Source organism: Mesorhizobium sp. LEGMi-168a, from assembly GCF_058312955.1.
Genome location: NZ_JBZEGV010000001.1, coordinates 386,056 through 609,142, shown reverse-complemented (window position 1 = coordinate 609,142; position 223,087 = coordinate 386,056). Strand labels below are relative to the sequence as shown.

226 protein-coding genes and 2 tRNA genes (1 of these 228 cut by a window edge) are annotated in these 223,087 nt (G+C 63.7%); 126 read left to right on the top strand and 102 right to left on the bottom strand.

Features of this window, described 5'->3' with window-relative positions; genetic code table 11:
• The 6 genes from AC4FWB_RS03150 to lpxK form a co-directional block, all read left to right on the top strand.
• Positions 1-395 carry the end of a TldD/PmbA family protein gene (locus AC4FWB_RS03150; RefSeq protein WP_491024290.1) on the top strand. 949 nt of this gene lie to the left of the window's left edge, so 395 of the gene's 1,344 nt are visible here — the last part of the coding sequence; its start codon lies beyond the left edge, outside the window; it ends in the stop codon at positions 393-395.
• 1 nt (position 396) lies between these two features.
• Positions 397-1,191, top strand: coding sequence for a 3'(2'),5'-bisphosphate nucleotidase CysQ (locus tag AC4FWB_RS03145; RefSeq protein ID WP_491024289.1), 795 nt, complete (start codon positions 397-399; stop codon positions 1,189-1,191).
• A 76-nt stretch (positions 1,192-1,267) separates the two neighbouring features.
• Positions 1,268-1,513, top strand: a complete 246-nt coding sequence (locus AC4FWB_RS03140; RefSeq protein ID WP_491024288.1) for a DUF4170 domain-containing protein — start codon at positions 1,268-1,270, stop codon at positions 1,511-1,513.
• A 5-nt stretch (positions 1,514-1,518) separates the two neighbouring features.
• Entirely contained in the window at positions 1,519-2,295 is a 777-nt protein-coding gene (locus AC4FWB_RS03135) for a lysophospholipid acyltransferase family protein (RefSeq protein WP_491024287.1), read from the top strand.
• The gene (gene waaA, locus AC4FWB_RS03130) at positions 2,292-3,608 is read left to right on the top strand and encodes a lipid IV(A) 3-deoxy-D-manno-octulosonic acid transferase (protein ID WP_491024286.1); all 1,317 of its coding nucleotides are present in this window, start codon (positions 2,292-2,294) and stop codon (positions 3,606-3,608) included. Before AC4FWB_RS03135 ends, waaA begins: the two co-directional genes overlap by 4 nt.
• 61 nt (positions 3,609-3,669) lie before the next feature.
• Positions 3,670-4,698, top strand: coding sequence for a tetraacyldisaccharide 4'-kinase (gene lpxK / locus AC4FWB_RS03125; RefSeq protein WP_491024285.1), 1,029 nt, complete (start codon positions 3,670-3,672; stop codon positions 4,696-4,698).
• 63 nt (positions 4,699-4,761) lie between these two features.
• Here lpxK and AC4FWB_RS03120 read toward each other — a convergent pair whose 3' ends face one another.
• Positions 4,762-4,995, bottom strand: coding sequence for a DUF2093 domain-containing protein (locus AC4FWB_RS03120; protein ID WP_491024284.1), 234 nt, complete (start codon positions 4,993-4,995; stop codon positions 4,762-4,764).
• Between the two features lie 114 nt (positions 4,996-5,109).
• On the opposite strand from AC4FWB_RS03120, the gene AC4FWB_RS03115 reads away from it, so the two are divergent.
• Complete coding sequence (locus AC4FWB_RS03115; RefSeq protein ID WP_491024283.1) at positions 5,110-5,709, top strand: hypothetical protein; 600 nt, start codon at positions 5,110-5,112, stop codon at positions 5,707-5,709.
• Between the two features lie 6 nt (positions 5,710-5,715).
• Here AC4FWB_RS03115 and AC4FWB_RS03110 read toward each other — a convergent pair whose 3' ends face one another.
• Positions 5,716-6,642: a LysR substrate-binding domain-containing protein gene (locus tag AC4FWB_RS03110; protein ID WP_491024282.1), complete on the bottom strand. Its 927-nt coding sequence runs from the start codon at positions 6,640-6,642 to the stop codon at positions 5,716-5,718.
• A gap of 90 nt (positions 6,643-6,732) precedes the next feature.
• Here AC4FWB_RS03110 and AC4FWB_RS03105 point away from each other — a divergent pair, with 90 nt between their 5' ends.
• A complete protein-coding gene (locus tag AC4FWB_RS03105) occupies positions 6,733-7,626 on the top strand; it encodes a DMT family transporter (protein ID WP_491024281.1) in 894 nt (297 codons plus the stop codon).
• 70 nt (positions 7,627-7,696) lie between these two features.
• On the opposite strand, the gene AC4FWB_RS03100 is transcribed toward AC4FWB_RS03105, so the two are convergent.
• Genes AC4FWB_RS03100 through AC4FWB_RS03090 form a run of 3 tightly spaced genes read right to left on the bottom strand, consistent with a single transcriptional unit; the run spans position 7,697 to position 10,847 of the window.
• The gene (locus AC4FWB_RS03100; protein ID WP_491024280.1) at positions 7,697-8,014 is read right to left on the bottom strand and encodes a DUF1905 domain-containing protein; all 318 of its coding nucleotides are present in this window, start codon (positions 8,012-8,014) and stop codon (positions 7,697-7,699) included.
• A gap of 4 nt (positions 8,015-8,018) precedes the next feature.
• Positions 8,019-9,899 carry a DNA mismatch repair endonuclease MutL gene (gene mutL / locus AC4FWB_RS03095; protein ID WP_491024279.1) on the bottom strand — a complete coding sequence of 627 codons (1,881 nt, stop codon included), beginning with the start codon at positions 9,897-9,899 and terminating at the stop codon, positions 8,019-8,021.
• 45 nt (positions 9,900-9,944) lie between these two features.
• Positions 9,945-10,847 (bottom strand): LysR substrate-binding domain-containing protein, encoded by a 903-nt coding sequence (locus AC4FWB_RS03090; RefSeq protein WP_491024278.1) that lies wholly within the window; start codon positions 10,845-10,847, stop codon positions 9,945-9,947.
• Between the two features lie 90 nt (positions 10,848-10,937).
• On the opposite strand from AC4FWB_RS03090, the gene AC4FWB_RS03085 reads away from it, so the two are divergent.
• The 4 genes from AC4FWB_RS03085 to AC4FWB_RS03070 all read left to right on the top strand — a co-directional run bounded on the left by AC4FWB_RS03085 (position 10,938) and on the right by AC4FWB_RS03070 (position 15,336).
• Complete coding sequence (locus AC4FWB_RS03085) at positions 10,938-12,488, top strand: trimethylamine methyltransferase family protein (RefSeq protein ID WP_491024277.1); 1,551 nt, start codon at positions 10,938-10,940, stop codon at positions 12,486-12,488.
• 44 nt (positions 12,489-12,532) lie between these two features.
• Positions 12,533-14,182: an ABC transporter substrate-binding protein gene (locus AC4FWB_RS03080; RefSeq protein WP_491024276.1), complete on the top strand. Its 1,650-nt coding sequence runs from the start codon at positions 12,533-12,535 to the stop codon at positions 14,180-14,182.
• 100 nt (positions 14,183-14,282) lie between these two features.
• Positions 14,283-14,756 (top strand): DUF3828 domain-containing protein, encoded by a 474-nt coding sequence (locus AC4FWB_RS03075; protein WP_491024275.1) that lies wholly within the window; start codon positions 14,283-14,285, stop codon positions 14,754-14,756.
• Between the two features lie 4 nt (positions 14,757-14,760).
• Positions 14,761-15,336 carry a YqhG/Tai3 family protein gene (locus AC4FWB_RS03070; RefSeq protein ID WP_491024274.1) on the top strand — a complete coding sequence of 192 codons (576 nt, stop codon included), beginning with the start codon at positions 14,761-14,763 and terminating at the stop codon, positions 15,334-15,336.
• Positions 15,337-15,554: 218 nt separating this feature from the next.
• Here AC4FWB_RS03070 and queF read toward each other — a convergent pair whose 3' ends face one another.
• Positions 15,555-16,016, bottom strand: coding sequence for a preQ(1) synthase (gene queF / locus AC4FWB_RS03065; protein ID WP_040986590.1), 462 nt, complete (start codon positions 16,014-16,016; stop codon positions 15,555-15,557).
• 139 nt (positions 16,017-16,155) lie between these two features.
• Here queF and AC4FWB_RS03060 point away from each other — a divergent pair, with 139 nt between their 5' ends.
• Positions 16,156-18,201 carry an oxidoreductase gene (locus AC4FWB_RS03060; protein ID WP_491024273.1) on the top strand — a complete coding sequence of 682 codons (2,046 nt, stop codon included), beginning with the start codon at positions 16,156-16,158 and terminating at the stop codon, positions 18,199-18,201.
• 202 nt (positions 18,202-18,403) lie between these two features.
• On the opposite strand, the gene AC4FWB_RS03055 is transcribed toward AC4FWB_RS03060, so the two are convergent.
• Positions 18,404-18,811, bottom strand: a complete 408-nt coding sequence (locus AC4FWB_RS03055) for a hypothetical protein (RefSeq protein ID WP_491024272.1) — start codon at positions 18,809-18,811, stop codon at positions 18,404-18,406.
• A gap of 156 nt (positions 18,812-18,967) precedes the next feature.
• Between AC4FWB_RS03055 and AC4FWB_RS03050 the strand changes: the two genes are divergently transcribed.
• Complete coding sequence (locus tag AC4FWB_RS03050; protein WP_491024271.1) at positions 18,968-19,486, top strand: MarR family winged helix-turn-helix transcriptional regulator; 519 nt, start codon at positions 18,968-18,970, stop codon at positions 19,484-19,486.
• A gap of 4 nt (positions 19,487-19,490) precedes the next feature.
• Here AC4FWB_RS03050 and AC4FWB_RS03045 read toward each other — a convergent pair whose 3' ends face one another.
• Both AC4FWB_RS03045 and AC4FWB_RS03040 read right to left on the bottom strand, forming a co-directional pair.
• Positions 19,491-20,228, bottom strand: a complete 738-nt coding sequence (locus tag AC4FWB_RS03045; RefSeq protein WP_491024270.1) for a polysaccharide deacetylase family protein — start codon at positions 20,226-20,228, stop codon at positions 19,491-19,493.
• Between the two features lie 281 nt (positions 20,229-20,509).
• Positions 20,510-22,579, bottom strand: a complete 2,070-nt coding sequence (locus AC4FWB_RS03040) for a putative bifunctional diguanylate cyclase/phosphodiesterase (protein ID WP_491024269.1) — start codon at positions 22,577-22,579, stop codon at positions 20,510-20,512.
• Between the two features lie 286 nt (positions 22,580-22,865).
• Here AC4FWB_RS03040 and AC4FWB_RS03035 point away from each other — a divergent pair, with 286 nt between their 5' ends.
• Both AC4FWB_RS03035 and tdh read left to right on the top strand, forming a co-directional pair.
• Positions 22,866-24,053 (top strand): glycine C-acetyltransferase, encoded by a 1,188-nt coding sequence (locus tag AC4FWB_RS03035; RefSeq protein ID WP_491024268.1) that lies wholly within the window; start codon positions 22,866-22,868, stop codon positions 24,051-24,053.
• A gap of 52 nt (positions 24,054-24,105) precedes the next feature.
• Positions 24,106-25,140, top strand: a complete 1,035-nt coding sequence (gene tdh / locus AC4FWB_RS03030; RefSeq protein WP_491024267.1) for an L-threonine 3-dehydrogenase — start codon at positions 24,106-24,108, stop codon at positions 25,138-25,140.
• 217 nt (positions 25,141-25,357) lie between these two features.
• On the opposite strand, the gene AC4FWB_RS03025 is transcribed toward tdh, so the two are convergent.
• Together AC4FWB_RS03025 and AC4FWB_RS03020 are read right to left on the bottom strand one after the other, a co-directional pair.
• A complete protein-coding gene (locus AC4FWB_RS03025) occupies positions 25,358-25,864 on the bottom strand; it encodes a DUF2380 domain-containing protein (RefSeq protein WP_491024266.1) in 507 nt (168 codons plus the stop codon).
• Between the two features lie 131 nt (positions 25,865-25,995).
• On the bottom strand, positions 25,996-26,466 hold the full coding sequence (locus AC4FWB_RS03020) for a MarR family winged helix-turn-helix transcriptional regulator (protein WP_491024265.1): 471 nt from the start codon (positions 26,464-26,466) through the stop codon (positions 25,996-25,998).
• A gap of 141 nt (positions 26,467-26,607) precedes the next feature.
• Between AC4FWB_RS03020 and hmgA the strand changes: the two genes are divergently transcribed.
• The 3 genes from hmgA (at position 26,608) to AC4FWB_RS03005 (ending at position 29,622) form a co-directional block, all read left to right on the top strand.
• Positions 26,608-27,921: a homogentisate 1,2-dioxygenase gene (gene hmgA, locus AC4FWB_RS03015; RefSeq protein ID WP_491024264.1), complete on the top strand. Its 1,314-nt coding sequence runs from the start codon at positions 26,608-26,610 to the stop codon at positions 27,919-27,921.
• Between the two features lie 106 nt (positions 27,922-28,027).
• Positions 28,028-29,041: a fumarylacetoacetate hydrolase family protein gene (locus tag AC4FWB_RS03010; RefSeq protein ID WP_491024263.1), complete on the top strand. Its 1,014-nt coding sequence runs from the start codon at positions 28,028-28,030 to the stop codon at positions 29,039-29,041.
• A 20-nt stretch (positions 29,042-29,061) separates the two neighbouring features.
• Positions 29,062-29,622 (top strand): DinB family protein, encoded by a 561-nt coding sequence (locus tag AC4FWB_RS03005; protein ID WP_491024262.1) that lies wholly within the window; start codon positions 29,062-29,064, stop codon positions 29,620-29,622.
• Here the strand turns inward: AC4FWB_RS03005 and AC4FWB_RS03000 are convergent.
• The 3 genes from AC4FWB_RS03000 to hppD are packed head-to-tail and all read right to left on the bottom strand — an operon-like array spanning position 29,601 to position 31,375.
• Positions 29,601-29,975, bottom strand: coding sequence for a type II toxin-antitoxin system VapC family toxin (locus AC4FWB_RS03000; protein WP_491024261.1), 375 nt, complete (start codon positions 29,973-29,975; stop codon positions 29,601-29,603). The genes AC4FWB_RS03005 and AC4FWB_RS03000 overlap by 22 nt on opposite strands.
• On the bottom strand, positions 29,972-30,199 hold the full coding sequence (locus tag AC4FWB_RS02995) for a type II toxin-antitoxin system Phd/YefM family antitoxin (RefSeq protein ID WP_491024260.1): 228 nt from the start codon (positions 30,197-30,199) through the stop codon (positions 29,972-29,974). The genes AC4FWB_RS03000 and AC4FWB_RS02995 overlap by 4 nt, the downstream gene beginning before the upstream one ends.
• 60 nt (positions 30,200-30,259) lie before the next feature.
• On the bottom strand, positions 30,260-31,375 hold the full coding sequence (gene hppD, locus AC4FWB_RS02990) for a 4-hydroxyphenylpyruvate dioxygenase (protein ID WP_491024259.1): 1,116 nt from the start codon (positions 31,373-31,375) through the stop codon (positions 30,260-30,262).
• 138 nt (positions 31,376-31,513) lie between these two features.
• Here hppD and AC4FWB_RS02985 point away from each other — a divergent pair, with 138 nt between their 5' ends.
• Positions 31,514-31,981, top strand: coding sequence for an Lrp/AsnC family transcriptional regulator (locus AC4FWB_RS02985; protein WP_320229045.1), 468 nt, complete (start codon positions 31,514-31,516; stop codon positions 31,979-31,981).
• 243 nt (positions 31,982-32,224) lie between these two features.
• On the opposite strand, the gene AC4FWB_RS02980 is transcribed toward AC4FWB_RS02985, so the two are convergent.
• From AC4FWB_RS02980 to aztA, 4 genes are all read right to left on the bottom strand, one after another.
• On the bottom strand, positions 32,225-32,563 hold the full coding sequence (locus AC4FWB_RS02980) for a protein tyrosine phosphatase family protein (protein WP_491024338.1): 339 nt from the start codon (positions 32,561-32,563) through the stop codon (positions 32,225-32,227).
• A gap of 151 nt (positions 32,564-32,714) precedes the next feature.
• Positions 32,715-33,656: a zinc ABC transporter substrate-binding protein AztC gene (gene aztC, locus AC4FWB_RS02975; protein ID WP_491024258.1), complete on the bottom strand. Its 942-nt coding sequence runs from the start codon at positions 33,654-33,656 to the stop codon at positions 32,715-32,717.
• Between the two features lie 34 nt (positions 33,657-33,690).
• Complete coding sequence (gene aztB / locus AC4FWB_RS02970) at positions 33,691-34,566, bottom strand: zinc ABC transporter permease AztB (RefSeq protein WP_491024337.1); 876 nt, start codon at positions 34,564-34,566, stop codon at positions 33,691-33,693.
• The gene (aztA, locus tag AC4FWB_RS02965) at positions 34,566-35,390 is read right to left on the bottom strand and encodes a zinc ABC transporter ATP-binding protein AztA (RefSeq protein WP_491024257.1); all 825 of its coding nucleotides are present in this window, start codon (positions 35,388-35,390) and stop codon (positions 34,566-34,568) included. The genes aztB and aztA overlap by 1 nt, the downstream gene beginning before the upstream one ends.
• Positions 35,391-35,619: 229 nt before the next feature.
• On the opposite strand from aztA, the gene AC4FWB_RS02960 reads away from it, so the two are divergent.
• Positions 35,620-35,964, top strand: coding sequence for a RidA family protein (locus tag AC4FWB_RS02960; RefSeq protein WP_320261486.1), 345 nt, complete (start codon positions 35,620-35,622; stop codon positions 35,962-35,964).
• Positions 35,965-36,165: 201 nt separating this feature from the next.
• Here the strand turns inward: AC4FWB_RS02960 and hutC are convergent, their stop codons facing one another.
• Positions 36,166-36,912: a histidine utilization transcriptional repressor HutC gene (hutC, locus tag AC4FWB_RS02955; protein ID WP_491024256.1), complete on the bottom strand. Its 747-nt coding sequence runs from the start codon at positions 36,910-36,912 to the stop codon at positions 36,166-36,168.
• A gap of 14 nt (positions 36,913-36,926) precedes the next feature.
• A complete protein-coding gene (locus AC4FWB_RS02950) occupies positions 36,927-38,282 on the bottom strand; it encodes a formimidoylglutamate deiminase (protein WP_491024255.1) in 1,356 nt (451 codons plus the stop codon).
• A gap of 97 nt (positions 38,283-38,379) precedes the next feature.
• On the opposite strand from AC4FWB_RS02950, the gene hutI reads away from it, so the two are divergent.
• From hutI to AC4FWB_RS02910, 8 genes are all read left to right on the top strand, one after another.
• A complete protein-coding gene (hutI, locus tag AC4FWB_RS02945; RefSeq protein ID WP_491024254.1) occupies positions 38,380-39,609 on the top strand; it encodes an imidazolonepropionase in 1,230 nt (409 codons plus the stop codon).
• The gene (gene hutH / locus AC4FWB_RS02940) at positions 39,606-41,147 is read left to right on the top strand and encodes a histidine ammonia-lyase (RefSeq protein WP_491024253.1); all 1,542 of its coding nucleotides are present in this window, start codon (positions 39,606-39,608) and stop codon (positions 41,145-41,147) included. The genes hutI and hutH overlap by 4 nt, the downstream gene beginning before the upstream one ends.
• The gene (hutG, locus tag AC4FWB_RS02935) at positions 41,147-41,965 is read left to right on the top strand and encodes an N-formylglutamate deformylase (RefSeq protein WP_491024252.1); all 819 of its coding nucleotides are present in this window, start codon (positions 41,147-41,149) and stop codon (positions 41,963-41,965) included. Before hutH ends, hutG begins: the two co-directional genes overlap by 1 nt.
• 25 nt (positions 41,966-41,990) lie before the next feature.
• Positions 41,991-43,664, top strand: a complete 1,674-nt coding sequence (gene hutU, locus AC4FWB_RS02930) for a urocanate hydratase (protein ID WP_491024251.1) — start codon at positions 41,991-41,993, stop codon at positions 43,662-43,664.
• A gap of 4 nt (positions 43,665-43,668) precedes the next feature.
• The gene (locus AC4FWB_RS02925; RefSeq protein WP_491024250.1) at positions 43,669-44,256 is read left to right on the top strand and encodes a HutD/Ves family protein; all 588 of its coding nucleotides are present in this window, start codon (positions 43,669-43,671) and stop codon (positions 44,254-44,256) included.
• A gap of 269 nt (positions 44,257-44,525) precedes the next feature.
• Complete coding sequence (locus AC4FWB_RS02920; RefSeq protein ID WP_491024249.1) at positions 44,526-53,105, top strand: glycoside hydrolase family 94 protein; 8,580 nt, start codon at positions 44,526-44,528, stop codon at positions 53,103-53,105.
• 376 nt (positions 53,106-53,481) lie between these two features.
• A complete protein-coding gene (locus tag AC4FWB_RS02915) occupies positions 53,482-55,251 on the top strand; it encodes a glucan ABC transporter ATP-binding protein/ permease (protein WP_491024248.1) in 1,770 nt (589 codons plus the stop codon).
• Between the two features lie 235 nt (positions 55,252-55,486).
• Positions 55,487-56,245 (top strand): heme ABC transporter permease, encoded by a 759-nt coding sequence (locus tag AC4FWB_RS02910; RefSeq protein ID WP_491024247.1) that lies wholly within the window; start codon positions 55,487-55,489, stop codon positions 56,243-56,245.
• A gap of 246 nt (positions 56,246-56,491) precedes the next feature.
• Here AC4FWB_RS02910 and AC4FWB_RS02905 read toward each other — a convergent pair whose 3' ends face one another.
• Positions 56,492-57,550 (bottom strand): D-TA family PLP-dependent enzyme, encoded by a 1,059-nt coding sequence (locus AC4FWB_RS02905; protein ID WP_491024246.1) that lies wholly within the window; start codon positions 57,548-57,550, stop codon positions 56,492-56,494.
• Between the two features lie 152 nt (positions 57,551-57,702).
• Between AC4FWB_RS02905 and AC4FWB_RS02900 the strand changes: the two genes are divergently transcribed.
• The gene (locus AC4FWB_RS02900) at positions 57,703-58,389 is read left to right on the top strand and encodes a D-lyxose/D-mannose family sugar isomerase (RefSeq protein ID WP_292063124.1); all 687 of its coding nucleotides are present in this window, start codon (positions 57,703-57,705) and stop codon (positions 58,387-58,389) included.
• 239 nt (positions 58,390-58,628) lie between these two features.
• On the opposite strand, the gene AC4FWB_RS02895 is transcribed toward AC4FWB_RS02900, so the two are convergent.
• From AC4FWB_RS02895 to AC4FWB_RS02870, 6 genes are read right to left on the bottom strand one after another with little or no spacing between them, the layout of a single operon-like run.
• Positions 58,629-59,492 carry an RDD family protein gene (locus tag AC4FWB_RS02895; protein WP_491024245.1) on the bottom strand — a complete coding sequence of 288 codons (864 nt, stop codon included), beginning with the start codon at positions 59,490-59,492 and terminating at the stop codon, positions 58,629-58,631.
• Positions 59,479-60,498 (bottom strand): stage II sporulation protein M, encoded by a 1,020-nt coding sequence (locus AC4FWB_RS02890; protein ID WP_491024244.1) that lies wholly within the window; start codon positions 60,496-60,498, stop codon positions 59,479-59,481. Before AC4FWB_RS02890 ends, AC4FWB_RS02895 begins: the two co-directional genes overlap by 14 nt.
• Positions 60,495-61,799, bottom strand: coding sequence for a DUF58 domain-containing protein (locus AC4FWB_RS02885; protein ID WP_491024243.1), 1,305 nt, complete (start codon positions 61,797-61,799; stop codon positions 60,495-60,497). The genes AC4FWB_RS02890 and AC4FWB_RS02885 overlap by 4 nt, the downstream gene beginning before the upstream one ends.
• Positions 61,796-62,749, bottom strand: a complete 954-nt coding sequence (locus tag AC4FWB_RS02880; protein WP_491024242.1) for an AAA family ATPase — start codon at positions 62,747-62,749, stop codon at positions 61,796-61,798. The genes AC4FWB_RS02885 and AC4FWB_RS02880 overlap by 4 nt, the downstream gene beginning before the upstream one ends.
• Complete coding sequence (locus tag AC4FWB_RS02875; RefSeq protein WP_491024241.1) at positions 62,736-63,950, bottom strand: DUF4350 domain-containing protein; 1,215 nt, start codon at positions 63,948-63,950, stop codon at positions 62,736-62,738. The genes AC4FWB_RS02880 and AC4FWB_RS02875 overlap by 14 nt, the downstream gene beginning before the upstream one ends.
• Positions 63,947-64,579: a DUF4129 domain-containing protein gene (locus tag AC4FWB_RS02870; RefSeq protein ID WP_491024240.1), complete on the bottom strand. Its 633-nt coding sequence runs from the start codon at positions 64,577-64,579 to the stop codon at positions 63,947-63,949. Before AC4FWB_RS02870 ends, AC4FWB_RS02875 begins: the two co-directional genes overlap by 4 nt.
• 140 nt (positions 64,580-64,719) lie before the next feature.
• Between AC4FWB_RS02870 and AC4FWB_RS02865 the strand changes: the two genes are divergently transcribed.
• The 3 genes from AC4FWB_RS02865 to AC4FWB_RS02855 are packed head-to-tail and all read left to right on the top strand — an operon-like array spanning position 64,720 to position 67,176.
• Positions 64,720-65,511, top strand: a complete 792-nt coding sequence (locus AC4FWB_RS02865) for a DUF7847 domain-containing protein (protein ID WP_491024239.1) — start codon at positions 64,720-64,722, stop codon at positions 65,509-65,511.
• 24 nt (positions 65,512-65,535) lie between these two features.
• Positions 65,536-66,297, top strand: coding sequence for a glycerophosphoryl diester phosphodiesterase membrane domain-containing protein (locus AC4FWB_RS02860; protein ID WP_491024238.1), 762 nt, complete (start codon positions 65,536-65,538; stop codon positions 66,295-66,297).
• A gap of 12 nt (positions 66,298-66,309) precedes the next feature.
• On the top strand, positions 66,310-67,176 hold the full coding sequence (locus AC4FWB_RS02855; protein WP_491024237.1) for a hypothetical protein: 867 nt from the start codon (positions 66,310-66,312) through the stop codon (positions 67,174-67,176).
• Between the two features lie 46 nt (positions 67,177-67,222).
• Here AC4FWB_RS02855 and AC4FWB_RS02850 read toward each other — a convergent pair whose 3' ends face one another.
• From AC4FWB_RS02850 to AC4FWB_RS02830, 5 genes are all read right to left on the bottom strand, one after another.
• Entirely contained in the window at positions 67,223-68,908 is a 1,686-nt protein-coding gene (locus tag AC4FWB_RS02850) for a hypothetical protein (protein ID WP_491024236.1), read from the bottom strand.
• Between the two features lie 27 nt (positions 68,909-68,935).
• A complete protein-coding gene (locus AC4FWB_RS02845; protein ID WP_491024235.1) occupies positions 68,936-69,334 on the bottom strand; it encodes a hypothetical protein in 399 nt (132 codons plus the stop codon).
• A gap of 226 nt (positions 69,335-69,560) precedes the next feature.
• Positions 69,561-70,682 carry an NAD(P)/FAD-dependent oxidoreductase gene (locus tag AC4FWB_RS02840; RefSeq protein ID WP_491024234.1) on the bottom strand — a complete coding sequence of 374 codons (1,122 nt, stop codon included), beginning with the start codon at positions 70,680-70,682 and terminating at the stop codon, positions 69,561-69,563.
• 74 nt (positions 70,683-70,756) lie between these two features.
• Positions 70,757-72,280: an amino acid ABC transporter permease/ATP-binding protein gene (locus AC4FWB_RS02835; RefSeq protein ID WP_491024233.1), complete on the bottom strand. Its 1,524-nt coding sequence runs from the start codon at positions 72,278-72,280 to the stop codon at positions 70,757-70,759.
• 96 nt (positions 72,281-72,376) lie between these two features.
• Positions 72,377-73,213: an ABC transporter substrate-binding protein gene (locus AC4FWB_RS02830; protein WP_491024232.1), complete on the bottom strand. Its 837-nt coding sequence runs from the start codon at positions 73,211-73,213 to the stop codon at positions 72,377-72,379.
• A gap of 195 nt (positions 73,214-73,408) precedes the next feature.
• On the opposite strand from AC4FWB_RS02830, the gene AC4FWB_RS02825 reads away from it, so the two are divergent.
• Entirely contained in the window at positions 73,409-74,473 is a 1,065-nt protein-coding gene (locus AC4FWB_RS02825) for a LacI family DNA-binding transcriptional regulator (protein ID WP_491024231.1), read from the top strand.
• A gap of 72 nt (positions 74,474-74,545) precedes the next feature.
• Here AC4FWB_RS02825 and AC4FWB_RS02820 read toward each other — a convergent pair whose 3' ends face one another.
• The 6 genes from AC4FWB_RS02820 to AC4FWB_RS02795 all read right to left on the bottom strand — a co-directional run bounded on the left by AC4FWB_RS02820 (position 74,546) and on the right by AC4FWB_RS02795 (position 81,430).
• The gene (locus tag AC4FWB_RS02820) at positions 74,546-76,186 is read right to left on the bottom strand and encodes an ABC transporter substrate-binding protein (RefSeq protein ID WP_491024230.1); all 1,641 of its coding nucleotides are present in this window, start codon (positions 76,184-76,186) and stop codon (positions 74,546-74,548) included.
• Positions 76,187-76,423: 237 nt separating this feature from the next.
• Positions 76,424-77,503 carry an alpha/beta hydrolase gene (locus tag AC4FWB_RS02815; protein ID WP_491024229.1) on the bottom strand — a complete coding sequence of 360 codons (1,080 nt, stop codon included), beginning with the start codon at positions 77,501-77,503 and terminating at the stop codon, positions 76,424-76,426.
• A complete protein-coding gene (locus AC4FWB_RS02810) occupies positions 77,500-78,177 on the bottom strand; it encodes an isochorismatase family protein (RefSeq protein ID WP_491024228.1) in 678 nt (225 codons plus the stop codon). The genes AC4FWB_RS02815 and AC4FWB_RS02810 overlap by 4 nt, the downstream gene beginning before the upstream one ends.
• A gap of 268 nt (positions 78,178-78,445) precedes the next feature.
• On the bottom strand, positions 78,446-79,750 hold the full coding sequence (locus AC4FWB_RS02805) for a M24 family metallopeptidase (protein WP_491024227.1): 1,305 nt from the start codon (positions 79,748-79,750) through the stop codon (positions 78,446-78,448).
• A gap of 298 nt (positions 79,751-80,048) precedes the next feature.
• A complete protein-coding gene (locus AC4FWB_RS02800; protein ID WP_491024226.1) occupies positions 80,049-81,020 on the bottom strand; it encodes a GlxA family transcriptional regulator in 972 nt (323 codons plus the stop codon).
• On the bottom strand, positions 81,017-81,430 hold the full coding sequence (locus AC4FWB_RS02795) for an NUDIX hydrolase (RefSeq protein ID WP_491024225.1): 414 nt from the start codon (positions 81,428-81,430) through the stop codon (positions 81,017-81,019). Before AC4FWB_RS02795 ends, AC4FWB_RS02800 begins: the two co-directional genes overlap by 4 nt.
• Before the next feature lie 91 nt (positions 81,431-81,521).
• Here AC4FWB_RS02795 and AC4FWB_RS02790 point away from each other — a divergent pair, with 91 nt between their 5' ends.
• On the top strand, positions 81,522-82,019 hold the full coding sequence (locus AC4FWB_RS02790) for a GAF domain-containing protein (protein ID WP_491024224.1): 498 nt from the start codon (positions 81,522-81,524) through the stop codon (positions 82,017-82,019).
• On the opposite strand, the gene AC4FWB_RS02785 is transcribed toward AC4FWB_RS02790, so the two are convergent.
• Complete coding sequence (locus AC4FWB_RS02785) at positions 82,016-83,077, bottom strand: YeiH family protein (protein WP_491024223.1); 1,062 nt, start codon at positions 83,075-83,077, stop codon at positions 82,016-82,018. The two genes, AC4FWB_RS02790 and AC4FWB_RS02785, sit on opposite strands and share 4 nt — an antisense overlap.
• A gap of 328 nt (positions 83,078-83,405) precedes the next feature.
• On the opposite strand from AC4FWB_RS02785, the gene AC4FWB_RS02780 reads away from it, so the two are divergent.
• The gene (locus AC4FWB_RS02780) at positions 83,406-83,873 is read left to right on the top strand and encodes a GNAT family N-acetyltransferase (protein ID WP_491024222.1); all 468 of its coding nucleotides are present in this window, start codon (positions 83,406-83,408) and stop codon (positions 83,871-83,873) included.
• A 190-nt stretch (positions 83,874-84,063) separates the two neighbouring features.
• Positions 84,064-85,497: an aldehyde dehydrogenase family protein gene (locus AC4FWB_RS02775; RefSeq protein ID WP_491024221.1), complete on the top strand. Its 1,434-nt coding sequence runs from the start codon at positions 84,064-84,066 to the stop codon at positions 85,495-85,497.
• A 126-nt stretch (positions 85,498-85,623) separates the two neighbouring features.
• On the opposite strand, the gene AC4FWB_RS02770 is transcribed toward AC4FWB_RS02775, so the two are convergent.
• Positions 85,624-85,854, bottom strand: coding sequence for a hypothetical protein (locus tag AC4FWB_RS02770; RefSeq protein ID WP_491024220.1), 231 nt, complete (start codon positions 85,852-85,854; stop codon positions 85,624-85,626).
• 595 nt (positions 85,855-86,449) lie between these two features.
• On the bottom strand, positions 86,450-86,824 hold the full coding sequence (locus tag AC4FWB_RS02765; RefSeq protein WP_491024219.1) for a hypothetical protein: 375 nt from the start codon (positions 86,822-86,824) through the stop codon (positions 86,450-86,452).
• A 232-nt stretch (positions 86,825-87,056) separates the two neighbouring features.
• On the opposite strand from AC4FWB_RS02765, the gene AC4FWB_RS02760 reads away from it, so the two are divergent.
• Positions 87,057-87,263 carry a hypothetical protein gene (locus tag AC4FWB_RS02760; protein ID WP_491024218.1) on the top strand — a complete coding sequence of 69 codons (207 nt, stop codon included), beginning with the start codon at positions 87,057-87,059 and terminating at the stop codon, positions 87,261-87,263.
• A gap of 44 nt (positions 87,264-87,307) precedes the next feature.
• On the opposite strand, the gene AC4FWB_RS02755 is transcribed toward AC4FWB_RS02760, so the two are convergent.
• Together AC4FWB_RS02755 and AC4FWB_RS02750 are read right to left on the bottom strand one after the other, a co-directional pair.
• Positions 87,308-87,381 (bottom strand) — tRNA-Gln (locus AC4FWB_RS02755).
• A gap of 145 nt (positions 87,382-87,526) precedes the next feature.
• Positions 87,527-88,459, bottom strand: a complete 933-nt coding sequence (locus tag AC4FWB_RS02750) for a lysylphosphatidylglycerol synthase domain-containing protein (protein ID WP_491024217.1) — start codon at positions 88,457-88,459, stop codon at positions 87,527-87,529.
• 248 nt (positions 88,460-88,707) lie between these two features.
• Between AC4FWB_RS02750 and AC4FWB_RS02745 the strand changes: the two genes are divergently transcribed.
• Complete coding sequence (locus AC4FWB_RS02745; RefSeq protein WP_491024216.1) at positions 88,708-90,042, top strand: Ppx/GppA phosphatase family protein; 1,335 nt, start codon at positions 88,708-88,710, stop codon at positions 90,040-90,042.
• Positions 90,043-90,097: 55 nt separating this feature from the next.
• Positions 90,098-90,808, top strand: coding sequence for an RlmE family RNA methyltransferase (locus AC4FWB_RS02740; protein WP_491024215.1), 711 nt, complete (start codon positions 90,098-90,100; stop codon positions 90,806-90,808).
• Between the two features lie 216 nt (positions 90,809-91,024).
• Here the strand turns inward: AC4FWB_RS02740 and AC4FWB_RS02735 are convergent, their stop codons facing one another.
• On the bottom strand, positions 91,025-92,446 hold the full coding sequence (locus AC4FWB_RS02735) for an MFS transporter (RefSeq protein WP_491024214.1): 1,422 nt from the start codon (positions 92,444-92,446) through the stop codon (positions 91,025-91,027).
• 234 nt (positions 92,447-92,680) lie between these two features.
• On the opposite strand from AC4FWB_RS02735, the gene AC4FWB_RS02730 reads away from it, so the two are divergent.
• The 4 genes from AC4FWB_RS02730 to AC4FWB_RS02715 all read left to right on the top strand — a co-directional run bounded on the left by AC4FWB_RS02730 (position 92,681) and on the right by AC4FWB_RS02715 (position 95,614).
• Complete coding sequence (locus AC4FWB_RS02730; protein WP_491024213.1) at positions 92,681-92,926, top strand: type II toxin-antitoxin system Phd/YefM family antitoxin; 246 nt, start codon at positions 92,681-92,683, stop codon at positions 92,924-92,926.
• 164 nt (positions 92,927-93,090) lie between these two features.
• Positions 93,091-94,593 (top strand): IMP dehydrogenase, encoded by a 1,503-nt coding sequence (gene guaB, locus AC4FWB_RS02725; RefSeq protein WP_491024212.1) that lies wholly within the window; start codon positions 93,091-93,093, stop codon positions 94,591-94,593.
• Between the two features lie 43 nt (positions 94,594-94,636).
• A complete protein-coding gene (locus AC4FWB_RS02720) occupies positions 94,637-95,182 on the top strand; it encodes a hypothetical protein (RefSeq protein WP_491024336.1) in 546 nt (181 codons plus the stop codon).
• A 12-nt stretch (positions 95,183-95,194) separates the two neighbouring features.
• Entirely contained in the window at positions 95,195-95,614 is a 420-nt protein-coding gene (locus AC4FWB_RS02715) for an MAPEG family protein (protein ID WP_491024211.1), read from the top strand.
• Between the two features lie 4 nt (positions 95,615-95,618).
• Here the strand turns inward: AC4FWB_RS02715 and rnd are convergent, their stop codons facing one another.
• The 3 genes from rnd to AC4FWB_RS02700 form a co-directional block, all read right to left on the bottom strand.
• Positions 95,619-96,770 carry a ribonuclease D gene (rnd, locus tag AC4FWB_RS02710; protein ID WP_491024210.1) on the bottom strand — a complete coding sequence of 384 codons (1,152 nt, stop codon included), beginning with the start codon at positions 96,768-96,770 and terminating at the stop codon, positions 95,619-95,621.
• 77 nt (positions 96,771-96,847) lie between these two features.
• Positions 96,848-98,089 carry an MFS transporter gene (locus AC4FWB_RS02705; RefSeq protein ID WP_491024209.1) on the bottom strand — a complete coding sequence of 414 codons (1,242 nt, stop codon included), beginning with the start codon at positions 98,087-98,089 and terminating at the stop codon, positions 96,848-96,850.
• Positions 98,090-98,227: 138 nt separating this feature from the next.
• Positions 98,228-99,460 carry an MFS transporter gene (locus AC4FWB_RS02700; protein ID WP_491024208.1) on the bottom strand — a complete coding sequence of 411 codons (1,233 nt, stop codon included), beginning with the start codon at positions 99,458-99,460 and terminating at the stop codon, positions 98,228-98,230.
• Between the two features lie 108 nt (positions 99,461-99,568).
• On the opposite strand from AC4FWB_RS02700, the gene AC4FWB_RS02695 reads away from it, so the two are divergent.
• Together AC4FWB_RS02695 and aspS are read left to right on the top strand one after the other, a co-directional pair.
• On the top strand, positions 99,569-100,327 hold the full coding sequence (locus AC4FWB_RS02695; protein WP_491024207.1) for a DeoR/GlpR family DNA-binding transcription regulator: 759 nt from the start codon (positions 99,569-99,571) through the stop codon (positions 100,325-100,327).
• Between the two features lie 136 nt (positions 100,328-100,463).
• Positions 100,464-102,254: an aspartate--tRNA ligase gene (aspS, locus tag AC4FWB_RS02690; RefSeq protein WP_491024335.1), complete on the top strand. Its 1,791-nt coding sequence runs from the start codon at positions 100,464-100,466 to the stop codon at positions 102,252-102,254.
• Positions 102,255-102,351: 97 nt separating this feature from the next.
• Here aspS and AC4FWB_RS02685 read toward each other — a convergent pair whose 3' ends face one another.
• Complete coding sequence (locus AC4FWB_RS02685; protein ID WP_491024206.1) at positions 102,352-103,542, bottom strand: aq_1923 C-terminal domain; 1,191 nt, start codon at positions 103,540-103,542, stop codon at positions 102,352-102,354.
• Between the two features lie 43 nt (positions 103,543-103,585).
• Positions 103,586-103,969, bottom strand: a complete 384-nt coding sequence (locus tag AC4FWB_RS02680; protein ID WP_491024342.1) for a hypothetical protein — start codon at positions 103,967-103,969, stop codon at positions 103,586-103,588.
• Here AC4FWB_RS02680 and parC point away from each other — a divergent pair.
• Both parC and AC4FWB_RS02670 read left to right on the top strand, forming a co-directional pair.
• Positions 103,955-106,210: a DNA topoisomerase IV subunit A gene (parC, locus tag AC4FWB_RS02675; protein WP_491024205.1), complete on the top strand. Its 2,256-nt coding sequence runs from the start codon at positions 103,955-103,957 to the stop codon at positions 106,208-106,210. The two genes, AC4FWB_RS02680 and parC, sit on opposite strands and share 15 nt — an antisense overlap.
• Before the next feature lie 278 nt (positions 106,211-106,488).
• Entirely contained in the window at positions 106,489-107,688 is a 1,200-nt protein-coding gene (locus tag AC4FWB_RS02670; RefSeq protein WP_491024204.1) for an AI-2E family transporter, read from the top strand.
• On the opposite strand, the gene AC4FWB_RS02665 is transcribed toward AC4FWB_RS02670, so the two are convergent.
• From AC4FWB_RS02665 to AC4FWB_RS02655, 3 genes are all read right to left on the bottom strand, one after another.
• The gene (locus AC4FWB_RS02665; RefSeq protein ID WP_491024203.1) at positions 107,676-108,572 is read right to left on the bottom strand and encodes a DMT family transporter; all 897 of its coding nucleotides are present in this window, start codon (positions 108,570-108,572) and stop codon (positions 107,676-107,678) included. The two genes, AC4FWB_RS02670 and AC4FWB_RS02665, sit on opposite strands and share 13 nt — an antisense overlap.
• A 126-nt stretch (positions 108,573-108,698) precedes the next feature.
• Complete coding sequence (locus AC4FWB_RS02660; RefSeq protein ID WP_320229937.1) at positions 108,699-109,463, bottom strand: arginyltransferase; 765 nt, start codon at positions 109,461-109,463, stop codon at positions 108,699-108,701.
• Between the two features lie 134 nt (positions 109,464-109,597).
• Entirely contained in the window at positions 109,598-110,068 is a 471-nt protein-coding gene (locus AC4FWB_RS02655; protein ID WP_491024202.1) for an RDD family protein, read from the bottom strand.
• A 198-nt stretch (positions 110,069-110,266) separates the two neighbouring features.
• Here AC4FWB_RS02655 and sthA point away from each other — a divergent pair, with 198 nt between their 5' ends.
• On the top strand, positions 110,267-111,655 hold the full coding sequence (gene sthA, locus AC4FWB_RS02650; RefSeq protein ID WP_491024201.1) for a Si-specific NAD(P)(+) transhydrogenase: 1,389 nt from the start codon (positions 110,267-110,269) through the stop codon (positions 111,653-111,655).
• A 43-nt stretch (positions 111,656-111,698) separates the two neighbouring features.
• On the opposite strand, the gene AC4FWB_RS02645 is transcribed toward sthA, so the two are convergent.
• Positions 111,699-112,358 carry an alpha/beta hydrolase gene (locus AC4FWB_RS02645; RefSeq protein ID WP_491024200.1) on the bottom strand — a complete coding sequence of 220 codons (660 nt, stop codon included), beginning with the start codon at positions 112,356-112,358 and terminating at the stop codon, positions 111,699-111,701.
• Positions 112,359-112,560: 202 nt separating this feature from the next.
• On the opposite strand from AC4FWB_RS02645, the gene AC4FWB_RS02640 reads away from it, so the two are divergent.
• Positions 112,561-113,775, top strand: coding sequence for an OpgC family protein (locus AC4FWB_RS02640; RefSeq protein WP_491024199.1), 1,215 nt, complete (start codon positions 112,561-112,563; stop codon positions 113,773-113,775).
• A 57-nt stretch (positions 113,776-113,832) separates the two neighbouring features.
• Here the strand turns inward: AC4FWB_RS02640 and AC4FWB_RS02635 are convergent, their stop codons facing one another.
• Positions 113,833-114,912 (bottom strand): LacI family DNA-binding transcriptional regulator, encoded by a 1,080-nt coding sequence (locus AC4FWB_RS02635; RefSeq protein WP_491024198.1) that lies wholly within the window; start codon positions 114,910-114,912, stop codon positions 113,833-113,835.
• Positions 114,913-115,090: 178 nt separating this feature from the next.
• On the opposite strand from AC4FWB_RS02635, the gene AC4FWB_RS02630 reads away from it, so the two are divergent.
• The gene (locus AC4FWB_RS02630) at positions 115,091-115,234 is read left to right on the top strand and encodes a hypothetical protein (RefSeq protein ID WP_491024197.1); all 144 of its coding nucleotides are present in this window, start codon (positions 115,091-115,093) and stop codon (positions 115,232-115,234) included.
• A gap of 57 nt (positions 115,235-115,291) precedes the next feature.
• Positions 115,292-115,429, top strand: coding sequence for a hypothetical protein (locus tag AC4FWB_RS02625; RefSeq protein ID WP_491024196.1), 138 nt, complete (start codon positions 115,292-115,294; stop codon positions 115,427-115,429).
• A gap of 146 nt (positions 115,430-115,575) precedes the next feature.
• Here the strand turns inward: AC4FWB_RS02625 and AC4FWB_RS02620 are convergent, their stop codons facing one another.
• Positions 115,576-115,950 (bottom strand): DUF423 domain-containing protein, encoded by a 375-nt coding sequence (locus AC4FWB_RS02620; protein WP_491024195.1) that lies wholly within the window; start codon positions 115,948-115,950, stop codon positions 115,576-115,578.
• A gap of 29 nt (positions 115,951-115,979) precedes the next feature.
• A complete protein-coding gene (locus AC4FWB_RS02615; protein WP_491024194.1) occupies positions 115,980-117,233 on the bottom strand; it encodes a multidrug efflux MFS transporter in 1,254 nt (417 codons plus the stop codon).
• A gap of 118 nt (positions 117,234-117,351) precedes the next feature.
• On the opposite strand from AC4FWB_RS02615, the gene AC4FWB_RS02610 reads away from it, so the two are divergent.
• Both AC4FWB_RS02610 and AC4FWB_RS02605 read left to right on the top strand, forming a co-directional pair.
• Positions 117,352-118,017, top strand: a complete 666-nt coding sequence (locus tag AC4FWB_RS02610) for a GntR family transcriptional regulator (RefSeq protein ID WP_491024334.1) — start codon at positions 117,352-117,354, stop codon at positions 118,015-118,017.
• A 127-nt stretch (positions 118,018-118,144) separates the two neighbouring features.
• Complete coding sequence (locus AC4FWB_RS02605; protein ID WP_491024193.1) at positions 118,145-119,116, top strand: glycosyl transferase family 90; 972 nt, start codon at positions 118,145-118,147, stop codon at positions 119,114-119,116.
• Positions 119,117-119,122: 6 nt separating this feature from the next.
• Here the strand turns inward: AC4FWB_RS02605 and AC4FWB_RS02600 are convergent, their stop codons facing one another.
• Positions 119,123-120,166 carry an aldo/keto reductase gene (locus AC4FWB_RS02600; RefSeq protein ID WP_491024192.1) on the bottom strand — a complete coding sequence of 348 codons (1,044 nt, stop codon included), beginning with the start codon at positions 120,164-120,166 and terminating at the stop codon, positions 119,123-119,125.
• Positions 120,167-120,426: 260 nt separating this feature from the next.
• On the opposite strand from AC4FWB_RS02600, the gene ppk2 reads away from it, so the two are divergent.
• On the top strand, positions 120,427-121,359 hold the full coding sequence (gene ppk2, locus AC4FWB_RS02595; RefSeq protein ID WP_491024191.1) for a polyphosphate kinase 2: 933 nt from the start codon (positions 120,427-120,429) through the stop codon (positions 121,357-121,359).
• Positions 121,360-121,369: 10 nt separating this feature from the next.
• Here the strand turns inward: ppk2 and AC4FWB_RS02590 are convergent, their stop codons facing one another.
• On the bottom strand, positions 121,370-122,065 hold the full coding sequence (locus AC4FWB_RS02590; protein WP_491024190.1) for a winged helix-turn-helix transcriptional regulator: 696 nt from the start codon (positions 122,063-122,065) through the stop codon (positions 121,370-121,372).
• A 179-nt stretch (positions 122,066-122,244) separates the two neighbouring features.
• Between AC4FWB_RS02590 and AC4FWB_RS02585 the strand changes: the two genes are divergently transcribed.
• Positions 122,245-122,571: a DUF1330 domain-containing protein gene (locus tag AC4FWB_RS02585; RefSeq protein WP_491024189.1), complete on the top strand. Its 327-nt coding sequence runs from the start codon at positions 122,245-122,247 to the stop codon at positions 122,569-122,571.
• Positions 122,572-122,616: 45 nt separating this feature from the next.
• Here the strand turns inward: AC4FWB_RS02585 and AC4FWB_RS02580 are convergent, their stop codons facing one another.
• The 4 genes from AC4FWB_RS02580 to AC4FWB_RS02565 form a co-directional block, all read right to left on the bottom strand.
• Positions 122,617-123,267, bottom strand: a complete 651-nt coding sequence (locus tag AC4FWB_RS02580; protein ID WP_491024188.1) for a dihydrofolate reductase family protein — start codon at positions 123,265-123,267, stop codon at positions 122,617-122,619.
• Positions 123,268-123,445: 178 nt separating this feature from the next.
• Positions 123,446-123,742, bottom strand: a complete 297-nt coding sequence (locus tag AC4FWB_RS02575) for a nucleotidyltransferase family protein (RefSeq protein ID WP_491024187.1) — start codon at positions 123,740-123,742, stop codon at positions 123,446-123,448.
• 49 nt (positions 123,743-123,791) lie between these two features.
• A complete protein-coding gene (hemB, locus tag AC4FWB_RS02570) occupies positions 123,792-124,823 on the bottom strand; it encodes a porphobilinogen synthase (protein WP_491024186.1) in 1,032 nt (343 codons plus the stop codon).
• Between the two features lie 88 nt (positions 124,824-124,911).
• Positions 124,912-125,727, bottom strand: a complete 816-nt coding sequence (locus AC4FWB_RS02565) for a DUF2066 domain-containing protein (RefSeq protein ID WP_491024185.1) — start codon at positions 125,725-125,727, stop codon at positions 124,912-124,914.
• 169 nt (positions 125,728-125,896) lie between these two features.
• Between AC4FWB_RS02565 and AC4FWB_RS02560 the strand changes: the two genes are divergently transcribed.
• The 22 genes from AC4FWB_RS02560 (at position 125,897) to AC4FWB_RS02455 (ending at position 145,657) form a co-directional block, all read left to right on the top strand.
• Positions 125,897-126,937, top strand: a complete 1,041-nt coding sequence (locus tag AC4FWB_RS02560) for an enoyl-CoA hydratase/isomerase family protein (protein WP_491024184.1) — start codon at positions 125,897-125,899, stop codon at positions 126,935-126,937.
• Positions 126,934-127,356: a DUF6163 family protein gene (locus AC4FWB_RS02555; protein ID WP_491024183.1), complete on the top strand. Its 423-nt coding sequence runs from the start codon at positions 126,934-126,936 to the stop codon at positions 127,354-127,356. Before AC4FWB_RS02560 ends, AC4FWB_RS02555 begins: the two co-directional genes overlap by 4 nt.
• Before the next feature lie 403 nt (positions 127,357-127,759).
• Positions 127,760-128,275 (top strand): transcriptional regulator LdtR, encoded by a 516-nt coding sequence (gene ldtR, locus AC4FWB_RS02550; protein WP_040983294.1) that lies wholly within the window; start codon positions 127,760-127,762, stop codon positions 128,273-128,275.
• Between the two features lie 278 nt (positions 128,276-128,553).
• Positions 128,554-129,006, top strand: a complete 453-nt coding sequence (locus AC4FWB_RS02545) for a hypothetical protein (RefSeq protein WP_491024182.1) — start codon at positions 128,554-128,556, stop codon at positions 129,004-129,006.
• A gap of 333 nt (positions 129,007-129,339) precedes the next feature.
• Positions 129,340-130,593, top strand: a complete 1,254-nt coding sequence (locus tag AC4FWB_RS02540; RefSeq protein ID WP_491024181.1) for a L,D-transpeptidase family protein — start codon at positions 129,340-129,342, stop codon at positions 130,591-130,593.
• Positions 130,594-130,758: 165 nt separating this feature from the next.
• The gene (locus AC4FWB_RS02535; RefSeq protein WP_491024180.1) at positions 130,759-132,402 is read left to right on the top strand and encodes a Na+/H+ antiporter; all 1,644 of its coding nucleotides are present in this window, start codon (positions 130,759-130,761) and stop codon (positions 132,400-132,402) included.
• A 126-nt stretch (positions 132,403-132,528) separates the two neighbouring features.
• The gene (gene glyA, locus AC4FWB_RS02530) at positions 132,529-133,842 is read left to right on the top strand and encodes a serine hydroxymethyltransferase (protein WP_491024179.1); all 1,314 of its coding nucleotides are present in this window, start codon (positions 132,529-132,531) and stop codon (positions 133,840-133,842) included.
• A 127-nt stretch (positions 133,843-133,969) separates the two neighbouring features.
• The gene (locus AC4FWB_RS02525) at positions 133,970-134,560 is read left to right on the top strand and encodes a hypothetical protein (RefSeq protein WP_491024333.1); all 591 of its coding nucleotides are present in this window, start codon (positions 133,970-133,972) and stop codon (positions 134,558-134,560) included.
• Between the two features lie 31 nt (positions 134,561-134,591).
• The gene (locus tag AC4FWB_RS02520; protein WP_491024178.1) at positions 134,592-134,921 is read left to right on the top strand and encodes a GlpM family protein; all 330 of its coding nucleotides are present in this window, start codon (positions 134,592-134,594) and stop codon (positions 134,919-134,921) included.
• A gap of 156 nt (positions 134,922-135,077) precedes the next feature.
• Positions 135,078-135,557, top strand: a complete 480-nt coding sequence (gene nrdR, locus AC4FWB_RS02515) for a transcriptional regulator NrdR (RefSeq protein WP_059184872.1) — start codon at positions 135,078-135,080, stop codon at positions 135,555-135,557.
• A 2-nt stretch (positions 135,558-135,559) separates the two neighbouring features.
• The gene (gene ribD / locus AC4FWB_RS02510) at positions 135,560-136,690 is read left to right on the top strand and encodes a bifunctional diaminohydroxyphosphoribosylaminopyrimidine deaminase/5-amino-6-(5-phosphoribosylamino)uracil reductase RibD (RefSeq protein ID WP_491024177.1); all 1,131 of its coding nucleotides are present in this window, start codon (positions 135,560-135,562) and stop codon (positions 136,688-136,690) included.
• A complete protein-coding gene (locus AC4FWB_RS02505) occupies positions 136,690-137,307 on the top strand; it encodes a riboflavin synthase (RefSeq protein ID WP_491024176.1) in 618 nt (205 codons plus the stop codon). Before ribD ends, AC4FWB_RS02505 begins: the two co-directional genes overlap by 1 nt.
• A gap of 66 nt (positions 137,308-137,373) precedes the next feature.
• The gene (locus AC4FWB_RS02500; protein ID WP_491024175.1) at positions 137,374-137,634 is read left to right on the top strand and encodes a CopG family ribbon-helix-helix protein; all 261 of its coding nucleotides are present in this window, start codon (positions 137,374-137,376) and stop codon (positions 137,632-137,634) included.
• Positions 137,634-137,909 (top strand): type II toxin-antitoxin system RelE/ParE family toxin, encoded by a 276-nt coding sequence (locus AC4FWB_RS02495; protein ID WP_491024332.1) that lies wholly within the window; start codon positions 137,634-137,636, stop codon positions 137,907-137,909. The genes AC4FWB_RS02500 and AC4FWB_RS02495 overlap by 1 nt, the downstream gene beginning before the upstream one ends.
• Before the next feature lie 244 nt (positions 137,910-138,153).
• Positions 138,154-139,143, top strand: a complete 990-nt coding sequence (locus tag AC4FWB_RS02490; protein WP_491024174.1) for a methyltransferase — start codon at positions 138,154-138,156, stop codon at positions 139,141-139,143.
• A gap of 138 nt (positions 139,144-139,281) precedes the next feature.
• Positions 139,282-139,776, top strand: coding sequence for a 6,7-dimethyl-8-ribityllumazine synthase (gene ribH, locus AC4FWB_RS02485; protein WP_491024173.1), 495 nt, complete (start codon positions 139,282-139,284; stop codon positions 139,774-139,776).
• Positions 139,773-140,273, top strand: coding sequence for a transcription antitermination factor NusB (gene nusB / locus AC4FWB_RS02480; protein WP_491024172.1), 501 nt, complete (start codon positions 139,773-139,775; stop codon positions 140,271-140,273). Before ribH ends, nusB begins: the two co-directional genes overlap by 4 nt.
• A complete protein-coding gene (locus tag AC4FWB_RS02475; protein WP_491024171.1) occupies positions 140,270-141,490 on the top strand; it encodes an MFS transporter in 1,221 nt (406 codons plus the stop codon). The genes nusB and AC4FWB_RS02475 overlap by 4 nt, the downstream gene beginning before the upstream one ends.
• A gap of 160 nt (positions 141,491-141,650) precedes the next feature.
• Complete coding sequence (gene osmF / locus AC4FWB_RS02470) at positions 141,651-142,562, top strand: glycine betaine ABC transporter substrate-binding protein OsmF (RefSeq protein WP_491024170.1); 912 nt, start codon at positions 141,651-141,653, stop codon at positions 142,560-142,562.
• 253 nt (positions 142,563-142,815) lie between these two features.
• The gene (locus tag AC4FWB_RS02465; RefSeq protein ID WP_491024169.1) at positions 142,816-143,979 is read left to right on the top strand and encodes an ABC transporter permease; all 1,164 of its coding nucleotides are present in this window, start codon (positions 142,816-142,818) and stop codon (positions 143,977-143,979) included.
• The gene (locus AC4FWB_RS02460) at positions 143,976-144,911 is read left to right on the top strand and encodes an ABC transporter ATP-binding protein (RefSeq protein ID WP_491024168.1); all 936 of its coding nucleotides are present in this window, start codon (positions 143,976-143,978) and stop codon (positions 144,909-144,911) included. Before AC4FWB_RS02465 ends, AC4FWB_RS02460 begins: the two co-directional genes overlap by 4 nt.
• Positions 144,908-145,657 carry an ABC transporter permease gene (locus tag AC4FWB_RS02455; protein ID WP_491024167.1) on the top strand — a complete coding sequence of 250 codons (750 nt, stop codon included), beginning with the start codon at positions 144,908-144,910 and terminating at the stop codon, positions 145,655-145,657. Before AC4FWB_RS02460 ends, AC4FWB_RS02455 begins: the two co-directional genes overlap by 4 nt.
• Before the next feature lie 6 nt (positions 145,658-145,663).
• Here AC4FWB_RS02455 and AC4FWB_RS02450 read toward each other — a convergent pair whose 3' ends face one another.
• The 3 genes from AC4FWB_RS02450 to AC4FWB_RS02440 all read right to left on the bottom strand — a co-directional run bounded on the left by AC4FWB_RS02450 (position 145,664) and on the right by AC4FWB_RS02440 (position 146,359).
• Positions 145,664-145,870, bottom strand: a complete 207-nt coding sequence (locus AC4FWB_RS02450) for a type II toxin-antitoxin system HicA family toxin (RefSeq protein WP_491024166.1) — start codon at positions 145,868-145,870, stop codon at positions 145,664-145,666.
• A complete protein-coding gene (locus tag AC4FWB_RS02445) occupies positions 145,867-146,070 on the bottom strand; it encodes a type II toxin-antitoxin system HicB family antitoxin (RefSeq protein WP_491024165.1) in 204 nt (67 codons plus the stop codon). The genes AC4FWB_RS02450 and AC4FWB_RS02445 overlap by 4 nt, the downstream gene beginning before the upstream one ends.
• Before the next feature lie 64 nt (positions 146,071-146,134).
• Positions 146,135-146,359: a hypothetical protein gene (locus AC4FWB_RS02440; protein WP_491024164.1), complete on the bottom strand. Its 225-nt coding sequence runs from the start codon at positions 146,357-146,359 to the stop codon at positions 146,135-146,137.
• A gap of 79 nt (positions 146,360-146,438) precedes the next feature.
• On the opposite strand from AC4FWB_RS02440, the gene AC4FWB_RS02435 reads away from it, so the two are divergent.
• Together AC4FWB_RS02435 and AC4FWB_RS02430 are read left to right on the top strand one after the other, a co-directional pair.
• Complete coding sequence (locus AC4FWB_RS02435; protein ID WP_491024163.1) at positions 146,439-146,939, top strand: DUF2165 family protein; 501 nt, start codon at positions 146,439-146,441, stop codon at positions 146,937-146,939.
• A 230-nt stretch (positions 146,940-147,169) separates the two neighbouring features.
• Positions 147,170-149,311, top strand: a complete 2,142-nt coding sequence (locus AC4FWB_RS02430; protein ID WP_491024162.1) for a sodium-translocating pyrophosphatase — start codon at positions 147,170-147,172, stop codon at positions 149,309-149,311.
• A gap of 142 nt (positions 149,312-149,453) precedes the next feature.
• On the opposite strand, the gene AC4FWB_RS02425 is transcribed toward AC4FWB_RS02430, so the two are convergent.
• Positions 149,454-149,975 carry an outer membrane protein assembly factor BamE gene (locus tag AC4FWB_RS02425; protein ID WP_126100136.1) on the bottom strand — a complete coding sequence of 174 codons (522 nt, stop codon included), beginning with the start codon at positions 149,973-149,975 and terminating at the stop codon, positions 149,454-149,456.
• Between the two features lie 117 nt (positions 149,976-150,092).
• Here AC4FWB_RS02425 and AC4FWB_RS02420 point away from each other — a divergent pair, with 117 nt between their 5' ends.
• The 7 genes from AC4FWB_RS02420 (at position 150,093) to AC4FWB_RS02390 (ending at position 154,878) form a co-directional block, all read left to right on the top strand.
• Positions 150,093-150,635 (top strand): ubiquinol-cytochrome C chaperone family protein, encoded by a 543-nt coding sequence (locus AC4FWB_RS02420; protein ID WP_491024161.1) that lies wholly within the window; start codon positions 150,093-150,095, stop codon positions 150,633-150,635.
• An 11-nt stretch (positions 150,636-150,646) separates the two neighbouring features.
• Complete coding sequence (locus AC4FWB_RS02415; RefSeq protein ID WP_491024160.1) at positions 150,647-151,195, top strand: YceD family protein; 549 nt, start codon at positions 150,647-150,649, stop codon at positions 151,193-151,195.
• Between the two features lie 130 nt (positions 151,196-151,325).
• Entirely contained in the window at positions 151,326-152,396 is a 1,071-nt protein-coding gene (gene plsX / locus AC4FWB_RS02410) for a phosphate acyltransferase PlsX (protein ID WP_491024159.1), read from the top strand.
• Between the two features lie 9 nt (positions 152,397-152,405).
• Positions 152,406-153,377 carry a beta-ketoacyl-ACP synthase III gene (locus AC4FWB_RS02405; protein WP_491024158.1) on the top strand — a complete coding sequence of 324 codons (972 nt, stop codon included), beginning with the start codon at positions 152,406-152,408 and terminating at the stop codon, positions 153,375-153,377.
• Positions 153,378-153,480: 103 nt separating this feature from the next.
• Complete coding sequence (locus AC4FWB_RS02400) at positions 153,481-153,804, top strand: integration host factor subunit alpha (protein WP_320222681.1); 324 nt, start codon at positions 153,481-153,483, stop codon at positions 153,802-153,804.
• Positions 153,805-153,934: 130 nt separating this feature from the next.
• Positions 153,935-154,474 carry a MerR family transcriptional regulator gene (locus AC4FWB_RS02395; RefSeq protein ID WP_320222680.1) on the top strand — a complete coding sequence of 180 codons (540 nt, stop codon included), beginning with the start codon at positions 153,935-153,937 and terminating at the stop codon, positions 154,472-154,474.
• 107 nt (positions 154,475-154,581) lie between these two features.
• The gene (locus AC4FWB_RS02390; protein WP_491024157.1) at positions 154,582-154,878 is read left to right on the top strand and encodes a glycine zipper domain-containing protein; all 297 of its coding nucleotides are present in this window, start codon (positions 154,582-154,584) and stop codon (positions 154,876-154,878) included.
• A gap of 88 nt (positions 154,879-154,966) precedes the next feature.
• On the opposite strand, the gene AC4FWB_RS02385 is transcribed toward AC4FWB_RS02390, so the two are convergent.
• Positions 154,967-155,161, bottom strand: a complete 195-nt coding sequence (locus AC4FWB_RS02385; protein WP_126100144.1) for a hypothetical protein — start codon at positions 155,159-155,161, stop codon at positions 154,967-154,969.
• A 241-nt stretch (positions 155,162-155,402) separates the two neighbouring features.
• On the bottom strand, positions 155,403-156,002 hold the full coding sequence (locus AC4FWB_RS02380; RefSeq protein ID WP_491024156.1) for a hypothetical protein: 600 nt from the start codon (positions 156,000-156,002) through the stop codon (positions 155,403-155,405).
• 306 nt (positions 156,003-156,308) lie between these two features.
• Between AC4FWB_RS02380 and AC4FWB_RS02375 the strand changes: the two genes are divergently transcribed.
• The 4 genes from AC4FWB_RS02375 (at position 156,309) to AC4FWB_RS02360 (ending at position 158,485) form a co-directional block, all read left to right on the top strand.
• Positions 156,309-156,575, top strand: coding sequence for a helix-turn-helix domain-containing protein (locus AC4FWB_RS02375; RefSeq protein ID WP_491024155.1), 267 nt, complete (start codon positions 156,309-156,311; stop codon positions 156,573-156,575).
• Positions 156,576-156,748: 173 nt separating this feature from the next.
• Positions 156,749-157,207 carry a YbaK/EbsC family protein gene (locus AC4FWB_RS02370; protein WP_491024154.1) on the top strand — a complete coding sequence of 153 codons (459 nt, stop codon included), beginning with the start codon at positions 156,749-156,751 and terminating at the stop codon, positions 157,205-157,207.
• A 467-nt stretch (positions 157,208-157,674) separates the two neighbouring features.
• Positions 157,675-157,878 carry a hypothetical protein gene (locus tag AC4FWB_RS02365; RefSeq protein ID WP_491024153.1) on the top strand — a complete coding sequence of 68 codons (204 nt, stop codon included), beginning with the start codon at positions 157,675-157,677 and terminating at the stop codon, positions 157,876-157,878.
• A 136-nt stretch (positions 157,879-158,014) separates the two neighbouring features.
• Positions 158,015-158,485, top strand: coding sequence for a nucleoside deaminase (locus tag AC4FWB_RS02360; RefSeq protein ID WP_491024152.1), 471 nt, complete (start codon positions 158,015-158,017; stop codon positions 158,483-158,485).
• An 815-nt stretch (positions 158,486-159,300) separates the two neighbouring features.
• On the opposite strand, the gene AC4FWB_RS02355 is transcribed toward AC4FWB_RS02360, so the two are convergent.
• The 3 genes from AC4FWB_RS02355 to AC4FWB_RS02345 all read right to left on the bottom strand — a co-directional run bounded on the left by AC4FWB_RS02355 (position 159,301) and on the right by AC4FWB_RS02345 (position 160,062).
• Positions 159,301-159,377: transfer RNA gene (locus tag AC4FWB_RS02355), tRNA-Pro, on the bottom strand.
• 167 nt (positions 159,378-159,544) lie between these two features.
• Positions 159,545-159,877 carry a hypothetical protein gene (locus AC4FWB_RS02350; RefSeq protein WP_491024151.1) on the bottom strand — a complete coding sequence of 111 codons (333 nt, stop codon included), beginning with the start codon at positions 159,875-159,877 and terminating at the stop codon, positions 159,545-159,547.
• Between the two features lie 38 nt (positions 159,878-159,915).
• Positions 159,916-160,062 (bottom strand): hypothetical protein, encoded by a 147-nt coding sequence (locus AC4FWB_RS02345; RefSeq protein ID WP_491024150.1) that lies wholly within the window; start codon positions 160,060-160,062, stop codon positions 159,916-159,918.
• Between the two features lie 145 nt (positions 160,063-160,207).
• Between AC4FWB_RS02345 and AC4FWB_RS02340 the strand changes: the two genes are divergently transcribed.
• The gene (locus AC4FWB_RS02340) at positions 160,208-161,221 is read left to right on the top strand and encodes a putative sugar O-methyltransferase (RefSeq protein ID WP_491024149.1); all 1,014 of its coding nucleotides are present in this window, start codon (positions 160,208-160,210) and stop codon (positions 161,219-161,221) included.
• 104 nt (positions 161,222-161,325) lie between these two features.
• On the opposite strand, the gene AC4FWB_RS02335 is transcribed toward AC4FWB_RS02340, so the two are convergent.
• From AC4FWB_RS02335 to AC4FWB_RS02320, 4 genes are all read right to left on the bottom strand, one after another.
• Positions 161,326-162,588, bottom strand: a complete 1,263-nt coding sequence (locus AC4FWB_RS02335; RefSeq protein WP_491024148.1) for an O-antigen ligase family protein — start codon at positions 162,586-162,588, stop codon at positions 161,326-161,328.
• On the bottom strand, positions 162,585-164,120 hold the full coding sequence (locus tag AC4FWB_RS02330) for an undecaprenyl-phosphate glucose phosphotransferase (protein WP_491024147.1): 1,536 nt from the start codon (positions 164,118-164,120) through the stop codon (positions 162,585-162,587). The genes AC4FWB_RS02335 and AC4FWB_RS02330 overlap by 4 nt, the downstream gene beginning before the upstream one ends.
• Before the next feature lie 131 nt (positions 164,121-164,251).
• A complete protein-coding gene (locus AC4FWB_RS02325; RefSeq protein WP_491024146.1) occupies positions 164,252-165,382 on the bottom strand; it encodes a glycosyltransferase in 1,131 nt (376 codons plus the stop codon).
• A gap of 8 nt (positions 165,383-165,390) precedes the next feature.
• A complete protein-coding gene (locus tag AC4FWB_RS02320; protein WP_491024145.1) occupies positions 165,391-165,954 on the bottom strand; it encodes a polysaccharide biosynthesis/export family protein in 564 nt (187 codons plus the stop codon).
• A gap of 263 nt (positions 165,955-166,217) precedes the next feature.
• Here AC4FWB_RS02320 and AC4FWB_RS02315 point away from each other — a divergent pair, with 263 nt between their 5' ends.
• A complete protein-coding gene (locus AC4FWB_RS02315; protein WP_491024144.1) occupies positions 166,218-168,404 on the top strand; it encodes a GumC family protein in 2,187 nt (728 codons plus the stop codon).
• Positions 168,405-168,512: 108 nt separating this feature from the next.
• Here AC4FWB_RS02315 and AC4FWB_RS02310 read toward each other — a convergent pair whose 3' ends face one another.
• Positions 168,513-169,733: a GNAT family N-acetyltransferase gene (locus AC4FWB_RS02310; RefSeq protein WP_491024143.1), complete on the bottom strand. Its 1,221-nt coding sequence runs from the start codon at positions 169,731-169,733 to the stop codon at positions 168,513-168,515.
• Positions 169,734-169,823: 90 nt separating this feature from the next.
• Here AC4FWB_RS02310 and AC4FWB_RS02305 point away from each other — a divergent pair, with 90 nt between their 5' ends.
• The gene (locus tag AC4FWB_RS02305) at positions 169,824-170,882 is read left to right on the top strand and encodes a polysaccharide deacetylase family protein (RefSeq protein ID WP_491024142.1); all 1,059 of its coding nucleotides are present in this window, start codon (positions 169,824-169,826) and stop codon (positions 170,880-170,882) included.
• A gap of 68 nt (positions 170,883-170,950) precedes the next feature.
• Here AC4FWB_RS02305 and AC4FWB_RS02300 read toward each other — a convergent pair whose 3' ends face one another.
• Positions 170,951-171,166: a DUF2842 domain-containing protein gene (locus AC4FWB_RS02300; protein WP_491024141.1), complete on the bottom strand. Its 216-nt coding sequence runs from the start codon at positions 171,164-171,166 to the stop codon at positions 170,951-170,953.
• 153 nt (positions 171,167-171,319) lie between these two features.
• Between AC4FWB_RS02300 and AC4FWB_RS02295 the strand changes: the two genes are divergently transcribed.
• The gene (locus AC4FWB_RS02295; RefSeq protein ID WP_491024140.1) at positions 171,320-172,411 is read left to right on the top strand and encodes a COX15/CtaA family protein; all 1,092 of its coding nucleotides are present in this window, start codon (positions 171,320-171,322) and stop codon (positions 172,409-172,411) included.
• 61 nt (positions 172,412-172,472) lie between these two features.
• On the opposite strand, the gene argC is transcribed toward AC4FWB_RS02295, so the two are convergent.
• Both argC and speB read right to left on the bottom strand, forming a co-directional pair.
• Positions 172,473-173,405, bottom strand: coding sequence for an N-acetyl-gamma-glutamyl-phosphate reductase (argC, locus tag AC4FWB_RS02290; protein WP_491024139.1), 933 nt, complete (start codon positions 173,403-173,405; stop codon positions 172,473-172,475).
• Positions 173,406-173,434: 29 nt separating this feature from the next.
• Positions 173,435-174,436 (bottom strand): agmatinase, encoded by a 1,002-nt coding sequence (gene speB / locus AC4FWB_RS02285; protein WP_491024138.1) that lies wholly within the window; start codon positions 174,434-174,436, stop codon positions 173,435-173,437.
• A 124-nt stretch (positions 174,437-174,560) separates the two neighbouring features.
• On the opposite strand from speB, the gene AC4FWB_RS02280 reads away from it, so the two are divergent.
• On the top strand, positions 174,561-175,775 hold the full coding sequence (locus AC4FWB_RS02280) for an acyltransferase family protein (protein WP_491024137.1): 1,215 nt from the start codon (positions 174,561-174,563) through the stop codon (positions 175,773-175,775).
• 95 nt (positions 175,776-175,870) lie between these two features.
• The gene (locus AC4FWB_RS02275) at positions 175,871-176,929 is read left to right on the top strand and encodes a glycerophosphodiester phosphodiesterase family protein (RefSeq protein WP_491024136.1); all 1,059 of its coding nucleotides are present in this window, start codon (positions 175,871-175,873) and stop codon (positions 176,927-176,929) included.
• A gap of 53 nt (positions 176,930-176,982) precedes the next feature.
• Here the strand turns inward: AC4FWB_RS02275 and AC4FWB_RS02270 are convergent, their stop codons facing one another.
• Complete coding sequence (locus AC4FWB_RS02270; protein ID WP_491024135.1) at positions 176,983-177,855, bottom strand: aldo/keto reductase family oxidoreductase; 873 nt, start codon at positions 177,853-177,855, stop codon at positions 176,983-176,985.
• Positions 177,856-177,950: 95 nt separating this feature from the next.
• Between AC4FWB_RS02270 and AC4FWB_RS02265 the strand changes: the two genes are divergently transcribed.
• Positions 177,951-178,862 carry a LysR family transcriptional regulator gene (locus tag AC4FWB_RS02265; protein WP_491024134.1) on the top strand — a complete coding sequence of 304 codons (912 nt, stop codon included), beginning with the start codon at positions 177,951-177,953 and terminating at the stop codon, positions 178,860-178,862.
• A gap of 74 nt (positions 178,863-178,936) precedes the next feature.
• Here AC4FWB_RS02265 and rpsI read toward each other — a convergent pair whose 3' ends face one another.
• From rpsI to AC4FWB_RS02240, 5 genes are all read right to left on the bottom strand, one after another.
• The gene (gene rpsI / locus AC4FWB_RS02260; RefSeq protein ID WP_059184835.1) at positions 178,937-179,413 is read right to left on the bottom strand and encodes a 30S ribosomal protein S9; all 477 of its coding nucleotides are present in this window, start codon (positions 179,411-179,413) and stop codon (positions 178,937-178,939) included.
• A complete protein-coding gene (gene rplM / locus AC4FWB_RS02255; RefSeq protein ID WP_059184834.1) occupies positions 179,413-179,877 on the bottom strand; it encodes a 50S ribosomal protein L13 in 465 nt (154 codons plus the stop codon). The genes rpsI and rplM overlap by 1 nt, the downstream gene beginning before the upstream one ends.
• A 419-nt stretch (positions 179,878-180,296) precedes the next feature.
• Positions 180,297-180,539, bottom strand: coding sequence for a type II toxin-antitoxin system HicB family antitoxin (locus AC4FWB_RS02250; protein ID WP_491024133.1), 243 nt, complete (start codon positions 180,537-180,539; stop codon positions 180,297-180,299).
• 25 nt (positions 180,540-180,564) lie between these two features.
• A complete protein-coding gene (locus tag AC4FWB_RS02245; protein WP_491024132.1) occupies positions 180,565-180,654 on the bottom strand; it encodes a type II toxin-antitoxin system HicA family toxin in 90 nt (29 codons plus the stop codon).
• 444 nt (positions 180,655-181,098) lie between these two features.
• Complete coding sequence (locus AC4FWB_RS02240; protein WP_491024131.1) at positions 181,099-182,061, bottom strand: LysR family transcriptional regulator; 963 nt, start codon at positions 182,059-182,061, stop codon at positions 181,099-181,101.
• A 217-nt stretch (positions 182,062-182,278) separates the two neighbouring features.
• Here AC4FWB_RS02240 and AC4FWB_RS02235 point away from each other — a divergent pair, with 217 nt between their 5' ends.
• The 3 genes from AC4FWB_RS02235 to AC4FWB_RS02225 all read left to right on the top strand — a co-directional run bounded on the left by AC4FWB_RS02235 (position 182,279) and on the right by AC4FWB_RS02225 (position 183,931).
• The gene (locus tag AC4FWB_RS02235) at positions 182,279-182,497 is read left to right on the top strand and encodes a hypothetical protein (protein WP_491024130.1); all 219 of its coding nucleotides are present in this window, start codon (positions 182,279-182,281) and stop codon (positions 182,495-182,497) included.
• Positions 182,498-182,514: 17 nt separating this feature from the next.
• Positions 182,515-183,366, top strand: coding sequence for a hypothetical protein (locus AC4FWB_RS02230; RefSeq protein WP_491024129.1), 852 nt, complete (start codon positions 182,515-182,517; stop codon positions 183,364-183,366).
• Positions 183,367-183,703: 337 nt separating this feature from the next.
• Positions 183,704-183,931, top strand: coding sequence for a tyrosine-type recombinase/integrase (locus AC4FWB_RS02225; RefSeq protein WP_491024128.1), 228 nt, complete (start codon positions 183,704-183,706; stop codon positions 183,929-183,931).
• 228 nt (positions 183,932-184,159) lie between these two features.
• Here the strand turns inward: AC4FWB_RS02225 and AC4FWB_RS02220 are convergent, their stop codons facing one another.
• Positions 184,160-184,615, bottom strand: a complete 456-nt coding sequence (locus AC4FWB_RS02220; protein WP_491024127.1) for a PaaI family thioesterase — start codon at positions 184,613-184,615, stop codon at positions 184,160-184,162.
• A gap of 153 nt (positions 184,616-184,768) precedes the next feature.
• Between AC4FWB_RS02220 and AC4FWB_RS02215 the strand changes: the two genes are divergently transcribed.
• From AC4FWB_RS02215 to AC4FWB_RS02195, 5 genes are all read left to right on the top strand, one after another.
• A complete protein-coding gene (locus AC4FWB_RS02215; RefSeq protein WP_491024126.1) occupies positions 184,769-185,590 on the top strand; it encodes an enoyl-CoA hydratase in 822 nt (273 codons plus the stop codon).
• 47 nt (positions 185,591-185,637) lie between these two features.
• Positions 185,638-186,414 (top strand): AAA family ATPase, encoded by a 777-nt coding sequence (locus tag AC4FWB_RS02210; protein ID WP_491024125.1) that lies wholly within the window; start codon positions 185,638-185,640, stop codon positions 186,412-186,414.
• Positions 186,411-186,932 (top strand): CoA-binding protein, encoded by a 522-nt coding sequence (locus tag AC4FWB_RS02205; RefSeq protein ID WP_491024124.1) that lies wholly within the window; start codon positions 186,411-186,413, stop codon positions 186,930-186,932. Before AC4FWB_RS02210 ends, AC4FWB_RS02205 begins: the two co-directional genes overlap by 4 nt.
• A gap of 160 nt (positions 186,933-187,092) precedes the next feature.
• Complete coding sequence (locus tag AC4FWB_RS02200) at positions 187,093-188,373, top strand: O-acetylhomoserine aminocarboxypropyltransferase (protein WP_491024123.1); 1,281 nt, start codon at positions 187,093-187,095, stop codon at positions 188,371-188,373.
• Between the two features lie 5 nt (positions 188,374-188,378).
• Positions 188,379-188,720: a cupin domain-containing protein gene (locus AC4FWB_RS02195; RefSeq protein WP_491024122.1), complete on the top strand. Its 342-nt coding sequence runs from the start codon at positions 188,379-188,381 to the stop codon at positions 188,718-188,720.
• A 14-nt stretch (positions 188,721-188,734) separates the two neighbouring features.
• Here the strand turns inward: AC4FWB_RS02195 and AC4FWB_RS02190 are convergent, their stop codons facing one another.
• Both AC4FWB_RS02190 and AC4FWB_RS02185 read right to left on the bottom strand, forming a co-directional pair.
• Positions 188,735-189,973: a cytochrome P450 gene (locus AC4FWB_RS02190; RefSeq protein WP_491024121.1), complete on the bottom strand. Its 1,239-nt coding sequence runs from the start codon at positions 189,971-189,973 to the stop codon at positions 188,735-188,737.
• A 121-nt stretch (positions 189,974-190,094) separates the two neighbouring features.
• A complete protein-coding gene (locus tag AC4FWB_RS02185) occupies positions 190,095-190,820 on the bottom strand; it encodes a hypothetical protein (protein ID WP_491024120.1) in 726 nt (241 codons plus the stop codon).
• A gap of 117 nt (positions 190,821-190,937) precedes the next feature.
• Here AC4FWB_RS02185 and AC4FWB_RS02180 point away from each other — a divergent pair, with 117 nt between their 5' ends.
• Both AC4FWB_RS02180 and AC4FWB_RS02175 read left to right on the top strand, forming a co-directional pair.
• Positions 190,938-191,273: a DUF6949 family protein gene (locus AC4FWB_RS02180; RefSeq protein ID WP_491024119.1), complete on the top strand. Its 336-nt coding sequence runs from the start codon at positions 190,938-190,940 to the stop codon at positions 191,271-191,273.
• A gap of 18 nt (positions 191,274-191,291) precedes the next feature.
• Positions 191,292-191,819, top strand: a complete 528-nt coding sequence (locus AC4FWB_RS02175) for a gamma carbonic anhydrase family protein (protein WP_491024118.1) — start codon at positions 191,292-191,294, stop codon at positions 191,817-191,819.
• A 42-nt stretch (positions 191,820-191,861) separates the two neighbouring features.
• Here AC4FWB_RS02175 and AC4FWB_RS02170 read toward each other — a convergent pair whose 3' ends face one another.
• The 4 genes from AC4FWB_RS02170 to AC4FWB_RS02155 form a co-directional block, all read right to left on the bottom strand.
• Positions 191,862-192,410, bottom strand: coding sequence for an ankyrin repeat domain-containing protein (locus AC4FWB_RS02170; protein ID WP_491024117.1), 549 nt, complete (start codon positions 192,408-192,410; stop codon positions 191,862-191,864).
• A gap of 311 nt (positions 192,411-192,721) precedes the next feature.
• Positions 192,722-193,327, bottom strand: a complete 606-nt coding sequence (locus tag AC4FWB_RS02165) for a transglutaminase-like cysteine peptidase (RefSeq protein WP_491024116.1) — start codon at positions 193,325-193,327, stop codon at positions 192,722-192,724.
• Positions 193,328-193,582: 255 nt separating this feature from the next.
• Entirely contained in the window at positions 193,583-194,200 is a 618-nt protein-coding gene (locus AC4FWB_RS02160) for a PilZ domain-containing protein (protein ID WP_126100174.1), read from the bottom strand.
• 176 nt (positions 194,201-194,376) lie between these two features.
• Positions 194,377-195,015, bottom strand: coding sequence for a PAS domain-containing protein (locus AC4FWB_RS02155; protein WP_491024115.1), 639 nt, complete (start codon positions 195,013-195,015; stop codon positions 194,377-194,379).
• 428 nt (positions 195,016-195,443) lie between these two features.
• Between AC4FWB_RS02155 and AC4FWB_RS02150 the strand changes: the two genes are divergently transcribed.
• A complete protein-coding gene (locus tag AC4FWB_RS02150; protein ID WP_491024114.1) occupies positions 195,444-196,181 on the top strand; it encodes a rhomboid family intramembrane serine protease in 738 nt (245 codons plus the stop codon).
• A gap of 103 nt (positions 196,182-196,284) precedes the next feature.
• On the top strand, positions 196,285-196,716 hold the full coding sequence (locus AC4FWB_RS02145; RefSeq protein ID WP_491024113.1) for a CBS domain-containing protein: 432 nt from the start codon (positions 196,285-196,287) through the stop codon (positions 196,714-196,716).
• 151 nt (positions 196,717-196,867) lie between these two features.
• Here AC4FWB_RS02145 and AC4FWB_RS02140 read toward each other — a convergent pair whose 3' ends face one another.
• Complete coding sequence (locus AC4FWB_RS02140) at positions 196,868-197,125, bottom strand: YjhX family toxin (protein WP_491024112.1); 258 nt, start codon at positions 197,123-197,125, stop codon at positions 196,868-196,870.
• Positions 197,126-197,406: 281 nt separating this feature from the next.
• On the opposite strand from AC4FWB_RS02140, the gene gatB reads away from it, so the two are divergent.
• Entirely contained in the window at positions 197,407-198,906 is a 1,500-nt protein-coding gene (gatB, locus tag AC4FWB_RS02135; protein ID WP_491024111.1) for an Asp-tRNA(Asn)/Glu-tRNA(Gln) amidotransferase subunit GatB, read from the top strand.
• Between the two features lie 2 nt (positions 198,907-198,908).
• A complete protein-coding gene (locus tag AC4FWB_RS02130; RefSeq protein ID WP_491024110.1) occupies positions 198,909-199,397 on the top strand; it encodes a GNAT family N-acetyltransferase in 489 nt (162 codons plus the stop codon).
• 15 nt (positions 199,398-199,412) lie between these two features.
• Here AC4FWB_RS02130 and panC read toward each other — a convergent pair whose 3' ends face one another.
• Complete coding sequence (gene panC, locus AC4FWB_RS02125; protein WP_491024109.1) at positions 199,413-200,264, bottom strand: pantoate--beta-alanine ligase; 852 nt, start codon at positions 200,262-200,264, stop codon at positions 199,413-199,415.
• Positions 200,261-201,100 carry a 3-methyl-2-oxobutanoate hydroxymethyltransferase gene (gene panB, locus AC4FWB_RS02120; RefSeq protein ID WP_491024108.1) on the bottom strand — a complete coding sequence of 280 codons (840 nt, stop codon included), beginning with the start codon at positions 201,098-201,100 and terminating at the stop codon, positions 200,261-200,263. Before panB ends, panC begins: the two co-directional genes overlap by 4 nt.
• A 326-nt stretch (positions 201,101-201,426) precedes the next feature.
• On the opposite strand from panB, the gene AC4FWB_RS02115 reads away from it, so the two are divergent.
• The 3 genes from AC4FWB_RS02115 to AC4FWB_RS02105 all read left to right on the top strand — a co-directional run bounded on the left by AC4FWB_RS02115 (position 201,427) and on the right by AC4FWB_RS02105 (position 202,974).
• Complete coding sequence (locus AC4FWB_RS02115; RefSeq protein WP_491024107.1) at positions 201,427-201,825, top strand: NADH:ubiquinone oxidoreductase subunit NDUFA12; 399 nt, start codon at positions 201,427-201,429, stop codon at positions 201,823-201,825.
• A 118-nt stretch (positions 201,826-201,943) separates the two neighbouring features.
• On the top strand, positions 201,944-202,525 hold the full coding sequence (locus AC4FWB_RS02110; RefSeq protein WP_491024106.1) for a DUF2155 domain-containing protein: 582 nt from the start codon (positions 201,944-201,946) through the stop codon (positions 202,523-202,525).
• 62 nt (positions 202,526-202,587) lie between these two features.
• A complete protein-coding gene (locus AC4FWB_RS02105) occupies positions 202,588-202,974 on the top strand; it encodes a hypothetical protein (RefSeq protein WP_491024105.1) in 387 nt (128 codons plus the stop codon).
• 11 nt (positions 202,975-202,985) lie between these two features.
• Here the strand turns inward: AC4FWB_RS02105 and aat are convergent, their stop codons facing one another.
• From aat to AC4FWB_RS02075, 6 genes are all read right to left on the bottom strand, one after another.
• Entirely contained in the window at positions 202,986-203,603 is a 618-nt protein-coding gene (gene aat, locus AC4FWB_RS02100) for a leucyl/phenylalanyl-tRNA--protein transferase (RefSeq protein WP_491024104.1), read from the bottom strand.
• Between the two features lie 161 nt (positions 203,604-203,764).
• Positions 203,765-205,108, bottom strand: coding sequence for an acetyl-CoA carboxylase biotin carboxylase subunit (gene accC / locus AC4FWB_RS02095; protein WP_491024103.1), 1,344 nt, complete (start codon positions 205,106-205,108; stop codon positions 203,765-203,767).
• Between the two features lie 19 nt (positions 205,109-205,127).
• Positions 205,128-205,595 (bottom strand): acetyl-CoA carboxylase biotin carboxyl carrier protein, encoded by a 468-nt coding sequence (gene accB / locus AC4FWB_RS02090; RefSeq protein ID WP_491024102.1) that lies wholly within the window; start codon positions 205,593-205,595, stop codon positions 205,128-205,130.
• A gap of 26 nt (positions 205,596-205,621) precedes the next feature.
• Positions 205,622-206,056, bottom strand: a complete 435-nt coding sequence (gene aroQ / locus AC4FWB_RS02085; RefSeq protein ID WP_126100187.1) for a type II 3-dehydroquinate dehydratase — start codon at positions 206,054-206,056, stop codon at positions 205,622-205,624.
• 144 nt (positions 206,057-206,200) lie between these two features.
• Positions 206,201-207,004, bottom strand: a complete 804-nt coding sequence (locus AC4FWB_RS02080) for a DsbA family protein (RefSeq protein ID WP_491024101.1) — start codon at positions 207,002-207,004, stop codon at positions 206,201-206,203.
• Positions 207,005-207,061: 57 nt separating this feature from the next.
• Positions 207,062-208,447: a M48 family metalloprotease gene (locus AC4FWB_RS02075; protein ID WP_491024100.1), complete on the bottom strand. Its 1,386-nt coding sequence runs from the start codon at positions 208,445-208,447 to the stop codon at positions 207,062-207,064.
• A gap of 201 nt (positions 208,448-208,648) precedes the next feature.
• On the opposite strand from AC4FWB_RS02075, the gene AC4FWB_RS02070 reads away from it, so the two are divergent.
• Entirely contained in the window at positions 208,649-209,797 is a 1,149-nt protein-coding gene (locus tag AC4FWB_RS02070) for a pyridoxal phosphate-dependent aminotransferase (RefSeq protein WP_491024099.1), read from the top strand.
• A 5-nt stretch (positions 209,798-209,802) separates the two neighbouring features.
• Positions 209,803-210,732 (top strand): glutaminase, encoded by a 930-nt coding sequence (locus AC4FWB_RS02065; RefSeq protein ID WP_491024098.1) that lies wholly within the window; start codon positions 209,803-209,805, stop codon positions 210,730-210,732.
• 83 nt (positions 210,733-210,815) lie between these two features.
• Here the strand turns inward: AC4FWB_RS02065 and AC4FWB_RS02060 are convergent, their stop codons facing one another.
• On the bottom strand, positions 210,816-213,785 hold the full coding sequence (locus AC4FWB_RS02060; protein WP_491024097.1) for an Rne/Rng family ribonuclease: 2,970 nt from the start codon (positions 213,783-213,785) through the stop codon (positions 210,816-210,818).
• A 92-nt stretch (positions 213,786-213,877) separates the two neighbouring features.
• Between AC4FWB_RS02060 and AC4FWB_RS02055 the strand changes: the two genes are divergently transcribed.
• From AC4FWB_RS02055 to AC4FWB_RS02015, 9 genes are all read left to right on the top strand, one after another.
• Positions 213,878-214,015: a hypothetical protein gene (locus tag AC4FWB_RS02055; protein WP_157895961.1), complete on the top strand. Its 138-nt coding sequence runs from the start codon at positions 213,878-213,880 to the stop codon at positions 214,013-214,015.
• 402 nt (positions 214,016-214,417) lie between these two features.
• Positions 214,418-215,674 carry an N-acetylmuramoyl-L-alanine amidase gene (locus AC4FWB_RS02050; protein WP_491024096.1) on the top strand — a complete coding sequence of 419 codons (1,257 nt, stop codon included), beginning with the start codon at positions 214,418-214,420 and terminating at the stop codon, positions 215,672-215,674.
• 231 nt (positions 215,675-215,905) lie between these two features.
• Entirely contained in the window at positions 215,906-218,362 is a 2,457-nt protein-coding gene (locus AC4FWB_RS02045; RefSeq protein ID WP_491024095.1) for a penicillin-binding protein 1A, read from the top strand.
• Positions 218,363-218,490: 128 nt separating this feature from the next.
• A protein-coding gene (prfB, locus tag AC4FWB_RS02040) for a peptide chain release factor 2 (protein WP_491024331.1) occupies positions 218,491-219,622 on the top strand; the annotation gives its coding sequence in 2 pieces (ribosomal slippage) (positions 218,491-218,556 and positions 218,558-219,622; 1,131 coding nt in all).
• A gap of 55 nt (positions 219,623-219,677) precedes the next feature.
• Complete coding sequence (locus tag AC4FWB_RS02035; RefSeq protein ID WP_491024094.1) at positions 219,678-220,103, top strand: GFA family protein; 426 nt, start codon at positions 219,678-219,680, stop codon at positions 220,101-220,103.
• Between the two features lie 300 nt (positions 220,104-220,403).
• Positions 220,404-220,781, top strand: coding sequence for a hypothetical protein (locus tag AC4FWB_RS02030; RefSeq protein ID WP_059184916.1), 378 nt, complete (start codon positions 220,404-220,406; stop codon positions 220,779-220,781).
• A gap of 249 nt (positions 220,782-221,030) precedes the next feature.
• Positions 221,031-221,399, top strand: a complete 369-nt coding sequence (locus AC4FWB_RS02025; RefSeq protein WP_491024093.1) for a GFA family protein — start codon at positions 221,031-221,033, stop codon at positions 221,397-221,399.
• A gap of 104 nt (positions 221,400-221,503) precedes the next feature.
• The gene (locus AC4FWB_RS02020) at positions 221,504-222,154 is read left to right on the top strand and encodes a YiaD family glycine zipper/OmpA-like lipoprotein (RefSeq protein ID WP_059184805.1); all 651 of its coding nucleotides are present in this window, start codon (positions 221,504-221,506) and stop codon (positions 222,152-222,154) included.
• Between the two features lie 241 nt (positions 222,155-222,395).
• Positions 222,396-223,004, top strand: a complete 609-nt coding sequence (locus AC4FWB_RS02015) for a hypothetical protein (RefSeq protein WP_491024092.1) — start codon at positions 222,396-222,398, stop codon at positions 223,002-223,004.
• Positions 223,005-223,087 lie beyond the last annotated feature (83 nt).

Below are 223,087 nucleotides of genomic sequence, written 5' to 3'. Positions count from 1 at the left end.
GGTTTCTGTCGACCTCGGCCGCGCGCGAGCTCGGCCTCACCACCAACGGACGCGGCTCGCGCAGTGGCTCTTCAGTTTCGCCGTCCTCGACCAACCTCGCCATCGAACCCGGCGAGCGCGCGCCGGAGGAGCTGATCGCCTCGCTGAAGCGCGGCTTCTACGTCACCGAGGTGTTCGGCCAGGGCGTCGACATGGTGACCGGCGAATACAGCCGCGGCGCTTCCGGCTTCTGGATCGAGAACGGCGCGCTCGCCTATCCGGTGGCCGAGGTGACGATCGCCTCGAACTTGAAGACCATGTTCCTCAACATGGTGCCGGCAAGCGACCTCGACCGCAATTTCGGCACCGCCGCGCCCACGCTGCTGATCGAGGGGATGACCCTTGCCGGTGCCTGACATGGTCATCTCAGCCGGGGCGCGCGAGGACCTCGCTTTGCTGCGCGACGCCGCCCGCGAGGCCGGCGCGATCGCCATGCGCTACTTCGGCAACAACCCGCAAGTGTGGATGAAAGGCGGCACCTCGCCGGTCAGCGAGGCCGACCATGCCGCCGACGCCTATCTGCGCGAGACCTTGCTCAAGGCGCGGCCGGATTACGGCTGGCTGTCGGAGGAGACCGCCGACGATCATGCCAGGCTGTCGGCGCGCCGCACCTTCGTCGTCGATCCGATCGACGGCACGCGAGGCTTTCTCGACGGCCTGCATTCCTGGTGCGTCAGCGTCGCCGTGGTCGAGGACGGCCGCTCGCTGGCCGGCGTGCTCGAATGCCCGGCAAAGCGGGAGACCTACTGGGCGCTGCCGGGCGAGGGCGCTTTTCTCAACGGCAAGCGCATCCATGTGCGGCCGCTCGGCGACACTGTCGAGATCGGCGGACCAAAACCGCTGGTCGACCTCATGCCGAAAGCCTGGCAGGGGAGGCTGCGCCGCATCGCTTATATTCCCTCGCTTGCCTACCGGCTGGCGATGATCGCCAACGGCAAGATCGACGCTACCTTCGTCAAGCCCAATGCGCATGATTGGGACATCGCTGCCGCCGACCTCATCTTGAAAGAAGCGGGCGGCGCCTTGCTCGACCGCGGCGGACAGCCTCCGCGCTATGCCGGCGAGGTGATCAACCACGGCGCGCTTGCCGCCGGCAACGGCGAGTTGCTCGACGTCCTTGCCGGTGTCATCGCCGGAACTGACGAAGGGTGAGCCGGCCCACAGTTCCAAAATCGGCTGCTTTGGTCTAAACGTTTCACAAAATTCATGAATCTGCGAAGGGATCGGCATGGCCGCGGAAGACGGAAAGAAACAGCTTTTGCACCTGGTGTTCGGCGGTGAGCTGAAAAAGCTGGGTGGAACCGAGTTCCGCGACCTGGACGCGCTCGACATCGTCGGTATCTACCCCGACTATCAATCAGCGCACGCCGCCTGGAAGGCAAAGGCGCAGGCCAGCGTCGATAATGCCCATATGCGTTATTTCGTCGTTCACCTGCACCGGTTGCTCGACCCGGAAACAAAGGCAGCCGGTTGACATCGATGGAGCATGAAGCGGTGAAAGGGGCGACAGGGCGCGCCGCCAGGCGGGGCGGGACGCGCACGCTGTGGCGCCGCATCCGCGAGCCGCTCGCCCAGTCGCGATTCGTCAAGAATTTCATCGCCAGCCTGTTCGCCTGGTTCGTGCGCCTGATTCGCATCACCAGCCCGCTGGTCAAGGGGTCGACGCAGGTCGCCGGCGGCGCCTATGGGCATCTCGAGCCCGGCATCATCGCGCTCTGGCACGGCCAGCATCTTCTTACTCCAGCCTATTACCCGAAGGGCCGGCCGCTGGTCGCCATGGTCTCGCGCAGCGCCGATGCCGAGCTCAACGCCTTGATGATCGAGAAATTCGGCATCGAGGCGGTGCGCGGCTCCGGCGGCCGCGACAGTTCGAGGCATCTCGACAAAGGTGGCGCCAAAGCCTTGATCGCGCTCAAGAAAGCCCTCGTCGCTGGCAAGAATGTCGCCATGATCGCCGACATTCCGCATGGCACGCCGCGCGACGCGGGGCTCGGCATCGTGCTTTTGGCCAGGCTGTCCGGCCGGCCGATCTTGCCTTCGGCGATCGCCACCAGCCGCCGCAAGGTGCTGGAAAGGAGCTGGGACAAGACCACCATCAACCTGCCGTTCGGCCGCTCCGCGGTCATCGTCGGAACGCCCGTCTTCGTGCCGGCCGATGCCGACGACGCCGAGATGGAGCGCAAACGCCAGGAAGTCACCGCTTCCCTCAACGCCGCGACGGCCGAGGCCTATCGCCTCGTGGACGGCGACAAATGAGCGAGCGCTGGGCGCGCGCGGCCCTGAGGGCCTACCGCTATGCGGGGGCCGTCGCCTATCCGCTGATCGGACCCTATGTCGCCTGGCGCGCCTCGCGCGGCAAGGAAGACCGCGTTCGTCGCCGCGAGCGCTACGGCGTCGCCGGCCGGCCGCGCCCGGAGGGCCCGGTGATCTGGATCCACGCCGCGAGCGTCGGCGAGACGATCGCCGTCGTGCCGTTGGTCGAATGCATCCTCGACTATGGCGTCAACGTCGTGCTGACGACCGGCACCGTGACCTCGGCGAAGGTTGCCGACGAGCGGCTCGGCAGCCGCATCATCCACCAATATGTGCCGCTCGACCTCAAGCCGGCGGTCAGCCGATTCCTCGATCACTGGCGGCCGGAATTGGCCATCATCGCCGAATCGGAAATCTGGCCGATGACCATCCTGGAGCTCGGCGCGCGCAACGTGCCGCAGGTCCTGGTCAACGGACGGTTGTCGGACCGTTCCTTCCACTCGTGGAAGAAGCGCGCCAGCGTCGCCGAGGCGCTGTTCGAGAACCTTGCCCATGTCGTTGCACAGTCGGATGTCGATGGCGAACGTTTCCGGGCGCTCGGCGCCAGGCCGGTCACCGTCTCCGGCAATCTCAAGGTGGACACCAATCCTCCGCCGGTAGACGAGCGTGCGCTGGCGACGCTGCAGCGCCAGATCGGCAACCGCCCGACCTGGGCGGCGACCTCGACCCATGATGGCGAGGAGGTGGTCGCCGCGGAAGTCCACGCGACCTTGCACAGGCGCCACCCCGGCCTGCTGACCATCGTCGTGCCGCGCCATCCCGACCGCGCCGACGCGCTTGCGGCGCAGATTGCCGGCATGGGGTTGACCGTCGCGCGCCGCAGCAAGGGCGACCGCATTTCGCCCGACACCGATATCCTGCTCGGCGACACGATCGGCGAGATGGGGCTCTATCTCAGGCTGACCGAGATCGCCTTCGTCGGCCGCTCGCTGACCTCGCAAGGCGGCCAGAACCCGCTGGAGCCGGCGATGCTCGACACGGCCGTGCTTGCCGGCCGCAACGTGCAGAATTTCCGCGAAGCCTATCAGCGCCTGCTCGACCGCGGCGGCGCCAAGCTGGTGCGCGACCGCGACATGCTGGCCGGCGCCGTCAATTTCCTCCTGACCAACGAGGTAGCGCGCCACGAGATGATGGCGGCGGGTGCCGCGACCGTCGACGAGATGCGCGGCGCGCTCGCGCGCACGCTGAAATCGCTGGAGCCTTACATTCAGCCGCTGGTCGTCAAGGCGCGCCTGAAAGGCGCCAACGGGCGTTAGCGCATGGCCCAAAAATCGGAAGCGATTTTTGGAAAGGATCATGCGCCATGGAAGTAGCGTCATGACCAGCGAAGCGCCGCCCTTCTGGTGGGAAAAGCCGGACTGGCGCGTGCTGGCGCTGTCGCCGGTGTCGGCGGTCTACGGGATGGTGGCGGGCCGCCGCATGCGGCACGCGCCGCGCGAGAAGGTCGCAGCGCCTGTGCTCTGCGTCGGCAATTTCACCGTCGGTGGCAGCGGCAAGACGCCGGTCGCCATCGCGCTGGCGAAACAGGCAAAGCGCATGCAGCTCACGCCCGGCTTCCTGTCGCGCGGCCATGGCGGCTCCTTCGCCAAGCCGCATGTCGTCGATGCACATCACGACGCCGCCAAGCATGTCGGCGACGAGCCACTGCTTCTGGCCGAGCACGCGCCGGTGGCCGTGACGGCCAACCGCGCCGCCGGCGCGAAACTGCTGATGGAAGAGCATGGCTGCGATTTCCTGATCATGGACGACGGCTTCCAGTCGGCGCGCATCCACATCGACTACGCGCTGGTCGTGGTCGACGCGCGCTTCGGCATCGGCAACGGTCGCGTCATTCCTGGTGGACCGCTAAGAGCCAAGGTCGTCGACCAGCTGGTCTTCACCAGCGCATTGCTGAAGATGGGCGAGGGGAGCGCCGCCGATACGGTGGTGCGCCAGGCGGCGCGCGCCGGCCGGCCGATCTTTTTGGCGCATGTCGAACCCGCGAACCCGGCGCGCTTTGCCGGCGGCAGATTCCTTGCCTTTGCCGGTATCGGCCATCCGGAAAAATTCTTCGACACGGTGCGCGGCGCCGGCGGCGAGGTCGCGCTGTCGCGCGCCTTCCCGGACCATCATTTCTACGCCGCGGACGAGCTCGCCGATCTTGCGGCGCTTGCCAAACGCGAGGGGTTGCGCCTCGTCACCACCGCCAAGGACGCCGCGCGTCTGCGCCACGGCACGGCGCCGGCCGGCTTCCTCGAACAGCTCGACGTGCTGGAGATCGGCGCCGTGTTCGAGCTCGAGCATGCGCCCGAACGCATCGTCGATGAGACGCTGGATGCGTGGCGGCTGCGCAAGATGCGGGGGTGAGCAACTTCGGCTACGTCGGAAGGGGTGTGAAGGAACGCGGCGGCACGGGTTCCTCGGGATCATCTACCGCCGGCTTCTCATTTCCGGATGCATCTCGATCTCGCGGCGCAGCGATGCCGTCGCGTTCACATAAGGCTCCTGCCTGGCGACGCTCCAATATTTAAGCTCGTCCAGCGGAATGCTCTCGCCGGTCACCGCGCAGCGCACGAACGCGCCGGGGCTGGTCACCTGGAAGTCGCCGTCGAGATAGCGGATGCGCGCTTCCTTGCCGCCGGGGCCTTCAAAACGGTTCATCATGAAATGACGCTTGGGTTCATGTGGGTTCAATCGCCACAAATCGCGGGCAAGGTCAAGCTTGGCGCAATGCTCATGTAATATCGCTGACCGGCACAATGATTGTCAGGAAGCGCCATGAACATCGCCAATGCCAGCATGACGCCGCTGCTGAAAGAGGCGCTCACGCCGCAGCCGGTACCGTCGGCCAAGCCCGACCCAACGATCACCGGGCTGGTCAAGGCGCTGGTCCAGCCTCCGGCGCCGTCGATCGTATCCTCCGCACAGGTCGCCGCGCAGGCGCTCAACGGCTCTCTGACCAGGCCGCCTGCTCAATCGACCCAGCGCCTGTCGTCCGCCGAGATCGAGAACGCCTACAGAGCCGTCATGGAACCTGATGCCGGCACTGATGACGCCTCGACAAGGTCTCCGGCAGGCAGGCCGGCGGCCGATGCCGACCGGCCTTCGCGGGCGGCGACCCAGCCGCGGTCGGCGGTCGCCGACAACACGGCCAGGGTCACGCCAACGCTGCCGCCCTCCTCGTTCTCGCCGGCCCTTGCTTCCGGGGTGCTGGTTGCGGCCAATGCCAACGCGCCGCAACGGCGGGGTGCGGCGGCCCGGCCGGCAGGCCATGCTCCGCGATCTCAATCCGGCCAGCCGTCGCTGTGGACGATATCGATCGTGACGGCCATCGTCTCGGCTGCGACCACCACGATCGTGCTGCTGCTGCTTCGCTGACGAATCTCAGTCGTCGTCCTGCAGGAAGGCCTCGAGCTTTTCCGGCGCCAGCCCGGCCTGTTCGGCAATTCGTCTGGCGAGGTCCGCGGCAGCCGCGCGCGGGCGGCCGACGGGGCGATCGAGCCAGTAGGACACCGGATTGAGCGCGACGCGCTCGTCGACGGGGACGATGCGGCCCGACTTCAACTGGTCCTGCGTCAGCGGCGGCCGCGCCAGCGCGACGCCCAAGCCGTGCGCCGCAGCGTCGAGCACGAGATTGTAGTCTTCGAACCGGCGATCCTGCGGGCGAGGGCGGTAGTCGACGTCCTGCGCCGCGAACCAGGCGCGCCAGCCGGAGGCGTCGGAATCGTTGATCAGCGGGAATTTGAGCAGCCGCGTTGGGTCGCCTTGCCCGATCTCCTTCGCCAGCTCCGGCGACGCGATCGGGAAAATATGCTCCTCGAAAAGCTGCACCGAGACGCGGCCGGGAATGCGGCCGCGTCCGCAACGCACCGAGAGGTCGATGCCTTCGTCGGCGAGATCGGCCTGGCGGTTGTCGACGTCGAGCACGATGCGCAGCCGGGTCGGATTGTTTTCCAGCGCCGCCATGCGCGGCATCAGCCACAGGCCGCTGACCGAGGGAATCGAGGCCAGCCGCACCACGGCGGTGCCGCGCGGCTCGACCCAGCGGTCGGAATTGACCGAGATCAGCGCGAAGGCCTCGGTGGTTCTCAGATGCAGCCGATTGCCCTCATTGGTCAGCGTCACGCCGCGCGCGTTGCGCTCGAACACTTTCAGTCCCAGCCAGTCCTCCAGCTTGGCGATCTGGCGGCTCACCGCGCCATGCGTGAGGTTGAGCTTTTCGGCGGCGGCCGAAAAACTCCCGGTGCGCGCCGCCGCATCGAAGGCGCGTAAGGTCTCCAACGGCAGCATCTGGTTCGAGCTGTGATCCATGCTCACAGCTGACCCTCGAATTGCTCGTTTGTCAATCGGCCGGCAATGGCGTTTTCTCTCTCCATGGCCCTGAAAGACGAGGATTCGGCAATGAGCGCTTACACCGGCACGTTGAATGAGACACAGCGCATGGACACCGCCGCTGCCGTCGCGGTAGCGCTGACGGTCGCCGGCTGGGCCTCGGCTTTCCCGGCGATCCGCGCCGGCCTTGCCGCCTTCCAGCCGCTGGAACTCGGCGCGCTGCGCTTTGCCATCGCCGCCGTGCCGGCGGCGATCTTCCTGGCGGTCAAGCGCCCGGCGTTGCCGAGGATCGACGAGCTCTGGCGCTTCGGCTTCGGCGGCGCGATCTTCGTCGCGCTCTACACCGCCATGCTCAATTTCGGCGAGCTGACCGTCTCGGCGGGCGCCGCCGGCTTCATCATCAATGTCAGCCCGATCTTCACCGCAATCATGGCCATGGCGCTGCTCGGCGAGCGCTTCTCGCGTCTGGCCTGGCTCGGCACGGTGATCTCCTTCACCGGTATCGGCATCATCGCGGTCGCCGACGGGCACGGCCTGCATTTCAACGCCGGCGCGCTGCTGGTTCTGGGCTCCGCGCTTTGCTCGGCCGTCAACACCATCGTCCAGAAGCCGCTCTTTGCCCGCCACCATCCGCTGACGATCGCCGCTTCCAACATGGTGCTCGGCGCGCTCTGCCTGTCGCCCTTCCTGCCGGAGGCCTTCCGTCAGGCAGCAGTTGCCGATACCGCCGGCCTCGGCGCCGTCATCTATCTCGGCGTCGTGCCCAGCCTGATCGCCTACGCTGCCTGGGCGACGGCGCTTTCCCGCCTGCCGGCGGCGCGCGCCTCGAACTTCCTCTATCTGGTCTCGCCGACCTCCGCCCTGATCGGCTTCTTCTGGCTCGGCGAAGTGTCGTCGCTGCTCGGCATCCTCGGCGGCGCGCTGGCTCTGGGTGGTGTGATCGTGGTGAATTTGAAGCGCTGATTAGACACAAAGTTTTATCTCGAAGGAGCCGTTTCTCAGCGGCTCCTTTTCGCGCGCGGCGGCCGCGCTGTTAGCGGCGAAGTCGTATTGCGATGACGGCGGAGATCCTATCGCCCGCCGTCAGATTACATTTGCGCCGGACATCGTCCTTCAAGGGCAAAAGATAGCTTCCGTCCTTGGGAAAAAGGGATGTGCGGAACCCTACGCCGCCGATCGTCGCCTCGACAGGTATCACCCCCCACCCGTAAGTCGCGAGCTTCTCCAGCTTTCTGATCTCCGCGCCATGCCGCGCGGGTATCGGGGCGAAGAAATAGGGCGACGGGCCTCTCCAATGGATGACGTCGGCGTCGAACCGGAACTCGACTGTTTCGCCGGTGTCGTCGCTCACGGGCTCACCGCCGCCCGAACAGCCGTTCGATATCGGCAAGCTTGAGCTCGATATAGGTCGGGCGGCCGTGGTTGCAGGTGCCGGATCCCGGCGTTGCCTCCATCTGGCGCAGCAGCGCGTTCATCTCCTCGGCCTTGAGCAAGCGGCCTGAGCGCACTGAGCCGTGGCAGGCCATGGTGGCGGCGATCTTGTCCAGCCGCTCCTTCAGCGTCTCGACCGTGTCGTTGTCGGCGATCTCGTCGGCAAGGTCGCGCACCAGCTGCTGCACATTGGTTTCGCCGAGCATCGAGGGCGTCTCGCGCACCGCGACCGCGCCCGGCCCGAAGCGCTCGAGCCCGAGGCCGAATTTGGCCAGCGTCTGAGAATGCATCGCCAGTCGCTCGGCGTCCTCTTCCGGCAGGTCGACGATCTCCGGCAGAAGCAGCATCTGCGAAGGTACCGCGCGCGAATGCAGCGCGTTCTTCAGCGCCTCGTAAACCAGCCGCTCATGCGCGGCATGCTGGTCGACGATGACGAGCGAATCCCTGGTCTGGGCGACAATGTAATTCTCATGCACCTGGGCGCGCGCGGCGCCCAGCGCCATGCCGAGCAGCGCTTCGGCCGGCTCGGCTGTGCCGGCGCGGGCGTCAGCGCTGGCAAGCGGCCCGGTGTCGAAGGTCGCCTGGTCGTTCTCGGCGAAGCCGTTTCGTGTTGGCCGCGCTTCACCCATATCCAGCGGCCGCTGCGGCGAGCGCGCCAAATTCGAACCATGTTCGAAGCCGCTGAAGCCGGAGGCGCGGTAGGTGGCCTCATAGCTGCGGTGTCCGGCGGTTGGCCCGGGATGTGCAAAGGGCGCGACACCCGGTCGGAACGCCGCCATCATGCCCGCCGCGCCTGAGGTCGCGGCGCGGATGCCGGCGCCGGCCAGCGCCTCGCGGATGGCGCCGACGATCAGCCCGCGCACCAGGCCCGGATCGCGGAAGCGCACATCCGCCTTGGCCGGATGGACGTTGACGTCGACCGTCGCCGGATCGAGTGACAGGAACAGCACCGTCACCGCGTGCCGGTCGCGCGGCAGCACGTCGGCGAAGGCGCCGCGGATCGCGCCGGCGATCAGCTTGTCGCGCACCGGCCGGCCATTGACATAGGCATATTGCTGCAGCGCGTTGGCGCGCGTGTAGGACGGGATCGAGACATGCCCGGCAAGATGCACGCCGTCACGCACCGCGTCGATGGCGATGGCGTTGTCGGGGAAATCCTTGCCCATCACCTGCGCGACGCGGGCGAGCCGGCCGTCCGGCGTGTCGTCGGTCGCCGGCAGTTCCAGCGTCGAACGGTCGGAACCGGCAAGCGTGAAGCGCACGGCCGGGAAGGCGATGGCGATACGCTTCACCACATCGCTGGTCGCCGAACTTTCGGCGCGCTCACCCTTCATGAATTTGAGCCGTGCCGGCGTCGCGAAGAAGAGATCGCGGACCTCGACCGTCGTGCCGCGGTTGGCCGCCGCCGGCTTCACGGGTAAGACGCGCCCGCCCTCGATGCCGATCTCGGCCGCGCTGTCGCCGCTTGCCGTGCGTGAGCGGATGGAAAGCCACGCCACCGAGCCGATCGAGGGCAGCGCCTCGCCGCGGAACCCCAGCGAGCGGATATCGTGGATGTCGTCGGAAAGCTTCGAGGTGCAGTGGCGGGCGATCGCTAGCGCAAGCTCCTGCTCGGCAATGCCCGAGCCGTCGTCGGTGACGCGGATGAGGGAGAGCCCGCCGCCGGCGGTGACGATCTCGACCCGGCTCGCGCCGGCGTCGAGCGCGTTCTCGACCAGTTCCTTCACCACGCTCGCCGGACGCTCGATCACCTCGCCGGCGGCGATCTGGTTGATCATCGTTTCGGAAAGCTGGCGGATAGGCATGTGGGGATTATAGGCGGATTCGAATGGCGTGGGGGAGGGGTTAGTTCACGCCTGCGCCACCAGCCAGTCCCTGACCTTGCGCGCGTTCTCGCTCAACTCCCGGTTCTTCGGCCAGATGACGTAAAACGCAATGCCGGTTCTCATCACATGGTCGGTCACCGGCACCAGCAGGCCGGCGGCCACCAGCCGCTCGACGAGATGGCGCCAGCCGAGCGCGATGCCTTGGCCCTCCATCACCGCCTGGATCACCAGGGCATAGTCGTTGATGCGCAGCCCGCGCTCGGCGTTGCGCAGGCTGCTTCCGGCGGATACGAACCATTCGTCCCAGTTCGGGGCCTCGCGATAGGGCTCCTCGAGATGGATGAGCCGGTGCGTGGCCAGTTCCGCGACGGTTTCCGGCCGGCCGAATTTGGCGAGATAGCTGGGGCCCGCGACCGGAAAGATCTCCTCGTCGGAGAGCGGCAGCGAATGATAGTCCGGCCAGCGTCCTGGGACGCCGCCGCGCACGCCGAGCGGGATGCCCTCGGCGATGATGTCGAGGTCGCGGTCGGCCGTCTGGATGCGGAGATCAATGCCCGGCAGCGCGTCGCGGAACTGCTGCAGGCGCGGCATCATCCAGAAGGAACCGAAGGCGGTCGAGGCCGCAAGCGTCACATGACCACCGGTCACCTGCAGGCGAAGGTCCTCGGCCGACTTGCGGATATGCGACAAGCCCAGCGAAACGTCGGCATGGAAGCGCTCGCCGGCCTCTGTCAGGAGCACCTGCCGGTGGCGGCGCTGGAACAGCTTGGCGCCGAGCTGTTCCTCCAGCCCACGCACCGCATAGGAAACGGCCGCCTGTGTCATGCCGAGCTCGCGACCGGCGGCGGTGAAGCTGGATAGCCGGCCCGCCGCCTCGAAGACGATAAGGCTGCCGGCCGAGGGCAGGAGGTGTCGTAAGCTTCGCATAAGTGCAGCTTATACAAGAGATCAGGATTTTCCAGCGTCACAGCCATATTTCGTCTCGCTAACTTGGCGGTGCGGGAAGAAGGAGACCCCATGAACGCACCGGCCGCTGAAATGACTGAACCGAGCCACCGCCGCGGCGGCGGCCGTCTTGGCCGCAAGGCGCTGCGAAGCGCGCCGGTTGCGTCGTTTCCGACGCTCGTCCGCCAGATTCCTGTCTACGAGATCGTTCCCGACGAAGCGGTGGAACTGATCCACGATGAGTCGCTCAAGATCCTCGAGGAGGTGGGCTGCGAATTCCGCGACGACGAGGCGATCGCGCTTTGGAAGGCGGCGGGCGCCGACATCAGGGAAACGCGCGTGCGCATCGACCGCGCGCTTCTGATGGAACTCGTCTCGAAGGTCCCGCCGGAGTTCACGCTTCATGCGCGCAATCCCGAGCGCACCGTCCGCGTCGGCGGCAAGAATTCGATCTTCGTGCCGATGTATGGCGCGCCCTATGTGCGCGACCTCGACAACAAGCGGCGCTACGGCACACTTGCCGACCTCAACAATTTCCACAAGCTCGCCTATATGGCGCCGGCATTGCACTCGTCGAGCTCGATCATCTGCGAGCCGATGGAAATCCCGGTGCCGAAGCGGCACCTGCACATCATCCATTCGGCGCTGAAACATTCCGACAAGCCATTCATGGGCATCGTGACGTCGAAGGAGCGCGCCGAAGACACGATGGCGATGGCGGGCATCGTGTTCGGCGAGGATTTCGTCCGCGACAACCCGGTGCTGGTCGCGATCACCAACTGCAATTCGCCGCTGGTGTGGGACGCCACCATGCTCGACGCCATGCGGGTCTATGCGCGCCACAACCAGCCGCTGATCCTGGCGCCCTTCGCGCTATGCGGCGCCTCGACTTCCGCCTCCGCGGTCGGCGCGGTCGCGCAGGTCAACGCCGAGGCGCTTGCCGGCGTCGCCTTCACCCAGCTCATCCGTCCCGGCTCGCCGCAGATCTACGGCCAGTTCATGGTCACCGTCGACATGAAGACCGGCGCCCCGATGGGCGGCACGCCGGAGGCCGCGCAGATGATGTATCTGATGGGCGCGCTGGCCAGGAAGTACAAGCTGCCGTGGCGCACCTCCGGCTTCCATGTCGGCTCCAAGCTGAACGACGCCCAGGCGGGCTACGAGGCGAACATGCTGATGCATGCCGCGATCCTTGCCGGCGCCAACTACATCTGGCATTCGGCCGGTTGGCTGGAAGCTGGCCTCACCTGCGGCTACTCGAAATTCGCCACCGACTGCGAGCAGCTTGTCGGCTGGTACAAATATGCAGGCGGCGTTCCCTTCGACGATTTCAAGGAGGCTCTTGCCGCGATCCGCGAGGTCGGTCCGCAGGGGCATTTCCTTGGCACCCAGCACACGCTCGAGCATTTCGAGCGTGCCTTCTTCATGCCGAGCATCATGGACTTTAACTCCTTCGAACAATGGACAGCCGAGGGCGCGAAGGATCATGATACGCGCGGCTTGGAAAAGGCGCGCAACATGCTCGCCGACTATCAGGAACCGAAGCTCGACGAGGGCGTCGCCGAAGGTCTCAAGGATTTGATCGCGCGGCGCGAGGAAAAGCTGCCTGATAGCGTTAGTTGACAGAGAACGGGCGAAGACCCGCCGAAACCAATGGGAGAAAGAAAATGACAATCTTCAAAAGCAACGGTGATCGCGTCCCCGCCGCCATCGAGGCGATGGCAGAAGAGACGCGCGCAGGCCGCATGGACCGGCGCGAATTCCTGGCGCTGGCAAGCGCATTCGGCGCCTCGACGGCTTTCGCCTATGGCATGATCGGCCTTGCCGCGCCGACAAAAGCGCTGGCCGACGAGCCGAAGAAGGGCGGAACGCTGCATGTCTCGATGTCGGTCAAGGCGCAGAAGGATCCGCGCACCTATGACTGGACGGAGATGGCAAACGTCACCCGTACCTGGCTGGAGCCGCTCGTGCGCTACACGCACCAGTTCACTTTCGAGCCGGTGCTGCTCGAAAGCTGGGACGTCAATGACGACGCCACCGAATATACGCTGCATCTGCGCAAGGGCGTCACCTGGAACAATGGCGATGCCTTCAACGCCGACGACGTGGTCGCCAATCTGAACCGCTGGTGCGAGAAGGGCGCTTCCGGCAATTCCATGGCGGCACGCGTCGGCGCGCTGATCGACACAAAGACCGGCAAGGCGAAGGATGGCGCGATCACCAAGGTCGATGACCTCACGGTCAAGCTGAAGCTCGGCGAACCCGACATCGCGATCATACCGGGCTTCACCGACTATCCGGCGCTGGTCGTGCATCGCGACTTCGACAAGGATGGCGCCGACCCGATCAAGAAGCCGATCGGCACCGGAGCTTTCGAGCTGGTGTCTTATGACGTCGGCCAGAAGGCGGTGGTCAAGCGCCGCGAGAGCGGAAAATGGTGGGGTGGCGAGGCGCCGCTCGACGGTGTCGAGTTCATCGACTATGGCACCGACTTCAACGCCACGCTCAATGCCTTCGATTCCGGCGAGGTCGACCTCGATTTCGAAACGCCGGCCGACTTCATCGACCCCCTCGACAAGATGGATCTGGTGAAATCGGAGGTCGCGACCGCGACCACGCTGGTTGCCCGCACCAACATCACGCACAAGCCCTATGACGACCAAAAGGTGCGCAACGCGCTGCAGATGGCGGTCGACAACAGCCAGGTGCTGCAGCTCGGCTATGCCGGGCGCGGCACGGTCGGCGAAAACCACCATGTCAGCCCGATCCATCCGGAATACTACCCGCTGCCCAAGAAGACGCGCGACGCGGCCGGTGCCAAGAAGCTGATGGCCGACGCCGGACAGGCCGACTTCGAGCACGAGTTGATCACCGTCGAGGACGAGTGGCAGAAGAACACCGGCGACGCCATCGCCGGCCAGCTGCGCGATGCCGGCATCAAGGTGAAGCGCACGGTGCTGCCGGGCTCGACCTTCTGGAATGACTGGACGAAGTATCCGTACTCGTTGACGATCTGGTACATGCGCCCGCTCGGCGTGCAGGTGCTGGCGCTCGGCTACCGCAGCGGTGAGGCCTGGAACGAGACCGCGTTCTCGAACCCGGATTTCGACGCCAAGCTCAAGCAGGCGCTTTCGCTGGCCGATCCGGCCAAGCGCAGGGAGGTCATGAAGGACGTCGAGCAGATCCTGCAGGATTCCGGCGTCATCATCCAGCCGTTCTGGCAGAAACTCTACTGCCACATGAACAAGAAGGTGAAGAACTACTCAATGCACCAGACCTACGAAATGGACTTTCACAACGTCTGGCTGGAAGCCTGAGACGGGCAGCGCAAGGACTTCATGCGCCGCGAAAAAGCCGATATGCAGGATGCGTGGTGGTGATCTTGCCACCACGCCCGCCGACATCCGGAGATCCTGCATGAGACCGATAGCGCTGGCCATTGCCATGTCGATCGCCTTGCCTGCCGCAGCGCTGGCCGGGCCGGCTGCCAAGGCCGTGAAGTTCTTCTACGTGCCTGAAGTGAAGTTCGAGGCGGACGCGAAGTACCGCGACCGTTTCACCGATCCGGTCACGAAGCTCTTCGAACTCAACGACAAAGCGCAGAAGGAGAAGCCCGACGAGGTATCCTGCATCGATTTCGACCCTGGCCTCGACGCCCAGGATTTCGATCAGAAGACCGTGTCGAAGACGCTGAAGCTCACCGAGACCGTCAATGGCGACACCGCCGAGGTGACGGCGAGCTTCAATCTTTTCCCGGAAGGCGATGACTCCAAACGTGAAATGGTGTGGTCGCTGAAGAAAATGGACGGCAAGTGGAAGATCGCCGACATCACCTCCAAGACCAGCGACTGGAAACTCAGCGCGCTGGAGTGCGGCTCCTCGACGGAGTGATGCCATGCTTCGCCGCCTCGCTCTCGCGCTGGCAAGTTTATCGATGCTGGCCGCGGGGCTGAGCGGCGGCGCCTGCGCGCAGGGGCTGTTCGGCTCGCCGCCGCCGAAAGCCTCTTCCGGCGACAACGACACGTCGCCGCCCGCCGCCGCGCCGGAAACCAAGCCGGCCGAACCGGCGCCTGCCGCACCCGTCCTGCCCGGATCGCCGACGGCGGTGGTGAAGCCTTTCTACGAACATCTCGGACTGGAGCTCGACCCGGCCGAGCGCAAGAACTTCATCGATCCGGCGAAGAGCGTGCTCGACAAGAGCGATGCGCTGCGCGCCTCGGGGCAGGGCGAATGTCTCGATCCCAACATGGCGCTCGACAACGCCGATTACGACAAGCTCGCCATCGACAAGAGCCTGCGCACCGTCGAAGCCGTCAATGGCGACCAAGCCAAGGTGGTGGTCGCCTTCGTCGTCGAAGGCCACCAGCATCGCCTCGAATGGAAACTGAAGAAGGTCGGCGGCGACTGGAAGATCTCCGACTTCCTGTCGGTCACCGGCGAATGGGCGCTGAGCCAGTACCAGTGCGAATGATGGTGATTGAAGATCAGGGCCGGCGATCCTTCGCGCCCCCCTCTGGCCTGCCGGCCATCTCCCCCACTTGGGGGGAGATCAGATGTCACGCCGGCTTTCGCCAATCTCCGACGTTGCAGGATAAGCAGGGCGCCGAAGCTGCTAATCTCCCCCCTTGTGGGGGAGATGTCCGGCAGGACAGAGGGGGGCGCTGTCCCGCCAGCCTCTCGCAACAAGTTTCAGCCCCTTCCGCGATAGGGCGCAACCCCGGTGTCGGGCAGCCAGGCGTCCTTGGGTGGTGCGCCGGTCTGCCAGAAGACGTCGATCGGGATACCGCCGCGCGGGAACCAGTAGCCGCCGACGCGCAGCCAGAGCGGCTTGGTCGCCTCCACGATGCGGCGGCCGATCATGACGGTGCACTCCTCGTGGAAGGCGCCGTGGTTGCGGAACGAGGTCATGAACAGCTTCAGCGACTTCGATTCCACCAGCGTCTTGTCGGGCGCGTAGTCGATGACGATGTGGGCGAAGTCCGGCTGCCCGGTGACCGGGCAGAGCGAGGTGAATTCCGGGCAGGTGAAGCGCACGATCGCCGGCGGTCCGTCGCCGCGCTGGAACGGCACGGTCTCCAGGACCGCCTGTTCAGGGCTCTGTGGCGTCTCGACGTGCTTGCCGAGCTGGGTGAGGTTCTTTGCATCAGTCATGGGCGGAGCCTTCTTGGTTTTTGCCGCTCCTTAGCACCAGAGCGAAAAAAGTGCAGCGGTTTTTCGGATGGATCCGATGCGTGAAACGGAAACAGGAGCCGCGCGTTGCTCCAGCACAATTTGAAACGGCAGGAAGACGATGACCAGCAACGACCCGCTTCTCCAACCCTACCAGCTCAAGCACCTGACGCTGAAGAACCGGGTGATGTCGACCAGCCATGAGCCGGCCTATTCCGAGGACGGCATGCCGAAGGAGCGCTACCGGCTCTACCATGCCGAGAAGGCCAAGGGCGGCATGGCGCTGACCATGACGGCGGGCTCGGCGATCGTGTCGCGCGACAGCCCGGCCGCCTTCGGCAATCTGCACGTCTATGACGACCGCATCGTGCCGTGGCTGGCAGAGCTGGCGGACGCCTGCCACGAGCACGACTGCAAGGTGATGATCCAGATCACCCATCTCGGCCGCCGTACCGGCTGGAACAAGGCCGACTGGCTGCCGGTGCTTTCGGCCTCGCCGGTGCGCGAGCCGGCGCATCGCGCCTTTCCGAAAACCATCGAGGACTGGGACATCGAGCGCATCGTCGCCGACTATGCGTCAGCGGCCCAGCGCTGCCAGGCGGCCGGCCTCGACGGCATCGAGTTCGAAGCCTACGGCCATCTGATGGACGGCTTCTGGTCGCCGGCGACAAACCATCGCGACGACGATTTCGGCGGCTCGCTCGACAACCGGCTGCGCTTCACCGACCTGGTTCTGGACGCCGTGCGCCAGGCTGTCGGCGAAAAATTCGTCGTCGGCATCCGCATGGTCGCCGACGAGGATTTCGAAAAGGGCCTGCCCAAGGATGAAGGCATCGAGATCGCAAGGCGCTTGGCCGCATCCGGCAAGGTCGATTTCCTCAACATCATCCGCGGCTCGATCGAAACCGACGCGGCGCTGACCAAGGTCATCCCGGTCACCGGCATGCGCTCTTCGCCGCATCTCGATTTTGCCGGCGAGGTGAGGGCGGCGACGAAATTCCCGACCTTCCACGCGGCGCGGATTTCCGACGTCGCCACCGCGCGCCACGCGATTGCCACCGGCAAGCTCGACATGGTCGGCATGACGCGCGCCCACATCGCCGATCCGTATATCGTGCGGAAGGTGATGGAAGGCCGCGAGCATGAGATCAGGCCTTGCGTCGGCGCCACCTATTGCCTGGACCGCATCTATGAAGGCGGCGAGGCGTTGTGCGTCCACAATGCGGCGACCGGCCGCGAAGCGACCATCCCGCATGTCATCGCCAAGAGCGAAGGGCCGAGGAAGAAGGTCGTGGTTGTGGGCGCCGGGGCGGGCGGTCTGGAAGCGGCGCGCGTCGCCGCCGAACGCGGGCACGAGGTAACGGTGCTGGAAGCGTCCAGCCAGGCAGGCGGCCAGGTGCGGCTCGCGACGCAAAACCCGCGCCGCAAGGAACTGATCGGTATCATCGACTGGCGGCTTGCCGAGCTCGAGCGCCTCGGCGTCGAGATCCGCTACGACACCTGGGCCGAGAAGGACGACGTTCTGGCGCTGTCGCCGGACGTGGTGATTGTGGCCACCGGCGGCCTGCCGCAGAACCCGCCGCTGACGGCCGGCGACAATCTCGTCACCTCGAGTTGGGACATCATGGCCGGCAGCGTGAAGCCGGCCGAAAATGTGCTGCTCTATGACGACAATGGCGGCCATCAGGGCATGGGCGCGGCGGAACTGATCGCCAACAGCGGCGCGAAGCTGGAGCTGGTCTCGCCGGAGCGCTTCTTTGCGCCGGAAATGGGCGGCCTGAACCATGTGCCCTATATGCGCGCCTTCCATGAGAAAGGCGTCACCGTCACCATCAACACCCGTTTGCGCTCCGTGCGGCGCGAGGGCAACCAACTCATCGCCGAGCTGGCGTCCGACTTCGCCGATGGCTGGCGCAGCGAGCGGCGCGTCGACCAGGTGGTGGTCGAGCATGGCACGGCGCCGCTCGACGATCTCTATCTGTCGCTGAAGCCGCTGTCGAAGAATGGCGGCGCGGTCGACTACGAGCGATTGGTGAGCGGCGGCGACATTTTTCCGCAGCGCAATCCCGAAGGCGGCTTCGTGATGTTCCGCATCGGCGATGCCATCGCCTCGCGCAACATCCACGCCGCCATCTATGACGGCATCAGGTTCGGGATCAGGATTTGACGCGTAGAGCATGATCCCGAAAAGTGGAAACCGGTTTTCGGAAAAGATCATGCTCAAAAAACGATAGAGCCCCATTCCGATTCTATCGGAATGGGGCTCTATCGGTGGCGCGCAACCGGCCTCCGCAAGGAGAGCCACCTGCCGCTTCGGCCGATTGCGCGCCGCGCATGGCGCCGGCCTGGTGCCGGCGGCGTGCGATATCTCAAAACATCCGGGCGGTGGCCATGCAGAACACGCTGATGACCAGCAGCCCGCCGGCGAGGCGTTCGCCTTTGGTCATTTTCGCCCGCAGCAGGGTTTGCGTCGCTGCATCGGCGCCAGCCAGCTGCCTGCTGGAGGAGGCCACAACGGCGCCCTGCACGCCGGCGGCGATCAGCGCCGTCGCAATGCCCAGCGCGAGCACCATCTCCATCGAGCCGAAAGCACCCTGATGGAAGAAATACCAGAGCAGCAGACCGGTCAGAAACACCACGCCGGAGGCGCCGAGCTGTGGCCGGATGAAGCGCTCCGCCTTGATCTCCGGATCGCGGGCAACCGCGATGGTCGTGCCGGCCCAGAAAACGCCGGCCATGACGTGCAGGCCGATGACGACGATGTAGACATATTGCATGACCGCATTCCTCTTTTCCGCCCGCCGCTATTATCTGCCGCGCATCGCCCACAATCCGGCGATGCCATCAATAAGACAAAGTTAGATATCTAATGGTTAGATGTCAATTCATGATGCCGAGTTTCGCGTATCCCTTGCTTGTCCTAGTGTTCAACCATGACGCCATTTGACCGCCCGCCAGTCGGCATGAATCTCGCCCGCACCTCCAAGATCGTGGCGCAAGCCTTCGACGCCGCAATGGTCGAAGCCGGCGGAACGCTGCCGGTTTGGTTGACCTTGCTCTCGGTCAAGTCGAAGGAACTGGCCAACCAGCGTGAGCTTGCCGGCATGATCGGCATCCAGGGCGCGACGCTGACCCACCACCTCAACGCCATGGAGGCGCAAGGGTTGCTGACGCGCCGCCGCGATCCGGACAACCGCAGGGTCCATCAGGTGGCGTTGACCGAGGCTGGCGATGCGTTGTTCGAGAGATTGCGGATGGCAGCGATCGCCTTCGACAAGCGGCTGCGGACTGGAATTGCCGATGAGAGGCTGGCGGAGTTCGCCGAGGTGCTGGCGATGCTGCGCGCGAACGCCGAAGCCACGAGCTTTGGAAGCATGCTGACATCGTTTCCAGGCGACGAGAAGGATATTCATCCTCGTTCGCGCAAGCCGGCTCGCAACGTCAAACTGTAAGCGCCTAGCCGTCATAGCCCGGAATGGCACCGAAGGCGTAGTGGCGCAGTTTAAGCGCCGCAATCAGCGCCGTGAGCTTCGCCTTGCCGTCGAAGGCATCCTGGAACATCTCGTCATGCATCAACAGGATCAGCTTGCCCGGCTTGACGAAATGGCCGTAGCCGAACAGGTGATCGATCTCGCTGATCAGATGGTCGACGCTCTGCACCGGCTTGCCGCTGTCCTCATGTACCCACTCGTGGTCCCAACCATAGAGCCAGAAGCCTGACGCAGCGACGAACTCGTAGTCCGGGTCCTCGCGGCCGGCTTGCGCCAGCCCGAGCGAATTGTCGTCCTTCGACATCGACGGCAGCCGGAACACGTCGCGCCCGGGCAAACGCGCATGCACGGCGGGCTTCAGGCCAAGCACGGTATTCGCCCTCAGCATGTCGGCGACCACGCCTTCGGTGTCGCCGTAGAAATGCCGGTAGTGATTATAGGCGTGGCTGTAGCTGTGATTGCCGATCGTCACCAGCGGCATCGACTTCGCCCGCTGCACCAGCGCCCGATTGGCGGCATTGGCCTCCGCATGCATGCCGACCATGAACAAAGTTGCCGGCACCTGCTCCGCCTGCAGCACGTCGAGAATGTTGGCGGTGCCGGCGAGCGGGCCGTCATCGAAGGTGAGATAGATGGTGCGATCTGCCGCGAGCGCCGGAGATGCGACAAGTAGCCAGAGCGTTGCGGCGAGACGAAGCAGCATCGGCAAGACCCGTTTGTAATCACGGGCAAGCCGCCATGCTAGTGTGGGTCTGTCAAGTCTCGACGAATTTGCCCAGGGTCTATTGGGATTCGGGTCAGGCCGAGTCGAGAATGGTGGGTTCCGAGAAGCGGAGCGGAGCGTACTTAAGGTACGCGAGCACCGGCCTACGCCGGCCGTAGCCTTAATTGCCACGTGATTCTCATGAATGCTTCGGCCGGCGAAGGCCGGAAGCGCAGGAGGCCGCCGTTCGCAGGCCGACCTCACCCGAATAGCAATTGACCCTATGCCAGGCTGCCTCTCAGCACCTTAAGCTTCGCCTTCTTGGGGTTGCGCGCCAGCAGCCACTCGCGCGCCTTGTCCTGCGGCATCGGGAAAGCGATCGAATAGCCCTGCACCTGGTCGCAGCCGATCGCCATCAGCGAGTCGAGTTCGGCTTCGGTCTCGGCGCCTTCGGCGACGATCGAGATGCCGAGACCCCGGGCAAGCTCGGTGATGGCGCGCACGATCTTGGTGTTGTCGCCGTTCTCGTTGATGTTCTGGACGAAGCGGCGATCGATCTTCAGCCGGTCGATCTCGTTCGGGTTGACATGGCTGAGCGACGCATAGCCGGTGCCGAAATCGTCGAGCTCGAGATGCACGCCGGCGGCCCGGATATGCCTGAGCTTGGCGGCGATGCCGGTCTTCTCGTCGTCGAGGATGACGGATTCGACGATCTCCAGCGACAGCTTCTGCGGCGCGAGCCCGGCCCGCTCCAGCGTTCCGAACAGGAACTGGTCGAAGTCCGGCTCGCGCAGCTCGGTGCCCGAGACGTTGACGGCGATGCGTCCGAAATCGATGCCGGCGCGGTCCCATTCGGCGGCTTCGTTGATCGCCTTGGTGATCACGATGCGGCCGATATCCGGCATGAAGCCGCATTTCTCCGCCACGGGGATGAATTCGCCGGGCGAGATCATGCCGCGCGCGGCATGCTTCCAGCGCACCAGTGCCTCGATGCCGCTGATCTTGCCGCTGGTCAGCGACACCTGCGGCTGGAAATAGACCTCGAAGGTCTTTTCCGCGATCGCGGTGCGGATGTCCTGTTCGAGCTGCTTGCGGTAGTCGAGCTCGCGCCGAAGTTCTTCGGAGAAGAAGGAGAAGCTGCCGCCACCGAGCTTCTTGGCGGAGTAGAGCGCGAGATCGGCATGGACGAGCAGGTCCTGCGCATTGTCGGCATCGATCGGGTAGACGGCGATGCCGGCGCTGGCGCCGGGCATGATGGTCGTGCCCTGGAAGATGATCGGCTCGTTGATCTCGCCCAGGATGCGCTTGGCCAGAGCATGGATATCCTCGGTGCTGCCGGCGCCGTTGAGGATCATCACGAATTCGTCGCCGCCGAGCCGGGCGCAAAGATCAGACGCACGGCAGGAATCGCGCATGCGCTGGGCGGTGACGACAAGCACATAGTCGCCAGCCGCGTGCCCCAAAGTGTCGTTGATCTGCTTGAAGCGGTCGAGGTCGAACTGGATCACCGCCAGCCGCTCGCGGCGGCGCTGCGCGCCCTTGATCAGCGTGTCGAAGTGATCGGTGAGGAAGGTGCGGTTGTGCAGGCCGGTCAGTCCGTCATGCACGGCGATGAAAGCCATCGAATTGCGCGCGTCGACCAGCTCATGCGTCTTGCGCAGGATCGCCTTCGACATCGGCCGGAAGATGAACAGCGCCACCAGCACGATGACGCCGATGGTGGCGAAGAACAGCGTGCGGTGCAGGTCGAGCATCTCGTCGGACCGCTCGTTGGCAAAGGCGCTGATGCGCTGGCCGAGCGCGGCATAGCCGGACAAGGTCGCGTTGGCGACGGAGGCGTCGAGGCCAACGCGTTCGCCGCCCCCCTTGTAGCCGTCGCTTTTCATGCCGAGCTGCGATTGGAAGGACGAAATCAGCCTGTCGCCATTGGCGATCAGGCCGACCGAGAAATAGTCGAGGTGGAACGGCTTGCTGAACAGCACATACTCGATCGATTTCGGATCGTTGCGCGCCGTCGACAGCGGATCGGCGCCGGTCTCCTTGAGCAGCCGGTCGTAGTTGGTCTCGAACTCGCCTGTTGCCTGCTTGAGGGCCGTGACCAGCGCCGGCTGCTTGTCGCGCGAGGCGGCACCGGTGGCGCCGGCCAGGAAGACGATGCGCTGCGACAGCGCCTTCTGCGTCGAGACGATGTCGAGCAGCGCGTCATTGTGCTGCTGCTGCGCCATCAATTGCTGCAGAAGGACGAAGGACGCCATCACCATGGCGGCGATGATCATGAGCGCCAGCCAGTAGCCGGTCTTGATGAGCAGAATCAGCTTGCGCGAAACGCTCTGCACTGGCTGCTGCGACATAACTCGGTGACCCTCCGGTCGACGGATTCCTGCCCTGGATTCGTGGCGGGAAGACCCTTGACGTGAAAGGGTTAACAGCTCGGCAAGCAGGCGCGGCGCTCATCCCGACAGCCTGACAAAGCTGACAAGATGGTTATCGCGTCCTTTCGAGCGAAGTTGGCATTTGAGTGCATAGTCATTAGCCCTGATCGCAAAGCTTTCGCGACGCCACCGAAGCGGTCGTTTTTGCGATGGATTTTTCTTGTCCATGGCGCGACAGTCCGCGTCAAACGAACAGGGCCACACCATGAGCGCAGCGTTTCTCTCCCACATCGACAACGAGCTTCAGGGCTTGAAATCGGCCGGGCTCTATAAGTCTGAGCGGGTCATATCCTCGATGCAGTCGGCCGAGATCGAGGTTGCCGGCCAGAAGGTGCTGAACTTCTGCGCCAACAATTATCTCGGCCTCGCCGACAGTCCTGAATTGCGCGACGCGGCGAAGCAGGCGCTCGACCGCTATGGCTACGGCATGGCGTCGGTGCGCTTCATCTGTGGCACGCAGGAGGAGCACAAAGAGCTCGAGGCGACCATCTCGTCCTTCCTCGGCATGGACGACACCATCCTCTACGGCTCCTGCTTCGACGCCAATGGCGGCTTGTTCGAGACGCTGCTCGGCGAGGAGGATGCCGTCATCTCGGACGCGCTGAACCACGCCTCGATCATCGACGGCGTCCGACTCTCCAAGGCCAAGCGCTTCCGCTATGCCAACAACGACATGGCCGACCTCGAAGCGCGGCTGAAGGAGGCGAAGGACTGCCGCTTCCGGCTGATCGCCACCGACGGCGTGTTCTCGATGGACGGCATCGTCGCCAACCTACGAGGCGTGTGCGACCTCGCCGAGAAATACGATGCCATGGTGATGGTCGACGACAGCCACGCAGTCGGCTTCGTCGGCAAAAACGGCCGCGGCTCGGCCGAGCATTGCGACGTCGAGGGTAGGGTGGACATCATCACCGGCACGCTCGGCAAGGCGCTGGGCGGCGCTTCCGGCGGCTATACGTCGGGGAAGAAACAGGTGGTCGACTGGCTGCGTCAGCGCTCGCGTCCCTATCTTTTCTCCAACACGCTGATGCCGGCGATCGCCGGCGCCTCGCTGAAAGTGTTCGAGCTGATCCGCAATGGCGGCGCGCTGCGCGAGCGCCTATATGCCAATGCGCAACGTTTCCGGTCCGAGATGGGCAAGCTCGGCTTTACGCTTGCCGGCGCGGATCACCCGATCATCCCGGTGATGCTCGGCGACGCAGCTCTTGCGCAGGAGATGGCGCAACGCATGTTGAAGCGCGGCATCTACGTCATCGGCTTCTCCTTCCCGGTGGTGCCGAAAGGCCAGGCGCGCATTCGAACGCAGATGTCGGCCGCCCATTCCAGCGCCGACATCGATCGCGCGGTCGAAGCGTTCGGCGAGGTCGGCAAAGAGCTGGGTGTGATTTCCTGAACGGCCGACATCGAAAAGCTGCTCCGGATCAAGGGATTCAAGGAACAAAAGAATGTCGAACATGATGAAGGCGCTGGTGAAGGCCAAGGCCGAGCCGGGCATCTGGATGGAAGAGGTGCCGGTGCCGGAGATCGGCCCCAACGACGTGCTGATCAAGGTCAAGAAGACCGCGATCTGCGGCACCGACGTCCACATCTACAACTGGGACCAGTGGGCCCAGAAGACCGTGCCGGTGCCGATGGTGACCGGTCACGAATTCGTCGGCACGGTCGCTGATTGCGGCGCGGCGGTCACCGAATACAAGGTCGGCCAGCGCGTCTCGGGCGAGGGCCATATCGTCTGCGGCCATTGCCGCAACTGCCGCGCGGGCAGGGGGCATCTGTGCCGCAACACGCTCGGCGTCGGCGTCAACCGTCCAGGCGCCTTTGGCGAATACATGGCGATCCCGCAGCACAATGTCGTGCCGATCCCCGACGACGTGCCGGACGAGATCGCGGCCATCTTCGATCCACTCGGAAATGCGGTTCACACGGCATTGTCCTTCGACCTGGTCGGCGAGGACGTGCTGGTCACCGGCGCCGGCCCGATCGGCATCATGGGCGCGCTGGTCGCGCAATGCGTCGGCGCGCGCAAAGTCGTTATCACCGACATCAATCCGGTCCGGCTGGATCTGGCGCGCAAGCTCGGCGTCCAGCATGTCGTCGACGCCTCGAAGGAGAAGCTGCGCGATGTGATGCCTTTGATCGGCATGACCGAGGGTTTTGACGTCGGGCTCGAGATGTCGGGCGCAGCGCCCGCCTTCCGCGACATGATCGACACCATGAACAATGGCGGCAAGATCGCCATTCTCGGCATCGCGCCGACCGGCTTCGAGATCGACTGGAACAAGGTCATCTTCAAGATGCTGCACCTGAAAGGCATTTACGGGCGCGAGATGTTCGAGACCTGGTACAAGATGATCGCCCTGGTGCAGGGCCCGCTCGATGTTTCGGGCCTGATCACGCATCGCATCGGCATCGATGATTTCCAGGTTGGGTTTGATGCGATGAGGAGCGGCAATTCGGGCAAGGTGGTGATGGATTGGTAGCTGTCGGCTCCGGGGCCTGACTCGATCGCTGGCTGCCGCTGATGACCGCAGGCGTCAGCGGCCCGGCTTCAGCACCGAAGCCGATGGTGCTCCAATCCAAAGCCGATCTCACAGGCGGATGTCCTGCCGTAGAGCGAGATGCGTTCGGGTCGCTCGGGCATCCTGCTCTACCTTTTTTCTCAGCTCTTCAGCCGCATTTATTGGCTGCAAAATCTCCTTAGCGCAGAATTCTGTTTGTCATCAGCCATTTCACGGAGCGGGGCCATGCGTAGTTCGCACCCATGCGAAGATCGGTGAAGCCCTGCGAGACAGGTCTCCCGGTCTGAGTGTCGAGGATGCGGATGAACATAGTATGTTCTGTTCGGTTGACGCGCGTCACGACGCCAAGCAGGGCAAGAGATGCGCCGTGTTCTCTCGCAATTTTGCCTTCGCAGCCCCCGCAGTTGCGCAGTCCGTGCGGCGCAGCCGTCTGTTCGTTCCGGGCTGGTTGATCGATTACCGCAAAACGCCCGGATTTGGAGAGCATGTCCTTCGCGACTTGCGCCGACTCGGACAGATAGCGCCTGTCGTGTTCATCTGGAGGAATTATCCCCGCCCCGGCGCTCTTGTCTTCCAGTTCAAAAGGAAACACCTCGATTGACGTCGGCTTTGCCTGCTGAGCATGTGCAGATACGCAGGTGCCTGCAAGCAGCGTCGTCAGGAGAGTCAATGTGCGAATGCGCATGATAGTCCTCCCTTCGATAGTCCTCCGCCGATGCCGCAACAATTATAGACGGCTTGACCGCCAAAATCACGATCAGCGGGAAGTCCCGAGCTTTGACCGAGGCGTGGAGCTTTTCACACGGCCTTGGCTGTTCAGGGTAAGCGGGCCCGACCTCGGCTGTTGTCTGAGACCAGACTGGCTTCGAGCGCGGCAAGCCCTTCCGCGATCGCAGCGCGCTCCGCGGTGCCGAGCCTAGCCAGTAACTGCCTTTCAAACAGCTTCGCCAACGGCACCATCTCGCGGTAGGCTGCAAGCCCCGCTTTGGTGAGCGTCAAGTGCTCGACGCGGCGGTCGTTCCCGTCCGGCGTGCGCGTCAGCCAGCGCCGTCGCTCCAGTTCGGCGACTGCTCGCGACACCTTGGTCTTGTGCATCGCCGACTGCTCGCCGAGTTCCGTCGCCGTCATCGTGCCGCGCTGACCCAGGCCCGAAAGCGTGCGCCATTCCGGCCGCGTCAGGCCATGGCGCTCCTTGTAGATGCGCGAGAATTCGCGGCTGACGGTGTCGGCCAGCCGGTAGAGCCGGTAGGGCAAAAAGCTTTCGAGCTCGAGGATTTCCGGTTCCATGGGCGCACCGCGAATGCGTCTGCCGTTGATAGTTACATTTTCGATGGTTACAAATGAAACCAGTTTGGTCAACATCCCCGGAAAGCCGAGCGGCTTTGACAGCGCAGGCGGCATGCCGGAGCATTGCGCGAGGAGGAAGTGATGGCCTTTTCCTACATGCCGGGCTTCGGCAACGATTTCGAGACCGAGACGCTGACCGGCTCGCTGCCGCAGGGCCGCAACTCGCCGCAGCGGCCGGCCTATGGGCTCTATGCCGAGCAGCTTTCCGGCTCGCCCTTCACCGCGCCCCGCGGCACCAACGAGCGCTCCTGGCTCTACCGCATTCGCCCGAGCGTCCGGCACACCGGCCGCTTCAAGGCGGCGAGTTATCCCTTGTGGAAGACCGGGCCCAATATCGGCGACCACGAGCTGGCGCTCGGCCAATACCGCTGGAGTCCGGTGCCGATGCCCTCCGAGCCGACCGATTTCATTTCGGGCATGCGCACCATGACCACGGCCGGCGACGCGGTCGGCCAGTCCGGCATGGCGGCGCACGTCTATGTCGCCAACCGCTCGATGACAGACGACCATTTCTTCAACGCCGATGGCGAATTGCTGATCGTGCCGCAGGTCGGCGCGCTGCGCTTCGTCACCGAGATGGGCGTGATCGAGCTTCGGCCCGGCGAGATCGCCGTGCTGCCGCGCGGCCTCGTCTTCAAGGTCGAGCTCGCCGATAAGGAAGCGCGCGGCTATGTCTGCGAAAACTACGGGGCAAAATTCACCATGCCCGACCGCGGCCCGATCGGCGCCAACTGCCTGGCCAACCCGCGCGACTTCAAGACGCCCTGCGCCTGGTTCGAGGAGAAGGAGACGCCGTGCCGGCTGATCGTCAAATGGTGCGGCACGTTCCATGTCACCGAGCTCGGCCATTCGCCGCTGGATGTCGTCGCGTGGCACGGCAACTACGCGCCCTACAAATATGATCTGGCTACGTTTTCGCCGGTCGGCGCCATCCTGTTCGACCACCCCGACCCGTCGATCTTCACGGTGCTGACGGCGCCGAGCGGCGAGGAGGGCACCGCTAATGTCGACTTCGTCATCTTCCCGCCGCGCTGGCTGGTGGCGGAAAATACTTTCCGGCCGCCCTGGTATCATCGCAACATCATGAGCGAGTTCATGGGGCTGATCCACGGCCAGTACGACGCCAAGGAAGAAGGTTTTGTGCCCGGCGGCATCAGCCTGCACAACCAGATGCTGGCGCACGGGCCGGACGCCTCCGGCTTCGAAAAGGCGACGCGGGCAGATCTCAAGCCGGTCAAGCTCGACAACACCATCGCCTTCATGTTCGAGACGCGCTTCCCGCAGATGCTGACCCGCTATGCCGCTGAGCTCGACACGCTGCAGGAGAACTATATTGACTGCTGGGCCGACCTGAAGAAGCGTTTCAACGGCACACCCGAGGGCGATTGGTCCTGAACGGCGGTAGCAGTGTCAGGAAAAATGAACGGGCGGCTTGACGATCGCCCGTAACGGCTTTGTTGTGAGATCAGCGGCACCAGACCGCGCGAGGAGAGGAAACCGCATGAAGCTTGCCACTTTGAAGAACGGGACGCGCGACGGAAAGCTGGTCGTGGTCTCGCGCGATCTGACGCGGTTCACCGACGCTTCCTTCCTGGTGCCGACGCTGCAGGCCGCGCTCGACGACTGGCGCCGCATTGCGCCGCATCTGGCGGCGATGGCGGAATCGCTTGAGACCAACGCCGTGCCCTCCGCACGCTTCCACGAGCATGACGCGCATTCGCCACTGCCGCGCGCCTATCAGTGGGCAGATGGCTCGGCTTACGTGAATCACGTCGAGCTGGTGCGCAAAGCGCGCGGCGCCGAGATGCCGGCAAGTTTCTGGACCGACCCGCTGATCTACCAGGGCGGCTCGGATTCCTTCATTGCGCCGCGCGATCCGATCCGCATGGCGGACGAGGCCTTCGGCATCGACATGGAGGCCGAGGTCGCCGTCATCGTCGACGACGTGCCGATGGGCGCGGGACTGGACGAGGCACGCGAAGCGATCCGGCTTGTCGTGCTGGTCAACGACGTCACGCTGCGCGCCATCACCGGGCCGGAGCTCGCAAAAGGCTTCGGCTTCTTCCAGTCGAAACCGTCTTCCGCCTTCTCGCCGGTGGCGGTGACGCCGGACGAACTGGGCGACGCCTGGGACGGCGGCAAGGTGAGCCTTCCGCTCCTCGCCGACCTGAACGGCAAGCCGTTCGGCCGGGCGAATGCCGGCGTCGACATGACCTTCGATTTCCCGGCGCTGATCGTGCATGCCGCGAAGACGCGACCGCTCGCCGCCGGCACCATCATCGGCTCCGGAACCGTCTCCAATAAGCTCGACGGCGGGCCGGGCAGGCCCGTCGCGGCAGGCGGCGCCGGCTATTCCTGCATTGCCGAGTTGCGCATGATCGAGACCATCGAGAGCGGCGAGCCGAAGACGCCCTTCCTGCATTTCGGCGACACGGTGCGCATCGAGATGAAGGACAAGGCTGGACATTCGATCTTCGGCGCCATCGAGCAGAAGGTCGAGAAATACGAGGGGTGAGAGGAGAGGAATCCACCGCCGTGACCTTGCTCGATCATCTGCGCCGCATGGCGCACAACAATTTATGGTCGAACGACCGGCTCTACCGCGCTGTCCTGGCGCTGAAACCCGGCGAGTTCGAGGCCAAGCGCGTGAGCTTCTTCCCCTCGATCAAAGAGACTCTCAATCACATCCTCGCGGTCGATCGTCTCTATCTCGATTTCCTGACGGATGGCGGTCTCGGCGCCGCCGCCTACGACGCCTTCGTGCCTTTCGACGATGTGGTAAGCCTGGCAGCGGCGCAGGCCGATTTCGACCGCGAGCTTGTCGCCTTCTGCGACGGCCTGTCGGAAGCCGACCTCGATCGTCGCGTCATCACCGACCGGCGCGAGGACGGCATGATCCCCGAGCGCATCGGCGACATCCTTGCCCACGTCTTCCTGCACGACATCCACCACCGCGGACAGGTGCATGCGATGCTTTCCGGCACTTCCGTTCCGCCGCCGCAGTTGGACGAGTTCCTGCTCGACTATGACGTCAAGCTGAGGAAGGAAGAGGTGGAGCGTCTGGGACTGGATGATCAGACCAGCGCAACGTCATAGGCTGAAAATTGCCGATCCGCGGTGACCATCGTCAGGCCTTCAATTTGAGCCTGTGCAATGAGCAGACGGTCGAAGGGATCGCGATGATGGAGTGGCAAGTGCTCGAGTCTCGCCGCGTGCTGTTCATTTACGCTTAGAATTGGAATTCCGTTCGACCTCAGGATGTCCACGAGGTTGGCTGTGAGCGTGACTTTGCCGAGCGATTTCTTGATTGCTATCTCTGCCACCGAGATCGCGCTGACGATCACATCCTTGCCCGCGAGAAAGATTTCGCGATGGTGGTCCGAAAGGCGTGAGTCCGCGTTAAGTACCCAAAGCAGAATATGGGTGTCGACCAGATATTTGTGGCTCATTTAATGTAGTCGTCCCATTCGGGACCGAGTTCATCAAAATCATCCGATATCCGAATTTGTCCCTTCAGGGCCCCAAACAGGCCTTTGCTCCCGCCAGGTCGGGCAGGGGCGCTCAAGGTTGCCACAATTTCCCCGTGCCGGGTCAGATTGATCTCTTCGCCAGCTTGAGCACGTTTTACCAGCTCGGAGAGCTGGGCCTTTGCTTTCGCCATCGGAATATTCATTTTCGGCCTCTTGTGACCAGAATTTAGGTCATAAGAGGCCGAGCCGCAAGTCCGACGGTTTTACGCCGCTTTGCCGTCCAGCTTGATCACGCCGCGCTTGATCTGGTCCTGCTCGATCGATTCGAACAGCGCGCGGAAATTGCCTTCGCCAAAACCTTCGTCGCCCTTCCTCTGGATGAACTCGAAGAAGATCGGGCCGATCACGGTCTTGGAAAAAATCTGCAGCAGGATCTTGGTCATGCCGCCGTCGACGACGCCTTCGCCGTCGATGAGGATGCCGTGCTTCTTCATCCGCTCGATCGGCTCGTCATGGCCGTGCACGCGCTCATGCGACATCTCGTAATAGGTATCCGGCGGACCGGGCATGAATTTCAGCCCGTTGGTGGCGAGCTTGTCGGTGGCATCGTAGATCGCGTCGGTGCCGACGGCGATGTGCTGGATGCCCTCGCCATTGTACTTCTTCAGATATTCGGCGATCTGGCTGGTTTCGTCCTTGGACTCGTTCAGCGGAATGCGGATCTTGCCGCAAGGCGAGGTGATCGCCCGGCTGACCAACCCGGTGATCTTGCCGTCGATGTCGAAGTAATGGATCTGCTTGAACCCGAACAGGTCGCGATAGAAATCCCACCACTTGTCCATGTTGCCGCGATAGACATTGTGGGTGAGGTGGTCGAGGTAGTAGAAGCCGACGCCTTCCGGCTTCGGGTCGCGCTCGCCCAGCCATTCGAACTCGGCGTCATAGGCCGAGCCTTTTTCGCCATAGGCTTCGATGAAATAGAGCAGCGAGCCGCCGATGCCGACGATGGCCGGCACGTCGAGCGCCTTGTCGGTGCCCTCATAAGGCGCGGCGCCCTTCGATACGGCATGATCGAAGGCGTGCTTGGCGTCGACCACGCGCCATGCCATCGAGGCGGCGCAAGGGCCGTGCTTTTCGACGAACTTCATCGCATGCGAGCCAGGCTCGGCATTGACGACATAGTTGATGTCGCCCTGGCGCCAGACGGTGATGTCCTTCGAGCGGTGCTTGGCCACCGCGACATAGCCCATGCGGGTGAAGAGCTCGGCGAGCTTTGCCGGCTCTGAATGCGCGAACTCGACGAATTCGAAACCGTCGGTGCCGGCGGGGTTCGCCTTGCTGATCTTGGCGGGCGGGGCGTCGTGCGGGAAGGGGCCCATGGCAGTCCTCCGAAAGCTGTTGCGGCCAGGCTTGGCCAATTTCGATGATGATAGCGCGAAGTCGCCGCACAGTGCTTGCATTCAACCGCTTGAAATGCGCACTATGTGCGCGGATCGTGCATGATCGGAGGAAAATCCATGGAAGATGCGCGCCTCGATCAATTCGACCGCAAGATACTGGCGCTTCTGCAGGGCGATGCGCGGCTCACCAACAACGACCTTTCGGAGCGGGTGAACCTGTCGCCATCGCAATGCTCGCGCCGTCGGCAGCGGCTGGAGGAAGACGGCTACATCAAGGGATATCGCGCCGTGCTCGACCGCGACCGTCTGGGCTTTTCGCTGGTCAATGTGATTTCGGTGACGTTGGCCACGCACAATCGCGACAACGCCCGGCGTTTCGGCGAGCTGGTGGCGCGGCTGCCCGAGGTGCAGGAGGCGCACGCGCTGACCGGCGAGATGGACTATATCCTGAAGGTGGTGACGCCCGACCTCAAGTCACTGTCGGAGTTCGTCAACGGCGTGCTGCTGCCGCACGAATCGGTGCAGCATGTGAAGACGGCGATCGTGCTGGAGACGCTGAAGGAAACCGGTGCGCTGCCGATTTAGTCAAGCGAATTTCGCTGGATATGTTGGAGGGACAGCGCCCCCCTCTGTCCTGCCGGACATCTCCCCCACAAGGGGGGAGATTAGATGTCACGCCGGGCTTCGCCAATCGCCAACGCTGCAGGAATAGCATAATCGCCGAGGCTGCTAATCTCCCCCCAAGTGGGGGAGATGTCCGGCAGGACAGAGGGGGGCGCGAAGGATCGCCAACCTGCGGAATTGGCTCTCGCCAATCGCAGTGAACACTCAGCCCTTCTGCTGCTGGATCAGCCCATAAAGATTGGTGCAGCGCGCGCCGGAGCGGCAGTAGGCAAACACCGGGCCTTCGAGCTCGTCCAGCGCCTCGGCCTGGTCCTCGACATTGTCCATGGTGATCTGCCCGCTGATCACCGGAATGTAGCGGAAGGCTAGCCCAGCCGCTTCCACCGCCGCCTTGACGCTGTCGGCAGAAGGCTGGCCCGGCTGCTCGTTGTCCGGCCGGTTGCAGATCACGCTTCTGAAGCCGGCGTCCTTGATGGCGGCGATGTCCTCGGGCTGGATCTGGCCGGAGACCGAATAGTCCTCGCTGATCTGGCGGTATTCCATGGTCTTATCCTCGCAATCTTCTTTGGCGGTAGTCATGCCACTCCGGGGCAAAAGCGGCAATGCGTGCCGTAGGATTTCTCTGCCAAATAGCGATGCCGGACCGGAAAATCCAACCGGGTCGATTTGACCCGGTTGGATGATTGCGTCCGCCTCAACTCCCCAGGATCGCGCCTTTGATCTGCGTGATGTTGTTGTGCATCATGTCGATATAGGTCGAGGCCGGGCCGTCTGGCTGCGACAGCGCGTCCGAATAGAGCGTGCCGCCGACCTTGATGCCGGTCTCGCTGGCGATCTGCTCGATCAGTCGTGGGTTGGTGATGTTCTCGACGAAGATCGCTGCCGCCTTGTCCTGCTTGACCTGTTCCACCAGCTTGGCGACGTCGGCGGCCGACGGCTCTGAATCGGTCGAGATGCCTTGCGGCGCCAGGAAGGTCAGGCCGTATTCGTGCTCGAAATAGCCGAAGGCGTCATGCGAGGTGATGACAACGCGCTTCGCCTCGGGGATCGACTGGATCGCCGCCTTCACTTCGCCTTCCAGCGCATCGAGCTTCGTGGTGTAGGCGGCGGCGTTGGTCTTGTAGCTGTCGCAGCCTTCGCTATCGGCGGTGCAGAAGGCCTCGGCGATGTTCTTCACATAGATCTTTGCATTGGCGATCGACTGGAAGGCATGCGGATCGGTGACGGTCTTGCCGCCGCCGGTGTCCGCGCCTTCGGCGGCATCCGCGTCAGCGAATTCCGGCTTGAAGTCGATCGGCGTGACACCCTTGGTCAAGGTGACGATCGAGGCTTTGGTGGCGCTGGCATCGACCAGGCGCTGCAGAAAACCTTCGAAATGCAGGCCGTTGACCAGAACGACATCAGCGCCGGCCATCGCTACCGCGTCGGCCGGGCTCGGCTCATAGACATGCGCGTCGCCGTCGGGGCCGACGATGGTGGTGATGTTGACGCGATCGCCGCCGACATTCTTGGCGAAGTCCGCAATGACGGTGAAGCTTGCCACCACCTTGAGCGGCGCCGCGAAGGCCGACGAGGTTGCGAAGGCGCTTAATGTTATAACACTCATCGCCAGAGCGGCACGGATGGATTTCAGCATTGGGCAAGTCTCCTTTAGCGGTCGGGGATTGGGATCAGGCGGTCCGGTGGCGGTGGTGCACGATGCGGGCACGCAGCGCGCCGCGCGAGCCGAACACGATCGAGACGAAATAGACGACGCCGGCCGAAAGGATGATGGCAGGGCCGGACGGCAGTGACGCGTGATAGGACAAAAGCAGCCCGGCGATGCAGGAGGCAAAGCCGATCAGCACCGCCAGCACGCACATCGGCTCGACGCGCACGGTCCAGAAGCGGGCAGCGGCCGCGGGCAGCATCATCAGCCCGACCGACAGCAACGTGCCGAGCGCTTGGAAGCCGCCGACGAGGTTGAGCACGACCAGCCCGAGGAAGATGAAATGCACCGGGCTGCCCATGCGGCTGACCGAGCGCAGGAACAGCGGATCGAGGCATTCGGCGACCAGCGCGCGCCAGAAGATGGCAAGGCTTACGAGCGTCACCACCACGATGCCGCCGATCAGCGTCAACGCCTCGTTGTTGAGCGCGAGCACGGTACCGAAGAGCACATGCATGAGATCGACGCTGGAGCCGCGGATCGACACCATCAGCACGCCCACCGCAAGCGAGATGAGATAGAAGGCCGCCATCGAAGCGTCCTCGCGCTGGATGGTGAAGCGCGAGACCGCGCCGGCGCCGAGGGCCACGATAATGCCGGCAATCAGCCCGCCGATCGTCATCGGCAGGATTTCAAGCCCATAGAGCAGGAAGCCGGCGGCGGCACCCGGCAGGATCGCGTGCGCCATCGCGTCGCCCGACAGGCTCATGCGCCTCAGCATCAGGAAGACGCCGACCGGGCAGGCGCCGAGCGACAGCATCAGCGAGCCGAACAGCGCCCGCTGCATGAAGGCGAAATCGGCGAAGGGCGCGATGAACAGGCCGTAGAGGAATTCCATCACGCCGCCCTCGGCCCGGAGCCATGGTGGTGATCATGCGCGTGCGCGTGATCATGATGGCCATGATCATGATCGTGCTCGAGATGGTCATGATCGGGCTCACACCAAGGCGCATTCTCCTCCCAGGCCTCGTGAAAACGCCGCGCCTTGAGCAGGTTTTCCGGCCTGAGCGTATCCCTCGTCTCGCCCCAGGCGACAGGCTGGCGGGCAAGCAGCAGCGTCTCGGGAAAATTCTGCCGCACGAGATCGAGGTCATGGACGACGACCATGATCGTGCGCGCCTCGCCATGCCATCGTTTTATGAGCTGGATGAGATCGCCGACGGTCTTGGCGTCGACGGCGTTGAACGGCTCGTCGAGCAGGATGAGATCGGCGTCCTGCAGCAGCACGCGGGCAAACAGCGTGCGCTGCAGCTGCCCGCCGGAGAGCGTGTCGATCGGCCGCGTCTCGAAGCCGCCGAGCCCGACCGCCATCAGGGCCTTGCTGACGGACTCGCGATCTTCCTTGGTGTAGCGGCCGAGCATGCCGCGCTTTGGCCAGAGGCCGAGCGAGACCAGGTCGACGACCCGCGCCGGAAAGCTGCGATCAAGCTCCGACTGCTGCGGCAAGTAAGCGGCGCGAACACCTGGAGCGCGGACAACCGTGCCCTCCATCGGCTTCAGCACGCCGACAATGCCCTTCATCAGCGTCGACTTGCCCGAGCCGTTGGCGCCGACCACCGCCGTCAAAGAGCCTTTGCGGACGATGCCGTTGAGATGATGAATGGCGGGATGGCTGTTGTAGCCGAGCGTCAGGTCGCGGAAGGTCAGGCAGGCATTGGTCATCGGACGATCCGGGCGGGCCGCGAAACTAAAGGGGTCTTGTCGATATGTGATGTTATTACATTAGTCAACATGCCGGTCCGGCGGAATTGTGCTCTGAGCGGTCAACTCGCCGTGTATAAGCCGGGGCTTGGGGAGGACGGTTGGCTCAAGCGGTTTCGCGTTTGTCGACCTTGCCCGAAGCCGGCACGGACTCTAAACAGGCGCGACCCTCAAAAAGAAGGAACCTCCCATGAGCATTCGTCGCATCGATGTCGGCCCGCGCATGAGCCAGATCGTCATCCACGGCAACACCGTCTATCTGGCCGGCCAGGTCGGCGAGCCCGGCGGCAACGTCGCCTCGCAGACCCGCGACATCCTGAAGACCATCGACGAATTGCTGGCCAAGGCCGGCACCGACAAGACCAAGATCGTCCAGGCGATCATCTGGCTTGCCGACATGGGGACCTTCGCCGAGATGAACTCCGAATGGGACAAGTGGGTGCCGCAGGGCCACACGCCCGCCCGCGCCACCGGCGAAGCCAAACTCGCCGGCCCGGAATATCTGGTCGAGATCATTATTACGGCGGCGATTTAGGGCCGCGACGCCGGAACTGCCAATCTCCCCCCTTGTGGGGGAGATGCCCGGCAGGGCAGAGGGGGGCGCTGTCCCGCCGGCCTCTCCGCTAACTGAGCACAATCTACGAGAATTTTACGGGCGGACAAGAATCTGAGGGCAGCGTTCTACGGCGCCCCCCTCTGGCCTGCCGGCCATCTCCCCCACGAGGGGGGAGATCACTCATCCCTGCGAAGGCGTGAACCTCGCCACGAGCGTGTGGCTTTCCGCTGGATAGATGAAGCGCACATGGGTGACCGGGTGCTCGGCGCTCCAGGTGCGGCGCTCGACCACCAGGCAGGGCGCGCTCGCGTCGATGTCGAGCGCTTCGGCGATGGTGTCATCGGCGGCCATGGCGCGGATGCGGTGCTCGGCCTCGCTCCACGGCACGCGGCCGATCAGCCAGGGGCCGGGTGCGATTTCGAGGAATTCTTCCTCGGCTGCCTCGGCCACGGCTGAGAGATTGATCAGCCGCTGCTCGAGCGCGAACGGCCTTTCGCCGGCAAAATGCAGGCTTTCCAGCCACAACACCGGACCCGGGTCCGCAAGCCCCAGCAGCGACCGGTCCTCGGCGTTGCTGCGCCGCTTCAGGCGTTCCAGCCGCTCGTAGCGATAGGGCAGGCCGAGCGCCTCGACCTCGATCCGGATGTCGTGCAGCTCCAGCACCGCCGCTTGCGACTGCGGCTGGCGGACAAAACTGCCCGAGCGGCGCCGGCGCTCGATCAGCCCTGCCTTCGCGAGCTGTGACAACGCCTTGTTCACCGTCATGCGCGAGCATTTGTATTCGGCCGTCAGCTCATGCTCGAACGGGATGCGATGGCCGGGCGCCCAGGCGCCGGAGAGGATTTTTTCGCGGATATCCGACAGGATGCGCTGATGCAGCGAAATGCTTTCGCCGCCCTCCATGTCATCTGTTTCAACAAGGCTCATCGGGCTTTTCCTGCTCAGCCTTGGGAGAGCGCGGTCATGACTGCGCGGAACCGTTTGGCAACGGCTTCGCGCTTAGCATGCCTGCCGCCGCTCACCTGCTTTTTCCCATGCACCCAGACGCAATCGACCTTGCTGCCGTTGGCGAAGATCCAGGCGTCGAGGATCGCATCGCCCGTCTTGCCCGCAAGCGAGGGATGACCGGCATCGAGCGAAACAAAGTCGGAGGGATTGCCGACAGCAAGCATTGATGGCTCGGTGCCGAGCGCTTGGCTGCCGCCGTCGAGTGCCGCGTCGAACAGCGCGCGCCCCGTGGAGCCGCCGGCGCGCGCCAAAACGTTGCGGGCGCGATGCGCAAGGCGCTGCGAATATTCGAGTTGGCGTAGCTCGTCGGGTAGGCCGATCAGCACGTTGGAATCGGAGCCGACGCCGAAACGTCCGCCATGTTCGATGAACAGCGGAGCGGCAAAGGTGCCGTCGCCGAGATTGGCCTCGGTGATGGGGCAAAGGCCGGCGATCGCGCCGCTCTTTGCCATGCGAAGCGTCTCGGCCTCGGTCATATGCGTGGCGTGGATCAGGCACCAGCGCTCGTCCACCGAGGCGTGGCTGAGCAGGAACTCGACCGGCCGAGCGCCCGACCAAGCGACACAATCCTCGACTTCCTTCACCTGCTCGGCGACATGGATGTGGATCGGACCGTTCGGCGCCATCGCCGCGATCGCGTTGAGCTCGTCCGGGGTCGCCGCCCGCAAACTGTGCGGCGCGACGCCGACCACCGCTCGATTCAAAGCGCGAGCGCTTTCGCGGCTTTTCTCAAGCAACCGCCCGAAGCGCTCGACATCATTGATGAATCGCCGCTGGCCGTCGTTCGGCGCGGCGCCGCCGAAGGCGGAATGCGCATAAAAGACCGGCAGCAACGTCAGCCCGATGCCGGTCTCGCCGGCAGCCGCCGCGATCCGCTCCGCCATCTCGGCGATGTTGGCGTAAGGCTTTCCGTCGCGGTCGTGGTGCAGATAGTGGAACTCGCCGACGCGCGAGAAGCCGGCCTCAAGCATCTCGACATAAAGCTGCGCCGCCACGGCTTCGACCTGTTCCGGCGTCATCGACAGCGCGAAGCGGTACATCACCTCGCGCCAGCTCCAGAAACTGTCGGCCGAAGGGCCGCGCAATTCGGCCAATCCGGCCATGCCGCGCTGGAAGGCGTGGCTGTGCAGATTGGGCATGCCGGAGATCAGAATGGCATGGCGCTCGTCACCGGCCTGCGGGGAAGCACCGGCCTCGACCGCGCTTATGCGGCCGCCTTCGAAAGCGACCCTGACATTGCCTTGCCAGCCCTCGGGCAGCAGCGCCTGTTCCGCAAAGATCGCCGTCACGTTTTTCTCCGAATCTGAATGCCCGAGCGACATTACCACTTGCGTCGCGTTTCAATATGTATATACATAATCGCCATTCTTTCAAATGGAAAAGATGATGGGTGGAGAGAACGGAAAGAGCGGCCTTCGTCTCTGGCGCAACGCGCGGCTGGCGACCGTGGCCGATGGCGCGGCCGGGCTTGGCATCGTCGAAAAGGGCGCGATTGCCACGCGCGACGGACTGATTGTCTATGCCGGCGCAGAAGCCGACATGCCGGCGTCGCTCGGGCAGGGCGCCGAGACCGTCGATTGCGAGGGCCGCTGGATCACGCCGGGCCTCATCGATTGCCACACGCATCTTGTCTATGCCGGCAACCGGGCCAATGAATTCGAGATGCGGCTGGCTGGTGCCACCTACGAGGAAGTGGCCCGCGCTGGGGGCGGCATCGTCTCCTCTGTCAAATCGTTGCGCGCCGCGACCGAGGACGAGCTCGTCGCCCAGACGCTGCCGCGCCTCGACGCGCTGATCGCCGAAGGCGTCACCACCGTCGAGGTCAAGTCGGGCTACGGCCTCGATGCCGACAATGAGAAGAAGTCGCTGCGCGCTGCCCGTCGTCTGGCCAATGAACGCTCCGTGACGATCCGCACGACCTGTCTTGCCGCGCACGCGCTGCCGCCCGAAGCCAAGGGCGACAAGGACGCCTTCATCGATCTCGTCGCGGGCACGATCCTGCCGGAAGTCGCCGCAGAAAAGCTCGCCGATGCCGTCGACGGTTTTTGCGAGGGCATTGCCTTCTCGCCGGAGCAGATGACGCGCGTCTTCGACAAGGCGAAGGCGCTTGGCTTGCCGGTGAAGCTCCACGCCGACCAGCTTTCCAACCTGCATGGCGCGGCACTTGCGGCGCGCTATGGCGCGCTGTCCGCCGATCATCTCGAATACACGGACGAAGAGAGCGCCGCGGCGATGGCCAAGGCGGGCACCGTCGCGACGATACTGCCCGGCGCCTACTACTTCATCCGCGAGACCAAGAAGCCGCCGGTCGACCTGTTTCGCCGCCATGGCGTGAAAATGGCGGTCGCCACCGACTCCAATCCCGGCACTTCCCCGCTGACCTCTTTGCTGCTCACTATGAACATGGCCGCCACTCTGTTTGGCATGACCGTCGACGAATGCCTTGCCGGCGTCACCCGCGAGGCCGCGCGTGCGCTGGGGCTTCTCGACAAGACCGGCACGCTCGAAGCCGGCAAATCGACCGACCTTGCCATCTGGGATATCGAGCGCCCGGCCGAACTCGTCTACCGCATGGGCTTCAACCCGCTCCATGCCCGCATCTGGAGAGGACAATGACCGAACTGATCCTGAAGCCCGGCAGCGTGACGCTTGCCGACTGGCGCGCCATCTATCGCGGCGCCATGCCGAAGCTCGACGCTGCATGCCGGCCGAAGATCAAGGCCAGCGCCGAGGCCGTCGCCCGCATCCTCGCCAAGGGAGAGCCGGTCTACGGCATCAACACCGGCTTCGGTAAGCTCGCCAGCGTCCGTATCCCGGCGAACGATCTCGAAACGCTTCAGCGCAACATCGTGCTTTCGCATGCCGCCGGCGTCGGAGAGCCGATGCCGGCCGCGGTGGTGCGGCTGATGATGGCGCTGAAGCTTGCCAGCCTCGCCCAGGGCGCTTCCGGCGTTCGCGCCGAGACCATTGACCTGCTTCAAGGGATGCTCGCCAACGACGTCATCCCGGTGGTGCCCGCGCAAGGCTCGGTCGGCGCTTCCGGCGACCTCGCGCCGCTTTCCCACATGACGGCCGTCATGATCGGGGTCGGCGAATGTTTTACGCCGCATGGCCGTTTCCCCGCGAAGGTCGCCTTCGTCTCGCATGGGCTGGAGCCGGTGACGCTCGGCGCCAAGGAGGGCCTGGCGCTGCTCAACGGCACGCAGTTTTCAACCGCTTTCGCGCTGGCCGGCCTGTTCGAGGCCGAAACGCTCTACCAGTCGGCGCTGGTCGCCGGTGCGCTGTCGACCGACGCCGCCCGCGGCTCGGACGCGCCTTTCGATCCGCGCATTCATTTGTTGAGAAAGCATCGCGGCCAGATCGAGACGGCCGATGCGCTGCGCAAGCTGATGGCCGGCAGCGCCATCCGTGAATCGCACCGCATCGGCGACGAGCGCGTGCAGGACCCTTACTGCCTGCGCTGCCAGCCGCAGGTGATGGGCGCCGCGCTCGACGTGCTGCGCAAGGCCGCCGACACGCTCGAGACCGAGGCCAACGGCGTTACTGACAATCCGTTGATCTTCACTGAGGACGACACCGCGCTTTCGGGCGGCAATTTCCATGCTGAGCCGGTGGCGTTTGCCGCCGACATGATCGCGCTCGCCGTCTGCGAGATCGGCTCGTTGTCGGAACGCCGCATAGCCATGCTGGTCGATCCGGCGCTCTCCGGCATGCCAGCCTTCCTGACGCCGAAGCCAGGCCTGAATTCCGGTTTCATGATCCCGCAGGTGACAGCGGCCGCCCTTGTTTCGGAAAACAAGCAGAAGGCCTATCCGGCGAGTGTCGATTCCATCCCGACCTCGGCCAACCAGGAGGATCATGTCTCAATGGCAGCGCATGGCGCGCGCCGGCTGCTCGGCATGATCGAGAATGCGACCGCCGTCGTCGGTATCGAACTCTTGGCGGCGGCCCAGGGCTGCGATTTCCACGCGCCGCTCGCTTCGAGCGAAGCGTTGGAGGCGGTGCGCAAGCTGGTCCGCGCCGAGGTGCCGCATCTCGACAATGACCGGCATTTCCACCCCGACATGGAAAAGGCGATCGCCATGGTGCGCAGCGGCGCCGCCGTCAAGGCGGCAAGTGCCGTGGCGCTACCCGCGATCGCGGGAGCGGCATGATGGCCACGCCTTCCTGGCTCACCGTCACGCGCGGCACAGCGCCCCTGCTGGTCTCGATCCCGCATACCGGCATCGATCTCGCCGGCCTCGACGGCCGGCTGGTCTCGACCTGGCTTGGCCGCCGCGACTGCGACTGGTGGATCGACAAGCTCTACGATTTCGCCACCGACCTTGGCGCGACGGTCGTCCACACCGCCATCTCGCGCACCGTCATCGACGTCAACCGCGACCCGTCCGGCGTCTCGCTCTATCCCGGACAAGCGACGACCAGCCTGTGTCCCACGGACACGTTCGACGGCGATCCGCTTTACCGCATGGGCGAGGAACCGACGCCGGCCGAAATCGACCAGCGCCGTGAGGCCTATTTCAAACCCTATCATGCCGCCCTGCAGGCCGAGATCGACCGGCTGCGCGGCATGCACGAAAAGATCGTGCTCTATGACTGCCATTCGATCCGCTCGGTATTGCCGCGCCTATTCGAAGGCACGCTGCCCGTCTTCAACCTCGGCACCAATGACGGCAAAAGCACCGATCCGTCGCTGCAGGAGAAGGTGGCTGCCATCCTCGCCGCGACCGGCGAGAGCTGGGTGGTCAACGGCCGCTTCAAGGGTGGCTGGATCACCAGGAGTTTCGGCCAGTCGCGGAACGGGGTGCATGCGTTGCAGATGGAGCTCTCCAACCGCGGCTATATGCGCGAGCCTGCGGAAAAGGGCGCGCCGGAAAACTGGCCGGTGCCTTACGACGCCACCTACGCAGCACCCATTCGCGTCACGCTGAAGAAAATCCTCGAAACCGCGATTGCCTGGGCCGGGCGCTGACGCGCCGCCTTACTCGAAAGGGACAATGATGACCGATCCTCGCCACAACATCCGCGAAGTGCGCGCGCCCCGCGGCGACAAGCTCAACGCCCGTTATTGGACGACCGAGGCGCCGCTGCGCATGCTGATGAACAATCTCGATCCGGAAGTGGCCGAGAACCCGAACGAGCTCGTCGTCTATGGCGGCATTGGCCGGGCGGCGCGCACCTGGAACGATTTCGACCGCATCGCCGCTTCGCTGAAGACGCTCGGCGAGGACGAGACGCTTCTGGTCCAGTCCGGCAAGCCGGTCGGCGTCTTCCGCACCCACAAAGACGCGCCGCGCGTTCTTATCGCCAACTCCAACATCGTGCCGCACTGGGCGACCTGGGAGAAGTTCAACGAGCTCGATAAGAAGGGCCTGATAATGTACGGCCAGATGACGGCCGGCTCGTGGATCTATATCGGCACGCAAGGGATCGTGCAGGGCACGTATGAGACCTTTGTGGAAGCGGGCCGCCAGCACTATGGCGGCAATCTCAAGGGCAAGTGGATTCTGACCGGCGGCCTCGGTGGCATGGGCGGCGCCCAGCCGCTCGCCGCCGTCATGGCCGGCGCTTGCTGCCTCGCCATCGAATGCAATCCGGACTCGATCGATTTTCGCCTGCGCACCCGTTATGTCGACGAGAAGGCCGAGACGCTCGAAGAGGCGATGGAGATGATCGAGCGCTGGACGAAGGCCGGCGAGGCGAAGTCCGTCGGGCTGCTCGGCAATGCCGCCGAGATCGTGCCGGAGATGTTCCGGCGCCGCATCCGCCCCGATATCCTCACCGACCAGACGTCGGCGCACGACCCCATCAACGGCTATCTGCCGAAGGGCTGGACGATGGCGCAATGGCGCGAGAAGCGCGTCAGTGATCCGAAAGCGGTGGAGAAAGCGGCGCGCGCGTCGATGCGCGAGCATGTCGAGGCGATGGTGGCCTTCTGGAACGCCGGCGTGCCGACGCTCGACTACGGCAACAACATCCGTCAGGTCGCCAAGGACGAGGGTTTTGAGAACGCCTTCGCTTTCCCGGGCTTCGTGCCGGCCTATATCCGTCCGCTGTTCTGCCGCGGTATCGGCCCGTTCCGATGGGCCGCGCTCTCCGGCGATCCGGAAGATATCTACAAGACCGACGCCAAGGTGCGCGAGCTTACCCCCGGCAACACGCATCTGCACAACTGGCTCGACATGGCGCGCGAGCGCATCTCGTTCCAGGGCCTGCCGGCGCGCATCTGCTGGGTCGGCCTCGGCGATCGCCATCGGCTCGGCCTCGCTTTCAACGAGATGGTGGCCAAAGGCGAGCTCAAGGCGCCGGTCGTCATCGGCCGCGATCATCTCGATTCCGGCTCGGTCGCCTCGCCGAACCGCGAGACCGAAGCGATGAAGGACGGCTCCGACGCCATTTCCGACTGGCCGCTGCTCAACGCGCTGCTCAACACGGCGTCGGGCGCCACCTGGGTGTCGCTGCATCATGGCGGCGGCGTCGGCATGGGCTTCTCGCAGCATGCCGGCATGGTCATCGTCGCCGACGGCACGCCTGACGCGGCAAGGCGCCTGGAGCGCGTGCTCTGGAACGATCCGGCTACCGGCGTCATGCGCCACGCCGATGCCGGCTACGACATCGCCATCCAGTGCGCGAAAGAGCACCAGCTCAACCTGCCGGGCATACTGGGCTGAAACGATGCGCATCCTTCGTGCCGCCGGCTACCGCGTCATGCCGTGGAAGAATGGCGGCGGCACGACCACCGAGATCGCCGTCTCGCCGCACAGCGCCGGGCTCGACGATTTCGACTGGCGCGTCTCGATGGCCCGCGTCGAGACCAGCGGGCCTTTCTCCAGCTTTGCCGGCATCGACCGTACGCTCTCGGTCCTGGAAGGGGACGGCATCGTGCTCGACATCGCCGGCAGGCCGCCGGCTCGACTGACCGCAGCCTCGGTGCCGCTTTCCTTTCCCGGCGACGTGCCGACTGGCGCCACCCTGATCGGCGGCCCGATCACCGATCTCAACGTCATGACACGGCGGAGCCGGATGACCCACACGGTCGAGCGCCTGTCGCTCTCGGGCGAAATGCGGGTTGAGCACAACGCCGGCACGACTCTCCTTCTCTCGGTCGATGGCGACGTGAAAGTCTTTGCCGACAGCGTATCGAGCCTCGGCCCGCTCGACGCGATCATCCTCGACCGGGATAGCCCCGAACTGCGGCTGCAGCCCGAAGGGCAGGGACATCTGTTCGTTGTCAGACTCTTAGGTCTCGCGGCCAACGATTAACGGCTGTTGCCAAACATGATCGCGGCGCGGGCGAAATATCGCCCGGCCCCTTGCATGTATCACGAAAAAGCCTGAATCCTTTCCCTGAACGGACCCGGGGCGGGAAGCGAGGGGCGTTCGCCCTTGAGTTGTCGAAAGGGGACGCCCCTATCGTGGAGCGCAAAAAACTTTCGACCGGACCTGACATGCAACCAATTGCATTTGAACCGGTTTTAGGGACATTGCCGTGGCGGTGACGCCGCATCGCGTCCCGCCTTACGGAATAATCAATGAACATTCAGACGAACCCCACCAAGATCGAACTCAAGAGCGCCGGCTTCCCGAATGTCCCGGAAGCGCCGATACGCTCCAATTTCCTGCCTGAAGACCGGCTGCAGGTGCTGGGCGCCGCGCTCGCCATGGGCGAAGTTCGGGAACTGTTCCGGTTCTCGCCATTCGAATTCCAGGCCCGCATCCGCGACAGCGCCAAGAAGATTCTCGAAGTCTATCGTTCGACCAATGCCGCCCAGGCCAAGGGCGAGACGATTACGCCCGCGGCACAATGGCTGCTCGACAACAATTATCTGGTCGAGGAGACCATCTTCCAGGTCAAGCGCGACCTGCCGCGCCGTTTCTACCGCCAGTTGCCGACGCTCAAGCTTGCCGACGGCACCGAGTTGCCGCGCGCCTTCGTCGTCGCCTGGAGCTATGTCGAGCATTCCGACAGTGCTGTCTCGGCGACCATGTTCAAGGCCATCGTCGAGGGCTTTCAGTCGGTCGAGCCGCTGAAGATCGGCGAGCTTTGGGCGCTGCCGTCGCTGCTGCGCTTCGTGCTGATCGAAAACCTTCGCCGCATCGCGGTGCGCGTCAACCGCACCAGAGAGATGCGCCAGATCGCCAACGAGGTCGCCGACCGGGTGCTGGCGACCGACGACAATGCCGACCGGACCAGGATCCTGTCGACCTACGCCGCGCATGCGCAGGACACGACGTTCGCCACCCAACTCCTCTATCGCCTTCGCGACGGCTCGCAGAATGCCGGCCGGGCGCTGGAATGGCTGGAGAGCGAGCTCGAGAAGACCGGCTCCGACGCCGAGGAGATCATCATCTCCGAGCATCAGACGCTGTCCAGCGGCAACGTCACCACCGGCAACATCATCCGCGGCCTGCGCCTCATCAACGACGTCGACTGGACGGTCTGGTTCGAGGGCGTCAGCCGCATCGACACGCTGCTGCGCGAGAAGACCGATTTCGCCGCGCTCGACTTCTTCTCGCGCGACCAATACCGCACCGCGATCGAGCAGCTCGCGCGCCGCTCCGACCTTTCCGAATTCCGCGTCGCCGAAAAGGCGATCGAGCTTGCCGGCCATGTTCCCGGCGTCACCGACGCGTCCGGCGTGCCGGAAACCGCCGACCCCACGGTGCATACCGATGTCGGCTTCTTCCTGGTCGGGCCACGCCGGCCGGAACTGGAACAGGCGATCGGCTACCGGCCGCCGATCAACGTGACTTTCAAGCGCGCCTTTACCGCCACCGGCTGGCTCGGCATCGTCGTGCCGGTCTTCCTGCTGACGATGCTCCTGCTTGTGCTGTCCGGCAATGCACTTGCCCATCTCGGGCTCTCGGCGGAGTCGATCACGCTGATGCTGGCCCTGTTCGCGGTGCCGGCGAGCGAAGGCGCGTTGGCCTTCTTCAACACCGTCATGGCGCTCTTCCTCAAGCCGACGCGCCTAGTCGGCTACGACTTCAAGCACGGCATCCCCGCCCAGGCGCGCACGCTGGTCGTGGTGCCCTCGCTGATCGGGTCGCGCGACGACGTCGAGGAAAACATCCGCAACATCGAGGTGCATCACCTCGCCAACACGGCGGAAGAGATCCATTTCGCGCTGCTCTCCGACTGGCCGGACTCCAAGACCGAGATCGACGCCGCCGACATCGAGATCCTGCAATATGCGCGCGACGAGATCGCCAGGCTGAACGCCCGCTATCCGTCGGAAGGCGCGCCGCGCTTCTATCTCCTTCACCGCCGCCGGCTCTACAACCAGGCGCAGGGCTGCTGGATGGGCTGGGAGCGCAAGCGCGGCAAGCTGCACGAGCTCAACCTTCTGCTGCGCGGCGACAGCGACACCACCTTCCTGCCGCTCGACGTGCCGCTGCCCGAAAAAGTCACCTATGTGATGACGCTCGACGCCGACACGCGCACCACGCGCGACGCCGTCTCGACGCTCGTCGGCAAGCTCTCGCATCCGCTGAACCGCCCGCATTTCGACCCGGCGAAGCGCGTCGTCAGCGCCGGCTACACCATCCTGCAGCCGCGTATCACCGCTTCCCTCACCAGCGGCGACGACGCCTCCTTCTTCCAGCGCGTTTTCTCGGCCAATCGCGGCCTCGACCCTTATGTCTTTGCCGTCTCCGACGTCTATCAGGACGTCTTCGGCGACGGCTCCTTCACCGGCAAGGGCCTCTACCATGTTGACGCCTTCGAAGCGGCGCTGAAGGATCGCATCGAGGAAAACACCATCCTCAGCCACGATCTGCTCGAAGGCGCCATGGCGCGCGCGGCTTTAGTCACCGACGTCGAGCTGGTCGAGGACTATCCGACCCGCTACTCGGTCGACGCCTCGCGCCATCACCGCTGGGCGCGCGGCGACTGGCAGTTGCTCGGCTTCATGTTCGACCCGCGCTCCGGCGTGCCGGCGCTGTCGCGCTGGAAGATGGTCGACAATCTGCGCCGCTCGCTGACCCCGATCTTCTGGGTGATGGCCTGTATCGCCGGCTGGACGCTGCTGCCCTTCACGCAGGCCGCGCAATGGCAGGCGCTGTTGATCCTCAGCCTGTTCATGGCCCCCACCTTCGACATCGTGAACGGCATCTTGCCCAAGAGCGGCGACCAGACCCCGCGCGGCCATTTCTCGGCTTTAGCCCGCGATACGGTGTTCGGCACCGCGCTGGTGGCACTCAAGGTGCTGTTGATGGCGCATCTCGCCTGGATGATGGGCGACGCTGTCGTCCGTACGCTCTACAGGCTCTTCGTCAGCCGCCAGAACCTTTTGGAGTGGCGCACCGCCTCGCAGGCGCACAAGAGCGGCGGCAGCGATCTCGGCTCCTATTACAGCATGATGTACGGCGCCGTGATCATCGGCGTGGTCGGCCTTGCCGTTCCGGTGCTGGCCGATTCCACCGGCGCGTTCGTCGCCTTTTTCTTCGCGATTTTCTGGATCGGCTCGCCCGCCGTCGCCTGCTGGATCAGCCGCTCGGCCGAGACCGAGGACAGGCTGCGCATTTCGGCCGCCGACGTGCACACGCTGCGCACCGTGGCGCGCCGCACCTGGCACTATTTCGAGACCTTCGTGACGGCCGAGCATCACCATCTGCCGCCCGACAATTTCCAGGAAAGCCCGGCGCCTGTGGTGGCGCCGCGCACGTCGCCGACCAATATCGGCGTCTACCTGCTGTCGATCGTGTCGGCGCGCGATTTCGGCTGGATCAGCCTGTCGGATGCCATCACCCGCATCGACGCCACGATGACCACCATCGAGAGCATGCCGCGCGACCGCGGGCACCTCTACAACTGGTACGACACGACGACGCTGAAGCCGCTCTATCCGCTCTATATCTCGGCGGTGGACAGCGGCAATCTTGCCGGCCATCTGGTCGCGGTGGCTGCCGCCTGCGCCGAATGGGCCGAAGCGCCTTCAGTCCACCTGCAGGGCGATTTCGAAGGCATCCTCGACACCGTCACCATCCTCGACGAGAGCCTTGAGGATCTGCCCGACGACCGCCGGCAGCTGAGGCCGCTGCGTCAGCGTCTCGCCGACCGCCTCGACGGCATGCGCCGCGCGGTGATGACCATCAAGGCGCAGCCCGAGATGGCCTCGATCCGCACCATCAACCTCGCGGTGCTTGCCGGCGAGATCCGCAAGCTCGCCACCGCCATTCACGTCGAGGTCGCATCGCCGAAGAGCGACGTCATCGCCGACTGGGCGGCGAGGCTGGAGGCGACCTGCGAGGCGCATGTGCACGATTCGCACAATGACGAAAGCGCCGTCTCGGCGCTGCGCGCCAAGCTGCTCGCGCTGCGCACGCGCTGCCGCCGCTATGCCTTCGAGATGGATTTCTCGTTCCTGATGCGGCAGGAGCGCAAGCTTCTGTCGATCGGCTACCGTGTCGAGGAGCACCAGCTCGACGAGAGCTGCTACGACCTGCTCGCTTCCGAGGCGCGGCTGACCAGCCTGTTCGCCATCGCCAAGGGCGACCTGCCGACGGAGCACTGGTTCCGGCTCGGCCGCCCGATCGTCGAGATCGGCTTTAAGGGCGCGCTGATGTCCTGGTCGGGCTCGATGTTCGAGTATCTGATGCCGCCGCTGGTGATGAAGGAGGCGCCGGGTTCGATCCTCAACCAGACCAGCAAGCTGATCATCAAGCGCCAGATCCAGTATGCGCGCTCGAAGAACGTGCCCTGGGGCATTTCGGAAGCGGCCTACAATGCCCGCGACCGCGAGCTCACCTACCAGTACACCAATTTCGGCGTGCCCGGCCTCGGCCTGAAGCGCGGCCTCGGCCAGAACACCGTGATCGCGCCTTACGCCACAATCCTGGCGGCGCAGTTCTACCCGCGCGAGGCGGTGCAGAACCTCATGCGGCTGCGCTCTATAGGCGCGCTCGGCCGCCACGGCTTTTACGACGCGGTCGATTTCACGCCGCAGCGTGTGCCGGAAGGCACCGACCACGCCGTCGTCCAGAACTACATGGCCCACCATTCCGGCATGTCGATCGCCGCTGTGGCGGATGCCATCTTCGAGGGCCGGCTGCGCGAACGTTTCCACAGCGACCCTGTGATCGAGTCGGCTGAACTGCTCCTGCAGGAGAAGGCGCCGCGCGACATCCCGGCCGCCACCGTCCGGACCGAGGCCGACGAACGCGCCAAGGACGAGACCGAGACGGAGAGCCCCGACAGCCGCATCATCCTCGATCCGATCAAGGCGCTGCGCGCCACCAATGTCATGTCGAACGGCCGCTACTCGGTCATGGTCACCGCGACCGGCTCCGGCTACAGCCGCTTCGGCGAGCTCGCAGTCACCCGCTGGCAGCCGGACCCGAGCGAGGATCGCCTCGGCTCCTATATCTTCCTGCGCGACGCCCCGACCGGCGACTGGTGGTCGGCGACCGCCGAGCCGAAGCGCGCCGAGAACGAACGCGTGCAGACGCTGTTTGCCGACGACAAGGCGAGCTTCACCAAGTCGGTCGGCTCGTTGCGTTCGGAAGTCGAATGCATCGTCATTTCCGAAGGCAATGGCGAGGGCCGCCGCATCACGCTCTACAATGACGGCGCCACCGACCGGCATATCGAGGTGACCTCCTTCGCCGAGTTGGTGCTGGGCAACGAGGCCTCGGACAACGCCCATCCGGCGTTCTCGAAGATGTTCGTCGAGACCGAGATCGCCGCGAACAACGGCGCGATCTTCGCCACCAGGCGCAAGCGCGACAAGAACGAGCCCGACCTCACCATGGTGCATTTCGTCACCGATCCGTCGGGTCCGTCGCGCGACGCCGAGGCTGAGACCGACCGGCGCGCCTTCATCGGCCGCGGCCGCACCATTGCCGATGCCGTGGCCTTCGATCCCGGCGTCAGGCTCGGCGGCAGCCATGGCTTCACGCTCGACCCGGTGGCGGCGCTCCGCCGCCAGGTGCGCGTGCCGGCCAACAAGAAGATCTCGCTGACCTTCTGGACCGTCGTCGGCGCCAACCGCGGCGAGCTCGACAACGCGATCGCCCGCCTCGACCATCAGGAGAGCTTCGCCCGCCAGGCGATGCTCGCCTGGACGCGCAGCCAGGTGCAAACGCGCCATCTCGGCCTCAGCCTGACCGACGCCGCCAATGTGCAGACGCTGGCGCGTTACCTGATTTATCCCGATCCGTTCCTGCGCCTGCCGGCGGAATCGATCGCCTCGGGTCTCGGCCGCCAGTCGAGCCTTTGGCCGACCAGCATCTCCGGCGACTTCCCGATCTTCCTGGTGCGCATCGGCGACGTCGCCGACCTCGAGATCGTCGCTCAGGCGCTGCGCTTCCAGGAGTATATGCGCGCCCGCGGCATGATGATCGACTTCGTCGTCGTCAATGAGCAGGCGTCCTCCTACGTGCAGGACCTGCAGCGCGCGGTGGAGACGCTGTGCGAGAACAGCCGCCTGCGCGGGCGCGAGCTCGGACCGCGCCAGCACATCTTCGCCGTGCGCCGCGACCTGATGGACGAGCCGACCTACAAAACCTTGCTATCGGTCGCGCGCGTCGCGCTCCACACCCGCAACGGCACTATCTTCGACCAGCTCGAGCGCGCCGAGACGGCGGCATTGCAGGCCCGTGACGTCTTGCAGCAAGCGGAAGGCATTCCGGGTCGCCAGCCGCCCCCGCCATTGCCTGAGCCGAGGCCGGCAAGCCAGGGCGGAGCCGACATCGCCGCCGATGGCACTGGCCTCAGCCTCTGGAACGGCTTCGGCGGCTTCGACGGCGATGGCCGCCACTATGTGACGCGGCTGACCGGGCGTCGCACGACGCCGCAGCCTTGGATCAACGTCATCTCCAACGCCTCCTTCGGCTTCCACGTCTCGTCGGAAGGTGCGGGCTTTACCTGGAGCCGCAACAGCCGCGACTACCAGTTGACGCCATGGTCGAACGATCCGGTGTCGAACCGGCCGGGGGAGGGCTTCTATATTTACGATCAGTTGAGCGGCAAGGCGTTCTCGCCGATGGCCGCGGTGGTGCGTGACCCCTCGATGACCTACGAGACCTGGCACGGGCAGGGGTTCTCGACCTTCCGCTCGAAGCGGGGGCCGCTGTCGATGGACCTGACGCAGGTGGTCGACCCGGTGGATCCGGTCAAGATCACCCGGCTGCGCATCCAGAATGCCGGACCGGCGCCGGCAAGGCTGCGCGTCTATGCCTACGCCGAATGGGTGCTCGGCGGCCATCGCTCGCGCACGGCGGCGACAATCGTGCCCACGCGAGACGAGGCAACAGGCGCGCTTCTGGCTCAGAACCCCTACGGGCTCGATTTCGGCGAGCGGGTGGCTTTCCTCGCCGCCACGGCGCCTGTCCATTCGGTGACCGCCGATCGCGCGGAGTTCATCGGCAGGCACGGCACGACCGAATATCCGCAGGCCGTGCTCGGCGGGCTTGCCCTGTCCGGCCGCGTCGAGGCAGGTGACGATCCCTGCGCCGTGATCGCAAATGACATCGACATTCCGGCCGGCGGCGACGTGACGCTGTTCTGGCTGCTCGGTGACGCGGCCACCACTGCCGAGGCGAGCGCCTTGGTGCAAACCCATCGCGGCAAGGATTTCGACCAGCGCCTGGCTGAAAACGAACGCGTCTGGCGCGGCTTCCTCGACACCATCCAGGTCGAGACGCCGGACAAGGCGCTCAACGCCATGGTCAACCACTGGCTGCCTTACCAGAGCCTCGCCTGCCGCATCCGCGCCCGCTCGGCCTTCTACCAGGCGAGCGGCGCCTTCGGCTTCCGCGATCAGTTGCAGGACACGCTGGCCTTGCTGGCGCACGATCCGAAGCTGGCGCGCGACCAGATCCTCAACGCGGCGCGCCGGCAGTTCCAGGAAGGCGATGTCCAGCACTGGTGGCTGCCGCGCACCGATGCCGGCGTGCGCACCATGATTTCGGACGACGTGGTTTGGCTGGCGCACGCCACCGCCCGCTACGTCGAGGTGACGGGCGATACCGCGATCCTCAAGGAGCAGATACCCTTCATCGACGGGCAGGAACTCGGCGAGGGCGAGCACGACGCCTTCTTCACGCCCGAGATCACCAAGACCACCGCTTCGCTCTACGACCACTGCGCGCGGGCGCTCGACCTTGCCATCAAGCGCAGCAGCCCGGCCGGCTTGCCGCTGATCCTGGGCGGAGACTGGAACGACGGCATGAACCGTGTCGGCGAGGGCGGCAAGGGCGAGAGCGTGTGGTTGGGCTGGTTCCTCCTGAAGACGCTGGGCGACTTCGCCCGCGTCGCCAAGGGACAGAGCGATGCCAAGCGGGCGCAGGCCTGGGCGAAGCATGCGGACGTGTTGAAGCGGGCGCTGGAGAGCACGGCCTGGGATGGCCAGTGGTACCGGCGCGGCAGCTTCGACGACGGCACGCCGCTCGGCTCGAGGAATTCCGACGAGTGCAAGATCGACTCCATCGCCCAGTCCTGGAGCGTGCTCTCCGGCGAGGGGGATCCGGCGCGCTCGACCACGGCCATGGAGCAGGCGACGAAAATGCTCGTCGACGACAAGCTCAAGATCGTCAAGCTGTTCACGCCGCCCTTCTCGAACAGCGAGCAGGATCCCGGCTACATCAAGAGTTACCCGCCCGGCGTGCGCGAGAATGGCGGCCAGTACACCCATGCCGCCACCTGGTTCGTGATCGCGCTGGCCGAGATGGGCCGTACCGACGAGGCCTATCGTTGCTTCTCGATGCTGAACCCGGTCAACCACGCCTCGGACGAGGCCGCGGCCGAGCATTACCGCGTCGAGCCTTATGTGGTGGCGGCCGACATCTACGCCGGCGAAGGAAAAGGCGGGCGCGGCGGCTGGACCTGGTACACGGGCTCGGCAGGGTGGCTCTACCGGGCGGCTGTCGAGGGAATCCTGGGCATCGAGCGGCGCGGCAAGCAGATCACGTTTAGGCCGAAGCTGCCTGGACACTGGGATGGCTACGCGGCGACGCTCAAGATGTTCGACGGCGAAATCAAAGTCCGCGTCATCCGCGACAAAAAGACCAAGTCGATCTCGCTCGAAGTCAATGGTTCGAAGACAAAATCGGGATCTTTCGAGCCGAATGCCGGCGAGAAGACCGAGGTCGTCGTCAAGATACCTGCGTAAAATCAACGATTTGGCTCAAAGGCCGCGCGTCCCCCGGGATGCGCGGCCTTTGCTTGGCGTTTTACTTGGGCGCGACCCCGGTCAGTGCCCTCGAAGCTCCTTTAGACCCGGCTAAGCAAGCGCCTGATGATTAAAAATGTGGCAGCGCGCGGCAAGTGCCATTATTTTGCCGCAAGGCTGACATTTCACCTTTTATCTCAAACCGTTAGGTGATCACGCCAGATTTCGCACCGTCGTCATCTTTTGTTCGCTAAATGGGAACGGAAGCGATAGACGGGCATTGTTTTGCGACGCGTTAACCGGTACGTGTCAAAAAATGGTGCAGTGCACAAATCCGGAATTGAGCACGACTGAAGAGTTTGGCGGAGTAGCTGAAGTGTCACTTCTGCAGATCTACTGGCGAGCACTGGGTTATCTGGCGGCTGACAAGAAGCGCGTTGCGCTGATCTGCGTCGCCAACGTCGCGCTGGCCGCGATCGCAATCCTCGAGCCGATCCTGCTCGGCCGGGTGATCGGTGCCATCTCCGAAAACGGTCCGGTGTTTTCGACGCTCGCCGTCTGGGCCGCTCTCGGTGCCTTCAATGTCGTCGCCTTCGTGCTGGTGGCACGCGGCGCCGATCGCTTCGCCCATGCCCGCCGCTCGGAGGTGCTGTGCCAGTCCTTCGAGCGCGTCATCACCATGCCGCTTGCCTGGCATCACCAGCGTGGCACGTCCAATTCGCTGCATACGCTGCTGCGCGCAGTCGAAACGCTGTTCAGCCTGTGGCTCGAATTCATGCGCGTGCATCTGTCGACGGCCATCGCGCTGGTGCTGCTGGTGCCGACCGCGCTCGCCATGGACATCCGCATGACCGTCGTGCTGCTCGGCCTCGGCGTGCTCTACGTTGCCATCGGCCGTATCGTCATGCGCCGCACCAAGTCGGGGCAGACCGCCGTCGAGCGCCACTACCACACCGTCTTTGCCCATGTGTCCGACAGCGTCAGCAATGTCGCCGTGCTGCAGAGCTACAACCGCATCGGCCATGAGACCGCGACGTTGAAGCGTTACGTCAAGAACCTGCTCGACGCGCAGAACCCTGTGCTCGACTGGTGGGCGATCGCCAATGCGCTGAACCGCCTGTCGTCGACCATCTCGATGATGATCGTGCTGTCGATCGGCGCCTATCTCGTCACCCGTGGCCAGCTCCGCGTCGGCGATGTCGTCGCCTTCACCGGCTTTGCCGGAATGCTGATCGCCCGTCTCGACCAGATGTCGGCCTTCACCACCCAGATCTCCGAGGCGCGCGCCAAGCTCGAGGACTTCTATCGCCTCGAGGACTCGGCCGCCGAAACCGTCGAGCCCGATGGCCTGCGCGAGCTCACCAATGTCACCGGCCATGTGCGGTTCGAAGATGTCAGCTTTGAGTTCGCCAACTCCGGCCACGGCATCGAGGGCGTGTCGTTCGAGGTGCCGGCCGGTAAGACGGTCGCCATCGTTGGCCCGACAGGCGCCGGCAAGACGACGCTCATCAACCTGCTGCAGCGCGTCTTCACGCCGGCCAGCGGCCGCATCCTGATCGACGGCATCGACACCCGCACGGTGACCCGCAAGTCGCTGCGCCACTCGATCGCCACCGTCTTCCAGGACGCCGGCCTGCTCAACCGCTCGATCGAGGACAACATCCGCGTCGGCCGCGCCGATGCGAGCAATGACGAGGTCCACGCCGCCGCCGACGCCGCCGCCGCGCAGGACTTCATCCTGGCCAAGAGCGGCGGCTACGACACCGTCGTCGGCGAGCGCGGCGGCCAGCTTTCTGGCGGCGAGCGCCAGCGCATCGCCATTGCCCGCGCGGTGCTGAAGGACGCGCCGATCCTGGTGCTCGACGAGGCGACCAGCGCGCTCGACGTCGAGACCGAGGACCGCGTCAAGGAGGCGATCGACGAACTGCGCCGTGACCGCACCACCTTCATCATCGCCCACCGCCTCACCACGGTCCGCGACGCCGACCTGGTCGTCTTCATGGACAAGGGCAAGGTGGTCGAATATGGCGGCTTCACCGAGCTGTCGTTGCGCAACGGCCGCTTCGCCGCCCTCTTGCGCGCCGGCGGCCTGCTCAACGACGAGGAAGTCCGCCGCCTCAGCCGTCCGGTCAACGAAGCGGCTTAAGCTTGGCGCTTTTACCTTCTCCCCTTGTGGGAGAAGGTGGCCTCGCGAAGCGAGGTCGGATGAGGGGTGCTCCAGCTTGGCAATAAACTGGAAATCGCCACCGCCTCATTCCTTCCAACACCCCTCATCCGTCTCGGCGCTGCGCGCCGATCTACCTTCTCCCACAAGGGGAGAAGGAAAGCCTGCGACAACCGTCCAATTGCCCCGGACGCATCGCCGGTCTATTTAGGTCGGCATGAGCGACACCTCCTCACGCCTCGCCGGCTGGACCGATCTCGCCAACCCGACGCGCTTCGTCGGGCTGGCCGACCGGGTCATTCCGTGGCTGATGATGATCGCCGCCATCCTGCTCGCCGTCGGCCTCTATATGAGCTTCACCGCGCCTGAGGATTTCCAGCAGGGCATCACCGTGCGCATCATGTATATCCACGTGCCTTTCGCCTGGCTCGCCATGATGTGCTACACGATCATGGCGATCTCGGCGCTGGGCACTCTGGTCTGGCGCCATCCGCTGGCCGATGTGGCGCTGAAATCGGCTGCCCCGATCGGCGCCACCTTCACGGCCCTGGCGCTGATCACCGGCTCCATCTGGGGCAAGCCGATGTGGGGCACCTGGTGGGTGTGGGACGCGCGGCTGACCTCGGTCTTCGTGCTGTTTTTGATGTATCTCGGCATCATCGCGCTGACGCGCGCGCTGGATGACGCCGGCCGCGCCGCCTGGGCCGCCGCCATCATCACGCTGGTCGGCTTCATCAACATCCCGATCATCAAATTCTCGGTCGACTGGTGGAACACGCTGCACCAGCCGGCCTCGGTCTTCCGCCTCGGCGGCCCGACCATCGACCCCTCGATGCTGTGGCCGCTCGCCGTGATGGCGCTCGGCTTCACGGTGCTGTTCTTCGCGCTGCATCTGATGGCGATGCGTACGGAGATTTTTCGTCGTCGGGTGAGCGCAATGCGCCGGGTCGCGGCGAGGCAGGCTGAGGGGCGGTAGATTCTCGGATCTATAACGGTCCGCCGCGTTCCTTCGCGCCCCCCTCTGGCCTGCCGGCCATCTCCTCCACTTGGGGGGAGATCAGATGTCTTCGCGGCTTTCGCCAATCTCCATCGTCGAAAGAGGAGAGCCGGCGACGAAACTGCCAATCTCCCCCCAAGTGGGGGAGATGTCCGGCAGGACAGAGGGGGGCGCTGTCCCGCCAGCCTAGGCGATCTTAGAACACCTGCGTATGTCTCAGGATTGTCACCCCATCCGCCCTCGCGCCGTCACCGGCAGCGTCTCCAGCACCCTTTCCCCGTCGATCAGATGCACCTGGTCGAACAAATTGGTGACCACGCAGCAATGGTCGGGAACCACGCGCACGCGCTCGCCGATGCGAAGCCTGGCGCCGTCTGAAAGCGTGACATTGCCATGCTCTTCGCTGAGGCCCGTGACCCGTGCGCCCGGTACGCCGAGCAGCTCGCCGAAATCGGGCAGCCCCAGCGTATCGGAGGATAGCGCCTTGCTGCCGCTATCGAGGATGGCGCGGGTCGGCGTCGGGTGGCTGACCACGGTGGCGAGCACCGTCAGCGCGCAGTCATCCAGCGTGCCGACGCCTTTGGCGACCTGGTAGCGGTCGAGATAGATGTAGGTGCCGGGCCGGTATTCGGTGACGACGCTATCCTCGCCCGAGCGCCACATGTCCGGCGTGCCGCCACTGGATATGCGCTCGCACTCAAGCCCGTCCACTGCAAGCACGTTGCGCGCATTCCTCAGCCATGCCTCCGCCTCGGCGGCGCGACCCGCCGCCGGATAGGTCATCAGCCCGCCGAAGCTGAGGCCCTTGACCCTGTTGATCGCTTTCGCCAGCGCAACCGCTTCGGCCGGGCTCTGCACGCCGCAGCGGCCCATGCCGGTGTCGCATTCGACCAGCACCTGCAGCGGATGGCCGGCATCGGTGAAGGTCGCGGCAAGCCCTTCCAGCGTCTCATGGCTGTCCGCCGTCACCGAGAGCGTGACGCGGCCATGCAGCGCCTTCAGCCGTTCCAGCTTGGCGCGGCCAAGGATGTTGTAGGGCAGAAAAATGTCGGTTAGCCCTGCATCGGCCATTACCTCGGCCTCACCGATCTTCTGGCATGTGATGCCGACGGCGCCGGCCGCAACCTGCTTCTTTGCCCAGTAAGGCAGCTTGTGCGTCTTGATGTGCGGCCGAAGCTTCAGCCCGTGGCTGTCGGCGTGCGCCTGCGCCTTCTTGATGTTGGCTTCGGCGCGGGCCGCATCGATCAAAATCGCCGGCGTGTCGAGGTCGTCTATGCTTGCCATGAAGATCACCGTTCAGAAATTCCGTTGGTTTATGGCCCCGAACGGAAACGATGTCACGGGGCCAGAGCCGTCAGTTTGCGTCGACAGCGGACCGGCATTGAGCTATTCGGATTGGCAGATTTCAGCAGGCAGCGCCGGAAGGAAACAGGATCATGAAACGCTCCAAAATCAACGACATCATCCGCGAAGCCGACGCTTTCATCCGCTCCTTCGGCTACATCATGCCGCCCTTCGCCTATTGGTCGCCGGAAGAGATGAAGGCGCACAAGGCGGACTCCTCAGCCATCTTCACCTCGCGGCTCGGCTGGGACATCACCGACTACGGCCAGGAGAAGTTCGACGAGCTTGGCCTGTTCCTGTTCACCGTCCGCAACGGCCGCTACGAGGACATGAAGCTCGGCATGGGCATGCTCTATGCCGAGAAGATCATGATCTCGCGCAAGGACCAGCTCTCGCCGATGCATCGCCACAACATCAAGGCCGAGGACATCATCAACCGCGGCGGCGGCAAGCTGGTGCTGGAATTGTTCATGCACGATCGCGACGGCGGCATCGATCCGAAGGCCGAAGTGTCGGTTCCGGTCGACGGCACCATCACCAGATTGCCGGCCGGCGGCCTCCTGAAGCTCGACCCGGGCCAGAGCGTCACGCTGCTGCCCGGCGTCTGGCACGCCTTCTGGGCCGAAGGCAAGGACGTGCTGATCGGCGAGGTCTCGACCGTCAATGACGACCTCACCGACAATGTCTTCCGTGAGCCGATCGGCCGCTTCTCCAACATCGACGAGGACGTCGCGCCGGTCCACCTGCTGGTGTCGGATTATGAGAAGTGGGTGGGGTAGGCAAGGGCAGCCTAAGACACGTCGGTCATCGCCGCCCCTCATTGCCCTGCCGGGCATTTCTCCCCGTATAGTGGCGGGGAGAAAGATGTTGTCATCGCCGCTTTCGCCGATCGCCAGCGTTGCAGAAGAAGCGGCGAGGTCGCGGCCATCCCCCTTCTCCCCGTCACTATACGGGGAGAAGGTGCCGGCAGGCGGATGAGGGGCAGCACCGACGTTTCCAGCATATCGCAGGGTCTTGGCTAACGCGCGTGCTTGTCGGCCTTCCGGTTCCCAAGCAGCAGCTTGCGCTCGAGATGCGCACGCAACTCGCCGTAATAGGCCGTGAGAAAAGCCTTTGAATCGACCGGTTCGACCCTCGCGCCGATCTTGCGGCCGATCGTCTCCGCCACCGCTTTCATCGCAAAATAGTCGTCGCGGCGCAGCACTTCTTCAAGCTTGTGCAGCTCGGCGATGCCGTAGGCGTCGAGCTGTGCTGCGCTGAACTGGAAGCGGGCCGCTACCGGGTCCTTGCGCAGCGACAGATCCTCGACCAGCGCCACCTTTGGCGCCTCGACCACCCAGGTGCCGGCGAGCAGGTCGCCGATTCTCAGCCGGTCGCGGTTGAACAGCGGAAACAGCGAAAACAGCAGCGCCCACACCAGGCCGAAGATCGTCGACAGCGTGTCGGCGACGCCGGCGCCGCCGCGCGCGGCGAGGATCGACAGCGGCAGGAAGATCTCGATCTCGCGCATCAGATTGCGCGCGATCACCTGATCGAGGGTTAGGCCCGCGCCGCTGCGCGAGGCGACGCGCACGCCGACCATCCGCTTGCCGGGCGTCGCCGCCCGCCGGCCCGCCTCGAAGGCGATGAAATAGACGTTGCGCAACAGGAAGATGAAGATGATCCAGACGATGAAGAGTGGCTCCGCGTCCTGCACGCCGAGCCCGCCTAGGCCGAAGATCGCGACGAGGCTGACGACGACCGCAGCGGTGATGATGATCACCACATCGAGCAGGAAACCCGAAGCCCTTGTGCCGGCGTCCGCCAGCTTCACGCGCAGGTCCACGCCCTCCGGCGTGACCAGCGGGCGCACGAGCGCGGCAGGATTCCTAGCCGTTGCCATGCCGCACCATCCGGAACAGGTAGAAATAACAGATCCAGAGCGCCAGCATGCCGCCGCCGATCGAATAGCGAGCGACGTCGCTGGTGATCGTCTGCCGGCCGATGCCTTCGAGCAGGCCGGCAAACAGCAGCATCACCGCGACGCCGACCATGGCGGTCGCAGCCACACGCCCGGCCCGGGCGGCCGCCGCCATTCGTGTCAACTCGCCGGGAAAGGCGATGCTGGTGCCGATGCGCATGCCGGCCGCGCCAGCGATAGCGATCGCGAACAGCTCCGTCGTGCCGTGGATCGACAGCCAGCCGCCGAGCGCGAAGCCGAGCCCTTTGGCGGCATAGATCTGGAAGATGGCGCCGAGCATGCAACCGTTCATCAGGATAATCAGCACGCTGGGCACCGCGAAGGCGAAGCCCAGCGCGAAAGCCAGGATCGAGACCTGCGTGTTGTGGGTGAAGAGATAGGCGGCGAAGCCCGAGAGGAAGTGGCCGCCGCCATCGCCGTACAGCACGCTGCGCAGCATCTCGGCGGAAGAATCCGGATTGCGCCCGCCGGCCAGGCTCGGCGCGATGATGGCGTCGTACCAGCGCTTGTCGGAGGCGACCAGCCAGTAGCCGGCTATGGCGCCGATCACCGTGAGTGCCACCGACACCCACACTTCGCGCCACAGGTCGCGGATCGCCGCCGGCCAATCGCGCAGGAAGAAGTCGCCGACCCGCGTTCTCAAGCTCCGCCGCGCGCCGTAGAGATAGAAATAGCCGCGCAGGCAGAGCGCCTCGAGATAGGCGATCAGCGCGCTGTCGAGCGAGGTCGCGCGCGCCACAGAGAGCGAGGACAGCGCCGAGCGATAGAGCAGCGGCAGCGACAGCAATTCGTCTTCCGACAGCGCGCGCGGCGCGCGCTTCTCGACCCGGGCAAGCAGCGCCTCGAACGCCTTCCAGTCGGCCTCGCGCTCCTGGCGGAAGCTTGCAAGTGACTGGCGCACCGCATCGGTGCCGGCGGGCAGCGTCATAAGAGGTTTTCCTCCTTGAGCTGGATATAGCGCTCGACCAGCGCCGGGCCGAGCCGCTGGTGGTCGGCCTCGATGACATGCGCGCCGAGCAGCCTGAGCCTGCCGATGACCACCTGCCGCTGCTTGAGCAGGTCGCCGGCAGTGACGGCGCGGGCGACATCTTCCGGCGTCGCCGGCGCCATGTCGGCCAAAGTCTCAAGCTCGACGTCCTTCATCAGCATGAACAGCACCAGGTGCCGCTCGGTCAGCCGGCCGACAGTACGCAACATCAATTCGGCGCTGATCGGGTCGACGAAATCGGTGAAGATGATGACCAGCGAGCGCCGGTCGAGCTTTGCCGACAGCGTGGTCAGCGCCAGCGTGAAATTGGTCTCCTCGGTCGAATAGTCGATCTCGGCCGCGCGCTTCTGGATCATGGTGAAGCTCGGCGAGCCGCGCACGGCACCGCTCGAGACGCGCGGCCTAGCGTCGAAGGAGAACAGGCTAACGAGGTCGCCGCCCTTCAGCGCGATGAAGGCCGACAGAAGTGCCGCCGTCACGGCGCGGTCTACTTTCGGCACGCCATCGACCGGCTCGCACATCAGGCGGCCGCTATCGATGGCTAAAACGATGTTGTTGTTCTCCTCGATGCGGAACTCGCGCGCCAGAAGCTTGCCGTGGCGGGCGCTGCGCTTCCAGTCGATCATGCGCCGGCCCATACCGGGCTGGTAGTCCTTCAACGCCTCGAACTCACGGCCCTGGCCGGCGCGCTTCTGCGCATGGCCGTCGGCAAGGGCTGAGCGCTGCAGCAGCGTGATCGCCTCGTCGCGCGCGCGGCTGACATCGGGCAGCACCGCAACTTTCCGGTCCACCGGCAGCACAACCTGGTTCCAGACCAGCCCGAACGGCCCCTGCCAGCGCAGCCACAGCCGGTCGAAACCGGCGATGCCGCGCCGAACGGCGTCGAATTCGAGGTCGAGCGTGCCGCCATTCGCGGGCAAGGCGCCGCCGGTGCCGTTGACCGGCGCCAGCCGCTGGTCATGCCCGACGCGCGCCTGCAGCCGGCGCGGCTTTGCGCCGACACCGGCGGCGATGTGCAGCGTGAAACGCCCGCCGACGCCGACCTGCGGCGGCGCAGTGAGCGTGGCACTCAGCGAGGCGCGCCCGCGCCCGGCCGCGGCGTCGACCGCCAGGAAGGCAAGCACCGCGCAGATCCACAACAGGCCGAGATACCAGACAGAGGGCAGCGCGAGCGCGATCAGGAAGGCGGGGATCGCCCCCGCCGCCGCTGCCCAGACCGCTCTGCCGCTCGGATAGATCAACGCGGCGCTTCCGTCTGGTCGACGAGGTCGGAAACGATCTGCTCGACCAGGCGCCCGTCAATCTGCGCTGCCGGCGAAAGGATGACGCGGTGGCGCAGTGCCGGCACCGCCAGCGCCTTGACGTCGTCGGGGATGACATAGTTGCGGCCGTCGAGCGCGGCCCGTGCGCGCGCCGCCCTGGCCAGCATGGCGCCGGCGCGAGGGCTGGCGCCCACCTCCAGGTCCGGGCTTTCGCGCGTCCCGCGCACCAGCGCAGCGATATAGCCGACGACATCGTCAACCAGCGTGACGTCGCCGACCGTGGCCAGCGCCGCCTCGAGCGTCTTGCGGTCGGTCTGCGCCTTGATGCCGTACTGCTTGATGTCGTGCGAGGCGGACCCGCCATGATGGACTATGATGGCGCGTTCCTCTTGCGCATCCGGGTAGCTCACCCGATGCTTGAACAGGAAGCGGTCGAGCTGCGCCTCGGGCAGCGGATAGACGCCCTGGTGCTCGATCGGATTCTGCGTCGCCACCACCATGAAATTGCGGCCGAGCGAGTGCGTCGTGCCGTCGAAGGTGACGGCGTGCTCCTGCATGGCTTCGAGAAGGGCGGCCTGCGTCTTCGGCGGCGTGCGGTTGATCTCGTCGGCGAGCAAAAGGTCGCAAAAGATCGGGCCGCGCGTCAGCGTGAACTGGCCGGTCTGGAAATTGTAGATGTTGGAGCCGACGATATCGCCGGGCATCAGGTCGGGCGTGAACTGGATGCGCCCATAGGCGACGCCGAGCGCCTGCGCGAAGCAGCGCGCCGTCATGGTCTTGGCCGTGCCTGGCGGCCCTTCGAGCAGGATATGCCCGCCGGCGAACAGCGCCGTCAGCATAAGATCGACCGTGTCGCGCTGACCGGTGATCGCTTTCGCCACTTCTTCCCTGATCGCGGTCGCCAGGGCCTTCACTTCATCGACGTTCACCGAGCCTCCTTGCCGTCCAGTCATGCAGCTTCTCCGCTGCTTCATGCATTCCGGCCAAACTATTGGAATCGTTCGCAGCCTTGAAGCGCGCGGTGAAGCCGTGCGTTTCACCCTTGTCACGGGAATCGAGCCACCGGTCGAGCGCCTCGCCCTGCAGCCCGTGCGGCGCGCCGAGCAAGGCGGCGGCGCGCTGGCGCATAAGCGCCGCGTAACGGTCGCCGAGTTCTTGCAGCCGGCCGGCGCGCTTCAACAGCATCGCCGTGGTGTCCACCAGCGCTCGCTTGCCGAAGGCGATGGCGCGGGTCTCGGTGCGCGGCGGCCCGAACCGGCCGAGCCCATGCAGGAAGGCAAGTGCGGCCGCCGTCAGCACCGACAGCGTCAGCGCCAGGAAGGGCGGCTCGACCAACAGCTTGGCGAGATCATATCCTTGCCCGACGCCGTGCAGCGTCAGGTCGAACATCACCGCGCCTTTCGCAGGCTCCAGCATGGCGATCATGTCGAGCGCTGCGGCGGCCTTTTGCGGGTCCTTCAGCGCCGCGTTGTTGATGAGATCGGGATCGGTCAGGATATAGAACGGCTCATTGTCGAGCTCGGTGAGGATGGCCTTGCCGTCGCCCGCCGCGATCAGAGGGTGTTCGTCGGCCACCCATTGCAGCTCATCGGGCACCGCAATCTTGCGGCCTTGGACGTCGATCCGATCGACCGTTGGCTTGCCTTCGCCAAGCTTCGCCTTGGCGAGGCGGCCGAGCCAGTCGTTGACGACTGTGTTCGGCAGCCGCTCGACCTTCGTCTCCCAGCCGTCATGGCCGGGCTGCGGGAAGGTGACCCACTTCGGCAGCACGATCAGCGTGTCCTTGCCCGAGCGCAGCTTGAGGATGCGGTCGAGTACCGCCGGGTCACTCTCCGGCGCGATGGTGACGATCAGCAGGAAGGTGGATGCCAAGGGCGATTCCAGATCCTTCTCGCCGCGCGCCATCGGCGGCGCCTGGCCGTTGGTGAGCTTCAGCCACTCGACAAGCCCGGCATAGCCTGTGCCGCCCTTAGAAAGCGGCGTGCCGCCGCCTTCGGGCTGGCGGAAATCCGGGGCGTAGGTCGAGAGCAGAAAGAACCCGGCGGCCGCCAGCAGGCTGGCGAAGATGCCCCAGAACAGCGTCCTGCGGCTGAACGGTTCTTGCGCCGCCTCGGCTGCCTCCGCGCTCATGCCCAGGCATCCCGGAAGGCGAAACGCTCATAGGCGCCGCGCGCCTGCTGCCAGCCCTCGGCGCCGACCGGCCGGCGGGCAAACAGCGCGGCCTCGACGATGCGCGCGATCTCGCTGAAGGCCGTGCGGGGGCGGGCAGGGATCGAGCCCGCGGCAGCGATGTCGCGCGCGGTGAGCGACGGGCGCAGGAAATCGGGCAGGCGGGTGGCGATGTCGGCGACGCTGCGGCGAAGCAAGAGATGCACCGCCTCGTCATACTCGCCGCGCGCGGCGAGCGCATCGGCCTCGGAGAGCAGGATCTGCGCCGCGCCGGCATCCGGGCGCCATTCCTCTTGCGCCTCGGCCTCCTTGCGCGCGCGACGCCACGGCAGCCGCCAGGCGACACCCTTCGCTTCAAGGACGAGCAGGAAGACGATGATCGCGACGCCGGTGATCACCGCGCCCCAGAACAAATAGATCATGTAAGGGCCGATCTTCGCCAGGGCTTCCAGCAAAGGCTTCAACCATTCCGGCGGCTCCGGCCGCACCAGCGCCGGCAGGTCAAACTGGATAGAATCGTCCGCCAGCAGCTGCTTGTGCATCTTGGCCAGCCATTCGGCGTCGGCCGTGCCCGGCTGTGCGACTGTCACCCGCGCGTCCCCCCTGCGGTTCGGCCCCGACACTGGCAATATGCCTGAACAATTGCAAGTGCACTGGACGCGGCCCATCAATCTTGGCAAATTTACTTTGAAGTTGCCAAATTGGATGCGGCGGCTCGGGGGAAACTATCATGACTACTGCGACATTGGGACGACCCGGCAGATTCGAGATCGGCAGGGTTTTCAACACCACTTTTGGTGTGATTACGCGCAACATCGGGCTTTGCGTCGGGCTTGCGCTTTTGTTCTCGGGTCTGCCCACATTGCTCTTTCAGCTCTGGAACGAAGCCCGGATGAGCAACCTGACGGGTACCGATCCCTCCAACCTCGCGGCGGCCGATCCGAGTGTCGTGATCCGGGATTCGCTCTTCACCCTCGTCTTCGTCCTTGTCTATTTCATCTTGTCGCTGCTGCTGCAGTCGGCCTTGGTCAGGGCAACGATCGAAGACTTGAACGGCAAGAAACCCGGCTTTGGCGACAGCGTTCAGATTGCCCTTCAGTGCCTTTTGCCCACGATCGGTATCGGAATTTTGGTCGCCCTCGGCGCCGGCATTGCCTCTTTGGCGCTGCTGGTCCCCGGCATCATCCTGTGGCTTGGCTGGTCGGTATCCGTACCCGTTCTGGTGCAGGAGCGTCGCGGCGTCTTCGGCTCGATGTCGCGCAGCCGGGCGCTGGCCAAGGGCAACCGTTGGTCGCTCTTCGGTCTGTTCGTCATCCTTTTCATACTGGCAATGGTCATCCAAGCGGTTCTTGGCACCTTCGTCTATCTCTTTGGCGCCGGCATTATCGGTTCCGTAGTCGGCGCCGTGGTTTCCGCCGTGATGTCGACTGTCATGTCCACCGCGACAGCCGTCAGCTATGTCGAACTGCGCCAGGTCAAGGAAGGCACCAGCGTCGACGAACTGGCGGAGATTTTCTCGTAAGAGACGTTGCCGGAGAGGACCACCATGGCGTCGACTGCTCTCAGTGCGCCCGATCGGTTCCGAATCGGGCGGGTCTTCCATGACAGCTTTGCGGTGATTGGCCGCAATCCGGTCCCGTTTGTTGGTCTGGGGGCGATATTCTACGCCCTACCGAGGTTCGCCGCTTGGCTTTGGTACGTTAACAGTGGCGCGGCCGGCTTGTCGTTCGAGGCATTTGTCTCTGAGCACGCGACGATCGTCCTGTTGGGCCTGCCACTCTACCTCCTTGTCACCGCCGTCCTGCAAACGTCCGTCATCCGTGCGACGATCGTGGACTTGCATGGCGAAAAGCCGGTTTTCGCGGATTACTTCGGTGTGGCGCTTGCACTGTTGTTCCCGATTCTCGGCGTCTCATTGCTGGCGACGCTTGGCATCATAATCGGGCTGCTCCTGCTGATCGTGCCGGGCATTCTTCTTGTGCTTCGCTGGGCGGTCGCGTTGCCTGTCCTTATCCAGGAAAGACGGGGCATTCTCGACAGCATGGCGCGCAGCCGCGACCTGACCAAGGGAAGTCGCTGGCCGCTGCTTGGACTGTGGCTGATCCTCATTGTGGCGAGCGCGTTGGCGGGCCTTGTGATCAACCGCGTCGCCATTCCCTTGAACGTCACGTTCGGCCTGTTGGCGGAGGCCACGATGAGGGCGGCCTTCTTGGTGCTGTCGTCCGCGGCCAGCGCTGTCAGCTATGTCGAGCTGCGCCGGGTCAAGGAGGGCACCAGTGTCGACAAATTGGCGGAAATCTTCTCCTAGCAGGTGCAAGTTGTGTCGTTGGTAACGCAGGGAGAAGGTGAAAAATTCCGGCTGGGTAACGTAATCGGCAATGCCGCCGCCTTCCTGCGGCGGAACGCGATCTTCTCGATCGCAGTTGGCACGGTTTTCTTCGCCTTGCCGCTGGCGCTGATCAATCTAGCAACCTCCAGGTACTGGCCTACGCTGGCATTTCAATTGGGTGCGACTGGTGGCGGCCCCTGGTCAACGTCGGTCAACTTGGGTTTTAGCTTAGCTTCCGGGTTGATCGGCGCAGCGCCAAACCTTCTCGGTCAGGCGGTTTTGTCTAAGGCTGCGGTTGGCGATACCAATGGCAATCGTGCTTCGGTTGCAAGATGCGTTCAGACCGCGCTCCGCCACATTTTTCCGGTGGTGGGCATCGGTTATGCGGTTTATCTCGCCTTTTTTCTCGCGCGATCCGGGTCGGCTGCAGTTGAACTTTCAAATTCTCCTCAAGCGGGGGGCCTAGTGTTCCTATTCTTGATGACGCCGTGTGTCGTGTGGGGAGTGGGAATCTCCGTTGCCGTTCCTGTTTCCGTCGGGGAGGGGTTGGGGACGGCCGCTTCGATGTCGCGCAGCCAAGCGTTGACCAAAGGGTATCGTTGGTGGATTTTCGGCTTGGTCTCGGTTGTCGTCGTTGGACTGCTGCTAGCCCTGCGGCTTGCCACTGCGTTTGGGCTTGCCTTGCTATCGCTCGAAAGCCTTTCGCCGTTGGCAATGGTCTTGCTCACATTCCAAGGGGCGATGGTGTCAGCGATCGTCTGGACGGTGCTTTCAATCGTGCTCGCAACGACCTATGCCGAACTGCGCCGGGTCAAGGAGGGGCCTGGCGCCGACGAATTGGCGGAGATTTTCTCGTAGCGAAGCGATCGCCGCCGTCCACCGATGAGGGCGGCGGTCAGCTGCGTCAGTGACAGCAGCCGTGCCCTGCCGGCACGCTCGTCCGGCACAGGCAGGACGAAGTGATCGCCACATCCGCCTTGGCAATCGCCACCTCAAGCTTCGCCTGCAAGCCCGGCAACTCCTCCGTCTCGCCGCGCCGCCTCAGGCATTCCACCAGCCCGTGCAACGCCCAGACATTGTCGGGATGCTGGGCACAGCGCTGCACGGCGCCGCTCATGCCCAGATCGTCGCGATAGACCTGCTCGGCCCCCGTTGCGTGGCCCTGGTCGAGCAGAAGTGCTGCCAGCGCGTGGCGCGGCGGATGCATCCACGCCCACGGTTCGGTGTAGGAGAGATTGTCGTCGAGCTCGACTGCTTGCCACAGGTGCTCGTAGGCCTGGTCGTGCCGTCCCTGGTGGTAGGCAAGCTCACCGTCGAGCAGTGCAGCGCCGACGGCGAGCGAGGCCCGTGTCGCGTTGCTGAGGAAACGCCGCTCGGGCGGGATAGTCTCGACATGCCGGCTGAATAGATCGCGCTCGCGCTCAGCGCTCGCAAATTCACGCAGCGTCGCGTGGGCCACGCCCTTGGCGTAATGCTGCATAGCCGTGGTCAGCACATAGAGCCCGGGCTCGCTCACCATCGGCTCGTCGATGATCTCGCGCCAGCGTCCGAAGCGCACCTGAACATGCGATCGCATCGCGTAGTAGCCCTCGACGGTTTGCGTCAGCTTCGGCCGGTCCGGAATGCTGACGACATCGCGCGTCACCAGGCTGCGCACCTTGTCCGCCGCCCACAGCGCCGGGCGGTATTGGCCCAAAAACATGCAGGTGAACATCATCAGGTGCAGGTCGTGGCAGCAGCCGAGCAGGTAATAGGTCGTCTCGCCGGCATAGGCGAGGTAAAGGTCGTTGGCGCGCACCGCCTTCTCGCTGGCGAGTTTCGCTTTCTCGTATTCGCCGCAGAGAACATGAATGTGCCCGGGCATGTGGTTCATGTGGCCGGCGTCCGGGCATATCGTGCCGAGGAGGTTGGCCGAGCGCATGCCGCGCTCCGGCTGTGTCGACATTTCGAGCAGGTGGATGTGGAGATGCAGGATCGCCGGATGCGGCGTAGCGTCTGCCTCGTCCGAGAGCCGGATCGAACGCTCGCAGATTTCGAGCGCCTCCAGCACATCGGAATTCGGCGCCGGCTCGCCGGTCTTGAGGTTCCATAGCCGCCTGACCGTGCGCATCATCAGCGCCTCGACGGACAGCGACATCACGTCATGGTCGTCGGGGAACTCGCTATAGACCTGACGCATCGCCACCGCATAGGCGTCGTCCCATTTTTCGAATTCCGCGGTACTTACTGCATGCGGTTGCTGGAAGCGGGCGCTGAGCGCCTCGATCAGCCGACGTTCGACGGGGCTGGCGGCGGCCGCTTTCGAGCGCGCCAGCTGCACATGGTCGAAGCAGCGCTTGGCGGCGCGGTTGGCCTCATCCTTGCCGTGCTCCTTCCAGGTCAGGTTGTAGAAAGGTCCGGCGGCATAGGCGATGCCCCAATGCACGAACGCGCAGTCGGGATCGGTCTCCAGCGCCTTCTCGAAGCATTTTATTCCTTCCTCGTGGTTGAAGCCGTAGCACCAGTTCAGCCCGATATCGAACCAGCGCTGCGTCTCGGCCGAAGATGTGGAGATGGGGCGCCGGTAGGTGCCGAGATCGAAGTGATCCATCGTGGGCGCCCGCGAAACTAAATCGACCTAGGTAAAGTGCGACGCAAGCTGCTCTATAGGGTCTTTGTCTGGGCGCACCAAGAGCCAGAAAATCAGGCCTGTGGCGCCGCCGAAGATTCCTGCCAACGTACACAAATATAAAACTGTGCCGTACGGCACATGCCACCGAACAAGGCCGAGGACAAATAGTGGAACGAAAACCGCCAGAAAGCCAACGGTGGTGTATACCCAAAAATGCCGCCAGCGCCGCCGGGTGAGAATGTAGAAGGCAGGTATTCCGATTAATGCCTCCAGAAAATAGAAAGCAAGGCATATAAATAGGAAGCCCGACAGCGGCGCCGTCTCGGGGTGGTGGGTATGCCAATTGTAGCCGGGCAGGATCGCCGGAATAATGGGTGCAAGGAAGAAAGCCCAACGGGCGCGCATCGGATTTTCCCTCCATTGACACAAATCTTCGGCGCTGGGCGACGGACTGAATCAACAGACAGATGCGCTAGTGCCGTGTCAAGACAAGCGCACCGGCTTTATTGATGGTGAACAGCCGCTACCTCATATCGACAAGCGGGTGACCGGGCAGACGCCGAGCTATTCGGTGCAGCAGCAGCGAATTTGCTAAAATTGTTCCAGTGGGTCGCGGCCGGCAGCGGCATCTTTAGTCGAACCGCGAGGGGCGAAAAGGTTCGAGCAACGGACTGGGCGTGCCGCTGACGATCTCGCCGGCCAGCGATTCGCCCGCGACGAGGCCAAGCGTCGCGCCGCTGTGGCTGAAGACGACGTGATAGCCGGGAATGCCGGTCAGCTGCCCGATCACCGGCTCGCCGTCCGCCGGAATTGGTTTCGGCCCCATGTGATGGCTCTCCAGTGCGAGTGACGGGTTGCCAGCAAGCACCTTCGAGGCTTCATTGAGCAGCCCGGCGATCGTCGACGGCTTTGCCTCGTAGGTGCCGTCGGCGCGCAGGATGACTTCGTCTTCGGACCAGGCCGAGTCGAGCGCGAAGGCGCCGTTCGGCGTCGGCCGGATAGCGACGCGCGGCGTGTTGAGCACGGCGCGCAGCGGATGCCGGACCGGTTTGCTGAAGACGAGCAGCGCGCGCGTCGTGCCGTCGCCGATGCGCTTGCCGACCTTCGCAGCCATGCCCGGCACTGCCGGACCCGTCGCAACCACGACGGCGTCTGCATCGATCACCAGGCCAGAAGTCGTCTTCACGCCGCTGACGCGGCCATTGGCGAGGGTGACGTCGGCGGCGCCGGCGTCGGTGACCAGCCGGCCGCCGCGTTCGCGAAGCTCCGTCAGCAGCAGGCCGATCAACGAAGGCAGATCGACCCAGCCTTCGCCGGCATTGAAGATGGCGCCCTGAGGCGACACGGCGCCGGCGTCGACACCCGGCGTGACGGCGGCGATATCGCCGGGCGCGAGTAACCGCGTTTGATAGCCGATCGCCTGTTCGTGACGGAAGATTTGCTTGATCTGGTTGGAAGCGTCGTCGGCGTCCCAGGTGAGCCCGCCGTCGAGGCGCAGCCAGGCGCCGCAGTCATGGTTAGCCGCGAATGCGTGGTAGCGGGCAAGACCCTCCATGCGGAGCTTGTGATACGCCGCCGAGCGCTTTCGCGCCGAGTTGAGCCAGGCAAGCGAGCGTGACGATGCGCCGTTGGCGATCGGGCCGTCCGTGACGATCGTCGTCTTCACGCCAAGCCGCGCGAGATGGACGGCCGTGGAGACGCCGAAGATGCCGCCGCCGATGACGACGACCTTGAGGGCGGATTTATCAGTCATGAATACAGCTTTCGATGATCGGACGGTTGGTTTTTCGGGGAGCGCGCCGAGCCTGGCCGGCGCTGCGGCATTGTTCACAGCACCTCGGCGAGGAATTGCTTGAGCCGGGGGCTCTTCGGCCTGTCGAAGATCTCCGCCGGCGGGCCGACCTCGACGATGCGGCCCTCGTCCATGAAGGCGACCTGGTCAGCCACCTTGCGGGCAAAGCCCATCTCATGGGTGACGACGATCATCGTCATGCCGCGGCGGCCGAGATCAGCCATGAGGTTCAGCACGCCCTTGACGAGTTCGGGGTCGAGCGCGCTCGTCACCTCGTCGAACAGGATGACCTCGGGGTCCATCGCAAGTGCGCGGGCGATCGCCACGCGCTGCTGCTGGCCTCCCGAAAGGCGGCTCGGCCGGTAGTCCGCGCGCGCGGCAAGGCCAACTTCCGCGAGGCGCGCTTCGGCAAGGCGCCGAGCCTTGCTTCCCGACATGCCCTTGATCCTGGTCAGCGCCAGCATGACGTTCTCGATCGCCGTATGGTTGGGGAACAGGTTGAAATGCTGGAAGACCATGCCGACCTGCCGGCGCAGCGTCTCCGGCTTGATCGCCAGGATGCTCTCGCCATCGAGCAGCACGTCGCCGGCCTTGGGTTCGACCAGCCGGTTGAGGCAGCGCAGCAGCGTCGATTTGCCGGAGCCCGACGGGCCGATGACGCAAGTGACCGTTCCCGGCTCGACCTTGAGACGGATCTTTCTCAGCACCTGCAGCTCGCCATAGGCCATGTCGAGATCGCGCACCTCGAGGCTGCCGGCCTTGATGGCAGGCTGTGCTGCCTCGCTTGAGGCCTTGCTCGCTGTACTCTTCAACTCGCCGACCTCGACGAGGCCGCTGACGACGCCACCAGGCTTCTGCTTGCCGAGCCGCAGGCGGTTGTCGATGTAATTGACGACATGGGTCAGCGGCACGGTGATGATGAGATAGAACATGCCGGCCAAAAGCAGCGGCGACAGATTGCCGGTGACCACCGCCTGGTCCTGGCCGATGCGGAATATCTCGCGCTCGGAGGCGAGCAGGCCGAGGAAGTAGACAAGGCTGGAATCCTTGACGTTGCCGATGAACTGGTTGACCAGCGCGGGCAGCACGCGGCGCACGCCCTGCGGGATCACGATCAGCCGCATGCCCTGGCCATAGCTCATGCTGAGCGCGCGGCAGGCTTCCATCTGGCCGCTTTCGACGCTCTGGATGCCAGAGCGGAAAATCTCGCCGATATAGGCGCCGGCAATCAGGCTGAGTGCCACGATCCCGAGCGGGTAAGGGGAGGGCCCGAAGATCTCGCGGCCGATGCGGGCGAAGCCTTGCCCGATCAGGAGAATGGTGAGGATCGCCGGCAGTCCTCGAAAGATGTCGGTGTAGATGCGCGCCGGGACGCGCAGCCAGGCGGAGCGCGAGATGCCCATCACGGCAAGCACCATGCCGATAAGGATACCGAGCACCGTCGATGCCGCGGCAAGGATCAGGGTGTTCTTCAGTCCGACCGCGAGCAGCGCCGGCAGCACCGATGCCATCGCGTCCCAGTCGAAGAAGCTGCGCTGAAGATTTTCTAACCAATCCATCCCGTCAACCTGCCTCGCACGCGCGGCACCGCCGCGCGATCTTTCACAACCTGCCAGAAGGAGCCGCCGGCATTCGCGCCGGCGGCCGAGCGCGGCTCAGTTCTTCTTGGGGAGATATTGCTCCGGCATCGGCGATCCGGGGAACCATTTCTGGTAGAGGTCGCGCCAGGTGCCGTCCTGCATGGCTTCGTGAATGCCCTTGTTGAGCGCTTCGCGGAAAGTGTCGTTACCCTTGCGCACGACGAAGCCCGCGGGAGCGTCGAAGGACGGGATGTTGATGGCGATCTTCAAGGCCGGATAGCGCTCGCCATATTGTTTAGCCGCCTCATAGTCGAGGAAGTGCCCATCGACCGTTCCGTTGTTGAGCGCGGCGATTGCCGAGTTGTTGTCCGGGAACTTGACCAGGTCGGTGTTCTTGAAGTTCTTGCTGGCATAAATCTCCTGCAGCGTGCCCTGGACCACGCCGAGGCGCTTGCCGGCGAGACCTTCCGGCGAGGTGACCTTTGGATCGGACGTCAGCACCGACAGGTAGCCGGCGAGATAGCCGTCGGAGAAATCGACCGTCTTCTTGCGCTGCTCCGTCGTTCCTATTGCCGCGACCGCGACGTCGAAGCGCTGGTTGGCGACCGACGGCATCAGCGCCGAGAATTCCTGGCCGGTGAAGGTCACCTGGTCCGGCTTGAAGCCCATCCGGTTCACCACATTCAGGAAGAATTCGAGATCGAAGCCGGTGAACTTGCCGTCCGCCGTGGTGAAGGCATAGGGCTTGGCGTCGCCCATCGTGCCGACGCTGATCGTCTTGGCATCGATGAGATTGTACGGATTGTCCGCCGCCCATGCCTTGGGCAGGGACAGGGCAGCCAATGCGATGGCGAAGAAGATTGAGCCGATGCGCTGCCGCCGGCTCGATGTGAAAAGACCTCTGATGCTCATGGTTGTTCTCCACTCTGAAGATCGGTCCGTGCGGGGGGGCGCAGCGAACAATTTCGATACGGCCTGCGATCTGACGCCTCCGGGCGTTCTTTTTCTTGTGAGACCGGTCTCAAATACAAATGAGACCGGTCTCTTGACATTTGTAGGCACGGGAACGACGATCCGTCAAACGAATTTGAAAGCGACTTTTCCACAATGAAGCGCCCATCCAAGGCTCCCTCCGTCACAGTCAGCGACGTCGCCCGCGAGGCGAAGGTTTCGAAGGCGACCGCCGCGCGGGTGCTTGGCGGCTACGGCCGGGTGAGCAAGACGGTGCGCGCCGCCGTGCTCGAAGCAGCGAAGGCGCTCGACTACCGGCCGAACGAACTGGCACGCAGCATGACCACCGGCCGTTCAGGCAGCATTGGCGTCGTCGTCGGCGACATCGAGAACCCGTTCTTCTCGCTCGCGGTACGCGGCATAAGCGACGCGGCGCGTCTGTCCGGCATCAATGTCATCCTGGCCAATTCAGGCGAGGACGTCGAAGCGGAGAAGAGCGCGATACGGGTTCTGATGGCAAAACAGGTCGACGGCCTGATCGTGACGCCCGCACAGTCCGGAGACATCGCTCACCTCAAGGAGATTGCCTGTCCCCTGGCGCTGCTCGACCGCGCCCTGCCGGAACTCGATGTCGACACGGTAACGGTCGATGACCGCAACGCGGCCCTGCGCGCCGCGCGCATGCTGACGCAAGCCGGGCACCGCAGGATCGCCTATGTCACCGCCGCTCTATTGTCCGGAGATTTTCGCGGTGCAGAGTCGAGGATCAACACTTCCACGGTGCGCGAGCGCATCCTCGGCTTCCTCGACGCCTGCCGCGAAGCCGGCATCGAGAGAGCGGAGCGCAACATCCATTTCGGCAGCGGGCGATCGCAGAGCGCGCACGCCATGCTCCTGCAACTGCTCCGAAGTGCGGATAGGCCGACGGCGATCCTGGCCTCCGACAGCGTTGTGGCGCTCGATCTGTTCAAGGCGATCCGCGAATGCGAGCTCAGCATTCCGAGCGACATATCGCTGATCACCTTCCACGATGCCGACTGGACGAGCGTGACCACGCCGCCCATCACTGTCATCGACCAGCCGGTCTATGCGCTCGGAAAATCCGTGGCGGAGCTGTTGATCCGCCGCCTGAAGGGCGATGACCGGCCGGCCGAAAGGATCGTCCTGCCGACGACGATCATCGAGCGGATGTCGGTGGGACGAGGTCCCGACCAATCCTGAGCTGCATGAAGGCAAACAGCAAACGGCCGCCGCAATTCACTGACCGCGCCGGCCGTCTCAGTCCCGGGAGGATCAGGACTCCAGCCAGACCGTCTCGAAATGCTGCTCGAGCGCCTGGTGCTGCACGCAGCCCTGCACGCCCTTGCGGTAGGTGCGGTAGACCGAGCGCCAGTAGGGCTGGATGATGACGCCGGAGTCGCGCAGGTTCTGCTCGATCTTGGCCATGATCTCCTTGCGCTGGGCGGCGTCGGGCGTTGCCAGCGCCTTGTCGAGAAGCTCGTCGAACTCCTTGTTCGAATAGGCGCTTTCGTTCCAGGCCGCGCCCGATTTATAGGCGAGCGCCAGCACCTGGACGCCGAGCGGGCGTCCCAGCCATTCGGTGCAGGAGTAGGGGAACTTGCTCCAGTCGTTCCAGAAGGTCGCGGCCGGCAGCACGGTGCGCTTGATCTTGAGGCCGGCCTCGCGGATTTGCGCCGCAATCGCGTCGGCGGTGCTCTTTTGCCATTCGACATCGACCGAGATCAGCTCATATTCGTGGTCGGCTTTGCCGGACTCGGAGATTAGCTTCTTCGCCGCCTCGACGTCGCGCTTGGCCGGGCCGATATCGGCGAATTCCGGATGCATCGGGCCGACATGGTGGTTGTCGGCGGGCTTGCCCCTGCCGTCGAGGCCGAGCTTGAGCACCGCCGCATTGTCGACGGCAAGCTGCGCGGCGCGGCGGACATTGACGTCGTCATAGGGTGCGTTGCCGACATTGAAGCGCGCGACGATGGTCGAGCCGGTGGCGATCTCCGAATTTTCGAGGCCCATCTGCTCGGTCTGCGACACGGCATCCGAAGCGGTCTCGTGGTCGGTGTCGATCTCGCCGGATTCGAAGGCCGACAGCATGGCGTTGGGATCGGAGCCGTAGTCGACCCATTTGATGCCGTCGAGGTAGAAGTCACCCTTCCACCAGGGCTTGTCCTTGCGCTTCACCTCGGCGCCGGTCTCGGCGTCCCAGCTGACTAGCTCGCAAGGGCCGGTGGTGATCGCCAAGGCCTTCTTCGGATCGGCATCGCCCTCATAGGAGCGGTGCATGATCAGCGCCGGATAGTCGGCCATGCCGGCGATCAGCGAGATGTCGGGCTTCGGCAGGTTGAGCTTGACGGTGTAGTCGTCGACCTTCTCGATGCCGCCGTCGATCGGCCTCTTGGTGTCGGCGTTGACCAGCGCGCCCATGCGTGCCGCGACCGAATTGCCGGCAACCGATGCATCGCACCAGCGGGTGAGATTGTGGATCACGTCGTCGGCATTGAAAGTGTCGCCATTCGACCAGGTGATGCCCTTGCGCACATGGAGCGTGATCGTCTTGGCGTCGTCGCTGGTTTCCCAGCTTTCGAGCAGCCACGGCTCGAAGGTGAAGTCGGTTTTCCAGCGCACCAGATATTCGTTGCAGTGGCGCGCGACGTTCGACATCTCGACGCCGTCGAAAGTGCGCGGATCCTTGAACCCCTTGACGTTCATCGCCACGCGCAGTGTGCCGCCGCGCTTCGGCTCCTCGGCGCGGGCGGGCGAGGGCGCAAGGCCGCCCAGCGTCAGGGCGCCGGCGGCGCTGACGCCCAGGCCGGCCATAAGCGCCAGATATTCGCGCCGGCTGATCGCGCCTGTCCTGAAATCGTCGGCGGTCGGCTTCGCCCGCGGGTGCAGTTTTCTATCGGTCAGCATGAATTTCATCGTCGTTCCCTCTGTTGTTGGGCGGGCGGTGTCGCCAGATGCGGGGGCGGATACGACCGCCGGGGCGCCGTTGCCTGCGAGGGAATGATAGGTCTGCTTTCCGCAGCGAAATGGTTGGTTTTCCGCAGTTCTTGTGCGCTGTTCCGCAGGGTGTACAGCCAATCTCCCCCCTTGTGGGGGAGATGCCCGGCAGGGCAGAGGGGGGCGCTGTCCCGCCGGCGTCTCAGTTGGTCGGAGCTACCTCCTCAGGTAGTTTTCGGGGCGATCAAGATTCCGCAGGGCGCGATCCTTCGCGCCCCCCTCTGGCCTGCCGGCCATCTCCCCCACTTGGGGGGAGATTAGCGCCTCATCGCAGGCTCCCAGCCTCGCCACGTCGCCAATAATCCTCCCAAATGCCTCCGCCGCGCGCGGCACCGTGGGGCGGGCGCGCAGAAAACTGTGCACCAGCCGCGGCTCCTCGCGCCACCAGGCGCGGCCGCTGGCGGCGAGGATGCGGTCGCGATAGGCCTCGCCGTCAGAGGACAGCGGATCGCATTCGGCGGTCACGATGACCGTCGGCGGCAGGCCGGAGAAATCGCGATCGCGGAGCGGCGAAAAGGTCGGGTCGTCGGGCGGCTGGCCGGGTGCCGAGCGGATACGGCGATAGAACTCGATCTCGGCGAGCGTGAGCAGCGGCGTTTCGGCGTGCTCGACATAGGAGCGGCCGGTCTCGTCGCCGCCCAACTCGGGATAGATCAGCACCTGGCCGATGGCGTGCCTTGGATGATGTCGTGTCGCCTGCGCCACCGCCGCGGCAAGGTTGCCGCCGGCGCTTTCGCCGCAGAGTACGATAGGCAGCGCGCTGGTCGCGGCGACCCATTCGAACACCGCCAGCGCGTCGTTGAAGGAAGCCGGATGCAGGTGTTCGGGCGCCAGCCGATAGTCGGTCGAGACCACGTCGAAGCCGGTGCCGGCGCAGATCTCGGCACAGATGTCATCGTGGCTGTCGAGATCGCCAAGCACAAAGCCGCCGCCGTGATAATAGACGACGATCGCCGCTGCCGCCTTGTCCGCCATGCGGTAGCGCCGCACCGGGATTGCATGCGCCGCCGCTGCGACGAGGCCGTCGCTGGTCGTCACGCCTTCTGGATGGCCCTGATGGAACGCCACGCACATCTTGGCGTAGACCGCGCGCTGCTCGGCGATCGGGGCGGCCACGATGTCCGGCGGGTACCAGCTATTGATTTGGTCGATATAGTCCCAGAGCTCCGGATCGAGCAGGGCGGCATATTTGCCGCGCTTTGCCGGATCGGACTGGTCGCCGGCCACCGCCGTCAAAGCCCTGCGTAGAGTTGCGCCGCGTTCTCGAAAGTGAAGCGCAGCGGCACCGAGCCCTCGACCTGCCAGACGCTCACCGTGTCTCCCGCCATCAGCCGGCAGGCGTCGAGCGTGTTGGTGACGGCGCCGCCATAGAGTCGGTTGGCAAGGTTGAGGATGCCGGTCTGGTGCATGGCGGCACTTGCGCTGCCGCAGGCATCCTTGACCAGCAGCACGCGAAACCCGCGCGCCACCGCGTCCTTCACCGTGGCGTCGATGCAGGCTTCGGTCCACACGCCGGCAATGACCAGCCATTCGATGCCCGATGCCTTGAGCTTGTCGGCAAAATTGTTCTTGCCGAAGGCGCTCGCCTCCTGCTTGACCAGCATCGTTTCATCGTCTTGCGGCGCCACCTCGTGGCAGATCGCCGTCAGCGGATCGTCCTTGTCGGAGAAGGCCGATTTGCCGCTTTCGTCCACCGGGTGGAACGGCCGCGCTTCGGCGAGATCGACAATATAGGCCCAATGGTGGAGCGGCACGAAGTTGCGCCGCGCCGCGTCCTGCAGGCGCTGGACGTTGGCGAGGATGCTATCGAAGTTTTCGACCAGATAGCGCTTGTCCTTGCGATGCTCCTCCTGGAGATCGATGAACACCGCGGCCACCGTGCCGCGCCGGATGGAAATGGGAGCTTTCATGCGACTGCTCAAACTTCGTCACTCCAGGGCGAAGCAGCCGCGCAGCGGCGTCGCGAAGACCCTGGAATCCATGCCGTTACCTTGGTCGTCGATCGCTGCCTAACAGAATTCCGCACCGTGGCGAAGCGGAGACGGAACGGCATGGATTCTAGGGTCTGCGCCGCGTCGCTTCGCTCCTTGCTTCGCCCTAGAATGACGACGGCACGGGTGTTGCGGCCAATCGCCAGGGCTTGCGATGCGGGACCGATGCTCATCGTGCTTACCGGCATCAAACCTGCGGCTCCAAAAACTCATCCTCGTAGGGGAAGCGCGAAAGCAACTCGGTGCCGGTCTCGGTGATCAGGATCTCGTCCTCCAGCTTGACGCCCTCGCGGCCGCCCTTCTCGCCGATATAGCTTTCGACGCTCACCACCATGCCGGGCACGATGATGCCGTCGCGGCCATAGGTCTCGTAGTCCATCGCATGCGCGATGAACGGCGTCTCGCCATGCATGCCGACGCCGTGCATGACCGAGGTGTAGCGTTGGTCGACGAAGCGGTTCGGGATCTTCCACGCCTTCTCGGCGATCTCGCGGAACGCCATGCCGGGCTTCACGATCCCGATATTGTGCTGCACTTGGTCGTGCGCCATGCGGTAGAGCGACTTCTGGTAGGGGGTCGGTTTGCCGGGGCCGCAGCGGAAGGTGCGCGAGAAGTCGGAATAATAGCCGTAGCAGCCGATCGTGTCGGTATCGAGCGCGACCAGCTCGCCCGGCCTGATCTTGCGGCCGCTCGCCTCGTTGAACCATGGATTGGTGCGCTGGCCCGAGGTGAGCAGCCGTGTCTCGATGAACTCGCCGCCCTGGCGGATCACCTCGTGATACATGATGGCGAACAGCTCGTTTTCGGAAACGCCGGGCTTGATCGCCTCGCGCACGGCGGCCACCGCGGCTTCCGCGCCGGCCATCGAGGCCTGCAGGCATTTCACCTCCTCAGGCGTCTTCACCGCGCGCACCGCGAGGATCTCGCCCTGGCAGTCCTTCACCTCGCAGCCACGCTTCTCCAGCGCCAGCGCCTGCAGATGGCTGCAGCGGTCGAGGCCGAGCTTCATCGAGCCGCCGCCATGTTTCTTCAAAAGCTCGGCGATCTCGTCGGCAAACGGCCCGGCGGTCTCGTCGTCGCGCCCGGAGACGGAGGACCACACCAGCTTGGACGGCCGCGCCTCGTCGATCGTGTCGAGCACCATGGAGACATGGTAGCTCTGCGGATATTCGAACAGCACGACCGGCCCTTCGGTCGGGATGAAGAAGTAGCGGGTCGAATTGCGCAGGAAATAGCCGAACATGTTGCGCGAGCCGGTGGCATAGCGCTGGTTGTAGGGATCGAACAGCACGACGCCGCCATAGCCCGCCTCGCGCATCCAGCCGCGCAGCTTGGCGAGCCGGCCCTTGCGCAGCGCATCCGCGTCGATGAAGGACGGCTCGGTGTCGGACAGCCACATGCCACCAGCGGGATCGGCCGCGGCCGGGTGGCGCATGCGGTCCTTGAAGTCGACGTCTTCGGTGCTGTCGGGGTCGAATACGACGATGCTCATGGGTGCCTCCTGTTGCAGAGAACATAGCCGGGCGGTGTTTCGAGCTTGTGCGGCATTCCGCAGATGTTGTGCTGAGTGCCGCAACGCCGTGATCCTTCGCGCCCCCCTCTGTCCTGCCGGACATCTCCCCCACAAGGGAGGAGATTGGATGTCACCGCGGCTTTCGCCAATCTTCAACGTCGAAAAGGAAGAGCCGGCGCTGAAGCTGCCAATCTCCCCCCAAGTGGGGGAGATGTCCGGCAGGACAGAGGGGGGCGCTGTCCCGCCAGCGTCTCATCGCGCCAGCGCGCACAACACCTTAATGCCGACGCATCGCCTTCGGCGCGTGCCCATGCTCTTCGCGAAAAGCGCGGGAGAAACTCGACATCGAGGCAAAGCCGCAGGCGAGCGCCACGTCGCGCACCATCAGCGTCGAATGCGCCAACAGGTCGGCGGCGCGCTTCAGCCTGAGCCGCCGGTAGTAGCCATTGGGCGAGATATCCAGTTCGGCGCGGAAATTGCGCTCGAGCTTGTCGGAGGACACGCCCAGACGCTCGGCGAGGTCGGCCATGCCGAGCCGCTCTTCGACCGCGTCCTCCATGATGGCGATGGCCGACAGCACCAGCTCGTTCTGCACCCCGGTGCGCAGGCGCAGCGGCATCAGCTTGCGGTCGACGCTGGATCGAAGCGGGCTGTGCACGAACCATTCGGCGACGCCGGCCGCGAGCTCGGCGCCGTAGTCGCGGGTGATGATCTCCAGCATCATGTCGAGGCTGCCGACGCCGCCGGCCGAGGTAAAACGCTTGCGGTCGATGACGAAGAGGTCGCGCCTGAGCTCGATGTCCGGAAAGGCTTCGGTGAAGGCGGCCTGGCTGGTCCAGTGCAAGGTGCAGGCATGGCCGTCGAGCAGGCCCGCGCGGGCGAGGAAGAAGGCGGCGTCGGCTACCGCCCCGATATGCGCGCCGCCGCGCAGGCTCTTCCGGATCCAGCTCATCGCCTCGTCGGCCACGACATGGTCGGCGTCGCCGCCGGAGCAGACGACGATGCGGTCGACCTTCGGCGCGCCCGCCGCCGAAAAGCCGGGCTGGATGATGACGCCGTTCGATGCCTCGACGGTGCCGGGATCGGCGCCGACGATGACCCAGCGGTAGCATTCACGTTTTGCAAGAATGTTGGCGCCGCGCAGCGGCTCGATGACGGAAGAAAACGCCATCATCGGAAAGCCGGGAAAGACCAGCACGGCGAAGGTGAGGGAGGCTTCGCCGCCTGGAGATGGCTTTGCCTGGCTCATGGCTGGCGGCCGTAGCGCGGCAGCACGATGTCGGTCGTGAGCGGCGCGAGTTCGATGCCGTGTGCCAGCTCAGGACTCAGCCAGATCATCTCCTCGATCTCGGCCGCCGGGATCGGTTCGCCGGCGATCGCCAGTTCGAAAAGCTCGGCCTCGACGCGGGCATCCGGCTCGTTGGCGGCGGGCGCCGAGAAGGAACCCAGATGCAAAGCGGTCGTTGGGTCGACGACGATGCCCAATTCCTCCCGCAATTCGCGTGCAAGAGCGGCGGCGGGCGCCTCGCCCGGCTCGATCTTTCCGCCGGCCTGCATGAAGGTGTTGGTGCCGCGCTTGCGCACCAGAAGCAGCTTGCCGCTGTCATCCCGGATCACGGCGGCGGCGATCCGGATCGTTCTGGCATGGCTGGAAGTCACGATAGGCTGTTTCCCGGCGGTCGCTTTGGTGGCAGAGAGAGCGGGACTGTAGCGGGCGCGTCAGCGCCCTTGCAACGGAGAAACGACCAGGATGTTTGCGGCAACCGCAATCGACACGAGCAACAAACCGGCCTTCTACAATGAGTTGGCCGTGCAACTGAAAGCGCTGCTGGAAGGTGAGGGCGATTCCATCGCCAATGCCGCCAACACCTCGGCGCTGATTTATCAGATGGTGCCGGACCTCAACTGGGCCGGCTTCTATTTCCTGCAGTCCGACGAAGAGCTGGTGCTGGGGCCCTTCCAGGGCAAGCCGGCCTGCGTGCGCATCGCGGTCGGCAAGGGCGTCTGCGGCACGGCGGTCGATCTTGGCATGTCGATGCTGATCAAGGACGTGCACGACTTCCCCGGCCACATCGCCTGCGATGCCGACTCGCGCTCGGAGCTGGTGGTGTTGCTGCGCGACGCCGACGGCGTCTTCGGCGTGCTCGACCTCGACAGCCCTCTGCCCGGCCGCTTCGACAAGGAAGACCAGGCCGGCATCGAGAAGCTGGCTGCGATCTATGTCGCGGCGAGTTCTTTCGAGGGCTAGGCGAGCTTCACCAGCAATAGGCTGAAGCCCGCGATGAAGATGAAGGCCGACAAGGCCAGCATCAGCGGGCGCAGGCCGCACGAGCGCAGCTCCGAGATGTCGGCCTGAAGGCCCATGGCGGCGAGCCCCATGGTCAGCATGATCTGTGCGGAAAGAGCAACTACCGAATGAAGCTGCGCCGGGATCGCCACCAGGCTGTTCAGCGCCACGACCGCGACGAAGGCCACCACGAACCAGGGCATCGGCGGCTTGGCGGCGGAAGCATCAGTGCTGCCGCGGCGCGCCATCAGGCCGAGCGCGATCACCATCGGCGCCAGCATGGCGACGCGCGTCAGCTTGGCGACCGTCGCGGTCTCGCCGGCAAGCGTGCCGTTCTGGAAGCCGGCGCCGATCACCTGCGCTACCTCATGGATCGAGGCTCCCGCCCAGAGGCCGAAAGCATGCTGGTCGAGGCCGAACAGAGGCGCCAGCAGCGGGAAGCCGAGCATGGCGACCGTGCCGAACAGCGTGATCGCGGCGACGGCGTAGGTGACATCCTCGTCGCGCGCATCGGTCACGATGTTGGTGGCGACGATCGCCGAAGCGCCGCAGATCGAGGTGCCGGCCGCGATCAATTGCGCCAGCTTGGCGTCGACGCCGATCAGCCGGCCGAGCGTGACGGTGAAGAGGAAGGTCGCGCCAAGCGTGGCGGCAACGATGCCGACGCCGCCGAGGCCGATGCCCGCCACCTGGCCGAGCGTGAGCTGGAAGCCGAGCAGCACGATGGCGAAGCGCAGCAGCCGTTTTTGCGAGAAAGTGATGCCGGCCTTGGCGTGGGCAGGCGTGCCGAGAACGTTGGAATAGACCATGCCGGCGACGACCGCGAGGATCATCGGGCTGAACAGCGTGAGGCCGGAGAGGTTGCGCGCCGAATAGGCGACGCAGGTGATCATCGCCACCAGCACGATGCCCGGCAGGGTGCCGGCCCAGATCGAGGCGAAAGCCGGGCTCTTGCTTCCGGCATCGGCCGAATTCAGGCCGTGTGGAAGATCGTTCGCGGTGACGGGCAGGAAAGACAATGCAATTCTCCGGGTATGATGTCCGGGGAAATGGCATTCCAGAACCAATCTTTCCAACGAATTATTCGAGTTATAACGATCGATTTTTCCGAACGATGTGCCGATAGGGCGACGGCCTGCGACCGGCTTGACAGCGTCGCGGCTCCCGGTCCAGCTTCACGCGCCATGACCACCTTTTTCGCAAATCCGCAGCGACGCCGCCGTTCCAAGGAGCGGCAAGCTGATTGCATGGAGACAAAGGCCGGCTAGCAAGTCACCCGGTTCATCCATCCCCAGCCCCGCCCGTCGCAAACGATCGGCGGGTTTTTTTGCATTTTGGAGCGTCTGAATGACTGTCGTTTCTTCCATCGAGTTTCGGTCGGCCGGCCCAGCCGATGCCACCGCCATCAAGGCCATCGTGCGGGCGGCCTACGCCAAATGGGTGCCGGTGATCGGCCGCGAGCCTCTGCCGATGCGCGCCGACTACGACAAGGCGCTGGACGAGCACCAGTTCGAGCTCGCCATCGAGGACGGCCGCATCGTCGGCCTGATCGAAACCATGACGCATGACGATCATATCTGGATCGAGAATGTCGCCGTGGCGGCCGAGGCGCAGGGCAGGGGCATCGGACGCAAGCTGCTCGACAGCGCCGAGCACAAGGCCGTCGAAACAGGCTGCCGCGAGCTTCGCCTGCTGACCAACGGCGCGTTTGAAGCCAATGTGCTGCTCTATCGCAAGCACGGCTACGCGATCGACCGCGAAGAGCCGTTCATGAACGGAACGACGGTCTATATGAGCAAGAGGCTGGCGCCTTAAGTCTTGTCCCTATTCATGTCGTTTTCCCGAAACCGCTGCACGGTTTCGGGCGGTATGCATCGGGAATTCAACGTGGCTCAATCACCAGCGCTTGCGTTTGACAGGGCGGTTGCCGCATCGTTATCTCTGACGGTATACGACGATCACCTCACCACAATCGAAGCCGGGCAGGCCCGTAGGGAGCGAAAGCATGTCACACGATCTGCAGTTCTATATCGACGGCGCCTGGGTGGACCCGGTGGTACCGAACAATTGCGACGTCATCGACCCTTCGAACGAGGACGCCTTCGCGCAGATCTCGCTCGGCACCAAAGCCGACGTCGACAAGGCGGTGGCCGCCGCCAAGCGCGCCTTCGCCACCTTCGGCTTCACCGAGGTCGAGGAACGCCTCGATATCCTCAACCGCGTCATCGATGTCTACAAGAAGCGCAGCAAGGATCTTGCGCTCGCCGTCTCGCGCGAGATGGGCGCGCCGCACCAGATGGCGCTGGACAGCCAGGTCGGCGTCGGCCAGGCGCATCTGGAGAAGATGGCCGAGGTGCTGAAGACCTTTCAGTTCCGCCACGTCAAAGGCTCGTCGCTGATCGTCAAGGAGCCGATCGGCGTCGTCGGCCTGATCACGCCGTGGAACTGGCCGCTCAACCAGATCACCTGCAAGGTCGGCCCGGCACTCGCCGCGGGCTGCACCATGGTGCTGAAGCCATCCGAGATCGCGCCGCTCGACGCCATCATCTTCGCCGAGATCATCGACGAGGCCGGCGTGCCGAAGGGCGTCTTCAACCTCGTCAACGGCGACGGTCCGACCGTCGGCCAGGCGCTGGCCAGCCACCCGGATGTCGACATGATGTCGTTTACGGGTTCAACCCGCGCCGGCATCCTGGTCGCCAAGGCGGCGGCCGACACGGTCAAGCGCGTGCATCAGGAGCTCGGCGGCAAGTCGGCCAACATCCTGTTTCCGGACGTCGACCTCGCAAAGGCGGTCGCCAAGGGCGTCGCGGGCTGCTTCGGCAACAGCGGCCAGTCCTGCAACGCGCCGACCCGCATGTTCGTGCCGCGCGATCGTCATGACGAAGCGGCCGGCTATGCCAAGACGGCGGCGGAAAAATTCACTGTCGGCCCGGCCGACGTGCCGGGCGTGAAGCTCGGCCCGGTGGTCAGCCAATTGCAGTTCGACAAGATTCAAGGATTGATCCAGAGCGGCATCGACGAAGGCGCAACCCTGGTCACCGGCGGCCCCGGCCGTCCGGCCGAGCTCAACCGCGGCTATTATGTCCGCCCGACCGTCTTCGCCAACGTCACGCACGACATGCGCATCGCGAAGGAGGAGATTTTCGGACCGGTGCTGTCGATCATGCCTTACGACACGGTCGAGCAGGCGATAGAGCAGGCCAACGACACCGTCTTCGGCCTTGCCTCCTACATCCAGGCCAAGGACATCGAGAAGGCACGCCAGGCGGCAGCCCGCATGCGCTCGGGCAACGTCTACATCAACTACCCGACCTGGGACGCCGGCCTGCCCTTCGGCGGCTACAAGCAGTCCGGCAACGGCCGCGAATACGCCGAATACGGTCTGGAGGATTTTCTGGAGATCAAGGGCATCGCGGGGTACGAGGCGGCTGAGTAAATTGCTGTAATGCCCGCTATGGAAGAGGTAGCCGGCGGGCAGACCCGTCCATCCGATCTTGCTCTCCGACCTCAGCCCTGCCTGCCGGGCGAAGGAACTGGTCATGCGCTTGCGGCTGAGCGCCGCCTACCGCCTTGCCTCGATGATCCCGACCATCGCTCGCGTAAATTCGACCATGCTGTTGGCCGTGATGGCTGCATTGTCGGGGCTCTGGCCGATATGTTCGGCCGCTCCGCAACATGAACGGCGGATGCGGTCGTAGTGCGGGTCTCTCTCATCGTCCGGCAAGCTTGCCAAATTCAAGGCTCGACGGTGAAGCATGCGCAACAGCTGCGCCAGCGCTGTTTCGACACTCATGCGTTTTGCTCCGCATCGGTCGAACGTCTCGGCATATAAGTGCCGGATCGTCGATCAGGGGGCGGTTCTCGTCCCCGATACGGAAAGGCTGCGCCCTAGCCGTTAATATATCGTTGATTGCTAATATTCGTCGCAAACCTTCTAAGCCAGGTCGCGGGCGCCGGTGGCAGAACGGAAGCAAATCAAAACCGAGCGCGTGGCAACCAAAAGTCGATGGCGAGTTCGCTGGCATAGCGGCCATCGTTGATATTTCGAAATCTAGCGATCGCTAAAATACACTAGCAACGATGCTTGGTAAGAGTTGATTCAACCCTTGCTGGTAATATACAAAGTGGCGGCTCCGACTAGGGGTAGGGTGCCTGAGCGCCGGAGCCGCCTGCGCGGGCGATGGGTGTAGAACCGCGCTGTCTCAGAATAGGACAGCGCGGTCTACGATTCGTTAATGCGATTCCGAAGACTGGTGGCGGCAAGATCCGCAAATGCGGTTCCGTTTTCACCAGGTCCTTGCGCGAGACAAGTCGACAGTCTCGCTTCGCTGGCAATAGCCTGGACGATGGCAAAGCCTAAGCCGATCGCAAGGCCGGTAGCGAGGCATCTACCGGTAACTATCTGGGTCCTTGGCCTTCTCGGCCTGGCAATCAACCTTATTGAGAGCAGCCTTACGGTAAGCGCCTTCGAACACGCGGATAGCCCTCTCGAATTTAGCCGGATTAGGCGCCAAGTGCTTATCTAGCCCGTGGTACAAAAGGATGGAGACAGCCATCATGGCTTTTCCACTTTCACTTGGTCTCAGTGCCGGGCACCTTTTCAATACGCCATAGATGTTACCTGAAATTGCTGCAGCCCGATGCAATTTGCCATCTGCCATACGTGCCAAGTAATTGATGTTTTGCTGCTCTCCCTGCTCGGCTGAAGCAGTCGATATTGTGAAGCAGATTGCTGCGATGACTGTTACCAAAGTGCGGTTCAAACGTTTCCCCTTCCTGCAGTCAACTCGCTCTCACCAATCACCCGTTATCATAGCATTGCCTGAAATCCAAAAGCGCGCCAACGGCGCCAGCGGGCATTACCACTAGAGCGGTTCAGCGTTTCACGGAAACGCTGAACCGCTCTAGCTATTTGTTTTTACGCAATTCCGGACGGAAAACCGTTACACACTTATCCTGGCTCTAGTCTAAAGCTCAGTTGCGGCTCTCAAACCGATGGACGAACAGTTTTTTGTGGACAAGCTCAATTCCTCCACTGGCGCCAGCATCTCCTATTCACTGACCAAGGCATACGATGGCGCGTCGGTGGCCCGACGACCTGGTCGGCAGTTCTGGGTGAAGCGCATTCGGCTCGCTGCGATCGTCCTGGCGGTCATCGCTGCAGTTTTGACCGCAATCGTCGTCAGCGCGTTGCCGCACTAGCGAGATACTGCAGGGGAACCATGAAAAAGCGTAATGAAATCAACTGGCTGGGGAACCTGGATTCGAACCAGGACTAACGGAGTCAGAGTCCGCTGGTCTACCGTTAACCTATTCCCCAGCAGGCGCGCTCGGTAACGCGCGAAGCGGGCGGCTCAAGCGCCGCGAGCGCTGCCTTGTAGCCGCCGCCCGAAAATAGTCAACCCCGCGCCGCAGTTCAACCGCAGCCTTTTTTCCTAATCACTCGCCGGAGCGCTCGGCAAGGCTCAGCGGTCGCCGCGGCTGTATTGCGAGTGCTCGAAGAACAGTACCAGGCAGAGGCCGATGAGCAGCGGAATGATCAGGTAGAACAGCCGGAACACCAGGAGTGCCGCCAGCACACCGACCGGGTCCATGTCGGACATCCCGGCAAGGAAGACCACCTCGAATACGCCGAGCCCGCCCGGCGCGTGCGAGAGCTGCGCCACCGAGAACGACACCACGAACACGCCGAGCACGACGAAATAGCCGGGATTGCCTGCCGCAGGCAGGGCGAAGAAGATGATCGCGGCCGCCGCCAGCAATTCGATCGGGCCGATCAGCAACTGACGCGCCACGATCGGCAGCGCCGGATAATGCAGCTGGAAGCTGCCGATCTTGAGGGGCTTCAGATGCAGCCAGCTGCCGAAGACGTAAGCGCCGACCAGGATCAGCATGGCAAGGCCGGCGGCTATCGCCGGGCCGTGATGCGGCGCGCCTGAGAAGCGGTCGACGATCTGAGGCTCCAACACCAGCACCAGGCCGGCCGCGAGCAGGCTGGACAGCACGAAGGTGATCCAGCAGATCGCCACCAGCACGCCCACATCCTGGCCGGTGAGGCCCCTCGTGCCATAGGCGCGGTAGCGGATCACCGCGCCCGAGATCACCGAGCCGCCGATATTGTGCGACAGCGCATAGGTGGTGAAGGAGCACAGCGTGACGAACAGCCACGACACTTTTTTGCCGATATGAAGCAGCGCGATGTGGTCGTAGCCGGCTAGCGAGGCATAGGCGACGACCGAGCTCAGCGCCGCCAGTATCCAGCCACGCGGCGGAATGGCGATGATACCGGCCCAGACGTCGTCGAGTGAGATGCCGCGCAGTTCGTGGATGAGCAGCCAGAGCGAGAACACCACGGCCGCTATGCCGATGACTGGCCAGAAATAACGCCTCCAGTTCATGGCGAGATCGTCATGCGTTGCAGCTCATGGATTGCTGTTGCCCGGCCTCTCTATCCCCTCGCTTGAGACATGCCTGATTGAAGCCGGCTATTCAACCGGCATGAGATTGCCTCAGCGTAACGGTGCCAAAAATCGGACCATGCGCTCTTGGTGATTACCAAACGCGCTGCTAGTCTGTCCTCAACTTGAAACAAATCGAGGTGCCTGCTGCGTCCTTCCCGGTTCGCGCGGCGCCGGAAGGAATTGAAGTGGAAGACCACGATACCGGCGCCGGCGCGTCGGCAGTGGGCATGTCCGGGGCATCGCCGACGGAAGCGGCGGGCCCGTCAGCAACGCGATTCAGCCGTCACGCGGGCGCGCATGCCAGACATGCCGACCAAAGGCATGCCGACAATCAAGACGAGAACCAGAAGGGCAAGACGCGCAAGCGCCGCAAGCGCAGGCGTGGCCGCAAGGTTTTCGCGCGCGATGAAAACGGCGCCATACCGCTATCGGCGCCAGCCGTGGATCCCGCCAGCCGCACGCCCGAGCCCGCGCCGATCGTGCCGCAACCGCGGCTGCCGGTTGCAAGCGTGCCGCGTCCGCCGCAGCACGAACTGCCGGTGTTCGCCGCTCTCGATCTCGGCACCAACAACTGCCGGCTTCTGGTTGCGGTGCCGGGCCGGCACGGTCAGTTTCGCGTCATCGATGCCTTCTCGCGCATCGTCAGACTGGGCGAGGGGCTCTCCGCCAGCGGCCGGCTCGGTCAGGCTGCCATGGACCGCGCCGTCGAGGCGCTCAAGGTCTGCGGCGAGAAGCTGCGCAACCGCAAGATCAGGAAGGCGAGGCTGATCGCCACCGAGGCCTGCCGCTCGGCCGCGAACGGCGTCGAGTTCCTCGAACGCGTCGAACGCGAGGCAGGCCTGAAGCTGGAGATAATCGATCGCCAGACCGAGGCCCGCCTGGCGGTTTCCGGCTGCGGCTCGCTGGTCGAGCGCGACACGCGCGGGGTGGTGCTTTTCGACATTGGCGGCGGCTCCTCCGAGATCGCGCTGATCGACCTCACCCGCGGCCAGCGCTCGCCGCGGCTCGCCAACCACATCGTCTCCTGGACATCGCTGCCCGTCGGTGTCGTCTCGCTCGCCGAGCGTTTTGGCGGCCGCACGGTGACGCGCGAGACGTTCTCGGCGATGGTCGACGACGTCGCGATGCGGCTCAAGGCCTTCGACGGGCGCGACCGGCTCGCGCATGTGCTCGCCAGCCCCCAGTTCCATCTGCTTGGCACGTCCGGCACGGTGACGACACTGGCCGGCGTCCATCTCGATCTCGAACGCTACGATCGCCGCCGGGTCGACGGGCTGTGGATGGACCGCACAAGCGTCGATCGCATGGTGGAAAAACTGATCGGCTGGGATTTCCAGCAGCGCGTCGCCAATCCCTGCATCGGCGCCGACCGCGCCGATCTTGTGCTTGCCGGCTGCGCCATCCTGGAAGCGATCCGCGGTGTCTGGCCGTCCGAGCGCTTGCGCGTCGCCGACCGCGGCCTGCGCGAAGGCATATTGAGCGAGCTGATGGCCGATGACGGCGTCTGGCGCAGAGCATGACCCCAAAAAGCGGAAGCCGGTTTTTGGAAACGATCATGCTCAAGAGAGAACGGCCATGAGCAAAAAACCGGAAAAGCCGGGCTCGGCCGGCATGCGCGTGCTGAAGACCAGGATCAAGAAGAAGAGCGGGCTGAAGGAGTCCTCGCGCCGCTGGCTCGAGCGCCATATGAACGATCCCTATGTGCAGCGCTCCAAGGCCGACGGCTATCGCTCCCGCGCCGCCTACAAGCTGACCGAGATCGACGACAAGCACCATCTCTTGAAGCCCGGCATGAAGGTGATCGACCTGGGCGCCGCTCCCGGCGGCTGGTGCCAGGTGGCGGCGGCGCGTACCAAATCGAGCGCCGAAAACCCGCATGTCGTCGGCATCGATTATCTCGAGATGGACGCGGTGCCGGGCGCCGCTATCCTGCAGATGGATTTCCTTGATCCGGAAGCGCCGCAAAAGCTGGCGGAAGCGCTCGGCGGCCAGCCCGACATCGTGCTGTCGGACATGGCAGCCCCCACCACCGGGCACCGCCGCACCGACCATCTGCGCACCATGCATCTGTGCGAGGTGGCGGCCGATTTCGCGCTGCAGGTTTTGAAGCCCGGCGGCCATTTCCTCGCCAAGACTTTTCAGGGCGGCGCCGAGAACGAGCTCTTGTCGCGGCTCAAGCAGAATTTTCGCTCGGTCCACCATGTGAAGCCGCCGGCTTCGAGGGATGAATCGGTGGAACTTTATCTACTGGCGAAGGAATTCAAGGGCGGAAACAACGCAGCGTAAAAGCTGCCGCGTCGCGATCCTTCGCGCCCCCCTCTGTCCTGCCGGACATCTCCCCCACAAGGGGGGAGATTGGCGGTTTCGGCGCTCCGCTTAATTCTGAGATGTTGGAGATTGGCGAAAGCCAGCGTGACATCCGATCTCCCCCCGAGTGGGGGAGATGGCCGGCAGGCCAGAGGGGGGCGCTGTCCCGCCTTATGAACGAAATTGGAGCGAAGCTCACTTCCCCGCCGTCCCCACGGTCTCCAGCGTCTTCGGCGCCGTCAGTCTTCCATGCCCGGACACGGCACCGCCGGCATCCGGCGCGAGCCGCATGAAGGTCACTGAGGCCGCTGCCGACACCGCCGCGACGATGAAGAAGGCGATGTGGAAGTCGCTCAGCGTCAGCGGGCCGCCATGGATCGAGGTCGACACTTCCAGGATGCCGCCGGCGAGCGCCACGCCGAGCGCGATCGACAGCTGCTGGAACACGGCGACGATCGGCGTCGCCTTGCTGGTGTCGGCGGTCGAGACCTCGGCATAGGAGAGCGCATTGACGCCGGTGAAGAACATCGAGCGGATGAAGCCGCCGACCAGCAATATCGCGAGCATCAGCGCATAGGGTGTTTCGGGCGTGAACAGGCCATAGATCGCGATCGAGGCGGCGGCGATGAGCGAGCCCCAGATCAGCACCCGGCGGAAGCCGGCGAGCCGGAACAGCAGCGCGGTGACGAACTTCATGCCGATGGCGCCGATCGCCGAGACGAAGGTGATCATGCCGGACTGGAACGGCGTCAGCCCGAAGCCGATCTGGAACATCAGCGGCAACAGGAACGGCACCGCGCCGATGCCGATGCGGAACAGCGAGCCGCCGAGCACGGAGGAGCGGAACACCTGGTTGCGGAATAGTGTCAGCGCGAGCAGCGGGTTTTTGGCGCGCCGCGCGTGCAGGAGGTAAAGCACGCCGGAGACCAGGCCGACGGCAACTGTGATGAAGCCGGCGACAGGCGGCAGGGCAGGCAGGCTGACCACCGAGAGGCCGAAGACGATGCCGGACGCCGCGAGGCCGCTGAGCACGAAGCCGGGAAAATCCAGCGGCGGCGTCTCTGTGGCCTCCGTCTCGGGCAAATAGCGGGTGGCGAGCCAGACGCCCAGCAGTCCGATCGGCACGTTGATCAGGAAGATCCAGTGCCAGGTGAAATAGGTGGTGATGAAGCCGCCGACCGGCGGGCCGACCAGCGGCCCTACCAGGGCGGGCACCGTCAGCCACGACATTGCCGCGACGAGCTCGCTCTTCGGCGTGGCACGCACCAACACCAGGCGTCCGACCGGCGTCATCATGGCGCCGCCCATGCCTTGCAGGAAGCGCGACACCACGAAGGCCGGCAGCGAATTGGCGAAGGCGCAGGCGACCGAGCCGGCGATGAAGACGGCAATCGCGGCGCGAAACACGTTCTTGGCCCCGAACCGGTCCGCCATCCAGCCGCTGACCGGAATGAAGATCGCCAGTGACACCAGATACGCCGTCAGCGCCAGCTTCAGCGCGATCGGGCTGGTGTGGATGTCGATGGCGATCGCCGGCAGCGAGGTCGCGATCACGGTCGAATCCATGTTCTCCATGAAAAGTGCGACCGCCAGGATGAGCGGGATGATGCGGTTCAAGGGAGCGCCCTGGTTTGACTTCGCGAATCTCAAGGCCAGGCTGGGGGCGAGCCGGCACGACCGGGCGGTATCACGCATCGGCCCGGATGTCGCATTAAATTGCTGTCACTTTTGTGCGACCGCAACCACTGGTGGCGTATGTGTCGATGGCATGTCATCATGCCGGCACGGGGCTACGAGAAACCGATTGGTAGTATTGCGGCATGTCGGTGACGTAACCACAATGGTGCTGGCATGGACGAAACCGTTTCGGCAGTTGACGTCGAACACAAATTCTCCTTGATCTTGCGTGGAGTCCGTGAAGGACGGAGCTACGTCGTGGTGAGCCATGGGCGACCAGTGGCTCGCATAGTTCCTGCCGATACGCACGAAGGCGTATTTGCCCGCTCCCGCGCGGCACTGCTGTCGCGGCTTGAGCGACAACCCGTTGTTGATGCTGGAAACTGGATGCGTGACGACGCTTACGATGACGATCGGTGAAAGCCGCGTCGTCGCCGAATAGGAACCTGAAGCGTCTCGCAACGACTGGCTTTTCATCGCCCGCGGGACGTGTTACCAGCCAGCGCCAATCCTGAAAGGGAAGATGAGAGTCGGCGCTGGCCATTTCGGCCCAGCGCCTTTTCCGCATTCAAAAAGGACTGGCCATGGCAAAAATCATCGAGACGTCCACCGGCGCATTGGCGCTGACCTTCGACGACGTGCTGTTGCAGCCCGGCCATTCCGAGGTCATGCCCGGTCAGACCGACATCCGCACCCGCATCGCCGGCGACATCGATCTCAACGTGCCGATCCTGTCGGCCGCCATGGATACCGTCACCGAGGCGAGGCTGGCGATCGCCATGGCGCAGGCCGGTGGCATCGGCGTCATCCACCGCAATTTCTCGCCGGCCGAGCAGGCCGAGCAGGTGCGGCAGGTGAAAAAGTTCGAATCCGGCATGGTGGTGAATCCCGTCACCATCGGCCCCGATGCGACGCTCGCCGACGCGCTGGCGTTGATGCGCGCGCATGGCATATCCGGCATTCCCGTGGTGGAGAATGGTGGCACAGGCGGCCACACCGTCGGCCGGCTGGTCGGCATCCTCACCAATCGCGACGTGCGTTTCGCCTCCGATCCTTCGCAGAAGGTCTACGAGTTGATGACCCGTGAGAACCTGATCACGGTGAAGGAGAACGTCGACCAGGACGAGGCCAAGCGCCTGCTGCACAAGCACCGCATCGAGAAGCTGGTGGTGGTCGACCGGAAGGGCAATTGCGTCGGCCTGATCACCGTCAAGGACATCGAGAAGTCGCAGCTCAACCCTCATGCCACCAAGGACGCGCAGGGGCGGCTGCGCGCCGCCGCCGCCACCAGCGTCGGCGATGACGGTTTCGAGCGCGCCGAGCGCCTGATCGACGCCGGCGTCGATCTTTTGGTCATCGACACCGCGCACGGCCATTCGCAGCGCGTTCTGGATGCGGTGACGCGGGCAAAGAAGCTTTCCAATTCCGTGCGCATCCTGGCCGGCAACGTCGCCACCGCCGAAGGCACGCGGGCGCTGATCGATGCCGGCGCCGACGCCGTCAAGGTCGGCATCGGCCCAGGCTCCATCTGCACCACGCGCATCGTCGCCGGCGTCGGCGTGCCGCAGCTTTCGGCGATCATGTCGGCGGTGGAGACGGCTGAGAAGGCAGGTGTGTCGGTGATCGCCGACGGCGGCATCAAATATTCGGGTGACCTGGCCAAGGCGCTCGCCGCGGGTGCCAGCGCCGCCATGATCGGCTCGCTGCTTGCCGGCACGGAGGAGAGCCCAGGCGAGGTCTATCTGCACCAGGGCCGCTCCTTCAAGGCCTATCGCGGCATGGGCTCGGTCGGCGCGATGGCGCGCGGCTCGGCCGATCGCTACTTCCAGGCCGAGGTCCGCGACACGCTGAAACTGGTTCCGGAAGGCATTGAAGGGCAGGTTCCCTATAAAGGACCTGTGTCTGGAGTGCTGCACCAGCTTGCAGGCGGCCTGAAAGCCGCTATGGGTTATGTCGGTGGACGCGATCTTGCCGAGTTCCGCGACCGCGCCACCTTTGTGCGCATATCAAACGCCGGACTTCGTGAAAGCCACGCCCATGACGTCACGATCACCCGCGAAAGCCCGAACTATCCGGGCGGACTTTGATCAGGCTGGCGAGCAGCCGGATCGACTGAGGCTGTGGCGTGGCCTGACCGTGACGGTGTTGCGCCTGTCGCGTCATGCGGCGGCGCTATCCATCGCGTCCGCCGCGATCTTCATCGCCATGACGGCGCTGGAGTTTTTCTATTTCCGACGCCTGAGCGGCGGGCTGCCTTCGCTCGACATGCGCGTCTCGGGCTTCACGCCCGATGAAGGCATGGCATGGCTGACGGCGCTCGGCCGGCGCGGGGGCGAGATCATCATCGTCTGGCACTATCTGACGTTCGATCTGCTGTTCCCGGCGCTGCTGTCGCTCACCTTGCTCAGCCTGATCCTGGCCTTCGGCCGGCGGCTGAGCAATTTCCGCGCCATCCCTGCCCAATTGCAGGCGCTGTCGGCATTGGTGCTGGTCCTGCCTTACACAGTCGCCGATTACGCGCAGAACTTCGCGATCGCGCGCCTGTTGTCCGATTTCCAGTTGGCCAATCCCGATTCTCTGTCCTTCGCCTCGTCGCTGACCGTGACCAAATTCGCGCTTCTGGCCATTCCTGTCGCGGTCGTCGCGGTGTTGGCGCTGGCGGTTCAACGGCGCTGAGCGGGCAGGGGGATGAACCAGACCGCCATCTTCTGGCCCATGCTGGCGCATGTGCTTCTGATCTACATCGTCTATCTGGTGATGTTTAAGCGGCGCTATCTTGCCGTAAAATCAGGCGAGGCCAAGATCAGCCAGTATAAGGTCCGCTCGACCGAGCCGGCCTCGAGCGTCACCGTCGCCAACAACCTGATCAACCAGTTCGAACTGCCGGTTCTATTCCACGTGCTCTCCCTGGCGCTATTCGTCACCAATGGCGTCAACTACCTGACGCTGGCGCTGATGTGGCTCTTCGTCGTCAACCGCTATGTCCACGCCTGGGTGCATCTCACCAGGAACTACGTGCTGCACCGCAGCCGCGCCTTCTTCCTCGGCGCGGGCATACTTCTCGTCGCCTGGATCTGGTTCGCGCTGCACCTGCTTGGGCTCGTGTAAGGCGTTAAAGATCGAACACCGCGATCCTGCGCTTGTCGAACTTGATGCCGATCTCGCCGCGCACCAGCCTCAGCGCCTGGTCGCCGAACACGGCGCGCCGCCAGCCTTGCAGCGCCGGCACGTCGGCGGCGTCGCCCTCGGCGGCGATGCGGTCGATGTCGTCGCTGGAGGCGAGCACCTTGGAGGCGACGCCTTCCTTCTCGGCGACGATCCGGAGCAGCACCTTGAGCAGCTCCGCCGCCGCGCTCGAACCCTCCGGCGGCTGGAACGCCTTCGGCAGTTTCGGCATCGCTTCCTTCGGCATGGCAAGCGCCGTATTGACCGCGCCGAGCAGCGCCGTCGCGGTCGCGGACCGCTCCCAGCCCTTCGGCGTCGTGCGCAGCCGGCCAAGGGCTGTGGCATCGCGCGGCGCCTGTTGCGCGATCTCGTAGATCGCGTCGTCCTTGAGCACGCGGCCACGCGGCACGTCGCGCTCGCGCGCCTCGCGCTCGCGCCAGGCGGCCACCGCCTGCACGATCGCCAGTTCCTGCGGCTTGCGCAGCCGCATCTTCAGCCGTTTCCAGGCATCCTCAGGATGCGGATCATAGGTCTCGCGCGCGGTGAGGATGTCCATCTCCTCATTCAGCCAGTGGGCGCGGTCCTCGCGCTTCAACTCGGCGCTGAGATGCTGGTAGACCTTGATCAGATGGGTGACGTCGGCGAGCGCGTATTCGAGCTGCTTGTCGGAGAGCGGCCGGTGCCGCCAGTCGGTGAAGCGCGAGGATTTGTCGAGCCGCGCACCGGTGATGCGCTGCACCAGCTGGTCGTAGGAGACGCTGTCGCCGAAACCGCAGACCATCGCCGCCACCTGCGTGTCGAACACCGGATGCGGCACCAGATTGCCCAAATGGACGATGATCTCGATGTCCTGACGGGCGGCGTGAAAAACCTTGACCACCGCTTCGTTGGCCATCAGCCGGAAGAACGGTTTGAGATCGATGTCAGGCGACAGCGGATCGATCAGCGCCGTCACCCCGGGCGCGGCCATCTGGATCAGGCAGAGGATCGGCCAGAAGGTCGTTTCGCGGATGAATTCGGTGTCGACGGTGACGAATTCCGACTTTTCGAACGCCGCGATAGCGCTCTCGAGTTCTTTCTGGGTGGTGATGACGTGCATCAAATCGCTTTTGGCATCGGTTTTAGGCCCCTTTCAATTTCAGCCGCGCGCGCTTTCGTCAAGCCGGCGCCACGTCATCATTCGTCGGCCGTGCCCGAATCGCCGCTTCTCCGCGCGAGCCGCGCGAACAGCGTCGAGGTGCGCAAAAGTGCCGTGAAGCGGCTGCGTTTGCCTGCCGGCACACCCGATCGCACCTGCATCCGGTAGAGGATCACGACAATGAGAATGGCGTAGACGACGGCGCTGAACACGAACAGGGCGCTCGGTCCGAAATACTGCATCACGGCCGATGCCGCGAACGGGCCGCCAATGGCGCCGAAGGAATAGAACAGCATCAGCGCCGCGTTGATCAGCACGAACTCGCCTTTGCCTGCGCGGTCGTTGGAATGCGCGGCCGATAGTGAATAGAGCGGCATGGCGAAGCTGCCGAAGATGAAGACGATGACGAAGTTGAGGAACGGATCGCCGTGCGCCACGAAGGCAAGCGTCAGCGCTGCGACCATGGCGCAACAGGTTGTGGTCAGCAGCACCGAGCGCCGGTCCCAGCGGTCGGAAAGGTAGCCCAGCGGATATTGGATCAGCGCCCCGCCGAAGATGCCGACGCTGACGAAGGTAACGACATCGGCCACCGACATGCCGATCTCCTCGGCATAGACCGGCGACAGCGTGCGAAAGGCACTGTTGGTGACGCCGACGGCGATGCAGCCGATCGATCCGAGCGGCGAGATCCGCCAGACGCGCGGCAGGTCGAGCTTGACCTCTTCCGGCGGCGCCGGGTTCGAGCGGTCGCCGAGCGAGACGGGCACCAGCGAAAAGGTGATCATCATCGACATGACGGCAAAGATGGCGAAGCCGCCTGCGCCGAAGACCGGGATCAGGAATTGCGCGCCGGTGACCGAGCCGATGTCGACCATGCGGTAGATGGCGAGGACGCGGGCGCGGTCTTTGTTGCCGACGCCGGAATTCAGCCAGGCCTCCATGACGGTGAACAAGCCGGCGAAGCAGAAGCCGCCGGCAAAGCGTATCGCGCACCACATGACAGGGTTGATGACAAGCACCAGAAGCAGCGTGCCGACCGACGCGATTGCGGCGAGCGCGGCAAAAGCCCTGACATGGCCGACGGCCTTGAGGATGCGGGTGACGGCCAGGCAACCGAGCAGGAAGCCGGCAAAATAGAACGTGCCCATGAGGCCGATATCGGAAGCGGAAAAACCTTCCTGCGCGCCGCGCAGCGCGATCAGCGTGCTTTGCAGCCCGTTGCCGCCAAGCAGGATGCCTGCGGCGATGAGGAGCGGGATAAGCGGGCGGATAGAAGACATTGAAGAGAGGCAATCACGGAGCTGTGACCTCTTCTTGGACCATAGATCCTGTCAATGCCAGCGGCAAATGCGACACGAACACGGTCACATTCTTGCACCCTGCCGGGGACATGGGGGCTGCCGATCGGGTAGGGGCCTCTAAGCTTTGCCGGCTCGTATTTCCATCTCGTGCGCAACCGTAGACGGCGCCTCGCCTGGAATCGCATTGACGGGCTCTGCGGCCGGCCGCCGGCCAAGCGAGCCCGCGGTCAGCAGGCTGAGCATGATGAACGGGATGCCGATCCCGTAGGCCGAGCGGATGCCCCAATGGTCGGATACGAAGCCGAGCAGCGGCGGACCGAGCAGGAAGGCGATGAAGGAGATCTGCGAAAGCGCCGCGACGTTGATCGCCGCGGGCCGGTCCGTCCGTTGCGCTGCGGCGGAGATCGCCAGCGGGAAGATCGCGCTGCTGCCGATGCCCAACAGGGCGAAACCCAGCATCGAGACGAACGGCAGGGGCGAGAAGAAGACGATAAGCACGCCGGCCGCCATCGCTGCCAGCAGCGCGCGCGCCACCCCGCTTGGCGAGTGGCGATCGACAAAGGAGTCGGCGAAGAAGCGCGTGGTCGCCTGCGAGAAGGCGAACAGCGCCACCGTGAAGCCGGCGACGAACGGGCCGGAATCGAACACGGTGCGCATGTAGATCGCCGACCAGTCGATGCTGGCACCTTCCAGGAGCATTGCCGAAAGCGTCACCGCCACCAGGACCAGGATCGGCAGCGTCGGCCGCGCGAACATCGGCGCCTTGCCGCCGGTGGCGGCGAAGCGGGCAGGCGCCGGCTCGAAGCCGCCGAGGAACAGCGCCATCGCAACCGCCACCATCGGCACCACCAGCGCCAGATGAAGTTGCGGCGACAGGCCGAGATGCGCCAGGGCGCCGCCGAACAGCCCAGCGCCGAAGAAGCCGGCGCTCCAGAACGAATGCGCCCGGTTCATGATGCGGCGCTTGAGCAGGAATTCCGTCCTGTCGGCCTCGACATTCAAGATGATCTCGACGCTGCCGATCATCAGGCCGACCGGCAGCAGCATCAGGAACAGCGCGACCGGTCCCGGCGCGTGCGCGGCGACGGAATAGACGAGCGCGATCAGCGGCACGAGCCAAAGCAGCGCCCGGCGAAAGCCGACACGCTCCAGGACAGGCGTCGCCAGCGTCAGCGCGGTCAAGGTGCCGATCGGCGTCCCGATCAGGCTGAGCCCAAGCGTGCCGTCCTCGATTTCCATGGCGCGCTTGATGTCCGGCAGCCGTGGGAAAATGTTGCCCATGGCGAAAGAGTAGATCGCGAAACCGGCATAGACGCGGTGCTGAGGGGCGAGTTTCAAGCCAAGGGTCATTGCGGCATTTCCATTGGGGAGGGTGGGACGGCATCGCCGATCCGGTGCCTACTTCTTGCATAAACATGCAAAACATGCAAGAATGTGCATAACAAAATAGGATCGTGCATGCTGACCGAGGAACGGCACCAATTCATTCGCGACCGGCTGGCGGCGGAAGGCAAGGTGCTGGCCGGCGAGCTCGCCAGCCGCTTCGGCGTCTCAGAGGATACAGTTCGCCGCGATCTGCGCGAGCTGGCGAAAGCCGGGCAGTTGCGCCGTGTCTATGGCGGCGCGATCGCATCGGCGCCCTTTGCAGCGGCAACGATCAGCCAGCGCAGCAGCCATGCGGTCGAGGAGAAAATGCGCCTGGGGAAGGCGGCGGTGGGCCTGCTCACCTCGGGGCAGACCCTGTTCGTCGACGGCGGCACGACCAATGAGGCGATCGCCAGGGCGATCCCGCGCGATATCGAGCTGACGGTGGCCACCAATTCGCTCGGCGTCGCATCGGCTCTCGCCGATCTTCCCCTGGTCGAGCTGATCATGCTCGGCGGCCGCTACGTCCGCGACCTCGGCACCTGCGTCGGCGGCGACACGCTTGCCGCCGTGGCACAGCTTGGCGCCGATCTGTTCTTCCTCGGCTCCTGCGGGCTCGATGCCTCGCGCGGTGTCACGGCTTTCGATTCGGCCGAAGCCGAAGTGAAGCGGGCCATGGCCAGGAACAGCGCCGGCATTGTCATTGCCGCCACCAACGACAAGCTTGCCACCGCGGCTCCCTACCGTGTCGCCGCACCCGACGCGATCAGGCATCTGGTGGTCGAAAGGACAGCGCCCGCCGCCATCCTCGCCGATTTCCAGCGACAGGGCGCTGAAATCCACTTTGCGTGAAGGGCCGAAGCCGCGAGCTTGTGCGACCGCTTGCCCTGTGTGACCGGTTACCTTGACAAAGCCGGCCTCTCATGCGCTTTTCGCGCCAATTTTCGAGCCGGGCTTTCGCCCGCAATTCCGGACTTCACCAATGACAATGCATCGTTACCGCAGCCATACCTGTGCCCAGTTGAGAAAGAGCGACGTCGGCAATTCCGTCCGCCTGTCGGGCTGGGTGCATCGCGTGCGCGACCATGGCGGGCTGCTCTTCATCGACCTGCGCGACCATTACGGCCTGACCCAGATCGTCGCCGACCCGGATTCGCCGGCCTTCAAGATCGCCGAGACCGTGCGCGGCGAATGGGTGATCCGAGTCGACGGCGAGGTGAAGGCGCGCCTGCCGGAGACGGTGAACTCCAACCTGCCGACCGGCGAGATCGAGATTTTCGCGCGTGAGATCGAGGTGCTGTCGGCGGCCAAGGAATTGCCGCTGCCGGTGTTCGGCGAGCCGGACTATCCGGAAGACATCCGGCTGAAATACCGCTTCCTCGACCTGCGTCGCGAAACGCTGCACAAGAACATAATGGCGCGCACCAGGATCATCGCCGAGATGCGCAGGCGCATGGGCGAGGTGGGCTTCACCGAATTCTCGACGCCGATCCTGACGGCATCCTCGCCGGAGGGCGCGCGCGACTTCCTGGTGCCCTCGCGCATCCATCCCGGCACCTTCTACGCGCTGCCGCAGGCGCCGCAGCAGTACAAGCAGCTGATCATGGTCTCCGGCTTCGACCGCTATTTCCAGATCGCGCCCTGCTTCCGCGACGAGGATCCGCGCGCCGACCGCCTGCCCGGCGAATTCTACCAGCTCGACCTCGAGATGAGCTTCGTGGAGCAGGACGACGTGCTGTCGACCATGGAGCCGGTGATCCGTGGCGTGTTCGAGACCTTTGCCACCGGCAAGCCGGTGACAGAGAGATTCCCGCGCATCGCCTATGACGTCGCCATGCGCAAGTACGGCACCGACAAGCCGGACCTGCGCAATCCGATCGAGATGCAGGCTGTGTCCGATCATTTCCGCGATTCCGGCTTCAAGGTGTTCGCCAACATCCTGGCCAACGACCCGAAGGCCGAGGTCTGGGCGATCCCCGCCAAGACCGGCGGCAGCCGCGCCTTCTGCGACCGCATGAACTCATGGGCGCAAAGCGAGGGCCAGCCAGGTCTCGGCTACATCTTCTGGCGCAAGGAAGGCGACAAGCTCGAAGGCGCAGGACCGATCGCCAAGAACATTGGCGAGGAACGCACCGAGGCGGTCCGCCTGCAGCTTGGCCTCGCCGATGGTGACGCTGCCTTCTTCGTCGCTGGCGACCCGAAGAAATTCGTCGCCTTCGCCGGTGCCGCGCGCACACGCGCCGGCGAGGAACTGAACCTCGTCGACCGCGACCGTTTCGATTTGTGCTGGATCGTCGACTTCCCCTTCTACGAATGGAACGAGGAGGAACAGCGCGTCGATTTCGGCCACAACCCGTTCTCGATGCCGCAGGGTGGCATCGAGGCGCTGAAGGCCGAAGATCCGCTCGGCATCAAGGCGTTCCAGTACGACATGGTCTGCAACGGTTTCGAGATCGCCTCCGGCGGCATCCGCAACCACCTGCCGGAGACCATGGTCAAGGCCTTCGAGATCGTCGGGCTGGACCGCAAGACGGTCGAGGAGCGCTTCGGTGGCCTCTATCGCGCCTTCCAGTATGGCGCGCCGCCGCATGGCGGCATGGCGGCCGGCATCGACCGCATCGTCATGTTGCTCGTCGGCGCCAAGAACCTGCGCGAAGTCACCATGTTCCCGATGAACCAGCAGGCTTACGACCTATTGATGAGCGCGCCCTCGGAAGCCACCCCGCAGCAGCTTCGCGAGCTGTCGTTGCGCGTCGCGGTGGCGAAGAAGGAAGGTTAGGAGCAGCGCCCAAGCGGCTGCTGTTGCTTAGAGAATCGATCTCAAACGAAAAGCCCGGCATCGCTGCCGGGCTTTTCGTTTGAGCGTTTTCGCCCGATCAGTCCTCGTTCGCCTTGACCTTGACGCCCAGCGTCTTCGGCAGGTCGAGCGGGTTGGACATGGCGCCGGCCATGATCAGCGCGAACGGCACCGACGACGGCGGCTCTGCCGAGATCTCGAGGCTCTTCGGGTCGTCGAGGAACTTGTTGACCGCAGCCGACACCTCGGCCGTCAGCTCGGGATTGTTGAGCTGCGCCATGCCGAACGGCACGATCGCCTTGGCCTGGTTGGCGACATCCTTGCCGGACATGCCCTGCTGCTTGCCGACATAGTCGAGCACCTTGCCGGTCAGCGAATCGTCGTCGAAGCGAACCGAGGCGCCGTTGAAGGACAATTGCTGCAAGAGGCCGAGCATGGCCATGCCCTGTGCGGAATTGTCGGCGCCCTCGGGCTGCGAGGCGAGCTGCTTCTGCATGGCCTGCATCGACTTGATGAAGTCGACCGTGTAGCCGCCGAGGTTGAAGGTCATGCCAAGCGTGCCGGCATTGTCGACCGCGATGTCATATTTTGACAGCTCCATCTTGCCGTCGCTGGGCTGCCAGGTGCCGGCCATCGAGACGGTGCCGGAGATGTTCTGGTAGCCGAGCGCCTCGATCGCTTCCTTCGACTTCGGGTCCTCGACCAGCGAGAGATCGGCATTGAACTTTTCGGTATTGGCGGTGAAGTCCATCGCCTTGCCGTCGGCCGGCGGGGTGATCTGGACGGCGAGCCCGTCCATTGAGAAGGCGGTCTTGTCGCCGACCTTCACCGTCATGTTGGAGAGTTCGGCCGACTTGTACATCATCAGCGAGCCGAGCGGATCGGTGCTGCCTTCGGCCGGCACCTTCATATCGTGGATGACGAAGGGGCTGAGATTGAGTGTCACGCCGTCCTTGGAGTGCTCCAGGGCGGAGGTCGAGACGGTCGCGATCTCGAAGCCGCCATTGGCCTCGGTGACGCCCTCCAGCTTCACGTCGCCGATCGGCAGCGCTTCCTTCTCGGCAGCCGGCTTGATGGAGACGCCCTGCAAGACGACATTCGAATCGTCGCCCGAGGCACCGGTCCAGGAAATGTCGACGCCCTGGGCGGCAAGCGTTGCCTTGACGCGCTCGGCCACGGCCGGATCGGCGGCGAAGGCGGCGTTGAGCGGCAGGGTCAGCAGAAAGGTTGAAAAAGCCAGTTTCTTGAGCTTTGAGCGTTGAATTGTCATGGCGAGTTCCCTGTCCTGAAAAGTGTTTTGAATTCCTGCTCCATCACCATTCCGTGACGAACGGGACGGGAAAAAGGCGATCCCGGCCCATTTGTCGAAAACGGCGACGAAAAGCAAATGCGGGCCGGCAGGCTTTGCATGGTGCGGTGAATTTGTCATGAAGACTGCGGCTCTCCTCCGCCCGCTTGCATGCCCGGATAGAGGGCGCATGTAACAGATTGATGTTGGCCGGCGCCCCGCTTGCAGCCGATGCCTGTTGCAGATTGGCGGGAAACTGGATTGTTCGCCTTGCCGCTTCCGTGAAATCCTTCACATCGCCGGTTGCGACCTGGTGCGGCGATTGCGCGCGACGAATCCGCCGACTTCCAACCCGGCGCTTGCCGCGAATCACCCGCTCGGCTAGTCCAAATCCATGGGAAAAAGGCATTTGCCGCCTGAAGACAATGGCGGCGGCGACAACATTGAACCGGTCGATCTGAAGGAAGCGCTCGAGAAGCGCTACCTTGCCTATGCGCTGTCGACCATCATGCATCGGGCGCTGCCGGATGTGCGCGACGGGCTGAAGCCGGTCCATCGCCGCATCATGCACGCCATGCGGCTCTTGCGGCTAAACCCCGACCAGGGCTTTGCCAAATGCGCCCGCATCGTCGGCGAGGTGATGGGTAAGTTCCACCCGCATGGCGACCAGTCGATCTACGACGCGCTGGTGCGCCTCGCGCAGGAATTCTCGATGCGCTACCCGCTGGTCGACGGGCAGGGCAATTTCGGCAACATCGACGGCGATAACGCCGCCGCCATGCGCTACACCGAAGCGCGCATGACGGAAGTGGCGACCGAGCTGCTTGCCGGCATCACCGAGGATGCCGTCGACTTCCGGCCGACCTACAACGAGGAGGACGAGGAGCCGTCCGTTCTTCCCGGCGCCTTCCCGAACCTGCTCGCCAACGGCTCGTCCGGCATTGCGGTGGGCATGGCGACCTCGATCCCGCCGCACAACGCCGCCGAGCTTTGCGACGCCGCGCTGCACTTGATCGAGCATCCGGACGCGCCGGTGGCCAAGCTGATGGATTTCGTCCAGGGTCCGGATTTCCCGACCGGCGGCATCATCGTCGACAGCCGCGCCTCGATCCTCGAAGCTTATGAGACGGGCCGTGGCGGATTCCGCGTCCGCTCCAAATGGAGCCAGGAGGACCAGGGCAGGGGCACCTGGAGCATCGTCGTCACCGAGATTCCCTATGGCGTCCAGAAGGCCAGGCTGATCGAGAAGATCGCGGAGCTTTTGATGGCGCGCAAGCTGCCTCTGCTCGAAGACATTCGCGACGAGAGCGCCGAGGATATCCGCATCGTGCTGGTGCCGAAGAGCCGCACGGTCGATCCGGGTATCCTGATGGAATCGCTGTTCAAGCTCACCGAGCTCGAAAGCCGCTTCCCGCTCAACATGAATGTCCTGTCGCGCGGCAAGGTGCCGAACGTGCTCTCGCTGAAGGGCGTGCTCAAGGAATGGCTCGACCACCGCCGCGACGTGCTGATCCGCCGCTCGAGATATCGGCTGGGCGAGATCGAGAAGCGCCTGGAAATCCTCGCCGGCTATCTGATCGCCTATCTCAACATCGACGAGGTGATCAGGATCATCCGCGAGGAGGATGAGCCCAAGCAGGTGATGATGGCCCGCTGGTCGCTCACCGACAACCAGGCCGAAGCCATCCTCAACATGCGGCTGCGCGCTTTGCGCAAGCTCGAAGAGATCGAGATCCGCAAGGAATATGACGGCCTCACCGAGGAGAAGAAGCAGATCGAGGCGTTGCTGGCGTCCGACGCCAAGCAATGGGCGACGATCAAGTGGGAAGTCACCAAGATCCGCGACACGTTCGGCCCGGAGACCGAGCTCGGCAAGCGCCGCACCCAGTTCGCCGACGCGCCGGAGCATGACCTGACCGATATCGCGCATGCGATGATCGAGCGCGAGCCGGTCACCGTCGTGGTGTCGGAGAAGGGCTGGCTGCGCGCGATGAAGGGTCATCTGACTGACCATTCGCAGCTTGCCTTCAAGGAGGGCGACAGCCTGAAGCTCGCCTTCCATGCCCAGACCACGGACAAGATCCTGGTCTTCACCACCGGCGGCAAGTTCTACACCATCGGCGCCGACCGTTTGCCGGGCGGGCGCGGTCATGGCGAGCCGATCCGCATCATCGTCGACATGGAGAACGACCAGGACATCGTCACCGCCTTCGTCCACGATCCGAAGCGCAAGCTGCTGCTCGTCTCCTATGATGCCAACGGTTTCGTCGTCTCCGAGGAAGAGGTCGTCGCCAACACCCGCAAGGGCAAGCAGGTGATGAACGTCAAGGCGCCGGACGAGGCCAAGCGCTGCGTTCCGGTCGCCGGCGACCATCTCGCCATCGTCGGCGAGAACCGCAAGATGCTGATCTTCCCGCTCGCCGAGATCCCGGAAATGGCGCGCGGCAAGGGCGTGCGTCTGCAGAAATACAAGGACGGCGGCGTGCTGGACCTGAAAACCTTCACGCTGGAGACGGGGCTCACCTGGCAGGACTCCGCCGACCGCACCTTCACCAAGTCGCGCGAGGAACTGGCCGAATGGATCGGCGCCCGCGCCGCCGCCGGCCGCATGGTGCCGAAGGGTTTCCCGAGGACGGGGAAGTTTGGGTGAAGCTGCTGATCTCCCCCCTTGTGGGGGAGATGGCCGGCAGGCCAGAGGGGGGCGCTGTCCCGCCGACCGCTGGACCTGGTCGCAGATGCGCAGGTCCTGTCGATTTTGACTGGCACGAATTGAACCAAGGCTGGCGTTCCTTCGCGCGCCCCTCTGTCCTGCCGGACATCTCCCCCGCAAGGGGGAGATTGCAGCTCACCCAAACATTTGGACTATCGTCACGATTGCTGCACTATGATCGTGCATAAGCATTCATGGAACTAGGGAGAAACGCCGGGTTGAAGCGGGCTGAAATCCAGAAGCCGGGGCAGCGCCTGTTCGGCCTGTCGACGCCGCTCAGGGCTGCCGTCATCCCGCCGCTGTCGGCGGCGCGCTGGCTTCTGGTGCTGATCGTCGCCGCCGGCGTCTATTTCTTCCATGGCTTCCTGTTCCCGGTGCTGGCGGCGCTCGTCATCGCCTTTGCGAGCTGGCCGCTCTACCGCAGGCTGCTCGCCGCTGTCGGCGGCAACCGCACCGTCGCCGCCACCCTTGCGATCCTCTTCATCCTGACCTTCCTGGTGGTGCCGATCGCGTTTGCCGGCACCTATGCCATCAACGAGCTCCGCGAATGGGTTGTGTGGGCGATCGAGACCAACCGCCATGGTTCCGCCACGCCGCAATGGATCGCCACCATGCCGGTCGTCGGCGAGTGGCTGAACCAGCAGTGGACGGCCAATCTCGGTCATCCCGGCGGCATCGGCGAACTGATCCAGATGGTCAGCGGCTCCAACATCGGCACCATCTATCGCGGCGCGCTGGTTGCCGGCGGCAGCGCCTTCGGCCTGCTGCTCACGCTGCTGTTCATGCTGATCGCGCTGTTCTTCGCCTATCGCGACGGCGAGGCTTTCGCCGCGCAGGTCGATCGTCTCGGCGAGCGCATCCTGCCGACGCGCTGGGAGCGCATCTCGCGCGTTGTGCCGGCGACGATATCCTCGACCGTCACCGGCATGACCGTCATCGCCATCGGCGAAGGCCTCGTGCTGGGCGTCGCCTACTGGCTGGCCGGCGTGCCGTCGCCGGTGACGCTCGGCGCGCTCACCGGCATCATGGCGCTGATCCCTGGCGGCGCGCCGCTCTCCTTCACGCTGGTGTCGATCTACCTCGCCGCCAGCGGCAAGTTGTTTGCCGGCACGGCGCTGTTCATCTGGGGCGCGGTCGAGCTCTTCATCGTCGACAAGACGTTGCGTCCCAAGCTGGTCGGCGGACCGATCAAGCTGCCGTTCCTGCCGACCTTTTTCGGCCTGATCGGCGGCGTCAAGACGATGGGTTTCCTTGGCCTCTTCATCGGCCCGGTGCTGATGGCTCTGCTCGTCGCCATCTGGCGCGAATGGCTGCGCGAGGTCGAGATGATGGACGAACAGATGCCGGCCGCGGACGACGACAGCGGGCCGCCGCGGATCGAGGCGACGCCCGAGGCCAGGAAAATTCAGGCCGGCTGACCGACCGCAACGGCGGCACGGCGCTTGCGGCCTTCATGCAATTGCCAGAGCGAGTGGGCGACCAGCGTCATGATCAGGATCGTGCCGCCGATCAGGCTGTTGCGCGAAGGCGTCTCGGCAAAGATCAGCCACACCCAGACCGGCGCCAGCACGGTCTCCAGCACATAGAACATCGCCACCTCCGGCCCGGAAATGTATTTCGGTCCATTGGCCAGGCAGAAGAACGAGATCGGCATGATCACGGCGCCGTTGAAGATGATCCACCATGGTTGGTTGACGTGAAAGCCTTCGCCCGAGACCATGAACAAGGCGACCGCCAGTGGCAGGACGACGCCGACGAGCGCGGTGAAGCCCATGTCCTTGCCGCTGGCGCGCGAGATGGTGATGGCGATCGCCACGAACAGGGCCGAGCACAGCGCCATGAAATCGCCGAACAGATGCCCGGTGCCGACCGAGCCGCCGACGATGATCAGCACGCCGAGGATCATCGCCAGCATCGCGATCACCGTCCCGAGCCGCGGCTTTTCCCTGAGGAACAGCCAGGAGAGCAGCGCCGCGAAAACGGTGTTGAAGGCGAGGATGAAGACGAGGTCGGCCGTGGAGGTGTGATAGACGGCGGTTACGAAGGTGACGCCCGTGAGCCCGTAGCACAGCGCCACGGCAAGTCCCGACCAGCCTGGGATGAGTTGCGGTGCGTTACCGCGCAGCGCGCGCCATACGGCCCAGATCACCAGCGCGGCGACGAGCGTCGTGCCGGTGCGCAGCATCATGATGGTCCAGGGGCTGCCGTCGGCGAGCCGGATCAGCGGAATGTCGACGGTCAGCGTCAGCCCGCCGATCGCGGTGATCAGGAGACCTTTCTGGTGGTCGTGATGGGAAGACATGCAGAGACTTTCGCAATGAAGCGCAGGTGGGCAGCCGGCTGGCGCAACGGCGAACTCTTCAGCCAATTGGCCGAAAGACCAGCGTCCCCTGCCTTGAAACAGTTTAAGCGTGGATCTTGGAAAAACTCAGCGTGAGACCGCTTCGTGGTCGTAGCGTTCCCAGCCTTTCGGACCGAGATGCTCCTGCGGCATGAAGCGCATCTTATAGCTCATCTTGCGCGAGCCGTTGACCCAGTAGCCGAGATAGACGTGGGGCAGTCCCATCGCCTTGGCGCGGGCGATGTGGTCGAGGATCATGAAGGTGCCGAGCGAGCGGTCCTCGAAATCGGGATTGAAGTAGGAATAGACCATCGACAGCCCGTCGGCCATCTTGTCGGTCAGCGCGACCGCGATCAATTCGCCCTGGCCCTTGCCGGTGATGAAGGTGTCGGGGCCGCGTCGACGGTATTCGATAATCTTAGTGTCGACATGCGTGTCCTCGACCATCATCGCATAGTCGAGCACCGTCATGTCGGACATGCCGCCGCGCCGGTGGCGGGCGTCGAGATAGGCGCGGAACAGTGAGTACTGCTCGGTCGAGGGCTGGGCGTCGTGCATGGCGCCGATCAAGTCGGCATTGCGCTGGATGACGCGGCGCATGTTGCGGCTGGCGGTGAATTCCTGCGCCAGGATGCGCACCGACACGCAGGCGCGGCAGGACTCGCAAGCAGGCCGATAGGCGATGTTCTGGGAGCGCCGGAAGCCGCCTTGGGTCAAGAGGTCGTTCATCTCGGGCGCCTTGTCGCCGACAAGGTGCGTGAACACCTTGCGCTCGAACTGGCCCTCCAGATAGGGGCACGGCGACGGCGCGGTCAGGAAGAACTGCGGCGACTGGGTCGGATGCTGCGTCATCTAATCTTGGAAACGCTCCTGCGAATCGCCCTACCTTTGGCCCGGCCGGCGAAAAATTCAACAGGATTGTGCTGCCGCGGCCGGCTCAGCCTGTTCATATTCTATCACAACGGCGATGGCGGGCGCAGGCACCGTCAGACATCGGTGCGGGTTACGACCGTGCCGAGAAGCAGGTCGTGCAGCGTGCGCTTGCGATCGGAAAACAGTGTGACCAGCAGCACCAGTGGCGTCAGGATGACATTGCCGGCCCAGAACAGCACCGAATGCACGACCGCGGTCAGGCCGTCGATGCGGGTGCCGTCAAGCTTGTCGAGCCGGATACCCATGATCTTCATGCCGGTCGTTGCCTGGTCGCGGCTGCCCAGCGTGTTCCAGATGTAGAGGATGGCGACCGCCGGAACCAGGATGGAGAACAGCGCCCAGCCGAGGCCGAAGGTCAAAAGCCCGAGGAGGGCGACCAGTATGGCGAAGGGGATGGTGAGCACGGCAACGATGAAATAGTCGAGGATGAAGGCGAAGACGCGCCTGGTGCGCACGCCGCGATAGGCGCGCGTGTCCTCGAACCTCGTGGTGATGATCTCGCCGTCAAGCACGCGCGTGTTCATGTCATGCCCTCGTAACAGGCCCGAAATAGGTCTCGGCCATTCGCCACTGAAATGGTGAAAGCCGATGGCGGAATCAAGGTCGGCGGCTCGTAACGCACGCGCCGCAAGCCGTGGCGAGCGCGGTTGCAGCGGTTGAATTCTTGACGCGGATGGCGTTAGCCTGCTGCGGCGCAACAAGACGCCGAGGGGAAGGGGAATATGGACTACGACATGCTTGTCATCGGCAGCGGCCCTTCCGGGCGCCGCGCCGCGGTGCAGTCGGCCAAGCTTGGCAGATCGGTTCTGGTGGTCGATAGGGGCCGTCGCCTGGGCGGTGTCTCCGTGCACACCGGCACCATTCCGTCCAAGACGTTGCGCGAAACGGTGCTCAACCTCTCCGGCTGGCGCGAGCGCGGCTTCTACGGGCGCGGCTACAGGGTCAAGCAGGACATTTCCGTCAGCGACCTGGTCGAGCGCCTGCACAAGACGCTCGACCACGAGGTCGAGGTGCTGCAGCACCAGTTCATGCGCAACGCGGTCAAAAGCGCACGTGCCACGGCCAAATTCCTCGGCGCCAACAAGGTCAGTCTGACGACCGACAATGGCGACTACAGCGAGGTCGGCTTCGCCAACGCGCTGATCGCCGTGGGCACCAGGCCGCACCGGCCGCGCGACGTGCCCTTCGACAAGACGCGCATCTTCGACAGCGACGAGATGCTGGAGCTCGACCGGCTGCCGCGCACGCTGACCGTCATCGGCGCCGGCGTCATCGGCGTCGAATACGCGACCATCTTCTCGGCGCTCGACGTGCCGGTGACGCTGGTCGAGCCGCGCAACACCATCCTCGATTTCGTCGACCGCGAAATCGTCGACGACTTCATCCACCAGATGCGCGATCGCGGCATGACCATCCGTCTCGGCAGCACGGTCAAGGAAATCGCCTCGAAGCCCGACTATGCCGAGGTGACGCTTGCCGACGGCCGCACCATCCGCTCCGAGATCGTGCTTTATGCCGCCGGCCGCAGCGGCAATCTCGGCAGCCTCGGCCTCGACGTGGTCGGCATCGAGGCCGACAGCCGCGGCCGTATCAAGGTCGATCCGCAAACCTTTCAGACCAGTGTGTCCAACATCTACGCCACCGGCGACGTCATCGGCTTCCCGAGCCTGGCTTCGACCTCGATGGAGCAGGGCAGGGTGGCCGCCTGCCATGCCTTTGGCGTGGCGCTGCCGCCGCCGCCGGAAACTTTTCCGTACGGCATCTACGCCGTGCCGGAAATCTCCACCGTCGGCCAGTCGGAGGAGCAGGTGCGCGAGAGCGGGATCGCCTACGAGGTCGGCGTCGCCCGCTTCCGCGAAACCTCGCGCGGCCACATCATGGGCGTCAACTCAGGCTTCCTGAAACTTCTCTTTTCAGTCGAGAACCGCCGCCTGCTCGGCGCCCATATCGTCGGCGAGGGCGCCACCGAGCTCATCCATATCGGCCAGGCGGTGATCAATCTCGGCGGCACGGTCGACTTCTTCGTGAACAACACCTTCAACTACCCGACGCTGGCCGAGGCCTACAAGATCGCCGGGCTGGATGCCTGGAACAGGATGGGGCAGGGGTAGAGCGCTGACGGAGGGCGCGTTCCGACGTGTTGTCCTGGCGCCGTTAGGCGACCAGGTTAGGTCCGGCAAGCCACTGCCGGGCGATAACGGCATCCGCATCGCCGAATTCATGGCCCGAGGCGACGATGCGCGCGTCGACCTCGGCGCCGCGCGCACTCAGCAGCGTCACCAGGGCCGGCGCGAAGGGGCCGTAGGTCTGGTCGGCCGCGCCGGCAATGATGAGCACGCGCGTTCCGGCAAGGTCGGTCGCCGGTGCGTCATCCAGCACCGGCATCGCTCTCAGCAAGGCCGCCTGCCTCACCAGCCCGGGATGAAGCAGCATGAGCGTGGAAACCAGATTGGCGCCGTTCGAATAGCCGAGAAAGGTTGCGCGCGACAGATCGAGCCCGTGGCGCCGCGCGGCTTCGGTTGCAAATTGGGCGAAGGCGGCCGTCTCCGAACGAATGCTCGACTGCTCGAAACTGGTCGGCGTGATTCGCTCGAACCAGCGGAAACCGTCCTCCTGGCGGATGCGGCCGCGCGCCGCGACCAACACTGCACGCGGCGCAATCTGCCTCGCCAGCGGCGCCAGCGTCGTTTCGTCCACGCCAGATCCATGCAGCATGAAAAGGCATTCGCCGCTCGCCTTTGCCGGCAGGATCAAGCGATAGGAGAATGGCAGATCATGGCGCAGCACACTGTTTTTATTGGCATCTTCGGACATGATCACATCCTGTTGATTTTACGGTGATTTCGCTGATTTGCCGGCTTCAAAACGGAATGTTTTCAAGCTCCGCGAAAGTTGATTGAACCGGGCGCATTTCAGACCGTTTCTGCGCCGATAGACTCCCCACGGGAGGAATCGAAGCGGTGCGTCGGGGGTCGCATTGCTGGAGATGAAACACCAGCTCTGAGGCCTTTTGTCGATGACCATCCCCGTTTCTCAACGCGGCGCGAGTAGCAACGAGCGCGATATACGTCCCAAAGAACGCGATACGCGTATCGATGTGCTGCGCGCGCTCGCCTTGCTCACCATTTTCGTCGACCATGTGCCGGGCACCGTCTTCGAAAACCTGACCTACAAGAATCTCGGCTTCTCCGATGCGGCCGAAGCCTTCGTGCTGATCTCCGGCATCTCGGTGGCGCTCGCCTATGGCACAAAGTTCAAGCCGGGCGGCAGGCTGCTGGCGACCCTGAAGATGTGGCGGCGCGCCGGCGTGCTCTATGTCACCCACATCGTCATCACCATGGCGGTGATCGCCATGTTCTGCGCCGCGGCGGTGTTTGCCCACCGGCCCGAACTGCTGAAGATGATCAACATCGAGCCGCTGATGAAGAACACGCCGGAAGTGCTGCTCGGCATCGTCACGCTCGGCCATCAGCTCGGCTACAACAACATCCTGCCGGTCTATGCGGCGCTGCTTCTGGCGGCGCCGACCTTCGTTCTGTTCGTCAGCTACCGACCTGTGGCCGCGCTGATCGTGTCCGGCCTGCTATGGCTGGCCGCCGGCATCTGGCAGATCGCGCCGCCCAACTATCCCGAGCCGGGTCTCTGGTTCTTGAATCCCCTGTCCTGGCAGTTCCTGTTCAACATCGGCCTTGCAGCCATGCTGCACGTCAAGCGCGGCGGCGCCATCCCGGTAAACCGTTGGCTGCTGGGCTTCGCCGGTGTCTATGTGGTCGGCGCGGCGATCTGGGTGCACAGCCCGCTGTGGGGTCAGATCACCTGGTTCGACCTGCCGGTGGTGATCGGCGGCTTCGACAAGACCTTCCTGTCGCTGCCGCGATTGCTGCATATCCTTTCGGTCAGCTACCTAATCGTCGCCCTGCCGGCCGTCTCGAACCTCTTCCGTGCCAGGCCCGACAATCCACTGGCGATCCTCGGCAAGCGCTCGCTGCCGGTGTTCATCGCCGGCACGGTGATCGCCATGGCGGCCCAGGTGCTGAAGCTGATCAATCCGGGTGGCCTCGCCTATGACACGCTGCTGATCGCCGCGGGCATCGCCATGCAGTTCGCGCTGGCGCTGTATCTCGAATGGCTCGCAGGTCTCGGCCCGACCCGCGCCAAGCCGGCGCGCGAAGAGGTTGCGCGCTCCACATTTGGCGCTCAGCCGGTGCCTGCGAGGGTTGGCGGGTACTGAAGAGGGCCCAAGAAGAGCAGTCCAGCAATCTGCGGATGTTGAACTGTCTGGAGTTGTTCAGCCTTTTGGCGCCGGGCCAGTCGAGGCCCTGACGACCAGCTCGACGCCCATCGTCTCGCGCCGAACCGCGCCGTCGAAGTCGAGGATCATGCGCGCGGCCCGCCGGCCGATCTCCGTGATCGGCTGGGCGATCGTGGTGAGCGGCGGTGCGCTGAGCGCGCCGTCCGGCACGCCGTCGAAGCCGACGATGGAAACGTCTTCCGGCACTTTGAGACCCCGCGCGGTCAGCCATTCGATGGCGATCAGGGCCATCCTGTCCGACATCGCCAGGATGGCGGTGGGCCGCTCGCCGCCAGCGAAGATCGCTTCGAGCCCGGCCCTGGTGCTCTTCTCCTCGTTCTCGGTCTCGAAGATCGGGATCTTTGTCGTGTCGACGCCGAAGCGGGACAGCCCCTCGAAATAACCGGCAAGACGGTCGCGCGTTCCGGTATAGACCGCCGAGCGGACCATTTCCGGCGTGACGAAGCCGGTGCGGTCCTCGCCGAGGGTCAGCGACAGAACCGCGAAACGACGATGGCCGAGTTCGGCGAGATGACGCGCGGCAAGCCGCCCGCCGGCGACATTGTCGACACCGATCGCCGAAATGGACTCATCGTGAAAGCCGAGCTCGAGCGCCACGAAGGGCAGCCTGCGCTCGCGCGTCAGGTCAACAAGGCGCGAGCCGCCCTCGATGCAGAACAGGATGAAGCCGTCGACGAGCGCGCTCTGGATGTTCCAGGCGAGCTTTTCCTGGTTGGCGGCCGAAACCAGGGCGATCCCGGCGCCAGTGGCGTCGCAAGCCTCGGAGATGCCGGCCATCATGACGCGGGCAAAGGGATCCTCGAAGAAATAGGAGAGGGGCTCTGTCGTGCCGACGCCGATGGCGTTGACCTTGCCGGCGCGCAGCAGCCGGCCCTTGGGGTCGGGGCCGGCATAGCCCATCGCCTCCGCCACCGCCTTGACCCTTTCGCGCACCTCGGCGCGCACGATCTCCGGGCGGCTGAAGACGTTGGAGGCCGTGCCGTGCGAGACACCGGCCGCCTTGGCGATATCCGCCAGCCGGATCGGCCTTGTCTGACCCTCGAGGAGTGATGCCATGCCTGTTCTCCGAATCCGGTCGCATGACGAACATGGACGCCGAATGCCTGCCGGTCCACTTAACATTTTTGTTGGATCGATTCAAATTTTGCCTTGACTCTGGTGGTGTGGAGCATAATATTTGAATCGATCCAAGTCGCTTTGATGAGTTGGTGCAAGATTTGAAGAGGAGGGTGCCATGCATCCGGTCAACTATCTGTTCCAGGACGTCTATCGCAACGATTGGGGCATTGCCTCGGCTGCACTGAGCGAGCGGCGCCGGGGCAAGGCAAGCCCGTGGAAGCGTGAGCCGCGCTTCATCGTGGCGCGCAAGCGCGCCTGAGACGTCTGCCTTTTTCGCGTCGATCGATTGGATCGATTCAATTCTAGGAAGCCAGTCATGCATCCGATCAGCCATCTTTTCCAGGACATCTATCGCAACTATTGGGGCATCTCGCCGGCGACCGTCCGGCCGGAACGGCAGCGCGCGGCCGAGCCGGCGACGCGCAGGCTCAAGCTGCTTCAGAAGCGCCGGTGACGCCGGCGCGGCCCATCGCCGGGGGCTCAGCGTTACGGGGCGATCTCGAGCAATTCCAGGAAAAGTGTACAACGGTTTTCCGTCCGGAATTGCGTAGAAACAAACAGTTAGAGCAGTTCGACGTTTCCGTGAAGCGATGAACTGCTCTAAAGACCCGGACGCCACAGCGCCGAGACCGCGATCGCCAGCCAGCCGGCGATAAGCAAAGTGCCGCCGATCGGCGCCGACATCGGAAACAGCCGCGAGCCTAGAAAATCCCGGGCGAGAAGATCGCCCGAAAACAGCAGCAGGCCGACGAGCAGCACCAGGCTTGCGATCTTGAGATACCGGTTGCCGCCGATAAGGCCGACGGCGAGAAAGACCGGCGCATGCATCAACAGGAAGGATGCCGCAGTGCCGGTGAAGGCGCCGCCGCGATGCGCGGCCGCCGCCGACAGCGCCACGCCGGCCGCCCCGACAAGGCCGCCCGCCAGCACGAGGACACGGCTGCCGCCATTTGAGGGTTGCCCGGCAAGGCTCATTCGATGCTCCGTCTTCGGTGGCACGGCAATCAGGATTCGCCGGCTTCGAGCAGCATATGCCGCGTCCGCCGCGACTGGACAATCCAGTTATAGACCGCACCCAGCGTCATCAGCACCGATGTGCCTAATAACACCGCCCGCATGCCGAAATGACCGCCGACGAAGCCGCCGGCGAGCGGCCCCGCGACCTGGCCGACATATTGCGCCGAGATCGACAATCCGAGCACATTGCCGCCGACGCCGTCCGGGATGTTGTGGCGGATGACGCTGGTGATGCAGGGCAAAAGGCCGCCCAGCGCCAGACCCATCAGGAAACGCAGTCCGATCAGTTGCCAGCCGTCAGTGACGAAAGCTTGTGGAATAAGCAGTAGCGCCGAGACGGCGAGCGCGCCGACGACGACGTTCCAGTGGCCGACGCGGTCGGCGAGCTTGCCCAGCCACGACGAGGACAGGATGGTGCCAAGTGCTGCCGCCGACATCACCACGCCGGCGACCATCGTCACCTTGCTCTGGTCCTCGACGAGCTGCTGCACATAGACGGTGATGATTGGCTCGATCGACATGGTGGCGAAGGCGAGCAGCATGCCGGTTGTCAGCATGGCGACGACCGGGCGCTTGTCGGGGATCTGCGACCAGCCGCTTTTCGGTTTCGTCGCCGAAGCGGCCTTGGCCGCGGGTGGGCGCGGGTTTTCCTTGATCAGGAAAGTCGTGGCCAGGAAAGCGAGAAAGATCACGCCACCGGAGAGCAGGAAGGTGGCGCGGATGCCGATCACCGGCGGCAGCGCGCCGCCGAGCAGCGGGCCGACCAGCGAGCCCGCCGTGATGCCGGCCGAGAGCACGCCGAGCGCCCAGCCGGAGCGGTCCTTCGGCGTCTGCATCGCCACCAATATCGTCGAGCCTGAGGAGTAGCCGCCGGCAAAGCCGATCAGGAGCCTCAGCAGCACCAGTTGCCAGACGCTCTCAACCATGCCTGTCAGCGACATGCAGATCGCCATGCCGAAGGAGGCGCGCACCAGCATCAGTTTGCGGCCGTAGCGGTCGCCGAGCCGCCCCCAAAGCGGCGCGACCAGCGCCGCGGCAAAGAAGGTGGCGCCATAGGCAATGCCCGACCATTGCACGATCGCCGCGTGCCCCTCGGCGCCCAGTTGTTCGACGTAGAGCGGCAGGAACGGCAACAACAGCGTCATGGCAATGAGCGTGCTGAACGAGCCGGCGAAGCAGACGGCGAGATTGCGCCGCCAATGGATGTTGTAGCCGCTCTGTTCAGGAGTGTCGTTCGCCATGTCATGCCTGCCCGGCTATCTGGGATTGTTCCGGATACCAATTTGGGATACCAGATCGGTATCCGTCATGAACCTCAACCCAGCCGCTGTCAATGCGGCGCCGAAGAGCGGGCCGACAATGTCGCAGATGCAGAATGTCGAAAGGCAGCTTCGCGAGATGATCCTCGGGCTGGAGATCGGCCCGGGCGAGCGGCTGACCGAGCGCTGGATCGAAAGCCGCTTCGGCGCCTCGCGCACCCCGGTCAGGGCCGCATTGCTACGCCTCGAGACCGAAGGGCTGATCGGCCGCGACGGCCGCGGCTGGACGGTGGCGCCGATCAATCTCGCCGAGCTTGGTCAGATCGCCGTCTACCGCGAGGCTGTCGAGGTGGCGGCGGTGAGGTTGACGGCAGGGCTGGAGGATCGCAGCGGGGTCGAGGTGATCGCAGCGATGCTCGATTCCTGTGATGCCGACACGCCGCGCGAGGAATGGCATCGCGTCGGCATGGATTTCCACATCGAGCTGGCCAGGCTTTCCGGCAATGAGTTTCTGCTCAGAGCCGTGCGCGACGCGATGACCAGGCTGTCGCGCGCCCGCTGGCTGGAAGTGCGCGACGAGGCAGCGCTCGGCCGCGCCTGGGCCGAGCACCATGCGATCCTGGCGGCCGTGCGAAAGGGTGACGCCGAAGAGGCGGCGCGGCTGCTCTCGGCCCATATCGCCGGCAGCCGCGACCGGCTGGTGACTTCGCTGCATGACGACCGGCGCGGTCTGCGCGCTAGGGGCTTTGCCGTCGTCGCTGCCTGACCCCGGCAAACGTCGTCGAATACTAGGACTCTCACAATTTCGTCCGGTTGTGCGGGCTTGCAAGATGTTCGGCACAATGCTGTAGGAGACGTGGGGAACAACTCGGCATCTTTGAAACGACGGACGCATGGCTTCGCCCTTACGCACCGCAGCGCGAGTATTTTATTTTATACGCAACATCACGCGCGATGTGGCGCCGCAGGCTCTCTTTCGCCATCGCCTGGCCAGCCGGCTGCAGCAGGCGAGGCTTTCCGGCAAAACGGTCCGCGACCGCGTCAACTATTACAACAAGCTCGACCATAGCTTCGTGCCGAGCGCGGCTGCCGTGCCGGCCGGTCAAATACCCAAGTTCGGCAGCATGTACTATTACGATCTGAAGGAGTTCGCCCGCTATTTCGATCGCGACCTGCTTATCGATCTCGAGTTCGGCGATGTCGTCGACGTGCCCAAGATGCCGGCGATCGTCAAGGATCGGCCGATCCGTGACGACAACGGCAACGCCGTGATCATGAAGCTCGACAAGTTCCGCCATTTCAACATGCCAAGGGACAATCTCTCCTTCGCCGACAAGCGCCCGATGGCGGTCTGGCGCGGTGATCTCAACAATCCGATCCGCAAGCGGTTCGTCGATGCCGTGCGCGGTCTGCCGGTCTGCGATGCGGGCTCGCCCAAGCCGAGTGCGCCGGAGGGCTACCGCAAGTCGTATCTCACGATCCCGCAGCAGCGACAGTTCCGTTACATCGTCTCGCTCGAAGGCAACGACGTGGCCACCAACCTCAAATGGGTCATGAGCTCGAATTCGCTCTGCCTGATGCCGCCGCCGACCTACGAGACATGGTTCGCCGAAGCTGAGCTCGAGGCCAATGTCCACTACGTGCCGCTGGCGCCGGATTTTTCGGACGTCGGCGACAAGATCGCCTATTTCGAAAGGCATCCGGCGGAAGCCCAGCGCATCACAACGGCGGCCAATGCTTACTGCCGCCGGTTCAGCGACGAAAAGGACGAGCGGGCGGTCTCGCTGCTCGTCCTCTACAAATATTTCGTGCTGAGCGGCCAGATCAAACCCGATCCAGAGGCCTGGCGCTACATCACAGGCTGACGTTTCTCAGATATCGCTGCGGTCGAGCACCAGGTCGGCCGGGCCGAACCGGTCCCTGGCGGTGAATTGCTGGTGCCAATAGGGGTAAAGCACCGGGGGCCGGCTGACGGCGTCCAGGCGCAGGCGCTCGTCGAGCGACAGCGTCAGGCTTGCCGCGGCAAGATTGTCCTTGAGCTGGGCTTCGTTGCGGGCGCCGATCACCAGCGAGCTGACGGCTGGGCGGCCAAGTAGCCAGGCAAGCGCCACCTGCGCCGCCGAAACGCCGCGCTCCTTGCCGATCTCGACCAGCACGTCGACGATGCGCCACAGCCGGTCCTCGTCGCGGATCGGCGGCTCCGACCAGCCGCCAAGCTGGCGTGCCGTCGGGCTGTCGCGGCGGTATTTTCCCGAAAGCAGGCCACCGGCCAGCGGGCTCCACACCAGCACGCCGAGCCCCTGGTCGACCGAGATTGGCAGCAACTCGTACTCGGCCTCGCGCGCTTCCAGCGTGTAGTGGATCTGCTGGGTGACGAAGCGCGGCTGATGATGGCTGTCGCTGATCGAGAGCGCCTTCATCACCTGCCAGCCCGAGTAGTTGGAGCAGCCGACGTAGCGGACCTTGCCCTGGCCGACCAGCGTGTCGAGCGCCGCGATCGTCTCCTCCAGCGGCGTGACGCCATCCCATTCGTGCAGGAAATAGATGTCGATGACATCGGTCTTGAGCCGCTTCAGGCTCCGCTCGCATTCACGGATCAGATGATGGCGCGACAGGCCTTCGTCGTTGGGGCCGTTGCCGATCCGCATGCGCGCCTTCGACGCGATCAGCACATCGTTCTTGCGCTTGCCGCCGAGCGCCTCACCGACGATCTCCTCGGACAGGCCGTTCGAATAGACATTGGCGGTGTCGATGAGGTTGATGCCGGCGTCGATGCAGGTGTCGATGATGCGCTTGGCTTCCGAAAGATCGGAATTGCCGACGGCGGCGAACGGGCCCGTGCCGCCGAAGGTCATCGTGCCAAGCGTCAATGTCGAAACCTTCAGGCCGGAACGGCCAAGGGTGCGGTATTCCATGTCAGGTCCTCGCGATTTGTTTGAAGGGCGCGTGGCAGGCGCCGGAAAGAGACAGGGTATTTGTAGGACAATTCCGGCGGCTTGTCGCCCCGCCATCGATACGGGCCGATCACATATCGGCTAGTCCAACGTCGTCGCTGGGCCGTTTGCAATAAAACCGTCATTGCGGGCCTGTATCTCAGTCGGCTTAGGGAGTTGCGTTTGCGGCCATGGCCGGAACGCATCCGAGGCGAAGGTGGCTGACAGGCAGGAGCAGCGCGATGAACGAACTAAAACCGAATTCCGGGCCGAATTCCGGAGCCAAGGACTGGCTGGAAGCCGAGCTCGAGGACACGCTCGACGAGGACTATGAGCTGGAGATTTCCGAGCCCGCGCTCTCGCTGGAGATCGCCAAAATCTACAAGAAGTCGCATCCGCCCTCCATCGAACGGATGACCTATTTCCGCGAGCTGCTGCGGCTGCAGTCGGAACTGATCAAGCTGCAGTCCTGGGTCGCCTACCACAAGAAGAAGCTGGTCGTGATCTTCGAGGGCCGTGACTCCGCAGGCAAGGGCGGCGTGATCAAGCGCATCACGCAGCGCCTCAACCCGCGCATCGCCCGCGTCGTGGCGCTGCCCGCGCCAACCGAGCGCGAGAAGTCGCAATGGTATTTCCAGCGCTATGTGCCGCATCTGCCGGCCGGCGGCGAGATCGTGCTGTTCGACCGCTCCTGGTACAACCGCTCCGGCGTCGAGCGCGTGATGGGTTTTGCCAATGCCGATCAGGTGGAAGAGTTCTTCCACGACGTGCCGGAATTCGAGCGCATGCTGGTGCGCTCCGGCATCACGCTGGTGAAATACTGGTTCTCGATCACCGACGAGGAGCAGCAGATGCGCTTCCTGATGCGTATCCACGACCCGATGAAGCAGTGGAAGCTGTCGCCCATGGATCTGCAGTCGCGCGTGCGCTGGGAGCAGTACACCAAGGCCAAGGAAGAAACCTTCGCCCGCACCAACATCAAGGAAGCGCCCTGGTTCATCGTCGAGGGCAACGACAAGAAGCGGGCGCGGCTGAACTGCATCGACCATTTGCTGCAGCAGATGCCCTACGAAGATGTGCCGCATGAGGAGATCACGCTGCCCGAGCGCGTCTTCAATCCGTCCTACGAGCGCCAGGTGCTGCCGCGCGAGCTTTATGTGCCTGGGAAGTATTGACCCTTCGGTGCTACGCCGCCGCGCGTTTCGGCATGACGGCAAACGGGCTGAGGCCGAGCCATGTCTGCATCTTGGCGGCGACGTCGAGGTTTCCGGTCAACGCCACCTTCTCAGCCTCCTTTTGGACGGTCGTCAGCCCCATCCAGATCGAGGTCATGGTGCAGAGGTCGGTCGAGACATAGAGATCGACCTCGAATCCCGGATCGTACCAGCACAGATCGACATCGCCGTGCTTCTCGACGATCAGCCACCAGGAGCGTTTTGACGCCGGCAGGTCGTGATACAGGAACTGTATCACGGTGCGGCCGTCGGGCAGCGGGCTGGCGTTCAGGTTGCGCCGCATATCCCACATCAGCAGCGATGGATCGAGGTTCTTGAGCGACAGCCGGGCCTCGACCCATTTCTGGCCCCAGAAACCCATCGCCTCGACCACGGGGCGCAAATCTTTGCCGGCCTCGGTCAGCCTGTATTCGAAAACGCCCTTTTCGGATTTGATCTCGGCGCGCTCGACAATGCCTGCAGTCTCCAGCTCCTTCAGCCTTTGCGACAGGAGCGTCGGCGACATTTTCGGGACGCCGCGGCGCAGATCGTTGAAGCGGGTCGAGCCCGCCACCAGCTCGCGCAACAGCACCATCGTCCAGCGCGTGCACAACAGCTCCGCGGCCATGGAAAGCGGGCAGAACTGCTTGTATCCGGGTTGCGTCATCTGGTTGGCCTCCCACCGATTGAAGCCGAACCATAATCCTCAGGCGCCCCTGCAGCCAGTACAGAAGCTGTACCGGGCCAGTACAGATGCCGGACTGGAGGGTTTGGGCCTTGCCATGCGAGCCAGCGGTCACGTCACCGGGCGGTCCGGTGCCGACAAACCACAGGAGAGTTTCAATCATGACTGTTTACGTGATCGCCGACATCAAGGTGACGGACGACAAGTGGGTGCCTGCCTATGCCGGCTCGGTGCACGAGCTGGTGCACAAGCATGGCGGGCGTTATCTAGCGCGCAGCGGCAATGTGAAGACGCTCGAGGGCAAGCCGCTGGACACCAGCCTGATCGCGCTGATGGCGTTTCCGACGGCGACGGCAGCCGAAGCATTCGCCAGCGATCCGCAATACGCGCCCTACATTGCCGCGCGCCAGGCCGGCAGCGAAAGCCGCTTCCAGATGATCGACAACACCGATCTGGCGGGGACGATTTCCTATCTGCCCAAGGGCTGAGGACGCGACCGGAACGCGGCCTGGCCGCGTTCCGGCATTCTTCGATCAGGAATCGCGTTTGACGATGACATGGGTGGCGAGCGAAGTGGCCACTTGCTCGGTGCAGCGATAGCCGAGCTTCAGCATGTCGAGACCGGCGAAGAGGTGCTCGCCGGAGCCGAGCAGCATCGGCGAGATTGCCAGATGCATCTCGTCGATAAGTTTCTTCTCCAGATACTGTCGGATGGTCGAAACGCCACCGCCGACCCGAACGTCCTTTCCATTGGCCGCGGCTTTCGCCTGCTCGAGCGCCGAATGGATGCCGTCGGTGACGAAATAAAAGGTCGTGCCGCCTTCCATGGCGATCGGCGCGCGCTTGTGGTGCGTCAGCACGAAGACCGGCACGTGATAGGGCGGGTTGTCGCCCCACCAGCCTTTCCAGCTGTCGTCAGGCCACTCGCCGCGGATCGGCCCGAACATGTTGCGGCCCAGGATCCAGGCGCCGACATTCTCGAAGCTGCGCACGGCGAAGCTGTCATCGATGTCTGTGGTGCCGCCGTCCTTGCCGATCACCATCTCGCGAAAGGTGCGGGTGCCGATCATCCATCTATGCAGATCTTCGCCGCCGACACCGAGCGGGTTTTCGAGAGTCTGATCGGGACCGGCGCCGTAGCCGTCGAGCGACAAGGTGAAAGCGTTGACACGCAGCTTGGACATCATTGCCTCCTAAACCAGTTGTAAATTGCAAGCAGTTGTTTGGTAGCTTAACTGATTGCGAAACGCAAGCAGTATTTTCCGCTCCATCGAAGCGGTCAGCGTCGGGAGCGTCGCCGGAAGCGTTAGGATTGCCGTCACAATTTGGCGTCGGGAAAGCGACTACTTGCGTAACTCTCGGTCAAAATACGCGCACGGCCGATCGTTCGATATCAGCCTTCACCATCGGATGAAGGCTGTCCCTTGTGGTGATGTCGATTTCGGTCGACATCTTCTCTTCGAGAAATTGTTTGATGCCGACGAGGTCGATCAGGGAAAAGCGCCGCGCCGGATCGTAGTCTATGAACAGATCAAGATCGCTGTCTGATCGTGCATCGCCGCGCGCGGCCGACCCAAACAGATAAAGCGAAGTCACGCCCATGCCCCTGATGGCATCTGCGTTCTTCTGCAACCGTTCGATCACTTCATTCCGGCTCATCGAACCATTCTAACGGATCCCGTCAGAATTCCAAAATCGCGAGGCGAGCCTAGCCCCTCAGCATCTCCGCCACCACCGGCGCGAAATAGGTGAGAATGCCGTCGCAGCCGGCGCGTTTCAGCGCCAGAAGCGATTCCAGCATCGCCTTCTCGCCGTCGATCCAGCCATTGGCGCTGGCGGCCTTGATCATCGAATATTCGCCAGACACCTGGTAGGCGAAGGTCGGCATCTGCAGCTCGTCCTTCAGCCTGCGAATGATGTCGAGATAGGGAAGCCCCGGCTTCACCATCAGCATGTCGGCGCCTTCGGCGAGATCCTGCTCGGCCTCGCGCACCGCCTCGTCGGAATTGGCGTGGTCGATATAGTAGGTCTTCTTGTCGCCCTTGAGCAGGCCGGCGGTGCCGACGGCCTCGCGATAGGGCCCATAGAAGGCGGAGGCGAATTTCGTCGCATAGGACATGATCGCCACGTCCTGAAAACCGTTGGCGTCGAGCGCGTCGCGGATGGCGCCGATGCGGCCGTCCATCATGTCGGACGGCGCGATGATGTCGGCGCCCGCCGCAGCCTGGATCACGGCTGCGGCGGCGACCTGCTCGACGGTTTCGTCGTTGACGATGATGCCATCGCGCAAAATGCCGTCATGGCCGTGGCTGGTGAACGGGTCGAGTGCCGCGTCGGTGATGATGCCGATCTCCGGCACCGCGTCCTTGATGGCGCGGGTGGCGCGGTTGATGATGTTTTCGGGGTCGAGGATGTGCGAACCGGTCTGGTCGCGCAGCGAGAGCTCGACATTGGGGAAAGTGGCGATCGCAGGGATGCCAAGCTTGGCGGCGCGCTCCGCCTCCTTGACCGCGAGGTCGACGGAGAGACGATAGACGTCCGGCATCGCGGCGATTGGCTCGCGCACGTTGCTGCCGTCGACGACGAAGATCGGCCAGATCAGGTCGTTCACCGAGAGCTGGTTCTCCTGCACCAGCCGGCGCGACCAGTCGGCCTTGCGCATGCGCCGCAGCCGCCGGCCGCCGGTGATCTCGTCGACGCTGCGCGCGCCGGCAGGCTTTGCGGGAGTGAATCTGTTCATCGCCAAAACTCTTCTTTGTTCCGGCTTTTACCACGCGGCCTCACCGCAGACCAATGCGACACGATTGTGCCAAGGCCGAAACTTCGTGTCACGGCTGCCCATTGCCCGACAGAATCTGCGCCGCGCCCTTCACCGCCACGCGAAACGCCTCGTCGAAGCTGACGCCGCGCGCTTGCCATTGATAGGTCTTGCCGCGGTCGGCCAGCCGCCAGTCGGCGATCCAGCCGAGTTCCTTGTCGCTCCACACGATGCTGCCGGCAAGCGCCCGGATCGCTCCCGCCTTTTTCGCGAGTTGGTCGAGCCTTGCCATATCCGTCGCGGAAAGCGCCTTCTCATCTAACCCGGCAAGCTGCCTGGCCTTTGGAAAGGTGACGCGCATCAGCAGCGGGCCGGTGGCATTGGTGAAGGATTCGCGCATGGTCTCACCGCGATCCTCGTCGGCCGTCAATACGAAATGGCTCGCGCCTTGCTCGGCCGTCAGGAAGACGGCAAGCGTCGGCCGTTCGCCATGCCAGGGTCTGCTGCCGAGCTGCGCCAGGAGCTTGTCGACCACGGCGGGCTTGTAGAGGCACGTCAGGTCGTGCGGCCGGTCATGCGTGCCTTGCTCGTCATGGATCGGCACGCCTTCCAGCCGGTCATGGTAGCGAAAGGATTGGACGAAGTCGGCCGCCTTGTCGCGCAGCGCCAGCATCTCCGGCTTTTGCGTCAGCCGCTGGTCCCCTGAAACCTTGATCAGCACCTTCTCCAGGCAATCCTTGAAGCCGATCTGCCGGTTCGGTTCGCCGGTGCCGGTGACGATGGTCTGGGCCTGGTAAAGCTCGGCCGTCGTTGCGGCAAGGGCGGAGGAAACTCCCAGCCAGAGGAGGCCTAGCAATCCAGCCACGAGACGAGGAAATCCAGGCATGTCGATTTGCTCGAAATCTGTCGGGCCGCGTGGGCGCAATCGTTTGCCGGTTTCGTAACATCTGGCGCGCCCAGCCGCCAGTGTAATGACCCGCTGGCATTGACGCATCCTTATGCCGCCTTTAGCACTTCAGTCCCCCCGGAAGGGCGGAGAGAAGGATTCCCTGGTGATGGATTTTGGCGGAGGCGACGAGATTCGCTTCGAGCGTTTGGGAAAGGCGGGCGTCGTCACGCTGACGCGGCCGCAGGCGCTCAATGCCGTCACCCATCGCATGGTCAAGGCGCTCGGCAAGGCGCTTGACGCCTGGGAGGGCGATGCCGGCGTCAGCGCCGTCGTCGTCAAGGCCGAGGGCAGGGCGTTTTCCGCCGGCGGCGACATCCTGCACATCTACGAGGCCGGCCGCGCCGGCAAGCCGCCGGTCGACTTCTTCGCCGACGAGTACCGGCTCAACGCCCGCATCGCGCGCTTCAGGAAACCCTATGTCGCGCTGATCGACGGCATCGTCATGGGCGGCGGCGTCGGTATCTCCTTCCATGGTTCGCACCGCGTTTTGACCGAGAACGCGCAGTTCGCCATGCCCGAGGTCGGCATCGGCTTCTTCCCCGATGTCGGCGCCAGCCATCTCTTGCCCGATCTCGGCGGCAGCTTCGGCATGTATCTGGGGCTGACGGGAAACCGTATCCGCTATGGCGATGCGCTGTGGTCTGGCCTGGCCACCCACACCATCAAGGCCGAGGACCAGGCGGGGCTGCTCGATGAGATCGCAGTTTCCGGCGATCCGGAGTCGGAGTTGCGCTCTTTCTTCACGCCTGCCAGGCGCGAGACGGAACGGCAGGACCTGGAAGCGATCGCCCGCCATTTTTCTCAAGCCTCGCTCGCCGACATCGTCGCCAGCCTGGAACAGGCCCTTGACGACGCCTTCGCTGCCAAGACGCTGGCGACCATCAAGACGCGTTCGCCGACCAGCCTCAACGTCGCCTGGCGCGAGATCAGCGCCGGACTGACGCTGTCGATGGACGAGTGCATGAAGATGGAGTTCCGCATCCTCAACCGCATGCTGGCCGGCCATGACTTCTACGAAGGCATCCGCGCCGCCATCATCGACAAGGGCTCGAAGCCTGAGTGGCGGCCAGCCAGCCTCGATGCGGTGGGCGCTGCCGACGTCGACGCCTATTTCGCGTCGCTCGGGGGCCGGGAGCTCGAGCTGTGAGCGAGGTCACCTCCAGGCGCGTGGTGCTGCAGCCCTCGACCACCGAAATCATCTTCGCCTGGTTCCAGCGGGTCATTGCCGGCTATTGCTTGCTCTTCGGCATCCTCTACTGGATCCGGCTGATCGGTATCTATCCCGGCGAACTCTGGCGCTTCGACCTGATGCCGGTGCACTGGCAGGTGGCCGCGGCCACGCTTGCCGTCTTCTTTCCCTTTGCCGCGGCGGGCCTCTGGATGCTCGCCTCCTGGGGGCCAGTGATCTGGTTCATCTGCGCGGCGACCGAGACCGTCATGTATGCCGGCTTTCCCAACCTCTTCGGCCACAGGATGCTGATCGTCGTCTCGCATGCCTGCGTGGCGTTGCTCTACATCGTCTTCCGGGTGATCATCTGGCTGCAGAAGCGCCAGTTCCGGCAGTAATGCATGTCGCCCGAAAGTGGGCAGCGGTTTCGGGAGAACGACATGCATAAAAACAAAAATGCATGTCGCCCGAAAGTGGGCAGCGGTTTCGGGAGAACGACATGCATCAGAACAACGACCTGAAGCGCGTCGCCTGAATCCGCTTCAGCGCGACGCGCTTCAGGTTGCCAGGCGGCTCCAGAGGCCTAGATTCGGGGTCAGCGATTTGCCCCAAACCCATTGCCTAAATCTTTAGGTTAATTGTTCTTGCTCGCGTGACCGTTCGTTAAGCCTCTTTCGAAACCTCTTACCGGTAAGCTCTTGTTAGCCCTGGCGTTTAAGTCGAATTTTATGAGTATTCGATAGTGTCGCGATCAAGGTGAAGAACAAAAAATCACCGGGCGACAAACGAGAGGCAAAGACAATGATCAATTCACGTCCGGCGGCGAAGACCGCCAACGTATCCGACGACCGCCGCGAGGCGATCCGTTCGCTGTACATGGAATCGCTGCAGCTGGTGGAGCGTCTGCATCGCCGTCTGCTTGACGTGATCAAGGACGAGTTCGACCGCAACGGCCGCTCCGACATCAACGCCATCCAGGCGCTGCTGCTCTTCAACATCGGCAATTCGGAGCTGACCGCCGGCGAGCTGCGCTCGCGTGGTTATTATCTCGGCTCGAACGTCTCCTACAATCTGAAGAAGCTCGTCGATCTCGGCTTCATCAACCACCAGCGCTCGCGCATCGACCGCCGCTCGGTTCGCGTCTCGTTGACGCCGAAGGGCAACGAGGTGGCCGACGTCGTCGCCGGCCTCTACGAGCGCCATGTCGGCTCGATCGAGGCGGTCGGCGGCATCAACACCGACGAGTTCAAGCAGATGAACCGCGCCCTGCAGCGCCTGGATCGCTTCTGGAACGATACGATCGCTTACCGGATGTAAGCACTTTCGAAATCTGAGACATCGAGGCCGCGCCGAAGAAGCGCGGCCGGGGAAAAAAGTCGGGGGGCCGGTGCTGAAAGGTGCCGGTCTTTTTCTTGTTGCGAAGGGAAGGCCCTTAAAGCATGTCTGCCGAAAGTGGGACCGGTTTCGGGACAAAGGCATGCGTAAAATCAAAAACCTAAAGCGCACGGAGCGAATCTGAAAGATCGCGACGCGCTTTAGGTAGTTGACCCTGGGGCAGCGCGCGTGGAAGCTCTCAGCCAAAGGGGAGGGACGCCGTGCGCTATTTCGTGCTTGTGCTTTCCGTTTTGGTTCTGGCTTCGTCGGCTCAAGCCAGGACGCTCTACTACGGCTCCAGGGCGGGCATGGAGGTCACGATCGTCAAAAAGTCCGGCATCGGCACGTCGCATGCCAGCGTATTGACGAAGCACACCAGGCAAAACGCCGTCGGCTATTGCCGCGACTATGTCGGCAAGGTGACCGAGGATTGCATTGCCAAGGAAATGAAGACGCCCTTGCATCTGGAGATCACGGCGGATTGCAGGAGCGGCAAGTTCACGACATTTTACGGCGCCAACATGCGGTTCCAGGGGCACAGCCCCGCCGGAAGTGCCACGGACTACCTGATCACCGACACCGACGAGGACGTGGTTCTCGATGGTTCGGGCGCCTCTGGCTACGACTATACCCTCGATCAATTCAAAGCTCTGTGTCCGAACCGGGTGAAGTAGGACAAGCCGAAAAGTAACGAGGATTTGCCCAATCGGTGGCGACCGGCGATGCCAAAATGCATCGGTCCCTTTCCCTTCATCTTCTTGCCGCAAGCAAATCGCGGGCCAAGGCCACGTTGCCGCCATAATCGCGGTGAAAGCGAGAATGCGGTGATGCTGCGGGCCGATGCCCTGCGCTTATTGGACCCGGCGCTGCGGCCGCGCGTTTCTGGCAGCCGAGCGATGCGGGACATGGTTGGCTAATTGTTAAGATTGCCGACCCTAGAGTGCGGGCAACCCGCCAGTAGAGCGAACTGAGCGAGATTTGATACAGCTAGAATGTCTGGAACGTCCATGAGAACCAGCCGCCGTTTCTTCCTTACCGGAGCCTCCGCGCTCGCCGCCGCCGTAGTCGCCGGCCATGCCAGCGCGCAGGATGTGGTCGGGGATATCCTCAAATCCTCGACCCGCGGCAATTGGGACGATCAGTTCGACGCCCGCGCCAACAACACAAGCAAGGTCGCTTCGACGCTTCCTATCTTCAGCCAGCAGACCGTCGCGTTCACCGAGCAGGCGGTGGCGCAGTACCAGAACATCGTCGGCCAGGGCGGCTGGGAACAGGTTCCGGCGACCAAGAAACTGCAGCTCGGCGTCGACGATCCGGATGTCGTGCAGCTGCGCAAACGGCTGATGATTTCGGGTGATTTGCCGCAGAGCGCCGGCATCTCGACGGCCTTCGATTCCTATGTCGATTCAGCGGTCAAGCGCTTCCAGCTTCGCCACGGCCTGCCGGCCGATGGCGCGATGGGCAAGTACACCTATGCGGCGATGAACGTCCAGGCTCCGATCCGGCTCGGCCAGTTGCAGACCAATCTGCAGCGCCTGAAGGAAAAGGCCGGCACGCTGGGCAGCCGCTATGTGCTGGTCGACATTCCCGCGGCGCAGATCGAAGCGGTCGAGAACGACCGTGTCGTGCTTCGCCACACCGCGATCGTCGGCAAGATCGACCGCCAGACGCCGATCGTGAATTCCAAGATCAACGAGATCATCGTCAATCCATACTGGAACGCGCCGGTCTCGATCGTGCGCAAGGACATCATTCCGCTGATGCGGAAGGATCCCAACTACCTCAAGGACAGTCATATCCGCCTGTTCGCGCCGGACGGCAGCGAGGTCGATCCGATGACCGTCGACTGGTCGACAGACGATGCCGAGAAATACCGCTTCCGCCAGGATCCGGGCGCCGGCAACGCCATGGCTTCGGTCAAGATCAATTTCCCGAGCCCGGATGGCGTCTACATGCACGACACGCCGCAGCAGAGCCTGTTCGGCAAACTGATGCGCTTCGATTCCTCGGGCTGCGTGCGCGTCCAGAACGTGCGTGACCTCGTCACCTGGATCCTGCGCGACACCCCCGGTTGGGACCGCCAGCATTTCGAGGCGACGATCAAGACCGGCGAGAATACCCCAGTCCAGGTCGTCAACCCGGTGCCGGTCCACTTCCTCTATCTCTCGGCATGGTCGACGGGTCCCGGCGTCGTGCAGTTCCGCGACGACATCTACGGCCTCGACGGCAACAGCGAGCTGCAGATCACTTCCGCGCTGTAAGCGTCTGATATCCGGAAAGAAAAGGCCGCTCCGGGAGCGGCCTTTTTCTTTGTATCGGCCGCTCCGAAGTCGATCGGCACCGCAGGGTCGATAGCCAGTTGGCCTGGCCGTCTGGACGCGAAGCCGGCAATTGCGCATGGTCGGCCTCAGAGCCGGAATCGCATCATGGAAGTCACCGTCTTCATTCTCGTCGTGCTCGCTTTCGTGGCGGTTTCCGGCGCGCTGGTGCGGCTGGTGCGCGTGCCGTTACCCGTGCTGCAGATCGTGATCGGCGCCGCCCTTGCCTGGCCGGCGAGCGGCCTGCATGTCGGGATCGATCCGGAACTCTTCCTCCTGGTGTTCATCCCGCCGCTTCTGTTCGGCGACGCCTTCGCCGCGCCGAAGCGGGAACTGATCGAGCTGCGCGGGCCGATCCTCGATCTCGCCATCGGACTGGTCTTCTTCACCATCGTCGGCTTCGGCTACGCCTTGCACTGGCTGGTGCCGAGCATCCCGCTGGTGGTCGCTTTCGCTTTGGCCGCCGTGCTGTCGCCGACCGATGCGGTCGCCGTGTCCTCGATCGTCGACCGCAACGTCGTTCCGGCGCGGCTGATGCACATATTGGAAGGCGAATCCCTGCTCAACGACGCTTCCGGCCTGGTCATGTTCCGCTTCGCCGTGGCGGCCGCGCTGACCGGCAGCTTCTCCTTCGCCGCCGCCTCTCTGAGCTTCCTCTATGCTGTGGCGGCCGGCATCCTCGCCGGGGTTGCGGCGCTGTTCATCGCTGCCAAGGCGTTGCAAATCCTTGGCCGCATCGGCGGTACGCCGGCGGAGGCGCAGGTGCTGGTCATGACCCTGCTGCCCTTCGTCGCGTATCTCATCGCCGAACATGTCGGCGCCTCCGGCATCCTGGCGGCGGTCACCGCCGGCCTGCTCACCGGGACCTCGGGCATTTTCCGCTTTTTGTCGGTGTCGGCGCGCATCCAGGCGATGTCGCTATGGTCGACGCTGACCTTCGTCTTCAACGGCGCTCTCTTTATCCTGCTCGGGCTGCAGCTACCCGACATCATCCGCAAGGTTCCGCCGCAGCTCACCAGCCGGCACTGGCTGTTCGAGCCGGCGCTGACCGTGCTCATTTTGACGCTCTGCCTGATCGGCCTGCGCTTCCTCTGGATATGGATCGGCGACATGGCGTCAGTGATTGCCGCAAGGCTCGGCAAGCGCAAGGCCGAGCCCTTTGGTTTTCGCGTAAGGCTTGCCGGATCGGTAGCCGGCGTGCGCGGAGCGATCACGCTGGCCGGCATCCTGTCGCTGCCGCTCGCGCTGCAGGATGGCTTGCCCTTTCCGGCGCGGGACGTGGTGATCTTCCTCGCCGCCGGCGTCATCATCTGCTCGCTCATCATCGCCAGCCTCGCTTTGCCGGGGATCGCGCGCGGACTGGTCGAGCCGGGCGAGGATCCGGGCGCGGCCGAGGAGCGCCGGGCGCGTGTCGGCGCCGCCAATGCGGCGATCGCCAAGATCGAGAGCCTCGCCGGCGAGGGCGGCGAAGAAGGCGAGGCGGCCGAGGCCCGGCTTGCGGTCGCCGACAGCATCGTTGCCGGCTATCGCCGCCGCATCGCGGCCTCTGACGAGGCCGATGAGGCGCGCGCCGAGGCCCGCGAGGCCGGGCGGCTGGAGCTCGAACTGAGGCACGCCGGCATCGAGGCGGAGCGCGCCGCCGTGCGCGCCATGTTCCGCAGCCGCGAAATCAACGACCACACCATGCGGGCGCTGCTGGCCGAGATCACGCTGACCGAAGCCCTGCTCAAGAGCCGGCAGGACCGGAAATGACGTTCAGCCGATTTGCTTGGCGCAATCCGGCAAGCAAATTTCGCGCCGCAAACGTGGCGGGCTCCAAACAACTGTGTTAATGGCCCGACGACCTCGCAGACCTCCGGCCCCAAGGGAAAGCAAGCCATGTCAAATGCCTCGGCAGCCTCCAGCAAATTCGAGTCCTTCTTCGAGACCACGCTTGCCGACGCCGATCCGGATATTTTCGGCGCCATCCGCAACGAACTTGGCCGCCAGCGCCATGAGATCGAGCTGATCGCCTCGGAGAACATCGTCTCCCGCGCCGTGCTCGAGGCGCAGGGGTCGATCATGACCAACAAATATGCCGAGGGCTATCCGGGCAAGCGCTACTATGGTGGCTGCCAGTTCGTCGACGTGGCCGAGGAACTGGCCATCGAGCGCGCGAAGAAACTGTTCGGCTGCAACTTCGCCAATGTCCAGCCCAACTCCGGCAGCCAGATGAACCAGGCCGTGTTCCTGGCGCTCCTGCAGCCCGGCGACACCTTCATGGGCCTCGACTTGAATTCGGGCGGCCATCTCACTCACGGCTCGCCGGTCAATATGAGCGGCAAGTGGTTCAAAGTCGTCTCCTATGGCGTGCGCAAGGACGATCACCTGCTTGACTTGGACGCGATCGAGAAGACCGCGCATGAGACCAAGCCGAAGCTGATCCTGGCCGGCGGCACCGCCTATTCCCGCATCTGGGACTGGAAGCGTTTCCGCGAGATCGCCGATTCGATCGGCGCCTATCTGATGGTCGACATGGCTCACATCGCCGGCCTGGTCGCGGGCGGCATGCACCCGTCGCCGTTGCCTCATGCCCATGTCGTGACCACGACCACGCACAAGTCGCTGCGCGGCCCGCGCGGCGGCATGATCCTCTGCAACGACGAGGAGATCGCCAAGAAGATGAACTCGGCGGTGTTCCCGGGCCTACAGGGCGGTCCGCTGATGCATGTCGTCGCCGCCAAGGCGGTGGCGCTCGGCGAAGCGCTGAAGCCGAGCTTCAAGGCTTATGCCGAAAGCATCGTCGCCAACGCCAAGGCGCTGGCCTCGAGCCTGCAGGAAACCGGCCTCGATATCGTCTCGGGCGGCACCGACAACCACCTGATGCTGGTCGACCTGCGTCCGAAGAATGCCACCGGCAAGCGCGCCGAGGCAGCACTCGGCCGCGCCAACATCACCTGCAACAAGAACGGCATCCCCTTCGATCCGGAAAAGCCGTTCGTCACCTCCGGTGTCCGTCTCGGCACGCCCGCCGGCACCACGCGCGGCTTCGGCCAGGCCGAATTCCGCGAGATCGGCAAGCTGATCGCCGAGGTGCTGGACGGGCTGAAGATGGCGAATTCCGACGAGGGCAACGCCGCCGTCGAGGCCGCGGTCAAGGCCAAGGTCACGGCGCTGACGGATCGGTTCCCGCTTTATCCCTATCTCGGTTGACCTTCTCTTTCGATTGCCCTCTCTCTCGGTTGCCCTCTCTCTCGGTTGACCGCGCGCCGCGCGTCATCTTTTATCCTGCGCCGTGCGCCGCCTTGAACGGGCGGCGCGGCTTCTTGGAGACTTGATGATGCGCACTGTCCGCCTTGCCGCCTTGGCCCTGCTTGGTTCGCTGGCCGGTTTCGCCGTGTCCGGCGCGATTGCCCAGGAGCAGACGCAGCCGGATCCGAATTTGCCGGCCACCACTACCTTCGGCAGGTGGACCACGATCATCGACACGCTCGATACCGGGCAGGATTCGCACAAGACCTGCGCGGCCTCCACCGCTTTCGTCGACGGCATCGGCAATGCGGGCACGCTGACACTGTCGATCTCGACCGGCGACGCCCTGCCGCCCGATGCCTATCCCGCCATCATGATCAGTGTCGATAACAAGGATCTGCCGACCGGCAAGAAGATCGCGGCGACCTTCGGCGATCCCGGCATAAAGGTTTCCGCGACGGTCTATTCCAATGATGGCGTCAACGGTCGCCCAAGCTGGATGGTCGACAACCAGGCCAAGACCAGTCTCGCCCTGCTGCGCGCCATGCGCAAAGTCACCTCGCTCGATGTCGTCTTCGGCAAGCAGACCGTCGCGAGCATCCCGATGGACGGCTTCACCAAGGCCTATCGCAATCTCGGCACGTCCTGCGGCTTCGCGACCAAGGATGTTGCGCCGTAGCGCAGACGGCTGGTTTGGGTAGGGGTAACAAATGGACATCGTCTGGAAAGGTGTAGTCGGCGGACTGGTCACGGCGTTGATCGTCTGGGCCTCCAAACGCGGCAATGTGCTGCCCGGCATCCTGCCGCTGGCGCCGACCTTCGCGGTGATTGCGCTGCTTGCCGTCGGCTCCAAAGGCAACATGCCCGGTTTTCGCGAGGCCTGTCTTGCCGGCTTCAAGACGATTCCTGCCTATCTCGCCTTCCTCGGCGCCTGCTGGCTGTTCATCGACAGGGCCGACTACCGGCTGGCCGTGCTGGGCGGCATCGCCGTGTGGCTGGCGGCGGCGCTGGCAATCTTCCTCGCGCCTCGCTATCTCTGAGGCATAAAAGGCTCTAAGCCTTTCGCCACTGGAGCGAGACGACGCTTCCTTGAATCGTCATCTCGCTCTAAAATTTTGTTTTTGAAGCATGATCTTCTCCGAAAAGTCTGCAACTTTTCGGGACCATGCCCTAGAATCGCGAACCCAAGGCTCTCCATGCGCTGTCCCTATTGCCAGTCCGAAGATACGCAGGTGAAGGATTCGCGCCCCGCCGAGGATGGCGCCGCGATCCGCAGGCGCCGCGTCTGTCCGGATTGCGGTGGCCGCTTCACCACCTTCGAACGCGTGCAGCTGCGCGACCTCGTCGTCATCAAGAAGTCCGGTCGCAAGGTGCCCTTCGACCGCGACAAGCTCTTGCGCTCCGTCGAGATCGCCGTGCGCAAGCGCAATGTCGATCCCGAGCGCATCGACCGTGCCGTCACCGGCATCGTGCGCCAACTCGAAAGCTCCGGCGAGACGGAAGTGGCGTCCGGCGAGGTCGGCCGCCTGGTGATGGAAGCGCTGAAATCGCTGGACGACGTCGCCTATGTCCGCTTCGCCTCCGTCTACCGCAATTTCCGCGAGGCCAAGGATTTCCATGAGCTGCTGGGTGAGCTGAAGGGCGACGAGGAAAAGACCGAAGAGGACGCCGGCTGATCATGGCGAGACCTCAATTGAGCGAGGCCGACCAGGCGGCCCTGGACCGCCGTTACATGGCCGCGGCCATCAGGCTGTCGCGCCGCAATGCCGGGCGGACCTCGACCAACCCCTCGGTTGGCACCATCATCGTGCGCGACGATGGTGCGGGGCCGATGATCGTCGGCACCGGCGTGACGGCTGTCGGCGGCCGCCCGCACGCCGAGACCGAGGCGCTGGCCGAGGCCGGCGAGCTGGCGCGCGGCGCCACCGCCTATGTCACGCTGGAACCCTGCGCCCATCACGGCCGCACCCCGCCTTGCGCCAACGCGCTGGTCAATGCCGGCATCGCGCGCGTCGTTGGCGCGGCGACCGATCCCGATTCGCGCGTCTCCGGCAAGGGCTACGCCATTCTGCGTGCCGCCGGCGTCGAGGTGGTGGAGAAGGTGCTTGCTGCCGAGGCTGCCGAGCAGATGGCCGGCTATCTGATCCGATCTTTGAAAAAACGCCCCGAAGTGACCCTGAAGCTTGCGCTTTCGAGCGACGGCAAGATCGGCCGGAAGGGCGCTGGCCAGGTCGCGATAACCGGCGAGATCGCCAGGCGTGAGGTCTATCTGATGCGCGCGGAGGCGGACGCCATCCTGGTCGGCATCGGAACGGTACTGGAGGACGATCCGGCGCTGACGGTGCGCCTGCCGGGACTGGAGAACCGCTCGCCGGCGCGCATCATCCTCGACCGCCAGATCCGGCTGCCGGAGACATCGAAGCTGGTATCCGGCGTCGACCGCGTGCCGCTCTATGTCGCCGCATGCCTCGAAGCCGACCCGCATCGGCGGGCGACCCTCGAACGCGCCGGCGTGCGCTTCATCGGCACGGAAACCTATTCAGGCGAAGTGGCCCTGCCGGAATTGCTGGAGGATCTTGCCGCCCTCGGCATGGCGAGCGTGCTGGTCGAAGGCGGCGCCAAGGTAGCGAAGGCGTTCCTGGAGGAAGACCTAGTCGACCGCATTGTGCTCTTCCAGGGACCGGAAGCGATCGGCGAAGACGGCATTGCATCGCCCATCGACGCTGACCATATCCCGCCAGGTTTCCGCAAATTGCGCGAGATGCGCTTCGGCGAGGACACCTACGCCGAATGGGTAAGGGATTTCTGATGTTTACTGGGATCGTCACAGACGTAGGGACTGTTGCCGCCGTGAAGCCGCTCAGCGAAGGCATCGGCCTGCGCATCGACACCGCCTACGATCCCGAGACCATCGCCATCGGCGCTTCGATTTCCTGCGGCGGCGTCTGCCTGACGGTGACCTCGCTGCCCGAGCATGGCTCAAACGCACGCTGGTTCGAAGTGGAGGCGTGGGAGGAAGCTCTGCGGCTGACCACCGCTTCGAGCTGGAAATCCGGCACCAGGGTCAATCTCGAACGGGCGCTGAAGATCGGCGACGAACTCGGCGGCCACATCGTCTCCGGTCATGTCGACGGCACGGCCGAGATCGTCGAGCGCAAGGAGGAGGGCGACGCCGTGCGCTTTACGCTAGAGGCGCCGCGGCATCTGGCGAAGTTCATCGCGCCGAAGGGCTCGGTCGCGCTCGACGGCACCTCGCTCACCGTCAACAAGGTCGAAGGCACTCGCTTCGACGTGCTCCTGATCCACCATTCGCTGAGCGTCACCACTTGGGGTGAACGCCAGGCCGGCGACCGCGTCAACATTGAGATCGACACCATGGCCCGCTACGCCGCGCGCCTAGCTGAGGCAGCGAAAGAGGGGCTGTGACGCGGCGCTCCAATCTCGACTTAATCAATTTTAATCGCTATGATTAAGTCTGATTGCGAGGCTCAGATGGACACGAAAGTAATCACTGCTCACGTTCCGCTGCCGCTTGCGGAGAAAGTCGACCAACTGGCTGCGCGGCTCGAGCGTCCGCGTGGCTGGATTGTGAAGCAGGCCCTTTCCGCTTGGGTCGACTTGGAGGAGGAGCGTAGGCGGCTCACACTTGAAGCGCTTGCCGATGTCGACGCTGGTCGGGTTATAGACCACCAAGCCGTTCAAGCATGGGCCGAGAGTCTTGGCACTGAAAAGCCTCTTCCGTTGCCACGTTGATGGAGCTGAGGTGGACCAGTAAGGCTTTGTCCGATCTGGTCAGGCTTCACGATTTTCTTGCACTGGCAAACAGCCAGGCGGCCGCACATGCGGTGCAGTCATTGGCTGCCGCGCCAGTACGGCTAATCGAGTATCCGCGCATCGGTGAAAAGCTGGAAGAGTTCGAGCCACGCGAAGTGCGCCGCATTTTGGTAGGCAACTACGAGATTCGCTACGAAATACAGAACACCACGATTTTTGTGCTCCGCCTATGGCACACGCGAGAGGATCGTTAGGACTGAGCTACGTCCCTAGAGCAATTCCAGGAAAAGTGTGAAACGGTTTTCCGTTCGGAATTGCGTAAAAACAAAGGGATAGAGCGGTTCGCCGTTTCGGTGAAACGGTGAAATGCCCTAGCGATCTTGCGCTTGCCATCAACGCGGCTTCAGCGTCTGCCAGCGCAATCCGCCGTTCAACATAGCTTCCTGCTTCACTTCCGCTCGGGTGCCCCGTAAGCTTTCACCTGCCGGAGGGGAAGCCATGACCAACCCATCGCAACAACTCATCAGGCTGGGTTTCGGATTTGCCGCGTCACAGGCGCTGCGCGTCATTGTCGAACTCGGCATTCCCGATCTTTTGGCCTCCGGCGGACAATCGGTTGAAGGCTTGGCAGCCGCTACGAACGCTGATGCGGAATCGCTCTATCGCGTCATGCGGCTTCTGGCGGCGGAGGGAGTGTTCACTGAAATTCGCCCTCGTCGTTTTGCCTTGACGGAAGTTGGCGCAGCGCTTCGTTCTGATCGACCTGGACCGCGTGACTTCATCCGGATGATCAATAGCGAGGCTTATCTTGCGTTCGAGCAGCTTCTGCATTCCGTCCGCACTGGAAAGCCGGCCTTCGACAAGGTATTTGGAAATCCGAGATTTGATTGGCTCTCGGCCCACCCGGAACAGGCTGCCCTGTTCCAGCGCGCCATGGTCGCCTTGAGCCAAGGTAGCAACGAGGCGGTCGCGGCTGCCTATGATTTCGGCCCATACACGCGGGTCGTCGATGTCGGGGGCGGGCATGGACAACTGCTCTCGGCCATCCTTGCCCGCAATCCCCACTTGAGCGGCGTTCTTCTCGACCTGCCCTCTGGAGTGGCGGCGGCGCGCCAGGGGGCCGGAGGCGACCTGCCGCGCACCGACTTCGTCGCCCGCGACTTCTTCGACGGCGTCCCCGTTGGCGACGTCTATGTAATCAAGAAGGTGATCCACGATTGGGACGATGAACGCGCGGGGTTGATCCTGCGGCGTTGCCGCGAGGCCATGCCAACGCATGGCAGGGTGCTCGTGGCCGAGACGCTCGTACCTCCGGGCGACGAGCCGGCCCAGGTCAAGTTCCTCGATGTGGTTATGCTCGCCGTCACCGGCGGCCTGGAGCGGACGGAGGCGCAATATGCCCGCCTGTTCGAAGGCTCCGGACTGCGACTTGAGCGGGTGATCGATACCGGAGCACCGATCTCGATCCTCGAAGCTTTGCCTGCCTAGCCAAAGAACGATCCGAAGATCGCGCTGCGCGGGAGGCGAATCCGTCGAGAGATACCGGGCCGGTGTCGGTTCGACAATCTTCCGCTTGCGATCAATCCGGCTTCGGCCTAAGTCACCGGCAACCCCCCGGAGACTTTTATGGCAGGCATATCCCAACACGGCAAAGCGTTCATTCGCCCCAAGGCGAAGGCGCATCTGCTCATTGTCGAGGCGCGTTTCCACGACGACCTCGCCGACGCGCTGCTCGAAGGCGCGACGGGCGCGCTGGACGAGGCCGGCGCCACCTATGACGTCGTCACCGTTCCTGGTTCGCTGGAAATACCGGCAGTGATCACTTTCGCGCTGGATGGCGCCGCCGAAGGCGGCACGCATTATGACGGCTTCGTCGCGCTCGGCACCGTCGTTCGCGGCGACACCTATCATTTCGACATCGTCGCCAATGAATCGAGTCGCGCACTGATGGACCTGTCGGTGCAGGAAGCGATCGCGATCGGCAATGGTATCCTGACCACCGAGAACGATGCGCAGGCCTGGACGCGGGCCAGGCGCACGGAAGGCGACAAGGGCGGTTTTGCCGCGCGCGCGGCGCTGACCATGATCGCGCTGAAAGAGAAATTCGGAGCCCAATCGTGAGCGATCCTGCTTCGACCGGCCAGCCGACAGTGCGCCACGCCAACAAGCGGGGCGCCGCTCGTCTCGCCGCCGTGCAGGCGCTCTACCAGATGGATGTCGCCGGCAGCGGTGTCTTCGAAACAACTGCCGAGTATGAGACTTTCCGCCTCGGCAAGGAAGTCGACGGCGCGCTCTATCGCGAGGCCGATGCGCAATGGTTCCGCGCCATCCTCACCGGCGTCGTCGAGAACCAGAAGACCATCGATCCGGTCATCCGCCAGGCGCTGACCGAGGACTGGCCGCTGTCGCGGCTGGACTCGACGCTGCGCGCCATCCTGCGCGCCGGCGTCTATGAATTGATGAAGCGGGACGACGTGCCGGTGGCTGTGATCGTCTCGGAATATGTCGATATCGCCAAGGCCTTCTACGAGGAAGACGAACCGAAGCTGGTGAACGCCGTGCTCGACCGCGTTTCGCGCCGGGTGCGTGGCGAAGGTCGCGGCAAGGACGCATCGTGAGCGCTGCGGCAGTCGTCGCTGGCGTCGGCAGGGAAGCGCGCCGCACGGCGGCGCTGCTCGCCGCGGCGCAGGCGATTGTCGGCTCCGCGGCGCCGATCGCCATTTCGCTCGGTGCGCTTGCCGGACAGTATCTGCTTGGCCCCGACAAATCGCTGGCGACGGCGCCGGTCACCGGCTTCAACATCGGCGTGGCGCTCGGCGCGCTGCCGGCGGCCGCCATCATCCGCCGGCTTGGCCATCGCGGCGGCTTCATGACCGGCACCGTCATCACCGCGCTTGGCGGGCTGATCGCGACGCTGGCGCTCTATCGGGCTAGCTTCTGGCTCTTTGCCTTCGGTCTCGGCGTGATCGGTGTCGGCGGCGCCTTCGTCCAGCAGTTCCGCTTCGCCGCCGCCGACAACGCGCCGCCGGAATTCAAGGCGCGCGCCATTTCCTTCGTGCTGGCGGGTGGCATCGTCACTGCAATCGTCGGGCCGCAGATCGTCATCTACACGCGCGAGCTCCTCGCGCCGGTGATGTTTGCCGGATCCTTCGCCTCGATCCTGATCCTCGCGGCTGTCGGCGCCGTCATCCTTTCCTTCCTGCACATGTCCAGGCGGGCAGGCACCGCCGCGCAAACCACCGCAAGCGACGCCCGGCCGCTGGTCGAGATCGCCACCCAGCCGCGCTTCGTCGCGGCGCTGTTCTGCGCCGTCGGCAGCTACGCGCTGATGAGCTTCGTCATGACCGGCGCGCCGCTCGCAATGGTCGGCTGCGGGCTCTCTCCCGACGATGCCACGCTCGGCATTTCCTGGCATGTCATGGCGATGTTTGGGCCGAGCTTCTTCACTGGTAGGCTGATCCACCGCTTCGGCGCCGAGCGCATCGTCGCCATCGGGCTGGTCCTGCTCATCGGCTGTGCCGCGGTGGCGCTTTCCGGCCTCGCGCTCTGGCAGTTCTGGAGCGCGCTTATCCTGCTCGGCCTTGGCTGGAATTTCAGCTTCATCGGCGCCACCGCCATGGTCGCCGCCAGCTACCACCCATCCGAAAAGGGCAAGGTGCAGGGCTTCCACGACTTCGTCCTGTTCGGCTCCGTCGCCTTCGCTTCGCTGATGTCGGGCGCGATCTACAACGCCTGGGGCTGGACCATGCTGAATTGGGTCGTGTTTCCGGTTGTCGTGCTCTGCTTTCTGGCGCTCGGCGCCTTGAAGCTGCCGGGCTTGCGCGCCGCCAACTGACATTACGCTGTCGGGACCCGGCGCGGCGCGGCATTCGCGCCGCGAACAAAATTATTGCGTGCATCCCGCTAGTTATGAAACCGTGTACCCCGACGGCGCGTTAAAGCCATGCTCATATGCCGCCTCCGACCCCATCGGTTCACAGCACGGGATTTTCATAATGTTTTCAATCGGAAAGCTCGCCGTAGCCGCGATCGCGCTCGGCATCACCGCAGCTTCGGCACATGCCCAGGTGGTTGTCTCCTCGAAGATCGACACCGAGGGTGGTGTGCTCGGCAACATCATCCAGCTGGTCTTGAACGCCAACAACATCAAGACCACCGACCGCATCCAGCTGGGCGCTACGCCCGTGGTGCGCAAGGCGATTACCGCCGGCGAGATCGACATCTATCCCGAATATACCGGCAACGCCGCCTTCTTCTTCCAGAAGGCGGACGATCCGGTGTGGAAGGATGCCGCCAAGGCCTACGAGACCGCCAAGAAGCTCGATTATGATGCCAACAAGATCGTCTGGCTGTCGCCGTCGCCAGCCAACAACACCTGGGCGATCGCGCTGCGCAAGGAAGTGGCGGATGAGAACAAGCTCGCCACCCTGTCGGACTTCGGCAGGTATGTCTCGGGCGGCGGCAAGGTGGTGCTCGCCGCTTCGGCCGAGTTCGTCAATTCGGCGGCGGCCCTGCCGGCTTTCCAGACCACTTACGGCTTCAAGCTGAAGCCGGACCAGTTGATCACGCTCTCGGGGGGCGACACGGCCGCGACCATCGCCGCCGCCGCCAACCAGACCAACGGCGCCAACGCCGCCATGGTCTACGGCACCGACGGCGGCATCCAGCCCTCGGGCCTTGTCGTGCTCGAGGACGACAAGGCCGTGCAGCCCGTCTACCAGCCGGCGCCGATCATCCGCGAGCAGGTCTTGAAGGAACATCCGGAAATCGAGACGCTGCTGAAGCCCGTCTTCGCCAAGCTCGACCTCGTCACGCTGCAGCAGCTCAACGGCCGCGTGCAATTGGGTGGCGAACCCGCGAAAGGTGTGGCGGAGGATTTCCTGAAGAAGAACGGGGTCTTGAAGTAGCAGCAAGAGCGTCGAAAGAAAACGTGACGCCGGTGCGAGACGCCCCCCTCTGTCCTGCCGGACATCTCCCCCACAAGGGGGGAGATTGGCTGTTTCATCGCCGGCGCTCTTCACGTCACGCTGGGGATTGGCGAAAGTCTGCGCGAAATCTGATCTCCCCCCAAGTGGGGGAGATGTCCGGCAGGACAGAGGGGGGCGCGAAGGAACGAGGCCTTCCTAATTCTGCCCCTCCAAATCGCCGCGCGAGCAGCCGATGACCATCCGCTTCGACAAGCTCGGCGTGGTCATCGCCGCGATCGTCACCTATGCCGCCTTCGCGGCACCTTTCGTCACATTCCGCGCCAACCGCATCGTACCTGGACAGGCGCGCTCGATCATCGAAGCGCTGCCACCCACGCTTGGCGCGCTGCTGCTTGCGATCGTCATTGCCGGCGGCATTGTCGCGCTGCTGAGGACGCCGCTGATCCTGAGGCTCGCCGCCAATGTGGTTGCGCTGGTTGCGCTCGCGATCCTGATCGGCATTGCCGGCGGCTTCCTGACGCCCGCCGGCAACACTTTCGCCCGCGTCGCGCCGGCCTCGGGCTTCTGGCTGCTGATCTTTGCCTTCACGCTGCTTCTGGCCGATGTGCTGACCAGGCTTAGCCTTTCGCCCTGGGCGCGTGTCGGCGTCCTCATTGTCGCCGCGCTCGCCATCGGCGCGCTGCTGGTCTCGGGAAGCTGGGACAGTCTTTCCATTCTCAAGGAATATGCCAGCCGCGCCGACAGTTTCTGGGCCGAAGGATCCAAGCACATCACGCTGGCGCTCGGCTCGCTGGCGGCAGCGGTGGTCGCCGGAGTTCCGCTTGGCATCCTCTGCCACCGCGTCGAGCCGCTGCGGGCAGGGGTGCTGAATGTGCTCAACATCATCCAGACCATTCCGTCGATAGCGCTGTTCGGCCTGCTGATCGCGCCGCTCGGCTGGATCGCCGCGCATGTGCCGGGCGCCGCGGCAGTCGGCATCAGAGGCATCGGCACCGCGCCGGCCTTCGTCGCGCTGTTTCTCTATTCGCTGCTGCCTGTCGTGGCCAACACCGTGGTCGGGCTTGCCGGCGTGCCGCGCGCCGCCAACGATGCCGCGCGAGGCATGGGCATGACCGATCGCCAGCGCCTGTTCGATGTCGAGTTCCCGCTCGCCTTTCCGGTGATCCTGACCGGCATCCGCATCGTGCTGGTGCAGAACATCGGACTGGCCACGATCGCCGCGCTGATCGGCGGCGGCGGTTTCGGCGTGTTCGTCTTCCAGGGCATCGGCCAGACGGCGATGGACCTTGTGCTGCTCGGCGCAGTGCCCACCGTGGCGTTGGCCTTTGCCGCGGCTATCATCCTCGACGCAGTCATCGAAATGACCTCCACCAGGCGCAGGGCGGACCCCGCATGATCGAGATCGAAGGCATCACCAAGCGCTATAACGGAACGGCCGTCGTCGACGATGTCTCGATGGTCATCGAACCGCGCACCATCGCCGTGATCGTCGGCACTTCCGGCTCCGGCAAGACGACGCTGCTCCGGATGATCAACCGGCTGGTCGAGCCGACCTCCGGCGTGATCAAGCTCGACGGCGCCGACAATCGCTCGCTGCCCGGCTACCAGCTACGCCGCAGCATCGGCTACGCCATCCAGGGCCATGGCCTGTTTCCGCACCGCACGGTGGCCCAAAACATCGCCACCGTGCCGCTGCTGCTCGGCTGGGACAAGGACCGCATCAAGGCGCGCGTCGAAGAACTGATGACGCTCTACCAGCTCGACCCGCAGGCCTATGGTCCGCGCTATCCGCATGAACTCTCCGGCGGCCAGCAGCAGCGCGTCGGCGTCGCGCGCGCGCTCGCCGCGGAACCCAACGTGCTTCTGATGGACGAGCCCTTCGGCGCGCTCGACCCGATCATCCGCACCAAGGCGCAAGAAGATCTGCTGGCGATCCAGAAGCGCTTCGGCACCACCATCATCCTCGTCACCCACGACATGGAGGAGGCGGTGCATATGGGCGACAAGATCGCCGTCATGGATGCCGGCAAGGTGCTGCAATACGCCAAACCCGCCGAGATCCTGGCAAAGCCCGCAAATGACTTCGTCGAAACCCTGGTCGGCTCCAGCGAGCGGCCGTTCCGGCTCTTGTCGCTCGGCCGCGCGCGCGATGCGGTGGAGCCCGGCGGCGCCGAAGGCAAGGCGATCCCCGGCGACGCCAGCCAGCGCGATGCATTGGCCGAGCTTTTATGGACGGGCCGTCCGGCGCTGCCGGTGAAGGACGCCGACGGCAAGCCGCTCGGGCGCGTCACCGTTGAGGGGCTGGTGAAGCGCGCGAGGCCGGCATGAAGGCCTGGCTGCCCGCGCTGTTGAGGCTGGGTCTTCTGGTGCTGCTGATGGTCTTCATCGCCAACCCGGACTGGTTCGAGCCGTTGTTGAAGCCGCTGACCGAGAATGGCGCGCCGGCAATCTACAACCAGGGCAGCCTGCTGACGCTGACATTGCTGCATCTGAGGACCGTGCTCGTCGCCACTGTGGCCGCGACGATCGTCGCCGTCGCGCTCGCCATCCTGGTCACCCGACCCGCCGGCGCCGAGTTCCTGCCGCTGTCGCGCAGCCTGGTCAATATCGGCCAGACCTTTCCGCCGGTGGCGGTGCTGGCGCTTGCCGTGCCGGCGGTCGGCTTCGGCGAGAAGCCGACGCTGATCGCGCTCTTCCTCTACGGGCTGCTGCCGATCTTCGAGAACGCGCTGACCGCGCTCACCACGCTGCCGGGCAATGTGATGGAGGCGGCACGCGGCGCCGGCATGACCGGCTGGCAAAGGCTGATGAAGGTAGAGCTGCCGCTGAGCGCACCCGTGATCCTCGGCGGCATCCGGCTGTCCGTGGTCATCAGCCTCGCCACCGCCACCATCGGCTCGACCGTGGCGGCCAAGACGCTGGGCGAGGTGATCATCGCCGGCCTGATATCGAACAACCTGGCCTTCGTGCTGCAGGGCGGCTTGATCGTCGCGGCGCTTGCGGTGCTGATCTATGACGGCCTGTCGGCGATCGAGCGCTACGCCGCGCGCCGCATGGGGCGGGAAGCAGGGTAGCTGCCTTCAGACCTCGTCTTCGCCGATTTCGGCCATCTTCAGGAGATGACGCAGGAGACCGATCTTGAGTGGCTTGTTGCCATGTATCGGAATAGAGAGACGTACAATGCTGCCCTCCTTTCCGTAGATATGGTGGCTTCCGGCAATGCGCAGAAGCTGCCAGCCTTGCCGCTCGACAGCCCGGGCGAGGTCCTTGCCGGAAATGGACTTCAAACGGCGACTTCCACGACCCTGCCCGGCTCCGAAGTCAATGACGATGGAAGATCGATGGAAAGGCAGCCTTCGATTGCTTCGCGAAGATTCGCAAGGAGCTCGTCCAAGGTCTCTCCTTGTGTCGCGCATCCCGGAATGGCGGGAACTTCGGCCCAGTAGCCGCCCTCTTCGGCTTCGTGAACAATAGCTTTGAACTTCATCTGCTAACTCCTGTCTTGTTCAGAAGATAGGCTCGCGATCTGCATTTGCAAAGCAGGGGCGGCCTCAGCGGGCAGGGTGGTCCAGCGTCAGTTCGAGCATCGTGCCTCCTCGCGTGCCGATGATCCAGCGGCGACGGATGACGGCGAAGTCGTGCCGAGTGCCGGCTGTCTCCAACGAAACAAGATCGCCGACGGCGCAATCACTGCCGAGATCGAGCGTTTCGGCCAGCCCGGCGATGCCTTGCTTGCTGGCATAATGTTTCGCGCTGGCAGTAAGCGTAACCGACACTGAGCCCCCAGTTGCGCGATCTTCGGGACTCGGCGATTGATCTTCCCGATGCCCCGATCTTTCAGCAGGAGTTCTTGCCATGACCTTGCGTCTCTCGAAGATCGTCATGTGTCTGTGTCTCGCGGCGTTCGCCTTTCTGGTCGCTTTCGGCAACATCACCGACTACGGCTCAAACTTCGCCTTTGTCCAGCATGTGCTGAGCATGGATACCACCTTTCCAGGCAATGCGCTGATGTACCGCTCGATCACCAACCCGGCGCTGTGGACGGCCGGCTACTGGCTGATCATCCTCGGCGAGGCGCTGACTTGCCTGCTCTATCTCGTCGCCGCCTGGAGCCTTTGGCGGGCGCGCAAGGCGAGCGCGCAGGACTTCAACGACGCCAAGAAATTTGCCGTCATTGCCGCCACGATGGGCTTCCTGATCTGGTATTTCGGCTTCATGGTCGTGGGCGGCGAATGGTTCGCCATGTGGCAGTCGAGCATCTGGAACGGCCAGCAGAAGGCGTTCATGTTCTACATGACCATGCTTGCTGTGCTGATTTTCGTCATCCAGCCCGATGGCGATTTGCGCAAGGGCTGATTTACGCCGCGTCATTTCAATCGATCTAAAAGGACGGTGGCGACTAGCGGTGAATCGCGATCCTCGTCTTTTGGGCGAAAGCCGGGCAAAAACCGAACAATATCTTGACGTTCCGAGCCCTGTTTCGCATACACCGCAGCCAAGGGGTGGATTCCGTGCACGGCATTCATTCCCGTTCCAACGGCCCAGGGAGGGGTTCTTTTGGGCCATCAATCGAGGAAAATCCGGCAATGACCATCATTACCGCCGTCATCGCCTGCGGCTTGCTGTCAGTTCTGTACGCCATCTGGGCGACACGTTCGGTCCTTGCGTCCGATCAGGGCAGCCAGCGCATGCAGGAAATCTCCGCAGCCATTCGCGAAGGCGCCCAGGCCTATCTGGCGCGCCAATACACGACCATCGCCGTCGTCGGCATCGTCGTGCTTCTGCTCGCCTGGTGGCTGTTGTCCATCACTTCCGCGATCGGCTTCCTGATCGGTGCGGTGCTCTCGGGCACTGCCGGCTTCATCGGCATGCATGTCTCGGTCCGCGCCAATGTCCGCACCGCGCAGGCCGCCTCGAACAGCCTTGCCGCCGGCCTCGACATCGCCTTCAAGTCCGGCGCCATCACCGGCCTGCTGGTCGCCGGCCTCGCGCTGCTCGGCGTCTCGATCTACTACTTCATCCTGACCGGTCCGATGGGCCTGCAGCCCAACGACCGCGTCGTCATCGACTCGCTGGTCTCGCTCGGCTTCGGCGCTTCGCTAATCTCGATCTTCGCCCGTCTCGGCGGCGGTATCTTCACCAAGGGCGCCGACGTCGGCGGCGATCTCGTCGGCAAGGTTGAAGCCGGCATTCCGGAAGACGATCCGCGCAACCCGGCCACCATCGCCGATAATGTCGGCGACAATGTCGGTGACTGCGCCGGCATGGCCGCCGACCTGTTCGAGACCTATGCGGTGACAGTCGTCGCCACCATGGTTCTGGCCTCCATCTTCTTCGGCGGCACGGCAGTGTTGGGCGCCGCCATGCTCTATCCGCTGGCCATCTGCGGCGCCTGCATCCTGACCTCGATCGTCGGCACCTTCTTCGTCAAGCTCGGCTCCAACGGCTCGATCATGGGCGCGCTCTACAAGGGCCTGATCGTCACCGGCCTGCTGTCGATCGTCGGCCTGGCCATTGCCACCTCGGTCTGCCTCGGCTGGGGCGAGATCGGCACCGTCGCCGGCGTCACCGTCACCGGCAAGAACCTGTTCATCTGCGGCCTGATCGGCCTCTTGGTGACCGGTCTCATCGTGGTGATCACCGAATACTACACCGGCACCAACAAGCGCCCGGTGAACTCGATTGCCCAGGCCTCGGTGACCGGCCACGGCACCAACGTCATCCAGGGCCTCGCGGTCTCGCTGGAATCGACGGCGCTCCCCGCGCTCGTCATCGTCGGCGGCATCATCGCCACCTACCAGCTCGGCGGCCTCTTCGGCACCGCCATCGCCGTCACCACCATGCTCGGCCTTGCCGGCATGATCGTGGCGCTCGACGCTTTCGGTCCGGTCACCGACAATGCCGGCGGCATCGCCGAAATGTCGGGCCTCCCGAAGGAGGTGCGCCAGTCCACCGACGCGCTCGACGCCGTCGGCAACACCACCAAGGCGGTGACCAAGGGCTATGCCATCGGCTCCGCAGGCCTCGGCGCGCTGGTGCTGTTCGCGGCCTACTCGAACGACCTGAAGTTCTTTGCCGCCAATGGCGACAAATATCCCTACTTCCAGGGCATGGGCGAGGTCTCCTTCGACCTCTCCAACCCCTATGTCGTCGCCGGTCTCATCTTCGGCGGCCTGATCCCGTATCTGTTCGGCGGCATCGCCATGACCGCTGTCGGCCGCGCCGCCGGCTCGATCGTCGAGGAGGTGCGCAAGCAGTTCCGCGAAGACAAGGGCATCATGGCCGGCACGTCGAAGCCGAATTATGCGCGCGCCGTCGACCTTCTCACCAGGGCCGCCATCCGCGAGATGATCATTCCGTCGCTGCTGCCGGTGCTGGCGCCGCTCGTCGTCTATTTCGGCGTGTTCCTGATCTCGGGATCGAAGGCCTCGGCCTTCGCGGCGCTCGGCGCCTCGCTGCTCGGCGTTATCGTCAACGGCCTCTTCGTCGCCATCTCGATGACTTCCGGCGGCGGCGCTTGGGACAACGCCAAGAAGTCGTTCGAGGACGGTTTTAACGACAAGGACGGCGTCAAGCACCTGAAGGGCTCCGAGGCGCACAAGGCATCGGTGACCGGCGACACCGTCGGCGACCCCTACAAGGACACCGCCGGCCCGGCTGTCAACCCGGCGATCAAGATCACCAACATCGTCGCGCTGCTGTTGCTTGCCGTGCTCGCGCACGGCTGACCGCAGCCTTCTTTTCCAAACAGAAACCCGCGGGAGCGATCCCGCGGGTTTTATTTTCGACCAAGCGGTGTCGTTGAAACGAAAAGACCCGCCGGGGCGATTCGGCGGGTCTTCGTCGTCTCAGTTCCCGGAGGCCTCCGGATCAGGTGCCCGGCGTGCCGCCGCCCGGGATGCCAGGCGCCAGCTTGCTGGCGCCGTTGATGATCTGGCTGAGGAAGTTCTGGTCCTTGCCGCCGGTCGGCGTCGTCCTGGAGATGAAGTCGAAGATCTTGCCGTCCTTCAGGCCGTAATTGGCGATCTGGGTGACGCGGCCGTCGGCGCCGAAATAGACCGCCAGCACATGCTGGTCGACCAGGCGTGGCTTGTCGAAAGCGACATAGCGCTTGCGCGTCTGCGATATGTAGTAAAAGGCCTCGTTGTCGAAGGTCGCCGTCGTCGACGGCGTGCCCAGCGCCAGAAGCACCTGCTCGCGGCTCGAGCCGACCGGCACCGAGTCGATCGCCGCCTGGTCGATGACATAGCCTTGCGTCAGCGTCTCGCTCGGGCTGAGATCGCCGATCATCTTGGATGAATTGCAGGCCGAAAGCGCGGATACCGCCACCAGCAGAGAAGCTACGCCCGCCGGCAGGGGCGTAAGAAACGACTTGAATTTCAGCGCACCCAACAACAATTCTCCATCACATCCCCGCAACTTGCGCTGGGCCGCAAAACCGGTAAACCAGCTTGCATGCCGATGCAACAAGGCCAAATCAAACACAAGGTCCCCGGGAGACCACCCTCAATGTTCCAGCGCCTTTTTGGCCGCGAACGTCATGCCAACCGCGCCATCACGGAGGCGCTCTACGCACAAATCGTGGCGGCGGCGCGGCAAACCGTGTTTTATTCCGACTGGAATGTGCCGGATACGCCGCTCGGCCGCTTCGAGATGCTGGCGCTGCATATGTTCCTGTTCCAGCACCGGCTGCGCGGGGAGGGCGGTGCGGCAACCGAGATCGCGCAGGTGCTGATCGACGAGTTCTTCCTCGATGTCGACCATTCGCTTAGGGAACTGGGCATCAGTGATGTCGGCGTACCGAAGCGCATGAAGAAGCTGGCAAAGATGTTCTATGGCCGCACCGCGGCTTATGACGACGCCTTGCGGGACGACGACCGCGTTGCCCTTAGCATGGCACTCGCCCGTAACGTCAGGCCCGATGCCGGCGAGTGGCTCGAGGCGCCGCTGCTGGCGAACTATGTTTCCGCAGCGTCCCGGCAGCTTGCCGCGCAGCCTACCGAATCGATCGCGGCTGGCACCGTGGCGTTCCCGGTCGCCGGAGCCGTGTGAAGGAGGCGAGAATGAAACACGCCGAACCGCAGAGCCCCGTATCTTTCGTCGCTAACGTCGCCCGCCTGCCGCAAAAGGGCTTGCCTGTCGTGATCGAGGCCGACGAACGCCAGCGCGCGGCCCTTGCCGCTGAATACGACCTGCTCTCGGTCGAGAGCTACCGCGCCGAACTCCTGGTGGCGTCCTGGAAACGCAACGGCGTCAAGGTCAGCGGCCGCGTTGAGGCCGATATCACCCAGGCCTGCATCGTCACCCTCGATCCGGTGGCAGCCCATATCGACGAGCCCGTCGAGGCGCTCTTCTTGCCCGAGCAGTCGAAGCTTGGACGCGAAGGGTTCGAGGGCGGCGGCGAGATCGTTCTCGATGCCGACGGACCGGACAGTCCCGAAACTTTTTCCGGCGACACCATCGATGTCGGTGCGCTCGCCGAGCAATTTTTCGGCCTGGCGATCGATCCTTATCCGCGCAAGCCCGGAGCCTCGCTCGATGCCGAGGGCGACGATCAGCCTGAGGAAAGCGAATTCCAGAAAAAGCTGCGTTCGCTGCTCGGAAAATCCTGAAGGCGGCTGGGATTTTGGAAAAGTTGGTTGTGCGGCTGCCCAAAACCGCTATTTTCGCCGGACCTTCGCGAGCCCCCTTACCTCGGCAGGCGCACGCCGCTAGCCAGGCAAACCGTGAGAAAAACACCGCGTGATCAGGATTTCCATCGATGCCATGGGCGGCGACCACGGACCAGGCGTCGTCATCCCGGCGCTGATGACGGTCGCCATCCGCCGCCCTGACATCCGCTTCGTCATCTATGGCCGCGAGGACGCCGTGCGTCCCGAACTGGCCAAGTTTCCAAAACTCGCCGAGGTCAGCGAATTCGTCCATTGCGAGATCGCGGTGAGGATGGACGACAAACCGAGCCAGGCGCTGCGCCACGGCCGCTGGAAGTCGTCGATGTGGAAGGCGGTCGAGGCGGTGAAGAATGGCGCCGCGCAGGCCTGCATCTCGGCCGGCAACACCGGCGCGCTGATGGCGATGTCGAAATTCTGCCTGCGCACCATGGTCACCATCGACCGCCCGGCGATCGCCGCGCTCTGGCCGACGACGCGCGGCGAGAGCGTGGTGCTCGACGTCGGCGCCACCATCGGCGCGGATGCGCATCAGCTCGTCGATTTCGCCATCCTCGGCACCGGCATGGCGCGCTCGGTGTTCGGCATCGAGCGGCCGAGCGTCGGTCTGCTCAATGTCGGCGTCGAGGAGATCAAGGGCCAGGAGGAGGTCAAGGAGGCCGGGCGCATGCTGCGCGAGGCCAACATGGCCTCGATGAACTATCGCGGCTTCGTCGAGGGCGACGATATCGGCAAGGGCACGGTCGACGTGGTCGTCACCGAGGGCTTTGCCGGCAACATCGCGCTCAAGACGGCCGAAGGCACGGCAAGGCAGATCGCCGGCTACCTGCGCGCCGCCATGAGCCGCACGCTGATGGCCAAGATCGGTTATGTCTTCGCCAAGGGCGCCTTCGACCGGCTGCGCGAGAAGATGGATGTCGGCCGCTCCAATGGCGGCGTCTTCCTGGGCTTGAACGGCATCGTCGTGAAGAGTCACGGCGGCGCCGATTCGGACGGCTTCGCCGCGGCGATCGAGCTCGGCTACGACATGGTGCGCAACAATCTGCTTGACCGGATCGAGGCCGATCTCGATCTGTTCCATGCGCGCAATCCGACTGCCCAGGCAAACAGGAAATCCGGCGTCGCCGTCGACGCCGAGGAATAGGAACGAACCTTGATCAGATCAGTCGTGCGCGGCAACGGTGCCGCGCTGCCCCGCCGCATCATGAAGAATGCCGACTTCGAAGGCATGGTCGAAACCTCCGACGAGTGGATCGTCCAGCGCACCGGCATTCGCCAGCGCCACGTCGCGGCCGATGACGAGACGACGGCCTCGCTGGGCGAGGCCGCGGCGCGCGCCGCGCTCGACAGCGCCGGTCTGACGCCTGCCGACATCGACCTGATCGTGCTGGCGACGTCGACGCCCAACAACACGTTTCCCGCGACCGCGGTGGATATCCAGAACCGGCTCGGCATGCATCACGGCTTTGCCTTCGACATGCAGGCCGTGTGTTCCGGCTTCGTCTACGCGGTTGCCACCGCCGACCTCTATATCCGCGGCGGTTTGGCAAAGCGCGTGCTGGTGATCGGCTCGGAAACCTTCTCGCGCATCCTCGACTGGACCGACCGCTCGACTTGCGTGCTTTTCGGTGACGGCGCCGGGGCCGTTGTGCTCGAATCGGCAGAGGGGACGGGCGGCATCGCCGATCGCGGCGTGCTGGCGGCCAGCCTGCGCTCGGATGGCGTCCACAAGGAGAAGCTCTTCGTCGACGGCGGCCCATCGACGACGGGCACGGTCGGCCATCTCAAGATGGAAGGCCGTGAGGTGTTCAAACACGCGGTCGGCATGATCACCGACGTCATCGAGGCAACCTTTGCGCAGGCTGGCATCACGGCGGAAGACCTCGACTGGTTCGTGCCGCATCAGGCCAATAAACGGATTATTGACGCTTCCGCCAAGAAGCTCGGGATTGCCGAACAGAAAGTGGTGGTCACCGTCGATTTGCACGGTAACACCTCGGCTGCCTCCGTGCCTCTCGCTTTGTCGGTGGCCGTCGCCGATGGCCGCATCAAGAAGGGCGACCTGGTTCTGCTCGAGGCGATGGGCGGAGGTTTCACTTGGGGCGCGGTGTTGCTCCGCTGGTAAGTGCCGAACGCGCCGGTTCGGTCCTTGACCTTGCCGGATCAATTACTTAGGCTCTGCCGCTGGCTGTATCGATTTACATTTTTTGAGCTGATGGGACGGTTGCATGGGGGGAAAGACACTTACGCGTGCCGACCTTGCCGAAGCCGTTTACCGCAAGGTTGGTTTGTCGCGAACTGAATCGGCCGAGCTCGTCGAGGCCGTGCTGGATGAAATTTGCGAAGCCATCGTTCGCGGTGAAACGGTGAAGCTGTCGTCCTTCGCAACCTTCCATGTCCGCTCCAAGAATGAGCGCATCGGTCGCAATCCGAAGACCGGCGAGGAAGTGCCGATCTTGCCGCGCCGGGTGATGACCTTCAAGTCGTCGAACGTGCTGAAGAACCGCATCTTGCGCTCGCACCAGAACAGCAAGGCCAAGAGCGGCAAATAGCGCGCCGGCAAATACGGTTGAAAACCGCGGTCAGCTTTGACACCGGGCTTGAATATTGTTTCATAAATCGCTGAAATAAGGCTCGATTCGGCATAAGTGCCGGATCGGCGTCCAGCGTGAGGATTCGCCCATGGACAAGAGCCCCGATGCTTTCCGCACCATTAGTGAAGTCGCGGAAGATCTCGACCTGCCGCAGCATGTGCTGCGTTTTTGGGAAACGCGCTTCAACCAGATCAAGCCGATGAAGCGTGGTGGCGGCCGCCGTTATTACCGGCCGCAGGATGTCGAACTGATCAAGGGCATCCGGCACATGCTCTACGATCAGGGCTACACGATCAAAGGCGTGCAGAAGCTGCTGCGCGAGAACGGCAACCATTTCCTGGTCGCCATCGGCAATGGCGACATGGCCGCGGTCGAGGCGATCGCGCAACGCCGGCAGGCCGATCAGGTGCCGCTGACCGCGGCCGCCCAGCCGCGCGGCGACGAGGATGCGCTTGTCGGCCAGCCCAAGGTGAAGCCCAGCCGCCGTTTCTTCGGCCTCGGCAAGAGCGACGACGAAGGTCCAGTGCAGCCGGACTCCTCGAAATTGTCGCGCGACAACCGGGCTTTGCTGCAGGAAGCGCTGTTTGATCTCCTGGAGTGCAAACGCCTGCTCGACCAGGTGCGTTGAGTTTCGGTCGCCGGGTCCTGCAGACGTGAGCCGTCAGCGCCGGTGAAAGTCGGAACTGCCGTCACGCCCACGCGTTAGGCCTTCTCTGCAGGAGAAGGACATTTGGCATGGCGTTGTTTGCGACCGACCACGATCTGGACAGGCAGTTTGCGGCGCTCTCGCGGCAGTTCGACGATTTCAGGAGAGCCCTCGGCAAACGCGGCGACGCCTATTACGAGGGCGGCCGAGAGGCAGCGTCCGACTATTATTCGCAACTCGCCGAACGCCTCCATGAGACGCTGCCGGCAATCAGGCGCAGGGGCAGGGCGATCGAGCGCACCGCGCGCGATCATCCGGCCACCGCGGCGGCGGTAGGATTGGTTGTGGTAGGGCTGCTTGCCGGTCTTCTCATCAGCCGGCGCTGACGTTCACCGGCCTGCAAAGCGGAAATCCGACGGGAAGGCCGCGCCCCGGTCAACAAAGGCCGGCCTTCCCATCGGCAGGAGGGAAGGATCAGGCCTTCTTCGCAACGACCTTGTGGTGGTGACGGTGATGATGGTGGCGGTGGTGGTGCCGGTGATGATGCTTGCGGTGATGATGGTGATGCTTCTTCATCGGAGCCGCATCGGCGCTGGTCGTGCCGAGGATCGGCATCGTGAACGCCAGGGCCAGAGCCAGCCCGAGCGCGGACAGGAGGGACTTCTTCATGACTTCGTTTCCTTTTTACGCGGGCGTTCCGAGATTCACCGGACCAAATCGGTGACCCAAGCCTCGCGATCGGGACTATCCTCCTGGATTTTTTCGACAATTTTTCCCAACTGTAGATTTTTGTTTCTGGATTGTTTCGGGCTGAATTCCGACGACGCCGCGCGTCCGAAAGGACGCGCAGCGGGCGTTGCGGCACCATGATCTTTTGAAACATGCCGGCCGGGTACGCCGGCCTCTTCGCTCACATCGGCGGGGCGATGCCATGATTGCCGACGACGACCCGGCGCGAGACGAGCTTGCCGTCGCCGCCGCGCTCGGCGCTGACGAAGACCGCCATTCCCGGCTTGAGGTCCGTCGGCTTGGCGGTCGCGAATGTCACGATCGGCGTCGATTGCGGGATTGCGATCTCTTTCTTCTGGCCATTGCTATAGGTGAGCGTCACGGTTCGTCCGTTGATCTCGGTCACGTCGGCGACGGTGCCGTTGGTCATCCGGCTGTTGGGCTGCAAATCCCAATCGCGGTCGCCTTCTCCGGTGCCCTTCAATGCGGCGGGGAAGATCACGACTTCCAGCGCGCCGCTGCCGCCGTCGGCCTTGGATATCGATGCGATGCCGAGGAAATCGCCCTGCTTGATATCGGCGGCCGATGCCTTGGCGACGCCGGAGATCATCCAGTCGGGAGCAAGGGTGACCGTATCGGTTTTGCCGTCGTGGGCTTTCACCGTCAGCGCCGTTCCGGCGAGGTCGACCACCGTGCCGCGCACGCGCACGCTCTCGGCCTGCGCGGAAACGGCAAAACATGAAATCGTGCCGAGCACGATCGCGAATAACTTCAGGTTCATGGCATCCGATCCTTCCAAAAAGGGTTTGGCGCCGCCCGCCGTCGACCAGCGACAGAGACCTAACGAATTGGAGCGGGCAAAATGCCGGCGGTTCCGGCCTTCAGCGCTTCAAAAGAACTTGATTGCGCGTCGCGCCACCTTACATGTTGGTGGCCTGGGCCTCGGCCTCCGGCCGGCGGGACCGGTTCACGATGGCGTGACGGCCGCGACGGTCCCTCTTGGCAAATCAATTGTTAACGGCCATTCTCCCGCCCGTCTCAGGCAACGCCACATTTCATCTGTCTTGTTTCATCCCAAGGAGTTGCCATGCCCAACACCGCACGAAACGCTGTTGCCAACAACATCATTGCCGCGTCCGGCCTCAATCCGCTGAAGGCCGCGCGCGAAACGAGGGGATATACGATCGAGGAGCTTTCCTTGACCTGCGGCTTGGCCGTGGGCGAGATCGTCGACATCGAGGACGGCAAGGACGCCGATCCCGCGAAGCTCAGGCGTATCGCTTCCGCACTGCAGGTGCCGGAAGAGGAATTGATCATGGTGCCGACCGAAGAGAATCGGCCCACACAGCAATAGAGACGCAGGAAGCGTCCCGCATGAAGAGCTCGCCACGGCCTCGCCTGGCGGGCTTTTTTTCGCCTTCGACGCATGGTCCTTGGCTCTTGCCAAAAGCCGTGGCGCCATGTGCCAATCCCGGCCGGCGCCGCGATTCGGCGGTGTTGGCCAATACGTCTGACGAGGTTTCGCTCATGAGCCTGGAATCGGTTCGCGCCTTCTTTGCCGACCGTGCGCCCGACATCGAGGTTCTGGTCACCGACGCGAGCTCGGCGACCGTGGCGCTGGCGGCGGAGGCGCATGGCGTGATGCCGGCGCAGATCGCCAAGACCATCTGCCTGCGCGTTGGCGAAGAGACCATGCTGGTCGTGACCAGCGGCACAGCCAGGCTCGACAACCGCAAGTGCAAGGACACGCTCGGCGGCAAGCCGCGCATGCTCGACGGCGAGCAGGTGCTGGCAGCGACCAGCCATCCGCCGGGCGGCGTCTGCCCGTTCGGCCTGCCGGCGCCGCTGCCGGTCTATTGCGACGAGACGCTACGAGCGTTCGACGAGGTCGTCCCCGCGGCCGGCGCCACCAACGCCGCAGTGCGCATCGCGCCGCAGCGAATGGCCGATCTGGTCGGCGCCGTATGGGTGGATGTTTGCCAGTAGAAGAGCCGCGATCTCTCTCCTGGTCGCCGCGGTGCTGGCCGTCATACGCGCCTTGCGCATTGGGCTCGTCACGGGATCCAGAGAGTTTAGCGACTGCCGACGCGCAAGTGATCACTTAGCAAGCGCTACACTAAGGATGTTTCGTTGCAGGGTGGCGCTATAGGCCCCATCGTTCGCAAATCGATCCCACAGAGCAAAACAGGACGAGAGCGCGGCCAGAGCTAGAATCATGCGCATGGAAACCTCCGCCACAAGCGCCTGAAAATCCCGCAGCCTACGGTTGCCTCCTAATGCAAGCTATTGCTGATATAGTAGGTAAACACGATTGGACGCGTCTTTGCGCCTACGGCAAATAGATGAGCCCGCGTCATCCAATCGATGATGAAGCCCCGTCACGGCCCGATGCTACTTAAGGGGCGGCAACCCGGTTTTGCGGCCCAAGAAGCCAGTCGGCTTAGGGGTTAGATATGAGCAAGACCACTCTCGTTGCTATCGCCATCCTCGCGATCAGCATCGGCTATGCCGAAGCCAAGGACCGTAAGATCCCGCCGGTTTGCACCGCGTCAAGTCCACTCATCGAGGTCCTGGATGGCAGGTGTTTTCTCGTCAAAGGTTCGATGATCTATGGCGATATCGCCGATCTTTCGCAGATAATCCACTTGGGTTGGTAGCCAGGGGCCACCTCGGCGCCTGATTGGACCTTTGCGCCGGGCGGTGCGACTTCCGCCTCGCGAATTAGTGATCCCTAATATGCTATACCCAAAAGCGAGGGGTTTTCCATGGGGCCAGCCACAGGGGAGTATCGATATGACGCGCGACCGGATGATCGCTCACCTTCTCGCGGCAGATGTCGTTGCCCGCGACGCGGTCGCGCACGGCCATCATCCGTTCGGTGCTGTGCTGGTCGGCCCCGATGACAGGATCCTCATGCGCCAAGGCAATATCGACACCGTGCATCACGCCGAAACCGAGCTTGCGCGGCGCGCGGCGGCTGCCTATTCGCCGGAGTTTCTCTGGACCTGCACGCTGGTCTCAACCGGCGAGCCTTGCGCGATGTGCACTGGAACGCTCTACTGGGCGAATATCGGCCGGCTGGTCTATGGCTTCGAGGAAGCCAAGCTTCTCGCTCTGACTGGCGACCATCCTGAAAACCCGACGATGAGCATGTCCTCGCGCGCTGTGCTCGGCTCTGGGCAAAAGAGTATCGAGGTTCACGGCCCGTTCCCCGAAATTGAGGACGAGCTTCTCTCCCCGCACCGTGACTTCTGGCAGCGGTAGCTTGAAGGGCTCGAAACGCGGGAACCTTTCATCCGCGAGCCGCTTTGTGTGCATGCCTCAAACCGTTGAACCACCCATATTGCCAAAGGGCAGCCCAGATCGGGACGTCAACTGTGAAGTCGCCTTGGAAGCCGCATTCGCAGCGCTGGTGACTGCCTCGGAAGCGCAGGGGTGGACGCCGCACGAAACGGCTGCAGCCCTACAGAAAATCGCTATGGAGCATGCCCAGCAGTTCCGGCTTGTGCCGGCTCAGTCGCCGAGGCGGCAAATGCGAAGAGGCATACTGATCGCGTGTGCCGCGCTCGTGTTTTTGCTGTGCGCCGCCATCGTTTGGTGGGTGCTGAGGTGAGCCTATGAGCAGGCATGCCCGATGCGCGCGCCGCGCCGGGTGTATGTGCTGATATGAACAATCTCCTCGCATCCATCATCGCCGATATCAGGGCGATCACTGGCTAGCGCCTTTGCCAGTTTACTCAACAAGGCCCGGCTGCTCGGGTGGCCGGGCGTTCTTGTCTCTGTGGCAGAAAAGTCACGCAACTCGAATATGCAGCGCTTCAACTGGCGCGCGCTTATTATCCAGCCATACGAGGCGTACCATCATCAAACGGGCAAGGGGACGCCCCTGACCGCACGCGTTTTCATTTCCTCCCGAACTAGCGCCCGCTGCGAAAACGTGGTGGGCGTTTTCTTATCCCGCGAAGGCGAGCCCGATGCCGCAATTCCCGGAGGTTTCGGGTTACCCCAGAACGTACCCAGGCGGATTCTTCAGCGATTTTGGGACGTTGGACTTTGGGGGTAAGTCCTTGATTTTATGATGGTCGGAGTGGCCGGATTCGAACCGACGACCCCTTGACCCCCAGTCAAGTGCGCTACCGGGCTGCGCTACACTCCGGACCGCGCAAAGCCATATATATTCAAGGGTTGCGGCGCAAGCGCTAAAACCGTGTAGGAGAATAGAAGCCGATCATTCCTGTTGAATGCGGGCGCTACCGGACGAAAAGTCCCATGGAAAGTCCCACGGAGGTTCGCGACGTGTTCTTCAAGGCGGCTGCCGTCCGGTCATCGTGTAATAGACGGAGGCCGCGCGGCGGCGGAAATCAGCGCCTTCCCGACGCCCCACAGAACCCGGCCAAGCGAACCGGCGACGAGGACGCGGTCGCGCACGTTCTCCAATTCGGCCGTCGTCGGCTGAATCGCCTCGACGGATTTCTCTACCGCCGACATCCAAAACGTCAGACCGATGATTTCCCGCTCGGCGCATTCCTGGGCTTGATAACCGCGGCGACGGCCGCAGATCGCTCGCCTCGAGGAGCGGCTGAGCTCGATCGAAAGGACCCTTGTCTCGATCGCCGACGAGCAGAAGAACGCCGCGGACGCTTCCGGACGGCTCATTTCGGCAGCGCCCTGATCGTCATGGCCTTGGCATTGTTCTAACGGCGGCAGTCGCCGGAGCGCCGGCGTTCCTCCGTCCACAGGCCGATCGCTTCATCATAGGGGATGAAGCGGTGAGGGACTTCAACCATCTCCTCGCATTCCTGCATGACGCTGGCGTCGATATGCGGCTTCGCCGGCAACACGCTATCGACCGATGGCGTCGAGCCGTGTTGACACCCCTGCAGAAATGCCAGGAGGAGGGCAGGGTTATCTTTCGGTTGTCGCAAAAGTTGTGTTCTCTGATCTGTTGAAGCATTGTTGCGTGGGGGAGAGAGGGGGCCATTCCTGATGGCTGAAAGCTTCAGCGCCGCGCTGCATTCGATGTTCGAGGAGATGAAGGCGGCACCCGACGTGGTGCACCCTTCGAAATTCTGGCAGGACTTGAACCGGCGTCATGCCGAGCGCCTGGCATCATCCGGCATCGCGAATTTCAAACGGACGCTGGCCAAGGACTATTTTACATGGATGAGGGTTCTGCCCTGGGATCCTCAGATACGCTTCCTGGTCGGCCACCTGCCACTCGCGGCTTCGATCGGGGCCGCGTTTGGCGTCCTGTCCCCCTTGAAGCATCGCCATATCCCGCTGATCGAGGGCTTCGCCCTCAACTTTCTCACCCGGCTCGTCTGGCACTATGCCAGGCAGGAATTCCCGGAAGAAATTGCGGCTCTGTCGGAGCCGTCAGTCGGCAATCCGCCGGCCATCCACGCGGGCGGAAGACTTGTTTCTCAGGATCTCGCCAATTCGATCCTGGAATATAAATCGATCGAACCGGTCGCGACGGGAACGATTTGCGAGCTTGGCGGCGGCTACGGCCGAACAGCGTTCGTCATTTCTTCGCTGCGTCCAACTGTCAGATACATCATGATCGACATCCCGCCCGCCCTTGGTGTCGCTCAGGAATATCTATGTGGTCTGTTTCCTGACAGAAAGCATTTCCACTTTCGACCTTTCGACAATTTCGAAACGGTTCGAGAGGAATTCGAGGCATCCGCGCTTGCCTTTCTGTTGCCTCACCAACTTGCGCTACTGCCCGACTCCATCGCCGATCTGTTCGTCAACATCTCGTCACTACATGAAATGCGACCCGAGCAGATCGAATACTATCTATCGGAAATCCACCGCATCGTTCGCCCTGAAGGATACTTCTACCTCAAAGCCTGGAAGGTTTCGAAGATCCCATTCGAGGAGATCGTCATCCGCGAGAGCGATTATCCGTTGGACCGTTGGGATCGGGTCTATCGCCGGACACCGAAGATCCACTCAAGTTTCTTCGAAACATTGCTTCGGAAACCGAAAAGTTGACATATCGTCAGATTGGGGGAAGCGAGACCGCGACCCGGTGTTCGGCATGGTGATGGTTTCGGTCGTGATAACCCCGTGCCGGTCAACCGAATTCGGCGGTTATCTTACCGACGATATTGCGGCGCGAGAACGGGCCGCGCGAGCCGCAATTGCTTCTGATGCCGGTACTCCAGCGCGATCGCGCCCCAGATCAGCCCGAGCAGCAGATAGAGATGGCGCCAGTGGTCGATGTCGATGAAGGTGCCAAGCCCGATATTGCCGAGATAGGCGACATAGGCGCACAGCAGATAGGGCTGCCAGGGCCGGTCGCGCAGGAGGATGCGGAAGCCGGCACCAATCGTCCATAGGGTCAGCGTCAGGAACGAGACGAAGCCGAGCCAGCCATAGTCCATCAGCGCCTTCAGCCAGATGTCGTGCGTGTCCTCGCCATAGATTGTGCCGAAAACCAGCGGGCCGATGCCGAACGGGTGCTCCAGCGCCAGCTGGAAGCCGATCGTGTAGCGGGCGAAGCGGCCGAGGCGCGCGGTGTCGTAGCTCTGCTCTAGCTGCGCGCGCTGCGTGAACATGTCCGACACGCCGGGCAACTGCAGGATGACGAGGATGGCGATGACCAGCAGCGCGAGCGCGGCGATCGTCATCACCACGACCCTCAGCCGGAACATGCCGCTGGCGCTCTGCAGGAAGAGGCAAGCGGTGAGCAGCACCGCCGACACCGCGAACATGCCCCAGGCGCCGCGCGAGAAGGAGAAGAAGATGCCGGCGGTGATGATCAGCAGCGGCACCGCCAGCAGCGGCATGCGCGACACCGGACCGGTGAGCAGCAGGTAGAGCAGGTAGGTGCCGGGCAACACCAGGAACGGCCCGAACACGTTCGGATCCTGGAAGGCGCCGGCGGCGCGGTCGTATTTGGTGAACATCTCCGCGCCGGGGAAGGCATGGAAATAGCCGGCGATGCCGAGCAGCGAGGTCGCGACGGCCGACACCACATAGGCAATGAAGATCAGCCGGTAGAGGTTCGACTGGACCGACGTCACCGAGGCGAAGAAGACCGCGCTGAAGGCGAGAAACAGCGAGACGGCGAGATAGAGCGGCGTGTTGGCGAGGTCCGCCATTTGCGTCATCGCGATCATACCGCCGATGTTCATCGCCACCAGAAGCACCAGCAGCGGCAATATCGCCCGCGATATTTTCAGGCCGAACAGCGCCCAGACGGCGATCAGCCCGGCCATATAGAGCTCGTAAGGCGCGGGCTCGCTGATGACGAAGCCGGAAAGCAGGATGCCGACGGCGATCGCTGCCGACGAAATCAGCGCGATCAGCTTGGCGTTGACCGCCGAAGGCGGCAATTCATGCGCGACGGCGCTCAATAGGCGTTTTCCGTGTTGAGCAGGCGAACCGGCGTCAGGAACAGGATGCGCAGGTCGAACAGCATCGACCAGTTCTCGATGTAATAGAGATCGTATTCGGTGCGCATGCGGATCTTTTCATTGGTGTCCATCTCGCCGCGCCAGCCATTGATCTGCGCCCAGCCGGTGACGCCGGGCTTGACCTTGTGGCGGGCGAAATAGCCGTCGACCACCTCGTTGTAGAGCAAATTGTGCGACTGGGCGGCGATCGCATGCGGGCGAGGCCCGACCAGCGACAGCGAGCCGAACAGCGAGTTGAAGAACTGCGGCAGCTCATCGATCGAGGTCTTGCGGATGAAGCGGCCGACGCGGGTGACACGCGGATCGTTCTTGGTCACCGTCTGCTTGGCCGTCGGATCCGATTTGTCGGTGTACATCGAGCGGAATTTGTAGACCTCGATGATCTCATTGTTGAAGCCGTGCCGCTTCTGCTTGAACAGCACAGGGCCCTTGCTGTCGAGCTTGATGGCGATGGCGGTGGCGAGCATCACCGGCGAGAAGAGGACGATGCCCACGAGCGAGAAGATGATGTCGAAGCTGCGCTTGGCGACTGAGTCCCAGTCGTTGATCGGCTTGTCGAAGATGTCGAGCATCGGCACCGAGCCGATATAGGAATAGGCGCGCGGGCGGAACTGCAGCGCGTTGGAATGCGCCGAGAGCCGGATGTCGACCGGCAGCACCCAGAGCTTCTTCAGAAGCTGCAGCACGCGCGATTCGGCCGTCAGCGGCAGCGACACGATCAGCATGTCGATGCGCGCGATGCGGGCGAATTCGATCAGCTCGGAAATGGTGCCGAGCTTCGGGTAGCCGGCAACGATCGGCGGCGAGCGCTTGTCGCCGCGGTCGTCGAAGATGCCGCAGATGCGGATGTCGTTGTACGGCTGCTTCTCGACCGAGCGGATCAGCATTTCGGCCGACTTGCCGCCGCCGACGATAACGGCGCGACGCTCCATCCGGCCGTCGCGCGCCCAACGCCTGATCAGCCTGGACATCACCAGTCTCAGGCCGAAGATCAGCACGAAGCCGACCACGAACCAGGTGCCGAACAGGAGGCGTGAATAGTCCTCCGAAGCCTTCATGGCGAAGGCGGTGAGCGCCATCAGCGCGAATGTGCCGGCCCAGACGAGCAGCACGCGGCCGAAATGGGCGAGGGGGCGCATCAGCGCCGCGATCTGGTAGCTGTCGGTGACGTCGAGCAGCACCACCGCCAGGAACGAAGAAGCCGCGATGGTCAGCGGATATTGCCAGACGAGATAGTTAAAGAAGCCGACATAGTAGAAATAGAGGCAGAGCCCCGAAAGGAACAGCACCGCGAATTCGACCATGCGCAGCACGCCGCTGACCATGATCGGCGACATCGTATCGCGCCGATACTGCGAAGCGACCTGGCGCGCGACATCATTGATGCCGCTGGGCGTCTGACCCTCGGCCGGGCCGTCGAATTTGCGCACCGCATCCATGGAAAAGCGGCGCACGGGATCGATCTCGTTCATGGGATTGTCCGCGAGCTACGCAGAAGTGGATAGCAAAAGAGAGCTAAGAAAGCCTTGAAACAACCGTTGGTTTTGAATGCGTGTTGTTGCCCGTGAAGACTGATGGTCTTCCGCTAGTCAATTAGTAAACTCTAAAGTTTAAGCGCCGCGAAGTAAGCCTTCTCGATCTCGGCTGCCATCACGTGGGCGCCGAATCGCGCCTTTAACTCACCGCCCTGCGGCATCAGCCTCCGGTAGGCGCCGGGATCGTCGAGAGCCGTTCCGAGCCTGTCGGAGAGCTGGCCGGCGTCCGGCTGGATCAGGGCAGGGGAGCCTTCGCCGAAGATCTCGGGAATGCCGCCCACTGCAGTGGCAATCATCGGCATGCCGGCAGCCAGCGCCTCGAGCACGATGTAAGGCATGGCCTCCGCGCGGGACGGGACGACGATCAGCCCAGCCAGCGCGAAGGCTTCTCTGGCCGGCATCGGCGGCAGGAAACGGACGTGGCCGGCAAGCCCGAGCCGTTCCACCTGGGCGTGGTAGCGCGGCAGGTCATCGCCGTCGCCGACCATCACCGCGCTCAGCGGGCGGCCGAACTCGCTGCCGGTCTGTGCCAGCGCATCGATGAAGATGTCCGGGCCTTTGAGGTCGCGCATCATGCCGATGTATAAGAGATCGGCGGCATCGGCCGCCGTCGCCACCGGTTCGAACTCGGCGGCGCGCAGGCCGTTATAGACCAGCCTGTTGGGGATAGGCGGCTCGCCGACTTTCCGACGATAGGTTCGCCGTTCGTAGTCGGAAACGAACAGCAGGCAGTCGGTGAAGCGCGCCATGAAGCGCTCCAGCGCGAAGAACAGCTTTCCGGTTGCCGTCGTTTCGTCATAGTGGAGGGAGCCGCCATGCGGCGAATAAAGGCGGGCCACGCGAGACCTTGAAACCCGCAACAGTGAGCCGAACAGACGGGCATAGGCGCCACCCTTGGCGCCGTGCCCGTGCAGCACGTCCGGCCGCAATTCCTTGATGATTCCATACGTACGCCAGGCCGCCGCGAGATCGCCCGGCCCGATGTGACGCTGCATCGGCGTGCGATGGATGCCGAGCGCCAGGCTCTCCTTCATCGCGTCGAACAGCCGCTCTTCATAGTCGCCGCCCGTGGTCGAATCGCAGACGATGCCGACGGAATGGCCGGCGGCGACCTGCGCCTCGGTCAGGTCGCGCACATGCCGGAAGATTCCCCCGACAGGTGAGCGGAAGCAGTGGACGATGCGGAGATTTGCCGCCACGTCGGTTTTCAGAACAGCCGTTCGCGGACGTAGACGGTGTCGCCGGGCAGGAGCGGGTCGGATGTCTGCACCCTGCCGGTCAGGACCTTGCCGTTGATATCGCGGGTGATGTCGACGCTTTCCTGGTTGGCGCGCGGCGTGAAGCCTCCGGCGATCGCGATCGCCTTTTGCACGGTGAGGCCCGGTACATAGGAATACTGGCCCGCGGCGCCGACCTCGCCCATGACGAATATCGGCCGGTAGCGGTCGATCTCGACCGAGACGTCGGGATCGCGCAGATAGCCCTGGCGCAATTTGTCGGCGATTTCCTTCTCCAGCTGCTGGGCGGTGTGGCCGCGTGCCGGCACGGCGCCGACGAGCGGGAAGGAGATGTAGCCGGACTGGTCGACGCTGTAGGTGTTGGTCAGCCCGTCCTGCTCGAACACGGTGACGCGGATGCGGTCGCCGGCGCCAAGTCGATAAGGCTGGTCGAGTACTTCATGGAAGGCGGCGGGAGTCGGGCGGTAGCTGGAACAGCCGGTAAGCAGCGACAGGGCAAGCATGGCGCGAAAGAGATGAGCAGTGCTTTTCATGATCGGACACGAACCTTCGTCGCTCTCGCCGCCAGTGCCGCGGCAACCCCAGGAAGTGCGCCCGTTATCATCCTGTTAGGGTTAATGGCCGGTAAAGGGCCGCGCCCGGAAGCGGCGACGGTCTGTAAAAAAATCAATTGTTCTATTGCTTTCACCCAATGTTCTTTGAGTGCCGTCTAATAAGCGGGCGCTCTGATCTTAACGGCTGAGTTACCATAGTTGTTTACGGTCCATCCTCGACTCAAAGTTCCGGAGCAGGATGCATGTCCGTTCAGTCCGCGGCCGCAGATGTCGATGTCGACCTGAGACAGCTCTTCGCCAGCCTGGCGAGGAACTGGTTGCGCATCGTTCTCGTCACGCTCGTGGTCACCGGGCTGGCGTTTGCCTTCGCTTGGCTGGCCACGCCGCAATACAAGGCGGTGGCCAAGCTGGAGATCGGGCCGCGCGAGTCGGTGTTCACGCGGCCGGCCGGCTCGACCAATGACGACAAGCCGGCAACCGACGAGGAGGCGGTGGCCACCGAGGTTCAGATCATATCGTCGCCGGATATCCTCAAGAAGGTTGCCGCGGACCTCAATCTGGAGAAATTGCCCGAATTCGACGAGACGCTGAAGATGTCGGCGCTCAGCCGCATGCTGGTGCTTGTCGGCTTGAAGAGCGATCCATTCGACATCCAGCCGGAAGAGCGCGTGCTCAATGCAATGCACGATAAGCTCAACGTCTACGGCGTTGAAAAATCTCGTGTTATTGCGGTCGAGTTCTCCTCGAAGGATCCGAAGCTTGCCGCACAGGTCGCGGATGCCATCGCTCAGGCCTATCTCGCTTCCAAACGCAACGCGAAGAAGGAATCGAACACCGCCGCTACCGGCTTTCTCGGTCCGGAAATCACCGATCTGCAGAATCGGGTGAAGGAGGCCGAAGCCAAGGTTGCCGCGTACCGCGCGCAATCCGATCTTTTGATGGGCGGCAACAATTCGGTGCTCGCGACTCAGCAGCTTTCCGAACTGTCTACCGAGCTTTCGCGGGTACGCGCCAACCGCGCCGCTGCCGAGGCGACCGCCGACAGCGTGCGCAAGGCGCTGCAGAATGGCGGTACGCTCGACAGCGTGCCGGAGGTTCTGTCGTCCGAATTGATCCAGCGCCTGCTCGAGCGGAAGGTGGAGCTCCGGACCAACATTGCCGACCTGTCGACCACCCTGCTCGACAACCATCCGCGCATCCGGGCGCTGAAGTCGCAACTCGCCGATCTCGACGGCCAGATTCGCAACGAGGCGCAGAAGATTCTGAAGGGATTGGCGACCCAGGCGCAGACGGCCAAGGCTCGCGAGGACCAGCTCATCGCCGAGGTCAACACGCTGAAGGCCGCCTCCGCCCGCGCCGGCGAGCAGCAGGTGGAGCTCGATGCGCTGCAGCGTGACGCCAATGCCCAGCGCCAGCAGCTCGAATCCTATATGGCGAGCTACCGCGAGGCGGCGTCGCGCGCCGACCGCAACTATCTGCCGGTGGACGCCCGTCTGCTTTCGAAGGTGCAGGTGCCGACAGAACCCTATTTCCCGAAGATCGGTCCGATCACGGGCGCAGCCGCGGCAGCCTCGCTGCTGCTGATGGCGATCGGCACGCTGTTGAAGGAATTGTTCTCCGGCCGTGCCATGCGGCCGGCCGCAGGCGCCAGATTCGAACCGATCGAGCAGGTGGCGATGCCGGTGGCGCGCACCGAGCCGGCGATCGCCGAAGTCGAGGACGAAGACAGCGACGATCCGGTCGCCGAAGAGCGGATCGGGCAGGGTGTCGCCATCGCGGCCGCGCCTGCCAAGCCGGCTGAGGCGGAATCGACTCAGCCGTGGCGGTCCAGGCTGGGCGAGATCGATGTCGACAAGGCGGCGGAAAAGCTGATCGCCTCGGGCGCCGCGCGCGCCATCTTCGTCTCCCCTGAAGGCGACGAGGCCGCCGCCACCGCCGTGCTGGTGGCGCGCGAGGTGTCGGATGCAGGCTTGCGCGTGCTTTTGCTCGATCTTACCGCCTCGGGCGCCGCCTCGCGCCCGATGCTGGAGAGCGGGCTTTTCCCCGGCATCACCAATCTGCTTGCCTCCGAAGCGCAGTTCAGCGACGTCATCCATCCCGATCTCTATTCCGACGCCCATGTCATTCCGGTCGGCACTGCCGATCCGGTCCGCGCGATGCGCGCCGCCGACCGCCTGCCGATCATCATGCAGTCGCTGACCACCGCTTACGACCTCGTCGTCGTCGAATGCGGCCCGGCCGACGCGCAAGGCATCAGCCGCCTCGCCGGCGACGGCACGGAAGTCTTCCTGTCGATGCTCGAAGCCGATGACGAGGTGACGCAGGCGGCGGTGAAGCTGATCGAGAACGGCTATCCGGATGTCACACTGGTCACGCCGGTCGGTCACGAGCCGGGAAATCCATTGCCCGGACGTCGCTCGGCGGCCTGAGGCCAGCACCAGCAGGGTTGGCCTGCACCGCCGCGGCGCTCAGAGGAGGTGGCCGAAGGGCGCTACATCTCAAAAAGCATGCCAAAACAGCACCTTACTAGGGGGCGCTCAATTGTCCTCCTCGACGACAGGCGCGGCCTGCCCGGCGGCTTTGCGGCGCAGCATCTTGGTCAGCCTCCAGGCCGTCGGATTGTTCTTGATGAGCGCCTTTGCCCGCGCGCCTTGCCTAAGCCCCGCTGCCAGCGCTCGCCCCTTCAGCGTCAGCGGCGCCAGGACTTCGAAATGCTGGACCTCGATGTCGCACCAGAGCCGCTTGTAGGGCTCGTCGCCGACCGAGAAATCGTAGGCGTCGAAGCCGAGCTCGCAGGCTTCCTGGATGTTGTCGAAGAACAGGAAGTCGCCGGGGCTGGTGAAGGCGAGATCGTCCTCGGCGATCGCGCCGAACTCGCAGATCAGGCGCTTGCCTGAGCGGCTGGAGCCGGTAACGGCGCGAAGTTTGCCCGCTACATCAAGGCCGTGCAGCAGGAAGGATGGCTTTTCCTCGGCAAGCGCCTCGGCAAACAGCGCCCGGAAGAAGGCACGCACCTCTTCATCGCCGAAGACGTTGGCGATGCCCATCTTGGCGAAGCGCACCTCCTTCATGTCGAAGAAGGCGTCGAGCAGCCTGTCGACCTCCTCGCGGCTTCGCGCCTCGATGCGGCCGAAGCTGCCGACGGCCTCGAACTTGCGCGTCTGCGAGCGATGCTTCTTGCGCTTGCGCTTGCCGCTCGCGCGGGCGAGCAGCGCATCGAATCCTCCGTCGAGATCGACCGCGAGCGCAAGATTCGGGCTCGGAAAATTCGGCAGCGCGGCGAGCGGATTGGCGAGGCCGTCGAGATCGGGCAGCAGCCGCTCCAGCGAAACGAGGTCGATGTCCGGCCGCGCCTTGGCGATGGTCGAGAACAACGAGCGGATCGCGGGACCGTCGATGGCCGGCAAGAACCGCTGATCGGCGGCGGGGAAGTTGCCGTTGGCATGACGTCCACCTGCGAAACGAGCAACGCGGAACGGGCCGCTTCGGACGACTTCCAGCGCCAGCGAAAGCGCCGGCAGGCTGTCGGCGTTCAGTGTGGCGATCACCATATCGGCCTTGGTCTCGGCCGCCCAGTTGCGCACCCAGGACGCGCTCTGCGCCGGGGCAAACAGCGCCAAGGTGCAGAACTCCGCATAGTCCGCGAGGCCGTCGCTCACCGCTGCCGTCAGCCGGCCTTGGCTCGAGGCAGGCGCACGCGCCGGCGCTTCGTTGGCCGCGACCCGATTGCCGTCAAATGACGCGGCGGCGTCAACCATCCCTCAATCCTTAAGACGTATTGGTTGCAACCTGGGGTGCGCATAGGCGCAAGTCGTGCTTGGATGAGCCTAGGCGCAAAAGGTGAAGGAATGATCGACGGGGGCGAGGCGATCCGGAAACTGGCCTTGAACGTTGCCCGCTATACCGGCCTCGCTCCGCTGGCGAAGCCGTTTGTCGGCGGCATCGGCGCCATCCTGATGCTGCACCGCGTGACCGCGACGCCGGAGAAACCGAAAAGCGTCAATCGTCATCTGAACATCGCCCCTGCCTTCCTCGACAAGCTGATCGTCGACATGAAGGGAAGAGGCTATGCCTTTGTTACCCTTGATGAAGCGATCGAGCGCATCAAGATTGGCGGCAAGGGCGGTCAGTTCGCCACAATCACCGCTGACGATGCCTATCGCGACAACATGACGGAGGCGCTACCGGTGCTGGAAAAGCACGGCGCGCCTATCACCATCTATGTCGCGCCCGGCTTGATCGACGGCGCGGCCGACCTGTGGTGGGACCTTGTCGAGGATATCGTGGACACGAGCTCGCGGCTTACGCTGAAGACGGCGAGCGGGTCGACGGTCGTCGATTGCTCGACACCCGGCAGAAAGATTCAGGCTGTTGCCCGGCTGAATGCCTGGCTGACCCTCGAGGTCACCGAGGAAGAGCAGGGCGCCGCGCTGCGCGAACTGGCGCGCTCCAACGGGATCGATCTAAGCGCCGGCCGTCCCGGCATCCTGATGAACTGGGACGAGATCCGGACAATGGCCGCGCATCCGCTGGTGACGATCGGCGCGCATACCATCCATCACCGCAACCTCAAGCGGCTTTCCGAGGCGGACGCGCGGCATGAAATCGGCGATGTGAGGCGCATCCTCAAGGAAAGGCTCGGGCAGGAGCCGCGCCATTTCGCTTACCCCTACGGCTATGCCAGCGCGGTCGGCTGCCGTGAGGTGAGTTTTGTCCGCGACGCCGGCTATGTCTCGGCGGTGACGACGCGGCACGGAGTGCTGAGAGCCGAACATGCCGGTTTCCTGCACGCGCTGCCGCGCATCTCCGTGAACGGCCGCTACCAGAGCGTCGCCCATATCCGCACGATGCTGTCGGGTGTGACGACGCCGCTCGCCAACGCCGGCAAGATGGTGGTGACGATCTAGAGCAATTCCAGGAAAAGTGCGCAGCGGTTTTCCGTCCGGAATTGCGTAAAACAATGAGACAGAGCGCCTTAGTCCTTCTGAGGCGACTCCAGGATCAGCCATTTGATGATGGCCATCGCCGGCAGCACCCAGAGCAGGCCGCTGAGCAGGAAAAACAGGAAATGCGCCATCGAACCATATTCGGCCAGCCTGGTCACCGCGATTGCCGAGGCGATCAGCGCGTAGATGATGACCAGCGCCACCAGCAGGATGGTTCCGATCAGCTTTTTCAGGCGAATGGGCATGTCGCGGTCCCGTTGAGCAGCTTCGCTTAGGCTGATTGGGCGGCGCGCGCAACTCTCGAGGTTCGGCGCGACGGCGTGCCGCGCTGTTCGGTCTTGCCACCGGGCCTGCCTTGGTCCACCAATCCCGCGATTTCATCTGCCGGGAAACGTCCCATGGCTGCCATCACCGCCACGGCTCCATACGCCGCCCGCGACCGCGATCTGCGTAACCGCGCGCTGGTGCGCGGCTGGCTGTATTTCGTGCTTCTGGTGCTGTTTGCCCTGGTGCTGGTCGGCGGCTCCACCAGGCTCACCGGTTCCGGCCTGTCGATCACCGAATGGCAGCCGATCCATGGCGTGATCCCACCACTCAGCGATGCCGAATGGCAGGAAGAATTCCAGCGCTACCAGCAGATCCCGCAATACACCGAGCTCAACGACGGCATGAGCATCGAGGCCTTCAAGTCGATCTTCTGGTGGGAGTGGGTGCACCGCATCCTCGCCCGCAGTGTCGGCGTCGTCTTTGCCTTGCCGCTCCTGTTCTTCTGGGCGACGCGCCGCATCGAACGCGGCCTCGGGCCGAAATTGGCCGGCATCCTCCTGCTCGGCGGCCTGCAGGGCGCCATCGGCTGGTGGATGGTGGCGTCAGGCCTGGTCGATCGCGTCTCGGTCAGCCAGTACAGGCTCGCCACGCATCTGACGCTTGCCGCGCTGATCTTCACCGCGACCATGGTGGTGGCGCGGGGCCTTGCGCCGCATTCGGAGCCGGCCACCGACCGCTCGACACAGCGGCTCGCCGGCTTCATCGTGCTTTTGGCGCTGATCCAGATCTATCTGGGCGGGCTGGTCGCCGGCCTCCACGCTGGCCTGAGCTACAACACATGGCCGCTTATGGACGGCAAGGTGATCCCATCCGACCTGCTGCTGCTCGAACCGGCATGGCGGAACTTCTTCGAGAATCCGAAGACGGTGCAATTCGTGCACCGGGTCGGCGCCTATACGCTCTTTGTCGTGGCGCTCTGGCACATGATCGCCACATGGCGCCGCCAGCCCGGCACCACGCATGCCCACCGCGCCACGCTGCTGTTCCTGCTGGTGGTGGTGCAGGCTTCGATCGGCATCGGCACGCTGCTGATGCAGGTGCCGCTGCACATGGCGCTGACGCATCAGGCGATCGCGCTGGTGTTGCTCGGTTTCGCCACTGCGCACTGGCGCGGCACCAAGGGTGCTTATCCGCTGCCGACCGAGATCGCTGTCAGAGGCTGAAGTTCAGCCGGTCACATCCGGAATATCTCCGACTGCGTCGTCGACACGCCTGCATCGCTGCTCAGTGCTTGATGCCGAGCATCAGGTCCAGGTTCTGCACGGCCGCACCCGAGGCACCCTTGCCGAGATTGTCATAGACGGCCATCAGCAGCGCCTGCGCCCGATCGTCATTGGCGAACACATAGACCTTCATGCGATTGGTGCCGTTGTAGACCTCCGGGTCGATCTCCGGCATGCGCTCCATATGCGTGAAGGGCGCGACCTCGACCACACCGCCATCGATGGAGGCGTAATGGTCGGCGATCGCGGCATGAAGCTCAGCGCCCGTCGGCACGCGGTCGAGGCCGCCGAGCTGCAGCGGCACCACCGTGATCATGCCCTGCGCGAAATTTCCCACCGCTGGCTGCATGATCGGATCATGCGACAGCTTCGCGTAGGTCCTGAGCTCCGGCACATGCTTGTGCTGCAGCGTCAGGCCGTAGGGCAGGAACTCGGGCGCATTCTCGCCCTTGCCGACATAGTCCTCGATCATCGGCCGGCCGCCGCCGGAATAGCCGGAAATGCCGTTGACGGTGACCGGGAAATCAGCGGGCAACAACCCGGCGGAAACCAGCGGGCGGAGCGTCGCGATCGGCCCCTGCGGCCAGCAGCCGGGGTTGGCGATGCGTTTCGCACTGGCGATCTTCTTCGCCTGGTCCTTGTCCATTTCGGCGAAGCCGTATTCCCAGCCCTCGGCTACGCGATGCGCGGTCGAGGCATCGATGACCTTGGTCTTGTCGTTCTCGATCAGCGACACGCTCTCCTTGGCCGCGGCATCCGGCAGGCAGAGGATCGCGACATCGGCGGCATTGAGGAATTCGGCCCTGGCCGCGGCTTCCTTGCGGCGCTCGGCGGGAATGGAGATGATCTCCAGGTCGCCGCGGTCGGCCAGCAGCGCCCTGATCTGCAGGCCTGTCGTGCCATGCTCGCCGTCAATGAAGATTTTCGGTTTCATCGGTTACCAAATTCCCTGCGATTTCAAGGCTATATGCCTTGAGCGTTATGTAGCACAGCATGAGTGCCGTTGTTCAGGTCCTCGAGCCGCGCCTTCCGTTCGGCCACCAGGCCAAGATAATGCATGGCAATGATCGATCCGGCGATCGCCGTAATATCGGCATGATCATAGGCCGGCGCAACCTCGACGACGTCGGCGCCGACGATATCGACCTGGCCGAGCTGGCGCAGCGTCGAGAGCATCTTGGCCGAGGACGGGCCGCCGGCCACCGGCGTGCCGGTGCCGGGCGCGAAGGCCGGGTCGAGGCAGTCGATGTCGAAGGTGAGATAGGTCTTCCTGCCGCCTGTGCGGTCGACGATCGCGTAGGCGATGTCGGAGGCCCGCATTTCCTCGACCTCATGGCCATAGAGGATCTTGATGCCGAACGTGTCCGGCGCATGCGTGCGGATGCCGATCTGGATCGACCGGTCGGGATCGATGATGCCTTCATGGACCGCGCGGGCGACGAAGGAGCCATGGTCGATGCGCTTGCCATCGTCCGGCCAGGTGTCCTGGTGCGCGTCGAACTGCACCAGCGCCAGCGGCCCGTGGATCGCGGCATGCGCTTTGAGCAGCGGCCAGGTGATGAAATGATCGCCGCCGAGCGTCAACAGAAAAGCGCCTGATTTCAGGATCTTGGCCGCCTCGCGCTCGATCGTGCCGGGGGTTTTCTGGTGGTTGCCGCTGTCCAGCAGACAATCACCATAGTCGACCACCGCGAGCCGTTCGAACAGGTCGCGCGAGAACGGGTATTGCGGATCGTTATCGAGGATCGCCGAAGCGCGCCGGATCGCCTGTGGCCCGAAGCGGGCGCCCGGCCGGTTGGTGACGGCGGCGTCAAAAGGAATGCCCCACACGACGGCGTCCGCGCCCTTCACGTCCTTCGTATATTTGCGCCGCATGAACGACAGCGCGCCGGCATAGGTCGGCTCGAACGACGCGCCGGTCCTGGAGCGGGCGGTGAAGGCGTGATCGATCTCTTTATTCGCCATTACGGGTCCTCGGTTGTCATCGGGCAGCCACAACTACAGAACCGGCACGCAACATGCCAGTCACAGCTTGCGGAGACGGAATGGCGCTCGCCGAGTGCCACGGCAACACAGGATCTGTTTCATTATGACCGAAGCCGCCTTGCTCAATCTCGCACCCGCTCCGGCGGCGATCCGGACCGGCACGGCGACCGGCGAGCGCTTCCTGGTGCTCGATTCCTGGCGCGGCATCTGCGCGCTTTTGGTGGCGCTGTTCCATTTTCCGACCACGTCCATGATCTCGCAGAGCGCCTTTGTCGGCGGCTCCTATCTGTTCGTCGACTTCTTCTTCGTGCTTTCCGGCTTCGTCATCGCCAGCTCCTACGGCAGCCGGCTGGGCGAGCCGGATGAGCTTGCTCGTTTCACGCTGGTGCGCTTCGGCCGCATCTACCCGCTGCATCTTTTGATGCTTGCCGCCTTCATCGCCTTCGAGGCGCTGCGGCTTATGCTCCCGGCCCTGCACGGAACCGGTGCCGCCCCCTTCACCGGTGGCTTCGATCTCAAAAGCCTCGTCGCCAATCTCCTGCTGCTGCAAGGCATGGGGGTCGAAGATCATCTGAGCTGGAACGCGCCGAGCTGGAGCATTTCGGCCGAGTTTTTCACCTATCTGCTGTTTGCCGGCGTGGTGTTCGCGACCGGCCGGCGTGCCTGGATATGGTTCGTCGCCGCGGCCATGACGGCGCCTTTCTTCCTGCTTGCTTTCTCGACGCGTCATATGGACGTGTCCTTCGACTTCGGCTTCATCCGCTGCCTGTATGGCTTCTCGCTTGGAGCGCTGCTTGCCTGGTTTCAGCATGATTCCATTGCAGAGGCGCGACAGGCACGTAGCGGCGGGGCAGGGCGCGTCGCCTGGACGTTGGCTGAACTCGCGATGATCGCGGTGATCGGGCTGTTCGTTTCCGTCGCTGGAGCGAACGATGCAGGCATTGCGGCACCCGTCGTCTTCGCGCTGGCGCTCTACCTCTTCGCCCATGAGGGTGGCCTGGTCAGCGCGCTGCTCTCCAGCCGGCCGATGCTGCTGCTCGGCTCACTCTCCTACTCGATCTACATGGTCCACATCTTCGTGCAGGCGCGCATGATCAATGTCGGCGGCCTGATCGAGCGCAAGTTCGGGCTCGGCATTGTCGGCGACATGACCTTGCGCGGCGATCAGGTGACCGGCTTCGGTGTCGGCTCGCCATCGATCGGCCTCGCCGCTTTGATGGCAATGCTGATCGCCGTCATCGTCGCGTCCTGGTTCACCTGGCGCTTCGTCGAGATGCCGGCGCTGGCGTGGTTCCGCCGGCTTTCCAAGCGGATTTGATGAGCTCACCTTCGAAACCGCTAGCCGGCTTCGTTCACCGCCTTGTCATGGGCATCGCCTAACCGGGTCCCGACCCGGAACGGAGCGATTCCCTGATGCGAACACTCTGGCTGAGCCTTCTTCTGTCCGCCACGCTTGCTGTCGCCACAAGCCAAAGTTTAGCCGGCGAAACGCGCGCCAGTCAGATTCTCGACCGCTTCGAGCACGCCAATCAGTGGCGCGACCACGTGATGATCGCCGCGCACCGCGCCGGCAGCATGCAGGCCGGCAAGACGCTCTATGCCGAGAATTCACTTGCCGCGGTCGAGGGCTCGATCGCGATCGGCGCCGAGATCGTCGAGGTCGATGTCAGGCGAACGAAGGACGGGGCGTTCGTCATCATGCATGACAGCTGGCTCGACCGCACCACGACCTGCAAAGGCGAGGTGGTGGAATATACGCTGGCCGAATTGAAAAGATGCCGGCTGGTGATCGAGGGCACCGGCGCCGTCACCGACGAGCCGGTGTCGACGCTGCGCGAGATGCTGCTGACCACCAAGGACAGGATCCTGATCAACCTCGACAACAAGCTGCAGGTAACCGACCTGCCGGGCATGATCGCGGTCGCCCGCGATCTCGGCATGGCCGACCAGGTGATCGTCAAGGAGAACCTCTGGAACCGGCAGCGCATCGACGCCGCCAAGGCGGCGCTCGCCCAGGCCGGCGGCGGCTTCCAGTTCATGCCGATCCTCGCCGATGATGCCGTGCATGATGCCGCCTTTGCCGGCGAGGTCGACAAGGCGTTCGCGCCACGCGCCATCGAGTTGATCAATTGGCGTAACGGCGCCGAGACGCTGACCGCGAATGGCGGGCCATTGTTCAGCTCTCGCATGCGGGCTTCTGCCATACGCGGCGACTGGCATCTCTGGGCGGACACCTACGCCATCGTCAACAAGCCGGGCGGCTTCCTCGCCGGCGGCCGCGGCGACGAGCTTGCGGTCGCCGCCAGCCTGCCGCGCGAAGCCTGGGGTTTCTGGGTCGACCGCGGCGCCACCATCATCCAGACCGATGAGCCGAAAGCGGCGATCGAATGGCTGACGGCGAACGGGTTTCGCGTGCCTTATACGACGGATATAAAGACGGCTGAGCCGGCGCATACGGCGAGTATCAACTAAGAGCCTGCGCTGAAGCGAGTAATCTCCCCCCTTGTGGGGGAGATTGGCAAACCTCATGCCGCCTTCGCAACGCCATCCAGCTCCTGCAGTACCTCCGCCGACAACTCCAGCTCCGCAGCCGCCAGGTTCTCCCGCAGATGCCCGACCGACGACGTGCCGGGGATCAGCAGGATGTTCGGCGCCCGCTGCAACAGCCAGGCGAGCGCCACCTGCATCGGTGTTGAGCCAAGCCTTTCCGCGACACCTGACAAGGTCGAGGACTGCAGCGGGCTGAAGCCGCCGAGCGGGAAGAACGGCACATAGGCGATGCCGTCGCGGGCAAGCTCGTCGATCAGCGCGTCGTCTTGCTTGTGCGCGAGGTTGTACTGGTTCTGCACGCAGGCGATCTCGCAGATGCGGCGGCCTTCCGCGATCTGCGCGCGGGTGACGTTGCTCAGCCCGATATGGCGGACCAGGCCTTTGCGCTGCAACTCGGCCAACGCCGTCAGCGGCTCCTCGATGGAGCCTTCGGCCGGGCCGAGGGTGTCGAACATGATGCGCAGATTGACGACATCGACCACGTCGAGCCCAAGGTTGGCGAGATTGTCATGCACGGCTTGCGTGAGTTCCTCGGGCGAATAGGCCGGCAACCAGGAGGCGTCGCTGCCGCGGCGGGCGCCGATCTTGGTGACGATGACGAGATCGTCAGAGTAGGGCGCCAGCGCCTCGCGGATCAGTTTGTTGGTGACATGCGGACCATAGTAGTCGCTGGTGTCGATGTGATTTACACCTTGCGCCACTGCCTCGCGCAGCACGGCGATCGCTGCGTCTGGATCTTTCGGCGGACCGAACACGCCTTTGCCTGCAAGCTGCATGGCCCCGTAGCCGAGGCGGCGGACCGAGTGATCGCCGAGTTTATAAGTGCCGGATTTGTCTAAGCTGGACATCGTGGTTCTCCTTCGCTGTCGGCGAGAGAAATAGGGCATGGCTGCTGTTCCGATAACCAGGTATAATCGAAACGGCTTGTGCGGATCTTCGAACAATGGCGACCGATCTCAACGATCTTCAGGCGTTTATGGCCGTGGCGCGCGCCGGCGGTTTTCGCGAAGGAGCCCGTGCGACGGCGGGCAGCGCGTCCGCGCTCAGCGAAGCCATCCGCCGTCTGGAAACCCAGCTCGGTGTCAGGCTTTTCAACCGCACCACGCGCAGCGTCGCTTTGACCGAGGCTGGTGCCGGCCTGCTGGCGCGGCTCGGCCCCGCATTGGGCGAGGTAGAAGCCGCACTCGATGTGGTGAACGGCTTTCGCGACCGGCCCGCCGGAACCTTGCGGCTCAACGTGCCGATAAGCGCCTCGCGGCTGGTGCTGCCAAGAATCGTTCCGGGATTTCTGGCGGCCTATCCTGCCATTCGCCTGGAGGTGATTGCCGAGGAGAACTTTATCGATCTGCTGGTGGCCGGCTGCGATGCCGGCATCCGCTATGACGAGCGGCTGGAGCAAGACATGATCGCCGTGCCGATCGGACCGCGCACGCAGCGCTTCACCACCTCCGCTGCGCCGGCCTACCTTGACCGGCACGGTCGGCCGCAGCATCCCCGTGACCTGCTTGGCCATGCCTGCGTGCGCGGCCGCTTCCCGAGCGGGGTCATGACGCCCTGGGAGTTCGAGCGGGATGGTGAGGTGGTGCGAGTCGATCCCACTGGGCCATTGGTCGTCAGCATCGGTGGAGGCGTCGATCTCGCTATCGATGCGGCGATCGCCGGCGTCGGCATTCTCTGGCTGTTCGAGGACTGGGTCCGCCCGCATTTCGAGAGCGGCGCCCTCGAACCCGTCCTCGAACCCTGGTGGCAGCAATTCTCCGGACCGTTCCTCTACTACCCGGGGCGGCGCTTGGTGCCCGCGCCGCTGCGCGCATTCATCGACTACATCAAGATACCCGCCGCGCGCGGACAATAGAGGCGGTCAGTAGCTGCGCGAAATGAAAAGGCCGCCACGGGGGCGGCCTTTTCGTAAGCTCGAAAATACAGCGTTTAGCGCTTCGAGAACTGGAAGCTGCGGCGGGCCTTCGCCTTGCCGTACTTCTTGCGTTCGACGACGCGGCTGTCGCGGGTCAGGAAGCCGCCCTTCTTGAGCACCGAGCGCAGCGCCGGCTCGTAATAGGTCAGCGCCTTGGAGATGCCGTGACGCACGGCGCCCGCCTGGCCGGAGAGGCCGCCGCCGATGACGGTGGCGACGATGTCGTACTGGCCGGCGCGGTTCGCGGCGACGATCGGCTGGTTGAGGATCATCTGCAGGACCGGACGCGCGAAATAGCTCGCGAATTCCTTGTCGTTGACGGTGATCTTGCCGGAGCCCGGCTTCACCCAGACGCGCGCGATGGCGTTCTTGCGCTTGCCGGTGGCGTAGGCGCGGCCCGACTTGTCGAGCTTCTGGACATGCACGGGCGCGGCCGGCTGCGCGGCGGCAGTGGCAGTCCCGAGTTCTGCGAGCGAGGAAAGCTCAGCCATTACGAGGCCCTCTTGTTCTTGGAGTTCAGCTTGGCCACATCGAGCGTGACGGGCTGCTGAGCGGCGTGCGGATGTTCAGCGCCTGCATAGACGCGGAGATTCTTCATCTGGCGGCGGCCGAGCGGGCCGCGCGGGATCATACGCTCGACGGCCTTCTCGACGACGCGCTCCGGGAAACGGCCCTCGAGCAGCTGGCGCGCGGTGCGCTCCTTGATGCCGCCGGGGTGGCCGGTGTGCCAGTAGTAAACCTTGTCGGTGTACTTCTTGCCGGTGAACACCACCTTGTCGGCGTTGATGACGATGACGTTGTCGCCATCATCGACATGTGGGGTGAAGGTGGGCTTGTGCTTGCCGCGCAGATGGTTGGCGATGACAGTGGCGAGGCGGCCGACGACGAGACCTTCGGCGTCGATCAGCACCCACTTCTTCACCACATCCGCAGGCTTCTGCGAAAAGGTAGCCATGGTTTTGCTCTCAGGTTGACCTTCCTCATCCGCGAAGGACAAGGAAAGGCGTTTCTTGTTGCTTGGATTGACGCCAGGCCGGTAGGCCCGTCGCCAATAACAAAACGGCGGCCGTTGCGGGCCGCTGCTTCGGGTGGGCTTATAGGCGAGGGTGCTGGACGCGTCAAGGCGCATGAAAACCATGCCAGCGTCGAAAGCATAGCAAAAACAATAAGTTGAATAGAAGGTATTATTTTACCTCAATGTTATGCCTGCTATGCGCACCCCTGTGCTAATGCTTAGCCTCGATTTCCTTTCGGGCGGCGCTAGAGAGAAATGCGGACCTTGTAATACCGCGCTCACGCGCCGCGGCATCGATCGCACGTAAGACGCCGCGCTCGAAAGTCACGTTGGCCTGACCACCGCGCCGTCATTATCGATCAACGGTACAGATACGCTCCCTTGGAGAGGGCGGAACGAATTTCGGGAAATGAGACGATCGCGTCAGGGCTGGACGGCTCGGGCACAAGCATATCTTCGGCCCAAAGCTGCAGAGCCTCGACTGCATTCGGCACGATATCCGCTGCTACATCCGCAGCCGAAAAGCAGCCGGGAATGTCAGGAAAGCGAATGCCGAAGGCGCTGTTCGCATCCTTTTCGACCAACGCGAAATAGTTCTTCATGAAGCCTCCTGATTCCGCGCATGACTTAGTTCGTCTGAATCCAGCCTGCCTGCTTGGCGATCGCGCGGGCGGTGCCGACGGGCAGATCCTTCTCGGGATGCGGAACGACATGCACGATAGCGCCTTTTCGGCTTATGTTGAGCTCGACATAAGCCGAACTATGTCGAGCGGAAAATTATGTAGAGTTGCCGACTGCGGTTCTTGGATTTCAAGGCATTGTGTCGATTTCTCTCAACATAGCCGGCCCGCATCTTCAAATGCAGAGAGAAGAGAGTGGCACGCAGACGAAGGAGATGATGCCTGCTGCTCCCTTAAGGTTCAGCCTGCGGCAATGTCGAAGTTGGGTGTGGTGACCAGAAGTTCACATGCCTGTGCTGAACTGGAAGCCTGCGCCATAAGCGGCTGTTCGGCCTGCGCGGTCCGAATGAAAGCAAAAAGAATCTGATTTCCGGTAAGGAGTCGCAACCGGACTCTTAACGGAACAGCATTCTAAGCAAACGTTCTACTTGGACCGGTTGGGGCTTTTTCAACAATATCCGCGCGACCAAGCCATTACGCTTCACTTCAAGGAGGCGGGCAGAGCCGCCTCCTTGAGCCGCTCCGACCCGGGGCTCATCTCCATTGTAAGGCAGTCAAGCAGGGTTCGGCGCTCGCGGAATCCTGGCTGACTGCGAGACCAGGTTATCCAATAGCACCCCTTCGTACGAATGACCTTGTCGGTCAGGCGGACGAGGCGGCCGGCATCGAGTGACGTTCGGCAAAGCGCGAGCGATCCTAAGAGAACACCGCAGCCGAGCTCTGCCGCACGCAACGCCTGCGCGAAGGTATCGAAGCGCAATCGCGCAGGCGGCGGTGGCGGCTCGTCCATTTCGGTCGACCAGTCTCTCCATCCGATCCTCGGCCCGAAGGTGGCAATTCGCGGCAACTTCTCCCAACCCCCCGATGCTTCCTTCAATGAGGCAGGGGCTGCTACAGGCGAGAGTTCCTCGAAAAAGAGGCGCCGCGCCTCGTGGCCGGGCCAATCGCCCTCACCGAAGATGATCTCGAAATCGGCCTCCGTTCGCGGGTGATCGGGCAGTTGTTGAATGGTCTCAAACGAAACCTGCAGATCCGGAAACCCCCGCACGATCTGCAAAAGGCGAGGAACGATCCAAAGCTCGATGACCGAAGCGGTGGCGACGATGGTTATCTTGCGTCGAGGCGACGCGAAGAGGTTAGCGGTGCTGTGCACGAGCTGACCAAGAGCCGCCTGTACTTGCGGCAGCCACGTTTCGCCCTCGAGTGAAAGAGCGACTCCTCTCGCTTGCCGATCGAAAAGCTGCGCACCCAGTCGCAGCTCCAGATTCCGAATACGCTGGCTGACCGCAGCCTGAGTAAGCCCGAGCTCCCTTGCCGCAGCGGTAAAGCTGCTCAACCGAGCCGCGGCTTCGAAAGCCCGGATCCATTCGAGCGGTGGAAGGGCGTCACGTTGAATAGCCATAACGAATTCGTGGTCTTCCCACGCGTATTGATTGATTGTCATTATAGCCAAAAGCGTATGGAATGTTGCTACGGGGTTGATGGCCGATCCATCACAATCGGGCGAAAGGTACCGATTACCGCGTGTCTTCAATGCTTGACCACGAACATTGCGTTCGGGGGTAGCCGGAGATTCGCCATGTCCGCGCGCGCAGGATAGCGGTGAAACGCGTCAACTTGTCGAAACAGGAGAGTTCAATACAGTTCGAGGGGAGAAGAAAATGATCAAGGGGTGCCGGTACCTCGTCCTCGCGGCGTCATGTATCGCGACGACCACGATCGCCGGAGCCGACCAACTCGTGCCCTATGGGGCTGAAAGCGTCGATATCGGCCGCTTTCATGGGATCGTCTCCTATGCGCAGGGAGCGGGTGATTACAGGGTCACTGCCTGCACCAACGCGCTCCTCACGGCGGTGAAGGACACTACCTGCGTTGAGTAGCAAGGGAGGATCAGGGAATGACAGCCGATCTGAGGTCCCAGTTAATCCGCCGTACCGTGGCGGAACTCGTCGCGAATGAGGGTGAAGTGGCAGGAAGGCTTGACCGAGCGCAGCAATTGTCTGCCGGGCACCCCGATACCCTTGCCGCCATCGAGCGCCTCCGACCGATGGTGCAGATGCACCGCGACCAGCTTGCTACCTACCTCAAGGAGTCCGGTGGGACCGAGCCGAGCGGCGAGATGACGAGCCCTTTGTCCGCATCGCGGGAGCCCAACGCACTCTCCGAGGCACTTCGGGACCTATCCCTCGCGTTCCACAATTGCGCACTCGGCTACGCGATCCTGTTCGAACTGGCGCTTCGGCTCTACGAGCTGCGTCTCAGGGAGATCGCGCCGAAGCATCTTAAGGCACATGCCGACGCCGCACTATCCACGGCGCGGCTGTTGCCAGGGGTTGTGGCTCGGCAGCTCGCCCAGGACGGGCTTCACTGCGCATGTCTCTGCCCCATGTGCGGTCTCGGTGCCTGTGGCTGCGTGGACTATGGCACCGAAACACTGACCACCGCCTGGCGCGATGCCGCTGCACCTTGGCCTGGTCTTCCCTGGCCTTCTGAAGTCCCGACCGAGTCGGAGCCGCCCGCTTTCGTCCTCCAAACTCCCAAGCCGGATAGCCAGCTGGCGCGGGCCGGAGTGCTAGGGGGAGAACTGGTCCTCGCGGTTGATGGCCAACAGGTGCGCGGCTTCTGGGACGTTCAGGTTGCGATCCGCAAGCACTCGCTTGGGGACGAGGTGGGTCTCCTCATCCAGCGCGGTTCGGAAACTCCTCGCGAGCTTAAATGCGAGCACGTAAGCGAGTATCCGAAGACGTGAGAAGGTGCCTCGAACATCGTCTCGTTTAACGAGCAGTGGAACTGACCGCTGGCTCGCGTTTGCTCGCCGCGGCCGTTCCTCCGCGCCGGACGAGGCGTGGCCGATGACGAGCTCCGTGTTTTGAGCGTTCAAGGGCTGCGCTTTAGGGTCCTGAACTCGGTTGCCTGATGTCGGCAATTCGCACTTGGCTGGCATGCTCACGTTGCCCGCTCCAAAGACAGCTTTCAGGTGCCAAGCGGACATGCTGAATTCTTGAGTACGCGGCCTAGCTCGCCGCCGTTGTTCCATCCGACCACTGATGGAAACGTCGGTCTTCCTACGTTTCGGGACGTTCCTCTTGGCCGGGAAACGGGTGACGCTGCATGTCCTGCGACACACCTGCGCCATCCATACGCTCCAGGCGACCGGAGACGTCAGGCGTGTCGCGCTCTGGCTTGGCCACAGCAGTGTGGTTAGCACTGAAATCTATCTGCGGATCGATCCGGCCGAAAAGCTCGACATCCTTGATGCCGGCGCGCCACCGCTGATCAAGAAGGGTACGTTCGCCACTGCGCGAGCATCATAGTTATGTAAAGCGATCCGGCCCTTTGATCCCCAAGAGTCAGGGGCCCGGACGGCGATCGCGACATAACTTCGTGCTCGACATAGTTCGGAACTTATGATGCGAGCCCCGAACCGAAACCAATTCGAAGCCTTCATCCTTCGGGCGCTTTATGATGCGGCGGCTGTCACGCTCGATCAAAAATCCACCTATGCATATATATATATATATATATCATCTCCGCATCAATGCTCAGGATGAGCCTCGCCTCGGCGGGATCGAATAGGTTCCTGTGGCGTGCGCCACAGTCTGCCTATCTGGACCTGCAACGATGTCGATGTCGAACACCATCAGGCTCTTCCCGAGCTTGAGGATGCGGCAATGGCCGTCGATCGGCCCAGCCTCCGCCTTACGGACAAAATTAATGTTGAGGTTGGTGGTTACCGAAAGCGCGTCCGGCCCGGCATGGCTTAGCACGCAGACATAGCCGCCGATGTCGGCCAGCGTGAACAGCGAGGGGCCGGAGACGGTGCCGCCCGGGCGCAGATGCCGCTCGTCGGCGTTGAGCCGCACCGTGCAACCGCCCGGAAACACTTCTGTTGCTTCGTAGAAAGAGAACTGGTCGTTGAGCTGCGGATAGACGCTTGCCATCAGCGCATTGACCTCCGCCGCGGTGAGCACCGGCTTCAGATTGCTTTGGGCAGGCATCGGCGGCGTCCTATATAAGTTGGCAAGCTCCGGGCGATACGCCTGGACCAAACGGTGCGACGGAGAAAACACGTCTCGCGGCTGTTCTTCAACCGGCAGCGTGCTAGTTCTGTTGCTCCATAAGCCGCGAGCGCTGATTACGAGGTTTAGAAAGTGGCTGAAGTTGTCGCCATCAAGCCCGCCGTCGCCGACGGCCCTGTTCTCGTCAGCCAGGAGAAGGGCGTGCTGTGCCTCACACTTGCCAGCCCGCCGGCCAATGCGCTGTCGCTCGCGACAATGGCGGCCCTGCAGGCTGAATTCGATCGTGTGAGGGCCGATAAGTCGGTTCGCGTCATTATCCTGGCGGCGTCCGGAAAGGTTTTCTGCGCTGGCCATGATCTCAAGGAAATGACGGCGCACCGCACTGAGCCGGATCGGGGCAAAGCCTTCTTCGAAAAGACCTTCGCGGCCTGCGCGAGCCTGATGCAGACGATCGTGCGCCATCCGAAGCCAGTGATCGCCGAGGTCGATGGCCTAGCAACCGCCGCCGGTCTGCAACTGGTCGCGAGCTGCGACCTGGCAATCGCCTCGCATGAGGCGACCTTCTGCACGCCTGGCGTCAACATCGGCTTGTTCTGCTCGACGCCGATGGTGGCGCTGTCGCGCAACGTCTCGCGCAAGCAGGCGATGGAAATGATTTTGACCGGCGAGACGATCGATGCGGCGACGGCCAAGGAATTCGGCCTGATCAACCGCATCGTGCCGCGCGAATATCTGAATCAGGTTGTCAACAAATACGCGCAAACCATTGCGTCGAAATCGTCTTTGGTCGTCAGGACCGGCAAGGAAGCCTTCTACGCCCAGGCCGAGATGGGGCTGGCCGACGCCTATGCCTATACCGGCCGGGTGATGGTGGAAAACATGCTGGCGCGCGATGCCGAGGAAGGCATCGGCGCCTTCATCGGCAAGCGCAAGCCGGAATGGACCGACGAATAGCTGGCCCCGGGATGCAGCCCGCGTTTTTTCATCGTTGAAGGTTCGACGTGGCTGCCCGCAAGCAACTGACGCGGCTGAAGGCGCCCTATCTCAAGCGCATCCTGCTTGAGCCGTCGCGGGTCGCGGATTGGGAGAACTATCCCTGGAGCCTGCCGATTTTTCGAGACCGTGAATTCGAGTTCGAGTTCACAAGCGCCATCACCATCATCGTCGGCGAGAACGGCACTGGAAAGTCGACCTTGCTCGAAGCCATCGGCGCGCTGGCCGGCTATGACGAGGCCGGCGGCGGCAAAGGCTATATGCCTGTCGACCACTCCGGCGCCGTCGACAAGAGTGGTGCGGCTCTGGCTCGCGCATTACGTGCGCACTGGCTGCCGAAGGTCACCGCGGGCTGGTTCTTTCGTGCTGAATCCTTTTACTCCGTGGCGCGTTATCTCGATCGCTCGGCGCTGGATGTTGGCGCGGCGCCGCCCGATTTCCTCTCCTGGTCGCATGGCGAAGGCTTTATCCGCTTTTTCGAGGAGCGCTGCCGCCGTCAAGGCATCTACATCCTCGACGAACCCGAAAGCGCGCTCTCGCCGACGCGCCAGATCGAATTGTTGAAGCTGCTTCAGCGCATGGAGCGATCCGGCATCGCGCAGGTAATCATGGCGACGCATTCGCCGCTTTTGATGGCCTGCCCGAATGCGCGCCTCTTCCGCATCAGCCGATTCGGCCTCGACCCGACGGATTTTCAAGACACCGATCATTTTCGCATGATGCGCGACTTCTGCAGCGACCCGGCTGCCTTTCTCGCCGAAGCGCTGTATGAGGACGAGCCATGAATCACGACGCCTACGACAACACCTACATCGCCGGCATTCTGAACTCGGTGAAAACGATCGCCATGGTCGGCGCGTCGCCAAACGACGTGCGGCCGAGCTATTTCGTGCTGAAATATCTTTTAGCCAAGGGCTTTTCGGTGTTTCCGATCAACCCGGGTCATGCCGGCAAGGAGATCCTGGGCCGCACCGTCTATGCGAGCCTTGCCGACCTGCCGCAGCCAGTCGACATGGTCGACATTTTTCGCGGTTCGGCAGCCATACCGGGCATCGTCGACCAGGTGCTGAAGCTCGATCCGCTGCCCAAGGTCATCTGGATGCAGCTTGGCGTGCGCCATGACGAGGCGGCCGCCCGTGCCGAGGCCGCCGGCATCAAGGTGGTGATGAACCGCTGCCCGAAGATCGAATACGGCAAGCTGTCGGGCGAGATCGGCTGGACCGGCGTCAATTCCGGCGTGCTGTCGTCGAAGAAGCCTTTGATGCGGCAGGGCTTCCAGAGTTTTGGTGTGCGCCAGAAATAAGCCAGCCTTCGGCCGCGCAAATTTATTCCGGGACGAATTGGATTTTCCCGGACGTTCGCCGCAGATCGTGCGCCGAAAGGTATTTTCTTCTTTGCATTCACGACCGCGCTTCGCCAAGAATGCCCGGCGATTTTCGAAAGATCAGGAGAGGGAAGTCTCGATGACCCGTACGCCCGGTTTCAACACGCTCGCCGTCCATGCCGGCGCCAAGCCCGATCCGGCGACCGGCGCGCGCGCCACGCCGATCTACCAGACCACCTCCTACGTCTTCGATGACGCCGATCATGCCGCCTCGCTGTTCGGGCTGAAGGCATTCGGCAACATATACACCCGCATCATGAACCCGACGCAGGCGGTGCTCGAGGAGCGCATCGCCGCGCTCGAGGGTGGCACGGCCGCGCTTGCCGTCGCCTCGGGCCACGCCGCGCAGGTGCTCGTCTTCCACAATCTGATGCGGCCGGGCGACAATTTCGTATCCGCCACAAAACTCTATGGCGGTTCGATCAACCAGTTCGGCCACGCCTTCAAGAATTTCGACTGGCAGGTGCGCTGGGCCGACACCAACGACCCATCGACTTTCGAGAGCCAGATCGACGACAGGACCAAGGCGATCTTCATCGAGAGCCTCGCCAATCCCGGTGGCATCTTCGTCGACATCGAGAAGATCGGCGACATCGCCCGCAGGCACGGCCTGCCGCTGATCGTCGACAACACCCTGGCCTCGCCCTATCTGGTGCGGCCGGTCGAGCACGGCGCCGACATCGTGGTGCATTCGCTGACCAAGTTCATCGGTGGCCACGGCAATTCGATCGGCGGCGCGATCGTCGACGGCGGCACCTTCGACTGGTCGAAGTCCGGCAAATATCCGATGCTGTCGGAGCCGCGCCCCGAATATGGCGGCCTCGTCCTGCACGAGACTTTTGGGAACTTCGCCTTTGCGATAGCAGCGCGCGTGCTCGGCCTGCGCGACATCGGCCCGGCGATCTCGCCTTTCAACGCCTTCCTGATCCTGACCGGCCTGGAAACGCTGCCGCTGCGCATGCAGCGCCATTGCGATAACGCGGTGAGCGTCGCGGCTTGGCTTTCGAACCATCCGAAAGTCGCGTGGGTGAACTATCCCGGACTGCCGAGCGACAAGAACAATGCGCTGCAGAAGAAATATTCTCCGCAAGGTGCAGGCGCCGTGTTCACCTTCGGCCTCAAGGGCGGCTACGAGGCCGGCGTCAAGTTCGTCGAGGCGCTGGAACTGTTCTCGCACCTCGCCAATGTCGGCGACACCAAATCGCTGGTCATCCATCCAGCATCGACCACGCACCGCCAGCTTTCCGACGAGCAGAAGATCAAGGCCGGCGCCGGGCCGGACACGGTCCGGCTGTCGATCGGCATCGAGGATATCAACGACATCGTCGCCGATCTGGAACAGGCGCTGAGCAAGGTCTGACCGCGATGTCGGCTTTCCTTGCCGTGAATGCCGAAAGCGTGGAACCGGAGGCCGGCGCACCGGCCCCGGATCGCGTGATCTCAGGTGATCCGAAGTTCCGCACCTGGAATGTCGAGGAGCGCGATGGCCTCTATGCCGGTATCTGGGAAGCGACACCCGGCAAGTGGCGCATCGTCTATGACGAATGGGAATTCTGCCACATCCTGTCGGGCGTCTCGGTGATCGCCGAGGACGGCGGCGAGGCGCGAACCGTCAGGGCCGGCGACAGTTTCGTGCTGCGGCCGGGCTTCAAGGGCACCTGGGAGGTGCTGGAGACGACGCGCAAGGAATACGTGATTAAGCTCTGAGGGCGCAGCCGCCCTCAGAGGCTTACAGCTAGCCGCTCCAACCCATGGAAGTGATAGGTATCGCGAAAACGCGGCTCCTCGGCCAGGCGTAAATCTGGCAGCCGGTCGAACAGCGCTTTCAGCGACACCTGCAGCTCCAACCGCGCCAGCGGCGCGCCGATGCAGAAATGGATGCCGGCGCCGAAGGAGACGTTCTTCTGGTCCGTGCGTGCCGGGTTGAAAGTGCCAGGCCCGGCAAACGCCAGCGGGTCGTGATTGGCCATGCCGAGCAGAAGTGCGACCATCTCGCCGGGTTTGACCGAAATGCCCGGCGCCACTTCGATCTCCTCATAGGCGTAGCGCAGGAACATGTGCAGCGGCGCGTCGTAGCGCAGGCATTCTTCGACCGTCGCGACATTTGCTTCCGGTGTTTCGAAGAAGCGGCGCGGATCGTCGCCCTGCGCCAGGATCGAACGCACCGCATTGCCGGTCTGATGCACGGTGGCTTCGTGCCCGGCATTGAGCAAAAGGATCGCCGAGGAAACCAGCTCGTCCTCGGAAAGTTTTTGGCCGTTGTCCTGAGCCTCGATCAGCAGCGACAGCAGATCGTCTCCTGGCTTCTTGCGCCGCTCGGCGACGTAGCCGCGCAGGAAGGCCGCGAAGTCGCGCGCGGCGCGGTTCGCAGTCTCTTCGACCTCGCGCGTGCGGCCATGCATGTACATGGCGACCATCTGATGCGACCAGTCGAGCAGTTGCGGCCCCATCTCGACCGGCACGCCGAGCATCTCGGCGATGATGGTGATCGGCAAAGGCGAGGCATAGGCGGGCAGAAGGTCGACGCTGTCCGGCTCGAAGCGATCGATCAGGTCGTTGGCCAGCACCTCGATGCGAGGCCGCAGCCGTTCGACCTGGCGCGAGACGAAAGCGCGATTGACCAGCGTCCGAAGCCTGGTGTGCACCGGCGGCTCGAGCTCAAGCATCGAATTGGCTTCGATGCCGTCGAAAGCGGTGAGATGCGAGCGGTCGTCGCCGACGCCGCGGCTGTCGGGGATGCCGGCCGGATTCTGGCGGCCGAAGCGACGGTCGCGCAACAGGCGGTTGACGTCGTCGAAGCCGCCAAAACACCAGAAGCCGTAATCCTCCCAGAAGAAGGTGTTCGAGACACCGTGCAGGAAGGCATAGGCCTCATAGGGGTTTTGCACGAACGCTGGCGTGTGCGGGTCGAGCCGCAGGCGGCGGCTCGAGGTGTCGAAAGCGAGATAGGCTGGCATCATGCTTGACCAATAGCGCGCCTTACCAGCCCGATGCCAGATCGTATCTTGGCGCCCATCATCGCGATCCGTTGAGCCTGGCGAGGGACGATGGGCGCAGGGTGAATGGCTTCGGCGCCGCGCTTCAGTGTCCCGTTTTCAGGATGCCTGCCACCTTGGTGGCGATCGCGGCGTCGAGCGCCTGCCAATTTCCGAGGAGTTCGCGCGGGAAACGGTAGGTGAGGCTGAGATCGTCGCCGACCTGGATATCGCGCTCGCAGGGCGCCAGCGATTCCTCGGCGCTCGGTCCGCTCAGGCAGCGGGCGACGAAAGGATCCTTGCCGGCGCGGTCGGCGACCGCCAGCACCTCGTTGAGATAACCTGACTTTTCGGTGAAGCCGTAGAGCATGGTTCCAGCAGGGCCAGGTGTGCTCGGCTTGACGATCAGGGCGCTGTAGATCGGCGCGAAGCGGCCGCTCATGTCGCGCGACATCATCCGCGGCTCGAACGACAGGAAAATGATTTTTTTGGTCGTGGCGTGGTTGAAGTCGTCGCGCGCGGCGGTGCTGTAGCCGTCCATTTCGGGATAGCGCAGATAGAGGTCGAGGCGCGAAGCGATACCGTCGCGCCTGGCCTGGTCGAAGCGGATGAAGTTGGCCGGCACGCTGATCACATTGTTGCCCATGACGACCTGGCGGACGGTGGTGTCGTCGGTATAGCCGGCCATGGCGATCGATCGGCCAAGCCATTTGCCGCCGACGCTGATGGCCACCGAAAGCAGGGCCAGCGCCGCGAAGGCGTAGAAGACCCGCTTCATGAAGGTCGAGTCGACGACCTCGAAGTCCGGGCTGTCGGCGGCTGCCTCTCTCATCGCGATCCCCGATCCGCTCACCTGTCCTCAGGTGGCACAGCGCGCGCGGCATGGCTCTTGCAGCGCGTCGGCACGACTGTGCGATTTCATGGTAAACGGTTGGTAAAGATGGATCCGATGTTCCTCCCTCTCTACGCTTTTGCGGTCGGCCTGACGGCTTGCGGCCTCGCCGGCTCGGCCATGGAACTCATCTTTGGCCGCCGGCTGGCCTTTGCCGAGCCTTATGTATCGCCCGCCCATGTCCTGCGCTCGCTTGCTGCAACCGCCTGTGCCGGCCCGTTCATGCTCACCAATGAAGCTTTAGCCGCCAGGCGCGAGGGGCGCATCGGCACGCTGGCGCTGCTTTCCTGCGGCTGCACGGCAGTGGCCTGGGCGCTGGCGCTGGGCATCGTGCTGATCACCATTGCCTCCTGGTCGACCGGTCTCTTAGGTTCGGCTGATTTCCCGGCCTGAAACGATTCGGAGACGAAAATGCCAATCTATGCGATCGACGGGAAGGCTCCGCGATTCGACGACGTCGAGACGAACTGGATCGCGCCGGATGCCGCGCTGATCGGCAATATCAGGATCGGACGCAATGCGGGCTTCTGGTTCGGTGTCGTCATCCGCGGCGACGGCGAGCCGATTACGATCGGCGCCGATACCAATGTGCAGGAACATACGATCATGCACACCGATCCGGGCTTTCCGCTCACCATCGGGCAGGGCTGCACGATCGGCCATCGCGCGCTGCTGCATGGCTGCACGGTCGGCGACAACAGCCTGATCGGCATGGGCGCCATCGTGCTCAACGGCGCCAGGATCGGCAACAATTCGCTGGTCGGCGCCGGCGCCCTGGTGACGGAAAACAAGGTTTTTCCGGACAATTCCCTGATCGTCGGCTCGCCCGCCAAGGTGATACGGGTGCTGGACGACGCGGCGGTCGAGAGGCTGCGCGTCTCGGCCGCGCATTATGTCGCCAACGGCAAGCGCTTCAGGGCTGGGTTCAAAGCGGCCTGAGAGCCCAGATGGCCCGCATTTACCTCACGGCATGCCGTCCGCTTAGCCGTGCCCGGACATAGCATTGCGCAGCAGTGACGCCCCAGCTTCAAAGCCGGCCGTGTCGGCGCCCTCCAGCGCGGTTTCATAGTCGTCGATGCGGGTTCTGAGCGACGGATCCGCGCCCGACGCCAGGAGCAGGCGGATCGCCTCGGCGTCGCGCAGCGACACCGCGTAGTGCAGTGGCGTCCAATCGTTCACGCCACGCATGTTCGGGTCGGCGCCATGTTCCAACAGGAGCTGGACGACTTCCAGCCTGTCCGGCCGCTCGGTCGACAGCGCCGCGATCAAAGAAGGAAAGCCGGCTTGATCCTCATAGTTCGGGTTCGAGCCGGAACGGAGCAAGGTTCCGATGAAAGCGATAGGGCTCCAATAGATCGCGTATTCCAGCGGATGGCCGAGGCCGAGCTCGAACGGCATCTGCTCATCGAACCAGCGCGCCGAGCCGCCGAGCGCTCTGCCAAGACTTTCAAGGTCGCCCGCCTTGAAAGCGTCGTCTATGGCCTTGAACAGTCGGTGGCGCTCGCAGCGATCCTCAGGGATTTCCAGCATCGCCTTCCATCCGAAATGAACGGCCATATTGCGCCTAACCACCGCGATCAGGAAGGCCTGCCGATGACGGTGGGAGCGGGTGCTTCCAGCAAGCCGGTCGGCTGGTTCCCTCGACGGGCATCGCCAGAAATGGCGGAGCCGGCCCGGGGACAGGGCCGGCTCCTAAAACCCGGTCGTTGGGGACGGGGAGGGTGGGGACTCGACCGGGCTTTTCCCTAAGCACGTCGCACGAATGCGACGTGCTTGTTCTCTTTGCGCATGTCGTTGTCCCAAAACCGCTGCGCACTTTTGGGCGACATGCATCGGCGCCCTTAGCGGACGCTGGCGACGGCGTCCTCACGGCCGTCGTTGATCGAAACCCAAACGCCCGAATTCTCGGTCGATTGACGTTTGAGGTAGGTGTAGACCGTATCGTTCCAGGCGAGCACTTTCGGCTCGAGGTTGTCGAGGATGAATTCGCCGAGGCTGGTGCGCACCGTCAGCACCGCGTGACCGTCGCCGTTCGGCTGGCGCACCACCGTCATCAACAGGTCGCCGGCGGGAACACCTACGGCCATCAACTCGCGGCGTTTTTCCAGCGCATAGTCCTCGCAATCGCCATAGCCGTTGTCGGGATAGGCCCAGTATTCCTCGACACCATAGATCTCCATATCGGTGCGCGGCTTGACGCGGGTGTTCACCGAATTGTTGACGTTGATGATCGTCGCCCACAGCTTGCGGGTCAGATCGACCGGAGACCCTTTCGGCGTCCGCTCGTTGCATTCGGCCGGAATGCGCCGGCAGAACTCGTAGTGGCCGACCGGCTGGGTGGTGCGGCCGCCCGTATGCATGAACACCGGTCCTGCGCTTGCCGTGCCCCACGCGGAAAGCTGCATCGCCATTGCCAAGAGCAACAGCTTGCCCCTCGTCATTTTCATTATGGTAGTCTCCCCGTTTGTGAGAGACTGTGCCACGTTGGGATTTATTTGACGCAAAAACGCGAAGTAGATATTGAGTAAAACGCCCGTAGAATAAATATAAAATTTGAACTATCTCGATTCCGGATTGTTGAGATTTTGCCCCGGCTTCATTCCGCTTCACATGACGTCCCGGCACGCCGCCCGGCTGCGGAAGGGCCAACAAAAAAACCGGCCGCTGCCGGCCGGTCTGGTGTTGCTTAAGTTCGACTGCGATCAGGACCGCGGCGCGTTGAATTCCGAATCCAAAGTTTCCGGCCGCTGGATGACGGCGAATTCGATGGCGACGCCGTCCTCGAAATGACGCACCACCTGGCCGCGCATCGTCCCGAGCATGACCTGCACGCCGATCGCCGGCTTGACGTCGATCTCGATCGCCGCGCCCGAAAGCGACAGGTCGATGATGCGGCACTGATATTGGCGCCCGTCGGTGAGCTGCAGCACGCTCATCGGATTGCGCGGCGCGACGCGCTCATGGCGGCGGTCTTCCGGCAGGTCCAGCTCATGTTTGTTGGCGAGCCATGTGAGCTGCGCGGCAAGCTTGTCCTTCTTGCGGTCGGAAGCGATAACGGTCATGGCGAAACCGTCCTGCGAGGTCCGTGTCACGATGCCTTCGATGCGACCGATATGGTCGATATAGGCAATGACCTTTTCGCCGGGCATTCCGACGCGATCGGTGCGCAGGGCGACATTGCCGGGCGACATGTCGATCACCTGGCACGCATGCTCTGTGCGGTCCTCCAGCATGAATCGCCCGTATATCTTCACCCGGACGCGCTGGAAATTACGCCGCTCTGCTCGGGACGGCGCGTATTCTACCGCCGCTGACCTCATGACTGCCTACACCCCCGTTGGCATCCCACGCGACGTTGCGCAGAATTTCGCCGGAAAAAACTACAGCAAGGCAGGTTAACAAAGGGGAAAAAGCCGGCCCTAAATGGCTTGGCATCGCTCGTCCGCGCAAGGCAAAAGCGAGGTCCGATCACGGCGAAAAAGCCTCGCGACCCGCCTTACTCGTTGCGGCCGCCATCAAAGACGACGAGGTGCCGGATCCGGCGCACGCGGCCGAGCGCCGAGATGGTCTCGGGCGCGTCGAACTCTGTCGGCACGAGCGAGGGAACGTCGATCGCGGGCCGGTTTTTCAGGAACATCGGTTCTTTGTCGGGATCGATGACCCGGATCGCGTCGATCAGCGCATCGGCGAGCGGGTCGGCGCCCAGCCAGAACGGTCTTTCCGCGGCGCTGACGATGCCGAGGCAGCGCGGGCTTTCGACGCCGCCGTCCAGCGGCAGCGCAAGCAGTTCGAACTTGTTGGAGCGGCCGTTTCGGCTGAAACCTTCATAGGTCAAAAGCAGGACCGATTTCTGATCGAAAACGCCGTGGATGAGCCGCGACATCAGCCGCTGGTCTTTCTCGCGCCAAAGCGAGGGGAAGGAGAAACCCTTGAGCTCGCGGCCGTAATAGGCGCAGAGCCTGGTGCCGGCCAGCCGGAACACGGCTTCGCCGCGTGTGTCGCGCTCCAGGATGAACGTGTCCGCCAAAAGCGACTTGATGTCCGCCGGCTCGACTTCCGAGCGCTTCGGGGCAGGGCGGCCATCACGGAGTTGGTTCCAATATTGGAACAGCGTGATTGATCCGTTCTGATTCATTCCATTCCGCTCCGAGCAATCTGTCTTTTTTGTTGTCCCATCGGCGAACAGACAGGGCGCCCTCCGATGACCTTCATGCGGTGCGGAGCAGGATGCGTGCCAGCAGCGTTAACGTTTGTTCACGGATCGGGGTCGTTAAGGTTAACAAGTGGTTTACATTGCGCGCCGGTGGGGCCTGTGGCACACCAAAAACCACTCCAAAACGGTCGTTTCAGCAGCGATCGGCAGCACTTCAGTTAAAAGTTTACGGGGAGCAGGGGACTCGACCGGCCGTTCAGGGGAAACCCTGGACGGCATTCTTTTTGATTCGCCCTCTTCCGATTCGGCCCCCTCTGATTCTGCTTGGGGCGATTCGCGGTTTGTGATTCGATCGGGCGTGAACTACATGCTCGCCGGAAATCGAGTCTCCAGCCAAGTGCAAGGGGCGCATGAGCGAACCGGTAAGCCCGACTGAATCCGAACCGCAGCCTGACGAAGAGGCGCCGGAGCCGCGCCGCGAGCCGGTGTTTAACCTGCCGCCGGTGGTGCTGGCGGTGATGGCGATCTGCGCGATCGTCTTCCTGCTGCAGCAATATGTGCTGAACGACACCCAGCAATTGACGCTGCTCTACGACGGAGCCTTCATTCCGGTGCTCTACACCGGACAGTACGGCTTCGACTGGTTCCTGTTCACGCGCCCCTTCACCTACGCTTTCATGCATGGGGGCTTTGCCCATATTGCCATCAACATGATCTGGCTCGCCGCTTTCGGCTCGCCGCTTGCCAATCGTCTCGGCGCTGGTCGGTTTGCGGTATTCTACGCCGTGACCGGGCTGGCTTCGGTTGCGCTGTTTTGGGCAATGCACCCGTATGGCGAAATGCCGCTCGTCGGCGCCTCGGGTGCGATCTCGGGCATGATGGGGGCGGCGGCGCGCTATGGCTTCCGTATCGACCGCTCGTCCGGCCGGGCGGCCTTCGCCGGCGAGCCGCTGCCGATCGCGATCGTGCTGCGTTCGCGCGGCGTCATGACCTTCCTCGGCGTCTGGATGGTGATCAACCTCGCCACCGGCTTGCTCGGCTTTGCGCCGGGCATCGACGGCCAGATCGCTTGGGAGGCTCATATCGGCGGCTTTGTCGCCGGCTTTTTCGGCATGCGTTTTTTCGACCGCCCCGAGCAGGTGGCGTGAGCCCCGCCGCACTTGAAATGCAACCAATCACGGCGCACGATGTTCACCGGAACGTGAATGCCGGTCAGGGCAGGAGCCGGCAGGCAAGGCATAGGAGGACGCCATGACTGTGAAGGCAATTCTCGAGCAAAAAGGCCATGATGTGTTCACGCTCGGGCCTAACGAAAAGCTGAGCGAAGCCATTCGCATCCTGACCGAACACCGGATCGGCGCGCTTGTCATCACCAATGGCGACCGCAAGATCGTCGGCATTCTCTCGGAGCGCGACATCGTGCGGGTGCTGGCCAGGGAAGGGGCGACAGCGCTCGATATCGCGGTGCGCTCGGCCATGACGCCCAAGGTCAAGATCTGCAATGAGAACCATACAGTCAACGAGGTCATGGAGATCATGACCAAGGGTCGCTTCCGCCATCTTCCGGTGGAGAAGGACGGCATGCTCGACGGCATCGTCTCGATCGGCGACGTGGTCAAGCGCCGCATCGAGGATGTCGAGCGCGAGGCCGAGGAGATCAGGGCCTACATCGCCACCGCCTGAGGCAGGGCCAAAGGGAACCGCCGGCCGCTTTCGGCCGGCGGAACTGTGGCTAGAGCAATTCCAGGAAAAGTGTGTAACGGTTTTCCGTCCGGAATTGCGTAAAAACAAAGAGATAGAGCGGTTCGCCGTTTCCATGAAACGGTGAAACGCTCTAGCGGTTGTCCAGTTCGGCGCGGACGAGTTCGAGCCCGCGCCGGGTGATGCGGTAGGGGCCGCCACCCGACGACGAAACCGCCTTCTTCCGCTTCAGTTTTCGAAACAGTTCGAGATCGACGCCGGGATAGCGCCAGCCGTCGCGGGTCAGGCACTGGACCGAAGCGATCTTTTTCCTCTCGTTTTTCTCGATTTCGATGCGCCCGCCTTGCGCGAGCAGGTGCAGGATGCGCTGTTCGATGCGCGAAATGTCCATTGAAGAATTCCCGGGAAAACAACAAAAGCCGCCGCCGCGAGAAATCGCGGCACGGGATTTCAAGTTCTCTGCCCTGCCTCGCTAGGAGGTCAGGGCCTTACCGGGACTGAGCGTAAGTGGACATCCACTCTCCATTGGGATGGACGTCCTATAAGCGAAGGCGGCGGAAAAGGCCAGCATGCGGCTTTGCGCTTGTCTCGCCGGGCGGTTTGCACTAGCGAAGTTGCACACCAAAATATGCGTCTCATGCATATACGAGAATTCTAAGTCTGTAGGCCTCCATGAGCATCATCGATACCCGCACGCCCGACCCGAAACGCCTGATCTCCGGCGCCACCGGCGACTGGGAGATCATCATCGGTCTCGAAGTGCATGCGCAAGTGACGTCCGAGGCAAAGCTCTTCTCCGGCGCTTCGACCTCCTTCGGCGCCGCGCCCAACGGCAATGTCAGCCTCGTCGACGCGGCGATGCCCGGCATGCTGCCGGTGATCAACGAGGAGTGCGTCAAGCAGGCGATCCGCACCGGGCTGGGCCTCAAGGCCGAGATCAATCATAAGTCGGTCTTCGACCGGAAGAACTATTTCTATCCGGACCTGCCGCAGGGCTATCAGATATCGCAGTACAAGCAGCCGATCGTCGGCGAGGGCAAGGTGATCGTCTCCGTCGGGCCCGACCGGCAGGGCGAGTTCGAGGACATCGAGGTCGGCATCGAACGGCTGCATCTGGAGCAGGATGCCGGCAAGTCGATGCACGACCAGCATCCGACCATGTCCTATGTCGATCTCAACCGCTCGGGCGTGGCGCTGATGGAGATCGTCTCCAAGCCGGACATGCGCTCCGCCGACGAGGCCAAGGCCTATGTCAGCAAGCTGCGCACCATCATGCGCTATCTCGGCACCTGCGACGGCAACATGGACGAAGGCTCGCTGCGCGCCGACGTCAACGTCTCGGTGCGCCGCCCCGGCGGCGAATTCGGCACGCGCTGCGAGATCAAGAACGTCAATTCGATCCGCTTCATCGGCCAGGCGATCGAATCCGAAGCCCGCCGGCAGATCGCCATCCTGGAGGACGGCGGCGCGATCGAGCAGGAGACAAGGCTGTTCGATCCCAACAAGGGCGAGACGCGCTCGATGCGCTCAAAGGAAGAGGCGCATGACTACCGCTATTTCCCGGATCCAGACCTTCTGCCGCTGGAATTCGACCAGGCCTATGTCGAGGCTTTGGCTGAGCATCTGCCGGAACTGCCCGACGACAAGAAGGCGCGCCTTATCGGATCGCTGGGCCTCTCGACCTACGACGCATCGGTGCTGGTATCGGAAAAGCCGATCGCCGACTATTTCGAGAAGGTGGCCTCGGGGCGTGACGGCAAGCTTGCTGCCAACTGGGTTATCAACGACCTGCTCGGTGCTCTCAACAAGGCCGGAAAAGATATTGAAAACGCTCCGGTTTCGCCAGAGCAGCTCGGTGCCGTCATCGACCTGATCAAGGAAGGCACGATCTCCGGCAAGATCGCCAAGGACCTGTTCGAGATCGTCTGGAACGAGGGCGGCGATCCGCGCCAGCTCGTCGAAAGCCGAGGCATGAAGCAGGTCACGGACACCGGCGCCATCGAGAGGGCGGTCGACGAGGTCATCGCAGCCAATCCGGACAAGGCCGAGCAGGCGCGCGCCAAGCCGACCATGGCCGGCTGGTTTGTCGGCCAGGTGATGAAGGCGACCGGCGGCAAGGCAAACCCGCAGGCGGTCAACGAATTGGTCAAGGCCAAGCTCGGCATCGAATAGACATGTTCATCCGCACCGCCAGCGAACGCGATCTTGCAACGATCCGAGCGCTGCTGGTCGAGACCTGGCACGCTACCTACGATGCCATCTATGGCGTCAAGCGGGTCACCGAAATCACGGATGACTGGCATTCGATCGCCTCGCTCAAGGCGCGGCTGACGCGCCCCAATTCGGAATTCCTGGTGGCTGACGACGGCCAGCGCATCGGCGGCATGGCTTTCGCTTCCGCCACCACGGATCCGAAGATCGTCCTCCTGAACCAGCTCTATGTCCGCCCGGACTGCCAGCGGCAAGGAATCGGCCGATCGCTGATCAAGGAGATCGAGGCCAGCTTCCCTGAAGCGCGGACATTGCGGCTGGAGGTGGAAGCGGCAAATGCTCCGGCGATTGCCTTCTATGAGGCGAACGGGTTCCGGCCGGCCGGCAGGACCGCCGATTGCAGCGGTGGTTCGGGAATGCCGGCAATCGTGCTGGAAAAGCAGCTGAGTTAGCCGGCCCGAGCTCGATCAGCCGCCAGGAATCTCGACATTGTCGATCAGCCTGGTCGTCCCGAGCCAGACGGCGGCGAGCAGGCGGCCGTCGCTGTCCCGCCGCCAGGACCTGAGCGTCACGGCCTCGCGCGCGGCGACGTAGTCGACCTTTCGAAAGCCCGCCCGGACGAGCGCTTCCGCGGCCTCGCCCACAGCACTTGCCTCGTCCCCACCGGAGGCCAGTTTCACAGCGGTTTGACGCAAGACCAAGTTGAGCATGCGCGCGACGCCAAGTTCGACCTCGCTGAGATAGGCATTGCGCGACGACATGGCGAGACCGTGCAGGTCGCGCACGGTCGGCGCGCCGATGATCTCGACCGGCAGATCGAGGTCGCGGCAAAGCTGCCTGACGACGCAAAGCTGCTGATAATCCTTCTCGCCGAACACGGCGCAATCGGGCGCTGCCTGCAGGAAAAGCTTGGTCACCACCGTGGCGACACCATCAAAGAAGGTCGGCCTGAAATCCGTTTCCAGGCCGGAAGAGGGGCCGCCGACCGAGATTTTGGTGGCGAAGCCGGCCGGATACATCTCGGCCACGCCCGGCGTGAAGGCGAGATGCGCGCCCGCTTCCCGCAACCGGTCGAGATCGCGGACGAGCTGGCGTGGATACTTGTCCAGGTCCTCTGTCGGCGCGAACTGGGTCGGATTGACGAAGATCGAGACGACGCAGCGCTCGGCCTTTTCGAGCGCGATCCTGATCAGAGAGATGTGGCCGTCATGCAGGGCGCCCATGGTCGGCACCATGGCGATCCTCTGGCCGTCCTGGCGCCAGTTCCGGATTTGCGCGCGCAGCGCCGCAACACTGTCGACGACGATTGGCCTACTCATGCCTTGTCCTTGCCCGATGTCGCCGAAAAGACGTGGTCCGGTCCCGGAAATGCGCGGCCGCGCACTTCGGCGGCGTAACGCGCCGCCGCATCCGAAATGGTGTCGCGCAGGTTTGCGTATTCCTTGACGAATTTCGGCACGCGGTCGACGGTCATGCCGATCATGTCGTCTATGACCAGGATCTGGCCGTCGCAGTCGCCGCTGGCGCCGATGCCGATGGTCGGGATGGCGATATGGCGGGTGAGATCCGAGGCCACCGCCTCTACCGTGCCTTCGATGACGATCGAGAAGGCGCCGGCTCTTTCGACCACTTCGGCGTCGCGAAACAGTGCGGCAATGTTTTCCTCGGTCCGGCCCTTGATCTTGTAGCCGCCGTCCTTTTCCACGGATTGCGGCTGCAGGCCGATATGGCCCATCACCGGGATGCCTTCGGCGACGATGGCCGCAATCTGCGCTGACATGCCGACGCCGCCCTCGAGTTTCACCGCCTGGCAGCCGGTTTCACTAACGATGCGTTTTGCCGAGGCAACGGCCTCCGCGGCCGAGGTCTCGTAGCTGCCCGCGGGCATGTCGACGACGACACAGGCCTTTGTGGAGCCGCGCATGACCGCTTTTCCGTGCGCGATCATCATCTCCAGCGAGGCGCCGAGCGTCGTGTCATGGCCATGCAGCACCATCGCGACGCTGTCGCCGACCAAAAGCAGGTCGACATGTGGATCGAGCATGCGGGCTATCGGATAGGTGTAGGCGGTGAGACAGACGATCGGCACGTCGCCTTTGCGGCGGCGAATGTCTTCGGCGCCGATCCGATTGCCGGTGGACCGTTCTGGGGCCAATCGTCACCTCCTCAACCGGCGAGGGCCAGATGCCCGCTTACCGGGCGCGTGCGAGCTTTAGAAACACAGGCAACGCTTGGCAAGCAGGGCTGGCGACATCTCCGCGCGTGTATCGATTAATGCATGTCGCGCAAAGGTGTGCAGCGGTTTTGCGAAAACGACATGCATAAAACAAAACCAAAGCGCGTCGCCTGAATCGGTTTCAGCGCGACGCGCTTTGGCGCACGAAGCGTTTACATCGCGCGGCGCGGCAAAACCCTTGCCTTCGCGATGACCTGACGCCATAAGCAGGAGACAGCGCGGCCGCTGCCGCCACGAGGATCCGGATGAAGACTTTCCTGCTGCAGTTTTTCACCTGGTGGAACAGCCAGACGCTGGGCACGCGCTTCCACACCTGGCGATTCGGCAAGAAGGTCGGCGAGGACGAGGCCGGCAACGTCTACTATGAAGGCGGCGTCGATTCGGAAGGCCGCACCCGCCGCTGGGTCATCTATCGCGACTATTCCGAAGCCTCGAAGATCCCTCCGGGCTGGCATGGCTGGATCCATCATCGCGTCGACACGCCTCCCTCGAGCGAGAGCTACAAGGCTCGCGAGTGGCAGAAGCCGCATCGGCCGAACCTGACCGGAACGCCCGGCGCCTATCGCCCGCAGGGTTCCATCCTGACCAACCAGCACCGCCCGCAGGTGACTGGCGACTACGACGCCTGGACGCCCGGCTCGTAAACGCGTCTTTCGGTCCTTTGTCGCCACAATTGGCGTTTAGCTGCTTGCTGATATCGCAGCCATGATTAGCCTTGGGCGATTGAGAGAATCACCCGGGCGCAACCACCGGTATCCTTGCATGAGCGCTTTCAGCCGAATCTCGACCGGATTGTTCGCGGCAGTTTCCATTCTGGCTGCCTCGACGGCGGTGTTCGCCGCAGCACAGGCGCCGGCGGCGCCGGCAGCCTCCGACCGCGTCACCAACCCGGTCGCCGAATTCGCCGGCATCGACAAGATCACCGGCCGCATCATCACCTTCGACGTCTATATCGACGAGACGGTGCAGTTCGGCGCCCTGCAGGTGACCCCGCGCGTCTGCTACTCGCGGCCGGAGACCGAGCAGCCGAAGACCGATTCCTTCGTCGAGGTCGACGAGATCACGCTCGATCGCAAGATTCGCCGCATCTTCACCGGCTGGATGTTCGCCGAAAGCCCCGGTCTCAACGCCGTCGAGCATGCCGTCTATGACGTCTGGCTGAAGGCCTGCAAGCAGAAGTCTGACGTGCCGCCGCCGACCGCCGCCAAGGCGGATACGGGCAAGCCGAAGACCAATGCCGCCAAGCCGAAAGCTCCGGCGCAGGAGCAGCCGGCCGAAGCTGCGCCCGAGCCGACGGACACCGCGCCCTCGCCGGACGGTACGGACACCACCGACGCGAACTGACCTCGGAACCCTCATTTTCGCAATCCGTTGGTAAACGGCAACAGCGACGGGAGGATTCCACCATGGCCAAGATCAGGCCAATCACCGCCAACAAGCAAGAACTTCTCGAGATCGAGAAGGGCTTCTGGACCGGAGATTCCGCCTACTACGAGGCCAACGCCGACGCGGAGTGCCTGGTCGCCTTTCCACAGATGGCGCAGACAATGACCAATGCCGATTTGGCCAAGACCGCGAGCAAGCCCAATCGCTGGCGCGATCTCGACATCAAGCCGAAAGGCATGGTCGAACCTGGCAGCGATATCGTCATGCTGACCTACGAAGCGCGCGCGACACGGGAAAACGGCGAGCCCTATGCCGCTCTCGTCAGCACCGGCTATGTCCACCGCGCCGACGGCTGGAAGATGATGTTCCATGCGCAGACGCCGATAGAAACATCGGCCGGTCCCTGACGGCCTACGCCTCAGGGATAAAAGGTAGCCTCGCCCTTCAGGGCCTCGGCCAGCATCGTCTCATAGCGGCTACGCGGCACGTCGATGGCGCCGAAGCGCTTGAGGTGCTCGGTGGTGAACTGCGTATCGAGCAGTGCGAAACGGCGTTCGTTCAGCCGCTCGACAAGATAATAGAGGCAGGTCTTCGAGGCGTCGGTTTCCCGGGCGAACATGCTCTCGCCGAAGAACACGCGCCCGAGCGACACGCCATAGAGGCCGCCGACCAGCCGGCCCGCGCGCCAGGCCTCGACCGAATGGCAGTGGCCCAGCCGGTAGAGATCGATATAGGCTTCACGGATCGGGGCATTGATCCAGGTCGAGCGGCGCTCGTCGCGTTTTTCGGCACAGCCGTCGATCGTCGCCTCGAAGTCGAAATCGTAGCGGATGTCGAAAGGATGCCTGCGGATCGTCTTCTTCAGGCTGCGCGGCGTGTGGAAGCCGTCGAGCGGGATAATGCCACGTGTTTCCGGCCGCACCCAGAACACCTCTGGATCAGTCGCGCTCTCGGCCATAGGGAAGACGCCCGAGGCATAGGCTTTCAGCAGCAGGTCGGTCGGGATGCGATAACCGGGCGCGTAGGGACGAGTCATTGCGCCATTATAACCGCAAGACCACAACGCATGTCGCCCAAAAGTGCGCAGCGATTTGGAAGAACGACATGCATCAAAACAACGATTTGAAGCGCGTCGCCTGAATCCGTTTCAGAGCGATGCGCTTAGGGCAGGCCGTCATCACCTGAATCTCGACAGACCTAGTCCTCCTTGGCCAAATATTTTTCCAGCCAGTGGATGTCGTAGTCGCCATTGGCGATGTCCGGATTGCCGACCAGGTCGCGGAACAGCGGCAACGTCGTCTTGATGCCGTCGACGACGAACTCGTCGAGCGCGCGCCGCAGCCGCATCATGCATTCGACCCGGTTGCGTCCATGCACGATCAGCTTGCCGATCAGGCTGTCGTAATAGGGCGGGATCCTGTAGCCGGAGTAGACGCCGGAATCGACGCGGATGCCGAGGCCTCCAGGCGTATGGAAATGCGTGATCGTGCCGGGCGACGGCGTGAAGGTGCGCGGATCCTCGGCGTTGATGCGGCACTCGATGGCGTGGCCGTTGAACTTGATGTCTTCCTGCCTGACCGACAGCCCGGCGCCCGAGGCGACGCGGATCTGCTCGTGCACGAGGTCGATGCCGGTGATCGCTTCCGTCACCGGATGCTCGACCTGCAGGCGGGTGTTCATCTCGATGAAATAGAACTCGCCGTTCTCGTAGAGGAATTCGATGGTGCCGGCGCCGGAATAGCCGAGATCGGCGATCGCCTTGGCGCAGATGCCGCCGATGCGCGCGCGTTCCTCGGCATTGAGGGCGGGGGAGTTGGCCTCCTCCCACACCTTCTGGTGGCGGCGCTGCAGCGAGCAGTCGCGCTCGCCGAAATGCACACCGCGGCCGGCGCCGTCGCCGAACACCTGCAATTCGATATGGCGCGGCTTCTCCAGAAATTTCTCGATATAGACGGCGTCGTCGCCGAAGGCGGCGCCGGCTTCCGACTTTGCCGTGTGCAGCGCCACTTCGAGGTCGGTCTCGGTGCGGGCCACCTTCATGCCGCGGCCGCCGCCGCCGGCCGAAGCCTTGATGATCACCGGATAGCCGATCTCGGCGGCCACGCGCTTTGCTTCCTTCTCGTCGCTGATCGCGCCATCGGAACCAGGCACGACCGGGATGCCGAGGCGCTTTGCCGTGCGCTTGGCCTCGATCTTGTCGCCCATGATGCGGATATGGTCGCCCGACGGGCCGATGAAGGTGATGTTGTGGGCGGCGAGGATGTCGGCGAACTTGGCGTTTTCCGACAGGAAGCCGTAGCCAGGATGCACCGCGTCGGCGCCTGTGATCTCGCAGGCGGCGACGATCTGGTGGATGTTGAGATAGCTCTCGCGCGACGGCGGCGGGCCGATGCAGACGCTCTCGTCGGCAAGCCGCACATGCATGGCGTCGGAATCGGCCGTCGAATGGACCACCACCGTCTGGATGCCGAGCTCCTTGCAGGCGCGCAGCACTCGGAGTGCGATTTCGCCGCGATTGGCGATGAGGATCTTCTGGAACATCTGCCCGCTGTTCCCGGCTCTACTCGATGACCACGAGCGGCATGCCGTATTCGACCGGCTGGGCGTCCTCGATCAGGATCGCCGTCACCGTTCCGGCGCGAGGCGAGGGAATCTGGTTCATCGTCTTCATCGCTTCGATGATGAGCAGCGTCTGGCCTTCCTTCACCTTCTGGCCGATCTCGATGAACGCCTTGGCGTCGGGCGAGGGCGCCAGGTAGGCGGTGCCGACCATTGGCGAGGGCACGGCGTTCTTGGAAGGATCGGCTACCGTCGCAGGTGCCGCTGCCGCCTGGGCCGGCCCGGCAACCACCGCAGCGGCCTGAATAGGAAGCGGAGCGGCGACCGCATGGACGGCCTGCGACTGGCGCGACACGCGCACCTTCAGGTCGCCGAGCTCGACCTCGATCTCGGTCAGGTTGGTGTCGTTCAGTATGCCCGCCAGATCGCGGATCAGCTGCTGGTCAACACCGTTCTTCTTTATCGACATTTTCGAGCCTTCTGTTTGGGAGCCGGTCACAGGCGTGCCGCCAGTGCCTGCAGCGCAAGCGTGTAGCCGAGCGGCCCGAATCCGCAGATCATGCCGACGGCGACCGGCGCGACCATGGAGACGTGACGGAAAGGCTCCCGCGCGTGGATGTTGGAAAGATGGACTTCAGCGACAGGCAGCGGCGCAATCGCCCGGATGGCGTCGTGGATGGCAATCGAGGTGTGGCTGTAGGCGCCCGGATTGATGACGATGCCTGCGGCCTTGTCGCCGGCTTCCTGGATCCAGTCGACGAGATCGCCCTCGTGATTGGACTGGCGAAAATCGATCGCGAGCCCAAGCGCCTTGCCTGCGGCCTTGCAATCCTCGGCAATGGCGGCAAGCGTCTTGCCGCCATAGATGCCCGGCTCGCGCTTGCCGAGTGCATTGAGATTGGGACCGTTCAGGACGAAAATCGTTTTCAATATGCCGACCTCTTCGGCGCCGGCCTCAAGCCGGCGCGCCGGACCCTCTATAATGGGCATAGCCGCCGGCGAAAAGAGCGCAAGTGCGTTCTTTCGCTGTCCACAACAGGCCGAAAACCGCCTGCTGGCGCGGCCCGCAATTACTTAGAGCGCGCTCTTTGCCTGCTCGATCTTTTCCGCCAGAACCTGTTGTCCGAGCGCGCCGAACACCACCTCGTTGCCGACCACATAGGACGGCGTGCCGGTGATCGACAGCTTGGTGGCGAGGTCGTAGGTCCGGGAGAGCGCTTCGTTGATGCTCGGATCCTTCATCTTCTCGCGCAGCTTCGCTTCGTCGGCGCCGAGCGAAAGCGCGACCTTCATGGCGGTCGCTTCGGTGGCGCGGCCCTGGCCGCCGAGGAGCGCGGTGTGGAATTCTCCGTACTTCTCCGGCATCATCAGATGGAAGGCCATCGACACCACGCTGGCCTTTTGCGAATCCGGGCTGAGGATCGGGAATTCCTTGAGCACGAAGCGCAGGTCCGGATCGGCCTTCGTCAGCGCCTTCATGTCTTCGATGGCGCGTTTGCAGAAGCCGCAATTGTAGTCGTAGAACTCGACGATGGTGACCTTGCCCTGCGGGTTGCCGACGACGCCGTCGAAGGTGGAGTTGAAGATCTCGTCTTTCGCATTCTTGATGACGCCGAGCGCCGCGAGCCGCTGCTCTTCCTTCTGCTTGGCCTCGAGCGCGTCCTGAACTTCGAGCAGAACCTCCGGGTTCTTCAGAAGATAGTCGCGGATGATGCCTTCGACCTCTTTGCGGTCGATCTTGCTGTCCGCGGAGGTCACCTGGATGGCTTGCGTCGTATCGGCCTTCGCGGCCTGCGGGCTTCCTGCCACGAAGCCGAATGCCAGAATGCCGAGCGCTACCGCCACGCCGGCGCTGCCGAGCAGGATTGCCTTGTTCATGATCATTTCCTTCTGCCTGTCCCGGTCCATTTTAGTCGCCGCGCACGGCCGGGACGTTCATTTGAGTTTGTTCGATGGCGTGTAGTTTATGATATCCTGCGCGCGAAGCCAGCCGGGCTCGCCGCGCTTCAGCTTCTGTTGAGCGCGCAGGGCGAAGATTTTCGCGTTCTTGTAGTCGGCCGAATAGAAATGACCTTCGGCGGTGGCGAGATCGGCGGCCGGAATTTGTCCCAATTCGCCATAGGCCTGCGCCAGATAGCGATAGGCTTCCGCATTTTCCTTGTCGCGCCCAATCGCGTTGTTGAGCTGGGTCACCGCCTTCTTAATTGAATCCGGCGTGCCTACCGCCATCAGCGCCTGGCCGAGCGAAACCAACAGCAATCCGGACCGCGCCGGGTCCAGGCTCACGGCCTTGGCATAGGCATCCGCGGCGTCCTTGGGCTTGTTGACCTTCATCAGGATGTCGCCGCGCAATTCCTGGAAATAGGGGTTCTTCGGCTGCTCCTTGATCAATGCTGCAGTCTTCGTCAGCGCGGCGCCCGGATTGCCGTAGAGATAGGTCTGCTGCGCGTCGCCGTAGCGCGAGGCGAGGCTGGTCGGGTTCTTGCGCATCAGCCGCGCCACGGCCGCCTGGCCCTGCATATAGGCGGCGATCTTGATGCGCATCATGTCGTGCCGCTGCTGCAGCGCCGGCGGGTCGACATTGCCGACATAGGGGCTCGCCTTGACCAGGACTTCGAGATTGGCGATGCGCTCCTGCGGCATCGGGTGGCTGATCCGGTAGGGATCGAGCTGCGTGCCCGACAGCGAAAGCGCGCTCTGGAAGCGGGCGAAGGTCTTCAGCATGCCCATGCCTGACTGGCCGGTGGCGTTGAGATAGGTGATCGCCGAGCGGTCGGCGGTGATTTCTTCGCCTCGCTGATAGGCAAGGATGCTGCGCTGTGCCATCTCGCCGCCGCCTGCGGCGACGCCCATGCCGGCGCCGGCAAGGCCGCGGCTGTTGGTCGTGGCGCCGGCGACCATCGCGCCGGCGCCGAGCAGCGTGGCGATGATGGCCATGGTCTTGGCGCGGTCGAGCTGGTCGCGCAGCTTCTGCTGGTGGCCGCCGGCAATATGGCCGGCCTCGTGCGCGATGACGCCGATGATCTCGTTCGGCGTTTCGGCCGTCACCAGCGCTCCGGTGTTGATGAACAGGCGGCGGCCGGTGACGAACGCGTTGAAGCTCTGATCGTTGACGAGAACGATGTCGATGCCGTCATTGGCGAGGCCCGCCGCCCTGAAGATCGGCCGGGCATAGTCGCGCACCAGCGCTTCGATCTCGGCGTCGCGCACCACCGGAACGCCCTGCGCGAACGCATTCACCGACGTCGATACCGCGACCGCGACGGCAAGCAGGAGGGTCGCGAAGCCGCGCGCGGTTCGCGCTATTTTCGATCTGGCCATCATAGTTCGGGTCGGCTCAACATGATTGGTCCACTGGTAGACGAGCGGGCGAAGGATGAAAAGTCGGCGCCGGTAACTTCCTGCGCGCTTGTGATCCCCACATCAATCGGGCATTTGTGCGGCGCTGCCGTCGAACCGCGGCAATTCCAGGGCAAGTTCCGCCCGGAGTGTCGCCAACCAAAGACAGGTGAAAGAGGTCAGATGGTCGTTTCGCTTTCACGCCGCGGCGAGGTCGAGCCGTTCCACGCCATGGATATCCTGGCAGAGGCCAACCGGCTGAAGGCCACCGGTGTTCCCGTGGTGTCGATGGCGGTCGGCCAACCGTCGGACCCGGCGCCGGCCGGTGTCCGCGAAGCCGCGGCTCTGGCGCTCAAGCACGGCCGCATCGGCTACACCGACGCTTTGGGCTTGGCTGAGCTGCGCAAGGCGATCGCTGCGCACTATGGCGAGCATTACGGGATCGACGTCGCGCCGGCCCGAATCGCGGTCACCACTGGCTCGTCTGCAGCCTTCAACCTCGCTTTCCTGGCGATGTTCGACCCGGGCGACCGCGTCGCCATCGCAGCACCCGGGTATCCGGCATACCGCAACATCATGGCCGCGCTCGGCATCGAAATCGTCGAGATCGAGCTTGGCTCGGATGCCTATCTGCATGCCGATCACTTGAAGAGCGCGCATCGCGAGAAACCCTTGAAAGGCGTGCTGTTCGCCAGCCCCGCCAACCCGACCGGCGCGATCATTCCAGCGGATGAGCTTTCCGCGCTGGTGAAAACGGCGGAGGAACTCGGCATCGCGGTGATATCGGACGAAATCTACCACCGGCTGGCCTATACCGCGCCGGACGTCAGCGCGCTGACCTGTGGCGCCGGCGTGACGGTGATCAACTCCTTCTCCAAATACTACTGCATGACCGGCTGGCGCATCGGCTGGATGGTACTGCCGGACGAGTTGGTGCGGCCGATCGAGCGCATTGCCCAGAGCCTCTACATATCGCCGCCGGAACTGTCGCAGATCGCCGCGATCGAGGCCTTCAAGGCCACGCAAGAACTGGAGGCGGTGAAGGCCCGCTATGCCTGGAACCGCGACCTTTTGATGAAGCGCCTGCCGGAGCTCGGCTTCGCGCTTGCGGCACCCATGGACGGCGCCTTCTACGCCTTCTGCGACGTCACAAGGCACACCAATGACAGCATGGCCTTCGCGCGAAAAATGCTGGCCGATGCGCATGTGGCGGCCACGCCCGGCCGTGACTTCGATCCGCTCCAGGGCCACCGCACGATGCGCTTTTCCTATGCCGGCAGCCACGACGACATGGTCGAGGCGCTGGCGCGCATCGAACGCTGGCTGAAATAGACGCCATGCCGGAACTCGAGCAGGCGCTGGGCGAAGTCGCCGCCGAAATGGCGGAGCGCACCGATCGCGGCAATGTCGCCACCTATATTCCGCAGCTCGGCCAGGTCGATCCGACGAAATTCGGCATTGCCGCCGTGACCAATGACGGCCGCGTCCTCCTTGCGGGCGATGCCGATCAGCCTTTTTCGATCCAGAGCGTCTCGAAGGTGTTCACTCTGACCTTGGCGCTCGGCAAGGTCGGCGATGCGCTCTGGCATCGCGTCGGCCGCGAGCCGTCCGGCAATCCGTTCAACTCGATCGTCCAGCTCGAGCACGAGAACGGCATTCCACGCAATCCGTTCATCAATGCCGGCGCCATCGTCATCTCCGACGTCCTGCTTGCCGGTCATCAGCCGCGCGAGGCGATCGGCGAGATCCTGCGCTTCGTCCAGTTCCTCGCCGACGACGACACGATCATCATCGACCGCGAGGTCGCGGCCTCCGAACGCGCCACGGGCTACCGCAATTTCGCTCTGGCCAACTACATGAAATCCTTCGGTAATCTCCATCACGAGCCGGAGCTGGCCTTGGGCGTCTACTTCCACCACTGCGCCATCGCCATGAGTTGCCGGCAACTCGCCATGGCCGGCCGCTTCCTTGCCAAAGGCGGCCGCAACCCGGCCACAGGACATTCGGTCGTATCGACCGAGCGGGCGCGCCGCATCGGCGCGCTGATGCTGACCTGCGGCCACTATGACGGCTCCGGCGATTTCGCCTTCCGCGTCGGCATTCCAGGAAAAAGCGGCGTCGGCGGCGGCATTCTTGGCATCGTGCCGGGCGTGGCCTCGCTTGCCGTCTGGTCGCCCGGCCTCAATGAGAACGGCAACTCCAAGCTCGGCTCGATCGCGCTGGAGAAGCTCGCCAGGATGATGAACTGGTCGATTTTCGCGCCTTGAGCGGCCGGTTCGGAAAAGAAAAATCCCGCGCTGGATAGCGCGGGATTTTTTGCTAACAGATCGTCTTAACAGACTGAAACGGCTTAGAAAAAGCCCTTTCTCTGCCACCAGCCGGCGCGCTTCGGCTTTTCTTCGGCCTTGGCCTCGTCGGTGACGTTGGATGAAACGACGGGGACGGCCGGCGCGTCGCTCGACTGGGGCTTGCGCCGCGTCGGGTGCGCATTGACGGACGCTTCGGCATCGGTCGGGGCGGAAGCTGCCGGCTCCGGTTCGGCGACCGCAGGCGTGGCGGCAAGCTCCGCGACCGGCTCTGGCGCGGTCTCGGTCACCGTTTGCTCGACAGTCTTCTTGGCCCGCGATGCACGACGCGGTTTCTTTGGCTTCTCCGCTACCGGAGCATCGTCATTGGCGGGCGAGGGCGCGGCCTGCTCTTCGGCTGCCGCTACCGGCGGTGCGCCTTCGGGAGCTTCTTTTTCAGCTTCCTCGCCTTCGGTTCCATCGGCCGCCTCGCTGGCCGCATCGGCGGCGATTTCGCCGTCTTCGCGGCGATTGCGCTTGCCGCCGCGCTTGCCGCGACGGCGCTTCTTGCCGGCACCGTCCTCCGACGATTCCACGGTCCCTTCCGTATCGGCCGGCGCGTCGGCCTTCAACTCGGCTGTCGCTTCGTCTTCCTGTGCGGCGGCATCCGCCTGCACGGGGGCCGAAACGGCTTCGCCATGGGCCTGATGCTCGCGATCGCGATCCTTGCCGCCGCGCCGCCGCCGGCGCTTGCGGCGCTTGCGGCCTTCGCCATCCTCGGACCGCTGCTGGTGCTGGCCCTGCTGCGGGTGACGCGGCTGCTCGGCTTCGACCGAAACCTCGTCTTCCTCCTCGACGACGATCTCGTCCTCGGGCTCTTCCGGCTCGGCATAGGTCGGCAGGCTGCGCACCTCGACGAAGCCTTCCGGCTTCTCGGCCACGGCGCCGCGGAAGATCGCGTAATGCTGCGCGCCCAGCGTCTCGTCGGCCTCGAGCGTGATCGTCAGGCCGAACCGGGCCTCGAGCTCGACCAGGTTGGCGCGCTTGTGGTTGAGCACATAGAGCGCCGTCGCCGCCGGCGTGCGCACGGTGATGTGGCTGCGCGAATCCTTGAGCAGGAATTCCTCGATCGCCCGCACCACCATCAGCGCCACCGAAGAGTCGGAGCGCACATGGCCCGTACCGCCGCAATGCGGGCAGGGCTTCATCGTCGATTCCAGCACGCTGGCGCGGATGCGCTGGCGCGACATCTCCATCAGGCCGAAATGCGAGATGCGGCCGACCTGGATACGGGCACGGTCGTTCTTGAGGTGGTCCTTCAGCCGCTTCTCGACGGAGCGGTTGTTGCGGTTCTCCTCCATGTCGATGAAGTCGATGACGATCAGGCCGGCAAGGTCGCGCAGCCTTAGCTGCCGCGCGACTTCCTCCGCGGCCTCCAGATTGGTGTGGAGCGCGGTGTCCTCGATCGAATGCTCCTTGGTGGAGCGGCCGGAGTTGACGTCGATCGAAACCAGCGCCTCGGTCTGGTTGATGATGATGTAGCCGCCGCTCTTCAGCGTCACTTGCGGCTGCAGCATGCGGTCGAGCTGCGCCTCGATGCCGTTGCGCACGAAGATCGGCGTCGTGTCGCGATAAGGCTGAACCACCTTGGCATGGCTCGGCATCAGCATGCGCATGAAGTCCTTGGCCTCGCGATAGCCGTCGTCGCCGGAAACCAGGATCTCGTCGATATCCTTGTTGTAGAGGTCGCGCACCGAGCGCTTGATCAGGCTGCCTTCCTCATAGACCAGGGCAGGGGCCGAGGATTGCAGCGTCAGATTGCGGACGTTTTCCCAAAGCCGCATCAGATATTCGTAGTCGCGCTTGATCTCCGCCTTGGTGCGGCTTTCGCCGGCGGTGCGCAGGATGACGCCCATGCCTTGCGGCACCTCGAGGTCGGCGACGACCTCCTTCAGCCGCTTGCGGTCCTGGGCGTTGGTGATCTTACGCGAGATGCCGCCGCCACGCGCGGTATTGGGCATCAGCACCGAGTAGCGGCCGGCGAGCGAGAGATAGGTGGTGAGCGCCGCACCCTTGTTGCCGCGCTCTTCCTTGACGACCTGGACCAGCAGAATCTGGCGGCGCTTGATGACTTCCTGGATCTTGTACTGGCGGCGGACCGGCTTGCGGCGGTTGCGGACCTCTTCCAGCGCATCCTCGGCGCCGACCGATTCGATCTCGTGCTCGTCCGAATGCGCGGATGAGACCTCTTCGAGCATGCCGCGATCGCTGTCGCTGGGAGCGGCTTCGTCCGCCGATGCGGCCTCGCTGGTAGATTCAGCCTGCGGCACCGCTTCGGAAATCACATCCGCATCGATGCTCGCAGCCATCGAGGTGGGGCCACCTTCGGCAGGCTGTTCATCCTCGTGCTCGGCGGCTTCGCCTTCGGCAGCGTCGCTGCCGGCTTCGGGCGCCGTGCTTTCCTGTTCGCCGGCTGCCTCGGCTACGGCCTCGACGGTTTCGGCGTCTGCCTCGGCGTTCTCCGCCGGGGCATCGGTTGCTTCGCCGGCCTCATTGCCAGCTTCTCCCGAAGCCGCGGTGTGCTCGGCATTTTCGCTATTTTCGTCGGAACCGGCAGCGTCGGCGCCGCGCTTCTGCTCGGCGCGGTCGCGATTCTTGCCGCCGCGCCGGCGGCCACGGCGGTTGCCGCGATCGCGCGCCTGCTGCTCCTCGCCGGCCTCGGCCTCCTCGTCGTCTTCGTCCTCGGCCTCCTGCGCTTCGGCGCGCAGCAGGGCCTGCCGGTCGGCGACCGGGATCTGGTAATAGTCGGGGTGAATTTCACTGAAGGCGAGAAAACCGTGACGGTTGCCGCCATATTCGACAAAGGCTGCCTGAAGGGAAGGCTCGACGCGGGTTACGCGGGCGAGATAGATGTTTCCTTTGAGCTGCTTCTTGTCCTGGGATTCAAAGTCGAATTCTTCGATACGGTTACCGCGAACGACAACAACGCGTGTTTCCTCCGGGTGGGAGGCGTCTATCAGCATCTTGTTGGGCATTATTTCGTTTCCTCCCGGCAGCCATCAGCCGCAGCTGGCGAGGCAGACCCCGCCGCTGTGTGCCTGGATTTGTGTGGATGCCGGATAATTGAATGTCCGCCGGCCGCTGCTTCAACGCGATGGCGGTGCCGCCCGCAGCCACAATGGCGCGGTTCGATGCGGACCTTTCCATGATTGCGCTTGAAGCCATCGGCACCCAGCAGAACCTTTTGAACCAAAGCCCGGGCTGAGCCGGACCAGCTTGTTTGCTCACACAGAGCCGGCGCGGGACATCCCGGCCGTTTTCATCGCGCAAGCGATTCCCCCGCCACGGGAGCACGCCTGCGAAAATCGTCGCGATCGCCTGAAACCCGGAAGCGCCTCTTACCCCTGGCGGGAAACTGCAGAGGCGGACGGTTCCAGGATTGCAGTGATCCAATGTCGCTTTTATGATTTGGCGTGGTGGAAGGCAACCCCGATTCCGGATGCCGGCAAAAAGCGCTTCCGTTGGGGAAGATCGTGCTCCACCCGCTGCATGAAAAGGCTTGGTTAACCTTCTCTGGATACCAATCGTTAATCGAGTTGGCTGCCAGACAGGCCCTTCTGCGAAACGACCCGGCGCAAGGCGCCAAACCGGGAGCGACGGACAAGAGATGGGACTGGCAGGCACCGCAGACAAGGGGCGTGGCGCCGCCGGGCATCTCCGGCTCATGGCGAGGGCGCTTTTCCTGCTGGCGGTCCTGTTTGGCCTGACCGCCGCCGCGCGGGCCGTAGGGCTGCTTGGCGCAACCGGCTACAGGATGGCAGGCGACGCCACCAAGATGCGCATCGTCATGACCTTCGACCGTGAGCCGGACGTGAAGTGGTTCCTGCTGCGCGGCCCCAACCGCCTTGTCGTCGACCTGCCGCGCACGCGATTCGCCCTCGACGCCAAGGACGTGAAGCCGCGCGGGTTGGTGCGCGCCGTTCGCTTTGGCGACCAGGGTCAGGGCTCGCGGCTGATCCTCACCGGCAAGGGGCCTTTCGCCGTCGACAAGCTCGACGTGCTGAAGAACGACGACGGCGGCGGCTATCGCATCGCCATCGACATGTCGGCCGCGTCGGAACGGGAATTCGACGAAGCCCTCGCCAACCAGTCGCTGGCGACCGGCTCGACCGTTTCCGCCGACAAGGGCGGCCGCGTCGGCACCGGGCCGATCTCGGCGCCCGGCCATCGCTTTACAGTGGTCATCGATCCCGGCCACGGCGGTGTCGACGGCGGCGCGGAGAGCGCCGGCGGCACGGTCGAGAAGAATGTGACGCTCGCCTTCGCCGCCGAATTGCGCGACAAGCTCGCCGCGGTCGGCAAATATGATGTGTACACGACGCGGGAAAACGACGTGTACCTCACGCTCGACGACCGCGTGCGCATTGCCCGCCAGCACGAAGCGGACCTGCTGATCTCGATCCACGCCGACACGATTGCCGTCAAGGGCCTTCGCGGCGCCACGGTCTACACACTCTCGGACAAGGCCTCCGACCCCGAGGCCCAGGCGCTCGCCGATCGCGAAAACCTGTCCGACCAGTTCGCCGGCATGAAGATCGAGGACGACAACAAGGAGGTCACCGACATCCTGATCGACCTGATCCGCCGCGAGACGCACGGCTTTTCGATGAGCTTTGCCCACACGCTGGTCGGCCAGTTGTCGACCAGCGTCGGCCTGATCAACAACCCGCAGCGTTCGGCCGGCTTCAAGGTGCTGAAGGCGCCTGACGTTCCCTCCGTGCTGGTCGAACTTGGCTATCTCTCCAACAGCAAGGACGAGGCGCAACTGCTCAGCGCCGACTGGCGCGGCAAGGCGGCGCAGAGCATAACCAATGCCGTTGCCCTGTTCGCCGCGGCGAAAGCCGGAGCCCGGGCTGGCGGCTGACGGGTTGCACCGGGCCACAACCATGAGCCGTCTTACAACCACAAGCGGCGTTGCATGACGACAACACGTAGCGTTATTATTTGGCGGACCGAGTCCTGAAATTTCGCGCTGCCGTATTTTGTCCACATGGTGGCGACATGGGTTTTTCATTGCGGATTGGGACCGCCCCGTGAAGCTTGCGCGACTGTCGGCTTCGTTTAGGAAAATCCCGAACCTCGGACTGGAGCGGGCATGATTCGTCTCATCGGCTATTTCTTCGGCATCGGCACGACGCTTGCGCTGCTGGTCGCCGCCGGCCTGGCCATCTACATCAGCCACCTGACGAAGGATCTGCCCGACTACGAAGTACTGGCCAAATACGAGCCGCCGGTGACGACGCGCATCCATGCCTCGGACGGCTCGCTGATGGCCGAATACGCCCGCGAGCGGCGCCTCTATCTGCCGATCCAGGCGATCCCGGATCGGGTCAAGGCCGCCTTCATGTCGGCCGAGGACAAGAACTTCTACAACCACCCCGGCATCGACATCACCGGCCTTGGCCGCGCCATCATCGTCAACCTGCAGAATTTCGGCTCCGGCCGGCGCCAGGTCGGCGCCTCGACGATCACGCAGCAGGTGGCGAAGAACTTCCTGCTCTCCTCGGACCAGACCTACGAGCGCAAGATCAAGGAGATGATCCTGGCCTTCCGCATCGAGCAGGCCTATTCGAAGGACCGCATCCTCGAGCTCTATCTCAACGAGATATTCTTCGGCTTCGGCGCTTACGGCGTCGCGGGCGCTGCGCTCACCTATTTCGACAAGTCGGTCAACGAACTGACCGTCGCCGAGGCCGCCTATCTCGCTTCGCTGCCCAAGGGCCCCAACAACTATCATCCCTTCAAGCACGCCGACCGCGCGCTCGAGCGCCGCAACTGGGTCATCGACCAGATGGTCGAGAACGGCTACGTGACGCGCGAGGAGGGCGACAAGGCCAAGGCCGAGCCGCTCGGCGTGACGCCGCGCCGCAACGGCTCCTATCTGTTCGCGGGCGAGTTTTTCACCGAGGAGGTGCGCCGCCAGATCATCGCCCGCTATGGCGAGAACGCGCTCTATGAGGGCGGCCTGTCGGTGCGCACGACGCTGGATCCGAAGATCCAGTTGATCGCCCGCAAGTCGATGCAGAACGGGCTGCTGAAATACGACATGCTGCGCGGCTATCGCGGACCGGTGACCCATATCGACATTTCCGGCGACTGGGGCGTGCCGCTCGGTGCCGTCAAGGGTCTGGAGGACGTGCCGGAATGGACGCTGGCCGTCGTGCTCGACAGTTCTGCCGATGGTCTGACGATCGGCATTCAGCCGTCGCGCCAGGTCTCCGGCGACCTCGTCAAGGATCGCGTCGAGGGAAACGTCAGCAAGGACGATATGGGTTTCGCCATGCGTCATGTCGTCAACGGCAAGTCGGTCCGGGCGAAGTCTCCGGCGGAGGTGCTGGAGCCGGGCGATGTCATCTTCGTGCAGAAGAACGACGGCTCCGACAATACCTACAGCCTGCGCCAGGTGCCGGAGGTCGAAGGCGGCCTGGTTGCGATGGATCCCCATACCGGCCGTGTGCTGGCCATGGTCGGCGGCTTCTCCTACGCGCAGTCGGAGTTCAACCGCGCGACGCAGGCGATGCGCCAGCCAGGCTCCTCGTTCAAGCCGATCGTCTATTCGGCGGCGCTCGACAACGGCTACACGCCGGCCTCCGTGATCATGGACGGCCCGATCACCATCCAGAGCGGCAACACCACCTGGACGCCGAAGAACTATGACGGCACGGTCGCCGGCCCCGCCACCTTGCGCTCCGGCATCGAGAAGTCGCGCAACCTGATGACGGTGCGGCTCGCCAACGACATGGGCATGAAGCTGGTCGTGGAATATGCCGAGCGCTTCGGCGTCTACGATCATCTCGCGCCCTATCTGCCGATGGCGCTGGGCTCCGGCGAGACGACCGTCATGCGCATGGTCTCGGCCTATTCGATCATGGCCAATGGCGGCAAGTCGATCAAACCGTCGCTGATCGACCGCATCCAGGATCGCTACGGCAAGACCGTGTTCAAGCAGGACGAACGCGGCTGCGAGGGTTGCAACGCCAACGAATGGAAGAACCAGCCCGAGCCCGAACTGGTCGACAATTCCGAGCAGGTGCTCGACCCAATGACCGCCTACCAGATCACCTCGATGATGGAGGGCGTCGTGCAACGCGGCACCGGCGCCACCATTGCCGAGCTCGGCCGCCACATCGCCGGCAAGACCGGCACGACCAACGATGAGAAGGACGCCTGGTTCATCGGCTTCACGCCGAACCTGGTCGTTGGTCTCTATATGGGCTACGACACGCCGCGCGGCCTCGGCAAGGGCGCCACCGGTGGTGGTCTGGCCGCGCCGATCTTCAAGGATTTCATGCGCGTCGCGCTCGATGGTACGCCCAATGTCGACTTCCAGGTTCCGGAAGGCATGAAGCTGATCGCCATCAACCGCAAGACCGGCATGCGCGCGGCCGAGGGCGATCCCAACACCATCATCGAAGCGTTCAAGCCCGGCACCGGCCCGGCCGACAGCTATTGGGTCATCGGCATGGGCGCGGACGGCTCCAACGGCGCCGGCGGCGCCCTGTCGCCGCAGGCCACGCAAGCCATCCAGGACGGCGGCGGCGGGCTCTACTAACATTTCCAGATTTCGGAATGGGTCGGCAGGTTAGGGCCGGCCCATTTCGCTTTACAGGCGGCGGTGGCATGCCTATGTATCGCGCCGATTCCGAAAAGAACGAGAAGAACAGGACAGCACGAAGACCCATGCGCGCGGAAACGCTCAACATTGTCGACGAGATCAGGCAGGCGATAACCCTGCTGAGGAGGCATCTTTGACTGGGATCAGGCCATCAAGCGGCTTGAATACCTGAACTCGCGCGCGGAGGATTCCAGCCTCTGGAACGACCCTGTGGAAGCGCAGAAGATGATGCGGGAGCGCCAGAGCCTCGAGGAAGGCATCGGGGCGGTCAAAGGGCTGACCCAGGCGCTCGAGGACAATATCGGCTTGATCGAGCTTGGCGAGGAAGAGGGCGACGAAGGTGTCGTCGCCGAAGCCGAAGCGGCGCTGCGCTCCATGCAGGGCGAGGCCAAGGCCCGCCAGGTCGAGACGCTGCTCTCGGGCGAGGCCGACGCCAACGACACCTATCTCGAAATCCATGCCGGCGCCGGCGGTACCGAGAGCCAGGACTGGGCCTCGATGCTTTTGCGCATGTACACGCGCTGGGCCGAGCGGCGCCGCTTCAAGGTCGAGGTGCTGGAAGTTCATGACGGCGAAGAGGCCGGCATCAAATCCGCCACGGTCCTGATCAAGGGCCACAACGCTTATGGCTGGCTCAAGACCGAGTCCGGCGTCCACCGCCTGGTGCGCATCTCGCCTTACGACAGCAATGCGCGGCGCCACACGTCTTTCGCCAGCGTCTGGGTCTATCCCGTCATCGACGACTCGATCGAGATCAATGTCTCCGAATCCGACGTGCGCATCGACACCTATCGTTCCTCAGGCTCGGGCGGCCAGCACGTCAACACCACCGACTCGGCGGTCCGCATCACCCATCTTGCGACCGGCATTGCGGTCGCTTGCCAGGCCGAGCGCTCGCAGCACAAGAACCGGGCCAAGGCCTGGGAAATGCTGCGCTCTAGGCTCTACGAGGAAGAGCTGAAGAAGCGCGAGGCGGTGGCGAATGCCACCGAGGCGTCGAAGAGCGATATCGGCTGGGGTCACCAGATCCGCTCCTATGTTCTGCAGCCCTATCAGTTGGTGAAGGACCTGCGCACCGGCGTCGAAAGCACCAGCCCGTCCAGCGTGCTCGATGGCGATCTCGATGAGTTCATGGAGGCCTCGCTGTCGCATCGCATCGAGGGCGGCGCCGGGGAGGCGGTGGCGGACCTGGATTAGAGCGATCCGAGAAAAGCCAGCCTACTGGCAGGCGGCGGCTAGCAGGGAGGATATCTTGGCAAATCCGGAGAAGGCAGGCGCTCGCACGCTTGCCGGAAAATGCTTCTGCGGCGCAGTTTGCTACGAGGTGGCCGACGAATTCGTCTACGCGGCCAATTGCCATTGCTCCAACTGCCGCCGCACCACGGGGTCCGCCTTCAAGCCCTTCGCCGGCATCGAGCGCGACAAGTTCCGTCTCACCGCGGGCGACGGCAAGTTGCTGATCTACGGCGACGCCAGCGGCCATGACGCGCATTGCGGGCAATGCGGTTCGTTGCTCTATTCATTGGTGCGGGAGGGCGCCTATGTCCATGTCGCCATGGGGACGCTGATGGATGGTCCGACCATTCGCCCGAATGCACACATCTTCGTCGGTTCCAAGGCGTCATGGTTCACGATTACGGACGACCTGCCGCAATATCGTGAACATGTCACCGGCTGAAGGCCGGAACCTCCGTCAGCAGAATTTCGTTCTTAGGCACCCTGGTCGCAGGCTTGTCGTTCAATTCTGGTTAACCAAGTCGGCGCACCCTTTTCTGTGGCCGATGCTGAAGCCCCGGTGCGATCCGAAGGGCGCGCCCACTTCTTGCGCCGGCCAAGGAATCAGCTCAGCATTTGGGCTGGGGGATAGAAGCATTTATGGCCGGACGCGGCATATCTGCGACTGACGATCCGGCCACTGGGAAGACACGTTCCGGGAACGGGCAAGCGAAATCGCTTGATGCTCGAAAGGAACGCTTCGATGTCTGCTGCCAAGTCAAGATCGGCCCAAGCCGTTCACCCGGCCGGCCGACTCCTGTTTTCCCTGCTCGTCACCGGCGTAGTCGCGGTTCTGACTGCGCCTGCTTTCGCGCACGACGCCAAGCCTACGGCGGCCATGCCGCAGGGCTGGAGCTATCCCTTTGCCTGCTGCGCCAACTACGATTGCCGCACTGCCCACACGGGTGAGGTCCTTGAGAAACCCGAAGGGTATGTCATTGCCGGAACCGGTGAAGTTGTTCCCATGACCGACAAGCGGGTAAAGGATAGCCCGGACGGTGAATTCCATTGGTGCGCGCATCAGGCTGGCTTGGATGCCGGCAAGACGATCTGCCTGTTCGTGCCGCCGCGTTCCTACTAAATGCATGTCGCCCAAAAGTGCGCAGCGGTTTTGGAAGAACGACATGCATCAAAACAAAGACTTGAAGCGCATCGCCTGAATCCGTTTCTGCGAGACGCGCTTTAGGGCCGACCGCCGAACTGCCAAACCTGCTGGCGGACAGTTGTCAGGACCGCTTCTTTATGTTGCCTTGCCGCTAAAGCAATTCCGCAGCGGTTTCCGTCCGGAATTGCGTGATCCAGGGCGGCGGACGACGGAGAGGTGACGTTCATGACCATCAAGGGAAGCTGCCACTGCAAGGCGACGACATTCGAAGTGTCCGAAGCGCCGCAGACAGTCACGCAATGCACATGCTCATTCTGCTCCAAGCGCGGGGCGCTCTGGGCTTACTACGTCCCATCGCAATTCAAGCTCACCAGCCCGCCTGGGAACGTCTCCTTCTACCGCTGGGGCTCGAAAACCATCAAACACGGTTTCTGCGCCACCTGCGGCTGCGGCACCTTTACCGAAACGCCCGATTGGTCGACTGGTCAGCCCGACTTCGATAACCCGAAGATCAGCGTCAATTCCCGCCTGTTCGACGATTTCGACCTGGACAAAGCCGAGGTGGTGGTGATCGACGGCAAGAACCTCTGGTAGCACGCTTTGCCGTTCCGCTTTTTGCCGCAATTCATGTTACAAGGCATGCGGAAGGGCTGATTTGGCGCGGCTGCAACGGCCGCGATTTGGAGAGGGACCATCTTATGAAGAAGACCGTGCTCGTCGTCGTGGCGACGGCTGTGCTCGTGAGCGCCTGCACCACCACCGATCCGTATACCGGCGACCAGAAGATCTCCAACACGGCGGCCGGCGCCGGCCTCGGCGCCCTGGCAGGCGCCAGCCTCGGTCTGCTGGCCGGCGGCAATGACCGCCGCAACGCGCTGATCGGCGCGGGCATCGGCGCGTTGGCCGGCGGCGCGATCGGCGCGACGATGGACCAGAACGAGGCGGAACTCCGCCGTCAGCTGCAGGGCACCGGCGTCAGCGTCACCCGCAGCGGCGATCAGATCATCCTCAACATGCCGTCCGACATCACCTTCAACGTCGACCAGGACGCGGTGAAGCCCGGCTTCTACCCGGTGCTGAACTCGGTGGCGCTGGTGCTGAACAAGTTCCGCCAGACCACGGTCGACGTCTTCGGCCACACCGATTCCACCGGCGGCGACGAGCACAATTTCGACCTGTCGCAGCGCCGTGCGCTCGCGGTCGCCAACTACCTCTCCGGCCAGGGTGTCGACTCTCGCCGCTTCGCCGTCACCGGATTCGGCAAGACGAGGCCTGTCGCTTCCAACGCGACGGCCGCCGGCCGCGCGCAGAACCGTCGCGTCGAGATCCAGCTGTCGCCGCTCACCTGAGAGAAAACCACTCACGGCAACTAAGCAAAACGGCCCTGGAAGGGGCCGTTTCTGTTTGGCGTGACCTCAACTTAGGTCAAAAGTCTTAGGCCATTAGCTTGCTCTAATTGATACTTTTCCAGAGCCATGGAAAGGACTAGCATCGGTGCTGTTCCAGAGGGGATGAGGCGGTAACTGGCCGCGCCATCAGCATTTTTCCGCCTCGGTCTTGCACGGCCAGATCAAAGTCTGGGAGGAATGCATGACAAGAACGGCTCGCCTTGGGCGCTGCGGCGTCCTCGTTTTGACTGGTCTTCTTGGCGCCTGGCTCGGCGCCGCCACGGCTCGGGCCGAAGACGCCAACAAGGCCGACATTGAAGCCTTGAAAAAGTCGCTCGCCAAATATGAGGACTACAAGGCCGCCATCCGCGACCTTTATCTGTCGACCGAAGGTTGCGTCTACTTCAGCGGCGAAAAGATACCGGGCACGATGGACTACCCGAAGGGCGCCATGGGCGTCCATTTCGTCAACGTCCCAAGTGTCGGCCAGAAGCTCGACCCGATGAAGCCCAACGTCTTGATCTACGAGCCGACCAAGAAAGGCTTGAAACTGGTCGGCGTGGAATGGCTGGTGCCGCTGACGCCGGACGTCAAGGAAGCCCCGAGCCTGTTCGGCCAGAAGTTCATGGGGCCGATGGAGGGGCACTATCCGCTGATCCCGAAGGAGTTCGTCCACTACGATCTTCATGCCTGGCTGTTCAGCGACAACCCGAACGGCATGTTCAGCCCGACGAACCCGAATGTGAAATGCAGCAAGGCCGAGTTTCCGATGCTGGAGAAACCGACCAAGATGATGCCGGGACCGATGTAGGGGCTAGCGGGGCAATTGCAGAAAAAGGTGCTCAGCTGAACCTTTCAGGCGAAGCGGCAGCAAAGAAAACGGCCCCGATCGGG

Bases quoted from the DNA above. Each gene is read 5' to 3' on its own strand.
- AC4FWB_RS03145 (WP_491024289.1), top strand. From the start codon at position 397: ATGGTCATCTCAGCCGGGGCGCGCGAGGACCTCGCTTTGCTGCGCGAC.
- AC4FWB_RS03140 (WP_491024288.1), top strand. From the start codon at position 1,268: ATGGCCGCGGAAGACGGAAAGAAACAGCTTTTGCACCTGGTGTTCGGC.
- AC4FWB_RS03135 (WP_491024287.1), top strand. From the start codon at position 1,519: ATGGAGCATGAAGCGGTGAAAGGGGCGACAGGGCGCGCCGCCAGGCGG.
- waaA (WP_491024286.1), top strand. From the start codon at position 2,292: ATGAGCGAGCGCTGGGCGCGCGCGGCCCTGAGGGCCTACCGCTATGCG.
- lpxK (WP_491024285.1), top strand. From the start codon at position 3,670: ATGACCAGCGAAGCGCCGCCCTTCTGGTGGGAAAAGCCGGACTGGCGC.
- AC4FWB_RS03120 (WP_491024284.1), bottom strand. From the start codon at position 4,995: ATGATGAACCGTTTTGAAGGCCCCGGCGGCAAGGAAGCGCGCATCCGC.
- AC4FWB_RS03115 (WP_491024283.1), top strand. From the start codon at position 5,110: ATGAACATCGCCAATGCCAGCATGACGCCGCTGCTGAAAGAGGCGCTC.
- AC4FWB_RS03110 (WP_491024282.1), bottom strand. From the start codon at position 6,642: ATGGATCACAGCTCGAACCAGATGCTGCCGTTGGAGACCTTACGCGCC.
- AC4FWB_RS03105 (WP_491024281.1), top strand. From the start codon at position 6,733: ATGAGCGCTTACACCGGCACGTTGAATGAGACACAGCGCATGGACACC.
- mutL (WP_491024279.1), bottom strand. From the start codon at position 9,899: ATGCCTATCCGCCAGCTTTCCGAAACGATGATCAACCAGATCGCCGCC.
- AC4FWB_RS03090 (WP_491024278.1), bottom strand. From the start codon at position 10,847: ATGCGAAGCTTACGACACCTCCTGCCCTCGGCCGGCAGCCTTATCGTC.
- AC4FWB_RS03085 (WP_491024277.1), top strand. From the start codon at position 10,938: ATGAACGCACCGGCCGCTGAAATGACTGAACCGAGCCACCGCCGCGGC.
- AC4FWB_RS03080 (WP_491024276.1), top strand. From the start codon at position 12,533: ATGACAATCTTCAAAAGCAACGGTGATCGCGTCCCCGCCGCCATCGAG.
- AC4FWB_RS03075 (WP_491024275.1), top strand. From the start codon at position 14,283: ATGAGACCGATAGCGCTGGCCATTGCCATGTCGATCGCCTTGCCTGCC.
- AC4FWB_RS03070 (WP_491024274.1), top strand. From the start codon at position 14,761: ATGCTTCGCCGCCTCGCTCTCGCGCTGGCAAGTTTATCGATGCTGGCC.
- queF (WP_040986590.1), bottom strand. From the start codon at position 16,016: ATGACTGATGCAAAGAACCTCACCCAGCTCGGCAAGCACGTCGAGACG.
- AC4FWB_RS03060 (WP_491024273.1), top strand. From the start codon at position 16,156: ATGACCAGCAACGACCCGCTTCTCCAACCCTACCAGCTCAAGCACCTG.
- AC4FWB_RS03055 (WP_491024272.1), bottom strand. From the start codon at position 18,811: ATGCAATATGTCTACATCGTCGTCATCGGCCTGCACGTCATGGCCGGC.
- AC4FWB_RS03050 (WP_491024271.1), top strand. From the start codon at position 18,968: ATGACGCCATTTGACCGCCCGCCAGTCGGCATGAATCTCGCCCGCACC.
- AC4FWB_RS03045 (WP_491024270.1), bottom strand. From the start codon at position 20,228: ATGCTGCTTCGTCTCGCCGCAACGCTCTGGCTACTTGTCGCATCTCCG.
- AC4FWB_RS03040 (WP_491024269.1), bottom strand. From the start codon at position 22,579: ATGTCGCAGCAGCCAGTGCAGAGCGTTTCGCGCAAGCTGATTCTGCTC.
- AC4FWB_RS03035 (WP_491024268.1), top strand. From the start codon at position 22,866: ATGAGCGCAGCGTTTCTCTCCCACATCGACAACGAGCTTCAGGGCTTG.
- tdh (WP_491024267.1), top strand. From the start codon at position 24,106: ATGTCGAACATGATGAAGGCGCTGGTGAAGGCCAAGGCCGAGCCGGGC.
- AC4FWB_RS03025 (WP_491024266.1), bottom strand. From the start codon at position 25,864: ATGCGCATTCGCACATTGACTCTCCTGACGACGCTGCTTGCAGGCACC.
- AC4FWB_RS03020 (WP_491024265.1), bottom strand. From the start codon at position 26,466: ATGGAACCGGAAATCCTCGAGCTCGAAAGCTTTTTGCCCTACCGGCTC.
- hmgA (WP_491024264.1), top strand. From the start codon at position 26,608: ATGGCCTTTTCCTACATGCCGGGCTTCGGCAACGATTTCGAGACCGAG.
- AC4FWB_RS03010 (WP_491024263.1), top strand. From the start codon at position 28,028: ATGAAGCTTGCCACTTTGAAGAACGGGACGCGCGACGGAAAGCTGGTC.
- AC4FWB_RS03000 (WP_491024261.1), bottom strand. From the start codon at position 29,975: ATGAGCCACAAATATCTGGTCGACACCCATATTCTGCTTTGGGTACTT.
- AC4FWB_RS02995 (WP_491024260.1), bottom strand. From the start codon at position 30,199: ATGAATATTCCGATGGCGAAAGCAAAGGCCCAGCTCTCCGAGCTGGTA.
- hppD (WP_491024259.1), bottom strand. From the start codon at position 31,375: ATGGGCCCCTTCCCGCACGACGCCCCGCCCGCCAAGATCAGCAAGGCG.
- AC4FWB_RS02985 (WP_320229045.1), top strand. From the start codon at position 31,514: ATGGAAGATGCGCGCCTCGATCAATTCGACCGCAAGATACTGGCGCTT.
- AC4FWB_RS02980 (WP_491024338.1), bottom strand. From the start codon at position 32,563: ATGGAATACCGCCAGATCAGCGAGGACTATTCGGTCTCCGGCCAGATC.
- aztC (WP_491024258.1), bottom strand. From the start codon at position 33,656: ATGCTGAAATCCATCCGTGCCGCTCTGGCGATGAGTGTTATAACATTA.
- aztB (WP_491024337.1), bottom strand. From the start codon at position 34,566: ATGGAATTCCTCTACGGCCTGTTCATCGCGCCCTTCGCCGATTTCGCC.
- aztA (WP_491024257.1), bottom strand. From the start codon at position 35,390: ATGACCAATGCCTGCCTGACCTTCCGCGACCTGACGCTCGGCTACAAC.
- AC4FWB_RS02960 (WP_320261486.1), top strand. From the start codon at position 35,620: ATGAGCATTCGTCGCATCGATGTCGGCCCGCGCATGAGCCAGATCGTC.
- hutC (WP_491024256.1), bottom strand. From the start codon at position 36,912: ATGAGCCTTGTTGAAACAGATGACATGGAGGGCGGCGAAAGCATTTCG.
- hutI (WP_491024254.1), top strand. From the start codon at position 38,380: ATGGGTGGAGAGAACGGAAAGAGCGGCCTTCGTCTCTGGCGCAACGCG.
- hutH (WP_491024253.1), top strand. From the start codon at position 39,606: ATGACCGAACTGATCCTGAAGCCCGGCAGCGTGACGCTTGCCGACTGG.
- hutG (WP_491024252.1), top strand. From the start codon at position 41,147: ATGGCCACGCCTTCCTGGCTCACCGTCACGCGCGGCACAGCGCCCCTG.
- hutU (WP_491024251.1), top strand. From the start codon at position 41,991: ATGATGACCGATCCTCGCCACAACATCCGCGAAGTGCGCGCGCCCCGC.
- AC4FWB_RS02925 (WP_491024250.1), top strand. From the start codon at position 43,669: ATGCGCATCCTTCGTGCCGCCGGCTACCGCGTCATGCCGTGGAAGAAT.
- AC4FWB_RS02920 (WP_491024249.1), top strand. From the start codon at position 44,526: ATGAACATTCAGACGAACCCCACCAAGATCGAACTCAAGAGCGCCGGC.
- AC4FWB_RS02910 (WP_491024247.1), top strand. From the start codon at position 55,487: ATGAGCGACACCTCCTCACGCCTCGCCGGCTGGACCGATCTCGCCAAC.
- AC4FWB_RS02905 (WP_491024246.1), bottom strand. From the start codon at position 57,550: ATGGCAAGCATAGACGACCTCGACACGCCGGCGATTTTGATCGATGCG.
- AC4FWB_RS02900 (WP_292063124.1), top strand. From the start codon at position 57,703: ATGAAACGCTCCAAAATCAACGACATCATCCGCGAAGCCGACGCTTTC.
- AC4FWB_RS02895 (WP_491024245.1), bottom strand. From the start codon at position 59,492: ATGGCAACGGCTAGGAATCCTGCCGCGCTCGTGCGCCCGCTGGTCACG.
- AC4FWB_RS02890 (WP_491024244.1), bottom strand. From the start codon at position 60,498: ATGACGCTGCCCGCCGGCACCGATGCGGTGCGCCAGTCACTTGCAAGC.
- AC4FWB_RS02875 (WP_491024241.1), bottom strand. From the start codon at position 63,950: ATGAGCGCGGAGGCAGCCGAGGCGGCGCAAGAACCGTTCAGCCGCAGG.
- AC4FWB_RS02865 (WP_491024239.1), top strand. From the start codon at position 64,720: ATGACTACTGCGACATTGGGACGACCCGGCAGATTCGAGATCGGCAGG.
- AC4FWB_RS02860 (WP_491024238.1), top strand. From the start codon at position 65,536: ATGGCGTCGACTGCTCTCAGTGCGCCCGATCGGTTCCGAATCGGGCGG.
- AC4FWB_RS02850 (WP_491024236.1), bottom strand. From the start codon at position 68,908: ATGGATCACTTCGATCTCGGCACCTACCGGCGCCCCATCTCCACATCT.
- AC4FWB_RS02845 (WP_491024235.1), bottom strand. From the start codon at position 69,334: ATGCGCGCCCGTTGGGCTTTCTTCCTTGCACCCATTATTCCGGCGATC.
- AC4FWB_RS02840 (WP_491024234.1), bottom strand. From the start codon at position 70,682: ATGACTGATAAATCCGCCCTCAAGGTCGTCGTCATCGGCGGCGGCATC.
- AC4FWB_RS02835 (WP_491024233.1), bottom strand. From the start codon at position 72,280: ATGGATTGGTTAGAAAATCTTCAGCGCAGCTTCTTCGACTGGGACGCG.
- AC4FWB_RS02830 (WP_491024232.1), bottom strand. From the start codon at position 73,213: ATGAGCATCAGAGGTCTTTTCACATCGAGCCGGCGGCAGCGCATCGGC.
- AC4FWB_RS02825 (WP_491024231.1), top strand. From the start codon at position 73,409: ATGAAGCGCCCATCCAAGGCTCCCTCCGTCACAGTCAGCGACGTCGCC.
- AC4FWB_RS02820 (WP_491024230.1), bottom strand. From the start codon at position 76,186: ATGAAATTCATGCTGACCGATAGAAAACTGCACCCGCGGGCGAAGCCG.
- AC4FWB_RS02810 (WP_491024228.1), bottom strand. From the start codon at position 78,177: ATGAAAGCTCCCATTTCCATCCGGCGCGGCACGGTGGCCGCGGTGTTC.
- AC4FWB_RS02805 (WP_491024227.1), bottom strand. From the start codon at position 79,750: ATGAGCATCGTCGTATTCGACCCCGACAGCACCGAAGACGTCGACTTC.
- AC4FWB_RS02800 (WP_491024226.1), bottom strand. From the start codon at position 81,020: ATGAGCCAGGCAAAGCCATCTCCAGGCGGCGAAGCCTCCCTCACCTTC.
- AC4FWB_RS02790 (WP_491024224.1), top strand. From the start codon at position 81,522: ATGTTTGCGGCAACCGCAATCGACACGAGCAACAAACCGGCCTTCTAC.
- AC4FWB_RS02780 (WP_491024222.1), top strand. From the start codon at position 83,406: ATGACTGTCGTTTCTTCCATCGAGTTTCGGTCGGCCGGCCCAGCCGAT.
- AC4FWB_RS02775 (WP_491024221.1), top strand. From the start codon at position 84,064: ATGTCACACGATCTGCAGTTCTATATCGACGGCGCCTGGGTGGACCCG.
- AC4FWB_RS02770 (WP_491024220.1), bottom strand. From the start codon at position 85,854: ATGAGTGTCGAAACAGCGCTGGCGCAGCTGTTGCGCATGCTTCACCGT.
- AC4FWB_RS02760 (WP_491024218.1), top strand. From the start codon at position 87,057: ATGGACGAACAGTTTTTTGTGGACAAGCTCAATTCCTCCACTGGCGCC.
- AC4FWB_RS02750 (WP_491024217.1), bottom strand. From the start codon at position 88,459: ATGAACTGGAGGCGTTATTTCTGGCCAGTCATCGGCATAGCGGCCGTG.
- AC4FWB_RS02740 (WP_491024215.1), top strand. From the start codon at position 90,098: ATGAGCAAAAAACCGGAAAAGCCGGGCTCGGCCGGCATGCGCGTGCTG.
- AC4FWB_RS02730 (WP_491024213.1), top strand. From the start codon at position 92,681: ATGGACGAAACCGTTTCGGCAGTTGACGTCGAACACAAATTCTCCTTG.
- guaB (WP_491024212.1), top strand. From the start codon at position 93,091: ATGGCAAAAATCATCGAGACGTCCACCGGCGCATTGGCGCTGACCTTC.
- AC4FWB_RS02715 (WP_491024211.1), top strand. From the start codon at position 95,195: ATGAACCAGACCGCCATCTTCTGGCCCATGCTGGCGCATGTGCTTCTG.
- rnd (WP_491024210.1), bottom strand. From the start codon at position 96,770: ATGCACGTCATCACCACCCAGAAAGAACTCGAGAGCGCTATCGCGGCG.
- AC4FWB_RS02705 (WP_491024209.1), bottom strand. From the start codon at position 98,089: ATGTCTTCTATCCGCCCGCTTATCCCGCTCCTCATCGCCGCAGGCATC.
- AC4FWB_RS02700 (WP_491024208.1), bottom strand. From the start codon at position 99,460: ATGACCCTTGGCTTGAAACTCGCCCCTCAGCACCGCGTCTATGCCGGT.
- AC4FWB_RS02695 (WP_491024207.1), top strand. From the start codon at position 99,569: ATGCTGACCGAGGAACGGCACCAATTCATTCGCGACCGGCTGGCGGCG.
- aspS (WP_491024335.1), top strand. From the start codon at position 100,464: ATGCATCGTTACCGCAGCCATACCTGTGCCCAGTTGAGAAAGAGCGAC.
- AC4FWB_RS02685 (WP_491024206.1), bottom strand. From the start codon at position 103,542: ATGACAATTCAACGCTCAAAGCTCAAGAAACTGGCTTTTTCAACCTTT.
- parC (WP_491024205.1), top strand. From the start codon at position 103,955: ATGGGAAAAAGGCATTTGCCGCCTGAAGACAATGGCGGCGGCGACAAC.
- AC4FWB_RS02680 (WP_491024342.1), bottom strand. From the start codon at position 103,969: ATGCCTTTTTCCCATGGATTTGGACTAGCCGAGCGGGTGATTCGCGGC.
- AC4FWB_RS02665 (WP_491024203.1), bottom strand. From the start codon at position 108,572: ATGTCTTCCCATCACGACCACCAGAAAGGTCTCCTGATCACCGCGATC.
- AC4FWB_RS02660 (WP_320229937.1), bottom strand. From the start codon at position 109,463: ATGACGCAGCATCCGACCCAGTCGCCGCAGTTCTTCCTGACCGCGCCG.
- AC4FWB_RS02655 (WP_491024202.1), bottom strand. From the start codon at position 110,068: ATGAACACGCGCGTGCTTGACGGCGAGATCATCACCACGAGGTTCGAG.
- sthA (WP_491024201.1), top strand. From the start codon at position 110,267: ATGGACTACGACATGCTTGTCATCGGCAGCGGCCCTTCCGGGCGCCGC.
- AC4FWB_RS02645 (WP_491024200.1), bottom strand. From the start codon at position 112,358: ATGTCCGAAGATGCCAATAAAAACAGTGTGCTGCGCCATGATCTGCCA.
- AC4FWB_RS02640 (WP_491024199.1), top strand. From the start codon at position 112,561: ATGACCATCCCCGTTTCTCAACGCGGCGCGAGTAGCAACGAGCGCGAT.
- AC4FWB_RS02635 (WP_491024198.1), bottom strand. From the start codon at position 114,912: ATGGCATCACTCCTCGAGGGTCAGACAAGGCCGATCCGGCTGGCGGAT.
- AC4FWB_RS02630 (WP_491024197.1), top strand. From the start codon at position 115,091: ATGCATCCGGTCAACTATCTGTTCCAGGACGTCTATCGCAACGATTGG.
- AC4FWB_RS02625 (WP_491024196.1), top strand. From the start codon at position 115,292: ATGCATCCGATCAGCCATCTTTTCCAGGACATCTATCGCAACTATTGG.
- AC4FWB_RS02620 (WP_491024195.1), bottom strand. From the start codon at position 115,950: ATGAGCCTTGCCGGGCAACCCTCAAATGGCGGCAGCCGTGTCCTCGTG.
- AC4FWB_RS02615 (WP_491024194.1), bottom strand. From the start codon at position 117,233: ATGGCGAACGACACTCCTGAACAGAGCGGCTACAACATCCATTGGCGG.
- AC4FWB_RS02610 (WP_491024334.1), top strand. From the start codon at position 117,352: ATGTCGCAGATGCAGAATGTCGAAAGGCAGCTTCGCGAGATGATCCTC.
- AC4FWB_RS02605 (WP_491024193.1), top strand. From the start codon at position 118,145: ATGGCTTCGCCCTTACGCACCGCAGCGCGAGTATTTTATTTTATACGC.
- AC4FWB_RS02600 (WP_491024192.1), bottom strand. From the start codon at position 120,166: ATGGAATACCGCACCCTTGGCCGTTCCGGCCTGAAGGTTTCGACATTG.
- ppk2 (WP_491024191.1), top strand. From the start codon at position 120,427: ATGAACGAACTAAAACCGAATTCCGGGCCGAATTCCGGAGCCAAGGAC.
- AC4FWB_RS02590 (WP_491024190.1), bottom strand. From the start codon at position 122,065: ATGACGCAACCCGGATACAAGCAGTTCTGCCCGCTTTCCATGGCCGCG.
- AC4FWB_RS02585 (WP_491024189.1), top strand. From the start codon at position 122,245: ATGACTGTTTACGTGATCGCCGACATCAAGGTGACGGACGACAAGTGG.
- AC4FWB_RS02580 (WP_491024188.1), bottom strand. From the start codon at position 123,267: ATGTCCAAGCTGCGTGTCAACGCTTTCACCTTGTCGCTCGACGGCTAC.
- AC4FWB_RS02575 (WP_491024187.1), bottom strand. From the start codon at position 123,742: ATGAGCCGGAATGAAGTGATCGAACGGTTGCAGAAGAACGCAGATGCC.
- hemB (WP_491024186.1), bottom strand. From the start codon at position 124,823: ATGAACAGATTCACTCCCGCAAAGCCTGCCGGCGCGCGCAGCGTCGAC.
- AC4FWB_RS02565 (WP_491024185.1), bottom strand. From the start codon at position 125,727: ATGCCTGGATTTCCTCGTCTCGTGGCTGGATTGCTAGGCCTCCTCTGG.
- AC4FWB_RS02560 (WP_491024184.1), top strand. From the start codon at position 125,897: ATGGATTTTGGCGGAGGCGACGAGATTCGCTTCGAGCGTTTGGGAAAG.
- ldtR (WP_040983294.1), top strand. From the start codon at position 127,760: ATGATCAATTCACGTCCGGCGGCGAAGACCGCCAACGTATCCGACGAC.
- AC4FWB_RS02540 (WP_491024181.1), top strand. From the start codon at position 129,340: ATGAGAACCAGCCGCCGTTTCTTCCTTACCGGAGCCTCCGCGCTCGCC.
- AC4FWB_RS02535 (WP_491024180.1), top strand. From the start codon at position 130,759: ATGGAAGTCACCGTCTTCATTCTCGTCGTGCTCGCTTTCGTGGCGGTT.
- glyA (WP_491024179.1), top strand. From the start codon at position 132,529: ATGTCAAATGCCTCGGCAGCCTCCAGCAAATTCGAGTCCTTCTTCGAG.
- AC4FWB_RS02525 (WP_491024333.1), top strand. From the start codon at position 133,970: ATGCGCACTGTCCGCCTTGCCGCCTTGGCCCTGCTTGGTTCGCTGGCC.
- AC4FWB_RS02520 (WP_491024178.1), top strand. From the start codon at position 134,592: ATGGACATCGTCTGGAAAGGTGTAGTCGGCGGACTGGTCACGGCGTTG.
- nrdR (WP_059184872.1), top strand. From the start codon at position 135,078: ATGCGCTGTCCCTATTGCCAGTCCGAAGATACGCAGGTGAAGGATTCG.
- ribD (WP_491024177.1), top strand. From the start codon at position 135,560: ATGGCGAGACCTCAATTGAGCGAGGCCGACCAGGCGGCCCTGGACCGC.
- AC4FWB_RS02505 (WP_491024176.1), top strand. From the start codon at position 136,690: ATGTTTACTGGGATCGTCACAGACGTAGGGACTGTTGCCGCCGTGAAG.
- AC4FWB_RS02500 (WP_491024175.1), top strand. From the start codon at position 137,374: ATGGACACGAAAGTAATCACTGCTCACGTTCCGCTGCCGCTTGCGGAG.
- AC4FWB_RS02495 (WP_491024332.1), top strand. From the start codon at position 137,634: ATGGAGCTGAGGTGGACCAGTAAGGCTTTGTCCGATCTGGTCAGGCTT.
- AC4FWB_RS02490 (WP_491024174.1), top strand. From the start codon at position 138,154: ATGACCAACCCATCGCAACAACTCATCAGGCTGGGTTTCGGATTTGCC.
- ribH (WP_491024173.1), top strand. From the start codon at position 139,282: ATGGCAGGCATATCCCAACACGGCAAAGCGTTCATTCGCCCCAAGGCG.
- osmF (WP_491024170.1), top strand. From the start codon at position 141,651: ATGTTTTCAATCGGAAAGCTCGCCGTAGCCGCGATCGCGCTCGGCATC.
- AC4FWB_RS02465 (WP_491024169.1), top strand. From the start codon at position 142,816: ATGACCATCCGCTTCGACAAGCTCGGCGTGGTCATCGCCGCGATCGTC.
- AC4FWB_RS02460 (WP_491024168.1), top strand. From the start codon at position 143,976: ATGATCGAGATCGAAGGCATCACCAAGCGCTATAACGGAACGGCCGTC.
- AC4FWB_RS02455 (WP_491024167.1), top strand. From the start codon at position 144,908: ATGAAGGCCTGGCTGCCCGCGCTGTTGAGGCTGGGTCTTCTGGTGCTG.
- AC4FWB_RS02445 (WP_491024165.1), bottom strand. From the start codon at position 146,070: ATGAAGTTCAAAGCTATTGTTCACGAAGCCGAAGAGGGCGGCTACTGG.
- AC4FWB_RS02435 (WP_491024163.1), top strand. From the start codon at position 146,439: ATGACCTTGCGTCTCTCGAAGATCGTCATGTGTCTGTGTCTCGCGGCG.
- AC4FWB_RS02430 (WP_491024162.1), top strand. From the start codon at position 147,170: ATGACCATCATTACCGCCGTCATCGCCTGCGGCTTGCTGTCAGTTCTG.
- AC4FWB_RS02420 (WP_491024161.1), top strand. From the start codon at position 150,093: ATGTTCCAGCGCCTTTTTGGCCGCGAACGTCATGCCAACCGCGCCATC.
- AC4FWB_RS02415 (WP_491024160.1), top strand. From the start codon at position 150,647: ATGAAACACGCCGAACCGCAGAGCCCCGTATCTTTCGTCGCTAACGTC.
- AC4FWB_RS02400 (WP_320222681.1), top strand. From the start codon at position 153,481: ATGGGGGGAAAGACACTTACGCGTGCCGACCTTGCCGAAGCCGTTTAC.
- AC4FWB_RS02395 (WP_320222680.1), top strand. From the start codon at position 153,935: ATGGACAAGAGCCCCGATGCTTTCCGCACCATTAGTGAAGTCGCGGAA.
- AC4FWB_RS02390 (WP_491024157.1), top strand. From the start codon at position 154,582: ATGGCGTTGTTTGCGACCGACCACGATCTGGACAGGCAGTTTGCGGCG.
- AC4FWB_RS02385 (WP_126100144.1), bottom strand. From the start codon at position 155,161: ATGAAGAAGTCCCTCCTGTCCGCGCTCGGGCTGGCTCTGGCCCTGGCG.
- AC4FWB_RS02380 (WP_491024156.1), bottom strand. From the start codon at position 156,002: ATGAACCTGAAGTTATTCGCGATCGTGCTCGGCACGATTTCATGTTTT.
- AC4FWB_RS02375 (WP_491024155.1), top strand. From the start codon at position 156,309: ATGCCCAACACCGCACGAAACGCTGTTGCCAACAACATCATTGCCGCG.
- AC4FWB_RS02370 (WP_491024154.1), top strand. From the start codon at position 156,749: ATGAGCCTGGAATCGGTTCGCGCCTTCTTTGCCGACCGTGCGCCCGAC.
- AC4FWB_RS02365 (WP_491024153.1), top strand. From the start codon at position 157,675: ATGAGCAAGACCACTCTCGTTGCTATCGCCATCCTCGCGATCAGCATC.
- AC4FWB_RS02360 (WP_491024152.1), top strand. From the start codon at position 158,015: ATGACGCGCGACCGGATGATCGCTCACCTTCTCGCGGCAGATGTCGTT.
- AC4FWB_RS02350 (WP_491024151.1), bottom strand. From the start codon at position 159,877: ATGAGCCGTCCGGAAGCGTCCGCGGCGTTCTTCTGCTCGTCGGCGATC.
- AC4FWB_RS02340 (WP_491024149.1), top strand. From the start codon at position 160,208: ATGGCTGAAAGCTTCAGCGCCGCGCTGCATTCGATGTTCGAGGAGATG.
- AC4FWB_RS02330 (WP_491024147.1), bottom strand. From the start codon at position 164,120: ATGAACGAGATCGATCCCGTGCGCCGCTTTTCCATGGATGCGGTGCGC.
- AC4FWB_RS02320 (WP_491024145.1), bottom strand. From the start codon at position 165,954: ATGAAAAGCACTGCTCATCTCTTTCGCGCCATGCTTGCCCTGTCGCTG.
- AC4FWB_RS02315 (WP_491024144.1), top strand. From the start codon at position 166,218: ATGTCCGTTCAGTCCGCGGCCGCAGATGTCGATGTCGACCTGAGACAG.
- AC4FWB_RS02310 (WP_491024143.1), bottom strand. From the start codon at position 169,733: ATGGTTGACGCCGCCGCGTCATTTGACGGCAATCGGGTCGCGGCCAAC.
- AC4FWB_RS02305 (WP_491024142.1), top strand. From the start codon at position 169,824: ATGATCGACGGGGGCGAGGCGATCCGGAAACTGGCCTTGAACGTTGCC.
- AC4FWB_RS02300 (WP_491024141.1), bottom strand. From the start codon at position 171,166: ATGCCCATTCGCCTGAAAAAGCTGATCGGAACCATCCTGCTGGTGGCG.
- AC4FWB_RS02295 (WP_491024140.1), top strand. From the start codon at position 171,320: ATGGCTGCCATCACCGCCACGGCTCCATACGCCGCCCGCGACCGCGAT.
- argC (WP_491024139.1), bottom strand. From the start codon at position 173,405: ATGAAACCGAAAATCTTCATTGACGGCGAGCATGGCACGACAGGCCTG.
- speB (WP_491024138.1), bottom strand. From the start codon at position 174,436: ATGGCGAATAAAGAGATCGATCACGCCTTCACCGCCCGCTCCAGGACC.
- AC4FWB_RS02280 (WP_491024137.1), top strand. From the start codon at position 174,561: ATGACCGAAGCCGCCTTGCTCAATCTCGCACCCGCTCCGGCGGCGATC.
- AC4FWB_RS02275 (WP_491024136.1), top strand. From the start codon at position 175,871: ATGCGAACACTCTGGCTGAGCCTTCTTCTGTCCGCCACGCTTGCTGTC.
- AC4FWB_RS02270 (WP_491024135.1), bottom strand. From the start codon at position 177,855: ATGTCCAGCTTAGACAAATCCGGCACTTATAAACTCGGCGATCACTCG.
- AC4FWB_RS02265 (WP_491024134.1), top strand. From the start codon at position 177,951: ATGGCGACCGATCTCAACGATCTTCAGGCGTTTATGGCCGTGGCGCGC.
- rpsI (WP_059184835.1), bottom strand. From the start codon at position 179,413: ATGGCTGAGCTTTCCTCGCTCGCAGAACTCGGGACTGCCACTGCCGCC.
- rplM (WP_059184834.1), bottom strand. From the start codon at position 179,877: ATGGCTACCTTTTCGCAGAAGCCTGCGGATGTGGTGAAGAAGTGGGTG.
- AC4FWB_RS02250 (WP_491024133.1), bottom strand. From the start codon at position 180,539: ATGAAGAACTATTTCGCGTTGGTCGAAAAGGATGCGAACAGCGCCTTC.
- AC4FWB_RS02240 (WP_491024131.1), bottom strand. From the start codon at position 182,061: ATGACAATCAATCAATACGCGTGGGAAGACCACGAATTCGTTATGGCT.
- AC4FWB_RS02235 (WP_491024130.1), top strand. From the start codon at position 182,279: ATGATCAAGGGGTGCCGGTACCTCGTCCTCGCGGCGTCATGTATCGCG.
- AC4FWB_RS02230 (WP_491024129.1), top strand. From the start codon at position 182,515: ATGACAGCCGATCTGAGGTCCCAGTTAATCCGCCGTACCGTGGCGGAA.
- AC4FWB_RS02220 (WP_491024127.1), bottom strand. From the start codon at position 184,615: ATGCCTGCCCAAAGCAATCTGAAGCCGGTGCTCACCGCGGCGGAGGTC.
- AC4FWB_RS02205 (WP_491024124.1), top strand. From the start codon at position 186,411: ATGAATCACGACGCCTACGACAACACCTACATCGCCGGCATTCTGAAC.
- AC4FWB_RS02200 (WP_491024123.1), top strand. From the start codon at position 187,093: ATGACCCGTACGCCCGGTTTCAACACGCTCGCCGTCCATGCCGGCGCC.
- AC4FWB_RS02195 (WP_491024122.1), top strand. From the start codon at position 188,379: ATGTCGGCTTTCCTTGCCGTGAATGCCGAAAGCGTGGAACCGGAGGCC.
- AC4FWB_RS02190 (WP_491024121.1), bottom strand. From the start codon at position 189,973: ATGATGCCAGCCTATCTCGCTTTCGACACCTCGAGCCGCCGCCTGCGG.
- AC4FWB_RS02185 (WP_491024120.1), bottom strand. From the start codon at position 190,820: ATGAGAGAGGCAGCCGCCGACAGCCCGGACTTCGAGGTCGTCGACTCG.
- AC4FWB_RS02180 (WP_491024119.1), top strand. From the start codon at position 190,938: ATGTTCCTCCCTCTCTACGCTTTTGCGGTCGGCCTGACGGCTTGCGGC.
- AC4FWB_RS02175 (WP_491024118.1), top strand. From the start codon at position 191,292: ATGCCAATCTATGCGATCGACGGGAAGGCTCCGCGATTCGACGACGTC.
- AC4FWB_RS02170 (WP_491024117.1), bottom strand. From the start codon at position 192,410: ATGCTGGAAATCCCTGAGGATCGCTGCGAGCGCCACCGACTGTTCAAG.
- AC4FWB_RS02165 (WP_491024116.1), bottom strand. From the start codon at position 193,327: ATGAAAATGACGAGGGGCAAGCTGTTGCTCTTGGCAATGGCGATGCAG.
- AC4FWB_RS02160 (WP_126100174.1), bottom strand. From the start codon at position 194,200: ATGAGGTCAGCGGCGGTAGAATACGCGCCGTCCCGAGCAGAGCGGCGT.
- AC4FWB_RS02155 (WP_491024115.1), bottom strand. From the start codon at position 195,015: ATGAATCAGAACGGATCAATCACGCTGTTCCAATATTGGAACCAACTC.
- AC4FWB_RS02150 (WP_491024114.1), top strand. From the start codon at position 195,444: ATGAGCGAACCGGTAAGCCCGACTGAATCCGAACCGCAGCCTGACGAA.
- AC4FWB_RS02145 (WP_491024113.1), top strand. From the start codon at position 196,285: ATGACTGTGAAGGCAATTCTCGAGCAAAAAGGCCATGATGTGTTCACG.
- AC4FWB_RS02140 (WP_491024112.1), bottom strand. From the start codon at position 197,125: ATGGACATTTCGCGCATCGAACAGCGCATCCTGCACCTGCTCGCGCAA.
- gatB (WP_491024111.1), top strand. From the start codon at position 197,407: ATGAGCATCATCGATACCCGCACGCCCGACCCGAAACGCCTGATCTCC.
- AC4FWB_RS02130 (WP_491024110.1), top strand. From the start codon at position 198,909: ATGTTCATCCGCACCGCCAGCGAACGCGATCTTGCAACGATCCGAGCG.
- panC (WP_491024109.1), bottom strand. From the start codon at position 200,264: ATGAGTAGGCCAATCGTCGTCGACAGTGTTGCGGCGCTGCGCGCGCAA.
- AC4FWB_RS02115 (WP_491024107.1), top strand. From the start codon at position 201,427: ATGAAGACTTTCCTGCTGCAGTTTTTCACCTGGTGGAACAGCCAGACG.
- AC4FWB_RS02110 (WP_491024106.1), top strand. From the start codon at position 201,944: ATGAGCGCTTTCAGCCGAATCTCGACCGGATTGTTCGCGGCAGTTTCC.
- AC4FWB_RS02105 (WP_491024105.1), top strand. From the start codon at position 202,588: ATGGCCAAGATCAGGCCAATCACCGCCAACAAGCAAGAACTTCTCGAG.
- aat (WP_491024104.1), bottom strand. From the start codon at position 203,603: ATGACTCGTCCCTACGCGCCCGGTTATCGCATCCCGACCGACCTGCTG.
- accC (WP_491024103.1), bottom strand. From the start codon at position 205,108: ATGTTCCAGAAGATCCTCATCGCCAATCGCGGCGAAATCGCACTCCGA.
- accB (WP_491024102.1), bottom strand. From the start codon at position 205,595: ATGTCGATAAAGAAGAACGGTGTTGACCAGCAGCTGATCCGCGATCTG.
- AC4FWB_RS02080 (WP_491024101.1), bottom strand. From the start codon at position 207,004: ATGAACAAGGCAATCCTGCTCGGCAGCGCCGGCGTGGCGGTAGCGCTC.
- AC4FWB_RS02075 (WP_491024100.1), bottom strand. From the start codon at position 208,447: ATGGCCAGATCGAAAATAGCGCGAACCGCGCGCGGCTTCGCGACCCTC.
- AC4FWB_RS02070 (WP_491024099.1), top strand. From the start codon at position 208,649: ATGGTCGTTTCGCTTTCACGCCGCGGCGAGGTCGAGCCGTTCCACGCC.
- AC4FWB_RS02065 (WP_491024098.1), top strand. From the start codon at position 209,803: ATGCCGGAACTCGAGCAGGCGCTGGGCGAAGTCGCCGCCGAAATGGCG.
- AC4FWB_RS02060 (WP_491024097.1), bottom strand. From the start codon at position 213,785: ATGCCCAACAAGATGCTGATAGACGCCTCCCACCCGGAGGAAACACGC.
- AC4FWB_RS02055 (WP_157895961.1), top strand. From the start codon at position 213,878: ATGTCCGCCGGCCGCTGCTTCAACGCGATGGCGGTGCCGCCCGCAGCC.
- AC4FWB_RS02050 (WP_491024096.1), top strand. From the start codon at position 214,418: ATGGGACTGGCAGGCACCGCAGACAAGGGGCGTGGCGCCGCCGGGCAT.
- AC4FWB_RS02045 (WP_491024095.1), top strand. From the start codon at position 215,906: ATGATTCGTCTCATCGGCTATTTCTTCGGCATCGGCACGACGCTTGCG.
- AC4FWB_RS02030 (WP_059184916.1), top strand. From the start codon at position 220,404: ATGTCTGCTGCCAAGTCAAGATCGGCCCAAGCCGTTCACCCGGCCGGC.
- AC4FWB_RS02025 (WP_491024093.1), top strand. From the start codon at position 221,031: ATGACCATCAAGGGAAGCTGCCACTGCAAGGCGACGACATTCGAAGTG.
- AC4FWB_RS02020 (WP_059184805.1), top strand. From the start codon at position 221,504: ATGAAGAAGACCGTGCTCGTCGTCGTGGCGACGGCTGTGCTCGTGAGC.
- AC4FWB_RS02015 (WP_491024092.1), top strand. From the start codon at position 222,396: ATGACAAGAACGGCTCGCCTTGGGCGCTGCGGCGTCCTCGTTTTGACT.